The 230686-nt window shown below is 64.0% G+C and carries 168 protein-coding genes, 4 tRNA genes and 6 pseudogenes (1 of these 178 cut by a window edge); 81 read left to right on the top strand and 97 right to left on the bottom strand.

Translation table 11 applies throughout. From position 1 onward, the window contains the following. Positions 1-637, top strand: partial view of a hypothetical protein gene (locus DUGA2_RS00845; RefSeq protein WP_141753149.1) — the 3' portion only. 410 nt of this gene lie to the left of the window's left edge; only the last 637 of its 1047 coding nucleotides appear in the window; its start codon lies off the left edge, out of view; it ends in the stop codon at positions 635-637. Between the two features lie 54 nt (positions 638-691). On the opposite strand, the gene DUGA2_RS00840 is transcribed toward DUGA2_RS00845, so the two are convergent. Together DUGA2_RS00840 and DUGA2_RS00835 are read right to left on the bottom strand one after the other, a co-directional pair. After that, positions 692-1342 carry a PEP-CTERM sorting domain-containing protein gene (locus DUGA2_RS00840; protein ID WP_070266646.1) on the bottom strand — a complete coding sequence of 217 codons (651 nt, stop codon included), beginning with the start codon at positions 1340-1342 and terminating at the stop codon, positions 692-694. A gap of 181 nt (positions 1343-1523) precedes the next feature. After that, complete coding sequence (locus DUGA2_RS00835) at positions 1524-3611, bottom strand: 3-hydroxyacyl-CoA dehydrogenase NAD-binding domain-containing protein (protein ID WP_070266645.1); 2088 nt, start codon at positions 3609-3611, stop codon at positions 1524-1526. A 389-nt stretch (positions 3612-4000) separates the two neighbouring features. Between DUGA2_RS00835 and DUGA2_RS00830 the strand changes: the two genes are divergently transcribed. From DUGA2_RS00830 to DUGA2_RS00800, 7 genes are all read left to right on the top strand, one after another. Beyond that, complete coding sequence (locus DUGA2_RS00830; RefSeq protein WP_070266644.1) at positions 4001-5698, top strand: methyl-accepting chemotaxis protein; 1698 nt, start codon at positions 4001-4003, stop codon at positions 5696-5698. 2 nt (positions 5699-5700) lie between these two features. Then, positions 5701-6528, top strand: coding sequence for a protein-glutamate O-methyltransferase CheR (locus DUGA2_RS00825; protein WP_070266643.1), 828 nt, complete (start codon positions 5701-5703; stop codon positions 6526-6528). 7 nt (positions 6529-6535) lie between these two features. Then, complete coding sequence (locus tag DUGA2_RS00820; protein ID WP_070266642.1) at positions 6536-7096, top strand: chemotaxis protein CheD; 561 nt, start codon at positions 6536-6538, stop codon at positions 7094-7096. Further along, positions 7083-8609 carry a chemotaxis protein CheW gene (locus DUGA2_RS00815; RefSeq protein WP_070266641.1) on the top strand — a complete coding sequence of 509 codons (1527 nt, stop codon included), beginning with the start codon at positions 7083-7085 and terminating at the stop codon, positions 8607-8609. The genes DUGA2_RS00820 and DUGA2_RS00815 overlap by 14 nt, the downstream gene beginning before the upstream one ends. A gap of 64 nt (positions 8610-8673) precedes the next feature. Continuing rightward, positions 8674-9366, top strand: coding sequence for a DUF4197 domain-containing protein (locus tag DUGA2_RS00810; RefSeq protein ID WP_070266640.1), 693 nt, complete (start codon positions 8674-8676; stop codon positions 9364-9366). A 119-nt stretch (positions 9367-9485) separates the two neighbouring features. After that, complete coding sequence (locus DUGA2_RS00805; RefSeq protein ID WP_070266639.1) at positions 9486-9935, top strand: MarR family winged helix-turn-helix transcriptional regulator; 450 nt, start codon at positions 9486-9488, stop codon at positions 9933-9935. Continuing rightward, positions 9932-11380: an MDR family MFS transporter gene (locus tag DUGA2_RS00800; RefSeq protein ID WP_070266638.1), complete on the top strand. Its 1449-nt coding sequence runs from the start codon at positions 9932-9934 to the stop codon at positions 11378-11380. The genes DUGA2_RS00805 and DUGA2_RS00800 overlap by 4 nt, the downstream gene beginning before the upstream one ends. 7 nt (positions 11381-11387) lie before the next feature. On the opposite strand, the gene DUGA2_RS00795 is transcribed toward DUGA2_RS00800, so the two are convergent. Continuing rightward, positions 11388-13034, bottom strand: coding sequence for a 3-(methylthio)propionyl-CoA ligase (locus DUGA2_RS00795; protein WP_070266637.1), 1647 nt, complete (start codon positions 13032-13034; stop codon positions 11388-11390). Between the two features lie 224 nt (positions 13035-13258). Here DUGA2_RS00795 and DUGA2_RS00790 point away from each other — a divergent pair, with 224 nt between their 5' ends. The 7 genes from DUGA2_RS00790 (at position 13259) to DUGA2_RS00760 (ending at position 18611) form a co-directional block, all read left to right on the top strand. Further along, positions 13259-14656, top strand: a complete 1398-nt coding sequence (locus tag DUGA2_RS00790; protein WP_070266636.1) for a YdiU family protein — start codon at positions 13259-13261, stop codon at positions 14654-14656. 14 nt (positions 14657-14670) lie between these two features. Further along, positions 14671-15066: a peptide-methionine (R)-S-oxide reductase MsrB gene (gene msrB / locus DUGA2_RS00785; RefSeq protein ID WP_020703277.1), complete on the top strand. Its 396-nt coding sequence runs from the start codon at positions 14671-14673 to the stop codon at positions 15064-15066. A 13-nt stretch (positions 15067-15079) separates the two neighbouring features. Beyond that, complete coding sequence (locus DUGA2_RS00780) at positions 15080-15709, top strand: septation protein A (RefSeq protein WP_070266635.1); 630 nt, start codon at positions 15080-15082, stop codon at positions 15707-15709. Next, a complete protein-coding gene (locus DUGA2_RS00775) occupies positions 15706-15990 on the top strand; it encodes a BolA family transcriptional regulator (protein WP_070266634.1) in 285 nt (94 codons plus the stop codon). The genes DUGA2_RS00780 and DUGA2_RS00775 overlap by 4 nt, the downstream gene beginning before the upstream one ends. Positions 15991-16112: 122 nt before the next feature. After that, positions 16113-16892, top strand: coding sequence for a peptidyl-prolyl cis-trans isomerase (locus DUGA2_RS00770; protein WP_008448369.1), 780 nt, complete (start codon positions 16113-16115; stop codon positions 16890-16892). 102 nt (positions 16893-16994) lie between these two features. Continuing rightward, complete coding sequence (locus tag DUGA2_RS00765; protein ID WP_008448367.1) at positions 16995-17771, top strand: peptidylprolyl isomerase; 777 nt, start codon at positions 16995-16997, stop codon at positions 17769-17771. Positions 17772-17942: 171 nt separating this feature from the next. After that, positions 17943-18611 carry a DNA alkylation repair protein gene (locus tag DUGA2_RS00760; RefSeq protein ID WP_070266633.1) on the top strand — a complete coding sequence of 223 codons (669 nt, stop codon included), beginning with the start codon at positions 17943-17945 and terminating at the stop codon, positions 18609-18611. On the opposite strand, the pseudogene DUGA2_RS32370 reads toward DUGA2_RS00760, so the two are convergent. From DUGA2_RS32370 to DUGA2_RS33280, 3 genes and pseudogenes are all read right to left on the bottom strand, one after another. After that, positions 18609-18737, bottom strand: a pseudogene (locus tag DUGA2_RS32370) (helix-turn-helix domain-containing protein); the annotation flags it as partial. The gene DUGA2_RS00760 and the pseudogene DUGA2_RS32370 overlap by 3 nt on opposite strands. Positions 18738-18750: 13 nt before the next feature. Then, positions 18751-19770 (bottom strand): hypothetical protein, encoded by a 1020-nt coding sequence (locus tag DUGA2_RS00755; RefSeq protein WP_070266632.1) that lies wholly within the window; start codon positions 19768-19770, stop codon positions 18751-18753. Continuing rightward, complete coding sequence (locus DUGA2_RS33280; RefSeq protein ID WP_141753148.1) at positions 19771-20259, bottom strand: hypothetical protein; 489 nt, start codon at positions 20257-20259, stop codon at positions 19771-19773. A gap of 194 nt (positions 20260-20453) precedes the next feature. Between DUGA2_RS33280 and DUGA2_RS00750 the strand changes: the two are divergent. Together DUGA2_RS00750 and DUGA2_RS00745 are read left to right on the top strand one after the other, a co-directional pair. Continuing rightward, positions 20454-20921 (top strand): annotated as a pseudogene (locus DUGA2_RS00750) (tyrosine-type recombinase/integrase); the annotation flags it as partial. A gap of 13 nt (positions 20922-20934) precedes the next feature. Further along, on the top strand, positions 20935-21219 hold the full coding sequence (locus DUGA2_RS00745) for a hypothetical protein (protein ID WP_070266631.1): 285 nt from the start codon (positions 20935-20937) through the stop codon (positions 21217-21219). Here DUGA2_RS00745 and DUGA2_RS00740 read toward each other — a convergent pair. Further along, complete coding sequence (locus tag DUGA2_RS00740; RefSeq protein ID WP_070266630.1) at positions 21216-21476, bottom strand: hypothetical protein; 261 nt, start codon at positions 21474-21476, stop codon at positions 21216-21218. The genes DUGA2_RS00745 and DUGA2_RS00740 overlap by 4 nt on opposite strands. A gap of 92 nt (positions 21477-21568) precedes the next feature. On the opposite strand from DUGA2_RS00740, the gene DUGA2_RS00735 reads away from it, so the two are divergent. After that, entirely contained in the window at positions 21569-22204 is a 636-nt protein-coding gene (locus tag DUGA2_RS00735) for a hypothetical protein (RefSeq protein WP_070266629.1), read from the top strand. A gap of 46 nt (positions 22205-22250) precedes the next feature. Here the strand turns inward: DUGA2_RS00735 and purL are convergent, their stop codons facing one another. Then, entirely contained in the window at positions 22251-26300 is a 4050-nt protein-coding gene (gene purL / locus DUGA2_RS00730) for a phosphoribosylformylglycinamidine synthase (RefSeq protein ID WP_070266628.1), read from the bottom strand. A 268-nt stretch (positions 26301-26568) separates the two neighbouring features. On the opposite strand from purL, the gene DUGA2_RS00725 reads away from it, so the two are divergent. Then, positions 26569-28209 carry a response regulator gene (locus DUGA2_RS00725; protein ID WP_070266627.1) on the top strand — a complete coding sequence of 547 codons (1641 nt, stop codon included), beginning with the start codon at positions 26569-26571 and terminating at the stop codon, positions 28207-28209. On the opposite strand, the gene DUGA2_RS33955 is transcribed toward DUGA2_RS00725, so the two are convergent. The 5 genes from DUGA2_RS33955 to DUGA2_RS00705 all read right to left on the bottom strand — a co-directional run bounded on the left by DUGA2_RS33955 (position 28210) and on the right by DUGA2_RS00705 (position 33424). Beyond that, entirely contained in the window at positions 28210-28353 is a 144-nt protein-coding gene (locus DUGA2_RS33955) for a hypothetical protein (RefSeq protein ID WP_168167389.1), read from the bottom strand. Between the two features lie 118 nt (positions 28354-28471). Next, a complete protein-coding gene (locus tag DUGA2_RS00720; RefSeq protein ID WP_070266626.1) occupies positions 28472-28978 on the bottom strand; it encodes a Clp protease N-terminal domain-containing protein in 507 nt (168 codons plus the stop codon). Positions 28979-28998: 20 nt separating this feature from the next. Beyond that, on the bottom strand, positions 28999-29211 hold the full coding sequence (locus DUGA2_RS00715; RefSeq protein WP_070266625.1) for a helix-turn-helix domain-containing protein: 213 nt from the start codon (positions 29209-29211) through the stop codon (positions 28999-29001). A gap of 50 nt (positions 29212-29261) precedes the next feature. After that, on the bottom strand, positions 29262-29795 hold the full coding sequence (locus DUGA2_RS00710) for a GNAT family N-acetyltransferase (protein WP_070266624.1): 534 nt from the start codon (positions 29793-29795) through the stop codon (positions 29262-29264). After that, complete coding sequence (locus DUGA2_RS00705) at positions 29792-33424, bottom strand: hydantoinase B/oxoprolinase family protein (RefSeq protein ID WP_070266623.1); 3633 nt, start codon at positions 33422-33424, stop codon at positions 29792-29794. The genes DUGA2_RS00710 and DUGA2_RS00705 overlap by 4 nt, the downstream gene beginning before the upstream one ends. Positions 33425-33521: 97 nt before the next feature. Between DUGA2_RS00705 and DUGA2_RS00700 the strand changes: the two genes are divergently transcribed. After that, positions 33522-35027 (top strand): bifunctional ADP-dependent NAD(P)H-hydrate dehydratase/NAD(P)H-hydrate epimerase, encoded by a 1506-nt coding sequence (locus DUGA2_RS00700; RefSeq protein WP_070266622.1) that lies wholly within the window; start codon positions 33522-33524, stop codon positions 35025-35027. Positions 35028-35030: 3 nt separating this feature from the next. Here DUGA2_RS00700 and DUGA2_RS00695 read toward each other — a convergent pair whose 3' ends face one another. Next, entirely contained in the window at positions 35031-36524 is a 1494-nt protein-coding gene (locus DUGA2_RS00695) for a S41 family peptidase (RefSeq protein WP_070266621.1), read from the bottom strand. Positions 36525-36585: 61 nt separating this feature from the next. Next, positions 36586-37305 (bottom strand): ABC transporter ATP-binding protein, encoded by a 720-nt coding sequence (locus tag DUGA2_RS00690; RefSeq protein ID WP_070266620.1) that lies wholly within the window; start codon positions 37303-37305, stop codon positions 36586-36588. Between the two features lie 31 nt (positions 37306-37336). On the opposite strand from DUGA2_RS00690, the gene DUGA2_RS00685 reads away from it, so the two are divergent. Together DUGA2_RS00685 and mnmH are read left to right on the top strand one after the other, a co-directional pair. After that, entirely contained in the window at positions 37337-37996 is a 660-nt protein-coding gene (locus tag DUGA2_RS00685; RefSeq protein ID WP_070266619.1) for an arylesterase, read from the top strand. Next, positions 37993-39045, top strand: a complete 1053-nt coding sequence (mnmH, locus tag DUGA2_RS00680; protein ID WP_070266618.1) for a tRNA 2-selenouridine(34) synthase MnmH — start codon at positions 37993-37995, stop codon at positions 39043-39045. Before DUGA2_RS00685 ends, mnmH begins: the two co-directional genes overlap by 4 nt. Positions 39046-39128: 83 nt before the next feature. On the opposite strand, the gene DUGA2_RS00675 is transcribed toward mnmH, so the two are convergent. The 15 genes from DUGA2_RS00675 to DUGA2_RS00605 form a co-directional block, all read right to left on the bottom strand. After that, positions 39129-39638, bottom strand: coding sequence for an FxDxF family PEP-CTERM protein (locus DUGA2_RS00675; protein WP_070266617.1), 510 nt, complete (start codon positions 39636-39638; stop codon positions 39129-39131). A gap of 231 nt (positions 39639-39869) precedes the next feature. Next, positions 39870-41780, bottom strand: coding sequence for a SurA N-terminal domain-containing protein (locus tag DUGA2_RS00670; protein WP_071658833.1), 1911 nt, complete (start codon positions 41778-41780; stop codon positions 39870-39872). Positions 41781-42092: 312 nt separating this feature from the next. Further along, positions 42093-42169: transfer RNA gene (locus tag DUGA2_RS00665), tRNA-Asp, on the bottom strand. Between the two features lie 27 nt (positions 42170-42196). Continuing rightward, positions 42197-42273: transfer RNA gene (locus tag DUGA2_RS00660), tRNA-Asp, on the bottom strand. A gap of 38 nt (positions 42274-42311) precedes the next feature. Next, positions 42312-42387, bottom strand: a tRNA-Val gene (locus DUGA2_RS00655). A gap of 49 nt (positions 42388-42436) precedes the next feature. Continuing rightward, positions 42437-42709 carry an HU family DNA-binding protein gene (locus tag DUGA2_RS00650; protein WP_070266615.1) on the bottom strand — a complete coding sequence of 91 codons (273 nt, stop codon included), beginning with the start codon at positions 42707-42709 and terminating at the stop codon, positions 42437-42439. 212 nt (positions 42710-42921) lie between these two features. Then, complete coding sequence (gene lon / locus DUGA2_RS00645) at positions 42922-45333, bottom strand: endopeptidase La (protein ID WP_070266614.1); 2412 nt, start codon at positions 45331-45333, stop codon at positions 42922-42924. A 283-nt stretch (positions 45334-45616) separates the two neighbouring features. Next, positions 45617-46885 (bottom strand): ATP-dependent Clp protease ATP-binding subunit ClpX, encoded by a 1269-nt coding sequence (gene clpX, locus DUGA2_RS00640; protein ID WP_008448338.1) that lies wholly within the window; start codon positions 46883-46885, stop codon positions 45617-45619. 173 nt (positions 46886-47058) lie between these two features. Beyond that, positions 47059-47676, bottom strand: a complete 618-nt coding sequence (gene clpP / locus DUGA2_RS00635) for an ATP-dependent Clp endopeptidase proteolytic subunit ClpP (protein WP_020703301.1) — start codon at positions 47674-47676, stop codon at positions 47059-47061. Positions 47677-47765: 89 nt separating this feature from the next. Further along, entirely contained in the window at positions 47766-49106 is a 1341-nt protein-coding gene (gene tig, locus DUGA2_RS00630; RefSeq protein WP_008448335.1) for a trigger factor, read from the bottom strand. A 32-nt stretch (positions 49107-49138) separates the two neighbouring features. After that, positions 49139-49225: transfer RNA gene (locus tag DUGA2_RS00625), tRNA-Leu, on the bottom strand. Between the two features lie 215 nt (positions 49226-49440). Continuing rightward, the gene (locus tag DUGA2_RS00620) at positions 49441-50010 is read right to left on the bottom strand and encodes a hypothetical protein (protein WP_141753147.1); all 570 of its coding nucleotides are present in this window, start codon (positions 50008-50010) and stop codon (positions 49441-49443) included. Next, positions 49988-50746, bottom strand: coding sequence for a hypothetical protein (locus tag DUGA2_RS00615; RefSeq protein ID WP_168167744.1), 759 nt, complete (start codon positions 50744-50746; stop codon positions 49988-49990). The genes DUGA2_RS00620 and DUGA2_RS00615 overlap by 23 nt, the downstream gene beginning before the upstream one ends. A gap of 330 nt (positions 50747-51076) precedes the next feature. Beyond that, complete coding sequence (locus DUGA2_RS00610; protein WP_070266611.1) at positions 51077-54178, bottom strand: efflux RND transporter permease subunit; 3102 nt, start codon at positions 54176-54178, stop codon at positions 51077-51079. After that, positions 54175-55299: an efflux RND transporter periplasmic adaptor subunit gene (locus DUGA2_RS00605; protein ID WP_229214557.1), complete on the bottom strand. Its 1125-nt coding sequence runs from the start codon at positions 55297-55299 to the stop codon at positions 54175-54177. The genes DUGA2_RS00610 and DUGA2_RS00605 overlap by 4 nt, the downstream gene beginning before the upstream one ends. Positions 55300-55455: 156 nt before the next feature. On the opposite strand from DUGA2_RS00605, the gene hpnC reads away from it, so the two are divergent. After that, positions 55456-56298 (top strand): squalene synthase HpnC, encoded by an 843-nt coding sequence (hpnC, locus tag DUGA2_RS00600; RefSeq protein ID WP_070266609.1) that lies wholly within the window; start codon positions 55456-55458, stop codon positions 56296-56298. A 127-nt stretch (positions 56299-56425) separates the two neighbouring features. Further along, complete coding sequence (locus DUGA2_RS00595; protein ID WP_192819897.1) at positions 56426-56590, top strand: hypothetical protein; 165 nt, start codon at positions 56426-56428, stop codon at positions 56588-56590. Here DUGA2_RS00595 and DUGA2_RS00590 read toward each other — a convergent pair. Beyond that, entirely contained in the window at positions 56579-56917 is a 339-nt protein-coding gene (locus DUGA2_RS00590; protein ID WP_070266607.1) for a hypothetical protein, read from the bottom strand. The two genes, DUGA2_RS00595 and DUGA2_RS00590, sit on opposite strands and share 12 nt — an antisense overlap. A gap of 57 nt (positions 56918-56974) precedes the next feature. Beyond that, entirely contained in the window at positions 56975-57385 is a 411-nt protein-coding gene (locus tag DUGA2_RS00585; protein ID WP_070266606.1) for a VOC family protein, read from the bottom strand. A gap of 157 nt (positions 57386-57542) precedes the next feature. Between DUGA2_RS00585 and hpnD the strand changes: the two genes are divergently transcribed. The 5 genes from hpnD (at position 57543) to DUGA2_RS00565 (ending at position 61653) form a co-directional block, all read left to right on the top strand. Continuing rightward, positions 57543-58376, top strand: coding sequence for a presqualene diphosphate synthase HpnD (gene hpnD / locus DUGA2_RS00580; RefSeq protein ID WP_070266605.1), 834 nt, complete (start codon positions 57543-57545; stop codon positions 58374-58376). Beyond that, positions 58369-59775, top strand: a complete 1407-nt coding sequence (gene hpnE / locus DUGA2_RS00575) for a hydroxysqualene dehydroxylase HpnE (protein ID WP_070266604.1) — start codon at positions 58369-58371, stop codon at positions 59773-59775. Before hpnD ends, hpnE begins: the two co-directional genes overlap by 8 nt. Before the next feature lie 116 nt (positions 59776-59891). Then, complete coding sequence (locus tag DUGA2_RS33950) at positions 59892-60029, top strand: hypothetical protein (protein WP_008448316.1); 138 nt, start codon at positions 59892-59894, stop codon at positions 60027-60029. Between the two features lie 4 nt (positions 60030-60033). Continuing rightward, complete coding sequence (locus DUGA2_RS00570; protein WP_070266603.1) at positions 60034-60834, top strand: DUF1700 domain-containing protein; 801 nt, start codon at positions 60034-60036, stop codon at positions 60832-60834. Positions 60835-60846: 12 nt separating this feature from the next. Then, complete coding sequence (locus DUGA2_RS00565) at positions 60847-61653, top strand: head GIN domain-containing protein (protein ID WP_070267080.1); 807 nt, start codon at positions 60847-60849, stop codon at positions 61651-61653. A 4-nt stretch (positions 61654-61657) separates the two neighbouring features. On the opposite strand, the gene DUGA2_RS00560 is transcribed toward DUGA2_RS00565, so the two are convergent. Then, positions 61658-62893, bottom strand: a complete 1236-nt coding sequence (locus DUGA2_RS00560; protein ID WP_070266602.1) for a TIGR03862 family flavoprotein — start codon at positions 62891-62893, stop codon at positions 61658-61660. Positions 62894-62950: 57 nt separating this feature from the next. Between DUGA2_RS00560 and DUGA2_RS00555 the strand changes: the two genes are divergently transcribed. Further along, complete coding sequence (locus tag DUGA2_RS00555; RefSeq protein ID WP_229212155.1) at positions 62951-63184, top strand: hypothetical protein; 234 nt, start codon at positions 62951-62953, stop codon at positions 63182-63184. A 9-nt stretch (positions 63185-63193) separates the two neighbouring features. On the opposite strand, the gene moaD is transcribed toward DUGA2_RS00555, so the two are convergent. The 6 genes from moaD to kbl form a co-directional block, all read right to left on the bottom strand. Continuing rightward, positions 63194-63448 carry a molybdopterin converting factor subunit 1 gene (moaD, locus tag DUGA2_RS00550; RefSeq protein ID WP_070266600.1) on the bottom strand — a complete coding sequence of 85 codons (255 nt, stop codon included), beginning with the start codon at positions 63446-63448 and terminating at the stop codon, positions 63194-63196. After that, positions 63448-64683, bottom strand: coding sequence for a gephyrin-like molybdotransferase Glp (gene glp, locus DUGA2_RS00545; protein WP_070266599.1), 1236 nt, complete (start codon positions 64681-64683; stop codon positions 63448-63450). Before glp ends, moaD begins: the two co-directional genes overlap by 1 nt. Positions 64684-64686: 3 nt before the next feature. Continuing rightward, positions 64687-66165 carry a threonine synthase gene (gene thrC, locus DUGA2_RS00540; protein WP_070266598.1) on the bottom strand — a complete coding sequence of 493 codons (1479 nt, stop codon included), beginning with the start codon at positions 66163-66165 and terminating at the stop codon, positions 64687-64689. Positions 66166-66389: 224 nt separating this feature from the next. Further along, positions 66390-67793 (bottom strand): L-serine ammonia-lyase, encoded by a 1404-nt coding sequence (locus tag DUGA2_RS00535; protein WP_070266597.1) that lies wholly within the window; start codon positions 67791-67793, stop codon positions 66390-66392. A gap of 31 nt (positions 67794-67824) precedes the next feature. After that, positions 67825-68796 carry an NAD-dependent epimerase/dehydratase family protein gene (locus DUGA2_RS00530; RefSeq protein ID WP_070267079.1) on the bottom strand — a complete coding sequence of 324 codons (972 nt, stop codon included), beginning with the start codon at positions 68794-68796 and terminating at the stop codon, positions 67825-67827. A gap of 26 nt (positions 68797-68822) precedes the next feature. Continuing rightward, entirely contained in the window at positions 68823-70028 is a 1206-nt protein-coding gene (gene kbl, locus DUGA2_RS00525) for a glycine C-acetyltransferase (RefSeq protein WP_070266596.1), read from the bottom strand. 160 nt (positions 70029-70188) lie between these two features. Here kbl and DUGA2_RS00520 point away from each other — a divergent pair, with 160 nt between their 5' ends. Next, entirely contained in the window at positions 70189-70764 is a 576-nt protein-coding gene (locus DUGA2_RS00520; RefSeq protein ID WP_008448302.1) for a helix-turn-helix domain-containing protein, read from the top strand. A gap of 10 nt (positions 70765-70774) precedes the next feature. On the opposite strand, the gene DUGA2_RS00515 is transcribed toward DUGA2_RS00520, so the two are convergent. From DUGA2_RS00515 to DUGA2_RS00490, 6 genes are all read right to left on the bottom strand, one after another. After that, a complete protein-coding gene (locus tag DUGA2_RS00515) occupies positions 70775-71977 on the bottom strand; it encodes an ammonium transporter (protein WP_070266595.1) in 1203 nt (400 codons plus the stop codon). A gap of 183 nt (positions 71978-72160) precedes the next feature. Next, positions 72161-74671 carry a zinc-dependent metalloprotease gene (locus tag DUGA2_RS00510; RefSeq protein WP_229214556.1) on the bottom strand — a complete coding sequence of 837 codons (2511 nt, stop codon included), beginning with the start codon at positions 74669-74671 and terminating at the stop codon, positions 72161-72163. Beyond that, complete coding sequence (locus DUGA2_RS00505) at positions 74668-76839, bottom strand: prolyl oligopeptidase family protein (protein WP_141753144.1); 2172 nt, start codon at positions 76837-76839, stop codon at positions 74668-74670. The genes DUGA2_RS00510 and DUGA2_RS00505 overlap by 4 nt, the downstream gene beginning before the upstream one ends. Positions 76840-76996: 157 nt before the next feature. Continuing rightward, on the bottom strand, positions 76997-78082 hold the full coding sequence (locus DUGA2_RS00500) for a DUF5694 domain-containing protein (protein ID WP_070266594.1): 1086 nt from the start codon (positions 78080-78082) through the stop codon (positions 76997-76999). A 138-nt stretch (positions 78083-78220) separates the two neighbouring features. Beyond that, positions 78221-80638 carry a bifunctional diguanylate cyclase/phosphodiesterase gene (locus DUGA2_RS00495; RefSeq protein WP_083296151.1) on the bottom strand — a complete coding sequence of 806 codons (2418 nt, stop codon included), beginning with the start codon at positions 80636-80638 and terminating at the stop codon, positions 78221-78223. A gap of 14 nt (positions 80639-80652) precedes the next feature. Beyond that, on the bottom strand, positions 80653-81297 hold the full coding sequence (locus DUGA2_RS00490) for a methylamine utilization protein (protein WP_070266592.1): 645 nt from the start codon (positions 81295-81297) through the stop codon (positions 80653-80655). Between the two features lie 194 nt (positions 81298-81491). Here DUGA2_RS00490 and DUGA2_RS00485 point away from each other — a divergent pair, with 194 nt between their 5' ends. Further along, a complete protein-coding gene (locus DUGA2_RS00485; RefSeq protein ID WP_168167753.1) occupies positions 81492-83279 on the top strand; it encodes a GGDEF domain-containing protein in 1788 nt (595 codons plus the stop codon). A gap of 11 nt (positions 83280-83290) precedes the next feature. Here DUGA2_RS00485 and DUGA2_RS00480 read toward each other — a convergent pair whose 3' ends face one another. The 7 genes from DUGA2_RS00480 to DUGA2_RS00450 form a co-directional block, all read right to left on the bottom strand. Then, positions 83291-84676: a tetratricopeptide repeat protein gene (locus DUGA2_RS00480; RefSeq protein WP_070266590.1), complete on the bottom strand. Its 1386-nt coding sequence runs from the start codon at positions 84674-84676 to the stop codon at positions 83291-83293. 105 nt (positions 84677-84781) lie between these two features. Beyond that, positions 84782-85564, bottom strand: a complete 783-nt coding sequence (locus DUGA2_RS00475; RefSeq protein ID WP_070266589.1) for a metal ABC transporter permease — start codon at positions 85562-85564, stop codon at positions 84782-84784. Then, a complete protein-coding gene (locus DUGA2_RS00470; RefSeq protein WP_070266588.1) occupies positions 85561-86466 on the bottom strand; it encodes a metal ABC transporter solute-binding protein, Zn/Mn family in 906 nt (301 codons plus the stop codon). Before DUGA2_RS00470 ends, DUGA2_RS00475 begins: the two co-directional genes overlap by 4 nt. A 10-nt stretch (positions 86467-86476) precedes the next feature. After that, a complete protein-coding gene (locus DUGA2_RS00465; protein WP_070266587.1) occupies positions 86477-87958 on the bottom strand; it encodes a hypothetical protein in 1482 nt (493 codons plus the stop codon). 75 nt (positions 87959-88033) lie between these two features. Further along, positions 88034-88384 carry a hypothetical protein gene (locus DUGA2_RS00460; RefSeq protein WP_070266586.1) on the bottom strand — a complete coding sequence of 117 codons (351 nt, stop codon included), beginning with the start codon at positions 88382-88384 and terminating at the stop codon, positions 88034-88036. A 55-nt stretch (positions 88385-88439) separates the two neighbouring features. Continuing rightward, complete coding sequence (locus DUGA2_RS00455) at positions 88440-89060, bottom strand: PolC-type DNA polymerase III (RefSeq protein ID WP_070266585.1); 621 nt, start codon at positions 89058-89060, stop codon at positions 88440-88442. A 14-nt stretch (positions 89061-89074) separates the two neighbouring features. Continuing rightward, complete coding sequence (locus tag DUGA2_RS00450) at positions 89075-90325, bottom strand: Hsp70 family protein (protein ID WP_070266584.1); 1251 nt, start codon at positions 90323-90325, stop codon at positions 89075-89077. Between the two features lie 192 nt (positions 90326-90517). On the opposite strand from DUGA2_RS00450, the gene DUGA2_RS00445 reads away from it, so the two are divergent. The 6 genes from DUGA2_RS00445 (at position 90518) to DUGA2_RS00420 (ending at position 99219) form a co-directional block, all read left to right on the top strand. Next, positions 90518-91651, top strand: coding sequence for a LacI family DNA-binding transcriptional regulator (locus tag DUGA2_RS00445; protein WP_083296150.1), 1134 nt, complete (start codon positions 90518-90520; stop codon positions 91649-91651). A gap of 3 nt (positions 91652-91654) precedes the next feature. Continuing rightward, on the top strand, positions 91655-93817 hold the full coding sequence (locus tag DUGA2_RS00440) for a 3'-5' exonuclease (protein WP_070266583.1): 2163 nt from the start codon (positions 91655-91657) through the stop codon (positions 93815-93817). A 110-nt stretch (positions 93818-93927) separates the two neighbouring features. Further along, on the top strand, positions 93928-94455 hold the full coding sequence (locus tag DUGA2_RS00435) for an OmpA family protein (protein ID WP_070266582.1): 528 nt from the start codon (positions 93928-93930) through the stop codon (positions 94453-94455). Between the two features lie 155 nt (positions 94456-94610). Further along, a complete protein-coding gene (locus DUGA2_RS00430; protein WP_070266581.1) occupies positions 94611-96050 on the top strand; it encodes a catalase in 1440 nt (479 codons plus the stop codon). 62 nt (positions 96051-96112) lie between these two features. Next, complete coding sequence (locus DUGA2_RS00425; RefSeq protein ID WP_070266580.1) at positions 96113-96844, top strand: hypothetical protein; 732 nt, start codon at positions 96113-96115, stop codon at positions 96842-96844. Next, entirely contained in the window at positions 96841-99219 is a 2379-nt protein-coding gene (locus DUGA2_RS00420; protein ID WP_070266579.1) for a hypothetical protein, read from the top strand. Before DUGA2_RS00425 ends, DUGA2_RS00420 begins: the two co-directional genes overlap by 4 nt. Before the next feature lie 59 nt (positions 99220-99278). Here DUGA2_RS00420 and DUGA2_RS00415 read toward each other — a convergent pair whose 3' ends face one another. Continuing rightward, positions 99279-100727, bottom strand: coding sequence for a SulP family inorganic anion transporter (locus tag DUGA2_RS00415; protein WP_070266578.1), 1449 nt, complete (start codon positions 100725-100727; stop codon positions 99279-99281). Positions 100728-100896: 169 nt separating this feature from the next. Here DUGA2_RS00415 and DUGA2_RS00410 point away from each other — a divergent pair, with 169 nt between their 5' ends. After that, on the top strand, positions 100897-101124 hold the full coding sequence (locus DUGA2_RS00410; RefSeq protein WP_070266577.1) for a hypothetical protein: 228 nt from the start codon (positions 100897-100899) through the stop codon (positions 101122-101124). Between the two features lie 3 nt (positions 101125-101127). On the opposite strand, the gene DUGA2_RS00405 is transcribed toward DUGA2_RS00410, so the two are convergent. Further along, on the bottom strand, positions 101128-101874 hold the full coding sequence (locus tag DUGA2_RS00405; RefSeq protein WP_070266576.1) for a Crp/Fnr family transcriptional regulator: 747 nt from the start codon (positions 101872-101874) through the stop codon (positions 101128-101130). A gap of 193 nt (positions 101875-102067) precedes the next feature. After that, complete coding sequence (locus DUGA2_RS00400; protein WP_070266575.1) at positions 102068-104137, bottom strand: TonB-dependent siderophore receptor; 2070 nt, start codon at positions 104135-104137, stop codon at positions 102068-102070. Positions 104138-104238: 101 nt separating this feature from the next. On the opposite strand from DUGA2_RS00400, the gene DUGA2_RS00395 reads away from it, so the two are divergent. The 10 genes from DUGA2_RS00395 (at position 104239) to DUGA2_RS00350 (ending at position 117242) form a co-directional block, all read left to right on the top strand. Beyond that, a complete protein-coding gene (locus DUGA2_RS00395; protein WP_229212159.1) occupies positions 104239-104583 on the top strand; it encodes a DUF2946 domain-containing protein in 345 nt (114 codons plus the stop codon). 74 nt (positions 104584-104657) lie between these two features. Beyond that, entirely contained in the window at positions 104658-106922 is a 2265-nt protein-coding gene (locus DUGA2_RS00390; protein ID WP_070266573.1) for a TonB-dependent receptor, read from the top strand. A 107-nt stretch (positions 106923-107029) separates the two neighbouring features. Next, positions 107030-108211, top strand: a complete 1182-nt coding sequence (gene hmpA / locus DUGA2_RS00385; RefSeq protein ID WP_070267075.1) for an NO-inducible flavohemoprotein — start codon at positions 107030-107032, stop codon at positions 108209-108211. Positions 108212-108264: 53 nt separating this feature from the next. Continuing rightward, on the top strand, positions 108265-108690 hold the full coding sequence (locus tag DUGA2_RS00380) for a Fur family transcriptional regulator (protein WP_070266572.1): 426 nt from the start codon (positions 108265-108267) through the stop codon (positions 108688-108690). A gap of 221 nt (positions 108691-108911) precedes the next feature. Then, entirely contained in the window at positions 108912-110165 is a 1254-nt protein-coding gene (locus DUGA2_RS00375) for a GTP-binding protein (RefSeq protein WP_070266571.1), read from the top strand. A gap of 13 nt (positions 110166-110178) precedes the next feature. Continuing rightward, on the top strand, positions 110179-112470 hold the full coding sequence (locus DUGA2_RS00370) for a TonB-dependent receptor (protein ID WP_083296149.1): 2292 nt from the start codon (positions 110179-110181) through the stop codon (positions 112468-112470). A 9-nt stretch (positions 112471-112479) separates the two neighbouring features. Next, positions 112480-113184 carry an ABC transporter ATP-binding protein gene (locus DUGA2_RS00365; RefSeq protein ID WP_070266569.1) on the top strand — a complete coding sequence of 235 codons (705 nt, stop codon included), beginning with the start codon at positions 112480-112482 and terminating at the stop codon, positions 113182-113184. After that, complete coding sequence (locus DUGA2_RS00360; protein ID WP_168167743.1) at positions 113144-114634, top strand: DUF3526 domain-containing protein; 1491 nt, start codon at positions 113144-113146, stop codon at positions 114632-114634. The genes DUGA2_RS00365 and DUGA2_RS00360 overlap by 41 nt, the downstream gene beginning before the upstream one ends. Further along, positions 114631-116049: a DUF3526 domain-containing protein gene (locus DUGA2_RS00355; RefSeq protein WP_070266567.1), complete on the top strand. Its 1419-nt coding sequence runs from the start codon at positions 114631-114633 to the stop codon at positions 116047-116049. The genes DUGA2_RS00360 and DUGA2_RS00355 overlap by 4 nt, the downstream gene beginning before the upstream one ends. 47 nt (positions 116050-116096) lie before the next feature. Then, a complete protein-coding gene (locus DUGA2_RS00350) occupies positions 116097-117242 on the top strand; it encodes an esterase-like activity of phytase family protein (RefSeq protein WP_070266566.1) in 1146 nt (381 codons plus the stop codon). Here the strand turns inward: DUGA2_RS00350 and DUGA2_RS00345 are convergent. Continuing rightward, positions 117208-118953 (bottom strand): bifunctional diguanylate cyclase/phosphodiesterase, encoded by a 1746-nt coding sequence (locus DUGA2_RS00345; RefSeq protein ID WP_229214554.1) that lies wholly within the window; start codon positions 118951-118953, stop codon positions 117208-117210. The genes DUGA2_RS00350 and DUGA2_RS00345 overlap by 35 nt on opposite strands. 145 nt (positions 118954-119098) lie before the next feature. Here DUGA2_RS00345 and DUGA2_RS00340 point away from each other — a divergent pair, with 145 nt between their 5' ends. Together DUGA2_RS00340 and DUGA2_RS00335 are read left to right on the top strand one after the other, a co-directional pair. Further along, positions 119099-119818 carry a Crp/Fnr family transcriptional regulator gene (locus DUGA2_RS00340; RefSeq protein ID WP_070266564.1) on the top strand — a complete coding sequence of 240 codons (720 nt, stop codon included), beginning with the start codon at positions 119099-119101 and terminating at the stop codon, positions 119816-119818. Beyond that, complete coding sequence (locus DUGA2_RS00335; RefSeq protein WP_070266563.1) at positions 119815-120480, top strand: Crp/Fnr family transcriptional regulator; 666 nt, start codon at positions 119815-119817, stop codon at positions 120478-120480. Before DUGA2_RS00340 ends, DUGA2_RS00335 begins: the two co-directional genes overlap by 4 nt. A gap of 10 nt (positions 120481-120490) precedes the next feature. Here DUGA2_RS00335 and DUGA2_RS00330 read toward each other — a convergent pair whose 3' ends face one another. Then, positions 120491-120703 (bottom strand): 2-hydroxymuconate tautomerase family protein, encoded by a 213-nt coding sequence (locus tag DUGA2_RS00330; protein WP_070266562.1) that lies wholly within the window; start codon positions 120701-120703, stop codon positions 120491-120493. An 11-nt stretch (positions 120704-120714) separates the two neighbouring features. After that, positions 120715-121446 (bottom strand): SDR family NAD(P)-dependent oxidoreductase, encoded by a 732-nt coding sequence (locus DUGA2_RS00325; protein ID WP_070266561.1) that lies wholly within the window; start codon positions 121444-121446, stop codon positions 120715-120717. A gap of 111 nt (positions 121447-121557) precedes the next feature. Between DUGA2_RS00325 and DUGA2_RS00320 the strand changes: the two genes are divergently transcribed. Further along, on the top strand, positions 121558-122472 hold the full coding sequence (locus DUGA2_RS00320; RefSeq protein ID WP_070266560.1) for a LysR substrate-binding domain-containing protein: 915 nt from the start codon (positions 121558-121560) through the stop codon (positions 122470-122472). A gap of 8 nt (positions 122473-122480) precedes the next feature. Here the strand turns inward: DUGA2_RS00320 and DUGA2_RS00315 are convergent, their stop codons facing one another. Beyond that, complete coding sequence (locus DUGA2_RS00315; protein WP_070266559.1) at positions 122481-123338, bottom strand: LysR family transcriptional regulator; 858 nt, start codon at positions 123336-123338, stop codon at positions 122481-122483. 78 nt (positions 123339-123416) lie between these two features. On the opposite strand from DUGA2_RS00315, the gene DUGA2_RS32365 reads away from it, so the two are divergent. After that, the gene (locus tag DUGA2_RS32365) at positions 123417-124847 is read left to right on the top strand and encodes an MFS transporter (RefSeq protein WP_071658832.1); all 1431 of its coding nucleotides are present in this window, start codon (positions 123417-123419) and stop codon (positions 124845-124847) included. Between the two features lie 22 nt (positions 124848-124869). Here the strand turns inward: DUGA2_RS32365 and DUGA2_RS00300 are convergent. After that, positions 124870-126312, bottom strand: a pseudogene (locus DUGA2_RS00300) (ATP-dependent DNA helicase RecQ); the annotation flags it as partial. Between the two features lie 154 nt (positions 126313-126466). On the opposite strand from DUGA2_RS00300, the gene DUGA2_RS00295 reads away from it, so the two are divergent. Beyond that, positions 126467-126781 carry a PilZ domain-containing protein gene (locus DUGA2_RS00295; RefSeq protein WP_229214553.1) on the top strand — a complete coding sequence of 105 codons (315 nt, stop codon included), beginning with the start codon at positions 126467-126469 and terminating at the stop codon, positions 126779-126781. Between the two features lie 18 nt (positions 126782-126799). On the opposite strand, the gene DUGA2_RS34745 is transcribed toward DUGA2_RS00295, so the two are convergent. The 3 genes from DUGA2_RS34745 to DUGA2_RS00280 all read right to left on the bottom strand — a co-directional run bounded on the left by DUGA2_RS34745 (position 126800) and on the right by DUGA2_RS00280 (position 129094). Then, entirely contained in the window at positions 126800-128212 is a 1413-nt protein-coding gene (locus tag DUGA2_RS34745; protein WP_070266554.1) for a PA domain-containing protein, read from the bottom strand. Continuing rightward, positions 128209-128583: a post-PEP-CTERM-1 domain-containing protein gene (locus DUGA2_RS00285; RefSeq protein WP_070266553.1), complete on the bottom strand. Its 375-nt coding sequence runs from the start codon at positions 128581-128583 to the stop codon at positions 128209-128211. The genes DUGA2_RS34745 and DUGA2_RS00285 overlap by 4 nt, the downstream gene beginning before the upstream one ends. Positions 128584-128704: 121 nt before the next feature. Beyond that, on the bottom strand, positions 128705-129094 hold the full coding sequence (locus DUGA2_RS00280) for an OsmC family protein (RefSeq protein WP_070266552.1): 390 nt from the start codon (positions 129092-129094) through the stop codon (positions 128705-128707). A gap of 152 nt (positions 129095-129246) precedes the next feature. On the opposite strand from DUGA2_RS00280, the gene DUGA2_RS00275 reads away from it, so the two are divergent. Then, entirely contained in the window at positions 129247-131502 is a 2256-nt protein-coding gene (locus tag DUGA2_RS00275; protein WP_070266551.1) for a TonB-dependent receptor domain-containing protein, read from the top strand. A 13-nt stretch (positions 131503-131515) separates the two neighbouring features. Here the strand turns inward: DUGA2_RS00275 and DUGA2_RS00270 are convergent, their stop codons facing one another. Continuing rightward, positions 131516-132670: a branched-chain amino acid ABC transporter substrate-binding protein gene (locus DUGA2_RS00270; protein ID WP_070266550.1), complete on the bottom strand. Its 1155-nt coding sequence runs from the start codon at positions 132668-132670 to the stop codon at positions 131516-131518. Between the two features lie 135 nt (positions 132671-132805). Between DUGA2_RS00270 and DUGA2_RS00265 the strand changes: the two genes are divergently transcribed. Both DUGA2_RS00265 and DUGA2_RS00260 read left to right on the top strand, forming a co-directional pair. Continuing rightward, positions 132806-133960, top strand: coding sequence for a pyridoxal phosphate-dependent aminotransferase (locus DUGA2_RS00265; protein ID WP_070266549.1), 1155 nt, complete (start codon positions 132806-132808; stop codon positions 133958-133960). 9 nt (positions 133961-133969) lie between these two features. Further along, positions 133970-136192, top strand: a complete 2223-nt coding sequence (locus tag DUGA2_RS00260) for an ATP-binding protein (RefSeq protein ID WP_070266548.1) — start codon at positions 133970-133972, stop codon at positions 136190-136192. On the opposite strand, the gene DUGA2_RS00255 is transcribed toward DUGA2_RS00260, so the two are convergent. After that, on the bottom strand, positions 136176-136904 hold the full coding sequence (locus DUGA2_RS00255; protein WP_070267074.1) for an ABC transporter substrate-binding protein: 729 nt from the start codon (positions 136902-136904) through the stop codon (positions 136176-136178). The genes DUGA2_RS00260 and DUGA2_RS00255 overlap by 17 nt on opposite strands. A 238-nt stretch (positions 136905-137142) precedes the next feature. Here DUGA2_RS00255 and DUGA2_RS00250 point away from each other — a divergent pair, with 238 nt between their 5' ends. From DUGA2_RS00250 to DUGA2_RS00230, 5 genes are read left to right on the top strand one after another with little or no spacing between them, the layout of a single operon-like run. Beyond that, on the top strand, positions 137143-138360 hold the full coding sequence (locus tag DUGA2_RS00250; protein WP_070266547.1) for a cytochrome-c peroxidase: 1218 nt from the start codon (positions 137143-137145) through the stop codon (positions 138358-138360). A gap of 16 nt (positions 138361-138376) precedes the next feature. Continuing rightward, positions 138377-139699, top strand: a complete 1323-nt coding sequence (locus DUGA2_RS00245) for a hypothetical protein (protein ID WP_070267073.1) — start codon at positions 138377-138379, stop codon at positions 139697-139699. A gap of 1 nt (position 139700) precedes the next feature. Beyond that, entirely contained in the window at positions 139701-140237 is a 537-nt protein-coding gene (locus DUGA2_RS00240; RefSeq protein ID WP_070266546.1) for an FMN-binding protein, read from the top strand. Beyond that, the gene (locus DUGA2_RS00235) at positions 140234-141046 is read left to right on the top strand and encodes an FAD:protein FMN transferase (RefSeq protein WP_070266545.1); all 813 of its coding nucleotides are present in this window, start codon (positions 140234-140236) and stop codon (positions 141044-141046) included. The genes DUGA2_RS00240 and DUGA2_RS00235 overlap by 4 nt, the downstream gene beginning before the upstream one ends. 3 nt (positions 141047-141049) lie before the next feature. Continuing rightward, positions 141050-141514, top strand: coding sequence for a DUF4405 domain-containing protein (locus tag DUGA2_RS00230; protein WP_070266544.1), 465 nt, complete (start codon positions 141050-141052; stop codon positions 141512-141514). A gap of 15 nt (positions 141515-141529) precedes the next feature. Here the strand turns inward: DUGA2_RS00230 and DUGA2_RS00225 are convergent, their stop codons facing one another. Next, the gene (locus DUGA2_RS00225; RefSeq protein WP_229212162.1) at positions 141530-141922 is read right to left on the bottom strand and encodes a bacteriohemerythrin; all 393 of its coding nucleotides are present in this window, start codon (positions 141920-141922) and stop codon (positions 141530-141532) included. A gap of 47 nt (positions 141923-141969) precedes the next feature. After that, on the bottom strand, positions 141970-142107 hold the full coding sequence (locus DUGA2_RS33945; RefSeq protein WP_168167742.1) for a hypothetical protein: 138 nt from the start codon (positions 142105-142107) through the stop codon (positions 141970-141972). A 104-nt stretch (positions 142108-142211) separates the two neighbouring features. Between DUGA2_RS33945 and DUGA2_RS00220 the strand changes: the two genes are divergently transcribed. Then, positions 142212-142703 (top strand): TadE family protein, encoded by a 492-nt coding sequence (locus DUGA2_RS00220; protein WP_083296147.1) that lies wholly within the window; start codon positions 142212-142214, stop codon positions 142701-142703. Positions 142704-142733: 30 nt separating this feature from the next. On the opposite strand, the gene DUGA2_RS00215 is transcribed toward DUGA2_RS00220, so the two are convergent. Beyond that, positions 142734-143588, bottom strand: a complete 855-nt coding sequence (locus DUGA2_RS00215; protein ID WP_071658831.1) for an aldo/keto reductase family oxidoreductase — start codon at positions 143586-143588, stop codon at positions 142734-142736. A 106-nt stretch (positions 143589-143694) separates the two neighbouring features. Here DUGA2_RS00215 and DUGA2_RS00210 point away from each other — a divergent pair, with 106 nt between their 5' ends. Beyond that, on the top strand, positions 143695-144594 hold the full coding sequence (locus tag DUGA2_RS00210) for a LysR family transcriptional regulator (protein ID WP_070266542.1): 900 nt from the start codon (positions 143695-143697) through the stop codon (positions 144592-144594). Positions 144595-144952: 358 nt separating this feature from the next. Here DUGA2_RS00210 and DUGA2_RS00205 read toward each other — a convergent pair whose 3' ends face one another. Beyond that, complete coding sequence (locus DUGA2_RS00205) at positions 144953-146623, bottom strand: cyclic peptide export ABC transporter (RefSeq protein ID WP_070266541.1); 1671 nt, start codon at positions 146621-146623, stop codon at positions 144953-144955. A gap of 184 nt (positions 146624-146807) precedes the next feature. Here DUGA2_RS00205 and fhuF point away from each other — a divergent pair, with 184 nt between their 5' ends. Then, positions 146808-147566: a siderophore-iron reductase FhuF gene (gene fhuF, locus DUGA2_RS00200; RefSeq protein ID WP_070266540.1), complete on the top strand. Its 759-nt coding sequence runs from the start codon at positions 146808-146810 to the stop codon at positions 147564-147566. Here the strand turns inward: fhuF and DUGA2_RS00195 are convergent, their stop codons facing one another. Continuing rightward, positions 147567-149987 carry a penicillin acylase family protein gene (locus DUGA2_RS00195; protein ID WP_070266538.1) on the bottom strand — a complete coding sequence of 807 codons (2421 nt, stop codon included), beginning with the start codon at positions 149985-149987 and terminating at the stop codon, positions 147567-147569. Continuing rightward, positions 149984-150832, bottom strand: a complete 849-nt coding sequence (locus DUGA2_RS00190) for a N(5)-hydroxyornithine transformylase PvdF (RefSeq protein WP_070266537.1) — start codon at positions 150830-150832, stop codon at positions 149984-149986. Before DUGA2_RS00190 ends, DUGA2_RS00195 begins: the two co-directional genes overlap by 4 nt. Positions 150833-151053: 221 nt before the next feature. On the opposite strand from DUGA2_RS00190, the gene DUGA2_RS00185 reads away from it, so the two are divergent. Both DUGA2_RS00185 and DUGA2_RS00180 read left to right on the top strand, forming a co-directional pair. After that, the gene (locus DUGA2_RS00185) at positions 151054-152337 is read left to right on the top strand and encodes a lysine N(6)-hydroxylase/L-ornithine N(5)-oxygenase family protein (RefSeq protein WP_070266535.1); all 1284 of its coding nucleotides are present in this window, start codon (positions 151054-151056) and stop codon (positions 152335-152337) included. 134 nt (positions 152338-152471) lie between these two features. Then, positions 152472-154622, top strand: coding sequence for a TonB-dependent siderophore receptor (locus DUGA2_RS00180; protein WP_229214552.1), 2151 nt, complete (start codon positions 152472-152474; stop codon positions 154620-154622). Between the two features lie 53 nt (positions 154623-154675). Here the strand turns inward: DUGA2_RS00180 and DUGA2_RS00175 are convergent, their stop codons facing one another. The 9 genes and pseudogenes from DUGA2_RS00175 to DUGA2_RS33060 all read right to left on the bottom strand — a co-directional run. Further along, positions 154676-174823 carry a non-ribosomal peptide synthetase gene (locus DUGA2_RS00175; protein WP_070266533.1) on the bottom strand — a complete coding sequence of 6716 codons (20148 nt, stop codon included), beginning with the start codon at positions 174821-174823 and terminating at the stop codon, positions 154676-154678. Beyond that, a complete protein-coding gene (locus DUGA2_RS00170) occupies positions 174824-182620 on the bottom strand; it encodes a non-ribosomal peptide synthetase (protein ID WP_070266531.1) in 7797 nt (2598 codons plus the stop codon). A gap of 4 nt (positions 182621-182624) precedes the next feature. After that, positions 182625-187910: a non-ribosomal peptide synthetase gene (locus DUGA2_RS00165; protein WP_070266530.1), complete on the bottom strand. Its 5286-nt coding sequence runs from the start codon at positions 187908-187910 to the stop codon at positions 182625-182627. Between the two features lie 27 nt (positions 187911-187937). Continuing rightward, the gene (locus DUGA2_RS00160; RefSeq protein WP_070266528.1) at positions 187938-188915 is read right to left on the bottom strand and encodes a TauD/TfdA family dioxygenase; all 978 of its coding nucleotides are present in this window, start codon (positions 188913-188915) and stop codon (positions 187938-187940) included. Further along, a complete protein-coding gene (locus DUGA2_RS00155; RefSeq protein WP_070267070.1) occupies positions 188890-189672 on the bottom strand; it encodes a thioesterase II family protein in 783 nt (260 codons plus the stop codon). Before DUGA2_RS00155 ends, DUGA2_RS00160 begins: the two co-directional genes overlap by 26 nt. Positions 189673-189680: 8 nt before the next feature. Beyond that, positions 189681-189938: an MbtH family NRPS accessory protein gene (locus DUGA2_RS00150; RefSeq protein ID WP_070267069.1), complete on the bottom strand. Its 258-nt coding sequence runs from the start codon at positions 189936-189938 to the stop codon at positions 189681-189683. Positions 189939-190039: 101 nt separating this feature from the next. Then, complete coding sequence (locus DUGA2_RS00145; RefSeq protein WP_070266527.1) at positions 190040-190291, bottom strand: FecR/PupR family sigma factor regulator; 252 nt, start codon at positions 190289-190291, stop codon at positions 190040-190042. Positions 190292-190348: 57 nt separating this feature from the next. Next, the gene (locus DUGA2_RS00140; RefSeq protein WP_070266526.1) at positions 190349-190867 is read right to left on the bottom strand and encodes a sigma-70 family RNA polymerase sigma factor; all 519 of its coding nucleotides are present in this window, start codon (positions 190865-190867) and stop codon (positions 190349-190351) included. Between the two features lie 171 nt (positions 190868-191038). Continuing rightward, positions 191039-191560, bottom strand: a pseudogene (locus DUGA2_RS33060) (aldo/keto reductase); the annotation flags it as partial. Between DUGA2_RS33060 and DUGA2_RS00130 the strand changes: the two are divergent. The 9 genes and pseudogenes from DUGA2_RS00130 to DUGA2_RS00095 form a co-directional block, all read left to right on the top strand. Further along, positions 191483-191829: pseudogene (locus DUGA2_RS00130) on the top strand (LysR family transcriptional regulator); the annotation flags it as partial. The pseudogenes DUGA2_RS33060 and DUGA2_RS00130 overlap by 78 nt on opposite strands. A gap of 424 nt (positions 191830-192253) precedes the next feature. Continuing rightward, positions 192254-192569, top strand: a pseudogene (locus DUGA2_RS32350) (helix-turn-helix domain-containing protein); the annotation flags it as partial. A gap of 188 nt (positions 192570-192757) precedes the next feature. Continuing rightward, the gene (locus DUGA2_RS00125) at positions 192758-193129 is read left to right on the top strand and encodes a transcriptional regulator (protein ID WP_070266524.1); all 372 of its coding nucleotides are present in this window, start codon (positions 192758-192760) and stop codon (positions 193127-193129) included. 132 nt (positions 193130-193261) lie between these two features. Continuing rightward, positions 193262-194221: a P-type conjugative transfer ATPase TrbB gene (gene trbB, locus DUGA2_RS00120; protein ID WP_070267068.1), complete on the top strand. Its 960-nt coding sequence runs from the start codon at positions 193262-193264 to the stop codon at positions 194219-194221. 13 nt (positions 194222-194234) lie between these two features. Continuing rightward, positions 194235-194651 (top strand): conjugal transfer system pilin TrbC, encoded by a 417-nt coding sequence (gene trbC / locus DUGA2_RS00115; protein WP_070267067.1) that lies wholly within the window; start codon positions 194235-194237, stop codon positions 194649-194651. Between the two features lie 2 nt (positions 194652-194653). Further along, positions 194654-194965 (top strand): conjugal transfer protein TrbD, encoded by a 312-nt coding sequence (locus DUGA2_RS00110; protein ID WP_070266523.1) that lies wholly within the window; start codon positions 194654-194656, stop codon positions 194963-194965. Further along, complete coding sequence (locus DUGA2_RS00105; RefSeq protein ID WP_070266522.1) at positions 194962-195798, top strand: hypothetical protein; 837 nt, start codon at positions 194962-194964, stop codon at positions 195796-195798. The genes DUGA2_RS00110 and DUGA2_RS00105 overlap by 4 nt, the downstream gene beginning before the upstream one ends. Then, positions 195798-196523, top strand: a complete 726-nt coding sequence (locus DUGA2_RS00100; RefSeq protein ID WP_070266521.1) for a conjugal transfer protein TraL — start codon at positions 195798-195800, stop codon at positions 196521-196523. The genes DUGA2_RS00105 and DUGA2_RS00100 overlap by 1 nt, the downstream gene beginning before the upstream one ends. Further along, entirely contained in the window at positions 196523-196957 is a 435-nt protein-coding gene (locus tag DUGA2_RS00095) for a conjugal transfer protein TraM (protein ID WP_070266520.1), read from the top strand. The genes DUGA2_RS00100 and DUGA2_RS00095 overlap by 1 nt, the downstream gene beginning before the upstream one ends. Positions 196958-196991: 34 nt before the next feature. Here the strand turns inward: DUGA2_RS00095 and DUGA2_RS00090 are convergent, their stop codons facing one another. Next, entirely contained in the window at positions 196992-197588 is a 597-nt protein-coding gene (locus DUGA2_RS00090; RefSeq protein ID WP_141753143.1) for a hypothetical protein, read from the bottom strand. A gap of 720 nt (positions 197589-198308) precedes the next feature. On the opposite strand from DUGA2_RS00090, the gene DUGA2_RS00085 reads away from it, so the two are divergent. After that, entirely contained in the window at positions 198309-215207 is a 16899-nt protein-coding gene (locus DUGA2_RS00085; RefSeq protein WP_083296146.1) for a DUF4214 domain-containing protein, read from the top strand. A gap of 18 nt (positions 215208-215225) precedes the next feature. Further along, a complete protein-coding gene (locus DUGA2_RS34295; RefSeq protein ID WP_229214551.1) occupies positions 215226-215516 on the top strand; it encodes a hypothetical protein in 291 nt (96 codons plus the stop codon). A 430-nt stretch (positions 215517-215946) separates the two neighbouring features. On the opposite strand, the gene DUGA2_RS33940 is transcribed toward DUGA2_RS34295, so the two are convergent. Continuing rightward, a complete protein-coding gene (locus DUGA2_RS33940; RefSeq protein WP_168167741.1) occupies positions 215947-216105 on the bottom strand; it encodes a hypothetical protein in 159 nt (52 codons plus the stop codon). 421 nt (positions 216106-216526) lie between these two features. Here DUGA2_RS33940 and DUGA2_RS33270 point away from each other — a divergent pair, with 421 nt between their 5' ends. From DUGA2_RS33270 to DUGA2_RS33260, 3 genes are all read left to right on the top strand, one after another. After that, on the top strand, positions 216527-217495 hold the full coding sequence (locus tag DUGA2_RS33270) for a hypothetical protein (RefSeq protein ID WP_141753141.1): 969 nt from the start codon (positions 216527-216529) through the stop codon (positions 217493-217495). After that, a complete protein-coding gene (locus DUGA2_RS33265; protein WP_141753140.1) occupies positions 217492-218007 on the top strand; it encodes a hypothetical protein in 516 nt (171 codons plus the stop codon). Before DUGA2_RS33270 ends, DUGA2_RS33265 begins: the two co-directional genes overlap by 4 nt. Before the next feature lie 386 nt (positions 218008-218393). Continuing rightward, positions 218394-219020, top strand: coding sequence for a hypothetical protein (locus DUGA2_RS33260; protein ID WP_141753139.1), 627 nt, complete (start codon positions 218394-218396; stop codon positions 219018-219020). Positions 219021-219083: 63 nt separating this feature from the next. On the opposite strand, the gene flhA is transcribed toward DUGA2_RS33260, so the two are convergent. The 15 genes from flhA to DUGA2_RS33935 all read right to left on the bottom strand — a co-directional run. Next, positions 219084-221132 carry a flagellar biosynthesis protein FlhA gene (flhA, locus tag DUGA2_RS00075; protein WP_070266517.1) on the bottom strand — a complete coding sequence of 683 codons (2049 nt, stop codon included), beginning with the start codon at positions 221130-221132 and terminating at the stop codon, positions 219084-219086. Next, positions 221132-222217 (bottom strand): flagellar biosynthesis protein FlhB, encoded by a 1086-nt coding sequence (locus DUGA2_RS00070; protein ID WP_070266516.1) that lies wholly within the window; start codon positions 222215-222217, stop codon positions 221132-221134. Before DUGA2_RS00070 ends, flhA begins: the two co-directional genes overlap by 1 nt. Next, entirely contained in the window at positions 222218-222982 is a 765-nt protein-coding gene (locus DUGA2_RS00065) for a flagellar biosynthetic protein FliR (RefSeq protein ID WP_070266515.1), read from the bottom strand. 3 nt (positions 222983-222985) lie between these two features. Further along, on the bottom strand, positions 222986-223252 hold the full coding sequence (gene fliQ / locus DUGA2_RS00060; protein WP_070266514.1) for a flagellar biosynthesis protein FliQ: 267 nt from the start codon (positions 223250-223252) through the stop codon (positions 222986-222988). Positions 223253-223294: 42 nt separating this feature from the next. Then, the gene (locus tag DUGA2_RS00055) at positions 223295-224446 is read right to left on the bottom strand and encodes a tetratricopeptide repeat protein (RefSeq protein ID WP_070266513.1); all 1152 of its coding nucleotides are present in this window, start codon (positions 224444-224446) and stop codon (positions 223295-223297) included. A 14-nt stretch (positions 224447-224460) separates the two neighbouring features. Then, on the bottom strand, positions 224461-224838 hold the full coding sequence (locus tag DUGA2_RS00050) for a hypothetical protein (protein WP_070266512.1): 378 nt from the start codon (positions 224836-224838) through the stop codon (positions 224461-224463). Positions 224839-224856: 18 nt separating this feature from the next. Next, on the bottom strand, positions 224857-225447 hold the full coding sequence (locus DUGA2_RS00045; RefSeq protein WP_141753138.1) for a hypothetical protein: 591 nt from the start codon (positions 225445-225447) through the stop codon (positions 224857-224859). A 73-nt stretch (positions 225448-225520) separates the two neighbouring features. Beyond that, on the bottom strand, positions 225521-226270 hold the full coding sequence (locus DUGA2_RS00040; protein WP_083296145.1) for a sigma-70 family RNA polymerase sigma factor: 750 nt from the start codon (positions 226268-226270) through the stop codon (positions 225521-225523). Positions 226271-226278: 8 nt separating this feature from the next. After that, positions 226279-227061 (bottom strand): flagellar type III secretion system pore protein FliP, encoded by a 783-nt coding sequence (gene fliP / locus DUGA2_RS00035; RefSeq protein WP_070266510.1) that lies wholly within the window; start codon positions 227059-227061, stop codon positions 226279-226281. Beyond that, the gene (locus tag DUGA2_RS00030; RefSeq protein WP_070266509.1) at positions 227058-227459 is read right to left on the bottom strand and encodes a flagellar biosynthetic protein FliO; all 402 of its coding nucleotides are present in this window, start codon (positions 227457-227459) and stop codon (positions 227058-227060) included. The genes fliP and DUGA2_RS00030 overlap by 4 nt, the downstream gene beginning before the upstream one ends. After that, positions 227459-227812 (bottom strand): flagellar motor switch protein FliN, encoded by a 354-nt coding sequence (gene fliN / locus DUGA2_RS00025; RefSeq protein ID WP_070266508.1) that lies wholly within the window; start codon positions 227810-227812, stop codon positions 227459-227461. The genes DUGA2_RS00030 and fliN overlap by 1 nt, the downstream gene beginning before the upstream one ends. Then, the gene (locus tag DUGA2_RS00020; protein WP_070266507.1) at positions 227802-228611 is read right to left on the bottom strand and encodes a FliM/FliN family flagellar motor C-terminal domain-containing protein; all 810 of its coding nucleotides are present in this window, start codon (positions 228609-228611) and stop codon (positions 227802-227804) included. Before DUGA2_RS00020 ends, fliN begins: the two co-directional genes overlap by 11 nt. Further along, a complete protein-coding gene (locus tag DUGA2_RS00015; protein ID WP_070266506.1) occupies positions 228611-229780 on the bottom strand; it encodes a flagellar hook protein FlgE in 1170 nt (389 codons plus the stop codon). The genes DUGA2_RS00020 and DUGA2_RS00015 overlap by 1 nt, the downstream gene beginning before the upstream one ends. 8 nt (positions 229781-229788) lie before the next feature. Continuing rightward, positions 229789-230196, bottom strand: coding sequence for a flagellar hook assembly protein FlgD (locus DUGA2_RS00010; protein WP_070266505.1), 408 nt, complete (start codon positions 230194-230196; stop codon positions 229789-229791). Then, the coding region (locus DUGA2_RS33935) for a hypothetical protein (RefSeq protein ID WP_168167740.1) at positions 230197-230686 on the bottom strand (490 nt) is incomplete at its 5' end. It lies immediately after the preceding gene.

Below are 230686 nucleotides of genomic sequence, written 5' to 3'. Positions count from 1 at the left end.
GCGGCGGCTGGGCGACATACGGCTGGAATGCCAGGTGATGATCGCCATCGCAAAAAAGGAAATCAACTTCGCGATGCGGGCGGTGGCAACTGTGGCGCTGGGCGGCGGCGACTGGTGCGCGTCGCCCCGGGTCCATTACGGCACGCCGGCGCCCTGGCCTTCGGACAGCGCCACGCTGGTCCATGGGCAGCGGCGCGAGCAGATCTCGCCCGGCCGCCATCAGAAATACTTCGCGCTGCCGATACAGGACGCCAGCTGGCCGGACGACACGCTGATCGAGTTCCAGCCGTCGGCGCCGGCCACCGTGGCCGAGCTGACCGCTGCGCCGCTGTACTTGCGCGGCACCATGAACAAATGGGGCGCGACCACGCCGCTGCTGCAAGTGGACGCCAGCACCTTCAGCGTCGACGTCGCGCTGCCCAAGGGGCTGAGCCGGTTCCGGATCGGCGCGAAAGACTTCCGCTCGGTCGAGCTGGGCGGCGGCGACAAGCAAGGCAAGTTCGTCGCCGACAAGGCGCAGGCGCTGGCCTGGGCCGGGCGCGACCTCTGGTTCGACACGCCGCAAGCCGCCACCTACACCTTCGCCCTCAACGTCGCCGCGCCGGACGCGCCGCTGCTGACCGTCACGCGCCGCTAAAAAAAAAGCCGCCTTGGTAGGCGGCCGAAGCGCTTAAACGAGAAAGCGGAATATTTATCGAACTTGTTTACGACGACCACCCACTACCCCCACCAGGACCAGTCCGGCCAACAACATGGCGTAGCTCGACGGTTCAGGAACCGCCGCTACGTCGGAAGACAGGAACTCCACACGCAGGCCGGTCGGATTGCCGCCGTTCTGCGCCCAGTTGCCAACCACGAATTGCAAAGTATTGACGCCGGCCTGGAAGCCGCTGCCTGCGGCAAACGCGGTCCAGTCGGTAAAGCCGCTGCCGCTGGCGATGACCTGGTTGTTCAGCTTGACCACGGCGTCGTTGTCGGCGGCAAAGCGGCCGCTGAAGGCTGCGCTGGCGGCGTTGTAGCCGCTCAGGTCGAAGCTCAGCGTGTAGGTATAGGTGCCGGCGCTGAAGGCGTCGAAGCTCTGGCCTTGCGAGGCGGTCGGCGTGATCCATTTCGATACGCCGTCGTTGGCGAGCCAGGGGCTGATCGGCCACACGTTGTCGAGCGTGATCACAGGCACGGTGTTGCCGATGACGGTATCGCTGCTGGCTGCGTTCAGGCTGTAATGGGTGTCGCCGCTGCCGTTCGCGCCGATGCCGGTGTTGAACAGGCTGTCGATGCGGACTGCTTGGGCTGAGGAGATTGCCGCGTATGCCAATGCTGCGGCAAGGATGATGCGTTTCATGTGTGCCTCTAAAAATGAGTTGGGTTGTAACGTGTACTTCACGCTGCGACTCGAACCGTTTTTTAGGGCTTCGAAGAAAGTGCTGCTGGTTTGAAGAAATTATAGCGACAATTGGAGAGAAATGCTCACACGCAACGAAAAATTTTTGTGCGTGTGAGCTTTTTCAGACAGCAGTGAACGATCAGCTATTGAAGCCCTTGCCCTCTGCGGCCAGCTTGACCAGCAGCGGCGCCGGTTTCCACGCGCCGCCCTGGTGGCCCTGGGCGTACTTGTTGATCGCCGCCAGCACGTTCGGCAAGCCGACCGTGTCGGCATAGAACATCGGGCCGCCGCGGAACAGCGGGAAGCCGTAGCCGGTCAGGTAGACCATGTCGATGTCCGACGCGCGCAGGGCGATGCCCTCTTCCAGGATGTGCGCCGCTTCGTTGACCATCGAGTACACCAGTCGCTCGACGATTTCCTGGTCGCTGATCTTGCGGCGCGCCACGCCGATGTCGGCCGAATGCTGCACGATCATGGCGTTGACCTGCTCGTTCGGATACGCCTTGCGGTCGCCCGCCTTGTAGTCGTACCAGCCGGCGCCGGTCTTCTGGCCGAAGCGGCCCATTTCGCACAGCAGGTCGGCGGTCCTGGAGTAGCTGATTTCCGGCTTCTCCACGTAGCGGCGCTTGCGGATGGCCCAGCCGATGTCGTTGCCGGCCAGGTCGCCCATGCGGAACGGGCCCATGGCGAAGCCGAACTTCTCGACCGCCTTGTCGACCTGCTCCGGCAGCGCGCCCTCTTCCAGCAGGAAGCCGGCCTGGCGGCTGTACTGCTCGATCATGCGGTTGCCGATGAAGCCGTCGCACACGCCCGAGACCACGCCGGTCTTCTTGAGTTTTTTCGACAACGCCAGCGCCGTGGCCAGCACGTCCTTGCCGGTCTGCGCGCCGCGCACGATTTCCAGCAGCTTCATCACGTTGGCCGGCGAGAAGAAGTGGGTGCCGATGACGTCCTGCGGACGCTTGGTGAAGCCGGCGATCTGGTTCAAGTCCAGCGTCGACGTGTTGGAGGCCAGGATCGCGCCCGGTTTCATCACTTCATCCAGCTTGCGGAACACGGTCTCCTTGACGCCCATGTCCTCAAACACGGCCTCGACCACGATGTCGGCCTGGCCGATGTCCTCGTAGGCCAGCGTGCCGCTGACCAGGGCCATGCGCTGGTCGAACTTCTCCTGCGTCAGCTTGCCCTTCTTCATGGTGTTTTCGTAGTTCTTGCGGATCGTGGCCAGGCCCTTGTCCAGCGCCTCCTGCTTGGTTTCCAGCATGACAACCGGGATGCCGGCGTTAAGGAAGTTCATGGCGATGCCGCCACCCATGGTGCCGGCGCCGATCACGGCGGCCTGCTTGATGGCGCGGGTCGGCGTATCGGCCGGCACGTCCGGCACTTTGCTGGCGACGCGCTCGGCGAAGAAGGCGTGGCGCAGCGCTTTCGATTCGGTGGTCTGGATCAGGTGCAGGAAGCGCTCGCGTTCGAACTTCATGCCGTCTTCGAATTTCATCGTCACCGAGGCGGCCACGGTTTCCACGCATTCCAGCGGCGCCGGGAACGGGCCGGACATGGCTTTGACGGTGTTGCGCGAGAATTGCAGGAAGGCTTCATGGTTCGGGTAGTCCACCTTGCGGTCGCGCACTTTCGGCAGCGGACGCGCATCGGCGATCTGCTCGGCAAACGCCACCGCGGAGCTGACCAGGTCGGCATCGGCGGCGAACACCTGGTCGAACAGCGCGGTGCCGGCCAGCTTGTCGGACAGCACCGGCGTGCCGGAGACGATCATGTTCAGCGCCATTTCCAGGCCCAGCACGCGCGGCAGGCGCTGCGTGCCGCCTGCGCCCGGCAGCAGGCCCAGTTTGACTTCCGGCAGCGCGATCTGCGCGCCCGGCATCGCCACGCGGTAGTGGCAACCCAGCGACAGCTCCAGGCCGCCGCCCATGCAGACGGTGTGGATGGCCGCAACCACCGGCTTGGTCGAGCTTTCGGCGGTGGCGATCAGCGTGTGCAGGCTGGGCTCGGTCAACGCTTTCGGCGAATTGAATTCCTTGATGTCGGCGCCGCCGGAAAAGGCCTTGCCGGCGCCGGTGATGACGATGGCTTTGACGGCGTCGTCCGCCAGCGCCTGCTGGATGCCCTTGACCGCCGCCGTGCGGGTGGCCAGGCCCAGGCCGTTGACCGGCGGATTGTTCAGCGTGATGACGGCAACGGTGCCGTGGACTTGATATTCAGCAGTCATGTCTCTTCCTTATGTTTTTGGTGGGAATCTCAGCCCGCCTACTATACCGCATAAAAGAACGGTCGTATTATTTTTTTGAAGGGCGTTACGGCATGGTACAGGAAGGCACGCTGGACAGCCTGGCAAACTTGCCGTTTCACCCAGCACTTTTGAATGCCGCGATAGCGCTTTTTAAATAAGCGAAATTCTCACCAATACTCACACCCATATTAATTCCCCGTGGCAAATTAAGTACAGCGGCTAAAAAATAACAAATAGGATCCTTGTGTTCGTTTCGAATCCGGATAAATAATGCTTACAGATTCCCGGCAGCGGAAAAATACATTCAATTGAATTACGATTAACATTTCCCCTCAAATAATTCTCTCAAAATATAACAGGACCTTATTATGGACGCGCATAGCCAGGTAATCAAATCACAAGATCTTGATATTCAAGCCATTAATACCGCGCTGAACCGGGTGCAGGCACTGATCGAGTTCTCCCTCGACGGCACCATCCTGCACGCCAACGAAAACTTCCTGAAGACGGTGGGCTACACACTGGAGGAAGTCCAGGGCAAGCACCACTCGATCTTTTGCGATCCCGAATACGTAAAGACTCCTGAATACAAGGACTTATGGGCCCGCCTGGGGCGCGGCGAGTACGACTGCGGCGAGTACAAACGGGTCGCCAAGGGCGGCCGCGAGGTGTGGATCAGCGCCTCCTACAACCCCATCATCGACGCTGAAGGCAATGCCTACAAGGTCATCAAGTTCGCCACCGTCATCACCGACAGCAAGATCAAGAACGCCGAGTACGAAAGCAAGGTGGCCGCCATCTCCAAGGCCCAGGCGGTGATTGAATTCGATATGGCCGGCCATGTCCTGAATGCTAACGATAATTTCCTTAGTACCATGGGTTATACCCTGGAAGACATCAAGGGCGAACACCACCGCATGTTCTGCGATCCGGAATACGCGAATAGCTCGGAATATAAACGACTCTGGCAAAAGTTAAACCGCGGCGAATTCGATGGTGGCCGCTACAAGCGAATCGGCAATAATGGCAAAACCATATGGATACAAGCCACCTACAATCCCGTGCTCGATCTGAACGGCAGACCGTATAAAGTCGTCAAGTTCGCCAGCGACATCACCGACCAGGTCAACCTGGAAAACTCGGTGGCGGCCCAGGCCGAGGCCGACGGCGCCAAGATCAAGCGCCTGCTCGAATCGGTCGACCGGGCGGCGTCGGGCGACCTGACCAGCAAGGTCATCGCCGATGGCGACGAGCCGCTGGACCATCTGGCCCAGGGGATAGGCAAGATGATCGCCGACCTGCGCAAGGTCATCGGCGAGGTGGTGGCCTCGGCCAACGGCTTTGCCGACGCCTCGACCACCATCGCCGAGCGCTCCAACGGCGTCGCCGTGGGCACCCAGGCGCTGGGCGCGACCGTGGAGGAAATGAACGCCTCCATCGATGGCCTGACCAATTCGATCAACACCATCGCCCAGAACACCAACGACGCCGACTCCCTGGCCAAGGCCACCCAGCACGAGGCCGAGGCCGGCGCCAAGGCGGTGGCCAAGTCGATCGAGGCGATGGACTTGATCAACCGTTCGTCCGAGGACATCGGCGAAATCGTCAAGGTCATCAGCGAGATCGCCAACCAGACCAATATGCTGGCCTTCAACGCCGCCATCGAGGCCGCCCGCGCCGGCGAACACGGCCTGGGCTTCTCGGTGGTTGCCGACGAAGTGCGCAAGCTGGCCGAGCGCTCGTCGCAGGCCACCAAGGAAATCTCCAAGCTGATCAACGAGTCGGTCAAGCGGGTCTCGGCCGGCAGCGAGATTTCGCGCCAGGCCAGCGACGCCTTCGACAAGATCGTCGCCGGCGTGGCCAAGACCACCGTGGCGATCTCGGACATCTCCACCGCCACCAACGAGCAGCTGCTGACGGCGCGCGAAGTCAGCACCGCCGTGCAGTACATCGCCGAGGAAGCCGAGAAATCGGCCGCCGCCTGCGACAGCATCGCCCGCTCGACGGAAGGCTTGAACCAGCGCGCCGGCGATCTGAATAAAACCGTGGCCGGCTTCGTGGTGTGACGATGAGCGCCAGCGCCGGACTGAGCCCAGCAACGCTGAGCGCCCTCATCGCGCTGGTGCGCAAGCACACAGGCATCGCGATGACGGAGCGCAAAAGCATCTTGCTGGAGCGGCGCCTGCGGCCGCGCATGCAGGCGCTGGAGATCGGCAGCTACCAGGCCTATCTGGACAAGGTGGAGCAGGACCGGGCCGAGATTCCGCACTTCATCGACCTGGTGACGACCAACGACACGCTGTTCTTCCGCACGCCGCAGGTCTGGGACTACGTGGAGCAGGAGTTCCTGCCGCAGTGGTGGCAGGCGAACCAGGGCCAGCGGCTCAAGGTGTGGTCGGCCGCCGCCGCCAGCGGCGAGGAGCTGTACTCGATGGCAATATTGTGCGAAGAATTCCAGCAATCGCACCCGGGATTCGCGTATCAGATACACGCCACCGATATTTCGCAGCAGATTCTTGCGGTGGCGCGCGCGGGCGAATACACTGGACGCTCGGTCGAGCGCATCCACGCTTCGCATCCGGACTGGGTGAAGAAGTACTTCAAGCCCAGCGGCAAAGGCCTGCAAGTGGTCGATGCCCTTAAAAAAAACGTGGAGCTGGCCCAACACAACCTGCTCACTCCACTCAAGCCGCACAAGCAGTTCGATCTCGTGTTCCTGCGTAACGTACTGATCTACTTCGATCAGGAGCACCAGGAGACCGTACTGAAGCAAGCCCGCCACAGCATGGCGCCCCACTCCAGGTTGATCCTGGGCGAATCCGAATCGATCAGTGGCCTCGACACCGCCTATCATTTCGAACGGCCGATGATTTATACGATGGAAAAATCGGGGTAGTGCCACCATGGAAGCCACAACAATCGCCGGCAGCGGCATCGATCAGCCCTTCGCACGCAGCGCCTTGAACGCATCGCCCGCGCCGCAATGCCAGCAAGTCCCGATGGGCAAACTGAAGATAGGCGTGCGCACCGACCAGCTGCAAGCGCTGCTGGGCTCCTGCGTCGGCATCGCCTTCCTGTGGAAGAAGCGCGGCTGCTGCGGCCTGGCCCACTGCCTGCTGCCGGAGGCGCCGGGGCAGGACTGCGAGATCGGCGCCCGCTATGTCAGCCAGGCCGTGCCCTCGCTGCTGCGCCTGATGGGCGCGACCGAAGCCGACTACCCCGATATCGAAGTGGTGGTCGCCGGCGGCGCCCATATGTTCCAGCGTCATTCGTCGCGCTTGCAGGTGGGTCAGCAAAACGCCGCAGCCGCCCACAAATACCTGCGCCAATGCGGCCTCAACGTCAGCTACTGCCGGCTGGGCGGCAAGTGCGGCCGCACGCTGACCATCGATTGCGCCACCCAGAGCTACGCCGTCACCGACATCATCGCCACCGCAGAGGACCAGCTCCATGCCCGCCACTAGCAGCAACGCCGCCACCTCCGTCACCGAACTGTTCGGCTCCTTCGTGCTGGGCGGCGAAGAGTTCGCGCTGCCCGCGATCTGCATCCGCGAAGTGGTCAACTTTCCGGCCCGGATCAGCGCCCTGCCGCTGTCGCCGGCCTTCCTGGAAGGCGTGTTCACGCTGCGCGGCACGGTGATCCCGGTGGTCAACCTGGGCCGCGTGTTCCGGCCCGAGGCGCGCGCGGCCGAGGCCAGCGACAAGATCGCCATCCTGGATTTCCAGGGCGTGCTGGTCGGCATATCGTTCGACACGACCGGCGAGATCCTGCGCGTGCGCCCCGAGCAGCGCAGCACGCTGAGCTATGCCAACGGCGACGCCCACGGCGTGGTGGCCGGCACCATCCTGCTCGACGACGGCGCCCGCCTGCTGCAGGTGCTGGATCCGGCGGCGCTGGTGCGCATCGAGAACGTGCCGCAGGTGCTGGCGCTGCAGGGCGCGCACCGGCAGACGGCGCGCCGCAACCAGGGCGAACGGCGCCAGTGCGTCAGCTTCCGCGTCGCCGGCGCGTCGTTCGCGTTCGAGATGAGCGCGATCCAGGAAATCATCCGCGTGCCGGAGCTGCAAGCCTCGGTGCTCAACAGCTCGCTGTGCCTGGGCCGCATCAACTTCCGCGGCAGCCAGGTGGCCGTGGTCGATTTCAACACATTGCTCAACGCCGCGCCGGCGCAGGCGGCGCAGGCCGAGCGCCAGTTCCTGCCGGACCAGCGCATCGTCATCGCCCGCATCGACGACGCCACCATCGGCTTCCTGGTCGACTCGGTCGACAACATCGTCAACTTCTACAGCGAGGAAGTGATGGCCATTCCGCTGCTGAGCAAGGCGCGCGCCGGCATGTTCGGCGGCTGCATCGCCAAGCCGGAGCTGGGCGACATCATCTTCCTCAACCACCGTGAAATCTTCAGCAGCAACGAGATCAAGGAAATGCGCGCCGGCCACGCCAACCTGTATCCAAAGGACGAAGCCATCAAGGCGGCGCGCGATCCGAAACAGGGCCAGCGCCAGGTCTACATCACCTTCGCGCTGGAGAGCACCTATGCGCTGGAGATCAAGCAGGTGCGCGAGATCATCGATTTTTCCGGCGACATCACGCGGCCGCCCGGCATGCCTGCCTTCATGCGCGGCATGCTGAACCTGCGCCAGCAGATGATCAGCGTGATCGACCTGCGCCAGCTGTACCATATGCCGGTGCTGGACAAGCTGGAGCAAGCCAAGATCCTGATCGTCGAACGCGGCGAGGATTTATACGGGCTGATGGTGGACGCGGTCGAGAACATCATGACGGTCAACGACAGCCGCCGCTTCGCCGCCCCCAAGATGCTGCGCAACCCGAATGTGGAAGGCGATCCGCGCGGCGAGATGGACGAAGTGATCGACATCGAAGGCGAAGACGGCAGCCACAAGACGCTCAGCGTCTTCGAATGCGACCGGCTGCTGCAACGCCTGGCGCGGGAGTTGCCGGCACTGGCGGCATGAACGGCGCTGGGGTACAGTAGCATCATGCCGGCGGCCGCCGGCCGTGCCAACCTGGAGGTCCACCATGCTCATGTCCCGCCGCGCCGTCGCCCTGTTGCTTCCCCTGACGCTGGCCGCGGCCAGCGCCTATGCGCTATCGCTGGCCGATCTGAGCAACCAGGATGCATCCGGCGGCCTCAAGGCGGCGCTGGAAAAAGGCTCGTCGCTGGCCGTGTCCGAGCTGGGTGCGGAGAATGGCTTCCTGAACAACGAGAAGGTGCGCATCCCGCTGCCGAAAATCCTGGAGCAGGCGCGTCCGCTGTTGAAGATGACCGGCAAGGGCCAGCAGCTCGACGATCTGGTGGTGCAGATGAACCACGCGGCCGAGGCCGCCGTGCCGATGGCCAAGCCGCTGCTGATGGATGCCGTCAAATCGATGAGCGTCACCGACGCCAAGAACATCCTGACCGGCGGCGACACCTCGGTGACGGACTTCTTCCGCGAGAAGACGTCGCCGAAACTGGCGGTGCAGTTCCTGCCGATCGTGAAGAAAGTCACCGACCGTTCGGACCTGGCCAACAAGTACAACACCGCGATGGCGATGGCGCCCAAGCTGGGCGTGCTGGCCAAGGACCAGGCCACGGTCGAAGGCTATGTCACCGAGCGCGCGCTGGACGGCCTGTACACGATGATAGGCGAGGAAGAAAAAGCCATCCGCGCCGATCCGCTCGGCGCCGGCAGCAAGCTGATCGGCAAGGTGTTCGGCGCCCTCAAGTAACCGCAGCTTTAACAGACGTTTCCTCCCTCAGCCCGGTTCGCCGGGCTTTTTTTTGCCTTGAAAAGCGGCTGGCCGTGGTTTAATATAGATAGGTAGCCTACCTATTTTATGAGAACGCCATGCCCACCGAACCGCCCATCCCCAAGCACGCCATCGCCCTGGCCGACGACTTGCGCACCGCCCTGCACCACGTGTTCCGCCGCATCCGCCAGGAGGGCGACAGCGATCCGCACGGCTTGTCGCTGCAGCACAAGCTGCTGCTGTCCGCCATCAGCACGACGCCCGGCATCGGCGTGGCCGAGCTGGCACGCATGGAAAAGCTGCGCGGCCCCACCATGAGCGGCCACATCAAGGCGCTGGAAAACGCCGGCCTGGTGCGGCGCGATACGCCCAATCCCGAGGACCGCCGGCGCGTCGGCCTGCTGCTGACCGAGCAAGGCGCGGCCGTGCTGCAAGACATCCGCAGCCGCCGCCTGGACTGGCTGGCCCGCAAGCTGGCGCAGCTGCCACCGGAAGGCGCGCAGGCGCTGCGCCACGCCATCCAATACCTGAACGAGGTCGGCGAATGAGTACTCCTACCCCTACCTCTATCCCTGGCGCAGGCGCGCCGGCCACGGCCAGGGAAATCCGCGCCATCTACATGGGCCTGGTCATCATGATCGGCCTGGCCGCGCTGGACCAGAGCATCGTCGCCACGGCGCTGCCGCGCATCGTCTCCGACCTGGGCGGCATGGCCCATCTGTCGTGGGTGGTGACGGCCTATGTGCTGGCGTCGACCGCCACCATGCCGCTGTACGGCAAGCTGAGCGACCAGTACGGCCGCAAGCCGCTGCTGTACGCCGCCATCGTCATCTTCCTGACCGGCTCGGCCTTGTGCGGCCTGGCGCAGAACATGGTCGAGCTGATCGTCTTCCGCGCGATTCAGGGCCTGGGCGCGGGCGGCTTCCTGCCGCTGGCGCAGATCGTCATCGGCGATCTGATACCGCCGGCCGAACGCGGCAAGCGCCAGGGCAGCATCGCCGCCGTGTATGCGGCCACCAGCGTGCTGGGCCCGGTGCTGGGCGGCCTGTTGACGGACTGGCTGTCGTGGCACTGGATCTTCTACGTCAACGTGCCGGTGGGCGCGGCGGCGCTGTATGTCATTTCCAAGTCCATGCATCACAACAGCCCGCACCGCGAGCACAAGATCGATTACCTGGGTTCGGTGCTGATGACCGCCGCGGTGACGGCGGCGCTGTTGGTGCTGGCGCTGGGCGGCACCGAATGGCCGTGGGATGGCAGCGAAGTGAAATACCTGAGCGCGCTGGCGGCGGTGCTGACGGCCGCGCTGCTGTGGCATGTGCGCCGCGTGCCGGAGCCGGTGCTGCCGCCGGACCTGTTCCAGAACCGCGTGTTCAACGTCGCCAGCGTGGTGCTGGCCCTGACCTTCGTCGGCATGATGGGCTCCAGCGTGTTCTTTCCGCTGCTGTTCCAGATGGTGATGGGCGCCAGCCCGGCCAACTCCGGCCTGCTGACGGTGCCGATGATGGTGGGCCTGGTGATCTCGTCGTCGCTGAACGGACGCGTGCTGGCCAGGTCGGGCGGACGCTACAAGCCGGCGCAGCTGCTGGGGCTGAGCCTGGCGACCGCGTCGTTCGGTGTGCTGGCCTGGGGCATCGCCGGGTCGGCGGGCTATCTGGTGATGGAGCCGGCCATGTTCGTGCTCGGCGCAGGCCTGGGCCTGGTGATGCCGAATATGACGATGGCGGTGCAGAACGCCCTGCCCGCCTCGCGGCGCGGCGTCGGCACCGCGATGCTGGCCTTCTTCCGTTCGCTGGGCGGCCTGGTCGGCGTTACCGGCTCGGGCGCCATCCTGGCCCATCAACTGCACGGCCAGGCGGCGACGGCGCAAGTCTATCGTCACGCCATCGGCAATATCTTCGGCGCCGGCACCTTGCTGGTCGGGCTGGGACTGCTGGTGCTGTTGCTTTTGCCGGAGCTGCCGATGGCGCTGCATCCAGCCGCCAGAAAATAAGGCGGCTTTATGCGGTGGGCAGGCGGTAGTTCCTGTAGTGCTCGCGCAGTTTGTTTTTCTGGATCTTGCCGGTGCCGCCCACCGGCAAGGCATCGGTGAATACCACGTCGTCCGGCAACCACCATTTGGCGACTTTGCCGTGGAAGTGGGCCAGCAAGTCGTCGCGGCTGACTTCCTGCCCCGGCCGCAGCACCACCACCAGCAGGGGACGCTCGTCCCACTTGGGATGGGCGACGCCGATGCAGGCGGCTTGCATCACCGCCGGGTGCGACATGGCGACGTTCTCCAGGTCGATGGTGCCTATCCATTCGCCGCCGGACTTGATGACGTCCTTGCTGCGGTCGGTGATCTGCATGTAGCCGTCTTCGTCGATGGTGGCGACATCGCCGGTCGGGAACCAGCCGTCCTGCAGCACGTCGCCGCCTTCGTCCTTGAAGTAGCGCGAGATGATCCACGGGCCCTTGACCAGCAGATGGCCGTAGCTGACGCCGTCCCACGGCAGTTCCTTGCCGTCGTCGTCGGTGATCTTCATGTCGACGCCGTAGATGCCGTGGCCCTGCTTTTGCAGGATCTTGCGCTGTTCTTCCTTGCTCAATTCCAGATGCTTGGTCAGCAAGCCGCCGGCAGTGCCCAGCGGCGACATTTCCGTCATGCCCCAGGCATGGATCACCTCCACGCCGAACTCGTCGATCAGCGCGTTCATCATCGCGGGCGGGCAGGCCGAACCGCCGATCACCGTGCGGCGGAAGGTCGAGAACTTCAGTTTGTTCTGCATCGCGTAGTTGATCAGGCCCAGCCACACGGTCGGCACGCCGGCCGAGAACGTGACCTTTTCCTTCTCCATCAATTCGTAGACCGACTTGCCGTCCAGCGCAGGGCCGGGGAACACCATTTTCGCGCCCGACAGCGGCACCGAATACGGCAGCCCCCACGCGTTGACGTGGAACATGGGCACGACCGGCATTACCGTGTCGCGCGAGGACACGTTGAGTACGTTCGGCAGCGCCGACGCGTAGGCGTGCAGCACCGTCGAACGGTGCGAGTACAGCGCGCCCTTGGGATTGCCGGTGGTGCCGGAGGTGTAGCACAGCGTGCAGGCGGCGTTCTCGTCGAACAGCGGCCATGTGTAATCTGGGGAATGGGCGTTGAGCAGGTCTTCGTAGCACAGCAGGTTGGGTATCCTCGTCTCGGCTGGCATGCGGTCCGCCGCACCCAGCAGGATGTAGCCCTTGATGGTCTTGCACAAAGGTGCGAACGCTTCCACCAGCGGCAGGAAGCAGAAATCGAACATCAGGTACTGGTCTTCGGCGTGGTTGCAGATGTAGGCCAGTTGCTCGGGATGCAGGCGCGGATTCATCGTGTGCAGCACGGCGCCCGAGCCGGATACGCCGTAGTAGGCTTCCAGGTGGCGGTAGCCGTTCCACGCCAGCGTGGCGACGCGTTCGCCCATGCGCACGCCCAAGCCATGCAGGGCGTTGGCCAGGCGTTTGCTGCGCTGCTGGCATTCGCGCAGTGTGTAGCGGTGCAGGTCGCCTTCGACCCGCTGCGAAACGATCTCGCTGTTGGCGTAGTGCCTGGCGGCGAAGTCCAGTATGCTGGAAACCAGCAAGGGCTGGTTCATCATCTGGCCCATCAGCGGACTCTGGGGATACATGCAAGCTCCGGGAAAAGTTGATTTTATATGAACGAGTTTGGAATGCCCGGGCAAGGAGCGTCAATGCATTTCGATGCTGCACTGCGGCATGGCCGTGCTGCGGTAAAATCGCAGGCTTGCGCCCTCTAAGGGCTTATTCAGAAACGGGAACTGCCATTACTGCCTCTAAACTGCCGCTGGACAATTCCTTCGCGTCCCTGCCGCCCGCCTTTTACACCCGCCTGATGCCGACGCCGCTGCCCGCGCCGTATCTGGTCGCCGTCAGCGCGCCGGCCGCCGAGCTGGTCGGGCTGACGCCTGCGCAACTGGCCGACAGCCTCGACGTTTTGATCGGCAATGCCGCGCCGGAGCGCGCGCTGCCGCTGGCCGCCGTGTATTCCGGCCATCAGTTCGGCGTATGGGCCGGCCAGCTGGGCGACGGCCGCGCCATGCTGTTCGGCGATGTCGCCACCGCCGAGGGGCCAATGGAGCTGCAATGGAAAGGCGCAGGCCTGACACCCTACTCGCGCATGGGCGATGGCCGCGCGGTGCTGCGCTCGTCGATCCGTGAATTCCTGTGCTCTGAAGCCATGCATGGGCTCGGCATCCCGACCTCGCGCGCGCTGTCGGTGGCGGGCTCGGACCAGGGCGTAATGCGTGAAACCGTGGAAACCTCCGCCGTCGTGGTGCGCATGGCGCCCACCTTCGTGCGCTTCGGCTCGTTCGAACACTGGTTCTACCGCAACAAGAACGACGAGCTGAAAATCCTCGCCGACTACGTCATCGACCGCTTTTATCCGGCGTTGCGCGACGAAGGCAATCCTTACCAGGCTTTGCTGGCGGAGGTGACGCGCCGCACGGCGCACATGATCGCCCACTGGCAGGCTGTCGGCTTCATGCATGGCGTCATGAACACCGACAATATGTCCATCCTCGGCCTGACCTTGGACTACGGCCCGTTCGGCTTCATGGAAGCCTTCGATTCCGACCACATCTGCAACCACACCGACCAGCAGGGGCGCTACTCGTACGCCAACCAGCCGCAGGTCGGCCACTGGAATTGCTACGCCCTCGGCCAGGCCCTGCTGCCGCTGATCGGCGAGGTCGAGGCAACGCAGGCCGCATTGGACGTCTACCAACCGGCATTCGCCGCCAAGATGGACGAACTGCTGCACGCCAAGCTGGGCTTGTCCCGGTTGGAACAGCATGCCGATGCCGACCGCACGCTGTTCGACGCCATGTTCGCGCTAATGGATGCCAACCACGTCGATTTCACCCTCTTCTTCCGCCGCCTGGGCGGGTTGAAGATGGCCGACGCCAGCGGCGACGAACCCTTGCGCGACCTCTTCATCGACCGCCCGGCCTTCGATGCATGGGCCGTGCAGTATCGCGCGCGCCTGCAGGCCGAAGCCAGCGACGACGGCGTCCGCCAGCTTGCGATGAACAAGGTCAACCCCAAATACGTGCTGCGTAATTACCTGGCGCAAATTGCCATTGAAAAAGCGCAAAATAAGGACTTTACTGAGGTGGAGCGATTGCTGTCAGTTTTGCAGCGCCCATACGACGAACAGCCTGAGCACGATCAATATGCAGCCTTGCCGCCGGACTGGGCAAGCCATCTCGAAGTAAGCTGTTCTTCTTAAGCGAGCACTAAGCCATGAGCAATAAAGTCACCAAATCCGACGCCGAATGGCGCGCCATGCTGGACCCTATGGAATACCAAGTCACGCGCCACGCCGCCACCGAACGCGCTTTCACCGGCAAGTTCTGGGATCATCACGAACACGGCATCTACACCTGCGTGTGCTGCGACACGCCGTTGTTTCGTTCCGACGCCAAATTCGATTCCGGCTGCGGCTGGCCGAGCTACTTCGAAGCGCTCGATCCCGCCAATGTCATCGAAAAAACCGACCGTACCCATGGTATGCTGCGCACCGAAATCATTTGCGCGGTGTGCGACGCCCATCTGGGCCATGTGTTCCCGGACGGCCCTCCTCCAACCGGATTGCGCTATTGCATCAATTCGGCCTCGCTGCGCTTCGACCCACAATAACGCCTGAGACAACATGAAATTTCTGTTCGACCTGATCCCGCTGCTGCTGTTCTTTGTTGCCTACAAGCTGACGGGCTGGAATGCGGAAGCGGCCCAGCACTTCATTAACACCTATCTCAGCGGCATCGTCTCCGGCGGCTCGGTGACGGCGGATCAGTCCCCTATCGTCATCGCGACGCTGGTCGGCATTATCGCCACCGCGTTGCAAATCACCTACGCCAAATTACGAAACGGTAAGGTTGATTCAGTGCTGTGGTTCTCTTTGTTCATGTTCGTCGTCTTCGGCGGCATGACGATCTACCTGCACGACGAAGATTTCATCAAATGGAAACTCAGCATTTTCTATTGGGCATTCGCACTGGGCCTGTTCATTAGCGAGTTCGTCTTTAAAAAGAATCTGATGCGCAAGTCGATGGAGGAAATCATTCAATTGCCGGACCAGGTTTGGAGCCGCTTGAATTGGGCCTGGATCTGCTTCCATACGGCAATGGGATTCCTGAATTGGTATGTCGCCTTCGTTTGGTTTAAAGGCGACACCAGCTCCTGGGTCAGCTTTAAGGCGTTTGGCGCCACCGGCATCATGTTTGTGTTTATCGTCGGTCAAACCATCTACCTGTCGCGCCACATGAAGGATGAAGCATGAGCGAAATCAATACAGACGACCGCATGGAGCGTATGCGCAGCCGCTTCCAGGCCGCCCTGGCGCCCATGGAACTGACGCTGGACGACGACTCCGCCCTGCACGCCGGCCATGCCGGTGCGGCCTCGGGTGGGGGTCATTACAACGTTAGAATTGTTTCGTTACAATTCGAGGGGCTCAAACTCGTCACAAGACATCGACTCGTGTATGATTCCGTGCACGATATGATGCATAAAGAAATTCATGCATTGGCCATTACCGCATTGGCTCCGTCCGAAGTATGATGTAGCGCTTGGTCGGGGAGCGGTCGCTATCGGTTTCAAAATAATTGAACACAAAGACAGATAGCAGATCCAACTCCTGCCCAGGCAATTTCGCTAAAACTTTCCCCTTACAGGAATTAATAATGACTTTCAAGCCAGCCAGTTTGCTGATTGCACTTCTCGCCGTTGCCGCCGTACCTGCTTTCGCTCAAAACGTTGCCGTAGTTAATGGCAAAGCCATCCCAACCTCGCGCGTTGACGCTGTGGTCAAGCAAGTCGTTGCCCAAGGCCAGCAGCCGGACTCGCCTCAACTGCGCGAACTGATCAAGAAAGACCTGATCGGCCGCGAAGTGATGATGCAGGAAGCGGAAAAACAAGGTTTCGGTAAAGATGCAGCGGTCAAGACGCAAATCGAAAACGCCCGCCAGGCCATCATCGTCAACGCGCTGGTCGGCGACTACATGAAGAAGAACCCGGTTTCGGATGCCGACATCAAGGCTGAATACGACCGCTTCGTGGCACAGAACGGCGACAAGGAATACCATGTCCGCCACATCATGATGGCAACCGAAGCTGAAGCGAACGACGTCATCGCCAAGATCAAAGGCGGCGCCAAGTTCGAAGAACTGGCAAAAGCGTCGAAAGACACCGGTTCCGCAGCAAATGGCGGCGATCTGGATTGGGCAGTACCTTCGTCCTACCCACCAGCGTTCTCGGCAGCCTTCGTCGGCCTGCAAAAAGGCCAAGTCACCGAGAAGCCAGTTCAAACCCCGAACGGCTTCCACGTGATCAAAGTGGACGACATCCGCGCAGCCAAACTGCCGACCCTGGAAGAAGTCAAACCGCAAGTTGCGGAAGCACTGGCCCAGAAGAAATTGCAAGCCTACCAGGAAGAACTGGTCAAGAAAGCAAAAGTGCAGTAATGTTATGAATGAGGCGGCGCCCTGCGGGGCGCCGTTTTTGATTTTGCGTTGGTACAATGCACCGCCCGAGTGCGATTTCTTGTTTTTTTATAGGATTTAATAATGATGTTGAAGCCAACCCGCCTGTTGTTAGCACTGATTGCTGTTGTCGCAGCCCCGGTATTCGCGCAAAACGTCGCGACCGTCAATGGCAAGGCTATTCCTGCCGCTAAAGTAGACCAGATGGTCAAGCAAGTGGTCGCACAAGGCCAACAGCCTGACAGCCCGCAACTGCGTGAAATGGTCAAGAAAGAATTGATCGGTCGCGAAGTCATGATCCAGGAAGCGGACAAACAAGGTTTCGGCACCAAGCCTGAAGTTAAAGCAGCAATCGAAAACGCACGTCAAAGCATTATCATCAACGCGATGCTGGCTGACTACGTTAAAAAGAACCCGATTAAAGACACCGAAATCAAAGCCGAATACGACAAGTATAAAGCTGCCATGGGCGAGAAAGAATATCACTCGCGTCATATCCTGGTCGCAACCGAACAGGAAGCCAAGGATATTATCGCCAAGCTGAAAGCCGGCGGCAAATTCGAAGAACTGGCCAAAGTATCGAAAGACGGTTCGGCTAATAACGGCGGCGATCTGGGCTGGATGGCTCCAGGCAAACTGGTAAAACCTTTCGCCGATGCGATGATCGCCCTGAAAAACGGCGAGATCACCCAGACCCCGGTTAAAACCGAGTACGGTTATCACGTGATCAAACTGGAAGAATCCCGCGCCACCAAACTGCCGGCAGTTGAAGAAGTCAAAGGCCAGATTGCTGAAGCACTGCAACAGCGTAAAATCGCCGCCTTCCGCGACGAGCTGACCAAGAAAGCCAAAGTCCAATAAGCCGGACTTCCGCTCTTCCCAAAAAAGCGCCTCCTGAGGCGCTTTTTTATTTGACCGGCGACGTAGCACTCGCCGTTTCTTTTGCCCACCGCAAGCCAGAATCTGGCAAATACGTGCCAAGTTCTGGCATATCTAAGGGGCCACACGCAAAATCATCTATACTGGCCAACGATGACTCCTGAATTCCACACCGCACTCTGCACCGCCCTAGCCCATGCCACAACGCCCGGGCGCGCTCCAGCCATGCGCGCCTACATGCGCGACCAGTTCGATTTCCTGGGCATCGGCACGCCGCAACGACGGCAGGCCGCCAAGCCTTTGCTCCAGCAATTAAAAGGCACAGGCGCGGATAATTTAATTCTTTATGCGCGCGCATTATGGGAGTTTCCGCAAAGGGAATATCAATACGTCGCAATCGATCTGCTGGCAATGCACTGGAAACAATTGGAGTTGGTGCATATTCCCGATCTGCTGGAGCTGGTCCAGAGTAAATCGTGGTGGGATACAGTCGATGCGCTGGCTGCGGTAATCGGCGATGTTCTGCGTTATCGCCATGATGGAATGGACCAGGCTATCGAACATAACGATATGTGGGTGCGCCGGATCGCCTTATTGCATCAATTAGGTTGGCGCGACAAGGTGGATGTGGAAAGACTATTCAATTACTCTCTCACGCTCGCGCACGAAAAAGAATTTTTCATACAAAAGGCAATCGGCTGGGCATTGAGGGATTATGCCCGCCATGATGCCGATGCGGTCCGCGCATTTACATCAAAAGAAAAACACCGGCTTTCAGCGCTCAGTTATCGCGAGGCCAATAAACATCTTTCGGCGCCATGAGCTCGAGCGCAGGTAGCGTCGGACGGTGTTTCTGGAGATGCCCAAGCGCCTGGCAATCTCTCTCAATGGGATCTGCTCGCGAATGTGCCAGCGTCGAATAATGCCTAGTAATGCCAAGTTGATCACTCCGATTCCCCGCTCATTGACTCGAAGACTCGTTTATGAGCGCATGGCTACCGGCATACTCAAAAGCCGTTTTCGCGATAGCCTTGAAAAAGTCACGACGCTTGGGCCCACCGTGCGCTATTAGTGTCAAAAACTGAAATTCAGGTGTGTACTGATTAGACGCGTCCAAGTATTCGCGGCTTTTTAATTGCTTGCGTATCCCTTTCACCACATCAAGGATACGAAACTTAGTAATGATATCAGCGTGCTTTCTATACTTGTAATACTGATGCCCTATAAATCTTTTCTCGTCTCGCTGGTTGCTTGCGATAAGTACTCTATATCTCAAACTATGATGGGCCTGGAGCTCTTCACACTGTTTGCACGTGCGCCGATCGCCGGACGTCGCCGGCCCGATATTTGAATCGTATTCAGTCGATGAGCCAACGGCGCGTATTGATTTTTCGAACTTTTGAATGGGGGTCATGTTCGGATTTCGCGCATTTTTTTTAACCGCTTTATCCCCCGGGGGCGCTATTGCCGCATCGGCTGCTAGATGAGAAGCGGCCAAAACAGGGGCGTGATAGTTTTCGAAATGTATTTTAAATTCAGCGAAGACCTTGTCAAAAACCCTTTTCCAAACAGCGGCGCTAACCACGTCGTGGGCGCGAGTACCATCTTGGGGGATGGCCGGCTTAATCACCACGCCGTCCTCGACCGTTCGCCCTACCTTTGGTTTCCAGTCGTCTTTTTCCGTACCGCAGGCTGGACAACGCCTTGGTTCGTCATACTCTCGAATCCCTTTTTGAACAATCTTCCCGACCTTTACGTCGTTTAAGTACACAAGCCATTTGTGAGAATCGCTCCCCGGGTCGGTAAGCTGTGTACTTATATGAAGCTTGACACCGGCTTCCGTCGCCTTGATCAGAATGTTCGTTCGTAAGATGTCAATGTGGCCGCGTCTATGCTTTGGCTTCGAGAAGTAGCTAACAACCTCATGTATGTCCTGCGGAAGGGCAATTTTAAATTCATCGAAAATCAAGTGTGCATCCATTTAAACCTCAATCCTTATACCAGTGCTGCTTAGTTGCAGTGAAGACTGGTTTTTGTTCGGTCGTAACGACGCCCCGAAGTCCGCGGTGACGGCACACCAAAGCAGATTTTGTAGTTTGGCTGTTGGAATTTCAAAAGCGGCGCTTACCCAAGGGCCACTTTCGTTCACCTCGTCTGTTTGGTACTCTGCTTCCAGCCAAACGTCTCTGACCCTTGGGACGACAATCCCGGCTATGCGAAGCTCGCAAAGCATTTTTCGCAACCCGAAACAGGACGCGGGAGCGAAGGTTTCTAAATGGACGAGTATTTTTTCTTCGCCGCCAAAAACGTCATTGCAAATGGCAGTTGCCTTACGCAGCGCCGTTAGCGCTTGGTCGAGCGGACTGCCGCCGTCCGATAACTCAAAACGTAGCCCGCCTGGGAAGTTGTAAAACAAGGCATCTCGGTACGGACTACCGACAATTTCCTGGATTTTTCTTCTGAGGTTCATACGTTCGTTTCGCTGGCGGAGTGATGCTCTATACGGTGGTCCTGCGTGAAGTAGCAAAGTCCGGTTGTGGCCGATCTCGGCCGGTCGACACGTCTCAGTGTACGGCGTTTGTTGCTCACTTGGCAAGCAATTCCCTTTGACGAATCGCGTCCGACAGAACGACCACAATGGGACTCCTCAACGACGGAGTTCTCATGAATTCTACCGCCTGCAAAACAGAAAATCGCGGACCTTGGAATAAGGGGCGTTTGGTCGGACAGAAGCTCCCCCCGAAGCTGCGCGAAATATGGGCGATACGCATTCGACTACAGCTAGCCGAACACTTGCGGGACCTCGCGTTGTTCAACCTGGCCATCGACAGCAAGTTGCGCGGCTGCGACCTGGTCAGCTTACAAGTCAAAGACATTGCACAGGGCAGAAGCGTCTTCCACCGCGCGATCGTTATGCAGCGCAAGACAAGTCGGCCTGTCCAGTTCGAGATCACGGAGCAAACCCGGCAGTCCTTGCTCGCCTGGATGGACCAGCGCCAATTGGCTGGGAGCGCGTATTTGTTTCCCAGCCGAGTAAGCGATTCGCCGCATTTGTCGACCCGCCAGTATTCGCGCATCGTGACCAACTGGGTAGAATCGATCGGGCTGGACGCGACCACGTATGGCACACATAAAGGGGACATACATGGCTAAAACGGCAGCACAAAGGCAAGCGCAATACCGGGCACGCCGCCCGTTCGCTGACAGCGGCGAGGGCGAGCGCAGACTGAACCTGTGGATCGGGACGCGCCTCGAACTGGCGCTGACGCGCCTGGCAAGGCATTACTGCGTCCCTAAACGCGAAATCGTCGAGCGCCTCATCGCCGCCGAGGACGAACGCATCGCCAACGACATCGTGCTGGACTCCCCTGAATGGGAGGCATATTTCAGAACTGCGCCGTTACGCAGTAACGCTACCGAACCGGGCTAAAAATATTGAAAAATGCACCTCATCGTGACCGCATGCATTAGAGTTTCGGCGCGCAACACCGCGCGCTGTGCAGCGGTCACGATGCGCCGAAATGGGCGGTCACGATCGCCGAAATACGCAGAATAGGACGGCCCACCAGCATCCACCGCCGGCGCAGACTCTCCCAAGACCGCCGCAGCGGCGCAGCCCTGCCCTTCGAGGTAATCGAACAGCATACGGACGTAGGTGCCAGGAATGGCCGGAGGGGTTTTCTTCATGGCCTGAATTGTCAAAAAATATGTCCTGCCTTGTCAAGCCAGCAACGCATCCCTTGCATAGAATCGTTTCATCTTCACCACGGGAGCAAACCATGATCGCAGCATCCGCAGCACAAGCCCAGGAACTGGTCCGCAACGCATCGCACTTCCAGTGGTACGTCATTCCGCTGCTTTTGCTGGTGATACACGCCTACGGCGAACAGGCCGCAGCCAGGCGCTGGAACGTGGTGCTGGCGGGCCTGGCGTTCTGGCTGATGGATTGGGTCAACGAGATCTGGAACGGCCTGCTATTCCACTTCTCCGGCTTCGCGCCGGCCTGGAGCACACCGAACGGTTCGGCCTACGTCTTGCTGATCGGCCTGAACATCGAGATCAGTTTCATGTTCGCCGTCATGGGGCTGTACGCGGCGCGCACGCTACCCGCCGACCGCAAGCTGAAGATCGCCGGCATCAACAACCGCTGGCTGCTGGCCGTCGTCAATTCGGTGCTGTGCGTGGGCGTGGAAGTCTGGCTGAACCACATCGGCGCGCTGGTGTGGGAATGGCCGGCGTGGAACCTGGGCGCGCCCTGGCTGATCTGGCTGATCGGCTACCTGCCCTTCTTCGTGGTCGCCTACTGGGTGCACGACATAACGTCGCTGAAGCGGCAGATCGCCGTAGTGGCCACGCTGGCTGCCGGTGTCGGCTTGGCGCTGGCAGTCTTCGGCGGCGTGCTGGGCTGGATATAAAAAAAGGCCGGATCGCTCCGGCCTTCACTTACCTTACTTAGCTTGCTTACCCAACGAACTTGCGCGCGTTGCGGAACATGCGCATCCAAGGCGAATCCTCGCCCCACGATTCCGGGTGCCACGACTGCTGCACCGAGCGGAATACGCGTTCGGCGTGCGGCATCATCACGGTGAAGCGGCCGTCGGCCGTCGTCACCGAAGTCAGGCCTTGCGGCGAACCGTTCGGGTTGTACGGATAGGCTTCGGTGGCGGCGCCACGGTTGTCGACGAAGCGCATCGCTGCCACAGCCTCGTTGATGTTGCCGGTCTGCGTGAAGTCCGCATAGCCTTCGCCGTGGGCGATGGCGATAGCGGTCTGCGTGCCTGCCATGCCGTTGAAGAAGATCGACGGCGAGTCCAGCACTTCCACCATCGCGAAGCGCGCCTCGAATTTCTCCGATTTGTTGGTGGTGAACTTAGGCCACGCATGCGCGCCAGGGATGATGGACTTCAGATTGCTCATCATCTGGCAACCGTTGCAGACACCCAGGCCGAAGCTGTCGGTGCGCGCGAAGAAGCGGGCGAACTGCTCGGCCAGCGCGGCGTTGAACAGAATCGTCTTGGCCCAGCCTTCGCCGGCGCCCAGCACGTCGCCGTACGAGAAGCCGCCGACGGCGATGATGCCCTGGAAGTCATCGAGCTTGACCCGGCCCGCAATCAGGTCGCTCATGTGCACGTCGACAGCGTTGAAGCCTGCCTGGTGCATCACGTATGCGGTCTCGATGTGCGAGTTGACGCCCTGCTCGCGCAGGATCGCCACGCGTGGGCGCACACCGGTCGCCAGGAACGGCGCGGCCACATTCTCGGTCAGGTCGAAGGTGATCTTCGGCGTGATGCCTGGATCGGTTTCGTCCAGGATGCGGTCGTATTCGGCATCGGCGCAGGCCGGGTTGTCGCGCAGGCGGGCGATGCGCCAGCTGGTCTCGCTCCACAGACGGTGCAGTTCCGAACGCGGCTTGGCGTAGATGATCTTGGCGTCGCGGGTGAACTCGATCACGCCACGGTCGTTCGGCTTGCCGATGATATGGCTGCATGCGCCCAGGTTGAAGGTGCGCAGCACGTCCATCACCAGCGACTTCTCTTCGGCGCGAACCTGGATCACAGCGCCCAGCTCCTCGGAGAACAGCGCGCGCAGGGTTTGCTCGTTGCGGCGTTCGGCGATCTGGCCGGCCCAGTTCTTGGCGTCGCCCTGGTCGGCGCCGTGGCCTTGTTCCAGCGTCAGGATGTCGAGGTTGATCGACAGGCCCGCACGGCCGGCAAAGGCCATCTCGGTCAGCGTGCCATACAGGCCGCCGTCGGAACGGTCGTGGTAGGCCAGCAGCTTGCCGTCGTTGTTCAGTTGCTGGATCGCGGTGAAGAAGGCTTTCAGGTCTTCAGGGCTGTCCACATCCGGCGTCTCGTTGCCCAGCTGGCCCATGACCAGCGACAGCGCGGATGCGCCCAGGCGGTTCTTGCCGCGGCCCAGATCGATCAGGATGATGGCGGTGTCGCCGGCATCGGTCTTGATCTGCGGGGTCAGCGATTTGCACACGTCGTGCACTGGCGCGAAGGCCGAGACGATCAGCGAGACTGGCGAGGTGACAGCCTTGGCGTCGCCTTCATCCTTCCAGGTGGTACGCATCGACAGAGAATCCTTGCCGACCGGGATGCTGATGCCCAGCGCCGGGCACAGTTCCATGCCGACTGCCTTGACGGTGTCGAACAGCGCTGCATCCTGGCCAGGCTGGCCGCAGGCGGCCATCCAGTTGGCGGACAGTTTGATGTCGGAGATATCCTTGATCGGCGCGGCGGCGATGTTGGTGATCGCCTCGGCGACGGCCATGCGGCCCGACGCTGCGGCGTTAATCACGGCCAGCGGGGTACGCTCGCCCATCGCCATCGCCTCGCCCAGGTAGCCTTCGAAGCTCATCGCGGTGACGGCGCAATCGGCCACCGGCACCTGCCATGGACCGACCATCTGGTCGCGCACGGACATGCCGCCCACGGTACGGTCGCCGATGGTGATCAGGAAGGACTTGTCGCCGACGGTAGGCAGCAGCAGCACGCGCTTGGCGGCTTCTTCCAGGTCCATGCCGGTCAGGTCGATCGCCGGGAATTCGTTTTGCACGTGATGCACGTCGCGCTGCATCTTAGGCGGTTTGCCCAGCAGGACGTCCATCGGCATGTCGACCGGCTCGTTGCCCAGCTCAGGATCGATCAGCTTCAGTTGACGTTCTTCGGTCGCGGTGCCGACCACGGCGAACAGGCAGCGCTCACGCTCGCACAGCGCCTTGAACATAGGCAGGCTGTCCGGCGAGATCGCCAGCACATAGCGCTCCTGCGATTCGTTGGACCAGATTTCTTTCGGCGCCATGCCGCTTTCTTCCAGCGGGATCTTGCGCAGATCGAAGATCGCGCCGCGCTTGGCGTCGTTGGTGATCTCCGGGAAGGCGTTCGACAGGCCGCCGGCGCCCACGTCGTGGATCGAGATGATCGGATTGTTGGCGCCCAGCTGCCAGCAGCCGTTGATGACTTCCTGCGCACGGCGTTCCATCTCCGGATTGCCGCGCTGGACCGAATCGAAGTCCAGGTCCGCAGTGTTGGTGCCGGTCGCCATCGACGAAGCGGCCGAGCCGCCCATGCCGATGCGCATGCCAGGACCGCCCAGCTGCACCAGCAGGCTGCCGACCGGGATGTCGTTCTTGTGCGTGTGCTGGCCGGAGATGTTACCAATGCCGCCCGCGATCATGATCGGCTTGTGGTAGCCGAACACGGTGTCGTGCGCGCCGGCGAACTGCTTGCCGATATTCTGTTCGTAGGTACGGAAGTAACCGCCCAGTACCGGACGGCCGAATTCATTGCTGAACGCGGCGCCGCCCAGCGGACCTTCGATCATGATCTGCAGCGCCGAGGCGATGCGATCCGGCTTGCCGTAGGCCTTGCCGCTGTTGCGGTAGTCCGCCACCGGCGCGGTGACGTCAGCGTCGTTTTCCCATGCTTGCACGGCGCCCGGCAGCATCAGGTTCGACACGGTGAAGCCGGTCAGGCCAGCCTTCGGCTTGGCGCCACGGCCGGTCGCGCCTTCATCGCGGATTTCGCCGCCGGCGCCGGTGGAGGCGCCAGGGAACGGCGAAATCGCGGTCGGGTGATTGTGGGTTTCCACTTTCATCAGCGTGTGCGTCAACTCGGTGGTCGGCGCGTACTGGTGCGCGTCGCCCTGCGGGAAGAAGCGCATCACTTCCGCGCCTTCCATGATCGACGAGTTGTCGCTGTAGGCGACGATGGTGCCTTTCGGCTGCAGCTGGTGGGTGTTCTTGATCATGCCGAACAGCGACTTCGGTTGAGCGACGCCGTCGATGGTCCAATCGGCGTTGAAGATCTTGTGGCGGCAGTGCTCCGAGTTCGCCTGCGCGAACATCATCAGCTCAACGTCGGTCGGGTTGCGGCCGGCCTTGGTGAAGGCGGCGTCCAGGTACTCGATCTCGTCGTCCGACATCGCCAGGCCCAGGTCCGTGTTGGCCTTTTCCAGCGCTGCCTTGCCCATGCCGATCACGTCCACCGATTCCAGCGGCTTCGCTTCCAGCGTGCGGAACAGGCCTGCGGCTTCGTCGGGATGGCGCAGCACCGATTCCGTCATGCGGTCGTGCAGCAGCGCGGCGACGGCCGGCACTTCTTCGTCCGACAGCTTCTTGGCGGCGCCGATGCTGCTGCCCAAGATGCCGGTCTTCAGATTGATGCGGAACGCAATGCCGCGCTCGACGCGCTTGATGTGCGCCATGCCGCAGTTGTGGACGATGTCAGTGGCCTTGGAGGCCCACGGCGAGATCGTACCGAAGCGCGGAATGACGAAGAACTCTTCGACCGCGCCATCGGTGTTGTCGGCGTGGGCCGGCTCACCGTAGGTCAGCAGCGCGCCGAGGCGGCTGGTGTCGTCGGCCGATAGCGGCGCGGCGGCATCGATGAAGTGGACATAGCGCGCCTGGACGGCGGCGACGGCAGGCAGCGCGGCTTGCAGTTGAGTTAACAGGCGTTGGCTACGGAATGCGGACAGGGCGTTGGAGCCCGGCAGGATCAACATATTTGGAGGATGGTTGATGCAGCGTGGCTGCGGATTAAAGGTAGATGGAGCACGAGATACTAGTAATGCATAATTTCCTTTGCGCGCATTATACCCGTTACGCCGTCGTCTATACAGCGCCAATTCGGGCCAAAAACTGCCGTCAAAGCAACATTTTCAGTCATTTTTGGCGGGTTTACGCCCCTGCGCGGGGCCAGGCGCCGGGTTTTCATAACATTTTAACTTGCCATGGAGTATGCTAGATTTAACTTTAGCTAGGATGCGTAACATGGCGGAATATAGTGATTTGTCGGTGCTGATCGTCGACCCCAACCCGGGGATGCGCGGCAGCCTGCACAATATGCTGAACCAGGCCGGCATCACCAAGATCGACTATGCGGTCAGCTCCGGCACGGCCATCCGCCAGCTGGGCAAGAAACCGTTCGATATCGTGCTGTGCGAGTACGACCTGGGCAACGGCAGCGGCGAGAACAACGGCCAGGACGGCCAGCAACTGCTGGAAGACCTGCGCCTGCACAAGCTGATACTGCCGTCGACCATCTTCATCATGCTCACTTCCGAAGGCGTCTACAGCAAAGTGATAGGCGCGGCCGAACTGACGCCGACCGATTACGTGCTCAAGCCCTTCACCGTGGACGCGCTGCTGCAGCGCATCCGCAAGGCGGTCGAGCGGCGCGACGTGTTCCTGCCGATCCACCAGTTGGTTGAAATGGGCAGCCACCGCAAGGCCGTCGCCGAATGCCTGATCGCAGAGGAAAAGAATCCCCGCTATGCGATCGACTTCGCGCGCCTGCGCGCCGAGCTGCTGGTAGCGCTGGAGGAGCTGGCCGAGGCCGAGGTGGTGTACCAGGTGATCCTGATGACCCGCCCCATCGCCTGGGCGCACCTGGGCATGGCGCGCTGCCAGTTCGGGCAGCAAAAGTACATCGAGGCGCAGGATACGCTGCAGGACCTGCTGACCCACAACCCCAAATTCATGGCGGCCTACGACCTGCTCGCTCGCACGCACGAGGCGCTGGGCCAGCAGGAATCGGCCAAGAAGATCCTGGAAGACGCGGTGGCGATCTCGCCCAATATGGTGCACCGTCTGCGCCACCTGGGCGAAGTGGCATACGAGACCGGCGACGTCAGCGTCGCCGAGAAGGCATTCAAGCAGGTGGTGGCCAAGGCCAAGTACTCCGAGTTCCGCGATCCGGAGGACCACGTCAAGCTGGTCAAGACGCTGGTCAAGAAAGGCGATGCCAACCAGGCCAGCGGCGTGATACGCGACATGGAACGCTCACTGCGCGCCAGCGCCAACGTCGAGGCCTGCCGGGCCATCGCCGCCGGCCTGCTGCAGGAAATGAGCGGCAATATCACGGCGGCGGCGGCCGAACTGACCACCGCCGTCAACGCCGTCGGCGCCAGCCGCGGCCTGTCGACCGGGCTGAAAATCGGCCTGGTGCACAGCTGCCTGAATGTGAAGCTGGACCAGCAGGCGTCCGACCTGATGCTCAACCTGATGAACGACACCGAAAGCGGCGTGTCGATGGACGATGCGGTGCAGGTGTTCGAGAAGGCGGGCCGCCACGATCTGGCGGCGGGCATGGGGGAGCAGATCAAGCATCACGTGGAAGAGCTGATCGCCCACGCGGCCGAACAGCGCGGCCAGGGCGACCTGCGGGCGGCGGTCGATACGCTGAACGCGGCCTTGCGCAAGGCGCCGGCCAATATGTCGCTGCTGCCGGCGGCGACGTCGGCGATACTCAAGCAGCTGGACGATCTGGGGTGGGAAGTGCCGCTGGCCGAGCAGTGCGCCTTCCTGCTGGAGCGCATGCGCAAGATCGATCCGGTCCATCCTTCGCTGGAGGCGCTGCAGGCGCAGTATTCGCACACCCAGCGCAAGTACGGTATCGCGACGACGGCGTAGTCAGAACATCAGCGAGCCGGGGAAGTTCGACAAGTGGGAAATCAAATACCACGTCACGAAGTACAGCGCGCAGAGCAGGAAGGCCGAGCGGATCGCGCGGTTCGCCGAGCCTCGTCCGCGCAGGAGCTTGAGTAGCGTACGCACTGTGTCCTCCCTTCCCGTCTGTTCATCGAACCAAAACTGTACGCCGCGCCCCGGCCATGGACAAGCCGGGAATCGCCAGTACTATTTTTCGATGCCGATGGTATCGGCAGGCGCGTCGTCAGGCCAGCATGGCGCGCAGTTCTTCCTCGGCGGCGCGGCCCAGCGCCTGCGGATCGACGTTGATGGCGCCAAGCGCGCGTCCGGCGGCGCTCAGGCGCATGCCCGCCACGGCCAGCAGGATATGCGCACCACACAGCGGCGCCGGCAGCCTGCGCTGGACCTCCGGCAGCGTTTGCATCAGCGCCTGGCCGGATGGCTGGGCGTCGAACAGTTTTCCGGGCGCGGCGGGCGCGGGCGGCTCCCCGGCGCCCACCACATCCAGCCCCATCGCCGACAGCGCTTCGACATGGCGGTTCGCCAGCGCCGCGCGATAGGCCTCGGGGTCTGCGCCGATGCGCTGGAACACGCGCCGCGCCGAGCCGTCGGCCAGGTCCAGCGCCGCCAGCGCGTAGTGCTCCGCGCCGGGATGCTGCTGGCCCGCCTGCAGCGCGCGACGTTCCGCGTCCTTCGACAGGTCTGCTATGGTGCGCATGTCTTGCCAGCGCTGTTTGAGCTTTGCGAACATTGTCTTTCCTCCTGATGGCGTCAGCCGCGTGCCAGATTGGCCGCGTGCTTTTTGTGGGCGGCCTGCTTGGAGACGCCCAGCGCCTCCGCGATCTGGGCCCAGGTCCAGCCGTCCTCCAGCGCCTTGCGCACGGCATTGCGTTCTATCCTGTCCGCCAGCTCGCGCAGCGCCAGTACTGCGGCCAGTGCGTCGCCGGGTTCGGTGGGAATCTTGAGGTGATGGAGATCGGTCATGCGTCAACTTTAATTGACGCATTCGAAGCTGTCAACTTAAATTGACAAGACTAGGACGGGATCATGGAAAAGACGTGGGCATCCACGCAAATACCGCGCAACTTGAGACGGTTGCGGGCCAGGCATTCGTGCGTGGCGCCGGCCTTGCGGGCCACGGCGGCACTGGGCTCGTTGCCCGCCGCGATCACGATTTCCACCCGCGATTGATTCAGCTGCTCGAAGGCGTAGCGCGACAATGCGCCCACCGCCGCCGCCGCCGCGCCCTGCCTTTGCGCCGAGGCGCGCACCCAGTAGCCCAGGTTGCAGAAACCGTTCACCGCGTTCAGCTGATTCAATCCGCCGCCGCCGACCAGCGTCACGCCGTCCGCGAGGAAGATGCCGAATTCGTACGCGCTGCCATCGGCGCGGCTGGCGTCGCACCAGTCGAACCAGGACAGCGCCTGCTCCTCGGAGTATTCGGCGTGCGCCCAGGTCATCCACATGCCGACGCTGTCCATCGATTCGCGCACGCCCGCCGCGAAGGCCGGCGCGTCGGCGGCGATGAAGGGCCGCAGCAGGAAGCTACCTGCCGGCAGCGGCGTCATTGTCCGCCCTCGCCGCCAACCGGGCCGTAGCCGCCGCCGCCCGGCGTGTCGATGACGAACATATCGCCCGCCTGCATATCGGTCTTGCCGATGTGGGCCAGTTCTTCGACGCGGCCATCCACGCGCACCACCGTATTGCGGCCCAGCGCACCGGGCTCGCCGCCCGCCATGCCGAATGGCGCGTAAATGCGGTTGTTGGACAGGATCGCCGCCGTCATCGGTTCAAGGAAGCGCACCTTGCGCGTGCCGCCGTTCCCGCCATGCCACTGCCCCGCCCCGCCGCTGCCGTCGCGGATGGCGTAGCTCTCCAGCCGCACCGGGAAGCGGAACTCCAGGATTTCCGGATCGGTCAGGCGGGAGTTGGTCATATTGGTCTGGACCACGCTGGTGCCGTCGAAGCCCGGGCCCGCGCCGGAGCCGCCGCTGATGGTTTCGTAGTACTGGTAGCGCGCATTACCAAAGGTGAAGTTGTTCATCGTGCCCTGCGCCGCCGCCATCACTCCCAGCGCGCCATACAGCGCATTGGTGATGCAGGTCGACGTCTCCACGTTCCCCGACACCACCGACGCCGGATAGTGCGGATTGAGCATGGAGCCCTGCGGTATCAGCACCTTCAACGGCTTCAGGCAACCGGCGTTGAGCGGAATCTCGTCGTTGACCAGCGTGCGGAACACGTACAGCACGGCCGCCATGCACACCGCCGACGGCGCATTGAAGTTGTTCTCCAGCTGCGGCGACGTGCCGGTGAAGTCGATCTCCGCGCTGCGGCTGGCCTGGTCGACCCGCACCGCCACCTGTATCTGCGCGCCGTTATCCAGCTGTAGCGTGTAGCTGCCGTCCTTCAGCGCACTGATGACGCGGCGCACGGATTCCTCGGCGTTGTCCTGCACGTGGCCCATGTAGGCCTGCACCACCTCCAGCCCGAAGTGGGCGACCATCTTGCGCAGCTCGTCCACGCCCTTCTGGTTGGCTGCCACCTGGGCGCGCAGGTCCGCCATGTTCTGGTCCGGATTGCGGGCCGGGTAGCGCGCCCCCGCCAGCAGCGCGCGCGTCTCGGCCTCGCGCAGCTGGCCGCCGGCGGCGCCCGCATTGGCGCCATCCACCAGCTTGAAGTTGTTGATCAACACGCCCTCTTCCTCGATCACGCGGGAATCCGGCGGCATCGAACCCGGCGTGGTGCCGCCGATATCCGCATGGTGTCCGCGCGAGCCGACGTAGAACAGGATGTCCGCGCCCGCCTCGTCGAACACCGGCGAGATGACCGTGACATCCGGCAGATGGGTGCCGCCGTTGTACGGATCGTTGAGCATGAAGACATCGCCCGCGCGCATCCGCCCCGCGTTCTCGCGCATCACGGTCTTGATGCTCTCGCCCATGGAGCCCAGGTGCACCGGCATGTGCGGCGCGTTGGCGATCAGGTTGCCGTCGGCGTCGAAGATGGCGCAGCTGAAGTCCAGCCGCTCCTTGATGTTGACCGAGTAGGCGGTGTTCTGCAGGCGCAGTCCCATCTGCTCGGCGATCGACATGAACAGGTTGTTGAATATCTCCAGCATCACCGGATCGGCGCTGGTGCCGATGGCGCGGCGCTCCGGCAGCGCGGTCACGCGCTTGAGCACCAGATGGTCGTGCAGCGTCACCTCCGCCTGCCAGCCCGCTTCGACGATGGTGGTCGCATTCGCCTCGGCGATGATGGCCGGGCCCTTGACGACATCGCCGATGCGCGTGGCGGCGCGCTGATACAGGTTGGTCTGGCGCCATTTGCCACCGGTGTACATCGGCACCACCGCATGCGGCATCAGGCCGGACACGCGGCGCGCGGCCGGCTCCACCGTCTCCGACGGCGCATCGGACTTGCCGACCGCCTCCACCGACACCGCCTCGACGATCAGCGCCTTGGACGGCATCAGGAAGGAATAGCGCTTGCGGTAAGCCGCTTCGAATTGCGCCGTCATGCTGTCGACGGTATCGAACAGCACCATCAGCGCCGAATCGGTGCCCTCGTAGCGCAGATGCACGCGCCGTATCAGCACGATGCGCTCGTCCTCGACACCCTGGTGATGCAGGTCGGCGCGCGCCTGGCGGCCCAGCGCGTGCAGGCGGGCGTCGAGGTCCACCAGCGCTTCCACGCTCAGACGCACTTCCACCGCCGCCTCGCGTATCACGGTCTGGTCGGCCAGGCCCATGCCGTAGGCCGACATGACGCCGGCCAGCGAATGCACGAACACGGTCGTCATGCCCAGCGCATCGGCCACCAGGCAGGCGTGCTGCCCGCCCGCGCCGCCGAAGCTGGTCAGCGTGTATTCGGTCACGTCGTGCCCGCGCTGCACGGAAATCTGCTTGATCGCGTTGGCCATATTGCCGACGGCGATTTCGATAAAGCCCTCGGCCACCTGTTCCGGCGTGCTCTCCTTGCCGGTGGCGGCCGTGATCTGCGCCGCCAGTTCGGTGAAGCGGCTGCGCACGGCCTGCGCATCGAGCGCCTGCCGGCCTTCCGCGCCGAACAGCTGCGGGAAGTGATGCGGCTGGATCTTACCCAGCATGACATTGCAGTCCGTGACCGCCAGCGGGCCGCCGCGCCGGTAGCTGGCCGGCCCCGGATTGGCGCCCGCGCTGTCCGGGCCGACGCGATAGCGGCTGCCGTCGAAATGCAGGATGGAGCCGCCGCCCGCCGCCACCGTGTGGATGCTCATCATCGGCGCGCGCATGCGCACGCCGGCCACCTGGGTTTCGAACACGCGCTCGAACTCGCCGGAGAAATGCGACACATCGGTCGAGGTGCCGCCCATGTCGAAGCCGATCACCTTGTCGAAGCCCGCCAGCTTGCTGGCGCGGACCATGCCGACGATGCCGCCCGCCGGGCCGCTCAGGATGCTGTCCTTGCCGTGGAAGGCGCGCGCGTCGCTCAAGCCGCCGCTGGACTGCATGAACTGCAGGTTCACGCCCGGCATCTCCTTGGCCACCTGGTCGACATAGCGGCGCAGGATGGGCGACAGGTAGGCGTCGACGACGGTGGTGTCGCCGCGCGCCACCAGCTTCATCATCGGACTCACCTCGTGCGACACCGATACCTGGGTAAAGCCCATCAGGCGCGCCATCTCGGCCACCTTGACCTCGTGCGCCTGATAGCGATAGCCGTGCATGAAGACGATGGCCAGCGAGCGCAGGCCCATGTCGTAGGCTGCGGCCAGGCCGGCGCGGGCGGTCTCCATGTCGAGATCGAGCACGGTGTCGCCATGCGCGCCCATGCGTTCGTCGATTTCGATCACATGGCTGTACAACAGCTCGGGCAGCAGGATGTGGCGATCGAACAGGCGCGGACGGTTTTGATAAGCGATGCGCAGCGCGTCGCGGAAGCCGCGCGTGATGGCCAGCGCGGTCGGCTCGCCCTTGCGCTCCAGCAGCGCGTTGGTGGCGACCGTGGTGCCCATCTTGACGGCGCCGATCTGCGCCACCGGTATCGGCTTGCCCTTGGCCACGCCCATCAGCTGGCGTATGCCGGCGATGGCGGCGTCAGGGTAGTGTTCGGGATTCTCGGACAGCAGCTTGAGCGTGCGCAGGCGTCCATCGGGCGGACGCGCCACGATGTCGGTGAACGTACCGCCCCGGTCTATCCAGAATTGCCAATCCATGCCTGCCTCGTTACGATGACTGAAGCGTATATTGTAGTAGCTCGGCCGCGCACGGGACAGCGGCCTTACAACATAATTTAGATGCTAAAATTGCACCATGAACCCACTCTACTCCAGCGCGGAGATACGCGCCATCGAACAAGCCGCCGCCGCTGCGCTGCCGGACGGTGTACTGATGCAGCGTGCAGGGCAGGCCGGCGCCAATGCCGCGCTGGACCTGCTGCCCTTCTCCACCGCCAATGCCAAAGTGCTGGTGCTGGCCGGCCCGGGCAATAACGGCGGCGATGCGCTGGAGACGGCGGCCCATCTGGCCTACGCCGGCGCCCAGGTCACTATCCTGCACTTCCCGCCCCAGTCGGAGCCGTCCGCCGAACGCGCGGCCGCGATGCAGCGGGCGCAGACCAGCGATGCCCGCTTCGCCGACCTGGACGCGGCGGCGATCGCCGGCACCGAATGGACGCTGGTGGTCGACGGCCTGTTCGGCATCGGCCTGCAACGTCCGCTGGCCGGCGCGCTGCGCGCGGTCGCGGAGACGGTCAACGGCCTCAAATGCTCGATACTGTCGCTGGACCTGCCGAGCGGGCTCGATGCCGACACCGGCGCCATCGTCGGCCCGGACGGCGTCGCGATCCACGCCACCCACACCGTCACGTTCATCGGCAACAAGCCCGGCTTGCACACCTGCGACGGCCGCGACTACGCGGGCCTGGTGGACGTATCCCGGCTCGATATCGACGCCGCCCACTTCGCGCCGGCGCGGCTGCACCTGAACGACGTCAAGTTCTTCTCGCGCCACCTGCGCGCGCGGCGCCACAATACGCATAAGGGCAGCTACGGCAACGTGGCGGTGATCGGCGGCGCGCAAGGCATGACGGGCGCACCGCTGCTGGCATCGCGCGCTGCGCTCAACAGCGGCGCCGGCCGCGTCTACACCTTGTTTGTGGAAGACGCACTGCCTTGCGACTCCGGCCAGCCGGAACTGATGTGCCGCGTCGCGGCCGGGTTCGACCTTGAGCAAGCCACGCTGGTGATCGGCCCGGGCCTGGGCGCATCGCCCTACGCGTCGGACGTGCTGGCCGCCGCCATCGCCAGCGGCAGCGCGCTGCTGGCCGATGCCGACGCCCTCAATCTGCTGGCGGCCAATCCCCGGCTGCAAACGGCGCTGGCGCAGCGCCCCGCCGGCAGCGTGCTGACGCCGCATCCTCTGGAAGCGGCGCGGCTGTTGGGTTGCGCCATCGCCGAGGTGCAGGCCGACCGTGTCGGCATGGCCCGCAAACTGGCGACGAAGTTGAACGCCTACGTGGTGCTGAAGGGTTCCGGCACGGTGATCGCCGCGCCCAATGGCGATGCCGTCATCAACACCACCGGCAATCCGGCGCTGGCCACGGCCGGCACGGGCGACGTGCTGTCCGGCCTGTGCGGCAGCCTGATGGCGCAAGGCTGGCCGCTGTGGGGAGCCGCGCTGGCCGGGGTCTGGCTGCACGGCATGGCGGCCGATGTGCTGGTGACGGAAGGCGCCGGGCCGATAGGCTTGACCGCCGGCGAACTGATACCGGCGATCCGCGTGGCGCTCAACCGCATGGTCCAGCACCACGGGCGCTAGCGTTTAACGCTTGGCCAGGTCGGCCTCGATCGCCTTCAGGAAGGCCTGCTGCGTCCACTCCAGGTCATGCACATAGATCGCCGGCGAGTAGAACTGCCCCGCCGCGCGCGGCCGCCCCACGTACACCTTGTTCGGGATGATGACCTTGGCCAGCCCGGAATCGAGCTTCTGGGTGCGCACTTCCATGTAGGTGGAGTCGGCCGAACTGGGTGCGCCGATCAGCTTCGTGTTTGGGAATAGCGTGAAGTAATCCAAAGCGTCCAGGCAGGCGCTGGCGCACTGGCCCGGCACCACCACGTACACCGGCTTGGTGAAAGGCGGCGGATCGCCGGCCAGATTCAGCGCGCGGTCGGCGGGGCCGGTGTCTGCCGCAGGCTTGGGCGGCACATAGAATTTTTCGCCGCGCTGCAGCGACGCCTTCATGCCATCCGCCACGCGGTCCATTTCGGCGGCAAACGCTTCCTGCTTTTCGTCGCGCAGCCTCGCGGCCATGCTGCGCAGGTAGGCGCTGTTGTCCGCCGAAGCGCGCCACCATATCTGCTGCTGCGCGGAGTACGCCTTGCGCAAGCGGTTCACGCGGCTCTCGCCCCACAGCGCGCGGGAGAAGTCGCGGCTCCAAAGCGAGGAACCGCCATGGTTGCCGCGCAGGTCGATGACGATGGCGTCGGCGTCGAGGTAGCGCTGGCGGTGTTCCTGCACTTCCGCCGTCATCGCACGATAGGCGGTGCGCTGTGTTTCGTCGGGATGGAAGGTCGGCATCGCCGCCCAGTACAGCTTTGCGCGCGGCTCGCTCAGGCCAACCGGCAGCAAGGGGCCGTTGAAGCTGGCGTCGCCCCATTGGGTGCCCTGCTCGCTGAGCGGGCGCCAGTTGAGGGCATGGGCTGTCTGCTTGCCGTTGAAGGTAAAGCGGCATTGCACAGGGCGCGCCACGAAGGGATTGCCGAAGTCGATGAAGGTGTCGCCGGCATAGGCCCACCAATTCCCGCGTTCCTCGCTGAGGCCATCGAAAGCGAAGAAGTTGTGCTCCGCGAGTTCGGTCATGTTCCTGCCATCGCAATCGTCGATGCGCGCGCCGGCCGGCGGTCCGCCCGCTTCCGACGCGTAGACCAGCATGCTGTCCCCGCGCCATACGGCGACGAAGCCGGGCCAGAGCAACTCCTTTTTCGCCGCGCCGCCCAGCACCGAGACGCCCGCATGGCCGTCGTGGATCTGGGTACTGAAGCGTTTTAAAGCGGCCTGGTAGCCGCCGCCGTCAGCCACCTTTGCCGCCAGCGCCAGGCCTTCGGCACGTGCCTTGGCCAGGTTGGATACAAACCCCGGATTGGCGGGATCATGGGTGCCGGGATGGTTGTCCAGCGTGATCTGGTAGGCCGCCTCGATGTCGGCGATGGCGGCCTGGCGCCATTGATCGGCCGTTTGTGGAGCGGAGCTTGAGGCTATCGCGCCGCCAGCCAGCATCATGGTCGCGACGCCGGCGCAGCGTATGAAATTGAGCATATCGTTTATACCAGCTTACAAGAAAGACCAGAACTTACGATATAAACAATTTAGCGTCAACCTATACCAGCCGGCCCGCCGCTATGGTGATGGTGCGGCCGCAACGCTGCGCCATCGACTGGTCGTGCGTGACCAGCACCAGCGTCGACCCGTGCTGGCGATTCAGGTCGAACATCAGCCTGATGACGGCTTCGCCGGTGGCGGCGTCCAGGCTGCCGGTGGGCTCGTCGGCGAACAGCAGCGGCGGTTCGGTGACGAAGGCGCGCGCCAGCGCCACGCGCTGCTGCTCGCCGCCGGACAGGTATTTGGGATAGTGCTTCAAGCGGCTCGACAGCCCCACCCGCTCCAGCATGGACTCGGCCTGCTCGCGCGCATGGTGGGCGCCGCGCAGTTCCAGCGGCAGCATGACGTTCTCCAGCGCCGTCAGATGCGCCAGCAGCTGGAAGGACTGGAACACGAAGCCCAGCTTTTCCTTGCGCAGCGCGGCGCGACCATCCTCGTCCAGCGCATAGATATCGACGCCATCGAGCATCACCTTGCCCGCGCTGGGCGTATCGAGCCCCGCGAGCAGACCGAGCAAAGTCGACTTGCCGGAGCCGGAAGCGCCTACAATGGCGAGCGTCTCGGCTTTTTGCACGGTAAAATCCACCTCGTGCAAGATCGTCAGTTCGCCGCTGGCGTCGGCCACGCGCTTGGCCAGCCCCTGGACGGTGATGGCCGGCTGCGTGCCGGACTGCGGCGCCGCTGCGGCACTGGCCGCCAAGCCCGGACCATCCGGCATAAAATTGGAAGACGCTTTAGGGAAATCAGGCATGCTGAATGTGTTAGATGGTTGGAAAAACGGTTTATCGAAAAAACTGAGTGTACAGGCTTTGTCGGCACTGCTGCTGTTATCGGCGGCGAGCGCCTATTCTGCACCAAAAACCGTGCTGGTGCTCGGCGACAGCCTGTCGGCCGAATACGGCCTGGCGCGCGGCGCCGGCTGGGTCGCGCTGGCCGAGCAAAAGCTCAAGGCGCAGAAGATCGACGCCACCGTGGTCAACGCCAGCGTCAGCGGCGAGACCACCAGCGGCGGCCGTTCACGCCTGCCGGCGCTGCTGCAAAAGTACAAGCCGGCGCTGGTGGTGATCGAACTGGGCGCCAACGACGGCCTGCGCGGCCTGCCGGTGGCCGCCGCCGAAACCAATCTGCGCGCGATGGCCGATGCCGCCGCCAAGGCCGACGCCCGCGTGATGTTGATCGGCATGCGCATGCCGCCCAACTACGGCCGCGACTACGCCGACAAATTCTTCGCCATGTACGGCAGCTTGAGCAAGGAGATCAAGGCGCCGCTGGTGCCGTTCATGCTCGACGGGGTCGCCGACAAGCCGCAGCTGTTCCAGCCCGACCGCCTGCACCCGCTGGCCGAAGCCCACACCACCATCCTGGCCAATATCTGGCCGGTTTTGCAGAAAAGCATCAAGGCAAAATGAAGTATCCAGAAATCCTGAGTTTCGACGACGCGCTCCGGCAGCTCGACAGCTTCGACGCCATCATCGACGCCCGCAGCCCGGCGGAGTACGCGCTCGACCACCTGCCCGGCGCCATCAACGCGCCGGTGCTGGACGACGAGCAGCGCATCCGCGTCGGCACCATGTACAAGCAGGTCAACTCCTTCGAAGCGAAGAAGGTCGGCGCCGCGCTGGTGGCGAAAAATATCGCCGCCCACATCGAGGCGCTGTGGCTGGACAAGCCGCGCGAATGGCGGCCGCTGGTCTACTGCTGGCGCGGCGGCAACCGCAGCGGCTCGATGGCCCACATCCTGGCCAAGATAGGCTGGCCGGTGGTGCAGCTGGACGGCGGCTACAAGGCCTTCCGCGCCCACGTCAACGCCGCGCTGGAACAGCCGCCGGCGCTGAACTTCAAGGTCATCTGCGGCACCACCGGCAGCGGCAAGAGCCGCCTGCTGGAAGTGCTGCATGCGAACGGCGCGCAAGTGCTGGACCTGGAGCAGCTGGCCGCACACCGCGGCTCGGTGCTGGGCCACCTGCCCAGCCATCCGCAGCCCAGCCAGAAAGCCTTCGAGAGCGCGATCTGGAATACGCTGCGCCGCTTCGATCCGGCGCAGCCGGTGTTCGTCGAATCGGAAAGCAAGAAGGTCGGCAACCTGCGCGTGCCGGCCGCGCTGATGGAGGCCATGCGCGCCTCCGACTGCATCGCGCTGACGCTGTCGCGCGCCAACCGCGTGCGCCTGCTGATGGCGGACTACGCGCATTTCACCGAGAGCCCGGCCTCGCTCAACGAGCAGCTGGAGTTCCTGGTGCCACTGCACGGCCGCGACAAGATCAAGCGCTGGCAGGCCATGGCTGTGGAAGGCGCGATCCCGGCGCTGGTGGAAGAGCTGCTGGCCGACCACTACGATCCGGCCTACCTGCGATCGATCGACCGTAATTTCGTCCGCTACGGCCAGGCGCTGCCGCTGGAACTCGAAGACATCGACGCCGCCGCCTTCCAGGCCGCCGCACTGATCCTCGCGCCCTGAAAACACCAAGCCCCGAGAGTCGGCTTCCAACTGTCGGGGCTTCGCTTGAGTTGCGTTTTTAGCGCGCGGTGCTACTGTTTTTTTTAGCTTTGTTTTCGGCGACGACCGATGTAGGACAGGATACCCAGGCCACCCAGCATCATCAGGTAGGTTTCAGGCTCCGGCACGGGATCGACGTTCAGCGTGCCGCTGTAGCTGGCGGTGACGCTGTTCGAGATACCGTTGACCGTCAATACCAGCGGACCGCTGACGAAGGTAGGATCCAGCCAGCCAGCCTCGAAACCACCCGCTGGCGTGAACGTCAAGGCATTGCCGTTCAGATCCGCCGAGACGAAGTCGATATCGTGGTTGCCGCCCAAATTCATGGTCTGCACCCAGACATTCAACAGGCTCGGACCTACGGATGGGCTGAAGGTAAAGACATCGGTAAACGTGCCGACCACCAAATGCGTCAGCCCGAAGTTCGTGCTATAGCCCGTTGCAGGGGTACCGTACAGGGTAACACCCACACTCTGGCTATCGCCGACGGCGGCGTAACTTGTCATCGAGGTGGCCGCCAGCACAGTCCCGATTAAGAACGATTTTAGTTTCATTTTTTCCCCGGTAAGAAAGTGGAAACCTAACGCGTACTGAAGAGCTAAGTGCGCCAGCCAAAGTTACACCTGCCAAATTTAGATGTCAATTAATTATTCAAAAACACCAACTTACTATCAACAATGAAGAGAATGGCGGTGCGGAAACTACTTGGGGAATGGCGTGGGGCGCCATAGGAGGAAGGGGTGTTGCGGAGCCGGGAAGCGCGCTGCGCTTCCCGGAAAACTCAATTACTTGACTTCAACAACTGTGGTTTTTGTGATCGGTTTCAAAACCTTGACCTTGGCCTTTTGCTTCAGCAGTTCGATGTAGTCATGCATCTCTTGCTGGGCAACGATGTTGCTGATCTGTTCCGCTTCCGACTTGCGGCGCGCTTCGTCCTGCACCGCAGGCTGCTGCACCTTGCCGATGCGGTAGATGCCGTAGCCCATGCCAGGCACGTCCACGCCAACGTAGGCTGGCAGCTTGGCGGTATCGGCCTTCATCACTTCCTGCATGGCCAGGCCGTTCACGCCTTCAGGCTTGGCACGGGACACCAGCTTGGCGGCGGCGAAACCGGTAGCGTCGCCGGATTTCTTGAACGCGGCCAGTTTCTCGGCGCCGGTCTTGGCGGCCAGCTTGGCGGCTTCTTCCATCGTCACGCGTTGGCGGATCGCGGCATCGACTTCGGCCAGGGGACGCTTGCTGGCGGCCTTGAACTCGACGATACGGCCGGCTACCAGCGTGCTCGGTGCGGTCTCGACCGCTTCCGTGTTGCGCTTGCTGCTGATCGACTCGTTGGAGAACAGCGCAGCCAGGAACTTGGCGTTGTTGTACGGCGCAGGACCGGCCATCGGCGACGGCGCGCGCGAGACGTTGGCGGCGGTTTCGATCTTCAGGCCCAGCTTGTCGGCAACCGGTTTCAGGCTGTCGGACTGCTCGTAGACGGTGTTGGTGAAGGCTTCAGCCATCTCCGAATACTTCTTGGCGGCTTTCTGTTTCTTCAGCGTTTCAGCCACTTCGGTTTTCACTTCGTCCAGCGGCTTGACGACGGCTGGTTTCAGCGCGGTCACGGTCAGCACGTGGAACCCGAAGTCCGACTGCACGGCATCGCTGATCTCGCCCTGTTTCAGCTTCAGCACGGCCGCTTCGACCGGCGCCGGCAGCGTACCCTTGGTGACGATATCCAGATCGCCGCCCTGCTCGCCCGATACCGGGTCTTCCGACTTGGCCTTGGCGACCTTGGCGAAGTCGCCCGGGGTCTTGCGCAGTTCGGCCACGATGGCGTCGGCCTTGGCCTTGGCGGCGGCGGTTTCAGCGGCGTTGGCGCCCTTCTTCAGCGCGATCAGGATGTGCGCGGCGCGGCGGCTTTCAGGGGTGGCGAAACCGGCTTTGTTGGCTTCGTAGTAGGCGGCGACGTCGGCGTCGGTGACGGACACCTGGCTCATGACGGCGTCGCTGTTGAAGACCACGTATTCGATCTTGGCCTGCTCAGGCACTTCGAAGAACTTGGCGTTCTTGTCGTAGTAGGCTTTGACCATGTCGTCGGTGATTTTCACCTGCGGCACGAAATCGGCGACCGGCAGCAGCAGTTCCTGCACCTCGCGCTCCTGCGCGCCGATGTCGGACAGGGTCTTGGCCACGGCGCGCGGCGCGAAGCCGGTGGCCTGGATGGCGTTGCCCAGCTGTTGCAGCGCCAAGTCGTGGCGCAGGCGCTGGTCGTACATGCTCGGCGTCATGCCTTGCGCGGACAGGATGGCCTTGTAGCGCTCCATGTCGAAGGCGCCTTCGCCGCCGAACTGCTCCTTGATGACCTTCTGCAGCTGGACATCGCTGACGTTCAGGTTCGCATGCACAACTTCCGCGGCCACTGCGCGCTCGGCGATCAGCTGGTCGAGGATGTTTTGCTTGAATTCAGGGGTGTCGAACATCTTCTGGTCGAACTGCGCGCCCAGACGCTGGCGGTAGGTGTCCAGCTGGTTGCGCACGGCGGTATCGAATTCCTGCTGGGTCAGCGGCTTGCCGTCGATCTTGGCGATCGTATTGGCATCCTCGCCGAAACCCTTGTAACTACCGAGGCCGACAAATGCGAACGACGGGACGATAATAATCGCCAGGAGAATCTGCATCAAACGTTGATGGGTACGAATAAATTCAAACATGGTCTGCCAATTCGGATTGAGTGGAACTTGCACATACAAAAAAGGCGAACTCGCGTTCGCCAATTCCGGTTGCCGGATTTTACAGCGCACACCCCTCTATAGCAAGAGTAAATCATTGGCAAAACGGTCACGCTGCAACGCTCGGCAACAAAATTTCCGCCGGCACCGGCCGAACGATGCCAAAAGCAAACATCTGTTTCCAAACGATATATTTATCCGCGAGCGGGATATTCAAGGAAGGGATGGCGAATTAATATGGGCCGGAAAAAGAAAAACCCCGCAGCTAATATTAGCTGCGGGGTATCTTGTTCTTGGCGGAGCGGACGGGACTCGAACCCGCGACCCCCGGCGTGACAGGCCGGTATTCTAACCAACTGAACTACCGCTCCTTGGTCAAACTCTATATCGTATTTTGTTGGCGGAGCGGACGGGACTCGAACCCGCGACCCCCGGCGTGACAGGCCGGTATTCTAACCAACTGAACTACCGCTCCAACAAAACACTGGGTACTACCTTTACTACTTGCAAAACTGGTGGGCGGTGAGAGGCTCGAACTCCCGACCTAAGCCTTGTAAGGGCTCCGCTCTACCAACTGAGCTAACCGCCCGTTTTGCCTTTAGTGAGCAACTTTACTGCTTGCTGCTCACTGAAGTCCGTTAGTTTACAGCATCTTTCAAAGCTTTACCAGCTTTAAATTTAGGAACTTTAGCTGCCTCGATGGTGATCTCTTCTTTGGTGCGCGGATTGCGGCCGGTACGGGCAGCGCGTTCGCTCACGGAGAAGGTGCCAAAGCCGACCAGGGTGACGCTGTCGTTCTTTTGCAGGGTGGTGGTAACGCCGTCGATCACCGCGTCGAGTGCGCGTGCAGCAGCCGCTTTCGAGATATCAGCGGTGGTAGCAATATGGTCGATCAATTCAGTCTTATTCAAAGCAATTCCCCGTCACAAAGGTTATATCGTTTTAGCTCGTAGATAACGGCAGTTGAATACCGTATCCAGGCCGAGAAAAATCTCAGGCCGTATTAAACAAGCCAGCCCGCCCCTGTGTCAAGCGCTGCACCATAGAAAATCGGGGTGAAATAACAAACAGGCGCCATAAAAGCGCCTGTTTGTACAACAACTCTACTAATCACCAGCAAAACTTAATGTTTTACCACTTCCGTTTGGCCGTCTGTCTTGGCGGCTGCTGCGGCTACGGCTTCCACCGGAGCGGTTTCCGTCAGCGCTTCCGGCATGCGTTCCAGGGCGATTTCCAGTACTTTGTCGATCCAACGCACTGGGACGATCTCCAGTTTGTTTTTGACGTTGTCCGGAATGTCGGCCAGGTCCTTGACGTTCTGCTCAGGGATCAGCACGGTCTTGATGCCGCCGCGCTGGGCCGCCAGCAGTTTCTCTTTCAGGCCGCCGATCGGCAGCACTTCGCCGCGCAGCGTGATTTCGCCCGTCATCGCCACGTCGGCGCGGACCGGAATGCCCGTGAACACCGACACCATCGCCACCGTCATCGCGGCGCCGGCCGAAGGACCGTCTTTCGGCGTTGCGCCTTCCGGCACGTGGATGTGGATGTCGCTCTTCTCGAACACTTCGTTCTTGATGCCGAGACGATTGGCGCGGCTGCGCACCACGGTGCGGGCTGCCTCGATCGACTCCTTCATCACGTCGCCCAGGGTGCCGGTGCGGATCACGCCGCCCTTGCCCGGCATCTGCACGGCTTCGATGGTCAGCAGATCGCCGCCCACTTCGGTCCATGCCAGGCCGACCACCTGGCCGATCTGGTTGTCTTTCTCGGCCACGCCGAAGTCGTAGCGGCGCACGCCCAGGAACTTGTCGAGGTTCTTGTTGGTGACGGCCACTTTCTTGTCCGACTTCTTCAGCAGCAGCATCTTCACTACCTTGCGGCAGATCTTCGACACTTCGCGTTCCAGCGAACGCACGCCGGCTTCACGGGTGTAGTAGCGGATGATGTCGCGCAACGCCGACTCGGCCACCGAAATCTCGTCTTCCTTCAGACCGTTGTTCTTGATCTGCTTAGGCAGCAGGTAGCGCTGGGCGATGCTGGTCTTCTCGTCTTCCGTGTAGCCGGACAGGCGGATGACTTCCATGCGGTCCAGCAGCGCCGGCGGGATGTTGTACGAGTTCGACGTCGCCACGAACATCACATCGGACAGGTCGAAGTCGACTTCGATGTAGTGATCCGAGAAGGTGTGGTTCTGTTCAGGATCCAGCACCTCCAGCAGGGCCGACGATGGATCGCCGCGGAAGTCCGCGCCCATCTTGTCGATCTCGTCCAGCAGGAACAGCGGATTGCGCACGCCGACCTTGGCCAGCGATTGCAGCACCTTGCCCGGCATCGAGCCGATGTAGGTACGACGATGGCCGCGGATCTCGGCTTCGTCGCGCACGCCGCCCAGCGCCATGCGTACGAACTTGCGGTTCGTGGCGCGGGCGATGGACTGGCCCAGCGAGGTCTTACCCACGCCAGGAGGACCGACGAAGCACAGGATAGGCGCTTTCAGCTTGTCGACGCGTTGTTGCACCGCGAGGTATTCCAGGATGCGTTCCTTGACCTTGTCCAGGCCGTAGTGATCGCCTTCCAGCACTTTCTCGGCGTTCGACAGGTCGTTATTGACCTTGGATTTTTTCTTCCATGGCAGGCTGACCAGCGTGTCGATGTAGTTGCGCACGACGGTGGCTTCGGCCGACATCGGCGACATCAGCTTGAGTTTTTTCAGCTCGGCGGTGGCCTTGTCCAATGCCTCTTTCGGCATCTTGGCCAGCGCGACCTTTTTCTCCAGCTCGTCCAGGTCGGCGCCGTCCTCGCCCTCGCCCAGTTCCTTCTGGATGGCTTTGACTTGTTCGTTCAGGTAGTACTCGCGCTGCGACTTTTCCATCTGGCGCTTGACGCGGCCACGGATGCGCTTCTCGACCTGCAGGATATCGAGTTCGCCTTCCAGCTGGCCCAGCAGGTGCTCCAGGCGTTTGGCCACGCTGAAGATCTCCAGGATCACCTGTTTCTGCTCAAGCTTCAGCGGCAGGTGCGCGGCGACGGTGTCGGCCAGGCGGCCGGCGTCGTCGATGCCCGACAGCGAAGCGAGAATTTCAGGCGGGATCTTTTTGTTCAGCTTGACGTACTGGTCGAACTGCTGAACGATGGCGCGGCGCATGGCTTCGATCTCCGAATCGTCGCCCAGCTCGGAATCGAGCGGCGTCAGATCGGCGATGAAGTGCGTCGGTGCGTCGGTGATGCGGTTGATGCGTGCGCGCTGAGCGCCCTCGACCAGCACCTTGACGGTGCCGTCCGGCAGTTTCAGCATTTGCAGAATATTGGCCACGCAGCCGATCTCGTAGATATCGGAAGCAGAAGGTTCGTCCTTGGCTGCAGCTTTTTGCGCGGCAAGCATGATGCTCTTGCCCTGCTCCATAGCCGCTTCCAGCGCCTTGATCGATTTTGGGCGCCCTACGAACAGCGGTATCACCATATGCGGGAAAACTACAACGTCCCGCAGCGGCAATAACGGCAGTTGAGTTTGCTCAGTTAATTTGGAAGTTGTCATGGCGTACCTTATGTGAAAGCGTGATTATGATGTGGGCGCTGTTTCGCCGAATCACAAGACCGACCTGCAAGAAATAATTCTCCTAAAAAAGAGTATTTTCAACGAAGCCAATCATGTTCTAAAAAAACGCGTCAAATAAAAAAGCCACGCGTGACAAACGATGCTGTCACGTGTGGCTTTCCGAATGAAGCCTGCATTCTTTTATTGATTTAAATTGTACCGCCTTGCCCCACGGATGCGAAATGAATTTTTCTGCTGAGTGGGGTAAGTGTGCACAAGTTATTTAATTCTCACCAGACGCTTTGGCCTGGTCTTGGTAGATCAATAAAGGTTTTGCGCCACTGGTGATGGTATTCTCATCAATAACCACTTTGGTGACATTGGTTTCATTTGGCAATTCGTACATCGTATCGAGCAGCGCGTGTTCCAGGATCGAACGCAGGCCGCGCGCGCCGGTCTTGCGGGCCAGCGCTTTCTTGGCGATGGCATGCAGTGCCGCAGGACGAATTTCCAGCTCAGCGCCTTCCATGTCCAGCAGCTTGGCGTACTGTTTGACCAGTGCGTTCTTCGGCTCGACCAGGATCTGGATCAGCGCCTCTTCGGTCAGTTCCGACAGCGTGGCGACCACCGGCAGGCGGCCCACCAGCTCGGGAATCAGGCCGAACTTGATCAGATCTTCCGGTTCCGCTTCCAGCAGGACGTCGCTGGCGCTGCGCTCTTTCTTGCTCTTCACGCTGGCCGAGAAACCGATGCCGGATTTTTCCGAACGATTCGAGATGACCTTGGCCAGGCCGTCGAACGCGCCGCCGCAGATGAACATGATGTTGGTGGTGTCGATCTGCACGAAGTCCTGGTTAGGATGCTTGCGGCCGCCTTGCGGCGGCACCGACGCCATCGTACCTTCGATCAGTTTCAACAGCGCCTGCTGCACGCCCTCGCCCGACACGTCGCGGGTGATCGACGGATTGTCCGACTTGCGCGAGATCTTGTCGATCTCATCGATGTAGACGATGCCGCGCTGGGCTTTTTCCACATCGTAGTTGCAGCTCTGCAACAGTTTCTGGATGATATTCTCGACGTCTTCGCCCACGTAGCCCGCTTCGGTCAGCGTGGTGGCGTCGGCGATGACGAACGGCACGTTCAGCATGCGCGCCAGGGTCTGGGCCAGCAGGGTCTTGCCGGAGCCGGTAGGACCGACCAGCAGGATGTTGCTCTTGGCCAGTTCGATGTCGTCTTTCTTGCCCAGGTGCTTGAGGCGCTTGTAGTGGTTGTACACCGCCACCGACAGGATGCGCTTGGCCGTTTGCTGGCCAATGACGTACTGGTCCAGCAAGTCCTTGATTTCGTGCGGGGTCGGCAGGTCCGACTTGGCGCCCGTGACCGACTCGATGGCCGAGGTTTCATCGCGGATGATGTCGTTGCACAGGTCGATGCATTCGTCGCAGATGAAGACCGACGGGCCGGCGATGAGTTTCTTTACCTCGTGCTGGCTCTTGCCGCAAAACGAGCAGTACAGTAATTTTTCGCCGCTGGAGGATTTTTTGTCTGACATGGGGCAGTTTTCTTTGGGTTACAGAATGGCTTGGCTGTTGCCAGGAAGCACGTGAATCGAACTAACAGCGTCCGGAAAAGTCCGCCTATGACTACATGCTACCCGAAATAAAAACGAAACGCCCGAACGATTAATCGCCCGGGCGTTTTTTCAGCAATGCTGCGAAGGAAGCATCAAGCCCGGTTGGACAACATTTTGTCGATCAAACCGTACTCTACCGCCTCTTCCGCCGACATGAAACGATCACGATCCGTGTCTTTGGCGATCTGCTCGACGGTTTGACCCGTGCGCTCGGCCATGATCGAGTTCAGACGGTGGCGCAGGTACAGGATTTCCTTGGCCTGGATTTCGATATCCGAAGCCATGCCCTGCGAGCCGCCCGAGGGTTGATGGATCATGATGCGCGAGTTCGGCAGCGAGAAACGCTTGCCCTTGGCGCCGGCTGCGAGCAGGAAGGCGCCCATGGAGGCGGCCATGCCGGTGCACAGCGTCGACACGTCGGGCTTGATGAACTGCATCGTATCGAAGATCGCCAGGCCGGCCGAAACCGAACCGCCTGGGGAATTGATGTACAGCGAGATATCCTTGTCCGGATTTTCGCTTTCCAGGAACAGCAACTGGGCGACGATCAGGTTCGCCATCTGGTCGTTGACGGGACCGACCATGAAGATCACACGCTCCTTCAGCAGGCGCGAGTAGATATCATAGGAGCGTTCGCCGCGGCCGCTCTGTTCGACCACCATCGGCACCAGGCCGAGCATTTCAGTGTCCAGCGCCGGATTACGGTTCATACCAGTCATTCCATTTCCTTGTGAAGCAGCTAGAGGCCGGAGATTCGAATCTTACATCAATTCTTCACATCGTCCGGCCCAGAACTGGATTACGCTTGTGCGTTGCTTCCCATCAGTTCGTCGAAGGCCACAACCTTGGACGAAGTTTTCGACAGGCCCAGGACGTAGTTAACGACGTTTTCTTCCAATACAAGGGCTTCGACTTCAGCCAGACGACGACGGTCGCTGTAGTAGTACTTCAGCACTTCGCGCGGGTCTTCGTAGCTCTGAGCGAAGTCTTCAACTTGCGCTTTGACTTGTTCAGGCTGGGCTTGCAGCTTGTTCTCGCCGACCAGTTGCGACAGGATCAGGCCCAGGCGTACGCGACGCTCGGCTTTTTCTGCGAACAGTTCTGGTGGGAACGGGATGTCCTTGACGTTCATGCCGCGCTGAGCCATGTCTTGACGGGTCATTTCAGCCAGACGCTCGGTGTCTTGGGCGATCAGGGCTTGTGGCACGTCCAGGGTCGCGGTTTTCACCAGCGCTTCCATCACGGCTTCCTTGTTGCGGGCTTTGACACGGCCGGCAACTTCGCGTTCCAGGTTGACTTTGATGTCTTCGCGCATTTTAGCGACGTCGCCATCGGCCACGCCCAGCGACTTGGCGAATTCGCCGTCGACTTCCGGCAGGTGCGCCCATTCCAGTTTTTTCAGGGTGATGGTGAACGATGCGGTTTTGCCGGCAACGTCTTTACCATGGTAGTCCTCTGGGAAAGCCAGTGGGAAGGTCTTGGCTTCGCCGACTTTCAGGCCGACGGTGGCTGCTTCGAATTCTGGCAGCATGCGGCCTTCGCCCAGCACGAAAGCGTAGTCTTCAGCTTTGCCGCCTGGGAATTCCACGCCGTCGATCGAGCCGACGAAGTCCACGGTCACGCGGTCGCCATTGGCTGCGATTGCTGCGCCGCCGTCGCCGTGCTCGCCAGCTTCACCCTTGGTGTGGAAGTGCACGCGCTGCTTGCGCAGGATTTCAATGGTTTTGTCGATTTCGGTTTCCGACACGTCAGCCTTGACGGTTTCGATTTCCACGGTGGTCAGGTCGCCAACGACCACTTCCGGGTAGATTTCGAAGGTCGCGTCGAAGGTCAGGACGCCTTCTGGCGACTCTTCCTTAGGCTCGATGCGCGGGTAGCCCGCTACGCGCAGTTCGGCTGCGTTGGCGGCATCGTTGAAGGCGCGGCCAACTTTATCGTTCAGCACTTCGGTCTCGATCTGATAACCGTATTGTGCTGCGACCATTTTCATAGGAACTTTACCCGGACGGAAGCCTGGTGCCTTAGCCGATTTGGCTTGCACTTTCAGACGCTTCTCAACTTCAGCGCGGACCTCGGTCAGCGGGAAGGAGATCGTGATACGACGTTCGAGTTTGCCTAAGGTTTCGACTGCAGTTGCCATGTAAAAATCGTCCAAAAAAATAGTAATACAGTTGGTGCGAGGAGGGGGACTCGAACCCCCACACCATTGCTGGCGTCAGGACCTAAACCTGGTGCGTCTACCAATTTCGCCATCCTCGCGGCATGTTTGCACAAAAGCAAAGGGCGACCCGTAAGTGAAAACGGTCGCCCCATCCCGCCATAGGCGAGAGCTTTCAACTTCAACGCGGTATTTTAACGGGTTTTTCGGCGAAATGTGACGATTTTTAATATGTCGCCAACATTCCGCCATTCTTTGTCTAATTTCTTCGAAAACCGACCCTATTATTTAGCCAAATCACGACGCGGCGCCCCGCTCAACGCCCTTGAAAGCCATCGGGAACCCAATTCGGCTCGAAACGGCCCTGGCTCAGTGGTTGTTGCGTCGCCGCCGTTTGCGCCACGGCCAGCAAGGCCTGGTACAAGTCGTCGAACTCGGCGTTGTGGTCGTGCTGCCAGCGGCTGACGTCCACGCTGCGGCCGGACGCCAGGCGTACCGAGATGCGCGGCCGGGACGCATCCGGCAGGCCGGGGGCGCTGCTGGAGGCGATGGGCGCCGCCGCGTGGGCGGCGGCCAGGCTGCGCAAGCGGGCCATCGCATCGGCCGGCACCGCCAGCCGATAACGCTTCTCGGCCAGCGCCGCGACGTCGGGCAACCTCGACACCAGTTGGCAATAGCCGCTGCCGTCGGCCGCCAGGTAGATGACTTGGCCGCCATGCAGCGGATGCACATCGCGTAAGGTAATCGCCGCCAGCTGATCCACTTGAGCCCGCCCTTCTTCCAACACCCCGGCCGCACGCGACGCGGCGACCCGCCCGGGCGCCGCGCACGCGGCGGCCAGCAAGGCCGCCAGGATCACCGCCCTACCCTTGACGTTTGCGTCCATACATCCCCATCAAGAAGAACACCCCGCCGCACAACAGCAACACCGCCTCCGATGGCTCCGGCACCGCGACCAGCGTAAATGGCGTGTCCGGATTCAGCTGCTTGATGTAATCGTAATACTGTTGATAGTACCGCGGATACATGACCGGATTGGCGTTGAGCGCGCCCAAGCCCATCAACCCGTCGTCCGACAGCGTCGGATTCGGATATTTATCGACCGCGCCGCCGATATACTCGTCGAACAAGCCCATCATGTGCCCGACTTCATGGGCGTTGACGCTGGCGCTATCCCCGGTGTACCAGTTCAGCATGTCGGAACGCCCGGGACCGGCATGCACCTGGACCTTCTGGTTGAACGGGCCGTCCGTCGTCACCGCCACGAAGATGGGTATCACCTGGCCGGTACTGCCGTCCTTGACCGCAAACTTGTTGTCCCACACGGACGAGACCCCGGCCTTGGCAGCATTGATATAGGCGGCCTTCTGGGCGGCCGTGTAGTTGAGCCCGGCGTCGAAGCTGAAGTCGATCTGGATGTCCTTCTCCAGTTTCTTGCCGTCGAAGCTGCGCGTGTAGCTGTAGTTCCAGCTGAAGGGGCCGAAGGGGCCGGGGTTGCCGGCGTTATCCTTCAGGTCCGCGTCGCCGTAGGCCGGCGTGGTGCGCGTGCCGGAGACATTCACACTGCCGGTAACAAGCCCGGCCAGCGCTGAGGTTGAAAACGTGGCAAAAACCAATGCCACAAGTAGAGCAGATCCCCTGTTTTTGCTGTTCATTTTAGTTCTCGAATAATAGTTAGTAGCAATACCGGATGGCATACCGCAACAATTACCCACAACTCGAACTTGCTTTGCGCACCGACCGGCAACCTCGCACGACGGCCACCGCAAAAAAATTGCACGGAAGGAAATTAAAAAGGCAATTTAGACAATGGCTAGACCAACTTAGGATATGAAACCGAGGGTGTCAAGGATGGCTCTGGCTACTTCCGATGAGCTTACGCCAAGCGTTTGATACACAACAAACAACGGCGGATTCCGCATCCGGAATCCGCCGTTGTTTTCCAGCCTTGGCTAAGCGCCGGGACGGGGTTGTGGTTTTTTAACCCTGAACCAGGCGGCGTACAAGGCCGGCAGGAACAGCAGCGTCAGCGCGGTAGCCAGGATCAGGCCGCCCATGATGGCCACCGCCATCGGCCCCCAGAACACCGAGCGCGACAACGGTATCATCGCCAGCGCCGCGGCGGCAGCCGTCAGGATGATCGGGCGGCAACGACGCACCGCCGACTCGACGATCGCGGTCCACGGATCGTGGCCGGCCTTGATGTCCTGCTCGATCTGGTCGACCAGGATCACCGAGTTGCGGATGATCATGCCGAACAGCGCGATGATGCCCAGGTTGGCCACGAAGCCCAGCGGACGGCCCAGCACCAGCAGCGCCATCGCCGCGCCCGCCACGCCCAGCGGGCCGGTCAGGAATACCAGCAGCGCCCGCGAGAAGCTGTGCAGCTGCAGCATCAGCAAGGTGAAGATGATGAAGATCGCCAGCGGCAGGTTGGCCGCGATCGACGCTTCCGCCGTGCCGCTGTCGGCCGCCGCGCCCTTGACGGTGATGGCGTAGCCGGCAGGCAGCTTGTCGCGCAGTTCCTTCAGCTTCGGATCGATCTGGCCGGACACGGTCGGGCCCTGGATATTGTCGGCCACATCGGACTGCACGGTGATCGCCCATTCGCGTCCTTCGCGCCACACCACGCCCGGCTCCCACACGAAGTGGGCGCGGGCCAGCTGGCTGATCGGCACCGACTTGCCGCTGGCGGTAGGGATATTCGTGTCGTTCAGGATCGAGATGGTGTTGCGCTCCTCGATGGGCTGGCGGATCTGGATGTCGATCAGCTTGATGTCCTCGCGGAACTGGCCAATCGTGGTGCCCGACAGGATGGTGTTCGCGGCCCGCATCACGGTCTGTGACGTCACGCCCAGCGCGCGCATCTTGTCCTGGTCCAGGTCGAGGCGCAGCACCTTGATCGATTCATTCCAGTTGTCGTTGACGCCCAGCGTGTTCGGGTTGGCGCGCATGATGTCCTTGACCTGGTCGGCGATGGCGCGCACCTTGTCCACTTCGCCGCCGGTGACGCGGAACTGCACCGGATACGGCACCGGCGGCCCGTTCGGCAGCAGCTTGACGCGGCCGCGCACCTCCGGGAAGTCGTGCTTGAAGATGTCGACGATCTTGTCGCGCAGCACGGAGCGGGCGTGCAGGTCCTTCGGCAGCACGACGATCTGCGACACGTTAGTCTGCGGGAAGATCTGGTCCAGCGGCAGGTAGAAGCGCGGCGAACCGGTGCCCACGTAGCTGGTCACGCTGACCACGCCCTCCTGCTTGCGGATGAAGGCTTCGAACTTCTTCACCTGCGCCTCGTTGGCGCTGAAGGTCGTGCCTTCCGGCGTCCACAGCTCGACCATCAGCTCGGGACGGCTGGAGTCCGGGAAGAACTGCTTCTCGATGAACTTGAAGCCGTACACGCCCAGCGCGAAGATCACCAGCGTGGCGACGATGGTGGTCTTGCGGTACTCGACGCACCAGTTGACCACGGCGCGGAACTTGCGGAAGCCCGGCGTGTCGAACAGGTCGTGCTCGCTGCCGCCATCGGCGTGCGGCTTGACCTTCAGCAGCACGTAGCCGATGTAGGGCGTGAACACCACCGCCACCACCCACGAGATCACCAGCGCCAGCGCGTTGACCGAGAACAGCGAGAAGGTGTACTCGCCGGCCGCCGATTTGGCCAGGCCGATCGGCAGGAAGCCCGCCACCGTGATCAGCGTGCCGGTCAGCATCGGGATCGCGGTCGAGGTGTAGGCGAAGGTGGCGGCGTCGAAGCGCGACATGCCCTCCTCCATCTTGCGCACCATCATTTCGACGGCGATGATGGCGTCGTCCACCAGCAGGCCCAGCGCGATGATCAGCGCGCCCAGCGAAATCTTGTGCAGGTCGATGTCCAGCATGCGCATGCACAGGAAGGTCACGGACAGCACCAGCGGGATGGTCAGCGCCACCACCAGGCCGGGACGCACGTCCAGGCGCAGCTTGGGCTTGCTATGCAGGCCCAGCGCGACGAAGCTGACGGCCAGCACGATCAGCACCGCTTCGATCAGCGTGTGCACGAACTCGCCCACCGAGGCCTTGACCGCTTCAGGCTGGTCGGAAACGCGCTCCAGCTCGATACCGACGGGCAGCTTGGCCTTCATCGCGGCCACGGTCTTCTCCATGTGCTTGCCGAGCTGGATGATGTTGCCGCCCTTTTCCATGGACACGCCCAGGCCGATCACTTCCTTGCCGTTGAAGCGCATCTTGTTGCCGGGCGGGTCCTGGTACAGGCGCTTGATGGTCGCGAAGTCGCCCAGGCGGAAGGTGGTGCCGTTGGCGCGCAGCTCCAGCTCTTCCAGGTCCTTGACGGTCTTCAGCGCACCGGTCACGCGCACTTGCAGGTTGTCGGTCGGCGTCACCAGCACGCCGGTCGCTTCCACCGTGTTCTGGGTGGCGATCTGGTTGGCGATGGCTTCGATCGGTATGCCCAGCTGGGCGAACTTCTTGTGCGAGAACTCGATGTTGATCTTCTCGTCCTGCACGCCGAACAGCTCGACCTTGGACACCAGCGGCACGCCCAGCAGCTGCTGGCGCACGAAGTCGGCGTAGTCCTTCATCTCGGCATAGGTGAAGCCGTCGCCCGACAGCGCGAAGATCGAACCGTAGGTATCGCCGAATTCATCGTTGAAGAACGGCCCCTGCACGCCCGGCGGCAAGGTGCCGCGGATGTCGCCGATCTTCTTGCGCACTTGGTACCAGGATTGCGCCACTTCCTTGGGCGGCGCCGATTCGCGCAGCTTCAAGATGATGGTGGTCTCGCCCGGCTTGGAGTAGCTGCTGATCTCGTCGATGTCCGGCGTTTCCTGCAGTTTTTTCTCCAGCTTGTCCGTGACCTGCTCGGCCATCTGCAGCGAGGTCGCGCCCGGCCAGTTGGCCCGCACCACCATCGCGCGGAAGGTGAACGGAGGGTCTTCATCCTGGCCGAGGTTGGAGTAGCTGAGCATGCCGCCTATCAGCAGCACGGCGATCAGGTAGCGCGTGAGCGGAATGTGCTCCAGCGCCCAGCGTGAGAGATTGAATCCGTCCTTCATTTGGCGGTCCCCGCAACAACTGGAGCCACCGGCAAATCGTTACCGAGGATCTTGACCTTCTGGCCCGGCTTGAGCAGGTTGACGCCGGCCGTGACCACCGTCTGGCCGGCCTTGACGCCGCTGCCCAGCACGATATCGTTGCCGGCCGCGCCGGCGATCGTCACCGGCACCAGCCTGACCACGCCGCCATCGACCACCCACACGGACGAGGCCGATTTTTCATAGTACAGCGCCGTCAGCGGCACCTTGATCTGCGGCGTCGCGGTCTTGGAGGCGAACTGCACCACGGCCGTCATGCCCAGCTTGGCTTCGGCCAGCGAATCGGGGATGGAGACCTTGACAGTGTAAGTGCGGGTGGACGGATCGGCCACCGGCGAAATCTCGCGGATCTTGCCGGCCACCGTGTTCTTCGGATCGGCCCACAGGCGCACCTGCACGTCCGGCACGCGGCGCAGCGTCTCGACCTTGTCTTCCGGCAGGCCGATGACGATTTCCTTCTCGCCCTGGCGGGCCACGCGCACCACCGGCGTGCCCGGCTGCACCACCTGGCCGACTTCGGCGTCGACCGCTGTCACCACGCCGTCAACATCGGACACCAGACTGGCGTAGCCGGCCTGGTTGGACTGGCCGCGATAGGCAGCCTGCGCGGCGTCGACGTTGGCTTGCGCCGCCTTGTAGGTAGAATCCTTGGCGTCGAGCACGGCCTGGCTGACGAAGTTCTTGCTGCGCAGTTCCTGATAGCGCTTGAGCTCGGCCTTGGCCAGGTCGCGGTTGGTCTCGGCGGCGCGCAGGCCGGCCAGCGCCTGGGCCTGGGACAACTGCAAGTCCTGCGGATCGAGCTGCATCAGCACCTGGCCATGCTTGACCAGGGTGCCGACATCGACCTTGCGGGCGACGATCTTGCCGCCGACGCGGAAGCCCAGGCGCGATTCCACGCGGGCGCGCACTTCGCCGGAAAACTCGGCGTTGACATCGACGTCGCTGCTGGCGAGCACGATGGCGCGCACCGGGCGGATGTCTTCGGTTTTCTCGGCGGGCTTGGAACAGCCGGCCAGCACGGCGGCGGCCAGCACGCTAAGTATGAGGGGGGAAATCTGACGCTGTTTTTTAAAGGCGACCACGGTGTATTCCTTTAGCTTGCTCTGGAGTGTAGATGGCACTACTATTACGGCTCGGAAATTAATGACTTTCCGTTAATTTATTATATGCCGAGCAAATCCGTTTGCAAATGACTTTCGCGTCATTAATTTTTAAAATTTTGCTTTGGGCCCTGTTTTATGTCGGTAGATCACTACGAAAATTTCCCTGTTGCATCAATTTTGCTGCCGAGCCGCTTGCGGCCGGCGGTGGAAGCGATCTACGCCTTCGCCCGCAGCGCCGACGATCTCGCCGATGAGGGCGACGCCACGCCCGAGCAACGCCTGGCCGCGCTGAACGCCTACGAGGCCGCGCTGGCCCGCATCGAGGCCGGCGCCACCGGCCACGAGCCGATGTTCGAGCGGCTGGCCCAGGTGGTGCGCGCCCATGACCTGCCGCTCAAGCCGCTGTACGAGCTGCTGTCGGCGTTCAAGCAGGATGTGCTGGTGAGCCGCTACGCCACCTACGACGCGCTGCTGGACTACTGCGCACGCTCGGCCAATCCGGTCGGCTTCCTGATGCTGCATCTGTACGGCCAGGCCGACGAGGAAAACATCCGCGACTCCGACGCCATCTGCACCGCGCTGCAACTGATCAATTTCCTGCAGGACGTGGCGATCGACATCCACAAGGAGCGCATCTACATTCCGCTGGAGGATTTGAACCGCTATGCGATCTCGCCGGCCGCGCTGGACCACGCCAGCGCCCGCCCGCGCTGGCGTTCGATGATGAAGTTCGAGGTGGACCGCGCCCGCGCGCTGATGCTCAGCGGCGCCCCGCTGGCGCTACGGCTGAAAGGCCGCATCGGTTTCGAGCTGCGCATGGTGGTGCAAGGCGGGCTGCGCATCCTGGATGCGATCGAGGCCGCCGAATACGACGTCTTCCTGCACCGTCCCAAGCTGAGCCGGCGCGACTGGCTGGGCATCTTCTGGGCCGCCGTGCGCATGAAAAAGCAAATGAAAGCGGTGTTCAGCGCCGCCTGAGGCGGAGATAGAATAGCCGCGCACGATTAAATCGTTGCCTCTGCACAAGTACCCCGCTCCGTGCTACCTTCGCAGAAAATGGAGAGGTGGCATTATGGAAACGATAGACCGGTCATCGCGACCGGATATGGAAACATCGAAGGTGGTGGAATTGGGCGTCAACCTGCTGCAAAGCCGGGGGCGCGCTTTTGCGTCGGAGTTTTTGGTACGCAGGAATATCCCGTTCAGCGTCATCGTCCGCGTACTGTCGGACCCGCCAGGCCGCCGCCGCGCCCTCGGCCTACGGCGCTAGCGCGGCATTGCCGTCCAGCGGCGCCTGCGGCGTGTGCGATTGCTTCAGCACCGACTCGCGCAGCGCAGCCGCGTCCGTCACCGAGATCGCCGTCTGGCAATTGACCCACTCGTTCGAGATCTGCCATTCCTGGTAGTCGCGCGCACTCAGCCGGCGCTGCTCCTGCTCGTTGAGCTGGTTGCAGCGGTTGGCCACCTGCGTGGCTTCCTGCAGGTGCTTGGCGTAATACGTCGCCGACTTCATCTGCACGTCGATTTCCGCCGGCGCGCGCTGACATCCGCACAAAGCGGGAACAAGCATCAGGGCGGCGGCATGCGAAAGCTTCATACAGATCATCTCCAGGGAAACGTAACATATTGTATCCCTGAAGATGAGTATCCGTCATTACACTTGCGCTGGCGCACCTTTCAGTTCGACCATATTGCCTTCCGGATCGGTGAGATAGATCGACGGCCCCTCGCCCTCGGCGCCGTAGCGCGACTCCACCTGGCCGGCCGTCACCCCATGCGCCGCCAGGTGGCCACGGATGGCCGCCTCGTCGAAAGGCTCGACGCGCAGGCAGAAGTGGTCCATATTGCGGCCTTCGCTACCGGGCGGAGCGCCGCCCATGCGTCCCAGCTTGCCGTCGACCGGCACCAGATCGATCAAAGAGCTGCCGGCGCGCAGTTGCACCAGCCCGATGGCATCCTGCCGCCGCTCGACCGTACAGCCCAGCGCACCGCAGTAAAAAGCCAGCATGCGCTCCAGGTCGACGATGCGCAGCACCAGATGGTCGATTTCGCGAATTTTAATCATGTGTACATCCCATTCAACAGGCTAGCGAGTATGCAATCTTGCCAATTTAGGAATTCGGAACTGTACTCCAATCCTGCCCGCCGTGCCGACAGTGGCCCACATTGTTACACTTAACCTATAGAATAGCGGCTTCGATGTCATCCTTGCTTTTTTATCCATGTCTCCCGACGACTACTGCCAGCAAAAGACCGCCCAGAGCGGCTCCAGTTTTTACTACAGCTTCCTGTTCCTGGCGCCGGAGCGCCGCCGCGCAATCACCGCGCTGTATGCCTTTTGCCGCGAAGTCGATGACACCGTGGACGAGTGCACAGACGAGTCGATCGCCCGCATCAAGCTGGCCTGGTGGCGCAAGGAAATCGCCAATATGTACGAAGGCCAGCAGACCCACCCTGTCACGCTGGCGTTGCAGCCACATCTGGCACCCTACAATCTGCAGCAGCAGCACCTGCAAGCCATCATCGACGGCATGGAAATGGATCTGAACCAGACCCGCTACCTCGACTACACGGCGCTGAGCAAGTACTGCTGGCACGTGGCCAGCGTGGTGGGCATCCTGTCGGCCAGCATCTTCGGCGCGACCAGGCCGGAGACATTGCAGTACGCGGAAAAACTGGGCCACGCCTTCCAGCTGACCAACATCATCCGCGACGTCGGCGAAGATGCGCGCAAGGGCCGCATCTACCTGCCGGTCAACGAGCTGCAGCAGTTCAACGTCACCGCCGCCGACCTGCTCAACGCGCGCCACACCGAGAATTTCGAGAAGCTGATGGCCTTCCAGGCCGCCCGCGCGCAGAAGGTCTACGACGAAGCGTTCGCGCTGCTGCCGAAGGAAGACCGCCGCGCCCAGCGCCCCGGCCTGATGATGTCCGCCATCTACCGCACGCTGCTGACCGAGGTGGAGGCCGACGGCTTCCACGTGCTCACGCAGCGCATTTCGCTGACGCCTATCCGCAAGCTCTGGCTGGCGTGGAAGACCTACATTCGTGGCTGAGCAAGTGCAGGACAAGCGCGCCGGCAAGTGTGAGCCAGGCCTGACTTCGCGTTCGGTCGCCGTGATCGGCGGCGGCTGGGCCGGTTGCGCGGCGGCCGTCGAGCTGGCGCGCGCCGGTTACAAGGTCACGCTGTTCGAAGCGGCGCGCACCCTGGGCGGCCGCGCACGCCGCATCGAGACCGACCACCGGCACCTGGACAACGGTCAGCACATCCTGCTGGGCGCCTACAGCGCCACCCTGCGGCTGATGAAGCTGGCCGGCGTCGACCGCGACTTAGCCTTGCTGTCGCTGCCGCTGCAAATGCGCTACCCGCCCGGCACCGGCGGCATGGACTTCCTGGCGCCGCGCCTGCCCGCGCCGCTGCACCTGGCGCTGGCGCTGCTGCGCGCGCAAGGCCTGGAGCGCGCCGATAAACTCAGCCTGGCGCGCTTCTCCACCACCGCGCGCTGGATGGGCTGGCGCCTGCATGCCGATTGCAGCGTGTCCGAACTGCTGGAACGCTTCGACCAGACCCCGCGCCTGATCCAGCTGATGTGGCGCCCACTGTGCCTGGCCGCGTTGAACACGCCGCCGGAGCGGGCCTCCGCCCAGATCTTCCTCAACGTGCTGCGCGACAGCCTGGGCGCCAAACGCAGCGCCTCGGACATGCTGCTGCCGCGCGCCGACCTGTCGGCCCTGCTGCCCGAAGCGGCGGGCGCCCTGGTCGAAGCACACGGCGGCTCGATCCGCACCGGCGCCAAGGTGCGCGCGCTGCGCTCCATCGAAGGCCGCCTGTGGCAGCTCGACATCAGCGGCGCGGCCGTGGGCGGCAACTGGAGCACCTATTTCAGCGGCGCGGTGCTGGCCACAGGCGCCAGCCAGGCGGCCGCGCTGCTGCACGAGATACCGGATTGCGACACCAGCACCGTCTGCAGCCAGCTGACCGCCTTCGAACCGGAAGCGATCACCACCTGCTACCTGCAATACGACCCGGCCACGCGGCTGGCGCTGCCCTTCTTCGCCCTGCTGGACGATCCGGACAACTACCAATGGGGCCAGTTCGTGTTCGACCGCGGCCAGCTGGACGCCGGCCAGGCCGGCCTGCTGGCGGTGGTCATCAGCGCCTCGGGCAGCGCCGCGGAGCAAAGCCAGGATTTGCTGGCGGAAGCGGTCGCGGTCCAGCTGGCGGTGGCCTTCCAGCGCCCGGAGCTGGGGCGTCCCAACTGGTTCAAGGTCATCACCGAAAAGCGCGCCACCTACGCCTGCACGCCGGGGCTGGCCCGCCCGGCCAACGACATCGGCCTGCCCGGCCTGGCCATCGCCGGCGACTACACCGCCGGCGACTACCCGGCCACGCTGGAATCGGCGGTCCGCAGCGGCGTCGCCGCTGCCGCACTGCTCAAGGGGGCTGCCTTCTAGCCCCCCTTTTTTGTCGCCTGCCCCGCTATTTATGCAGCCTGTCACATGCCGATGGCATCCGGGCGAGCGCTTGCGTACAGTAGCATCATCGACAAAAGACAATAATTGGAATCAACATGAACCTCGCCCTCAGCCTGAAAACCCTCGCCCTGGTCGCCTTCGTCGCCGCCAGCACGGTCGCCATCGTGCAGACCAAGCCGGTGGCGGAGAGCGCGATGGCCGTGGCTCACAACAGCGCAACATTAGGTATTTGATATCATGAACAAGCAGGCATACCTCGACGCGCTCAAACAGGCCATGCAGGGACTGCCCCCGGAAACGGTGGCCAAGACCCTGGCCTACTACGAGCAGCGCTTCATCGACGGCCTGGTGGCCGGCCGCAGCGAGGCCGAGGTCTACAAGGAACTCGACGAGCCGCGCAAAGTTGCCATGACGCTGCGCGCCAACGTCCACCTGAACGCCTTCGAACAGAAGAAAACCCCGGTCAACCTGGCCCGCGTGGTGGTCTCCTTCATCGGCCTGGCGATCTTCAACCTCTTCATGGTGATCCCGGCAATGGTGTACGCCTCGCTGCTGGGCGCCGTGTACATCTCGGCCTTCGGCTTCTACATCGGCGGCGTGGCCCTGGTGGCGAGCGGCCTGTCCGGCCAGAACGAGCTGGCGCTGGAAGGCCCGCTGCGCCACGTGATGGAGTTCACCAACGCCCACTTCGACTCGAAGGAAGAACAAGAGTCGGCCGAAGGCTGGCGCATGGCGATCAACAGCATGGGCGTCCAGATCAACAAGGAACCGGACGCCCAGGACAGCAGCAGCAGCGGCGACGAAAACCTGAGCCGCAGCGGACGCCTGCTGAACCGCGCCGAGGCGGTGGCCACCGGCGACCTGCACATCACCACGGATTTCGACAACGGCGCGCGCACCAGCCAGTCGCTGATCGGCTTCGGCCTGATACTGGGCGGGATAGGCCTGTGCCTGATCAGCATCGTCGCCACCCGCTACACGCTGATCGGCCTGCGACGGTATGTCGCAATGAATGTGTCCCTGCTTCGCGGACGCTAAGGAGTCATGAACATGCGCGCTTTATTAAAAATCGGTACCAGCCTGCTGCTGCTGTCCTTCGTCCTGATCGGCATCAGCTACAGCATGCTCAAGGCCTATGGCAGCACCAGCCCGACCAGTTCGGCCGGGCGCTCCCTGGGCAGCGAAACCCGCAAGATCGACGCCATGGCCACGGCCATTGAGCTCAGCGGACCGATAGACCTGATCCTGATCCAGGGTCCGGTGGCCTCGCTGAAGGTGCGCGGCGAACAGCGCTCGCTGGCCAATATCGAGACCATCCAGGATGGCCGCGACCTGCACATCGGCACCAAGGGCATGCTGCTCAATCCGCGCCATCCGCTGCAGGTGGAACTGATACTGCCGCAACTGGAAGAGCTGGTCGTGCGCAGCAGCGGCGACACCAAGGTCTCAGGTTTCACCGGCGACAAACTGGACTTGCAGCTGCACGGCTCGGGCAATGTGAACTTCACCGGCCGCTATCGCGAACTGAGCGCCGGCGCCCACGGCAGCGGCCACCTGAACCTGAACGCGGGCAGCAGCGAGAATGTGGAACTGGAGATGGTGGGCTCGGGCCAGATCACCTCATCCGGCAGCTGCAAGACGCTGACGGCTGAACTGACCGGCTCCGGCGACCTCGATGCGCGCCACCTGGCGTCGGAAAAGGTGACGGTCAACCTCAAGGGCTCGGGCACCAGCCAGGTGTTCGCCAAGCAGTCGGCCGACCTGACCCTGCGCGGCAGCGGCGATATCCGCGTGATGGGCAATCCCGACAACCGCAACGTCAGCCGCACCGGTTCGGGCGACGTGACCTGGGAATAACGATCTAGCTGCGCGCCAGCCAGGCCAGGACATCGCGTCCTGCCGCCTGGCCGCCGGCCAGGCAGGCCGTCAGCAGATAGCCGCCGGTCGGCGCTTCCCAGTCGACCATCTCGCCGGCCACGAACACGCCCGGCGCCGATTTCAGCATCGTCCCTTCCAAGGCATCCCAACGCACGCCGCCGGCGCTGCTGATCGCTTCGTCGATCGGGCGTGGGCGCAGCAGCCGCACCGGCAGGTGCTTGATCGCCTGCGCCAGCTGGTCCTCGTCCGCATACTGCTCCTTGCTCAGGCATTCGCGCAGCAGGCCGGCCTTCACACCCTTGATTCCCAGGCGGCTTTGCAGATGGCTGGCCATCGAACGCGCGCCGCGCGGCCGCGCCACTTCGTCCGCTACGCGTTGCGCGGTCAGGTCGGGCAGCAGGTCGAGGTAGATCGTGGTGGAGCCGTCGGCGGCGATCTGGTCGCGCAAGGCGGCCGACAAGGCGTAGATCAAGCTGCCCTCGATGCCGCCCTGGGTGACGACGAACTGGCCCTGCTTGCGGAAGGCCTTGCCGTCCGCGCCGGTCGAAACGATGGCGACGGTGGTCAGCGGTTCGCCCGCGTGGCGGCTGCTGAAATGTTCGCTCCAGGCGACATCGAAGCCGCAGTTGGCGGGCGCCAGCGGCGCCACGCCAGCGCCGCGCGCCTCCAGCAAAGGCACCCAGGCGCCGTCGGAACCCAATCGCGCCCAGCTGCCGCCGCCCAACGCCAATATCACCGCGTCGGCTTGCACCAGCAACTCGCCGTCCGGCGTATTCAGCACCAGCGCATCGTCGCGCCAACCCAGCCAACGGTGGCGCATGTGGAACTGCACGCCGCTCTCGCGCAGCCGGTGCAGCCAGGCGCGCAGCAGCGGCGCCGCCTTCATATCGGTCGGGAACACGCGGCCGGACGTGCCGACAAACGTATCGACACCCAAGCCATGCACCCAGTCCCGCACATCCTGCGGGCCGAACGCGTCCAGCATGGGGCGCAGCGGCGCAGAACCCTTGCCGTAGCGCGTGACGAAGTCCGCATACGGCTCGGCGTGGGTGATGTTCATGCCGCCGCGGCCGGCCAACAGGAACTTGCGGCCGACCGACGGCATCGCGTCATAAACATCGACACGCGCCCCGCCGTGCGCCAGGGTTTGGGCGGCCATCAGGCCGGCGGGGCCGCCGCCGATGACGGCAACGCGAAAAGGTGTCAAACTAGACTGCATGCATTCGGTCCGATATGAGACATTGTTAGAGGAGACATGATGGGCGCGACATTCTGGATGAAACGCTATTTACAGGCCGCGGTGCCCTTGTTTGCGATACTGGCGGCGGTGGAATGGATCAAAGGCTCGACCACGCGCGAAGACTATCTGAGCGCCGCCGTCTGGGCGCTGGCCGCAGCCGGCATTTTCACCTATGCCGCGTGGCGGCGCTACCGCAACGCCAAGGCCTGCGGCATGTGCGACGACCTGGCCGCTGCGCGCAATGCCGGCGCCAAGGCAAAGAAACCTTGAGCGGCTGCTTCAGCCGCCGGTGACGGGCGGGAAGAACGCCACCTCGGCGCCGTCGGCCAGCGCCGCATCGGCGCCGCACATCACCTGGTTGCAGGCCATGCGCAGAGCGGGATTCCCCAACGCCTGCTGCCAGGCGTCGCCGCGCGCGGCCAGGTGGGCGCGCAAGTCGCCCACGGTGCCGACACCAGCCGGCAGCTCCAGCGTCTCGGACGACGCACCCAGCGCCTCGCGCACGCTGGCGAAAAATTTGACAGTAACAGCCATCAGTACATTAACTCGCTAAACGGTATAAATCGAACCGTGTCCCCGGCGGCGATGGTCTGGCCCGGCGGATTATCGATCACGCCGTCGCCCCACACCGTCGACGTCAAAACGCCGGAACTCTGGTTGGTGAACAGTTCCAGGCCGCCGGCGGCATTGATGCGGGCGCGCAGGAACTCGTTGCGCTTGTCCGCCTTCGGCCAGTGGAAATCGGCGCGCATCGCGAACGAGCGCGGCGCCAGCCCTTCCGTCACGCCTTGCAGGCGAAGGAGGAAAGGCCGCACAAACATCAGGAAAGTGATAAAGCTCGACACCGGATTACCCGGCAGGCCGACAAAGAACGCCTTGCCCACCTCGCCGAACGCCAGCGGCTTGCCCGGCTTGACGGCGATCTGCCACATATTCAGCTTGCCCTCCGCCTCGACGGCAGGCTTGATGTGATCCTCCTCGCCGACCGAAACGCCGCCGGAAGTGATGATCAAATCATGGGCCTGCGCGCACTCGCGCAGCACCGAGCGCGTGGCATCCAGCGAATCGGGCACGATGCCGAAGTCGCTGATCTCGCAGCCCAGGTTTTCCAGCAGCGCGCGCAGCGTGAAGCGGTTGGAGTTGTAGATGGCGCCAGGCGCCAGCGGCTCGCCCGGCATCGTCAACTCGTCGCCGGTGAAGAACACGGCCACGCGCAGCTTGCGCTTGACCGGCAATTCGGCCAGTCCGACCGATGCCGCCAGCCCCAGCTCCTGGCTGCGCAGGCGCGTGCCGGACGGCAGAATCACGCTGCCGTTGGTGATGTCCTCGCCGGCGCGGCGTATCCATTCGCCGGACTTCGGCGCATGGCGTATCGTCACCAGATTGCCCACCAGTTCGCACTGTTCCTGCATCACGACTGCATCCGCGCCCTCGGGGATCAGCGCGCCGGTGAAGATGCGCGCAGCGGTCCCCGGCAGCAAAGGCTGGCCGACATGGCCGGCCGGAATGCGCTGCGACACCGTCAGCGCCGCATTGCCGCCGACGCAATCGGCTGCGCGCACCGCGTAGCCGTCCATCTGCGTGTTGTCGCGGCCCGGCACGTTCATCTCCGACACCTGCGCCTTCGCCAGCACGCGGCCGTTGGCCGTCAGCGTCGGCACCACTTCCACGTCGGCCAGCGGACGCGCGGCGGCGGCCATCAGAGCCAGCGCTTCGCCGACCGCCAGCAGGGGTTTGGGCTGAAACTTGGGCTTGGATTCGTCGCTCATTTTTTACAGGCCGGTGTTCGTGGCGATGTAGGCTTTCATCTTCTCCACGTCCGGCGGCATGACGACGAACTTCTGCGGCAGATCTTCGATGTTCTCGAAGCCTTCCGGACGTTCGGCGTCCTCGCCCAGCGCATCGAGGATGGTTTCGTTGAACTTGGCGGCCAGCGCGGTCTCCAGCACGATCATCGTCACGCCCGGCTCCAGGTTCTCGCGCGCGACCTTGATGCCGTCGGCGGTGTGGGTGTCGATGACGATGCCGTAATCGTCGGCCACGTCGCGGATGGTGTTCAGGCGGTCGTCATGGGTGGACTTGCCGGACTTGAAGCCGTACTTGGCCACCAGCTTGAACTCGTCGCCATCGGCGCCCGGCTTGCCGGACAAGTCGAAGCCGCCGTGGGTTTCCACTTTCTGGAACAGCGCGCGGGTACGGTCGCCGTCGCGGCCCACCAGGTCGTAGATGAAGCGCTCGAAGTTGGACGCCTTGGAGATGTCCATCGACGGGCTGCTGGTGTGATAGGTCTCGGACGACTTGCGCACGCGGTAGACGCCGGTGCGGAAGAATTCGTCGAGCACGTCATTTTCATTGGTGGCGGCGACCAGCTTGTCGATCGGCAGGCCCATCATGCGGGCGATGTGGCCGGCGCAGATGTTGCCGAAGTTCCCCGACGGGACGGTGAACGACACCTTCTGGTCGTTGGACGTAGTCGCCGACAGGTAGCCCCGGAAGTAGTACACCACCTGCGCCACGACGCGCGCCCAGTTGATCGAATTGACGGTGCCGATCTTCTGCTTGGCCTTGAACGGCAGGTCGTTGGAGACCGCCTTGACCATGTCCTGCGCGTCGTCGAACACGCCTTCGATGGCGATGTTGAAGATATTCGGATCCTGCAGCGAGAACATCTGCGCGGTCTGGAAGGCGCTCATCTTCTTGTGCGGCGATAGCATGAACACGCGGATGCCCTGCTTGCCGCGCATCGCGTATTCGGCGGCGCTGCCGGTATCGCCGGAGGTGGCGCCGAAGATGTTCAGCTGCGCGTTCTGCTTGGCCAGCGTGTATTCGAACAGATTACCGAGCAACTGCATTGCCATGTCCTTGAAGGCCAGGGTCGGGCCGTTGGACAGCGCCTGCAATACCAGCCTGGTGCCGTTTTCGCCCTCTTCCAGCACGCGCAGCGGCGTGATCTGGGATGCTTTTTCGCCTTTGCGGGCGTTCTTGTAGACTTCCTTGGTGTAGGTCTTGGCGGTCAGCGCGCGCAGGTCGGCTTCAGGAATATCGGTCGCGAACTTCTTCAGAATCTCGAATGCCAGGTCGGCATAGGACAGCTGGCGCCAGGCATCCAGTTCGGCGCCGGTCACTTGCGGATAGGCGGTCGGCAGGAACAGGCCGCCGTCGACGGCCAGGCCGCCCAGAAGGATGTCGGAGAATTGTTGGGAAGACGAAGCGGCGGCCGATGCGGCGGCGCGGGTAGACACGTATTGCATAGATTAGAAAGTCCGGTTGAGCTAACGGCTAAAAGGCAGAACGGTGCGAAGCGAGCGGATATTATAGTGCGCCCGGCCGATTCCCGTAAAATCCTGTTGTTTTGCCATCACCCAACCCTGGGGTCAAGTCTGACATTCGGACACGAGCTCTGCCCTAGCAGCCGCTACGGCAGAGCTCGTGTCCGAATGTCAGACTTGACCCCAGTAGTATGACCCAGTAGTAATCAGCAAGCCGCGTGGTTCACCGTGATCACGTGGATCGCCAGGCCGCCCAGCGACGTTTCCTTGTACTTGGCCTGCATGTCGGCGCCGGTCTGGCGCATGGTTTCGATCACTTCGTCCAGGCTGACGAAGTGGGTGCCGTCGCCCTTCAGCGCCAGCGAGGCGGCGGTGATCGCCTTGACCGCTCCCATGCCGTTACGCTCGATGCACGGAATCTGCACCAGGCCGCCGATCGGGTCGCAGGTCATGCCCAGGTGATGCTCGATGCCGATTTCGGCCGCGTTCTCGATCTGGGCGTTGGTGCCGCCCAGCGCCGCCACCAGCCCGGCCGCAGCCATCGCGCAGGCCACGCCCACTTCGCCCTGGCAGCCGATTTCCGCGCCGGAGATCGACGCGTTACGCTTGCACAGCATGCCGATGGCGGCAGCCGTCAGCATGAAGTTGCGCACGCCGGTGACAGGGTCGCTGGGCTTGCAGTCTTCCGCGTAGTAGCGCAGCACCGCCGGAATGATGCCGGCCGCGCCATTGGTCGGCGCCGTGACGACACGGCCGCCGGCGGCGTTTTCCTCGTTGACCGCCATCGCGTACAGGCTGACCTGGTGCAGCGCATCGTGCGGCAGGTCGTTGGCGCGGTTGTCGGAGGCCTTGGCGTCGCTGGCCTGCTTCCACAGGTTGGCGGCGCGGCGCTTGACGTTCAAGCCGCCCGGCAGCTGGCCCGGCGTGTCCAGGCCATGGGCGATACAGTCGCGCATCACATGCCAGATCTTGTCGATGCCGGCGTTGACTTCCTCGTCGCTGCGCTTGACGTTTTCGTTCGTGCGCAGCATCTGCGGTATGGTCAGGCCGGTGCGCTCGCCATGGGCCAGCAGCTGGTCCATCGTATCGAAGGCGAATGGAATCTCGGCAGCCGGCGCGCTGCCCACCGTCGGCGCGGCCTGGTGGGCCTCGCCCTCCTCCTTGATGAAGCCACCGCCGACGGAGTAGTACACCTTGCTGAAGGTGCTGCCGTCGGCGCGCGTCAGCGTGAAGCGCATGCCGTTCGGGTGCTCGGCCAGCGATTCGGCCATGTGGAACACCAGGTTGACGCCGCGCTTGAACGGCACCTTGTGGGTGCCCAGCAGACGCAGTTCGCCGGCCTGCTCGGCCTGCGCCAGCTGGACGTCGACGCTGGTCGGCACCACGTCCTGCGGGGTTTCGCCCATCAGACCCAGGATCACCGCCTTGTCGGTCGCGTGGCCGATGCCGGTCAGCGCCAGCGAACCATACAGCTCGGCGGTGACGCCGGTGACATCGTCCAGCGGAGCGCTATCGAGCAGAAAACGGCGTGCCGCCACCATCGGCCCCACAGTGTGGGAACTCGACGGCCCAATGCCGATTTTAAACAGGTCGAATACGCTCATGTCCATCAGATGTCTCTCTTTTTTATAGTGTGTTGAATTACGCTGCTTTGCCCAGGTGGACGTCGACGTTGGCCAGCATGTCGGCCACCATCTCGTCGACGCCGATGCGGGCTTTCCAGCCCCAGTCCGCGGTCGCGGTGGCGTCGTCCAGGCTTTGCGGCCAGGTGTCGGCGATGGCCTGGCGGCTGTCCGGCTTGTAGCCGATCTTGAAGTCCGGCAGTGCGCGGGTGATCGCGGCGGCCAGTTGCTCGGGGTTGAAGGATACACCGGCCACATTGTATGCGGAACGGACCTTCACTTGTGCTGCCGGCGCGTCCATCAGTTCGATGGTGGCGCGGATCGCATCGGGCATGTAGATCATCGGCAGCGTGGTCTGCGGGCCGAGGAAGCACTCATAGCGTTCGCCGCGCAGCGCCGAGTGGAAGATGGCGATGGCGTAGTCGGTGGTGCCGCCGCCCGGTGGCGACTTGAAGCTGATGATGCCTGGGTAGCGGATCGAACGCACGTCCACGCCATACTTGATGAAGTAGTACTCGCACAGGCGCTCGCCGGCCAGCTTGCTGATGCCGTAGATCGTGGTCGGGTCCATCACCGTGGTTTGCGGCGTGTTCACGGCCGGGGTGTTCGGGCCGAAGGCGGCGATCGACGAAGGCCAGAAGATGCGCAGCGGCTTGCCGATGGCGCCGCGTTCGCGCGCCACTTCCAGGATGTTGAGCAGGCCGTCCATGTTCAGCGTCCAGGCTTTCAGCGGCGCCGCTTCGCCGGTGGCCGACAGCATCGCCGCCAGCTGGTAGACCTGGGTGATGCCCTCGTCGGTGACTAGCGCCGACAGCGCGACCTTATCCAGCACGTTGAGCGTGGTGTAGCGCGCCGCGTTGTACAGATTGGTCGGGCTGATGTCGGCGGCGATGACGTTCTGCGCGCCGTGTTGAGCGGCCAGCGCTTCTACCAGCTCGCTGCCGATCTGGCCATTGGCGCCGATAACGAGGATGCGTTCTTGAGTGTTCATATTATTGTTCCTGACGATTTTCATGTTTAGTTCTTCAGCAGGCCGAGTTCATGGCCTGCCTGTTCGAATGCTTTGAGCACGGTTTCCAGCTGCGCGCGGGTGTGGGCCGCCGACAGCTGGACACGCACGCGCGCCTGGCCCATCGGGACCACCGGGTAGAAGAAGCCGCTGAGCAGAACGCCCAGCTCATACATTCGTGCCGCGAATTTCTGCGCGACGGGCGCGTCGAACAACATGACAGGAACGACAGGGTGCGTACCCGGCTTGATGGTGAAGCCGATACGCTCGATCTCCTTGCGGAAGAAGGCGGTGTTTTCGTGCAGGCGGTCGCGCAGCTCGGTCGATTCCGACAGTCTTTGCAGCACGGCCAGCGAGGCGCCGGCGATCGAAGGCGCCAGCGTGTTCGAGAACAGGTAAGGACGCGATTTCTGGCGCAGCATGTCGATCACTTCCTTGCGCGCCGAGGTGAAGCCGCCCATCGCGCCGCCCAGGGCCTTGCCCAGGGTGCCGGTGATGATGTCGATGCGGCCCATGACGTTGTGGTGCTCGTGCGTGCCGCGGCCGGTCGCGCCCATGAAGCCGGAGGCATGGCACTCGTCGATCATCACCAGCGCGCCGTATTTGTCGGCCAGGTCGCAGATCTTGTCCAGCTGGGCGATGGTGCCGTCCATCGAGAACACGCCGTCGGTGACGATGACTTTATGGCGCTTGCCGGCGGCCGCTTGCAGCTGCACTTCCAGGTCTGCCATATCGTTATGGGCATAGCGGAAGCGCGCGGCCTTGCACAGGCGGATGCCGTCGATGATCGACGCGTGGTTCAGCGCGTCCGAGATGATGGCGTCGTTCTCGTCGAACAGCGGCTCGAACACGCCGCCGTTGGCGTCGAAGGCGGCCGCGTACAGGATGGTGTCTTCGGTGCCGAGGAACTTGGAGATCGCCTGCTCCAGCTGCTTGTGCACGGTCTGGGTGCCGCAGATGAATCGTACCGACGACAGGCCGTAGCCATACTTCTCGGTCGCCTCAATGGACGCCTGCGCCACCCACTCCTGGCCGGACAAGCCCAGGTAGTTGTTGGCGCACATATTGATCAGCATTCGACCATCCTCGCTCGTCACTTCCGCGCCCTGGCGCGAAGCCAGCACGCGCTCTGGCTTGTAGAGGCCCTGCTCGCGCAATTGGTCGAGGTTCTGCTGCAGGCCGCTGAAGAAGGTGGTTTTTGCTGGAATGGTCATGATGGGTCCCTGTCTGTGGTACGATTTCACTGCGTTATACGAAATCCGTTATGTCGAACTCAAATTCAATATATCGAATATTACAGAACACCAGTGAACTGCGCAAGCCATGCGCGCGCGGCGATTCACTTGAAATTTAGCCCATCTGCCGAATAAAACAATGAATACTCCCGTTTCGACGAATGCACCTCCAGAAGTCGGCGCCGCCCTGCAGCGGCTGCGCCTGGCCCGTGGCCTGACGCTGGAGGATTTGTCCCGCATCGCCGGCGTCTCCAAATCGATGCTGTCCCAGATCGAGCGGGAAAAGGCGAATCCGACCATCGCCATCACCTGGCGGCTGGCCAACGCGCTGGGCGTGCAGATCGGCGAGCTGCTGGCGACGGCCGAGCGGCAGACCGAGACGGTGCGCGTGATCGAGGCGCACGAGATCCCCACCCTGCCCGGCCATCACGCCGGTTATGTGCTGCGCATACTGGGTCCGCTGGAGCTGGCCAGCAAATATGAGTGGTATGAACTGACGCTGGTGCCTGGTGGCGAACTGGCCTCGCAGGGCCATGATCCCGGCGCGCAGGAGCACCTGACGCTGCTGCACGGTTCGGTGGAGGTGGAGGTCGGCCCGGACAAGAAGAAGGTAAAGCTGGGCAGCACGGCGCGCTACCCGGGAGACCAGCAGCACATCATCCGCAACGTCGGCAAGACCGAGGCGAAGGCGCTGCTGGTGGTGATACACCGATAAGCTTAACTATTTACCAATTTGCTTCACGCTCCGGCGTGGAGCTGATGCGGTGGATCGACAGGTCGGCGCCCTGGAACTCTTCCTCCGGGTCCAGGCGCAGGCCCAGCGTGGCTTTGAGCGCTCCGTAGATGGCAAAGCCGCCCGCCAGCGCAATCGCCACGCCCAGCGCGGTGCCGCCCAGCTGCGCGGCGAACGATACGCCGCCTATGCCGCCCAGCGCCTTCTGCCCAAAGATGCCCGCCGCGACGCCGCCCCAGGCGCCGCACAGGCCGTGCAGCGGCCACACGCCCAGCACGTCGTCGATCTTCCATTTGTTTTGCGCCAGGGTGAACATCCACACAAACACCGCGCCGGCGATGCAGCCGGTGGCCAGCGCGCCCAGCGGGTGCATCAGGTCGGAGCCGGCGCACACCGCCACCAGCCCGGCCAGCGGACCGTTGTAGGCGAAGCCGGGATCGTTCTTCCCCATCAGCAGCGCGACCAGCGTGCCGCCGACCATGGCCATCAGCGAGTTGACGGCGACCAGGCCGTTCATCTTGTCCAGCGCCTGCGCGCTCATGACGTTGAAGCCGAACCATCCCACCGTCAAAATCCACGCGCCCAGCGCCAGGAAGGGAATCGACGACGGCGGATGGGCGGCGATGGCGCCGTTCTTCATGTAGCGTCCACGGCGCGCGCCGAGCAGCAGCACCGCCGGCAGCGCGATCCAGCCGCCCACCGCGTGCACCACCACCGAGCCGGCGAAGTCGTGGAACTCGGCGCCGAAGGCCGAGGCCAGCCACTCCTGCACGCCGAAGCGGTGGTTCCAGACTATCCCCTCAAAGAACGGATAGACCAGGCCCACCAGCAGCGCGGTGGCGATCAGCTGAGGATGGAAGCGGGCCCGCTCGGCGATGCCGCCCGAGATGATCGCCGGGATGGCGGCGGCAAAGGTCAGCAGGAAGAAGAACTTGACCAGCTCATAGCCGTTCTTGGCGGCCAGCACCTCGGCCGAGGAGAAGAAATTGACGCCATAGGCGATGCTGTAGCCGACGAAAAAATACGCAATCGTCGATACGGCAAAGTCCACCAGGATCTTGACCAGCGCGTTGACCTGGTTTTTCTTGCGCACCGTGCCCAGCTCTAGAAACGCGAAACCGGCATGCATGGCCAAAATCATGATGGCGCCGAGCAATATGAACAATGCATCGGCGCCGTCTTTGTATCCACCCATCAAAATCTCTCCCCAAAATAATGCAAAAATTGACAACGAGTATCGTTAAAAGCAATATTCGTTCCAATTTGGTGCAAATTTTAAGTACTTGATTTCACGGTGTTTTTATTTTGTGCATGAAGCTGCACCAAGGCCGTGCGCACCGAAATAAGGCGTCATGTTGGTGCGCACGGCGTTGGCGGGTCAGATCGGGGCGCCCGGCGGGATCGCCGGCATGGCGCGCAGTTTGACGCTGCGCGGATCGCTCAGGTAGGCCGCTATCAGCTCGGCGGCCTGCTTGCGGCTGTCGGCGGTGACGCCTTTGCCCGGATTTTTCTGCAGCCACTGCGCCAGCTCTCGCGCGGACTGGCGCACTTCCGCCGCCACCTGCGGATGCAGCTTGCCGCCGTCGAGCAGGTTGAGCGTGGCGTCGACCACGACCCAGTTGGCGGCCAGCTGTACCGCCTCGCCACCTGCCACCGAGGCCGGTACCGGCTCGCGCTTCCAGGTCTTTTGCAGCAGCAGCGCCAGCACCTCCTGCACGCCCGGCTGCTGCGCGTCGCGCGCGTGCTGCCAGGCGACGCGGTTGATGCGCGCCGGGTCGAGCAGGAAGCCGGCGGTCTGCGCGGCGCCCGCCTCGGCGATCGAGAAGGCGTCGAACACCGAATCCATACGGGTGGCGAAGTACTCACGGCTGCGTTCATGGCCCATCGCCGGCGGCGTCAGGATATCGAGCACGCCGGCCGGCAACGCCAAATACTCGGCGCGCAGGCTGTCCACCAAACGGCTCAGGGCCTGGCGCTGCACGGCCGCCGGCGTGGCCTTGACGCCAGCCTTGGCGATGCCGGCTTTGACGTCGCCGCTGCTGGCGTAATCGAAATCGCCGCCGCCGATCAAGCGCGCGACGGCCTCGCCCTGATAGCGCTGCAGCAGATAGACGGGAACCAGCCTCGCTTCCAGCTCGCCGATCTGGCGTGCATCCGGCAGCACATCGACCGAGAAGGTTTGCAGCGCGCGCTGGCGCACGGCGCCCAGCTGGTCCCAGGTTTTGATCGAGTCCGGGCCGAAGTCCCACAGCAGGCCGTCGGGATGGCTGGAGCTGGGCGAGCGGTCGTCCTGGTCGCTGGAGTACAGCATGCCGGCCGCGCGCGCATCGGCGCGCAGCTTGGCCAGCGCAGCCTGTTCCTGCGCGCCGCCGCCAAAGTCGCCGTAGATGTACTTGACGATGTAGTCGTCCCACGGCCCCACACCGACACCGTAGGCATCGGCGATATCGACGTTGCCCTTGGCGTCCAGCCTGAGGATGGGGTGCGGGTAATCCATCACCGAGCCATTGCCCATGCGGCTGGCGGCGAAGTTGTGGGCGAAGCCCAGCGTGTGGCCGACCTCGTGCGCGGCCAGCTGGCGCAGGCGCGCCAGCGCCATCGCTTCGGCCAGTTTCTGCTTGTCGGCCGGGGCGTTCCTGCCGTACGGCGCAAGCAGGCTTTCAGCGATCAGGATGTCCTGGCGCACGCGCTGGGAACCCAGCGTGACGGCGCCACGGATGATCTGCCCGGTGCGCGGGTCGGCCAACGCGTTCCCGTAGGACCAGCCGCGCGTGGCGCGGTGCACCCAGTGGATCACGTTGTAGCGGATGTCCATCGCGTCCACGCCCTCGGGCAGCAGCTCGACGCGGTAGGCGTCCTTGAAGCCGGCCTTCTCGAAGGCGCTGGCCCACCAGGAGGCGCCCGCGATGAGGGCCGAGCGCACCGGCTCCGGCGCGCCACGGTCGACGTAGTAAACGATGGGTTTCTTGACGGTGCTGACCGCCGCCGACGGATCGGTCTTTTCAAGGCGGTGCCGCACCTGCCAGTGCACGTCGATGCTGCTGGCGAGCGGCGTGGCGAAGTCGTAGTAGTTGACGTCGAAGCCACCGGAGTACGGATGATAGCTGCGCGGCCGCCAAGCGCCGGCCTGCGCGCCGACGGCGGGCAGGCGCACCATGCTGATGCGCTGGCGCAGCGACAGGCTGCTTGCGTCCGCGGCCACCTGGCGCACGTAGTCGGCCTGGCCCGGACCGGCAAATGTCAGCAGCGCCTCCAGTTCGACGTTGTCGGGAAAGGCCTTGGCCTGCTCGGCCAGCACTGCGCTGCGCGCCGCATCGACCTGATATCCGCCTTGCTTGGCGGCGGCCAGCCGCGCGGCGATGCCGTGGCGGTCGGCCAGCAGGAAGCTGGAGAAATCGACCAGATGGCGTTCGCCCTCGCTGGCGACGATCTCGCCGGACCACAGCACGCCGCTGGCAAACGACTCGGCGACGGCCGCGCGTTCGTCCTTGTCCGCAGAGGCGGCGATGAAGCTGGTGTTCTCCTGCACCAGGAACAGGCGGGCGCCGTGTTTTTCAAAGCGCACCATGCGCATCTCGCCCGGCTGGCCGCGATCGAGGCCGACATCGTTCGAGCCCAGCGCATACGGCAAGGAGCTTAGCAGCAGAAAGGGTTGGCTTAACGACGACACGGAGAGCAGTACCCTGCCCTTGTCCGTGTCGCGCCAGACGTCGATGAAGCCCGGCTGCGATTGCAGGCCGCGCGTGGCATCGACGATCTTCTTCGCCGATGCCGGCGCAGGCGTGGCGGCCGCGCTGTCGGCGGCGCTTGCCAGCCCCGGCGCCGCTGGCGCCACGCCCAGCATCAGGATGGCGAGCAGCAGCGGCCCGGTGGCCGGCGCGGGCCTCACTGCTGGCCTGCGGCTTTGACCGCCTGTGCGGCGCCGTCCATCTTCAGCGCGCGGCTCAGGAAGCCCCAGCGGTCCGCCACTTCCTCGATCTGCTTGGTGGTCGGCTTGCCTGCGCCGTGGCCGGCCTTGCTGTCGATGCGGATCAGGATAGGCGCCGCGCCACCCTGGTCGGCTTGCGCGGTGGCGGCGAACTTGAAGCTGTGCGCCGGCACCACGCGGTCGTCATGGTCGGCCGTGGTAATCATGGTGGCCGGGTAGCAGGTGCCCTTCTTCAGGTTATGCAGCGGCGAGTACTTGATCAGCGCCTTGAACTCGTCGGCGTTGTCGGATGAACCGTAGTCCGAGGTCCATGCCCAGCCGATGGTGAATTTATGGAAGCGCAGCATATCCAGCACGCCCACCTGCGGGATAGCCGCCGCGAACAGGTCCGGACGTTGCGTCATCGTCGCGCCGACCAGCAGGCCGCCGTTGCTGCCGCCGCCGATGGACAGCTTGGCCGGCGACGTCACCTTGTTGGCGATCAGCCATTCAGCCGCGCCGATGAAGTCGTCGAACACGTTCTGCTTCTGCAGCTTGGTGCCTGCCGCGTGCCAGGATTCGCCATACTCGCCGCCGCCGCGCAGGTTGGCCATCACGTAGACGCCGCCCATTTCCAGCCACGCCAGGTTGGCGACCGAGAACGATGGCGTCAGCGAGACGTTGAAGCCGCCGTAGCCGTACAGATAAGTCGGATTGCTGCCGTCCAGCTTCAGGCCTTTTTTCGACACGATGAACATCGGCACCTTGGTGCCATCGCGGCTGGTGAAGAACTCCTGGCGGGTTTCAAACGCGGCCGGGTCGAAGTCCACTTTCGGCTGGCGATACACGCTGCTCTTGTTGGCCTTCAGGTCGTAGCGGTAGATGGTGCTTGGCGTGGTGAAGCTGGTGTACGAATAGAAGGTCTCGGTATCCGTGCGCTTGCCGCCGAAGCCGCCGGCCGAACCCAGGCCTGGCAGTTCAACATCGTGCAGCGGCTTGCCTTTCAGGTCGAACACCTTGACCAGGCTGTGGGCGTCGCTCAGGTAGTCCACCAGCAGTTGGTTGTTGACCACGGAAGCGGACACCATGGTGTTGGCGCTCTCCGGCACGATCTGCTTCCAGTTCAACACGCCGGGCTTGCGGGTGTCGATGGCGACGATGCGTCCGCGCGGCGCATTGCGCTCGGTGCGGAACCAGAACACCATGCCATCGTTGCCGATGAAGTTATACGATGCGTCGAAGTCCTCCAGCAGCGGCACCACCTTGGCGTCCTTGCGCGACAGGTCTTTGTAGTAGACGCGGTTCTTGTTCTCCGTACCCTGCGATGCGGTGATGATCAGGAAGCGGCCGTCTTCGGTGACTTCTCCGCCGAAGCCCCAGTCCTTGTGGTCCGGGCGGTCGTACACCAGCGTGTCCGCGCTTTGCGGCGTGCCGATCTTGTGGAAGTACAGCTTCTGGAAGTAGTTGACGTCGGCCAGTTTGGTCGCTTCCTTCGGCTCGTCGTAGCGGCTGTAGAAGAAGCCGGAACCGTCGTGCAGCCATGCGGTGCTGGAGAACTTCACCCACTTGATGTGGTCTTCGATGTCCTTGCCGCTGTCGATGTCGCGCACCTTGATCTCGTTCCAGTCGGAGCCGGAAGCGGCGGTGCTGTAGGCCAGGTATTTGCCGTTCGGGCTCACCGCCAGGCCGGCCAGGGCGACGGTGCCGTCGGCGGCCAGCGTGTTCGGATCGAGCAGCAGGCGTGGCACGTCGGCCAGCGTCTTCATCGTGTACAGCACCGATTGATTTTGCAGGCCGTCGTTACGGCTGTAGAAATAGCGGCCGCCTTCCTTGAACGGCACGCTGAAGCGCTCGAAGTTCCACAGCTTGGTCAGGCGGCTCTTGATCGCGTCGCGGCCGGGGATCTGCGACAGGTAATTCTGTGTCAGCTTGTTCTGCTCGACGACCCAGGCGTGGGTCTCGTCGCTGTTGGCGTCTTCCAGCCAGCGGTAAGGGTCCGCTACTTTGACGCCGTGATAGTCATCGGTCTGGTCGACGGTGCGGGTGGCGGGATAGTTCACGCCAGGGCCGGCAACGGCGCAGGTTTGGGCGGAGGCGCTGTGCGCCAGCAGGACGGCAGCCACCAGAGCGGCGCGCTTGATATGCTTCATGCGAAAGTCCGTAAAATCGAAAAATATTCGGAAGCGGCGAACCGCGCTGCGGCGCCGCCAGGGTTCAATGACAGCCGTCGCCACAACGGCTGCAGCTGTCGATCATAGCTTGCTTTGTAACAAATAAGCAATGATAGGAAAGCGTTATCGGCGTGTTTTATTCGGCGCGCAGCAGCGTGTCGGTGCTGATGATGCGCGCGTCGTGCATCTGGTCCAGGTAGGCTTCCAGATAGCCTTTGTGCGATGCGCCGACGACGACAACGGTGCGGCCGCCGGGCCGCGCGGACATCGCCTCGCGGATGTTGGACGCCATGCGCAGATTGCGCGTCTCCCAGGCGCTGACGTAGCTGCGGCCGAAATGCTGGGGCGACGGCTCCTCCAGCGCGGCGCCGAAGTCGCCGCGGAAAACCAATTCGGCGGCGCCGGCGGCGTTATACGCACGGTACATCGCCAGCACGCCGGCCGGTGTCGCCAGGTCGGCACGCAAGGCATCGTCCTGGCGCTTGCGCGTCGCGCTGTACGGGTTGTCCCACGCTTTCATGATCGCCGCGCCGTAGGCCTTTTCATCGGCGACGTCGAAGTCGGACGTGTGGTCATCCATCGGGTACACCCGTTCATGCCCGCAGCGTGCGGCCAGCTGGGCGGCGATCAGGTAGTCTTCATTGCGTTTTGATCGCAGCTTGTCCAGGATCTCCACCAGCTTGTCGGTCAAGCCGTCGCCGGCGCGCCGTTCTTCGGCCGGAAGGCGCAGCCATTGCACCGTTGCGGACGCGGGTTCGCCCGCCGCCAGGAACAGCGACGCCAGCTGACGGCGCTGGCCTGCCGATGGCGCCGACGGCCAGGCAGCCAGCAGGCGGTCTACTTGTGCGGTGGCGGCCGGCACGTCAAGGCCGGTGGCGCTGGCGGCGGGCGCCGTGTCCCAGCAATAGGTCTTGACCGTATCGGCGTAACGCTCGGGATAGGCGCGCAGGAAAGCGCACTGCGTCCCGGACAGCGCTTCGATGGCGATGGCCTTCGGCTGCCAGCTTGCCAGGCGGTCCATCAGCAAACTCAGATTAGCGGGATCGAAGGTCTTCGGCAGTTGCGACAGGTGGGCCGTGCCGAGCACCAGCACCTCGTTCGACGGCCCCCGTTGCAGCTTCAATGCAGCGGGCTTGAATGGCGGCGAGACCGGCGATTCAGCCGCGCCAACGTAGCCGTAGACGACGGCGGCAACAAGGATACCGGCGATTAAACGCTGCATGAAAAGCCTCCTCAGATAGATGGAATCCGCCATCTTAGGAGGCCACGCCATGGTCGTCCAGAGTATGCGATGTACTGCAGATTCAGCTAGCCAAAATGCAAATTTTCCGGATAGAGCGCGATGCGCGCATCCGAAAAATCAACTGCCCATTTCGACTTCGCTGTAGTCCGGCGCCGGGATGGCGATGGGCGCCCGCCATTTCTCCAGCCAGGCAATCAGCTGGTCGCCGGGGATGGGACGGCTCATGAAGTAGCCCTGGCCCTGGTCGCAGCCCAACTCCGCCAGCAGCCGCCATACGGCCTCGCTCTCGATGCCTTCGGCTACCACGCGCAGGCCCATGTTGTGGCCAAGGTCGATCGTCGAGCGGACGATCTTGGTGTCGCCGACATCGTTCTCCATGTTCAGAACGAAGGACTTGTCGATCTTGAGCTCATTCACCGGCAGCCGCTTCAGGTAGGCCAGCGACGAGTAGCCGGTGCCGAAATCGTCGATCGACAAATCGACGCCCATCGCGCTCAGGCGCTCCAGCGTGTTCTGGGCGCGTACCGGATCGTCCATGATCGCGCTCTCGGTGATCTCCAGGCAGAACGAGCTTGGCGCCAGCTTGTGGCGGGCCAGCGTTTCGGCAAACTTGGCCGGCAGGTCCTGGTCCAGCAGGTCGCGCGTGGACAGGTTGACCGATACCTTCAGCGGATAGCCCTTGGCCGCCAGTTCATGGCACAGCTCCGCCGACTTTTCCATCACCCAGCGCGTCAGCACGCGGATAAAGCCGGTCTGTTCGGCGAAGGGGATGAACTCGTCGGGGAACACATTGCCCCGCTCCGGGTGCACCCAGCGCACCAGCGACTCCATGCCCACCACCTTGCCGGTATCGAGCATGATCTTCGGCTGCACATGCAGGCGGAACTCGTTGCGCTCGATGGCGTTGCGCAGCTCCGTCAGCAGCGACAGGCTCTTCTCGCTGGACTTGTCCATGGCCGCGTCGTAGACCACGGCGCCGTCGTTGCGCTGCTTGGCCGCGTACATCGCCACCTCGGCCATGCTCAGCAAAGCCTCGCCGTGGTTGCCATGTTCAGGATAGCCGGCGATGCCCAGGCCCGCGCCGATGTCGACCATCTGGTCTTCCAGCGACAGCGGCGTCTCCAGCGCCTGCAGGATCTCGGCCGCCATGCGCTGCGCGGAATCGAGGTCGGAGTCCGGCAGCAGCACGGCGAATTCATCGCCACCCAGCCGCGCCACTTGCGCCGACGATTGCCGGCGGTTGGCCAGCAGCAGCTGCAAGCGTCCCGCCACCTGGCGCAGCAAGGCGTCGCCGAAGCTGTGGCCCATGACGTCGTTGACGTGCTTGAAGCGGTCCAGGTCCATCATCAGCACGAACACGGATTCCTCGCGCTTGGCCGCTTCGGCCAGGGCGTCGTCCAGCAGCAGCACGAACTGCGCGCGGTTCGGCAGGTTGGTCAACGTGTCCCAGTACGCCAGGCGGCGGATTTCCTGCTCGCGCTTGGCGATCCCTTCGCGCATGGAGTCGAAGGCATGCGCCAGCGCGCCGATCTCGTCTTCGCGGCTGGTGTCGATCTGGCCCTTGTAGTCGCCCTGCTCCAAGCGCCTGGCGGTGTCGGCCAGTTCGCTGATCGGCTGTGCGATGCGCTTGGCGGTGAACACGATGGCCAGCGCCGACAGGAAGATGCCGCCCAGCGTCAGGCCGATCAGCCAGCGTTCCAGGCGGCTGTATTCGGCGGTCGCTTCGTCGATGGAGCGGGCCAGCAGCACGTTGGCGGTCTGGTCGCCGTACTGGCCGATGGCCAGCAGGCGCGCGCTGTACTGCCCCGCTTCCAGCATCAGGTCGAACGGGCCCGTGGGCGCAGTGGACAAGGCTTGCAGCTGGTCGACCACGGTCTGCGCGGTCGGGCCGTTGAAGGTCGAACCGACGGCCAGCCACTTGCCTTGCGGGTCGCGGGTCAGCACGGTGGTGTCGAGCGAACTGACCTCGCGCATGTCGGTGGCCAGCTGGCGGTCGATCGGGAAGGTCATGACGATCCAGCCGATGGTGATCGGCGCCTTGACCGGCATGACGACGATCTGGTAAGGCCGGTGGTCGACGATGGCGATGCCGTTGGCGCCGTCCGACGCCTCGGCGGCGTCGAGCATGCTGGCGACTTGTTTTTCCAGCGCGGCCGCCTGGCTGTTATTGGTCGAGACGCTGATCTTGCGCTCGGAGCTGACCAGCATCGTCAGCGCGGCCTTGATGCGGCGGCCGCTGTTGACCAGCGCCGATTCGATGGTGGCGCGGTCGCTCTCGTCGTTGTTGCCGATGGCGGCGACGAAGGCGGTATCGCGCGCCAGCAGGCGCGCGCCAAAGCGCAGGCTTTGGGCGTTCTGGTCCAACAGCCGGTGGAATACCTTGGAGCCGTTGTTGAGCTCGCTGCTGATGGCGAGCCGCGCATTGTTGTCGATGCCGCGCTGGATCACCAGCAGGCCGATCAACTGCACAGCCACGACCAACACCAGGAACAGTGTGACGATCCGGCTTTCCAGGCTACGGAAGCGCATACGCATGCTCGGACTATCCCCTAAAGAGTGGACGACGCCGCGTCGTCGGCCGCCGGCGGTTTCATCGGCAGCTTGAATACGGCGGTTGCCAACGCGTCGCCCGCCTTGACGGTCAACACCTGTTCCGGCGTGGCGCCGCCGACGGTGTTGTAGTGCCAGGCCTTGACCACGTACTTGCCGCCGGCCGGCAGTTCGATGCGGGCGGCGCCGGCGCCATCGGTCTTGGCGAAGTAAGGCGTATCGACGACTTTGACATACGCCACCATTTTGTCATGGATATTACAACCGAGTACAACGGTACCCGCCTTATCGAAGATCTGCGGCGTCGCCGACTGACCGGAATACAACTTCTGGTCGAACTTGTGGGCCGGCGAGAACGAGTAGATGTGGTGGCGGACCTTGTCGTTGTTCGGGAAATAAATCTTGGCGCCGGTCTGGACCACGCTGACCAGCGGCACGAATTTCAAGCCCTTTTGCTCGATCTCCGCCGTGGCCGGGGCGCGGCCGTTCGCCGCGCCAGTTTCCGGTTCGACATAGATGATGGTATCGGGCAGCACCTTGCCGGCGGCGTCCTGCACCTGCACGGCGATGCCGGTGGCGCCGGCACTTGCCGTACTCAGCAATAGCAGGGAAAACAGCGCCTGGCGCGCAAGGTGACGGTGCATGGGTGGCCTGATCCGGGTAAGGTAGTTGTGATTGTAGCGCCTGGGCAATAATCCGCAGAGTTGTTTTTTACCGATAGTCATATATTATTTCCACAAGTCATTATCCGGTCACAAAATCTCTATACGATCGTACAGTTAAACCGACTTTTGGCAAGTACATTGTGAATACCGTCCTCAACTCCAACATCATTTATCTGCAGCCCCAGGCCGAGGACGAAGAGGCGGTGTTGCGCGCGCACCTGTACGACATCCTGGCCCGCCGCCAGCTCAGCGCGCTGTTCCAGCCCATCGTGCACATGCAGAGCGGCGAGATCATCGCCTATGAAGGATTGATACGCGGACCCTCCGACAGCCCGCTGCATGCGCCGATGAATCTGTTCAAGGTGGCGCGCGCCAACGGCTTGACGGTCGAGGTCGAGCACCTGTGCCGGCGCGTGGTGCTGGAGCGCTTCGCCGAGCTGGATTTGCCGGGCAAGCTGTTCCTCAACGTCAGCCCGGAATGCCTGCTGCAGCGCGACGCCCGCCATGGCGAGACGCTGGAATACATCCACCAGATCGGCATCAACCCGGACCGCGTCATCATCGAGCTGACCGAGAACCAGCCCACCTACGACTACGAACTGATGCGCGAGGCGGTGCTGCACTACCGCACCATGGGCTTCCAGATCGCCATCGACGATCTGGGCGAAGGCTTTTCCAGCTTGCGGCTGTGGTCGGAGCTGCGGCCCGAGTATGTCAAGATCGACATGCATTTCATCCAGGGCATCAACCACGATCCGGTCAAGCTGCAATTCGTGCGCTCGATCCAGGAGATCGCCGACAAGTCGGATACGCTGGTCATCGCCGAGGGCATAGAGACCCAGGCCGAGCTGCTGGTGCTGCGCGATGTCGGCGTCGCCTTCGGCCAGGGCTACCACCTGGGCCGTCCGCATGCGCAGCCGGCCCGGGCCGCGCCGGCCGAGGTGGTCAAGGCGCTGGCGCGCAACGGCGTGGCGGTCTATCCGCAGCGCGCCGGCGAAAAGCACGGCGCCAGCATCTACAAGCTGCTGCACCAGGTCGACGCCGTGCCGTCCAGCATGAACAACAACGAGGTGTACGAAATCTTCGTCAAGCACCCCAAGCTGCTGATCATTCCGGTGGTGGACCATGGCGTGCCGCTGGGCCTGATCAGCCGCTTCGACATGATCGACCACTTCGCCCGCCCCTACCAGCGTGAGCTGTACGGCAAAAGATCGTGCAAGCAGTTCATGGACGCCAACGCGCTCATCGCCGACAAGGACACCAGCCTGCAAGACCTGAGTTTCCGCATGGTGCAGGCCGACGCCCACCATCTGTTCAACGGCTTCATCATCACCGACCAGGGCCGCTACCTGGGCATGGGCACCGGCCACGACCTGATGCGCGAGATCACGCAGATGCAGATCAACGCCGCGCGCTACGCCAATCCGCTGACCCAGTTGCCGGGCAATGTGCCGATCAACGAGCATATCGACCGGCTGCTGGAAAGCGGCGCGCGCTTCTGGGTTTGTTATGTCGACCTCGACCACTTCAAGCCCTTCAACGACGTCTACGGCTACCGCCGGGGCGACGACGTCATCCAGCTGACCGGCAAGCTGCTCAGCGAACACAGCGACGCCGACCGCGACTTCATCGGCCACATCGGCGGCGACGATTTCATGATCCTGTTCCAGAGCGAGGATTGGGAGGCGCGCTGCCGCGCCATCCTGGACGAGTTCAGCCGCCATGTGCTGGACTTCTACAGCATCGACGACCGCGACCGTGGCGGCTACATCAGCGAAGACCGGCAAGGGAAGAAAGTGTTTTACTCGTTGATGAGCTTGTCGATAGGCGCGATCCGCGTCGAACCGCACCAGTACTACACCCACCACCAGATCGCCACCGCAGCGGCCGAGTCAAAAAAACAGGCCAAGAAAATCCACGGCAACAGCCTGTTCATCGATCGCCGCCAGCAGACCGCCTGAGCAGTACTGGCTCATGCCGGCCGTGCCGGCACGGCGTGGGCCGCGCGCCAGCGGCGGGCCGCTTCGCCGGCGGCGGCCATCGCCTGCGGCGTCAAGCTCAGTTCGGTTTTTTTGCGCTGGCTGGCCGCCGCCAATTCGGCAGCTTCCGCCGCCAGCGTCAGCCACATGCAAGACGCCTGATCGTCGCGCGCCACACCACGGCCGCTGCCGTACATGCCGGCCAGGTTGAACTGCGCCAGCGCATGGCCCTGCTCGGCCGCCCTGCGGTACCAGTTCACGGCCACTTCCTCGTCGCAGGCCACGCCCAGGCCGTGGGCGTACATCACGCCCAGGTTGTTTTGCGCGCTGGCGTCGCCCTGCTCGGCGGCGCAGCGGTACCAGGCCACCGCCCGCGCCTCGTCCTTGGCGACGCCCTGGCCGTTGGCATACATCACGCCGACATTGAACTGGGCGTTGGGCGCGCCCTGCTCGGCCGCCATCCGGTACCATTCCAGCGCGCGCTGCTCGTCGCGCGGCACGCCGCGCCCGCGCGCGTACATGCCGCCGAGGTTGTACTGCGCCAGCGCATGGCCGGACTCGGCCGCGCGCCGGTACCAGATGAACGCCAGTTCGTCGTCGCGGTCCACGCCCTTGCCGTTGGCCAGCATGATGCCGAGATTGAACTGGGCGTCCGCATCCTCCTGCTCCGCCGCCCGCAACAGCCAGGCGTAGGCCCGCAGCAGGTCCGGCGTCACGCCCAGCCCCTCGGCGTAGGCGACGCCCACCATGCGCTCGGCCACGGCGCAGCCCTGGGCGGCGGCTTGCCGGTACCAGGCCAGCGCCTGCGCATCGTTGCGCGCCACGCCATGGCCGTTCCGGTACATCAAACCAAGATTGAGCTGGGCGCTGGCGTCGTTTTGCAGCGCGGCCTTGCGGAACCACGCCAGCGCCAGCGGATAGTTGCGGCGCACGCCACGGCCGTGCACATAAGCCTCGCCCAGCAAGGTCTGCGCGCTGGCGACGCCCTGCTCGGAGGCGCGGTAAAACCACGACAAGGCGGTCTCGTCGTTGCGGGCCACGCCGCGCCCTTTTTTATACATCTGCCCGAGATTTTGCTGCGCCGATACTTCGCCCTGCAGGGCTGCGGCGCGGAACCAGCGCACGGCTTCCTTGTCGTTGCTGGCGACGCCGCGGCCGTTGTAGTACATCACGCCCAGGTGATTCTGGGCGAACGCCAGACCCTGCTGGGCCGCCTTGAGCATCCAGTGGAACGCGCACGCATCGTCGCGCGCCACGTCCTGCCCTTTTTTATAGACCAAGGCCAGGTTGAACTGGGCATAGGGATCGCCGCGCTCGGCCGCCTCCCGGTACCATAAAAAGGTGTCGTATCCTGCCCTCGCCGAGCTATGATTTTTCATGGTACACCTCTGGCCAACAACATCACAATGTTGGTTAAAGTGTAAAACGCGGTCCCGGCTAGAGTTTGAGCGCGCTCAAACGAGTAATGATAAAATGTTATCGTTTTAGTGCCTGGCTACCCGCTGTGCGCCATCGGGTTTGGGACCAAGCGCGTACACGCCCATCGCCAATACCGTCAGGCACCAAACGATCAGCGCGCCCGATGGCAGGTCGTACAGCGTGGACAGCACCAGCCCGCTCGCATAGCCCGCCGCGCCGATCAGGTAGGCCAGCACCAGGCGTTTCTTGCCGACGTAATGACGCACGGCCAGGCCGGGCACGATCAGGCTGGTGAACACCAGGTACACGCCGACCAGCTGCACCGAGGCCGTCACGGCCAGCGCGAAGATCAGATAGAAGCCAAGCCGGCTCAGGCGGTCGCGCAGGAAATACAGCAGCCCGCAGATCAGCACCGTGCCGACGGCCGGCAGCAGCAACTGTTCATAGCGCACCCACAGAATCTGGCCGGCCAACAAGTCCTGCAAGTGCTCGCCGCCGTGAGGATTGTGGGCCACGAGCAGCAGCCCCGCCGTCGCGGCCAGGATGAACATCACGCCGATCTGCGCCTCCTGCACTTCCGGCCAACGCTTCTCGGTCCACGTCAGCAGCAGCGCGCCAAGCACGGCTGCCGCCGCGGCGGCGGCCTGCACCGCCCAGCTTTGCGGATCGAGCTCGGCCGCGCCGGCGATGATGACGCCCAGCGCGGCGATTTGCGCAATCGCCAGATCGATGAACACGATGCCGCGTTTCAGCACCTGCGCGCCCAGCGGCACGTGGGTCAGCAGCACCAACAGGCCCGCCAGCAGCGCCGGCAGGATGATCATCAGATCGAGCGATTCGGTATTCATTTATTGGCATCCACCAGGCGTTGTACAGTCGAGTCGAACAGGCCGAACAGGTCTTTGCTCTTGTCGTCGCCGCCCACGGAGAACGGCAGCACCACGGCAGGAATCTTCGCATGCTCGGACAGCCATTGCGAGGCGCGCCCGTCCTGGTAGGCCGCGCGTATCACCATCCTGGCCGGCGCCCGCTGCAACTGCGCCAGCAGTTCGGACAGGTGCGCTGCGCTCGGCTCCACGCCCGGCTTGGGCTCCAGCGTGCCGACCTGACGCAAGCCCAGCCAGCCCATCAGATACTCCATGTTCTTATGGTGCTCGACCACGGCCACGCCCTTCAGCGGCGCCGCCTGCTTCTCCCACTTGAGCATGGCCGCATCCCAGCGCGCCGCGAAGTCTTTCTGTCGGGCCTGGTAGTAGGCGGCGTTGGCCGGGTCCAGCTCGGCCAGGCGCCTGGACAGCGCCACGCCGACCAGCGCGATATTGTGCGGGTTCTGCTGGATGTGCGGATTGCCGGCGGCATGCACATCGCCTTCGCTGCGGTCGACCTTGCCCGGCACGTCGAGGCGCGGCACGAAGGCGCCCGCCTCGAAGTTGCCCGGCTGGCCGGCGGCGATCTTGCTGTTGCCCGATTGCTGGACCAGCACCGGCAGCCAGCCGACCTCCAGCTCCAGTCCTGTGCAGACCAGCAGGTTGGCGTTGCGGGTGCGCGCGATCAGGCTCGGACGCGCTTCGATGCGGTGCGGGTCCTGCAGCGCGTTGGTGGCGCTGGAGACCTTGACCTTGTCGCCGCCGAGCTCGTTGGCCAGCGCTTCCCATTCCGGCTCGCAAGCCAGCACGTTGATGGCCGCATGCGCCGAGCCGGCGATCATGAAGGCTGCGGCGAGCAGCAGCGATTTGAGTGTCTGTTTCATGCCTGCTCCTTTAGAAAGCGTGGGCAGCGTGCGTGCCCAGGCTCATGATGTATTGAAGGAAGATCTGGTTGTCGGTGACGCCGGGACGCGATTTGTCGCGCGCCAGTTGCAGGCGCAGGCGCGAGAACTCGGACGGGCTGTAGTCGATCATGAAGCTGCTGCGCGACGGGTTGTAGGCTTCCAGGATCGGCAGGTTGGCCCAGGCCAGCGTGCCGTTGTCGATCAGGCCGATGCGCTGCGTACCGGACGACAGGCGGTCATAGCGCAAGCCCGCGCGCCAGGTCGGCATGAACTGGTAGACGCCCTGCAGGTACCAGCCCGACTGCACGCTGCGGTAGTCGCCGCTGGCGGCCGCATCGGTGTCGACCGCGTAGTTCAGCGTGCCGGTTTCCTTGCGGCGGAAGTACTCGCCCTGCAACTTGAAGTTGGTGTTGACCGGGTTGCCGTTCGGCGCCCATTTGTAGATGGCGTCGGCGATCCAGGTGTTGGATTTTCCGCTGAAGTTGTTGGTCAGGCCGTCGTCTTCATACGCGCGCTTGTCGGCGCCGGTGTGCAGGTAGGACACACCCGCGCGGTAGCTCGACGAGGCGCCGATGTCGTCGCCGATGTGGGCGAACACGCTGACCGCGCCGGCGCCGTTCTTGTTGCGGTCATTGCCAGGGAAGGCGCTGCCGCTGCCGGCTTCCGCGCCGATCTCGACGAACTGGTCGAGCGGCGCCAGCCACTTGGCCTGCACGCCGTCCGGCTTGTACTGGCCGCCGAGGAAGGCTTGATACGCCAGCGGCGCATCGACGAAGTCCCAGGTGTGGGCGTGCTGGCTGTTCAGGTAGCCGATCGACGACAGGAAGCGGCCGGCCTTGATGTTCAAGCCGTTGGCCATGGCGCGGGTCTGGATGAAGGCTTCCTCCACCTCGACCTCGTTCTCGCCGCTCAGCGAGAAGGTCAGCTGGCCGGCGAATTGCGGGTCGATGTTGGCGGCCATGGTCAGCTCGGATTCGCCGAGGCTGAAGCCGCGCTTGCCCGGACCGGTCTCGCCGCCGCTCGGCGCGAAGCCTTGCAGGCGGTACTGGCCCGGATCCTGTTTCAGGTTTTGCAGGGTGCCGCCCAATATCATCGAGACGTTGGGGTTGAACAGATTGCTGGCGGTGTTGGCGCTGCCGGTGGCCGCCGGCGCGGCTGCGGCGACAGCGACCGGCGCTGCGGCAGTGGAAGCGGCGGCAACCGGGGCTGCGGCCGAGGCCGGCGTGCCGGTGGCTGTAGCGCTGCCCGCGCCAATCGCAGCCAGCTGCGCCTTGGCGGCGGCGCCGTCCGCCTGCGCCTGTTGCAGGCGCTGCTCCATGGCTTGCAGGCGGGCTTCATACGCTTGCTTCATCTGGCGGATCTCCGCGCGGATTTCAGCCAGTTCCTTCTGTTCTTTTTTATCTGCGGCATACGCTTGTGGGGCTGCCACGGCGGCGCTCAGTGCGGCCGCGATTACGCTGTGTTTCAACATTTTTTATTCCTGTAGATGACTGCGACAAACCGCACCCCTGCCCAACGGCAGCGGCGACGGATCAACGGGAGACAATCAAGACAGGACGGGCGGCGCTCGCGATCTGAAGCCGCAAATGGTGCGCTGGCAATCGAGCGGAGCCGGCGCGAAGGCGACGGCCACCGAGGTATCGGAAGCCAGCGGGAAGGAATGGAAACGACTATCGACCGCCGAGGCGATCTGCGCGAACGCCATACACTGCGCGCAACTGTGATCCAGCCCCAGCTTGGTGATGCTGGTGCTGACCTCGTCATCCGCCGACTCGGTCGCCTGCACGATGCCGGTCGCCGCCGAGGTGTGCGACAGCGCGTGCGAGTACCCCATCTGCTGGGAGAACACCAGCAGAAGCGACAGCAGCACATGGAAGAAGTTGCGGCGTATGTTCACGAAATACCAACTAACGATGCATCAGTGCCGGTATTGTAATGCGAGCCGCGCATTTTTAGCGTACTTTTTGCTTTTCGAGGAACTGGTGCACCTTGGCGGCGGCCAGCTTGTTGATCGCCACCAGCAGCGACGGATCGACGCCGGCGATGCCGTAAGTCGAACCGATGTGCTTGCCGATGTGTATCAGCACCTCGGCCGCCACTTCCGCATCGGACTCGGCCCGGTGGGCCGCGCTCTTGAAGCGGATGCCGAGCTCGCCGGACAGATTGCCCAGCTTGTAGCTCGACAAATTGGGGAACACGCGGCGCGACAATTTCAGCGAACACACCAGCGATTGATAGCCGGGCGTCAGGCCCAGCCGGGCCGCCTCGGCGCGCAGGAACTTGTCATCGAAGCTGGCGTTGTGGGCGGACAAGGCGTCGCCGCCGATAAAGTCCAGCAGCTCCGGCACCACCTGCGACACCGGCGGCGCACCGTCCACCATGGCCTGCGTGATGCCGGTCAGGCCGGTGATGAACGACGGTATCCGCACATTGCAGTTGATCAGCGAAACATAGCGCTCGACCACCTTGCCGCCGACGATGCGCAAGGCCGCCACCTCGGTGATGCGGTCGCCCATGTCGGGAGACAGGCCGGTGGTCTCGAAGTCGAGCATGACGATAGGTTGGTCGAGCATGATGTTCCCTTTATTTAGCCGAACTTGCGGACGGCATCCAGCGCCAGCCCGGCGCCGATGCTGCCGAACAGGTCGCCTTCGACCTTGCGTGCGGACGGCACCAGCGCGCCGATGCGTTCGCGCAGCATGCGCACGCCGCTGGAACCGCCGGTGAAGAACACCGTATCCACATCGGCGGGCGCCACGCCGGCGTCGCGCAGCATCGACAGCACGGTGTTCTCGACCGACCCGACCAGATGGCCGATGGCGTCGTCGAACTGCGCACGGTCCAGCTCCAGCGTCACCGCCGGCGACAGGCGGTCCAGCGACAGCTGTACTTTGGCGGCGTCGGACAGGGCGATCTTGCCCTCCTCCACCTTCATCGCCAGCCAGTGGCCGGCGCGCTGGTCGATCAGCTTTTGCAGGCGGCCGAGCTTTTCCTGTTCCGCCGCATCGCGCAGCAGATCGGACAGCTGGGTCCACATCTTCTTGGTGTAGGCTTGGTTGATGGTGTGCCAGGTCGCCAGATTGAAGAAATAGCTGGACGGTACTTCGCTGTTGTTGCGCAGGCGGCTGCCGTAGCCCAGCAGCGGCATCACAGAGGACAAGCTCAGGTATTTATCGAAATCCGTACCGCCGATGTGCACACCGCCGTTGGCCAGGATGTCGTCGCGACGCTCGGCCTTCTTCGCCCGCTCGGGCGACAGGCGCACCAGCGAAAAGTCCGAGGTGCCGCCGCCGATGTCGGCGATCAGCACCAGCTCTTCGCGGCTGATCTGCGACTCGTAGTCGAACGCCGCGGCGATCGGTTCGAACTGGAAGGCGATGTCCTTGAAGCCGACCGAGCGCGCCACCTCGGCCAGCGTATCCTCGGCCAGCTGGTCGTTTTCCTTGCTGTCATCGATGAAATGCACGGGACGGCCGAACACGGCCGACGTGAACTGGCGCCCGGCCGACTGCTCGGCGCGGCGCTTGACCTCGCCGATGAACTGCGCCAGCAAGGCGCGGAACGGCAGCGCGCGGCCGCCCACCTCGGTCTGGCCGTCGATCAGGCTGGTACCGAGCAAACTTTTCATGGAGCGCATCAGGCGCCCCTCGTAGCCGGCCAGATATTCGGCCAGCGCTGCACGTCCGAAGGTAACTTCTTCGTCCTCGGCGTTGAAGAAAACCACCGACGGCAAGGTGGTCTTGCCCTCTTCCAGTCCCAACATCACCGGATGTCCGGGACGCACCCAGCCCACCGTGGAATTTGACGTGCCAAAATCGACGCCGCAAGCAATGGCCATGTCGACCCTTCACGTGAATAAAGGGGCGTTATGTTATCAGAAAACCCCGCCTCCATGGAAAAATTGCAGCCGAACCACACCCACCTCAATATTTCTTAAAAGAAAATCGATTATTATTGCCATCAGGTAAGATTTTGATTATGCTGAATTAACTAACAAATATGCAAGCCGCTGTACGCAGGCCCCGAGACGATGACCAAATCCAAGCCGACCATTGAAGTCTGCGCCACCGAACACAAAGCCAGCATTGCCCGGGAAGCCCGCCGCGTCACCTCGTATGACGTGGCGCTGGTGGCCGGCGTGTCGCAATCGGCGGTGTCGCGCTGCTTCAAGCCGGGCGCCAGCGTCTCCAAGTCCACCCATGCGCGGGTGATGAAGGCCGCCGCGCTGCTGGACTACATCCCCAACGCCGCCGCCCGCAGCCTGATCACGCGCCGCTCCAACATGGTGGCGGTGCTAGTCACCAACCTGGCCAATCTCTACTATCCAGAACTGCTGGCAGAACTGAGCAAGCAGTTGAGCGGACTGGGCAAGCGCGTGCTGCTGTTCCCGCTGGCGCGCGAGGCCGATGTCGACCGCGTACTGGCCGACGTCTGGCAATTCCAGGTCGATGGCGTGATCGCCGCCACCCGCCTCTCCGCCGAACACGTGGCCGAATTCGAGCGCCGTCGCATGCCGCTGGTGCTGTTCAACCGCACGCTGCGCGACCAGTCGGTCAACACCGTCACCTGCGACCATCTGGAGGCGGGCCGCATGCTGGTGTCGCGCCTGGCCGCCGCCGGCCACCGGCGCTTCGGCATCATCGCCGGCACCGAGGATTCCACCGTCGCCAACGAGCGCCGCCGCGGCGCCGTCGAACGGCTGGCCGAGCTGGGCCTGCCGCCGCCGGTGGTGGTGCCGGGCGAGTACGACTACAACAGCGGCGCCGCCGGCCTCAAGGCCCTGATCGCGCAAATGGGCGGCGTCCCGGACGCCATCATCTGCGGCAGCGACGTGATGGCCATCGGCTGTCTCGATTGCGCCCGCCACGAGCTGGGCATCGACGTGCCGGGCCAATTGTCGGTGGCCGGCTTCGACGCCGTCGAGCCGTCCAACTGGCTGAGCTACAACCTGACCACGCTGCGCCAGCCCATGCCGAAGATGGCCTGCGCCGCCGCCAGCCTGCTGTGCGCCGTCATCGACAGCCACGAAAGCCAGGTCGAACGGCGCGTCTTCAGCGCCCAGTTCATCGAAGGCGCCACCGCGCGCCTGCACCCGCTGGCGCACGCGCCCACGCTGGAAACAGCATCCGCCACCGGCGCGCGCGTGCCGGTCGCTATAATGTGACGGATGAACGATGCCAACCCTCCCCGCTTTACGCCGCAAGGCCTGATCCCGACTCCCGAACAGACCGCCATTCAGCTGGCGCAGAACAAGGTCGTGCTGGTCGACGCCAACGCCGGCGCCGCCAAAACCACCACGCTGGCGATCCGCATCGGCGAGGCGCTGGCGCGCAAGCTGCCGCCGGAACAGATCCTGGCGCTGACCTTCACGCCGGAAGCGCGCGACGTGCTGCGCCAGCGCCTGCTGGATGTCGGCGTGCCGCCCGCACAGGCGCATCGCGTCGCCGTGCTGACCTTCGAGGATTTCGCCGGCCAGCAGCTGGACCGCATCGACGGCGACAATCTGCGCCTATGCGCCGAAGCGCGCCAGTTGAAGGCCTACGCGCTGGCCGCGATAGACCGCGCCGCCGAGCGCCATGCGGGGCGCATGGAAGGCCTCGATCTGCAAACCCACAGCATCGCGCTGGCCCAGTTCCTCGACGTGCAGCTGCAATTGAAGGCCACCATGGCCTTGGCCGCCGATGTCGAATACATGGGCCTTGAAGAAATCGCCGAGTTGATGGGCGTGCCGCTGACCGACTACCTGACCACCGTCGAATACGAAACACTGCGCCTGGACGGCGGCGCGGGCGCGGTGTTCCGCGGTCCGTTCGACGCCACCTACGACCTGGCCGGCAACCTGCAAGCGGGCGCCCGCCTGGCCGAGCACTTCCCCGACTACCGCATCGTGCTGTGCGACGAGCTGCACGACTTGAACGAGGCGGCCTTCCAGATCCTCGACGCGCTGGTCTCCAGGCCGCACTGCTACTTCGTCGGCGCCGGCGACAAGGACCAGGTGATCCACGCCAAACTGGGCGCCAGCGACGAATACCTGAACCGCCGCTTCGCCCAGAACTATCCGAACCTGATGCGCTACCCGCTCACGTCCACCTACCGCCATGGCCCGCACCTGGCCTATGCGATGGCGGAGTTCAAGCAGAAAGCGGTGGAATCGGGCCTGCCGCTGCGCACCGAGATCCGCCAGGCCCACTACGACAGCAGCGCCGCCTGCGCCCAGCAGGCCGTGGCCGCAGTCCAGCAGTGGAAGGCCGACGGCTATCCGCTCGACGGCTGCGCCATCCTGATACGCGACCGCCATCAATCGATGGCCATCGAGAACGCGCTGATCGAAGCCGACATCGACTACCGCACGCCCGCCATGGCCGGCTACCTGCAACGCGACGAGATCCTGTTCCTGCGCGGCCTGCTGGCGATCGGCCTGAAGGACTTCGCCGCCGTCAAGTCGGAGCAGGTGCGCGCCGCCGTGGTCGACGCCATGATCGCCTTCAGCGAGATGCGCTTCTCCGCGCGCCGCCTGGACAACCTCAAGGCGCAGATCGTCAAGGACCCGGCGCTGCTGGGCGAACTGTTCCTGATCGAAGACACACAGCGCGATGGCGAAGAGCTCAACTACCGCGACGTCGCCAGCGCGGCCACCAAGAAGGCCGTCATCGACACCATCGCCTGGCTGTCCGGCGTCGACCCGGCCACGCCGGCGGCGGCCGTGCTGACCGAAGTGTGCGAACGCGTGAAGCTGGTGGCGACCGCGCGCCGCATCTTCGTGCGTCCCTACGAAGCGGGCGTGGTCAACAAATCGGTGGCCGGGCTGCTGGAAGCGGCGGCCGCCTCCGGCCAGAGCCTGGCCGAATTCTGGGCCGCGACGAACGCGCGCGAAGCCTTCGTGCGCCGCAAGCGCGAGCGCAAGGCGGTGCTGATCGAATGCGTGGCCAACGCCAAGGGCAAGGAGTTCGACCACGTGATCCTGCCCTTCCTGCAGGCCGATGAATTCCCGCACCCGACGCAAGCCCGGGCGGAGGAGGAAAACCTGTTCTACGTCGGCGCCACCCGCGCCCGCGCGCGCCTGACACTGCTGTCGCCGGCCGACGCCGCGCTGCGCAGCGCCTTCATCGCGCAAATGCGCCTGCCCAAATCGGCCGCCGCAGCCGATGCCGCCATCGTCCGCAACCAGGCCAGGCCGGCCGCCGCACCGTCGCGCCAGTACCTCGTCGCCAGCTACCAGGAGAAGGACCAGGTCAAGGCGCTGGGCGCCCAGTTCGACATCGCCCGCCGCGCTTGGTACGTCGAGGCCGGCAGGGATTTGGCCCCGTTCGCCCCCTGGATAAAAAAATAATGCAGTAAGTCAATTTTTCTGAGGGAAACCCTTATATAATGTCGGAGGCGGCTGGAGTAGCTAGCCTCACACCCAATGCATGTCCAAAAAACCAATTCGGGAGCATTACAATGAAAGCACAACAAAAAATTCTGCTGGCAGCCTGCGCGCTGGCTGTTCTGAGCGCTTGCAGCACCCCAGCCCCAGTCGTCGCTCCGGCACCGGCTCCAGAGCCAGTCAAAGCCGCACCGGCCGCACCAGCACCTGCACCAGTGGCCGCGCCAGTCGCCGTGTCCCTGCCAGCCTACCTGGACCCGAACAGCTCGATCTACAAGAACCGCAGCGTGTTCTTCGACTTCGACAAGTACACCGTCAAGCCTGAGTTCACCGCTCTGGTAGCCGACCACGGCAAATTCCTGTCGGCCAACCCGAACGTGTCGATCAAAGTCGAAGGCAACACCGACGAACGCGGCGGCGCAGAGTACAACCTGGCCCTGGGCCAGAAGCGCGCACAAGCCGTCATCACCGCCCTGAAAGTACAAGGCGTGAAAGACACCCAGATGGAAGCCATCAGCTACGGTAAAGAGAAAGCCACCGGCAGCGACGACGCAGCCCGCGCCCAGAACCGCCGCGCCGACATCGTGTACCCAAGCAAGTAATCCAAGCTTGATGTAGTATGAGGTAAGCTAAAGCGCCCGGCTCAACAGTCGGGCGTTTTTGTTTTGGGGCTCTCTCCTAAGAGAGCTGTGCAAGAGCAATGTGTTCGTTATGCTGGAAGTTTCCATTCACCCTCAAAACTGTTGAAGGAAGTTTCATGAAGAACCTCACTACCGCAGCCGGCGCGCCGGTCGTCGACAACCAAAACACCCAGACCGCCGGCCCGCATGGCCCGGTCCTGCTGCAAGATGTGTGGCACCTGGAAAAGCTGGCCCACTTCGCGCGCGAGGTGATACCGGAACGACGCATGCACGCCAAGGGCTCCGGCGCCTTCGGCACCTTCACCGTCACCCACGACATCAGCAAGTACACGCGCGCCGCGCTGTTCTCCGAGATCGGCAAGAAGACCGACATCTTCATGCGCTTCTCCACCGTGGCCGGAGAACGCGGCGCCGCCGATGCCGAGCGCGATATCCGCGGCTTCGCCGTCAAGTTCTACACCGAGCAAGGCAACTGGGACGTGGTCGGCAACAACACGCCGGTGTTCTTCTTCCGCGATCCGCTCAAGTTCCCGGACCTGAACCACGTCGTCAAGCGCGACCCGAAGACCAATCTGCGCAGCCCTGAAAACAACTGGGACTTCTGGACCCTGCTGCCGGAAGCCCTGCACCAGATCACCATCGTCATGAGCGACCGCGGCATCCCGAAAGGCTACCGCCACATGCACGGTTTCGGCAGCCACACCTTCAGCTTCATCAGCCCTAAGAACGAGCGCTTCTGGGTCAAGTTCCACTTCGTCTGCCAGCAGGGCATACAGAACTTCAGCGACGCCGAAGCCACCGAGGTAGTGGGCCGCGACCGCGAAAGCTCGCAGCGCGACCTGTTCGACGCCATCGAGAACAAGGACTTCCCGCGCTGGAAACTGGCGGTGCAGATCATGCCGGAGAACGAGGCGTCCAAGGTGCCGTACAACCCCTTCGACCTGACCAAGATCTGGCCGCACAAGGACTATCCGCTGATCGACGTCGGCGTGCTGGAATTGAACCGCAATCCGGAGAACTACTTCGCGGACGTCGAACAGTCGGCCTTCTCGCCAGCCAACGTGGTGCCGGGCGTGAGCTTCTCGCCAGACAAGATGCTGCAATCGCGCCTGTTCTCGTATGGCGACGCCGCGCGCTACCGCCTGGGTGTGAACCATCACGCGATTCCGGTCAACGCGCCCAAGTGCCCGTTCCACAGCTATCACCGCGACGGCGCCATGCGCACCGACGGCAACCACGGCGCCGGCACCTCGTATGAACCGAACAGCCGTGGCGAATGGCTGCAGCAGCCGCAGTTCGCCGAACCACCGCTGTCGCTGGAAGGCGCGGCCGGCCACTGGGATCACCGCGTCGACACCGACTACTATTCGCAGCCGGGCAATCTGTTCCGCCTCCTGACCGCCGAGAAGAAGCAACTGCTGTTCGAGAACACGGCGCGCGCCATCCACGGCGTATCGAAGCCGGTGCAGCAACGCCATATCCACAACTGTACGCAGGCCGATCCGGCTTACGGTGCGGGCGTGGCGGCGGCGATCGCTGCGCTTGAAGGCAAATAAATCAACCTTGTACAAATAGTAAATGCCGGTAAAATGGAGCACCTTGCCGCTCCGTTTTACCGATGCCCTCCCTACTCTTCCGCCTGGCCTTTTGCGCCCTGCTGCTATGCCCCTGCACCGTCCGCGCGCAGGCTGTCGCGTGGCTGTGGGACGAAGCGCTGCTGCCCGCATGGTCGGCGCCGGAAGCGGCCATCCTGCAACGCCACATCCTGCTGACCGGCGACACCGCGCGCACCCGTCCACGCATGCGCCAGCCCTCAATGCCCGCCGCCACGCGGGTGACACCGGTGCTGCATGTGGAAGTCAGCACCGTCAATCCACCGCAGAATATTGAAGCCAGCCGCGCGATGATCGTGCAGGCGCTGCTCGACGCGGCCGCAGTCAGCACGTCCGGCTGGGTGCAGCTGGATATGGAGGCCAAGCCTTCGCAGCGGGAGTTCTATCGCTCGCTGGTCAAACAGCTGCGCGCCGCGCTGCCGCCGCACATCAAGTTGAGCGTGACCGCGCTGGCCTGGTGGTGCCGTTCGCCGGCCTGGCTGGACGGGCTGGCCGCCGACGAAGTCGTGCCGATGTTCTTCCGCATGGGCCGGGACAACGCCGGCATGCGCGCCATCGTCGAACAATCGCCCGCGACGCTGCACGCCAGCTGCCGCGCGGGCAGCGCGGGATTCTCTCCACAGGAACCGTTCGCACCGCAAGTCGCGGCGCGATATCATAAAACCTACTGGTTCGACCGCCACGCATGGAAGCGTGCCGGCGCGGACCTGTCGCCGCTTTCAAGGAGCACTCCATGACACATCGTCTTCGTCCACTCATCATCGCTGCGGCGCTGCTGGCCTGCGCCAACGCCGGCGCCAGCGGCGGCGGCTCGTGGGATTCCTACGTCGCCCGCAGCGGGCCGGATATCGCGCTGGGCCGCTATCAAAACGGCGAGCTGGGTGTGCTGATGCCGACCTACGAGCGGATGTACCTGTACACCGCCTGGCGCAGCGTGCTGCTCGGCCCGGACGACATGAAAGCCGCGCCAAATCCGCAGGGTGGCCTGCTGCGCGCGATCGGCAGCCGTAACGGCGGCTGGGTCGAAGCGGGCGAAGGCAAGAAAGTCTATGCCGCCTGGCAGGCCGCCATCGGCACCGCGCTGAAGCAGGCGCCGGTCGCTCCCAAGGACGACGACAGCATGGCCAACGGCTACCTCACTTGTCCGCTGGGCAGCTACACCTTCGCCACCGCCACCTTGAACGACCTGGCGCGTCGCAGCGATGCGACGCCGGCCCGCCTGAATGCATGGATCGCGACGCAGCGCCAGGTCTTCAAGTTCTGCGGCGACGACGCGGAAGCGCAGCGCAACCGCTACGATGGCGTCAAGCGCGTGATACCTGCGCCGGTCGAGCTGCCGGCCACGGAGGCGCTGTACTGGCGCCAGATGCAGCAGTACCAGCTGGCGTCGGCAGCCTTCTATGGCGAGAACTACGCGTTGAGCGGCAGCCTGTTCGCCAAGATCGGCGCCACCGACAAGCATCCGCTGCGCCAGTGGGGCGAGTATCTGAACCTGCGCTCGCAGGCGCGTGCCGCCGTGTTCGTGCCGGGTCCGAACGCCGACCAGGCGATCTGGCAGGAGCGGCTTGACGCCCGCCGCGAAGGCCCGGCCGCAGCAGCGGTGCGCTTGGCTGCTGCGCAGAAGAAGCTGGCCGTGATCCAGGCCAGCGCCGATCACATCCTCGCCAATCCGGAGCTGTCGTCGCTGCATGAGGCCAGCCGCGCCATCGTGCGCAGCATGCAGGTGCGGTTAACGCCGACGCTGCGTTTTGCGGAGCTGAGCAAGCTGCTGGACGATCCGCGCGCCAATCCGTATCTGGACGATCACCTCGGCGACTGGCGCGTGCTGGCCAACGACCTGCTGCAACCACCCGTCGCCGAACAGGCCGACGCCCGCCCCGCCCTGCGCGGCAGCGCCAGCTTTATCGACTGGATGCAGACCATCCAGGCCTGCCAGGAATATCAGGCCAAACGGAGTTGCGCGGTGGAGCGCGCGCACGCGACCGATCAGTGGAGCCGCTACGCCAAGCAAGGCAACAAGGCGCAGGCGCGCGTGTGGATGCTGGCGGCCGTCATGCTGTCCGATACGCTGACGCCGGAATTGGAGAAGGCCGTGCAGCAGGCGCCTGTTTCCGCGCCTGAGTATCTGACGCTGCGTTATGCGCTGGTCCGCCACTACCGCCTGAGCAAGCAGGCCGACAAGGCGCGCACGCTGGGCGACGCGATTCTGAACGGCCCAACGCTGGCGGCCAACCGTTCCGTCAGCGCGCGCAACCAGTTCCTGCAGGAGCGCTTCGCGGTGGCGTCGTCGGCGGCGGATGCTGCCAACTATCTGCTGCGCACGGAGAGCCGCGATCTCGACCCCGATACCGGCGAGTTGGCCAAGGCCAGCGAGGAACCGGGCGCCACGCCGGCCGCGGCGCGGGTGGACATCGCCGCCGACGGCATCCGCTGGTTGAACAGCGGCCTTTCCACAGCCGACCTGTCGGCGCTGGCCGCGAACCAGAAGCTGCCCAAAGCCCTGCGCGCGCGCATCGCCATCGCAGCGTGGATGCGTGCGGACCTGCTGGGCCAGGACGAAACTGCGCTGGGCGCAACCCAGCAAATCGAACAGAATGCGCCGCTGCTGACGAACGTGATGCAGAAGTACCGCAAGCTGGCGGGCACGCCTGAGCATCGCTACTGGATGCTGGTGAACGCGCTGAAGTACGGCTTGTCGCCGATGTATAACGGCTATGCCGGCGAGCTGGCCGCACGCGCGCCGGATGACACGCTGGCCGACATGTGGTGCAAGGTGCCGGCCAAGGCTGGCGACAGCTACGGTGAAAACACCGACGCCGAACATACGCTGCCGATGCCGGACCTGGGCAACGGCGCCGCCCGCGACAAGGAGCTGGCGCAGCTGTCCACCTTGAAGACGGCCACCGGCTACATCGGCGACCAGATCCTGCAGCGCGCCACCGCCGTGCCCAACGACCCGGAGCTGCCGTGGCTGCTGTACGTCACGGTCCAGTCGACGCGCGGCGGCTGCCTGGACGCCGATTCCAAGACCTTGTCGAAGAACGCCTTCACGCTATTGCACAAGCGTTACAAGAACAATGAATGGGCGCGCAAGACGCCTTATTTCTATTGAGCGGAATCAAACGCGGGGGACGATGAAGGATTAGCATGGCGCCTTACTCGATCAGGACTTCACACCGTAAGGGCCACGCCCGAGCGCTCCAGCAGCAGTTCGCAGCGCGGCGACAGGTGCCGGACCTGCAAGGCCTTGCCGGCCCTGGCGTAGCGCTCGCGCAAGGCGGACACCGCCACCACCGCCGAATGATCGACCAGCCGCAGGTGACGGCAGTCCAACGTCACCGCCTGCGGATCGCCCTGCACGTCGAACAGCTCGTCGAAGTGCGCGACCGAGGCGAAGAACAAGGTGCCATGCGGCGTGTAGTGCTTGACGCCGTCGGCTCCCTGCGCCACATCGGCGCGGATTTCGCGCGCGTGGCGCCAGGCGAAACCGAGCGCCGCGATCACGATCCCGCACAGTACAGCCACCGCCAGATCGGTCGCCACGGTGATGGCCGTGACGACCACGATCAGCAAGGCGTCATGGCGCGGCACCTTGCCCAGCACGCGCAGCGAGCCCCAGGCAAAGGTCTGCTGCGCCACCACGAACATCACGCCCACCAGCGCGGCCAGCGGGATGCGCTCGATCAGCGGCGACAGAAACAGTATAAACAGTAAAATCATTACCCCGGCCACCACGCCGGACACCCGCGTGCGGCCGCCCGAACCCAGGTTGATCATGGTCTGGCCTATCATCGCGCAGCCGCCCATGCCACCGAACAGGCCCGAAACCATGTTCGCCGCGCCCAGCGCCACGCATTCGCGATCCGGCAGGCCGCGCGTTTCCGTGATTTCATCGGTGAGATTGAATGTCAGCAGTGTCTCCAGCAGACCGACCACCGCCATCAGCAGCGCATACGGCAGCACGATGCGCAGCGTCTCGACGGTCATCGGCACCATCGGGGTCTGCCACACCGGCAGGCCGCCGGCGATATGCGCCATGTCGCCCAGCGTGCGCGCCGGCAGGTGCAGCAGTTGCGACAGCACGCCCACGCCCACAATCGCCACCAGGGCCGGCGGCACAGCCTTCGTCAAACGCGGCAGCAGGTAGACCACCGCCATGGTCAGCGCCACCAGGCCGCACATCCACACCAACGCATCACCCTGCATCCACGCGCCGCCAACTTTAAAGTGCTGCAGCTGCGACCAGGCGATGACGATGGCCAGGCCGTTGACGAAGCCCAGCATCACCGGATGCGGCACCATGCTGATCAGCTTGCCCAGCCGCAGCAAGCCAAACATCAGCATGATGAGCCCGCTCAGCACCACCGTCGCCAGGAAATATTGCAAGCCATGCCGGGCGACCAGCGCCACGATAACCACCGCCATCGAGCCGGCGGCGCCGGAAATCATGCCCGGACGGCCGCCGAACAGCGCAGTCATCGTACAAATGAAGAACGCCCCGTACAGTCCGACCAGTGGATTAAGCTGCGCGACCAGCGCAAAAGCGATGCATTCGGGTACCAGAGCGAAGGACGTGGTCAAGCCCGCCAATGCGTTTCTGGAAAAATTAGTTGGTGACATGGAAATATTTAGGGCGGAAGATGATGTGAAAACACAACAGAGGCAGCATTTTACACGCCTATATTCGCTTTCCGATCGCCATGGGTGAACTGGCGCACATTCAGAACGAGGGCGAGCCGGGCACAATGACATCGCATACTACTTAACCCTAGCCAGCATCGCCGCCGCCATGACTACTCTGATAACTGCCACCTACGCCCTACAAAGACAGAAAATCGCCGTGGAGAGGACGCTGTATGCGCGTTCTGCGGAAGAATCCCAACTTGCCGCCCGCTGGGCCAGCGCCTGGCATAAACTGGTGCAACGCAAGCTCGACCAGGCCCAGGCCATTCATCTAGAGCCGCGCATGGACTATGCCGGCTTCAGCATGCAGCCCCGTTCCCGGGTGCTGCACTAATCCTTACGCTGCGTATTGCATGGGCGTCGTCGCACCGGAACGCGCTGGCTGATAGCAGCTACCGGCGCGGCGTTCCATCAGGTCGCGGTCCAGCACCGTGACGCAGCCGCGGCGATACGCGATCAACCCTTCCTCGGACAATTTGCCTGCCGCGCCGGTGATGCTTTCGCGGCGCACGCCCAGCATATTGGCGATCATTTCCTGCGTTACCTTCAACTCGTTAGTCGTCGAGCGGTCCAGGCGTTCGAGCAGCCAGCGGCACAGCTTCTGTTCGATGCTGGTGTGACGGCTGCCGGCGACGCTCTGCGCCAGCTGGGCAAACATCGCGCTGGTATAGCGCATCAACAGCTGGGCCAACGGACCGCCGCTGTAGAAGGCTTCGCGCAGCACGTCGGTGCGCAGGCGGTAGCCGTAACCGGCGCACTGCACCACGGCCGAGTAGCTGGCGCGTTCGGCCGGATACAGCGCCACGCCCACCACGCCCTCGCTGCCGACGACGGCGATCTCGGTGCTGGCGCCGTCTTCCATCACATATTGCAGGGAGACGATGGCGTTGGTCGGGAAGTAGGAATACTCCACTTGATCGCCGAAGTCGAACAGATGCTTACCTGCGGGCAGCGTTACCAGTTCGAGATCGCCAAACAGAGCGATCAGATCTTCGCGTGACAGGGCGCGCAGCAAATCGTTCTGTTGCGCGCCGATCAGGCTGATGGTTGAGCCAGGGGTTGCCTTGAATTGGGTGCTGTTCATGATGCGCCTCTTGTGTCTGATTGATCCTTCGAATCATGTCGTGTGGATCACAGCGGCGAATTCGCCTTGCCGATGTAGACACTGTATCCGCGCACCCAATCAGCGGGTATAGGAGCACCCTGTAGTCCTATGTAGGTTATGAACATTGCAAAATGTCATCTTTGTCCTACGCACGGAGCTGGCCGCTTCGTATTTAGAAGGTGGCGCGCAACTGGACGTAGGCCATGCGCGGAGCGCCCACCATGCGGCCGGCGTTGCCGTCGACGTTGCGGGTGTAATAGCGCTTGTCGGCGATGTTGTTGACGCCTGCCATGACTTCGTAGCCTGGCTTGCCCGGCAGCTTCCAGCTCAGCTGAGCATTCCACAGGCGGAAGCCCGGTACTACGCCGTTGCTGCCGTTGGCCGCTTCGGCCACGGTGTTGGCGGCATCCGAATACTGCTTGCTTTGATGCGTGGTCGACAGGTTCGCCGTCCATGCGCCCACGCGATAGCGCGCGCCCAGCGTGTCGGTGTTGCGCGAGTAGAACGGCACGTCCATGCCGGCGGTCGTGCCGGAGTCCTGGATCGCCCGGGTGTAGGTGTAGTTGGCGTACACGTTCAGCCCGGCCAGCGCGCCGGCCTCGTCGAAGCTGTAGTCGGCCGCCGTTTCGACGCCGTCGTGGTTGGTCGCGCCGAGGTTGCGGAACACGGCCGGCGTCGTGCCTGGCACTTGCAGAATCTGGTTGTCGAACTTCAGCTTGAAGGCCGTCACTTCGGCATTGACCGCCCCGCTCTTCCAGCGCGCGCCCAGTTCGGCCGTCTTGGCCAGCTCCGGTACCAAAGGATTGGTCGGCGTCTGCGAGTTCAGCTGGGTGTTCTGCACCGGCCCGAACGACGTGGTGTAGTTGGCGAACACAGTCAGATCGCGGTTCACCAGATAGGCCACGTTCAGCGACGGCAGCGCCTTGCTGTTCTCGGTCTCGAAGGTCGACTTCGCATTGAGGTCCTTGCGCTCGGACTTGATGTGCTCGTATCGCACGCCCGGCGTGATGCGCCATGCGCCCACGGCGATGCGGTCGTCGATGTAGACGGCATGCGCGCCGGTGCTGTTGACGAAGGTCGAGATCGCTCCCTTGGCGCCGGTGGACACGGTCTGGATGTAGTTGTTGTCGTCGCCCCGCTCGCGCAGGTAGCGGTAGCCCACCGTCACGTCATGCGTCAGGCCGCCACCGGCGAAGCGCTGCGTGTAGCGCGGCTCGATGCCCAGCACCTCGTAATTGCGCGGCTGCCAGGTCAGCTGGGTCTTGGCCGCGTTGATCAGCGAACTCTGACGGAAGCTGTCGCTGTAGTAGGCCTTGACCTCCAGCTCCTGCGTGGCCGACAAGGTGTTCAGGTAGCCGACATCGGCGCTGCGGCGGTCGCCGCTCCAGAAGTCGGTGGGCCGCGTGTTCTGGAACGGATCGGCGTTGTACTGCGCCACCGTCAGGCCACCCGGCGTGCGCGAATTGACTTCGTAGTAGGACAGCTTGGCGTTCACCTCGCTGTGCGGCGTCAGCTGATAGCGGAACTTCAGCGCCAGGTCGTTGACCTTCTCGCCGCTGCCGACACGCCATTCGCTGCCTGCCATGCCCGAGTACAGCACCGCCACGCCCAGCCCGCTCTGCTGCTGCGTGCCGACGAAGGCGCTGTATTGGCGGTTCTGGCCACGCTGGCCAAAGTCGTTGTAACGGAAGCTGGCGTCGCCGCTCACGCCCGCCGTTTCAGGAATCGAACGGCTGCGAAAATTGATGATGCCGCCGACGTTCTGCGGGCCGTAGCGCACCGCGCCGCCGCCGCGCACCACGTCGATCGATTCGATGTTGTTCAGGCTGACCGGCGCGAACGACAGTTGCGGCTGGCCGTAAGGCGCCACCGCCAGCGGAATGCCGTCGAGCAGCACGGTCGAGCGTGGCGAGTAGCGCCCCGTCAAGCCACGCACGCCGATGTTGAGCGAGACCGCGCTGCCGGCGGTGCCGGAATTGTCGGTGGCCTGCACGCCCGGGATGCGGCGCATCACGTCGCCGATATCGGCGGCGCCGGTGTTGTCGATGTCTTCCTTCCTCATCACGGTGCGGGCGCCGGCGAAGTTCTTCACGCTGTTCTGCAAACCCGATCCCAGCCAGCTGCCCGACACCTGGATCGATTCGATGGGCGCGGCGGCTTCCTGTGCGTGGGAAGACAAGGCCAGCAAGGACACGGCGGTGGCGATCAGCGAACGTTTGAACGGTAGGGTAGTCAGCGGCATAGTATGGGGCAGTTCAGTTTTAACGACGTAAATGATAACACTTCTCATTCTCAAATGTAAGGTCGTGGGACTTTGTTATAATTAGAGCCATGCACAAATTCGTGAAACGCCGGACACTGTACCTCTGGATCGCCATCATGGCCGTCCTGTTCAGTGCACTCGCGCCTGCTGTTTCACGCGCCATGACGCCGTCTTCACCTTACGGCTACGCCGAGATCTGCTCGGTCGACCAGGTCAAGAAATCCCCGGCCCAGTACGACCACACCGCAGAACATTGCCCGTACTGCGCCACCCACGGCGGCACGCACGCGCTGCTGCCGCCTGTCATGGCCAGCTTCGCCGTCATCGGCGGCCATGACTACTACCCGCCGCTGTTCTACAGCGCCCCGCGACCGCTGCACAGCTGGAGCGCCGCCAAACCGCGCGGACCGCCCGCCCGTTCCTGATCGTCTGCCGTATCCGCTGCCGCCCGCCGCCATCGCGCGCGGGCGACGGTCATCATCCCAACATCAGGAACACCATGAAAACGACCATGTCACCATTGGCGCTGGCGCTGCTCGCCGCCTTCTCCACCCTCGCCTGCGCGGAGGACGCGCCCGTTCATTTACTGGGCACCGTCACCATTACCGGCAACCGTCCGACGTCGCTGCCGACGCAAATCCCGACCACGATTGAAGGCATCACCCAGGCCGAAATCGAAAAGACCATCAACGCCACCGACGCCGAAGACGCGTTGAAATACCTTCCCAGCCTGCTGGTGCGCAAGCGCTACATCGGCGACTACAACCACGCCGTGCTGTCCACCCGCGCCTCCGGCACCGGCAACAGCGCGCGCTCGATGGTGTACGCCGACGGCATCCTGCTATCCAACTACCTGGGCAACGGCGCCAGCTTCGCGCCGCGCTGGGGCATGGTCAGCCCGGAGCAGATTGATCGCGTCGATGTGCTGTACGGCCCCTTCTCCGCGGCCTACGGCGGCAACTCGGTCGGCGCGGTGGTCGATTACGTCACCCGCATGCCGACCAAATTCGAAGCCCACGCCAAGCTGACGCTGACGCATCAGCCCTTCGACCTGTATGGCACCAGCGACAGCTACGACGGCAAGCGCGCCAGCGTCGCGCTGGGCGACCGCCAGGACGCCTGGTCGTGGTACGTGGACCTGAGCCGCACCGACAGCGAAGGCCAGCCGCTGACCTTCCCCGCCAAGAACGTCGGCAAGCCAAGCGGCGCGGGCATCCCCGTCACCGGTGCGGTCGCTGGCCTGGACCGCACCAACAGCAACTGGCTGCTGCTCGGCGCCGGCACCCGGTACCACACGGTGCAGGACCAGTTCAAGGCCAAGCTGGCCTACGACTTCTCGCCGACGGTGCGCGCCACCTACACCTTCGGCCTGTGGCGCAACGATTCCGAAGGCCGTCCAGAAAGCTATCTGCGCGATGCGGCAGGCCGCCCGGTCTACTTCGGCACCGTCAACATCGCCGGCAGCAGCTACACGCTGGGCGCGACGGACTTCAACGTGTCGAATGAAAAGCTGCAGCACTTGATGCACGGCCTGACCGTCAAGTCCAACACCAAGGGCGTGTTCGACTGGGAGCTGGCCGCCAGCCTGTACGACTACGACAAGGACCGCCTGCGCGCCGCCACCGTCGAACTGCCCGGCGCATTGGCCGGAGGCGCGGGCCGCATCGTCAACCAGGGCGGCACCGGCTGGAACACCTTGTCGGCCAAGGGCGTATGGCGTCCGGATGCCGCGCACGTGGCGGAATTCGGCTACCAGCGCGAGGCCTACAAGCTGGCCAGCATCGAGAACACCACCAGCAACTGGATCGACGGTGCACCGGGCGACCGCAACTCCGCCTTCACTGGCAAGACAGAAACCAACAGCCTGTATGCGCAGGACAGCTGGAAGTTCGCGCCTGCGTGGAAGACGGTGCTGGGCATGCGCTACGAGCGCTGGACCGCGCACGACGGCGCCACCTCCAACCGCGCGACGACCAAGCCGCATCCGGAGCGCAGCGAAAACTACCTGTCGCCGAAAGCCGCGCTGGCGTATCAGGCCAGCGACGAGTGGGTGCTGAAAGCCTCGCTGGGCCGCGCTGTGCGCATGCCGACCGTGTCCGAGTTGTACCAGGGCGGCATCAATGCAAGCGGTCAGCTGATCAACAACGATCCGAATCTGAAGCCGGAAAAATCGTGGACCACCGAGCTGACAGCGGAACGCCGCCTCGCCTCAGGCCAGCTGCGCCTGACCGCGTTCGGCGAACGCACCAAGGACGCACTGTACTCGCAAGTGAACGTGCTGGCTGGCGCCTCGGTCAGCACCGTGCAGAACGTCGATCGCATCAACACCAAGGGCCTGGAAGCCGCCTACACGGCGGACAATGTCTGGGTGCGCGGCCTGGGCCTGAGCTCCAGCCTGACCTGGACGGATTCGAAGATCGCCCGCAACGACAAGTTCGCCGCCAGCGTGGGCAAATGGCAGCCGCGCATACCCGAATGGCGCGCCACCGGCGTCGCCAACTACGACGTGAACGACCAGCTGTCGCTGACGCTGGCGGCGCGCTACAGCGGCCGTCAGTACTCGACGCTCGATAACACCGACGTCAACGGCTTCGCCTACATGGGCGCCAGCAAGTACTTCACCACCGACGTGCGCGCACGCTACCGGATCAACCGCCAGTGGAGCGCGGCACTGGGCATCGATAACCTCAACAACTACAAGTACTGGAACTTCCACCCGTATCCGCAACGGACCTACGTGGCGGAACTGAAGTTCGATCTCTAAGCGGCCAGCCCGCAGGCGCAATCGGATTTTTTCGACTGCGCCTGCCCTGACATTTAAACATTCATGTGATATACTTCTTTACGTCGAAACCACACATGGACCGTAAAATGCTCAGCAACGAACACAAAGCCATCATCAGCGCCACCGTCCCGATTCTCGAACAAGGCGGCGAGGCGCTGACGCGCCACTTCTACCTGACGCTGTTCCGCGACTTCCCCGAAGTGAAGCCCATCTTCAACCAGGCCAACCAGGCGGACGGCAATCAACAGCGCGCACTGGCCAACGCGGTGCTGATGTACGCGAAGAATATCGAACGGCTGGAGCAACTGGGTCCGCTGGTTTCCACCATCATCAACAAGCATGTGTCGCTGCAGATCCAGCGCGAGCACTATCCGATGGTCGGCGCCTCGCTGCTGAAGGCGATCCGCGAAGTACTGGGCGCGGACACCGCCACCGACGCGGTGCTGGAAGCATGGGGCGCGGCTTACGGTCAACTGGCCGACATCCTGGCCGGCGCCGAGCAAAGCATCTACGAGAAGAACGCTGCGGCGGAAGGCGGCTGGAGCGGCGCGCGCGCGTTCAAGGTTGTATCGAAGACGGCGGAGAGCGACGAAGTCACCTCCTTCGTCATGCAGCCTGCGGACGGCGGCAAGGTGGTGGCGCACGCGCCGGGACAGTACATCGGCCTGCTCGCCATGGTGAACGGCGAAGAGCAGCGCCGCCAGTACTCGCTGTCCGCAGTGAGCAACGGCAGCAGCTACCGCATCAGCGTCAAGCGCGAGCCGGGCGGCGCGGTGTCCAACTACCTGCACGACCATGTCGGCGTGGGCGACAGCCTGCAACTGTTCCCGCCGTCGGGCGACTTCACGCTGGCGGACAGCGACAAGCCGCTGGTGCTGATCAGCGGCGGCGTCGGCATCACGCCTACGCTGGCGATGCTGACGGCGGCGCTGACCTCCGGCCGCCGCATCCACTTCATCCACGCTGCGCGCCACGCCAACGTGCACGCCTTCCGCGACCACATCGACGCGCTGGCGGCGCAACACCCGCAGCTGCAACGCTTCTACTGCTACGAAGCGGCCAACGACAGCGGCCCGCAGCCGCACGCCACCGGCTACATCGACCAGCAGAAACTGGGCGCCTGGCTGCCGGAGACGCGCGACGTCGAAGCCTACTTCCTCGGCCCGACGCCGTTCATGAAGGCCATCAAGTCGCACCTGCTGGAACTGGGCGTGCCGCAGTCGCAAACCTACTACGAGTTCTTCGGCCCCGCAGAAGCCCTGGGCTGATCTTTAGCCGGGCGTGATAAGATGTCGGTGCTTCATCCACTAACACCGACATCATGCATACCCCAGTAGCAGACCAAGCAGAAACCCTGATACGTGCCACCGGCGCCCGCGTAACGCGCCCGCGCGTCACGGTGCTGGAGTTTCTGCTGGCCCAGCACAAGTCGCTGACGCATCACGAGATCCACGCCCAGCTGTCCGACGCCGCGCTCGACCCGGTCACGCTGTACCGCGTGCTGGAATGGCTGACCGAGAACGAACTGGTACACCGCATCGCCGGCGCCGACACCGTCTGGCGCTTCAGCGCCGGCGCCGGCCACCACTCGCACGAACACGCCCACTTCCAATGCACCAGCTGCGAGGAAGTGACCTGCTTTACCGAGGTCGCCCTGCCGCGCAAGATCAAGCTTCCCGAAGGCTTCCAGAGCCAGGAAATGGACTTCCTCATCAAGGGCACCTGCCCGCACTGCGCCAAGCGCTAACTCCCGCAATCCAACGCATTCCTGACGACAGGCCCCGGCAAGGGCGGCCTGCCGCATCGTCACGCCCATCCGCACCTTTATCTTCCTCGCAGAAATTTTAATGCAACTGTATTGCATTAACAATCCAGACCAACTATGATGCAGTTCGATTATGCAAGTCAATTGCATTAGCGAGTATCCCATCAATCCCCGCGCGCACGCGCAACCACCGCGAGAATCTCATGTCCAAGCTCGACACCCGGCTGCCGGTCACAGTCCTTTCCGGCTTTTTAGGCGCCGGCAAGACCACCCTTCTCAACCACGTGCTGGCCAACCGCGAAGGCCTGCGCGTCGCCGTCATCGTCAACGACATGAGCGAGGTGAATATCGACGCCTCGCTGCTGCGCAAAGGCGCGGAGAACGCAGGCGCCGCGCTGTCCCGCACCGAAGAGAAGATGGTCGAGATGAGCAACGGCTGCATCTGCTGCACGCTGCGCGAAGACCTGCTGCTGGAGGTGCGCAAGCTGGCCGCAACCCAGCGCTTCGACTACCTGCTGATCGAATCGACCGGCGTCGGCGAGCCCATGCCCATCGCCGCCACCTTCGATTTCGAGGATGAACACGGCGACTCGCTCAACCACATCGCCCGCATCGACACCATGGTGACGGTGGTCGACGCCCTCAACCTGCTCAACGACTACCACAGCACCGACTTCCTGGCGCAGCGCGGCGAGACCGCCGGCGAAGGCGACGACCGCACGCTGGCCGCGCTGCTCTCGGAGCAGATCGAGTTCGCCGACGTCATCGTCGTCAGCAAGACCGACCTGGTCACGCTGGAGCAGTTGGGCGAAGTCCGCGCCGTCATCAAGGCGCTCAATCCCACCGCCGCGATCACCTATGCGGAACAAGGCCGCGTGGCCCTCGACAAGATACTCGGCACCGGAAAATTCAACCTGGAGCGCGCCAGCCAGATGGCGGGATGGGCGCGCGAACTGGCCGGCATCCACACGCCGGAAACCGACGAATACGGCATCGACAGCTTCGTGCTGCGCGACCGCCGGCCCATGCATCCGCAGCGCTTCGACCAGTTCCTGGACCAGGCCTTCCCGGGCCTGATACGGGCCAAGGGCTACGTCTGGCTGGCCAGCCGCCCCGAATGGGCAGTGGCCTATTCGCGCGCCGGCAAAATCGCATCGGTGGAGCCGGTCGGACAATGGTGGGCAGCCAGCGGCAAGGAGAACTGGCCGCCTGAGGGCGACCCGGACCGCCTGGCGATAGAAGCCGTATGGGCCGAGCCGTATGGCGACCGTCTCAACGAACTGGTATTCATCGGCCGTCACATGGAAGCAGCCGCCATCGAAGCCGCGTTCGACGCCTGCGTACTGACCGAAGACGAACTCGCCGCCGGCGCCACCGCATGGCGCAGCTACGACGATCCCTTCCCGGACTGGAACCGCGAAGACGACGAACCACAAGCACTATCCCACCAAGACTAACCAAGACCGCACCATGAACCTGACCATACGACCTTTGGCCGCAGCGATCTCGCTGGCCCTGGCCACCGGCGGCTACGCGTGCGCGGACGACGCCACCATGCCGACCGTGACCATCAACAGCGCCCGCAGCAGCCTCGATCCCGACCTGCCGACCACCAGCGTCACCAAGACGCAGGAAGAACTGCGCCAACAGCAGAACATCTTCAACCCGGAAGACGCGCTGCGCAACCTGCCCAGCATGACGATCCGCAAGCGCTATAGCGGCGACCGCAATGCGCTGGTCGGCGGCCGCAGCTTCTCCACTACGCAGGCGCCGCGCGCGCTGGTGACGATGGACGGCTATCTGCTGTCGAACTTCCTGGGCCGCTTCGATGCGCCACGCTGGAACATGATCGCGCCGGAAGAGATCACCCGCATCGATGTGCTGTACGGCCCCTTCTCCGCGCTCTATCCAGGCAACGCCATGGGCACCACCATCGCCGTCAGCACCAGCCGCCCGACCCGGTTCGGCGGCGCGGTGCGCCTGGCAATGCAGGACCAGGGCTTCGACCAGTACGGCGACAAAGGCCACTACCGCAACTACCAGGGCTCGGCGCTGATCGGCGACAGGCTCGCTTCCGGCCTGTGGTACAAGCTGATGCTCAACCATCAGGACTCGACCAGCCAGCCGATGGGCTACTACACCGTCACCGCCAATGCGGCAGGCACATTCCCTGCGCCGGCGGGCGGCGCGGCCACGCCGGTGACAGGCATCCGCTACGACAGCGGGCCTTTCGGCGCCAGGCGCGCCATCTTCGGCGCCAACTCAGGCGCCATCGACCACACGCAGCAGAACACCGCCAAGGCCACCTTCGGCTACGACTTCTCGCCGGTGCTGGGCGCGGAAGGCTTCGTGGCGTGGTGGGGCAACCAGAGCGTAACGCGCAACCAGACCTTCCTGCGCGATGTGTCCGGCGCCAGCGTATGGTCCGGCCGCGTCACCGATGGAACCAATGTCTTCGTGCTTCCGGCTGCGGCCTTTGCGCCGTACACGCGGGATGAGCACCACGGCCAGGCCGGCCTGACAGTCAAGAGCCGCTACAAGGCTGGCTGGAACGCCAGCGTTTCCGCCAGCGTGTATCGCATCCTCGACGACGTGCAGCGCAACGCCGGCAGCGCCGATCCGCTTGCGGCCAGCGGCGGCGCGGGCAACGCGGTGGTCCGCGACGGCAGCGGCTTCGGTTCCATCGACCTGCAATCGACCTACACGCCGACGCCGGGCGACTGGACCGGCGGTGCACACGCCCTCGCCTTCGGCCTGCACGCGGACGACTATCGGCTCAAACAAACCACCCGCAACACTGCCGACTGGCGCAACGCCAACGGCCCGGAAGCGCAATTCGTCGGCGGCGAGACCCAGGTGCTGGCGGCATACGGCCAGGATGCATGGCGCTTCGCGCCGCACTGGCAAGCCACCTTCGGCCTGTGCGCCGAATCGTGGGAAGCCACCAACGGCGTGCAGCGCGTGGGCGCGGCCGCGCAGCCCTATCCACGCCGCAGCGAACAGGCCTGGTCGCCGAAGTTCTCGCTGGCCTGGGACGCGTCGGCCGACACCACGGTGCGTTTGTCCGCAGCGCGCGCAACCCGCTTCGCCACCGTGGCCGAACTGTTCCAGGGTACGGCGGCCGGCAGCAGCATCATCGTCAACGATCCAAACCTGAAGCCTGAACGCTCCAACGCGCTGGAGCTGATGGCGGAACAGCGCTACGCGTTCGGCAACCTGCGCGCCTCGCTGTTCCAGGACGACGTGCGCAACACCATCTGGAGCCAGCTGAATCTCAACGTCTTCCCCAACGTGACCAATGTGCAGAACGTCGGGCGCGTGCGCACGCGCGGGTTGGAGCTGGCCGGGCAGATCGACAGGCTGAACATACAGGGCCTGAGCGCGGACGCCAATATCGCGTTCAGCAAATCCACCATCCTGGAGAACGACAATTATCTGCCTTCCATCGGCAAGAACTGGGCGCGCGTGCCGCGTGTGCGCTCCGCCACCACGCTGACCTACGCGCCGGCCGACACCTGGAGCGCCTCCGCAACCTACCGCTATGCCGGCGCGCAGTTCAACGAGATCAATAACAGCGACTACAACTCCGACGTCTACGGCGGTGTCTCCCGCGTCAGCCAGCTGGATGTGCGGCTGCTGATCAAGCCCGCCAAAGGCACGGAAGTCGCCGTCGGCATCGATAACCTCAACAACAACCGCGCCTACCAGCTGCATCCCTACCCGGGACGCACGCTGTCGGCCGAAGTGCGCTACGCCTTCTAGGGAGCCCGCATGATACGCATCGAACAACTGAGTAAACGCTACGACGGCCGCACCGTGGTCGACGCACTGGACCTGCACGTGCACGGCGGCGAGATCTACGCGCTGCTGGGGCCCAACGGCGCGGGAAAATCGACCACCATCGGCTGCCTGCTGGGCTTTGTGGAAGCCGACGGCGGCAGCATCCGCCTGGCCGGCTCCAGTCTGCCGCCGGCTCGCGCCGCCGTCGAACATGCCGCCTACATCGCCGAGAACATCGCGCTGTACGAACGCCTGACCGGCGTGGAGAACGTCGAGTTCTTCATGCGCCTGCTGGGCAAGCGCCCAAGCCGCGCGCAGATCGAAGCGCTGCTGGAACGCGCTGGCCTGCCGGAACACGCCTGGCACCGCATGGCCTCCGGCTATTCGAAAGGCATGCGCCAGAAGGTCGGCATCGTCATGGCGCTGGCCAAGGGCGCGCAGGTGCTGGTGCTGGACGAGCCGACATCCGGCCTCGATCCCGAGGCCAGCGTGAGTTTCGGGGAGCTGGTGCGCTCGCTGGCCAAGGATGGCGCGGCGGTGCTGATGGCGACGCACGACCTGTTCCGCGCACAGGAGCTGGCGGATCGTTGCGGCATGCTGGTGGGTGGCCGACTGGCCGGTGAATGGAGACTGGGAGAATTGAATGCAGGCGAACTTGAATGTAACTACCTTGACATCCTCGCCCGCCGCAACTGAGCGGGACAACCGCGCCGGCTGGCGCGCATGGGCCACCGCCTGCCATGGTGCATGGCAGGCCGATTGGCGCGAACGGCGCCGCGACTGGCGGGTATGGCTGGTGATCGGCCTGGGCCTTGCGCTGGCCGTGTGCGCGGCGCTGCTGTCGTCGCTGGAGTTGAACGCCACGCTGGCGGCGCGCGCCGACGCGCAACATGCGGAGCAGGAGCGCTGGTCGCATCAGGGCAGGAAGTATCCGCACGCGGCGGCGCATTACGGCGTCTATGTCTTCAAACCCTTGTCGGTGCTGGCCGCGCTGGATCCCGGCGTGGAGCGCTACGTCGGCTCCAGCGTATGGCTGGAGGCGCACAAGCAGAATGAGCTGATCTACCGCCCCGCCGACGACGAACCCGGCGCCACGCGGCAATTCCGCCTCACGCCCTCATTCGTGCTGCTGGTGATCGCGCCGATGGCGATGGTCTTCCTCGGCTTCGGCATGTTCGCCGGTGAGCGCGAACGCGGTACGTTGGCATCGCTACGCATCAATGCTGCCCCGCTGTCGGCCATCGCCTTGGCGCGGGGGGCTGTGCTGCTATGCTTGGCCGCGACGCTGGTACTGCCTGCGTGCCTGGCGGTAGGCGCGCTGGAATGGTCGACGGCGGCCCACTCCCCCTTCAGCGATAGCGCCGCACGCGCAGCGCTGTTCGCGGGCGGCTACGTGCTCTACCTGTGCACCTGGGCGGCCTTGATAGCGGGCGTTTCGGCATGGGCGCCATCGCTGCGCGCAAGCCTGGCGGTGCTGATCGGACTATGGGCCGCCACCACCTTGGTGCTGCCGCGCGCGGCCATCTCGCTGGCCCAACTGGCGGCGCCGCTGCCGACGATGCAGCAGTTCCGTGCCGATCTAGACGCCGCACTCGGCACGCCTGACGATCCCGAGCAGGCGAAGCGCGACCAGCAGCAACTGTTGCAGCAATATGGCGTCAGCGATGTCAAGGACTTGCCGGTCAACTGGGCGGGCATCAGCCTGCGGCGCGGCGAGGAACACGGCAACCGCTTGTTCGATGCACACTACGGCCGCCTGTTCGCCGCCATGCGCAGCCAGGACAACGCGGCCGCGCTGGCCGGCTGGCTGTCGCCCGCAGTGGCGCTGGCCGGCCTGTCCGGGGCAGCCGCAGGCAGCGACACGGCGCACCACCTCCAGTTCGTCAACGGCGCCGAACAGCAGCGCCGCGCGATACAGGAAGTATTGAACCTCGCGATCACCGCCAATCCGGAAAAGAACGGCGCGCGTTATGACGGCGACCAGGCGTTGTGGGACCGCGTGCCGCCGTTCCGATTCACCTACGCGCCGCTGGATCTGGACTCGCTGGCGCTGCGCCAGGTACTGCCGCTGGCATTCATCTTCCTTGCAAGCCTGCTGCTGGGCGGTACCGGCTTGCACCATCTCCGTCGCGGAAGCTTACGATGAAACAGATATTGACCTTGATTGTGTACGACCTGCGCATCCAGCTGCGCGAACGCGGCAGCATCGTCTTGATGCTGGTTGCACTGCTGCTCGCGGGCTTCGGCCTGTTTGAAGGTGCGCGCTTCGATCGCCACCAGCGCCAGGCCACCGCCGCAGCGCAGGCCCAGGAGACGCAGGCGCGCAGCGACGCGAACTCGCTGGCGCAGCGCTACTTCGCCGATCCTGGCGCAGCTGAGTTCAAAGGCCTGCAATGGTTCCGGACCGCCATCGACGTGCGCGGCTATGCGTTCCGCGAGCATGTCGGCTTTGCCGCCAAGCCGCATACCGCAGGCTCCGCACTGGCCGTGGGCCAGGCGGACCTCCAGCCTGCCTATGTGCGCGTGCGGGCTGAATCCATGCAGTCCGCACGCACGACGGTGGAGATCGAACATCCGGCGCGGCTGTCGGCTGGCCGCTTCGACCTGGGCTTCTTCATCGTTTATCTGTGGCCGTTGATATTGCTGGCGCTCTGCACGTCGGTCCTGACGCAGGACCGTGAAAGCCATCGCCTGCGGGCCTTGCAGCTGCAAGGCGTACGCCAGGGCCGCATGCTGGCTGCACAGGTGATGGCCCGAACGCTGGGCGCAAGCGCGCTACTACTGGTATTCTGCACGGCCGCCTCGCTGCTCGTCGGAGCGGTGGCGCCGGACGCCGCCGGTCTGTACGCGCTGGCCGTGTGGGCCGGCATCGTGCTGCTCTACTCGGTCTTCTGGGGCACGGCGGCGATTGCCATCTGCGCGGCCTGCGACAACCGCATGATGGCTGCATTCGCCGGCTTCGGCGTGTGGCTGGCGTTGGCGGTCATGCTGCCTGCGGCCTTCACCGCAGCGATCCAGATTGCCGCGCCGGTGCCGGAACGCGAGCGTTATGTTCAGGCGATGCGCGACGCCGGCGACCGCCTGCCCGGCGGCTTGCAGCGCCTGGACCGCGCCGTGGCGCTGGAGGGCCAGATGGTTGCCGTCGACAATCTCTTCCAGCGGGCCCACTCGCACAGGCAGCAGCTGTTCGACCAGGCGCTCGCCTTCAGTCCAGTCACGCTGGCCTATGAGAGCATGGCGGCCATCGCGGGCAACGACAACGAACGCCATCAACAATTCATGGCGGATGTGCAGCAGCACCAGCGACGGCTGCGCGGCTACTTCCAGAACGCCCTCCAGATGGCGGCGCTGGGCGATGCGAAACACCATTGCACTGCCACCTGCCTTGGCGGCTACGGCTTCCTGGACTTCGACGGCGTGCCGCGTTTTACCGCATCCGCCGCGATGAGCGAATCGCCGCAAGCGCCGCCGCAACTGGCCGCGCTTGGTTTGTGGATCGCCGCTCTGCTGATGCTGGCCGCCGTGCTGCTGAAAAAAAATCGCCGCCGGACCACTCGCTGAAACGGCCTGCCCCACGTTATACTTCGCGCATGAATACGAAACCATCAATGCCGATATGGCGCCGTGCCATATCGCTGCTCGCCTTGCCGCTTCTGTTGGCCGCCTGCGCACCAATGACGGCGACCAAGGCGCCGCCGGAATCCGTGGCGAGCCTGCGTTTCATCGGCGAGCAGCGCCTGCCATGGCGCCTGCAGTTCCAGGACACCATGGTCGGCGGCCTGTCCGGCATCGACTACGACGCGGCCAGCGGCGAGTGGCTGCTTATCAGCGATGACCGGTCGGCCAACAACCCGGCCCGCTACTACCGCGCGCGCCTGGCCTACGACCTGCAAGCGTTCAAGTCCGTCGAACTGACCGGCGTATCGTTCCTGCTGCAACCGGATGGCAGCACCTATCCGTCCAAGGAAGAATACAAAACCCGGGGTGGTGTCGTGCCGGATCTGGAAACCATCCGAGTCGATGCGCAGGATGGCAGCATCTGGTACGCCAGCGAAGGCGACGCCGGCATGGGCCTCGATCCCTTCGTGCGGCATGCAACACGGGACGGCCGCTATCTATCGACGCTGCCGCTGCCCGCCATGTTCAGCGTATCGGCCGACCACAAGACCGGGCCGCGCAACAACCTGAGTTTCGAAGGCATGAGCTTCGCGCCGGACGGCCGTTCGCTGTGGATTTCGATGGAAGGCCCGATGTACCAGGACAGCGAGGCCCCCACGCCGGAACAGGGTTCGGTCAACCGCATCACGCACTTCGCCCGCGACGGCAAGGTACTCGGACAGTTCGCCTATCCTCTGAACGCCATACCGGCCCCGCCGGGCCAAGGCAAGTACGCCGACAACGGCATCTCCGAGATCGTCGCGCTCAGCGATACCAGGCTGCTGGTAATGGAACGCTCCGGCGTGCAGGGCGCGGATGGCAAGTACAAGGACTATGTGCGGCTGTTCGAGATCGACGCCGACGGCGCCACCGACATCCAGCAACTGCCGGCGCTGCAAGGCGCGAACTACCGGCCTGTGAAAAAGCGTCTGGTCCTGGACCTCAACCAACTGAACCTGCCCACGGTCGACAACCTGGAAGGCATGTCCTTCGGACCGATGCTGGCCAACGGCCACGCCAGCCTGGTGCTCATCTCCGACGATAACTTCGGCAAGAACCAGGTCATACAACTGCTGCTGTTCGAGGTAAATCCCTGATCACGGCCCGCAGCTGCCGCTCCGGCACCGGGCGGCTGAACAGATAGCCCTGGTAGCGCCGGCAGCCCAGCTGCTCCAGCAGCACGCGCTGGGCTTCGGTCTCGACACCTTCGGCGATCACGTCCAGCTGCAGGCTGCGCGCCATCGCGATGATGGTCCGCACGATAGCCTGATCGCTGCTGTCGCTGACCAGGTCCCGCACAAAGGACTGATCGATCTTCAGCTGGTTCAAGGGCAAGCGCTTCAGGTATTGCAGCGACGAGTAGCCGGTGCCGAAATCGTCCAGCGCGAAGCGCACGCCCATCGCCTTGAGCAGCTGCATGCAGGCGATGGTGTCCTCGATCTTATCCAGCAAAACGCCCTCGGTCAGTTCCAGTTTCAGCAAGCGCGGATCGATGCCGTGCCGCCGCACCGCCGCGCGCACCTGCTCGCCGAACTCCGCCTGATGAAACTGCTGGGCGCTGACATTGATCGCCAGGATAAGATGCGCCATCTCCGGCATCTGCTGCCAGGCCTTGAGCTGCGCGCAGGCCGTCTCCAGCACCCAGCTGCCGATCGGGAGTATCAGGCCGGTTTCTTCGGCCAGCGCAATGAAGCTCGCTGGCGACACCTTCGTGCCGTCGTCGCGCACCCAGCGTATCAGCGCTTCCGCGCCGCGCGCCTGGCCGTGCTGGTCGACCTGCACCTGATAGTGCAGCGCAAACCGGTGCCGCTCGACGGCGTGGCGCAGATCGTTTTCCATTTTCGCGCGTTCGCTGATGCGGTCCTGCATCTGCCGATCGAAGAAGCGCATGCCGTTACGGCCGGCCTGCTTGGCCTGGTACATGGCGATATCGGCCTGCATCAGCAGCTCGTCCGGATGCGGCGGCAGCGCGCCATGGAACAGCGTGACGCCGATGCTCGGCGTGCTGCGGCAAAGATGCTTCCCCAGTTCGTAGGGCCGGTTCAGAGTCGCCAGTATCTTCGCGCCCAGCGCCTCGACCTCCGCGGCCGCATCCCGCGCACCGCTGCTCAGCCCTTCAACCAGCACCACAAACTCGTCGCCGCCCAGCCGCGCCACGGTGTCGCCCTTGCGCAGGCCCGATTGCAGGCGCTCCGCCACCTGCTGCAGCAACTGGTCGCCGACGTTGTGGCCCAGGGTATCGTTCAAGGTCTTGAAGTTATCGAGGTCGATGAACATCAGCGCGCAGTGGCTGTCATGCTGGCTGCTGGCCGCAAGCACCTGCCGCAGGCGGTCCAGCAGCAGGCGGCGATTGGGGAGTCTGGTCAACGGATCGTAGAAGGCCAGGCTGCGGATTTCATCGTTGGCCGCTTTGCTGAGCGTGATGTCGGTCAGCGCCGCCACGTAGTTGATGATGATGCCTTCGCGGTTGCGCACCGCCGTGATGCTCAGGTGCTCGGGATAGACCTCGCCGTTCTTGCGGCGGTTCCAGATCTCTCCTTCCCAGCTGCCGTCGCGGGCGATGGCCGCCCACATCGACGCATAGAAGCCCGGCACGTGGCGGCCGGAGCTCAACAACCTTGGCGTCTGCCCCAGCACTTCGTCCGCGCTGTAGCCGGTGATGCGGACGAAAGCCTGGTTGACGCGCACGATGCGGCCGCGCGCATCCGTCACCATCATGCCCTGCGCGGCTTCGAATACGGTGGCCGCCACGCGCAGGACGGCGTCGGCATCGGCCGTGGCGATGGGCGCCGCTGCACAAGCGCTCATGGAGTAATTCATCTAAAACCTTTGTTGCTAACAAATCAGTCCGCAGAGACTACTGATCTTCATCAAGAAATTAATTGATCTGGATCAAAGAAATTAAAGTTACACATCTCTAACATGATCTCATCGTAGCAAAGAGTAGAAAATCATGAACATCTCAAACGAGCGCAATAACTGCACCGAATGCGAACACCGCATGACCTGCGTGGGCGCCGCCGCAGGCAACCAGGACGCCAGCCAGCGCATCCGCATCGAGCGCCACACCAGCCTTTACGAGGCCGGGGCCATGGTCGGCGACCATATCTTCAACATCCGCAAGGGCAGCTTCAAGGTGCTGCGCGCGGCGCAGTGCGGCCCGGCGCAGATCATCGGCTTCGCGCTGGCGCCGGACTTCCTCGGCCTGGATGCGCTGGACAGCCGGCAGTACGCCAACACTGTCGTCGCGCTGGAAGACAGCGAGGTATGCAGCATCAACTGGAACCGCCACGCTTTCGAGGGCCGCCGCCGTCCGGTCATGCGCGCCAGCCTGCACGCGCTGTTGAGCCGAGAGATACGCCGCGAACAGCGCGCCGCCCTCATGCTGCGCAATACCCAGGCCGAGCAGCGCATGGCGGATTTGCTGCTGTCGCTGTCGCAGCGCCGCGCCGAGTACGGGCATGAGCCGGAGCAGTTCCGGCTGCCGATGTCGCGCTGCGATATCGCCAGCTATCTGGGCGTCACCGCCGAATGCGTGAGCCGGCTGCTGCTGAACTTCAAGCAGCGGGCGCTGTTCGAACTGCGCCGGCGCGATATCAAATTGCTGGACATGCCGACGCTGCACCACCTGGCCCTGGGCCGGGCGCCGTCGCCCGTGCTGGTGGCGGCATGATGGTCATGGACCTCGCCCAGTACCAGCTTGGCAGCTCGGTGCAAGTGCCACGCGGCGCGCACCTGTTCCGCACGCAGGACGAGGTGTGCGGCGACCTGCACTTTGTTCGCAGCGGCCATCTCAAGCTGTACCAGCCTTGCGGCGACGGCGTGCAGCGCATCATCGATTTCGTGCGGCCGGGCGACTGGCTGGGCATCGACAGCATAGGCGAGCAGCGGCGGCACGCCTCCGCCCTGGCGCTGACGGACTGCCAGGTCGATGTGGTGCAGTATCGCCAATTGGCGGAGCTGATGGACGAAGAGCCTTACAGCTGCGACCTGTTCAGCGCGATGCTCAGTCGCGAGATCGACCGCCAGCAACTGGCCGCCGCCATCCTGCGCAGCGCCGGCGCCTGCCAGCGCATCGTGATGTTCCTGTTGCAGCGCGCGGGGCCGGCGCCGCAGGCGCCGTCGCCGGAGATGCATTCGCCGCTGCCGATGTCGCGCCAGGACATCAGCGACTACCTCGGCCTGACTCCGGCCACGGTCAGCCGCACGCTCAGCGCCTTGAAGCGCAACGGCTGGATCTCGCTGGGCCAGCGCGGCTTCGTGGTGTTGTCGCGATCGGCGCTGGAACAGGTGGCGTGCGGTTCGCCGGTGAGCATCATCCAGCACGCCGCCTGATTCCATCGCATCACACCGCAGCCTTGGGACGCCGCCTGCGGGTGGTGATGCTCTCGCGGTTCAATCCCCAGTTATCGGTTTCCACCTCGTCGATGATGACGAAGGTGGTTGCCGGGTCCTTGCTCAACACGCGGGTGAGCAAATCGGTGACGCCTTCGATCAGCTCCAGCTTCTGGGCCGCCGTAACGCCTTCTTTGGTAACGCGGATGTTCACGTAGGGCATGACGCCTCTCCTTACCAGGTGCCGGCGGTGGCGCCACCGTCGACCGGCAGCACCACGCCGCTGGTGAATCCGGATTCGGTCAGGTACAGCACCGCGTCCACCACATCCTGCACGCCGCCGATCTCTCCGGCAGGCGACAGCCCTTTCAGGAAGGCTCGCGTGCCTTCGTCCTTGCCGTGCATCGGCGTATCGATGATGCCTGGAGCGACCGCGTTGACCTTGACGTTGGACGCCGCCAGTTCAAGCGCCAAGCCGCGCGTGGCGTTATTCAGGCCGCCCTTGATCAGGATGGGCAGCAGCGCCGGCACCTTGGCGGTCGGCTGCAGCGCAAGGCTGGCGGTGATGGTGACGATATGTCCGCTGCGGTTGGCGCTCATGTGCCGTGCCGCCGCCTGCGATGGATAGAAGAAGCCCATCAGGTTGGTGTCGACGATGGACTTCACCTCGTCCGGCGTGTAGTCGGCGACCGGCTTGGCGATGAAGATGCCGGCGTTGTTGATCAGGATATCGACCCGGCCGAAAGCCGCGACGGCGCGCTCGAACAGCAAGGCGGCGGTGGCCGGCTCGGCGATATCGCCGGCCACCGGCAGGAAGTTGGCGGGATTGCCCCACTGCGCGGCCGCCGTTTGCAGACGGTCCAGCGTGCGGGCGTTGCCCACCACGTTGTAGCCGCGTTTGATGTAAGCCTCTGCGATGGCAAAGCCGATGCCGCTCGATGCGCCGGTGACGATGACTGTTTTCATGGTGTTTCTCCTTTTGGGTTACGGTGAAGATCACTATACTTATGACCTCGACGTTGATAAACACATGCCAATGCAAGATAATTGATACACCATGTAATCAATGAGGCGGATATGAAGCGCTATTTCGACGATGTCCTGCTGGGCAGCATAGAGCTGTTCTGCTTTGCGGCGGAACTGGGCAGCTTTACCGCCGCCGCTGCCGCCGCCAGCGTCACGCCGGCGGCGGTGAGCCGTTCCATCGCCAGGCTGGAGGAACGGCTGGGCGTACGCCTGTTCGTGCGCACCACCCGCCAGATACGCCTGACGGACGGCGGCAGGATCTACTTCGAACAATGCCGGCAGGCGCTGTCGCAGTTGACGGACGCCGAGCGCCAGGTCACGGGCAGCCAGGCCAAGCCGGCCGGCATGCTGCGCGTCAGCGCGCCGACGCCGTTCGCGCATTACCGCCTGCTGCCGCTGCTGGGAGAGTTCCGCCGCAAGTACCCGGAAGTCACGCTGGATATCCACGTCAGCAACCGCAATATCGACTTCGCCGACGAGGGCTACGACCTGGCGATACGTGGCCGCGCACCGGCCGATTCGAATCTCATCGCACGTAAACTGGAGGATGCGGAGCTGGTGCTGGTGGCGTCGCCCGCCTACCTGAAGCGCCACGGCAAGCCGCGCAAGCTGGAAGACCTGGCCAAACACGAATGCATACAGTTCGAACTGCCCAGCACCGGCCGCCGCATACCGTGGCTGTTCATGCAGGACGGCGTGGAGACCGAGATGCCGACCAGCGGCGGCCTATGCTGCTCGGAGGACGTGCTGGGCATCGTGACGCTGGCGCGCGCCGGCGCAGGGCTGGTGCAGACCTACCGCTACATCGTCGAACAGGACCTGGAGCGCGGCGACCTGGTCGAACTGCTGCCGCAGCATGGCGGCACGTCGCGGCCTTTTATCCTGCTCTACCCGCACGCGCGCCACCTGTCGCTGCGGGTACGGACCTTTGTCGACTTCCTGGTGGCGCACCTGCCGCGCCGATAAACGAGGCTTCAGGCAAGGATTTCCGCGAAGGCGCTGCGGGCCGGGTGGTGCAGCACGTCCCTGCGCCACACCAGCAGGGTTTCCACCTGCGTGATGTGCGGCGGCAGCGCGTGCTGGCGTATCGTCCGGGCCAGCTTGCGCTGGTTGAGTATCTCCTTCGGCATGATCGCCACGCCCATGCCGGCCGCCACGCAGCCGAGGATCGCTTCGTAGGTGCCGAACTCCGACACGCGCGCCGGCGCCACGTCGCCCTCGGCGAACCAGGCTTCCAGACGGCGCCTGTAGGTACAGCCGGAACGAAACACCAGCAGATTGCGCCGCGCAACGTCCCGCGGCGACGCCACCGGCGGATGGTCGTGACAGGTGATCAGCACCAGCTCTTCCTCGAAGGCCGGCAGGCAGGCCAGTTCAGCGTGCGGCACCGGGCCGGCCACCAAGGCCACGTCAAGCCGGTGTTTCAGCACTCCCTCAAGCAGCTGGTCGGTCGGCGCGGTATCCAGCATCAGTTCCACATGCGGATGCTTGCGATGGAACGCGGCCAGCACGTGCGGCAGCCGGGCCGCCGCCGTGGTCTCCATCGAACCGATGCGCAGCTGGCCGGACGGCTTCTGGTCCGGCTGCACAGCGGCCTGCGCCTCATCCGCCAGCTGCAGCAGGCGGTCAGCGTAGGCCAACAGCCGCGAACCCTCGGCGGTGATCCGCAGCTTGCGGCCGGAGCGCAGGAACAGGGCCACGCCCAGCGAGTCCTCCAGCTGCGTCAACCGGGCGGACACATTGGACTGCACGCGGTTCAGCCGCGAGGCGGCCAGCGTGACGCTGCCCTCTTCGGCAACCGCTTTGAAAATACGCAGGGCGGACAGTTCCATGGTCGATTCTTAAAATGAGATAGATAGCTTCATTATTATTCATTTTTTTAAATAGTCCAACCATCCTATAGTGCAGTCATGAAAACCGACCGCACACCTTCACTGGCCATCCTGCTCGCTTGCAGCTTCGCCTTCATCATCGTCCAGCTGGACGTCACCATCGTCAACGTGGCCCTGCCGCAGATCGGCCGCGAACTTGTCGCGAGCGTGGCGGACTTGCAGTGGGTGGTGGATGCCTACACGCTGGGCTTCGCCGTGTTCCTGCTGTCCGCCGGTGCGCTGGGGGACAAGTTCGGCTCCCGCCGCACCTTCATGACCGGCTTTGCGCTGTTCACGGCGGCCTCGCTGGCGTGCGCGATGGCGCCTGCCGCGCTGGTGCTCAACACCGCCCGCGCGCTGCAAGGCGTCGGCGCCGCGCTGCTGGTGCCCAGCTCCCTCGCCATCCTCAACACCACCTACGCCGACGACAAGGCCATGCTGGCGAAAGCCGTCGCCTGGTGGACCGCAGCAGGCGGCGTGTCGATCGCGGCGGGGCCGGTGCTGGGTGGCCTGCTGCTGTCGATGTCGGGCTGGCGCAGCATCTTCTGGGTCAACATTCCCATCTGCCTGGCGGGCTTCTGGCTGACCGGCCGCGTGGTGCCTGCGGCTGCGGGACGCGATCCGCACCGCGCGCTGGACCTGCCCGGACAACTGCTGGCCATCGTCGCGCTGACCGGCTTTATCGGCGCCGTCATCGAATTCGAGGCGCTGGGCTGGTCCCACTGGCTGGTGCGCGCCGGCCTGGCAGCGACGATCGTGGGCGGAGCGCTGTTCATCCGCGTGGAAGCGCGCAGCAAATCGCCGATGCTGCCACTGGCCCTGTTCCGCAGCGCGCCCTTCTCCGGCTCGGTGCTGTTCGGCGTGCTGATGAATTTTTCGTACTACGGCGTGATCTTTGTACTCAGCCTGTACTTGCAAAAGGTGCGCGGCTTCAGCGTTTTGCATGCGGGCCTGGTGTTCCTGCCGCTCACGGCGACCTTTATCCTGTCCAACCTCGTCAGCGGCTGGATGGCGTCGAGAACCGGGCTGCGCGCACCGATGATAGCCGGCTCGCTGATCGGCGCCAGCGGCTACGCGCTGCTGGGCTGGTGGGGCATATCGAGCCACGCCACGTTCATGCAGATGCTGCCCGGACTGGCGTTGATCCCCGCCGGCATGGGCCTGGCCGTACCGGCGATGACCACGTCGATCCTGTCCGGCGTGGAGCGGCGCCAGGCCGGCACCGCGTCCGCGGTGCTGAACATGGCGCGCCAGGTCGGGGGTGCGCTGGGCGTGGCGATATTTGGCGCCCTGGTCGCGGCACATGCCGGATCGGCGGCGGCCGACGCGGCCATCCTCGACGCGATCAAGCTGGCGATGGCGATATCGTGTGCGCTGCTACTGACGGCAGCAGGCCTGGCGCTTGCATGTATCCGTCCGCGCTCGCCGGCTCAGGCTCCGATGCCAGCTGCGCCGGACTGTCCTGGATAGACGGCGGCGACAGGCAGTTGTCGCACCGGCAGCAGTGTTCGAAATCCTGTGGCCGGGCGCCGAAGTAGTCCAGCAGCAGCTTCCAGCGGCAATAGCCACTCTGGGCGTAGGACACCATCTGCTCCAGGCCTGCCCGGTCTCGCTCATGCTTGTCGATGTAGACCTGGGCCATCTGCGCGAACTGCGCCGACTTCGGCTCGCCGCCGGCCAGCACATAGGCCAGCTTGCGATTGCGCTTCAATAGCTTGCCGTCCTTGAGCATCTTCAGGCAGATTTTCAGCTGGCTTGCCGGCATCTGCTCCAGCAGCGATTTCAGTTCGGACTCGGTAAACGACGCCTGGCCCAGAGCCGCGGCCGCCTCGTACACCGCCTTCAATTCTTCCGCCGACGGGTAGTGCTTGATCAGGAAATACTGCTGCAAGCGCTTGTCCGCATGATAGTAGAGCAGCGTGCATTCGGCATCGAGCCCGTCGCGGCCAGCGCGGCCGGACTCCTGATAGTAGGCCTCCAGATTGGCAGGCACTTGCAAATGGATGACGAAGCGCGTATCGCTCTTGTCGATGCCCATTCCGAATGCATTCGTCGCCACCATCACACGCCGCTCGCCGCTCATGAACAGGTTCTGGTTCGCGCTGCGCTCGGCGGCCTTGAGTTTGCCGTGGTAGATCGTGACGCTCTCGCCGGCATCCTGCAGCAACCCATGCATTTCCTCGGCCGCCTTGACGGTGGCGGCGTAGACGATGCCCACGCCGGCGCTGTCGCGTACCAGCTGCAGCGCAGTCGCATACTTTTCGTCCGGGTTGGTCACTTGCCGCACGCGGTAGTGCAGATTGGGCCGGTAGACGCCGGTATTGACGACCGCCATGCGCGGACGGCCGAGCTGTTGGCGGATATCGGCGATCACTTCGTCGGTCGCGGTGGCGGTCAGCGCCAGCAGCAGCGGCCTGCCCAGTGCATCCAGCGCGGCGCCTATCTCCAGGTAGGCTGGACGGAAATCATGGCCCCATTGCGAAATACAATGCGCTTCATCGACGACCACGAGGGCGATGCTGCTTTGCTTGAGCAGCGCCAGGAACTCCGGCGTGATCAGGCGTTCCGGCGTGCAGAAGATCACATCCTTGTCCGCGTTGCCGATGGCCTCCAGCGCGGCCACCTCGTCGCTGCGCGACAGGCTGCTGTTGATCTGGGCGGCGCTGGCGATGCCTGCTTCCTCCAGCTTCTCGGCCTGGTCCTTCATCAGCGAAATCAGCGGCGACACCACCACCGTCGCACCTTCCATCAGGCAGGCCGGCAGTTGGTAGCACAGCGACTTGCCGCTACCGGTGGGCATGACGGCCAGCGTGTCCTGCCCCGCCAGCACGCTCTCGATCACGCTGCGCTGGCCATCGCGCAGCGACTGTATGCCGAACACCTTGCGCAGCACGTTGGCGATGTTCTTTCTTTGCCTGGTTTGCGGATTTGCCATGTCGTAGTCTCCATTCAGCGGCACGCACCGCACTGCGTGCAGATTAGCCGGCAGCGCCCCGACGGTATGTTCGACGACGCACCCAGCGCCATAGCAAATCTGTCATACTGACGTTTTTTGCTGGTATGAATAGATGGACCCGAGACGAGAACATGTGCGCCGGCTGCTACAAGTGGATGCCCACGTCAGCGACATGGATGGCCAAAACAACGCCATCGCACAAATCATCGACATTTCGCGCATGGGCGTGGCCTTCCTCAGCGATCACCAGCTGCCGGTGGACAGCACCTATGTGCTGACTTTCAGTTTTCCAGAAAACCCTGTCCAGAACAAAGTCACGCTGGTGGTGCTGCACAGCGCCTTGATCGGTACGCACGGCCGCTACCGCAACGGTGCGCGCTTCCTGACCATCCCCGACGAGACGGCGGAGCTGATCTTCGAATACGTGACCAGCGCCCCCGCAAGCTGAACCGCCAGGCGCGGGCCGCTACCAGCCGATATCCCTGAGCAGCGGGAAAGTCAGGTCGCGCGGCGGCGCCACGTCATGCGACAGATCGCCATTGATCGCCGGCTCCATCAGCTGATTGGGGAAGGCGCTGGTGTCGTAGTGCGACACCGACGATCCCGGCTGGTTGGGATTGGGCGCATACATCAGCACCCTTCCCGCCGCGTCCGTCCCCGCGCGTATCGCCAGGTTGACGCCCAGGTTGGCGAACACGCCGGAGTGCGCGCGCGAGCGCGTCGCCAGCGCAGCCTTGAGCCGCTGGCCATCGTCAAACGTGATGCGCACCGCCGGGATCGCGATGGAGGGATCGGCGCCGCCCAGGCCGGGCGGCGGCGCACCGGGCGCATTGTCGGCGATGATGACGCCGATGGCGCCTGCGTTCTGCGCGTTCTTGACCTTGATCACGAAGGTGCAGGTACCGCGATCGATCAGCGCGATGTGGCCGCTGACGGCGGCGGCGTTGTTGGCCGACAGCGGATCGCAAGCCAGGCCGCGGCCGTCCGGCGTATCCACCACCGGCATCACCTCGCCCGTCACGCCGGGGCTGGCCAGCGGCGGCCCGAAGGCGGCCGTGCCGACCTGGATGACGCCGGCCACGCTGGCCGGCGCCAGCACCGTCAACACCGGCGTACCTTGCTGCAGCACGGTCTGCGCGGCCGCCTTGACGTTGGCGCCGTTCCACACCAGCTTGCCTGACTTGACGGCCGACGCCACGCGCTCGGCATCGCTCATGTCCTTCCACAGTTTGCCGGTGCCGGTGTCCAGCAGGAAGTAGTCCCAGATGCTGGGGTAGCCTTCCAGCTGCTCGCCGGTCTCGTCGTCGGTATAGGTCTGGAAGCCGAGGCCGTGGGCGAACTCGTGCTCCAGCACCGTCACCAGATCGATCTGGGCGCCATGCTTGTTGTCCAGGCCCAGGTAGAACGGCGAACCGGTGAGGCAGCCCGGCTTGCCCAAGTCGATGTTGAAGCGCGCGCGGATGTCGGCCGTGTCGGGATCGACGTCCTCGCCGACGTATTTATTGGTTTCCGCCTTGCTGAACCAGGCGTGGGCCTGCGGTGCGCCCGGGAAGTCCCGGAACACCTCCAGCGCACCGGCGGAGCCGAGCACGGCGCCGCCGGCGTCGCAGGGCAAGGCTTGCCAGGTGGCGAGAATGCGGATCGGCACGGTGCTGGTGAGCGTGGCGCCCCATTTGCCGGCGGCGGCCTGGAAGGCGTTCAGGCGCTGGGCGCCCAGCGTGGTGCCGGTGTTGCCGCCGACCGGCGCCACCGTGGTCGCATCGTTGAAGCCTACGCCGGGGCCGTCGCCGTTGACGATGGTGATGGTCGCCGCAGCCCAGCCTGGCAAAGAGAACAGCAACGCCAACGCTGCGATGAAGACGGGCAGGATGCGCTTCATTTTTGCTCTCCCCGTGCGGCGGGCGTCTTGCGCGCGACCGCATAATGGGTGTGCGATTCGTCGAGCACCACGCCGACGCCGCCCTGTGGCGGGTGGACGATGGCGGGACTGACGGCGCGCAATCTGCCCGTGCCGCTGGCGCGGACCGCAGCGTCCAGGTCGGCCACCTGCTCCGGGCTGGGCTCGACCAGCTGGCCGGTGACGGGGTCTTTGTAGGCCTTGAGTCCGGACGCCGCCTGTTGCGGCGGCGGGGCCGCCTGCCTGACGACATTCACGTGCGGAAAGGTCATGACGCCATTGTCCGGCGCGGCCTGCGCAGCGCAACCAGCGGCGGCCGCCAGCAGCCCCGCCCATCGTTTCATCGTATCCATAGTTCTCTCCCAAGTGGTCTCAGCTTGCCTGGGTTAGACCGGCCGACCAGTCATCAGTTCCCGCACCGGCAAAAAAAAATCCGGCGCAGAGGCCGGATGGTCGGGAGAGCGGTATCGCTGTTCAGATGACGGTGGTGGCGATGGCCATGCCGGCCTTCAGCGTCAGCGTCACCGGCGTCTTCTCGGCAATTTCCGCGAGGCGGTTTTTTTGCCCGGCATCCAGCGCGCCGCTGAACGACAGCGTGCGCTTGATCTGCATGAGGCCGTCGTCGCCCGGGCTCAGGTGCAGGCCGACATCGACCGCGTCCAGCGGCCATTGCTTGCGGTCCGCATACATGCGCAGCGTGATGGCGGTGCAGGAGCCCAGGCCGGCCAGCACGAAATCGTAGGGCGCCGGGCCGGCGTCGCGGCCGCCGTTGCGCTCCGGCTCGTCGCCGACCAGCGCGTGGCCGCCGACTTCTATCTGTGTTTGGTAACTATCCTTGCCGATATGGGCGGTGCCGCGTGCCATGCGATTCTCCTCTGTGAAGCGCTATTTTAGCCCGGGCATGTGGGCATAAGTAAAGTATTGTAAATAGCAATTATTTAGGCATGGGTTCAACTGTAAAATGGCACCCTTTTAATGACGAACCAGACGGCGCCATCGCGATGGCCCGCCCAACCATGCACAAGATTGTTCTGACCGCCTGCCTCGCCGCGCCCCTGACCGCCCTCGCCCAGACTCAGCCCCAGGCCCAGGGTCAAGCCACCCCGGCCAAGCCCGCCACCTCCGCCAAGCCCAAGGAGGCGGCGCCGGTGGTGCCGTCGGTGACGGTGGCCGGCGAACGTCCGACCAACCGCATCGACCGCCAGGTGTACGACGTCAAGTCCGACATCAGCAGCACCAACGGCACCGCCGCCGACGCGCTGAACAACGTGCCCTCGGTGGCGGTGGACCCGGACGGCACGGTGACGCTGCGCGGCAGTTCCAATGTGCAGATCCTGGTCGACGGCAAGCCGTCCGCCATGCTGCAGGGCGACAACCGCGGCCCGACGCTGCAGGCCATGAATGCCGACGATATCGAATCCGTCGAGGTCATCAACAATCCCGGCGCGCAATTCGGCAATGAAGCCGGCGGCGGTCCCATACTGAACCTGGTGATGCGCCGCAACCGCAAGCCGGGCGGCTTTGCCAACGTCAACGCCAACGCCGGTTATGCCGGACGCTACAACAGCGCCGCGTCGGGCAGCTACAACGAAGGACCGTGGGGCTTCCAGGGCGGCGTCAACGTCCGCCATGACGGCCGCAACTCGACCGCCGTCGTCAGCCGCGACCGCCTCGATCCGGCCACCGGCAACTTCGTGCACAGCAGCCAGACCTCGTCCGGCGCCGGCTTGAACGACATGGGCGGCGTCAACGGCACCGTCAGCTACAACCTGGACCAGAGCGACACGCTGACCGCCAGCGCCAACTACATGGCGCGCGGCAACGACCAGCGCGGCATCGACCACTACCTGAACGGCGCCACCGCCGGCTTCCCCGCCACCGACTACGTGCGCACCACCGCGCGCGAAGGCGACGCCAAGAACTTCAGCTGGGGCGCCCGCTACGACCACAAGGGCCAGCTGCCCAACGAAACGCTGAAGATCGACCTGCGCGTGTCGGCCTCCGAGAACGACAGCAACAGCGCCTACGCCAACGACTACGCCGGCGACAACTTGCCGGACACGCGCGCCCATCAGCGCAACGACAACAGCTCCCACATCGTCGACTTCACCGGCGACTACGAGCGGCCATTGGCCGGCGGCAGCCTGAAGGCGGGCTACAAGGTCGCCACCAACAAGAACAACTTCGACACGCTGTACACCGACATCAATCCGCAGACCTCGGCGGCCGTGGTCAATCCGGCGCGCAGCAACCGCTTCGACCTCGAAGAGACCGTGGTGGCGCTGTACGGTTCCTACCAGCTCAAGCTGAACGAGCGCTGGGGCGTGCTGGGCGGCTTGCGCACCGAGTACACCGACATGGATATCCACCAGATCACCAGCGGCACCGAGGCCAAAAACAGCTACACCAACTTCATCCCCAGCCTGTTCGCCACCTACAAGGCGACCGAGGACGCCAATATGCGCTTCTCGTACGCGCGCCGCATCCGCCGTCCGAACGCCAACGACCTCAATCCGTATGTGGTGTACCGCGACGAGTTCAACGTCTCGTCCGGCAATCCGATGCTCAAGCCGACCAAGACCGACTCGTTCGAAGTGGGCTACGAGACCAAGCTGGCCGGGCTGGAAACCAATCTGCGCGGCTACTACCGCAAGGACACCGACGCCATCGTCGACTACCGCACCTTCATCGCCAACAACGTCCTGCTGACCACGCGCCAGAACGGCGAAGGCAGCCATTCGAGCGGGCTGGAGTTCACGGTCAGCGGCAAGCTGACGCCGTCGCTGACGCTGAACTCCAGCGGCAACCTGGCGCGCAGCCAGCAGACCACGCAGGACGACACCGGCGCGCTCGTCACCCGCAGCGCCAATTCGCTCAGCGGCCGCGTGCGCCTGAACTATGCGTACAGCGCCGCCACGCAGGTGCAGATGGCTTTGCAGATGCAGGGCAAGACGCTGTCCGGCCAGGGCTACCGCTCGCCGAACAACACCTTCAACCTGAGCGTGCGCCAGGCTGTGACGCCGCGCCTGAGCCTGGTCGGCACCGTGACCGATCTGTTCAGCACCAACAAGATGGAGACCGTCATCAACAGCGCCACGCTGCGCGAGACCGGCACGCGCCGCTTCGACGGCCGGGTGTTCTACGTGGGCCTGTCCTACCGCCTGGGCGGTCCGGCGACCGCGCCCGAGTCGAACAACGAACCGCGCTTCGGCCCGCCGCAAGGCCCGGGCGGCCCGGGCCGTGGCGGTCCAGGCGGCCCGTCGGACGGCTAACAATCCCCGGATTTTATTTCATCACCGTCAGCTTCTCGCGCTTGCCGTTGCGGAAGGTGAAGATGGTCAGCACGCCGTCCTTGACGTCGCCGCGCGCATCGAAGGTGATGTTGCCGGTGACGCCCTTGTGCGTGATCCCGGCCAACGCCGGCAGGTAGCGCGCCGGGTCCGGCGAGCCCGCCTTCTGCATCGCTTCCACCATCGTCATCAGCGCGTCATAGGTGTACGGCGCGTAGGTCTGCACGCCGATGCCGTACTTCTTCTGATACGCCACGCGGAAATCGGCCATGCCCTTTTCCTGCGACGGCTCGACCCCGCCCGCTTCGGCGCAGATCACCTGGCCGTCGCTCATGGCGTCGCCCGCCAGGCGCGGCACCGAATCCGAACACATGCCGTCGCCGCCCATGAACTTGATCGGGATCGCCAGCTGCTTCATCTGCCGCAGCATCGGTCCGGCCACCGCATCCATGCCGCCGAAGAAGACCATATCCGGCTTGGTCGCCTTGATGGCGGTCAGGATGGCGCTGAAGTCGGTGGCCTTGTCGGTGGTGAACTGGGTCGATACGACGCTGGTCCCGGTCGCCGCCCCGCCGCGTTTGACGTTCTTGATGAATTCATCGGCCAGCCCCTTGCCGTAGGCGGTGCGGTCGTCGATGACGGCGATGCGCTTGGCCTTGACGTTCTGCATCGCATAGCGCGCCAGCGCGGCGCCCAGCTGCTCGTCGTTGGCGATGTTGCGGAAGGCGGTGTTGTAATGTTGGCGCGTGTATTGCGGATTGGTGGCCGACGGCGAGATCTGCGGTATCCCGGCGTCATGGTAGATGCGCGAGGCCGGGATCGTGGTGCCCGACGTCTCATGGCCGATCACGCCGTTCACCTTGGCGTCCACCAGCTTTTGCGCGGCGGCAGTACCCTGCTTGGGATCGGCCGCGTCGTCTTCCGCCTGCAGCACGATCCTGTATTTCTTGCCGCCGATGACCACGCCCTTGGCGTTGAGCTCGTCGACCGCCATGCGGGCGCCGTTTTCATTGTCCTTGCCCAGATGGGCGATGGCGCCCGAGGTCGCCGCCACGTGGCCGATCTTGATGATCTCTTCCGCTTGCGCGGCGCCGGCGGCAACGAAGGCCAGCGCGAGCGCCCGGGCCAGTGTTTTTATTGTCAGCTGCATAAGATTATTGAGGCTTCCTCATTGGTTAAGTGACCAAGGATACCACCAGGCAAATATGTGTGTCATGCGTGCGTGCCGACTTGCTTATCTGAAGTAAAATAACAGATCGAAACATTTGCCATAGAGACACTTCGTATGGAAACTTCACAACGTATTGGCCGCTCCCGTCCGCTGGCAACCACCGCCATGCACGGCCGGGTGGACGCCATGAAGGCGCGCGGCGAAAACGTCATCGATTTCTCCATCGCGATCTCGCACTTCCAGGCGCCCGACAGCGTGCTGCAGGCGGTGCGCGACGGGCTGGAACTGCCGGCCCTGCACTACACCACCGTCGGCGGCGACGCCGCCATCCGCGCCCGCCTCGCCGCCAAGGTGGTCAACGAGAACGGCATCGCCGCCACCGCCGACGAGATCATCGTCACCAACGGCGCCAAGCAGGCGCTGTACCAGGCGCTGTACGTGATGGCCGATCCGGGCGACGCCGTCATCATCTTCAAGCCGCACTGGCCGGCCTACGTCGCCACCTGCCGGCTGCTGGGACTGGAGCCGGTGCTGGTCGATCTGCCGGACGCGATCACCGACGAGCTGCTCGACAGCCTGCCGCCGGCCAAGATCCTGATCATCAACAACCCGCACAACCCCACCGGCGCCGTGCTGGGCGCGGACGAAGCCGACCGCATCGCCGCCTGGCTGAAACGCAGCGGCACCCGCGCCATCGTCGACGAGAGCTACGAAAAACTGATCTTCGAAGGCGCCCACGTCAGCCTGGCCGCGCGGCCGGACTGGCAGGATATCGGCATCGTCACCATCTACTCGGCCTCGCAGAGCTACGCCATGATGGGCTGGCGCGCGGGTTTCGCGGTGGCGCCGGCCACGCTGGTGGCGGCCATGGAAACGCTGCAAGGCCCGATCACCGCCGCCGCGCCGATGCTGATGCAGCTGGCGCTGGCGGCCGCCTTCGAATCGGGCGAGCCGTCCGCCATGCTGGGCGAGTACCGCCAGCGCCGCGACCTGGTGCTGGACCTGGTGCAAGGCCTGCCCTGGCTGCGCATGCACTGCCCCGCTTCCGGCCCCTACCTGTGGGGCGACATCTCGGCCCTGACCATGGACACCACGCAGTTCGCCGAGCAGCTGCTGAACGAGTGCGGCGTGGCGCTGATGCCGGGCGAGGCGCTCGGCATGCCGGGCTACATCCGCATCGGCTACATCTCCGACGACATCTTCACGCTGCGCCGCGGCGTGAAGGCGATCATCCGCTTCGGCAACGAGCGCTATCAGGCGCTCAGCTAAGCCGCCGACATGGCCTTCCTTCTCTTCCAGCTCAACAGCCTGCGCAGCCGCCTGATCCTGCTGGTGGCGCTGGCGATCGCGCCGATCGCGGTGATGACGCTGGTCAGCGGCGTGCGCGAACGCGAACACGCGGTCCAGGTGGCGGAAGAGAACCTGCAGCGCCTGACCAACCTGGCCGCCGCCAACGAGGCGCAATCGATCGAAGGCGCGCGCCAGATCCTGCGCGACCTGGCCAGCATTCCCGACCTCACCGGCGACCAGGCCCATTGCAGCCGCCTGCTGGCCAACATCCAGCGGCAGAATCCCGACTACGCCAACCTCGGCCTGATACAGCTGAACGGCGACGTCACCTGCAGCGCGGTGCCGGCGCCGGCGCCGGTCAACCTGGCCGACCGTTCGCACTTCCGCCGCGCCGTGCACCTGCGCCGCTTCGTCGCCGGCGGCTATGTGTTCGGCCGCGTGATCCAGAAACACACCGTCAACCTCACCTACCCGCTGCTGGACGACGCGCAGCAGGTCAAGGCGGTGGTGTTCGCGGCGCTGGACCTGACCAAGCTCGATCGCTTCGTGGCCGACATCAAGCTGCCGCCAGGTTCGCTGCTGCTGACCGCCGATTCCGAAGGCAAGATCATCTCGCGCAAGCCCAGCCCGGAGCAGTGGTTCGGCAAGCAGGTGTGGCCGGAGATGCGCGCCGCCATGGCCGGCGAACCGGGCAAGCCGGTGCTGCTGACCGGGCCGGACGGCATCGAGCGGCTGCACCGCTTCGCCCGCGTCGGCAACAACGGCTTGTCCGACTACACCGTCACCATCGGCATTCCGGTCGACGACATCACCGCCGTCGCCCGCCGCGACCAGTTGATGGACATGACCGCGCTGGCCGTCACGCTGCTGCTGGCGATGCTGGCCGCCTGGTTCGTCGGCGACGTGCTGGTGCTGCGCCGGGTCAAGCGCCTGGCCGCCACGGCCAACCGCATCGCCTCCGGCACGCTGGGCGCGCGCAGCGGCATCAGCTACGGCAACGAGGAAATCAGCGAACTGGCGCGGGCGCTGGACGCGATGGCCGAGGCGCTGCAGGAAAAAGAACAGCAGCACCTGAACGCCGAGCGCCAGCTGCGCCTGGCCGACCAGCGCAAGGACGAGTTCCTGGCGATGCTGGCGCACGAGTTGCGCAATCCGCTGGCGCCGATCAGCGCCGGCGCCCAGCTGCTGCAAAGCGGCCACGCCACCGAGGCGGTGGTGTCGCGCACCGCCGGCATCATCGTGCGCCAGGTGACGCACATGACGCGGCTGGTCGACGACCTGCTCGACGTATCGCGCGTCACGCGCGGACTGGTGACGCTGACGCGCATGCCGCTGAACGTGGCCGATGTCGTCGCCGACGCCGTCGAACAGGCGGAGCCGCTGTTCCAGACCAAGCAGCACCGCTTCGAACTGACGCTGCCCGAAGTGCCGCAACAGGTCGCGGGCGACCACAAACGGCTGGTGCAGGTGCTGGTCAATGTGCTCAACAACGCCGCCAAGTACACGCCGGTCGGCGGCACCATCAAGCTGGCGGTGCACGGCGAAGAAGGCCTGGTGCGGCTGGTGGTCAGCGATTCCGGCATCGGCATGGCGCCGGAACTGCGCGGCCGCGTGTTCGAGCTGTTCACCCAGGCCGACCGCAATCCCGACCGTTCGCAGGGCGGGCTGGGGCTGGGACTGGCGCTGGTCAAGTCGCTGGTGGAGCTGCATGGCGGCACCATCGCCGCCGACAGCGCCGGCGAACACCAGGGCAGCACCTTCACCATCACCCTGCCCGGCGGGCCGGGGCAAAAGCCGTCCTTCCCGGCGGGACCGGCCGCCACCGGCGGCGCCAAGCTGCGCGTGCTGGTGGTGGACGATAACGTCGACGCCGCGCAAACGCTGCAGCTGCTGCTCGATGCCTCCGGCCATGAAGTGCTGGTCGCGCACACCGCGCTGGAAGCGTTGGAGATCGCGCAGCGCTCGGCGCCGGAACTGTGCCTGCTCGATATCGGCCTGCCCGACATCAGCGGCAACGAGCTGGCGCGCGGCCTGCGCGCCCTGCCGCAAACGGCCCACGCCACGCTGGTGGCGGTGACGGGCTATGGCCGCCGCGAAGACCGCGACCTGGCCGACGCCGCAGGCTTCGACCACTACTTCGTCAAACCGGTCGATGTCGAGGCCCTGCTGGCGTTGATCGCCGGGCTGCAACCCGCTACTCCCAGGACTTAGCGATACGCTCCAGCTCCCCGCTTTTCTCCAGCGCCAGCAGGGTCGCGCGCAGGCGTTCGACCAGCGCCGGATCGACCTGCCGGCCCATCACAAAATACAGCTGGCTGGTGGTCATCACCGTCGGCAGGATCTTCACTTTGCCGGCCACGCCGGATCGCTCCAGCACCGCCTGCAAGCCCGGCGAGCGGTGGAAGAAGAAGCGGCCCCGGTGCGCCAGCAGCTTTTGCAGATTCAGTTTGGGATCGGAGGCGCCGGCATCGACCTGGATGCCGGCCTGGTTGCCCAGTATCGTCGCGCCGGCGAAGCCGCGGTTGGCCAGCACCACGCTGTCCTTGCCCAGGTTGCGCAGGTCGTCCCAGTTGTTGATGACGGCTGCGTCGTCGTTGCGCGCGACCAGGTAGTAGCGGATGCTGAACAGCGCCGGGCCGACGAACTGGTATTTCTGGTCCCGCTCCGGCGAATGCGACAGGCCGCAGGACGCATCCTGCGTGCCGCGGTCGATGGCGGAATAAATGCGGGGCAAAGGCTGCCAGACCTGGTCGCCGATGAATTTCAGGCCAGGATCCAGCCTTTCGACGGCGCGCATGATGTCGATGCAGATGCCCACCACGCGGCCGGAGGCGGCGGCGGCCTGGAACTTGGGCTCGGTGCCAAATTGCGCCGACGTGCGGATCTCCGAGGCGGCCGCGCTGGCGCCAGCTGTCCAAAGCATGGACAGCGTCGCGCACAGCACAGGGATCCTGAACGGAATACGAAACACAATTTGCCCGCCGGCCGGCGGTCGTGACTGCGATCAGCCCATTGTAGCGCGAGTTACGGCGCCAACTGCATGGTTTTTAGCCGGATCAACTCGACGGATAAACGACAAATGCCGTATATAAATTGGCATAAAAGTAACTTATCGGCGATAATGCGAATTGGTATCATTTACATTCATCGATAATTCCGTAATGCGTACACAATTTTCCCGTACCGCCCTCATCCCCGCAGCGCTGCTGTTGGCCACCCTGGCGGCATGCAGCGGCGGCGGCGGTTCCACCGCGCCGTCTCCAACGCTGGCACCGCCCGCCGAGGCGCGACTGAGCGAGGCCGCCCAGCTAGGCGAGTTGATCTTCAAAGACCAGTCGTTGTCGGCCTCCGGCAAGCAATCGTGCGCGACCTGCCATGATCCGGGCAACGCCCACGGACCGACCAACAATCTGGCGGCCCAACTGGGCGGCGCCACCGGCGACGTGCAAGGCTTCCGCGCGGCGCCGTCGCTGCGCTACCTGAACCAGACCCCGCCCTTCTTCTTCGCCAAGGACGGCACGCCGACCGGCGGTTTCAATCGCGACGGCCGCGCGCAAAGCTTGGCGGAACAGGCCGAACGCCCCTTCCTGGCGCCGCACGAAATGGACAACGCCAACAAGCAGGGCGTGGTCGACAAGCTGAAAAAGGCCGCCTACGTCGAGAAGTTCCGCGCGCTGTTCGGCGCCGGCATCCTGGACAACGCCGAGCAGGCCTTCGGCCGCATCGCCTTCGCGCTGCAGAAATACCAGCTGGAAGACTCGGACTTCCATCCGTTCGATTCCAAGTACGACCAGTTCCTGGCCGGTAAGGTCAAGCTGTCCGGCCAGGAGCTGCGCGGCCTGGCGCTGTTCAACGACCCGGCCAAAGGCAATTGCATCGGCTGCCACGCCAGCGCGCGCGGCGCAGACGGTGCGCCGCCGCTGTTCACCGACTTCACCTTCGACAATCTCGGCCTGCCGCGCAACAAGAAGCTGGCGGCGACCGCCGACCCGGCCTACTTCGACCTCGGCGTGTGCGGCCCGGACCGCACCGACCTGGCCGCGCGCACGGACCTGTGCGGCGCCTTCAAGGTGCCGACCCTGCGCAACGTCGCCACGCGCAAGACCTTCTTCCACAACGGCGCCTTCGACAACCTGAAGGACGTGGTGTCCTTCTACGTGCGGCGCGATACCAACCCCGAGGAGTGGTACCCGACCGGCGCCGACGGCGCGGTGCAGAAGTTTAACGACCTGCCGCCGCAGTACCGCAAGAACGTCAATACCACCGAAGTACCTTACAACCGCCAGCCCGGCATGGCGCCGGCGCTGTCGCCCAGCGAGATCGACGATGTCGTGCAATTCCTCGGCACGCTGACCGACGGCTACAAAACCACCCCTTAATCGCAGAGATATGAACATGAACAAACACCTGATCGCCGCCACCCTCGCCGCCGCCTTCCTCGGCGCGCCTCTGGCCGCCACCGCAGGCGAGGCGGAACTGTTAGCCCGCATCGAAAAAATGGCGGCGGAACTGGAACAGCTGAAGGCCGAACTGAAGGCCAGCGTCAAGAAAACCGAAGCCGTCGAACAGCGCCAGCAAGCCATCGCCGCGGCCGCGCCGGCGCCGGCGCCAGTCCCGGCACCCGCTTCGGCGCCGGCGGCCGAGCCTGCGCTGGCCGCTGCGGGACCATCCACCATCTTCGGCGCCTACGGCGAAGTCAATTACAGCCGTCCGACCAAGAACGCCAGCGGCGCACAGGCCGACGTACGCCGCGCAGTGATCGGCATCGAACACCGCTTCGATCCGAAGACCAAGGTGGTCGCCGAATTCGAATGGGAACACGCCATCGTCTCCGCCGACGACAAGGGCGAGAGTGAAGTCGAGCAGCTGTATGTCGAACGCGAATTCGGCAACGGCTTGCGCAGCAAGGTCGGCCTGTACCTGATTCCCATGGGCCTGCTGAACGCCAACCACGAACCGACCGCCTACTACGGCGTCGAGCGCAACTTCGTCGAGACGGCGATCATCCCGTCGACCTGGCGCGAGGTGGGCGTAAGCCTGTCCGGCGATACCGCCGGCGGCCTGACCTGGGACACCGGCATCACCACCGGCTTCGACCTGGGCAAATGGGACGCCGCCGGCAGCGACGGCCGCGAATCGCCGCTGGGCTCCATCCACCAGGAAGGCCAGCAGGCCAGGTCGCGCGACCTGAGCGTGCACGCGGCGCTGAACTGGCGCGGCGTGCCGGGCCTGCTGGTGGGCGGCTCCATCTTCACCGGCAAGGCCGGCCACAAGACCGACGGCTTCACCGCCAACGATGCGCGCATCACCATGGTCGACCTGCACACCCGTTATACGCCGGGCCGCTGGGATCTGTCGGCGCTGTACGCGCGCGGCCAGATCAGCAACACCGAAGCGCTCAACGAAACGCTGGTCGGCAACCCGACGCCGGTGCCGAAGAGCTTCGCCGGCTGGTACACCCAGGCCGCGTACCGCCTGCTGGAAGCGGGCGACTACACGCTGAGCCCATTCGTGCGCTACGAGCAGTTCAACACCGCGAAGAGCTATGCCGCCGTGCCGCAGGGCCTGGGCGTGGCCGCGTCGCCCGACGAAAAAGTCACCACCCTCGGCGCCAACCTGAAAGTGGGCGAAGGCGTGGTGCTGAAGGCCGACTATCAGAAGTTCAAGGAAGACAAGTCGCGCGACCGCCTGAACCTGGGCCTGGGCTTCTCGTACTAAGATGCGCTACCAGCACTGGATACCGCTGGCCGCTTGCGCCGTCTGCGCGCCCGCGTTCTCGGCGCAGTACCTGAACGCGGAGCAGGCGCAGAAGCTGATCTTCCCGGAGGCGACCGCGTTCCGCCAGCAGGACGTGGCGCTGTCGCTGCCGCAGATGCAGCAGGTGGAAAAGCTGGCCGGCCTGGCCGCGCGCTCGGTCAACTGGCGCGTGGTCGGCGCCTACAACGGCGACAAGCTGCTGGGCTTCATGGTGCTCGACGATGTGATCGGCAAGTTCGAGCTGATCTCGTATGCGGTCGGCCTCAATCCCGACGCCAGCGTGCGCCAGATCGAGATCCTGACCTACCGCGAAAGCCACGGCGGCGAAGTGCGCCTGCCGGCGTGGCGCCGCCAGTTCGCCGGCAAGTCCGCGCAGACGGGGGGCTTGGCGGTGGGCGACGGCATCGCCAACATCAGCGGCGCCACCCTCTCCTGCACCCACCTGACCGACGGCGTGCGGCGCATCGCCGCCGTCGCCCAGGTGGCGCTGAAAAAATGATGCGCCGCGCCCAGCCCTGGCTGGGCACCCTGGTCGATATCACGGTGGACGGCGATCCGCAGGCGGTGTCGCCGGCCTTCGACGAAATCGCGCTGGTGCATCGGCTGATGAGTTTCCACGACGCCGCCAGCGACATCTCGCGCCTGAACCGCGCGGCGGCAGGCGAGCTGCTGGCGGTGCATCCGCACACCTGGCAGGTGCTGCGGCTGGCCGCGCAGATCGCTGAGCTGTCGCAAGGCTGGTTCAACATCTGCTGCGCTCCCAAACTGGTGGACTGGCGATGCCTGCCGCCGCCGGACGACGCAGGCATCCCGTCATATCAACCGGCGTTGGCCGTCTACCGCTGCGAGCCGGAACACCGGGTCCGCAAGCTGGCGGCGGGCTGGGTGGACGTGGGCGGCATCGCCAAAGGCTATGCGGTCGATCTCGCGGTTGAAACGCTGCAGCGGGCGGGCGTGGCTGCCGGCTGCGTCAACGCGGGCGGCGATCTGCGCTGCTTCGGCGAGCGGGCCTGGCCGGTGGCCGTGCGCGACCCGTTGCAGCCCCGCCGCAGCGGCGCGCGGCTGGAGCTGCGCAACGAAGCGCTGGCCACATCGGCGGCCTACTTCTCGGCCCGCAGTCATGAGGGTCGGCCTATCAGCGCGCTGGTGGATGGCCGCAATGGCGAGCCGCTGGTGACGGCGGCCAGCGCCTCGGTGCGCGCCCCGCGCTGCGCGACAGCCGATGCGCTGACCAAGGTGGTGCTGTCCAGCGGCGATGCGCACCATGCGGCGCTGGCCACATTGCAGGCCTCGGCGTTTATAATCTGAGCGATGCATACACACCGCCACCGTCCCCACATCAACCTGCGCGTCGAACGCTGGCACCGGCGCTGCATCTACGCCAGTTTCGCGGCCCTGCTGCTGAGCGGCGCCGCCTGGCTGCTGGCGCGCTACTTCTTCCGGCCGGTCGGCCAGTTCGGCGAAACCATCAATCCGCTGGAGCCATGGTCGATGAAGCTGCATGGCGCCGCCGCGATGGCGATGCTGTTCTTCATCGGCAGCCTGATGAACGCGCATATCCGCCGCGCGCTCAAGGCAGGGCGCAATCTGCGCACCGGCTGGGGCATGATCGCCGCCATGCTGGCGCTGACCGCCAGCGGCTTCGGCCTGTACTACCTGGCCGGCGAGAGCGACCGGCCGGCATGGTCGTCGGTGCACTGGGTGGTCGGCCTGGCGGCCGCGCTGCTGTTCGTGCTGCACGTCGTGCTGGGCCGCCGCGCCTTGCACCATCCTTAAGCACGGCCGATCTGGTCAGGCGCCAGCCTCGATGCCGCTCATTTGCAGGGCGATGGCAAGCGCGGTGTCGGCGGTGGCCAGGTGGGCGTGGAACCACGGCAGCACCAGGCCTACCGCCGCCCTGCCGCTCTTGATGTCTCCCATTTCCAGCTGGTGCAAGGTGGCCAGCACGCGGGCATGCTGCTCGCGGTGACTGCGCAGCGCGGGATAGTCTATCGTCTCCATCAACGTTTCCTCGTGGCGGAAATCGTCCTCCAGGCACTCGATCAGTTGCGCCAGGCCGGCGGCGAAGTCTTCGTCCTTGCAATGTGTCAGCAGTTTGATCTGCTCGGCCAGCGCTTCGTGCGCTTCGTCGAACAGCGGTATGCCCAGCGCCATGTCCGGGGTCCAGCCGGTATCGTCCATCATGTCCTCCTGTGGTTCACAGCGGACACGGAACGCGCCGCCAGCACAGACTATGGGCGGATGGCGCGCCGAAATCCATGATGCAGATCAAAAATCCCCAAGCCGGCGGTCTTCCAGCCGCGGCCGTCCGTGCACATGTCGCCCAGGCGGTTCAAGGCCAGGCCGTCGCCGCGCGCGGCGATGAGCATGGCGGCTCGCCATAGTCCCGGTGCGCGTAAAAGTTGTCGTGAATCAACCTCCATAATTGCTGCTGCGGCTAGGATGTCTCTCGGAAAGCAATTGGAGGCATCCCATGAGGAAACCAGCTTCGGTCCCGAATCGCCCGCTGCCACGGCGCCGCCGATCCGCCGGCATCGCCGCAGTCGAGCTTGCCCTCGTCATGCCGACCTTTTTCATCCTGATCGCCTGCACGCTGTTCTTCGGCGAGGTTCTGCTCAGCTATCAGACCGCGTGCAAGGCATCCCATGACGCAGCGAGATACCTGTCGTCAGTTTCGTTGATGGATGTGCAGAACCCGGCCAGGATCGGCGACCACGTGACGCTGGCCAAGGCCATCGTGACCGAGGAAATGGGTTCGCTGATGAGCTCGGGGGCATACATTCCCGTGATTACGGTTCTGTGCAGCGGCATCACTTGCAGCGGCTATTTCACGCCCACTTCGATAACTGTCACCATACAGATGTACGTCGCCGACGATGTGCTACCGGGAGTTACCCTGAACCTGCTCGGCTTCCGCACCCTGACGGTGACAGCTGCCGCGGCGATGCCTTATGTTGGGCGCTGAAATCGGCCGCCAGATTTGCAGACGTCGCTGTTATCGCGGCAAATTGATGGCATCCAGCTTACGGACGGCTTCCGGCGGCAGTATCAGATCCGCAGCGGCGGCATTTTGCCGCAGGTGGACAAGCGATGAGGTGCCGGGAATCAGCAGGATGTTCGGCGAACGTTGCAGCAGCCACGCCAGCGCTGTCTGCATGGGCGTGGCGCCCAGCTGCGCGGCGACCTCGGACAGGGTAGCCGATTGCAGCGGCGAGAATCCGCCAAGCGGGAAAAACGGCACATAGGCGATACCATCTTTTGCCAGCTCGTCGATCAGTGCGTCGTCGTGGCGGTGGACCAGATTGTATTGATTCTGCACACAGACAATCGGGGCGATGCCGCGCGCCTGCCTCACTTGCTGCAGGGTGGCATTGCTCACGCCGATATGGCGTATCAGGCCGCGATGCCGCAGTTCCGCCAGTGCGGTGATGTGGGCTTCAATGTCGCCTTCCGCCGGTCCCATGACGTCAAACATGAGACGCATGTTCACCACCTCAAGTCGTTCCAGGCCAAGGTTGCGCAGATTGTCGAGCACTGCCGCTTCCAGCGCCTTCGGCGATTGGGCCGGCAGCCAGGAAGCGTCAGCGCCGCGCGAGGCGCCGATCTTGGTGACGATCACCAGATCGTCCGCGTACGGATGCAGCGCTTCGCGGATCAGCTCATTGGTGACATGGGGGCCGTAGAAGTCGCTGGTGTCGATGTGATTGATGCCCAGCGCAGCCAGCTCCCTCAGCACGGCCAGCGCTTCCTCGCGGTTCTTGGGTGGGCCGAAGACGTGCGGGCCCGCGAGCTGCATGGCGCCATAGCCCATGCGGTTGACAGCCAGATCGCCAAGTTGGAAGGTGTTCAAAATGTGCTCCTGAAGGATGGGTTGAAGAACACAGTCTAGGTGCGAAAACTTTGTGCGACAATACCTCGCAATGGCACAACTTGTGCCGAATACAGGACAATCACCAATGGCTGATCTGCAGGATATCGGCGCCTTCGTCGCGGTCGCCAAACATGGAGGCTTTCGCGGCGCCGCGCGCATGACGGGCAATAGCGCGTCACAACTGAGCGAAGCGGTGCGACGGCTGGAGGCCGCCCTCGGCGTGCGCCTGCTGAACCGCACCACCCGCAGCGTGGCCACCACCGACGCCGGCCAGCGCTTGCTGGAGCAACTGATGCCGGCGCTGGGCGCGGTCGAATCCGCGCTGGATGTGGTGAACGGTTTTCGCGACCGTCCGGCTGGCAGACTGCGGCTCAACGTGCCGCTTAGCGTATCGAAACTGGTCCTGCCGCGCATCATTCCGCCGTTTATCGCCGCCTATCCGGACATCTGCCTGGAGATCATCGTCGATGACAGCTTTGTCGATCTGCAGCGCTCCGGCTGCGATGCCGGCGTCCGTTACGAAGAACACATGGAGCTGGATATGGTGGCGATTCCGATCGGGCCGCGCCGGCAACGTTTTGCGCTGGCAGCGTCGCCAGACTATCTGCGACAGCACGGCCTGCCCAAGCGGCCGGAAGACCTGCTGAGGCATACCTGCCTGCGCGGGCGCTTTTCCAGCGGCGCCATGCCGGATTGGGAGTTCGAGCACAAGGGCAAGAAAGTCATCATCAAACCGGCCGGTCCGTTGATTGTCAGCTTGGGCGCCGGCGCCGACTTGAAGGTGGATGCGGCGTTGGCCGGCGCCGGCCTGGTGTACCTGTTTGAAGATTGGCTGAAGCCCTACATGGAGCGCGGCGAACTGGAACCGGTGCTGGAGCGCTGGTGGCCAGCCTTTAACGGTCCCTCGCTGTACTACCCCGGCCGGCGCTATCTGCCGGCGCCGCTGCGCGCGTTTGCGGACTTTATTCCGACCATGCGCTGGTAGCGTCCAAAACAACAAAGGCCTACATCTAAATGATGTAAGCCTTTGATATAAAACGTATTCTTGGTGGGAAGTGCAAGTTTCGAACTTGCGACCCCTGCAGTGTGAAAGCTCAGGTACGAGACAGTAGGAGCGTCCCAAGGACGGCCCTCATAGGGAGCGCCTGCGATTGACGACTCCCGACGACTCCCGAGAAATCCCGAGAGACTCCGCACTGACTCCGTATTCGCCCTCCAAATTTTCATTGGCACGGCGTTGATAAGCTGGATTTCCCACAATGCCATCGAAACGGTGTAACTGGCAAAACTCACGCGCGAACAAGTCTAGGCTAGGGGGGGGCAAGAAACCGGCCTAAACAAACTTATGCTACTGCAGCCAGTCCGACGCCGGGTTCGCTCATCAAAAGTGATTCAGCTCGCGTCTCCACCGCCACCACTTGACCATTTTCCATGCGAATCAAACGATCACCCAAATGGAAATAGCGATCATCGTGCGAAATCACCAGTACTGACTTACCTTTGGCGCGCAGTTCCGGCAGCAATTCGCGATAGAACACTTCCTTGAACACCGGATCCTGATCTGCCGCCCACTCGTCGAACACGATGAAGGGACGATCCTCCAAGTAAGTCACCGCCAGCGCCAGGCGCTTGCGCTGCCCCTGTGACAAGGCGCGGGTGGTAAACGCGCCGTCTCTCACCTGCACCTTGTGCTGAAGGTGCAATTTCTCCAGCAGCGCATTACCCTGCGCATCGAGATCGCCAGACGGCGCGTGCAGCATCTGCTCGAACAGGTGGAAGTCCGGAAATACGGTCGAAAACGTTTGGCGATAGCGATCACGATTACTGTCGCCGATCGACTCGCCATTCAGCAGGATGCGCCCCTCCTCCGGCCGGTAGAGTCCCACCAGCAATTTGGCCAGCGAAGTCTTGCCACTGCCGTTGCCGCCCACCAGGAAGGTGATCTCGCCCGGGCGGAATGTCAGGTCGATGGGACCCAGCGTGAACAAGTCATCCACCCCTTCATGGTAGTAACGGTGCGAGACGCCTTTCAGCACCAGGCTTTCCAGCGGCGGCGAGACGGCAGCGGCCGGATCGGCGGCAACACCGGCGCTGTCTTCGAGTTGCTGGGTGATCTCGTCGATGCGCGCGCCCGACACGCTGGCCATGTTTGCGTGCGGCAGGACCACCAGCAGATTCTCCAGCGGCGCCACCATATACAGGAACACCAGCGCGAAACCGGTCATGATGCGGGCGCGGCCTTCCACGTCCCCCACCAGCAAGAACAACACCAGGCCGATGAAGCCATAGATCAGGAATTTCCCCCACGCCGAAGACACCAGAAACACCGACATGCCGAAGGCGCGTTCGCGTCGCACGGTCTCGATCGACGTCCCCAGCACGTCGTCGGCGAAGCGCCGGCGTTTTGCCGCGTGCAGACGCAGTTCCTTGGCCCCCTCCACCAGCGAACGGAAATGGTCGAACAAATTATCCTGCTCGCGCGCGGCCAGGTCCAGGTGGCGGATCGCCCGCACGTGCGCCAGATGGTAGCCCAGCGAACCCAACACGATGGTGATGATCGCAGCCAGAAACACCTGCCACGACAGCCATGCCATGTAGACCAGACAACCGGCTACGATGATGCTGTTGACTAGGATAATAGGGAAGCTGACAAAGAAGTCGGCCACCCGGGCGCTATGCTCGGACAAGGCCGACTGCACCTTCGGGCCGCCGATTTCCTCCAGCCGGCGAAAGTCCGCAGCCATCACGCGCGCAGAGATGAAACGGCGCAGATTCGCATGCGCACTTTGATTCAGGCGTTCGAACAGCACGGACGACACCATGTGGGTCAGCATCGCGGCCACGGCAAAGGCCGCGAACCGCCATGCGAGCACCATCCGCTCGGCGTGGGTCTCGGCAGTCAGCGCGGCGTTGATCTGGGTGAGGAGGAGCACGCTGCAGACGCCAGTGGCGATGCTGGCCAGCGCGGCGGCAATCATCAGATTGCGCGACTGTCGTATCAAATAGGTAAGCAAGCCGTTTCACCTTAACAAAAAATGGAAGTGGAGCGGCGCAGTCACTGCCGCCGCAGCGTTCATCTTCAAGACGAACTGGCGCGGCATCTGTTTAGCGTTTTTGCGATTTGGCCTTAACATCGGCCGGCCGGCAACGTCATAGCTGCATGAGAACTCCATTCCACTACCGCCCCTGGGGGTGGTCATGATGCCCCTGCTCGCGCCGCTGTTCCAGGGCGACTGGGCAGCCTATGGCGAGGCGCTTGCCTGCGCGCCGTGCTGGCCGGCCGACGCCCTGCCCGTCACCAGGCTGATCGGGGGCGACGATGGCGGACTGCTGCCGGACGTACTCCGCCGCCACGCCGCGTATCTGGGCGTGCGCGGCGGCGACTTGAGGGCCGCCGCATCATCCTGGAGCCTGGACTACCTGGGCGTCCTGTTGCCACCGGCAGCGGCGGCCGCGAGCCTGTTGCAGCACCGCTTGCCGCTAAGCGCGGACGAGATGGCGATCGGCCTGGACCGCCATTGCACGCCCGTGCGATTTCACATCCTGCACCAAGGCGGCGCGCTGCCGGGCAGTCCGACCGCGACACGCTACGGACCGATGCTCAACCACCATTTGGCCCCGCTCTTCGATGCCATCCACCGGCACACGCGCCTGCCTCACAAAACCCTGTGGGCCAACGCGGCGCGCCATCTGGACGCCATCTTCGCCCAGGCGCTGGCCCTGAGCGGAAACGCGGCGCCGGTCGCCATGGACCGGGAGATGCTGCTGCGCCGGCCGTTCGACGCCGATGGCCGCGCCAACCCTCTGCATGGCCGGCAACGCCGGATAGCGCCCGCAGGTCTGGCCACAGGGGCCGTGGCCGTGCTGCACCGCGAATGCTGCCTGATGTACCGTTTGCCGGAGCAATCCTGGTGCGGCGCCTGCCCGTTGGCGCCGCACCATGCACCGGCGGCTTAGCTAGCGCGCCGGCAGTACGATGCGGGTGAGTTCCGGATCGCGCGCGATCTCCTCCTCTCGGAACGGGAAGCGCAGCCATTCCTTGCGGGCATAGCGTTCCACCGGCGCCGCGCCACGGCCGCCGGCCACCGCCGCCTCGTCCAGGCCGTGGGCCAGCATCGTATGTGCCTGCACGCCGGACGCGCCGAATCGCACCACCTGCATATAGCTGTTGGCATGCGAGTCCGGTCCCATCAGGCTGCCTTCGTCCTCGTTGCAGGCGACGGCAAAATACCCGGCCGAGGCGCAGCCGCCAAAGACCGGCAGGCGCCGGCCGCCGCTGTTCACGTAACGCTGCGTGCCGAGCGCCGCGTCCAGCGGCCAGCCCCTGGCTGCGAATTCCGCCACGCTGGCGGCCAGTGCCCGCGCCGCGACGCTCTTGCCGGCCCGCAGATGGAGCGGCGTGTCCAATGGCGCGTCCGCCGAAAACGGCGTGCCGTAGCGCTGCGCCTCCGGGATGCTGTCCAGCCGCGCCCACAACGCCTCCCACAACAGCACGCCACGGTCGTCGCCGTCGGCTTTGTTACCCCAGCGGCGCAGCGTGGCGCATGCCTTGGCGATATCGACCTTGCGTGCCGGCCGGACGATTTTTTGCAAGCCGGCCGCTTTCTGCGCCGCCGCGTCCAGTCTCACCTGCGGTAGCGCACAAGCCTGGTCCAACACTTCATCCTTGAACAGCTCGGCCGAATACGAGCGGGGCGTCAGCACGTCATGCATCAGCCGCTGGCTCAATGCATCCGCCGGCAGCTTCGCCTGCAACAGATCGAGCGCCATGTGATGACCAAGGCGTCCGCGCAGCATCAGCGCCTCGCTTTCGCCGCCGAGCAGTTTCGGGTAGCCCGTCAGCGGCTGGCGCGCATTGCTGAGCCAATAGCTGTCGTTCATGTTCGCCACATAGTCCTCGCGCAGCAGCCACGGCAATGACGAGGCTGCGATGGCGCCGGGCTGCGCGGCCGCCGGATCCACTTGCCAGTCGCAGGCGCGACGGCTGCCATCGAGCACCGGAGTCCAGTCGTCGACCTGCGCAAAGCCGGCCGCCAGCGGCGTGGCGCAGGACTTGCGCAGCGCGTCCGGCGCGTTCGGCACCGCCCCGACATCGCCGTACCAGACCCGCCCGTCGCCCCGGCCGATCGCCACCGTATTTACCCAAGGCAGCGCCGCCTCGCGACGCTGGATGGCGATGAATTCGTCCAGCGAGCGGGCCTGGCTCCACTGGAAGTAGTTAGGAAAGATACGGAAGTTATCGGCGTTCACATCACGCACGGCGAACGCATGCGCCGCGCCCCAGCCGAAGGCCGGATTGTGGGCGCCGAGATCCAGCACCGGACCGTAGCGGGTGCGGTAGAAGGTGCGCGTCAGCCGCTGCGCCTTGCCGGCGCTGTCGCGCACATCGACGCTCACTTCGCGCGAGGTCATCGCCTCGCTGCCCTCGTCTAGCTGGTAGCGGGTTGGGTCCGCCGGGTCCAGCTTCAGGTCGAATAACCCGAACCGGCGCGCGGCCGAGACGGTGTGACTCCAGGCGACATGCTCATTAAAGCCTATCATCACCAGCGGAATGCCCAGGAAGGTGGCGCCGGCCACATCGAGCTGCCCAGGTATGGTCAGGTGCATCTGGTAAAAACGGTCAGGGCCGCCCCAGAACCAGTGCGGGTTGCCAAACAGGACAGCCTCGCCGCCGGTCGCCTCGCGGCCGAAGGCGAACATGTTGCTGCCCAGGCCGGGCTGGTCGCCTATGCTCTGCGCCAGCCGATGGCGCAGAGCGCCGTCATTCACCGCCGCGGCGGCGGCAACCGCCGTGGATGGCTTGGCGATGGCGATTTCAGTCACGAACCTGGCGTAGCCGGCCGCGATCTGCGCCGCGTACAGACGCCGGTAGACATCGTTGGCGTCGATGTCGCGCACCCATGCTTGTTTCAGGCAAGCCCGGTCGGCCGCGTCCAGGCGGCCCTGGCGGGCGTCGGCCAGATAGCGGTTGTAGCCGTCGGCATAGCCCTCCACCAGTTCCCGGAAGGCGGGCGGATTGTGCTCACGGTACTGCGCCAGCACTGCGTCGTCGGCCTGGGCGCGGAAGAAAAAGTCCAGGTCGATATTTTTCGGCCGGCCGAAGGTGGCGTTGCGGGCCGGTCGGCCATCGGTGCCGAAGAACCAGGCGCGCCTCCCCTCGTACGTCACAAAAGCCTCGGCCAGCGTGCACAGCGCGTCCTGCGCCTGCACATAGCCGGCGCCGACGCCGAGCGCGCGCCAGTTGTCCGCGCGCACGTGCGGAATGCCGTCGGTGGTGCGGCGGATCTCGACGCCGGTGGCCGCCGCCGGCGCCGTCTCGGCATGCGCCGCCGTCGCCAGCGCCAGCAGGACCAGCGCGCGGCCGGCAGCAGCCATCATACCTCACCGCCCGGGACCAGCGGCAGGCCGGCCATCTTGGCCAGCCCCTGGGACAGGGCCGGGAACAGACTGAGGTTGAAGTTGTTCCAGCGCAGTTCGAGAATATTGTCCTGCGGCGAAATCACCGTGCCCAGCACGTCGTGGATCACCTCGCCCGAATCGATGCCGTTGTCGACGTAGTGGAACGAGGCGCCGGTACGGTCCACAACAGGCACATCGACCGTCTCCATAGTCTGCCAGTTCACCACTTTGCGCCCCTGCGCACCGTGCAGCGCATCCAGCGTGGCCCAGGCGCCGCGCCGCTCGTATGGCGATTCGATCCGGGTAATGCCGGGATGGATGTTGACGATTTTGCGGTGATAGGCCGCGCCGGGACGCACCAGCTCATCCAGGATGACCAGCAGGCCATCCAGCACCACCAGTTCCGCACCCAGCGTCTGCAGGCGGTCCAGCAGCCGCGCTTCAAAGGCGCGCTTGCCGGCCGGACGCTCGGCCGCATCCAGCGGCAGGCGGCGGTAGGTCGATGGAATCGCGCACAGCAGGTCGTTGACGCGGCGCCCGCCCACTTCCAGTTCCGGCGGATAGAACCACTGCGCGCCCGGCTGATAGGCAAAGCCGTAGCCGCCGACTTTTTCGCGGTCGCGCTCCGACTCCCGGTCGTCGTCGTAAATGACCGCCTCCAGCGAATAGGCCTCGCCTAGCGCGGTCTCGTTCAACGTCTCGACTAGGTATTCAAGCACCGATTTCATATAGCGCTGCCCGCCTTTGTAATCGATGTACTGCCCGGCGCGGTCGGCCGCCGCATTTCTTAAGGACCAGATATATACCAGCTTTGTCTTTGCCATTTGTACGCCATCACCATGAAAGAAAAAAATGAACGGCGGCCCCTGTTGGCGGGACCGATTCCTCCTTGCATGACGCGGCGGCGGGACAAATGTTTAACGGCCATCGCTCGCCTAAACAAAAGGCCACTCACATCGTCTAGTCCTGTATAGACCGGCCAAACACGCGGCTGGCGATCATACGCGCCCCGGCGGCGCCCCATCCAACCACTTAGGAGTGCGGCATGCTCATTCATGACCTCATCGGTATCGGCTTCGGCCCGTCCAACATCGCCCTGGCCATCGCCCTGGACGAACAGCGGCAGGCCGGCGCCAGCGTCAACGCGCTATTCATCGAACGCCAGGAAAGCTTCCACTGGCATCCCAACATGCTGCTCGACAACACGCACATGCAGATTTCCTTCCTCAAGGATCTGGCCACGATGCGCAACCCGCGCAGCCCCTTCACCTTCGTCAACTATCTGCACCAGAAAGGCCGGCTGCACGATTTCATCAACCTCAAGACGTTCTACCCCAGCCGTCACGAGTTCAGCAACTATTTCGCCTGGGCGGCGGCCCAGTTCGACGACCTCTGCGTCTATGGCGAAGAAGTGTTCGAGGTGCTGCCTGAAGTGCGCGATGGCGAAGTCAAGCTGCTGCGCGTGCGCTCGCATGGCGCCGGCGGCGAGATGCATGAGCGCCTGACCCGCAACCTGGTCGTCAGCGTGGGCGGCACCGTCAACGTCCCTGAATGCTTCCGCCCCTTCAAGGACGATCCGCGCATCTTCCATTCCCACCACTACCTGCACCGCTTGGCCGCCAATGCCGAGGCAAACAAGATCGCCATCATTGGCGCCGGCCAGAGCGCGGCCGAAATCTTCATGGACCTGCACGGCAGGCCAAATGCCCCGCAGATCGACCTCGTCATGCGCGCCCGCACCATCAAGCCGGCCGACGACAGTCCTTTTGTCAACGAAGTCTTCAACCCCGACTTTGTCGACCATATGTTCAGCCGCAGCGCGGCCGAGCGCAGCGATATGCTGCGTGAGTTCCGCCATACCAATTACGCCAGCCCCGACCTGGACCTGATCCGCCAACTCTTCAAGATCTTCTACGAACAGAAGGTGGCCGAGCAGGCCCGCCACCAGTTCCTGCGCCGCCATGAGGTCAAGACGGTGCGCGCGGATGCCAATGGCGTGCATCTGACGCTGTACGATCAAAACGGCAAGCAGACCATCACCAATCGCTACGACGCGGTGGTGCTGGCGACCGGCTATCAACGCGCCCACCACAAGACGCTGCTGGAGCCGCTGGCGCCCTGGCTGGGCGAACTGGAGACCGACCGCGACTATCGCATCGTCACGGCGCCGCAATTCCGCCCTTCCATCTTCCTGCAAGGCGCCAGCGAGGCGTCGCATGGCTTGAGCGACACGCTGCTGTCGGTGACCGCCGTGCGCACCGGCGAAATCGGCACCGCCCTGCTGGCGGCGCAGCCGGCGGCACGGCGCGTGGCGGCCGGCGCGCTCTGACGATATGGGCCGGCAGGGCCGACTAAACAATTCGCAGGCGAAAACGTCTGTGTAGATTGGTAGTTGATTTCCGCCATTCCGGCCTTTCCCACCCACTATTCATGTCAGGCTCCACCAATATGTACCGACCAGCAATGCCCAGCACCCAACTCACCCCGATCGCCCGCGCCGTTCGCGCCGGCCTGTTCGGCCTCGCCTTCAGCGGCGCCGCCTGCGCGGCCGGCAGCCCTCAGCCCAAAGCTGACACCGCCTTGCCGCAGGTGGTCGTCACCGCGGCGGCGGAAACCGCCACCGGTCCGGTTCAGGGTTATGTAGCGAACCGCAGCGCAACCGGGACCAAGACCGACACGCCAGTCCTGGAAACACCGCAATCGATCACCGTGATCGGCGCCGAGCAGATCGAAACGCTCAAGGCCCAGAGCCTCACCGACGCGATCGCCTACTCGGTCGGCGCCGCGCGCGCCCCCTACATTGAACGGGTCGGCGACGAAGTGATGTTGCGCGGCTTTATGATCCCGACCTCGTTCCGCGACGGCACCCGCTACCAGAGCAACCGCTTCGACGGCCAGCAAGAGCCTTACGGCCTGGAGCGTATCGAAGTGCTCAAGGGCGCCTCTTCCATCCTCTATGGCGCGGCGGAACCGGGCGGCGTGGTCAACACCGTCAGCAAGCGGCCAACCGTGGAGCCGCTGCACGAGATCAACGTCGAACTCGGCTCCTTCAAGCGCAGGCAGTTTGCCGGCGACTTCGCCGGCGCGCTGTCCGAGGACGGCGCCTGGTCCTACCGCCTGACCGGTCTGCAGCGCAACAGCGACACCTCGATCGACTTCATTCCCGACAACCGCAGCTACATCGCGCCCGCCCTGAAATGGCAGCCGAGCGCCGCCACCAGCATCACCTTGCTCAGTGAATACCAGCGCGACCGCACCGCCTACGGCGGCGACGGCCTGCCACCGGTGGGCACGGTCGTTCGCAATATCAATGGCGCCATCCCGCGCAACCGCTACACCGGCGAGCCCGGCTTCGATCACTACAACATCGACCGCTTCTCGATCGGCTATCTGGTCGAACATGCGTTCAGCGACAAGCTCAAACTCCATCACAGCCTGCGTCGTTACAATATGAAGCAGGATTGGGCCGCCATTTCCGTGCCCTTCGACCTGACCGACGACCAGCGTTCGGTTTCCGAGCGTTATGGCGAGCAACGCACCGAGCACAGCTCGGGCGTGACCTCGGACACCACGCTCCAATATGATTGGAACGCGGCCGGCATCGCCCACAAGAGCCTGATCGGCGTCGACTACTCGGTGCAGAAATGGGACACCGCCCGCTACGACCGCAGCGTCGGGCCGCTGGACTTGTTTGCCCCGGTGTATGGCAGCCTGATCGGTCCACCGCAGTTGTCCGTTGCCACCCGCACCGAGACCAGGCAGTTGGGACTGTACCTCCAGGACCAGATGAAAATCGCCGACAAGTGGGTATTGTTGCTGGGGGGACGTCACGACAAAGTGCGTCAGAAGCAGTGCGGCTACTTCGACCAGAGCCAGTGCGCGATCGACAATGAAAGCAGCTCGGCCTCCACCGGCCGGGTCGGCGCGGTCTACCTGGCCGACAACGGCCTGGCGCCGTTCGCCAGCGTCAGCCAATCCTTCGCTCCGCAAGCCGGCGTCGACCGTTCCGGCGGGCGCTTCAAACCGACCCGTGGCGAACAGTTCGAGGTGGGCGTGCGCTACCAGCCGCCAGGCACCGCGCTGATGCTGTCGGCCGCCACCTATCAGCTAACCCAGACCAATGTGCTGACCGACGATCCCGCCAACCCACGCTACCAGATGCAGCAGGGCGAAGTGCGCTCGCGTGGCGTCGAACTGGAAGCCAAGGGCCGCATCGGCCGCGATGCGCAACTCATCGGCACCTATGCCTACACCGACGTGCGCACCACCAAGTCCAGTCCGCTGTATCCGGAAGAAACGGGCAAGCGCGTCAGCGGCATTCCCTACAATCAGTTCTCGCTGTGGGGCGATTCCACGCTGGCCGCATTTGGCCTGCCAAATGTCAAACTGGGCGTGGGTGGACGTTATGTCGGCGAGACCACCAGCCAGTGGCATGACATGACCGGCGGTAACTATACGGTCTTCGACGCCATGGCCAGCTACACCACCGGCCCGTGGCGGCTGGCGCTCAATATCAGCAACGTGACGGACAAAACCTTCGTCACCGCCTGCCCTTACCGCTGCTTCTACGGTGAGCCACGCAAGGTGATCGCCTCGGCCAGCTATCGCTGGTAGAGCGATCCTCGGCTGATAAAAGCCGGATCCGCCTCGGGCGGATCCGGCTTTTTTTACGCCAGCAGTTCCGCGATATCCCGCAGTACCAGGCCATGCTCGACGATGCCGCCGTGGTCCGTATCCACCCGGCGATTCGACACGCCGCCGGTGCCCAGTTGCTGGTTCAGCTGTTCAATGGCGGTTTCGCGCTGATCGTTCGCCCACCAGCAATGCACGCCGGCGGTCAAGTCGGGCAAAGGCAGCACCGATGCCAGCGCGGCCTCGGTCAGGCAGCAATCGACCAGGAAGATACGAACCAGCTCCTCCGCCGATACCTCCCGGTAGGCCGGCGCCACCTTCTGCCGCTGCTCGCGCAGGAGCGCGCGGGTCCATTCGATCAGCGGCAGCTCATCCTGCATCGGATCGGCCATTTGATCCGATGGCGTCAGCGAGACGGCGCCGCTCAGCACATCTCCCAACAGGCGTCCGTACTGCGTGCGCCAATCCGCACCAGGCATTTGTCCCGCATGCGCGGTCGGCACGGTCGGATCGACCAGGCCGACGAAGGCGACGATCTGTCCCCGCGCCTCCAGCCGTGCGGCCATCAATGCGGCCAGTGCGCCGCCCAGCGACCATCCGAACAAATGGTAAGGCCCCGTGGGTTGGATCGCCGTCAGCATTTCGACGTAGTCGTCCGCCATCTGCCCGAGCGAGACATCGCGATGGCTGGCGTCATTCAGTGTCCGGCAGGCGACGCCATAGACCGGGCGCTGGCCGTTGAGTTGCCTGGCCAGCGGCAGATAGCCCATCACCGTTCCCAGTCCAGGATGGATGCAGAACAGAGGTGGCTGTCCGTCCACCGCCTTGTTCAGCAGCGTCACGGGGCTTGCCGGCTGCGAAAGGCTGGCGATGGTCGGTTGGCTCATCAGCGCCTGCAAAGTGAAACGCGGCGCCATCGGCGCACGGGCGCGGGACAGTGCCAGGACCCGCAGCGCGGACACGGAGTCGCCACCCAGTTCGAAGAAGTTATCGCCGCGCCCCACCCGTTCCACGCCCAGCACTTCGGCCCACACGGCGGCCAGCGACTGCTCCACCACGCCTTGCGGCGCCTCGTAGACGCGGGTATCCTCATGCCCAGGCTGCGGCAGCGCCTTGCGATCCACCTTGCCATTGACGTTCAGCGGCAGGCGTTCCAGCACTATAAGCGCCGACGGCACCATGTAGTCAGGCAGTGAGCGGCGGAGGCGCTCGCGCAACAGATCCGCATCCAGCGGGCCCCCGGCGGCCGTAGCCACATAAGCCACCAGACGCATGCCGACCGAACCGTTGAAGGCCACCACCACGGCCGCGCCAACCTCGGGCTGCGTCAGCAGCGCTGCCTCTACTTCACCCAGCTCGATGCGGAAACCGCGGATCTTGACCTGATGATCCAGTCGGCCCAGGTATTCCAGTTGCCCGTCCGCGTTCCAGCGTACCAGGTCGCCGGTACGGTACAAGCGCTCGCCGTCCATACCGAAGGGGTTCGCCACGAAGCGCTCCGCACTCAATCCGGCGCGGCCCAGATAACCGCGCGCCAGACCGGCGCCGCCGATGTAAAGCTCCCCGGGTACGCCCACCGGCGCCGCTTGCAGCGCGTGATCGAGCACCAGCAGCGAGGTGTCGGCGACGGCCTGGCCTATGCCCAAGCCGCTCGCGAACGGCGCGGCCGATGACCAGATGGTGGTCTCGGTCGGGCCATACATATTCCAGAGCTCCACGCCGATGCCGGCCAGCGCGCCTGCGAGATCCGGCTGCAACGCTTCTCCACCGCACAAGCCTTTGAAGTTGCGGCCGGACGCGCCTCGCCATCCGCCGGCGAGCAGCATGCGCCAGCTGGCCGGTGTGCATTGCAACACCGATGCGCCGCTTTGTGCGATCAATCGGGACAATGCCTCGCCGTCGCGCGCTACCTCACGCGAGGCGATCACCACGCGCGCGCCTTGCAGCAGCGGCAGATAAATTTCCAGCGCCGCGATATCGAAGGACAGCGAGGTCACGGCGACCAGTATGTCATCGGCCGTCATGCCTGGCTCGCCGGCCATGCTTCGCATAAAATTGCGCAAGGCGTCGTGGCGGACCATGACGCCTTTCGGCCGGCCGGTGGAACCCGAGGTGTAGATCACATAGGCCAGGCTGTCGCCGTGGACTGCCGCCTGGGGATCGTGGCCAGGCTGTCCACTCAGGTCGAGCGCATCCAGCTCCAGTACCTGCACGTCCGCCGCCGGCAAGCCTACCCTTACCGCGCGCTGGGTCAGCAGCAGTGCGATGCCGCTATCGTCGAGCATGTAGGCCAGACGCTCGGCGGGATACTCCGGATCCAGCGGCACATAGGCCGCGCCGGCCTTCAGGATCGCCAGCACGCCGATGACCATGTCGAACGAGCGTTCAAGCGCGACTCCTACTTTGGCATCGGGTCGCACACCCAGCGCGATCAGATGATGCGCCAGTTGGTTGGCGCGATGATTCATTTGAGCGTAGCTCAACGACTCGTCGCCGAACTGCAATGCAATCGCGTCGGGACGGGTTTGTACCTGGCGCTCGATCAGGCGATGTACCGGCGTCTGGTCCGGGTGACGCAGGGAGTTCGCGCCCCAAGCCTGCAGTTGCTCACGCTCTGCGGAATCCAGCAGCGCCAGTTCATCGATGACCTGTTCGCCCTGGGCGGCCAGCGCATCGACGATACCGGTGATGGCCGCCAGCGTATAGTCGCATAGACGCTTCGCTCCCACGGTGCGGCCGGCCTGCGCCGCCAACTGGAAGCCCTGGCCCAGATCGTCCACGGCCATGCTGACCGGGTAGTTGGTCCGCTCTTCGCCGCCGAACGATGTCATGCCCTCCCAGCCGGCATTGCCCGTCTCGGCCTGCTGGCCGACACCATAACGATAATTGAGCAGCGCCGAGAATAGCGGCGTGCCGCCCGGCAGGCCGCTGCAACGCTGCGCCAGCGACAGGCTGGCGTGTTCGTGCTCCAGCAGGCCGGTCAACGACGTGTGGGTCTCGCGCAGGCTTTGCAGCACGCCGCGACCACCCAGCTTGACGCGCATCGGCAGCGTGTTGATGAACATGCCCAGCGCCCGCTCGGCGCCCTCACCACCCTGCATGCGGCCAAACAGCACGGTGCCGAACACCACGTCGTCCTTGCCGGTCGCCTTGGACAGCACCAGCGCCCACGCCAGGTGGAACAGGCTGGCCGCGCCCAGGCCGTGACGGCGGGCCTGCTGGCGGATACGCTCCGACAGTTCCGGCGCCAGCGGCAGGCGTACCTCCTCGATGTCGCTGCCGTCGCCCCGCACGTCCAGCAGACCGAATGGCGCGGTCGGCTCGTCCACGTCCCCCAGCATCTGCTTGAAGAAGGCTTCGTGTCCGGCCGCACTCACGCCGAGGCGCGCTTGCGCCACGAAGCGGCGGAACGGCACCGGCTCGGGCAGTTCCACCGCGCGGTCCTGCTGGATCAATCCGATTTCCTCGACGATCAGTTCCAGCGTCGTATGGTCCAGCACCAGGTGATGGCTCGGCAGCTGCAACAGCCAGCGGCCTTGCTCGAGATCCTGGAGCGCCACCGCCCGCATCATCGGCGCCTGGCGCACGTCGATGCGGTGATGCTGCGGATCGACGTAGGCGTTCAGGCGCTCTGCCGCTCCGGCCTCCATCGCCGCCAGCCATTCGATCGCCAGTTCCGCCTCGCGCTGCACGACCTGCACCGGCTCCTGCAAGCCTTCCCACAACACGGCGGTGCGCAGGATATCGTGGCGCGCGATCACCTGGTTGAAGCTGGCGACGAAGCGTTCCAGCAGCTCTCGGCTGTCGAAAGCCAGCAGGTGCGGCGTGACATAGGCATCGCCCTCGCCTTGCAGCATGTGGTGGAACAGTATCCCTTCCTGCAACGGCGCCAGCGGATAGATGTCCTGGATGTTGGCCGCGCCGCCTGGCACCGCCGCTTCGACGCAGGCGATCTGCCCGGCATCGAGTTCGATCAGCGTCAGCATGCCCAGCTCGATGGCCGTGCAACCGGCCGGTATCAGATTGGCCGGCACCACCACGTCGCGGCGGTCCTCCTTGCGTTCGATCACCTGCGCGAAAGCCGCCAGCACCGGATGCTGGAACAGGGTCCGCACCTGCACCGCCATGCCGCGCGCGCGCATCCGTTCGAGCACGCTCAGCGCCATCAGCGAATGGCCGCCCAGTTCGAAGAAGTTATCCTGGCGGCCCACTTGCGGCACTTGCAGCACCTCGCCCCAGATCTCGGCCAGCGCCTGCTCCACCTCACCTTGGGGCGCTTCGTATTCCTGGCCGCCTTCGTAGCCCGGCTCCGGCAGCGCCTTGCGGTCCACCTTGCCGTTGGCGTTCAGCGGCAAGGTGTCCAGAGCGATGATCGCCGACGGTACCATGTGGTCCGGCAGCTTCTCCGCCAGACGCGCGCGCAACTCGCCTGCGTCCACCGTCAGCCCGGCTTGCGTCGACACGTAGGCGATCAGCCGCGCGCCGGCGGCGGCGCCGTGCGCCACCACCACCGCTTCGCGCACCTGCGGCTGCGCCAGCAACTGCGCCTCGACTTCGCCCAGTTCGATGCGGAAGCCGCGAATCTTGACCTGATGGTCGATCCGGCCCAGATATTCCAGTTCGCCCTTATCGTTCCAGCGTACCAGGTCGCCCGTGCGGTACAGGCGCTCGCCGTTGCGCCCCAGCGGGTCGGCCACGAAGCGCTCCGCGCTCAAGCCCGGACGATCCAGATAGCCGCGCGCCAGCCCGATGCCGCCCAAATACAACTCACCAGCCACGCCGGCCGGCGCCAGATTCAGGCTGTCGTCGAGAACGTGGGTCTGCGTGCCGCTGATCGGCTGGCCGATCGGCACCTGGCTGCTGCCATCGTTGCGGCAGGTGCTGTGGGTGACGTCGATGGCCGCTTCGGTCGGGCCATACAGGTTATAGAGTCCAGCGCCCGGCAGACGCTTGAACACGGCGTTGCGCGCCTCCGCCGGCAAGGCTTCGCCGCTGCAGACGATGCGCGTCACGCTGGCACAGGCTTCGATGCCCTCGTGCGCCAGGAAGGCTTGCAGCATCGACGGCACGAAGTGCAACGTGGTCACGCCGTGGCGGGCGATCAGCTCGACCAGGCGTTGCGGGTCGCGATGATCGCCGGGGTTGGCGATGGCCAGCCGGGCGCCGGTCATCAGTGGCCAGAAGAATTCCCAGACCGAGACGTCGAAGCTGAACGGCGTCTTTTGCAGCACCGTGTCGGCCGGCGTCAATCCATAGGCCTGCTGCATCCACGCCAGGCGGTTGCACAGCGAACGATGGCGGTTGGCCGCCCCCTTCGGGCGTCCGGTGGAACCCGAGGTGTAGATCACGTACGCCAGGTTCTCGCCATGCAGTGCCGGCTGCGGATTGTGCGCGGGTGAGTCGCTCAGGTCGAGCGTGTCCAGATCCAGCAAGCGCGCGCCGGCGGCGGCCGGTAAGCCATTCTTGACCGCGCTTTGCGTCAGCAGCAGGTCAATACCGCTGTCCTCCAGCATGTAGGCCAGGCGCTCGGTCGGATATTCCGGGTCCAGCGGCACGTAGGCGCCGCCGGCCTTCAGGATCGCCAGCAGGCCAATGACCATCCCGAAGGAACGTTCGATCGCGATGCCGACCTTGCCGTCGACGCGCACGCCCAACGCGATCAGATGGTGCGCCAGACGGTTGGCGCGCTGGTTCAGTTCCGAGTAATTCATCGACTCGTCGCCAAACAGCAGCGCAATCGCCTCGGGGCGGGCCTGCGCCTGCCGCTCGATCAGCTTGTGCACCGCTTCCTCGTGCGGGTGGTGCGCCGCGTTCACGCCCCAGGCATGGAGCTGGTCGCGTTCGGCCGAATCCAGCAACTCGACATCGCCGACGGCCAGTTCCGGCTGTTCGGCCAGCGCCCGCAGCACCGCCACGTAATGGCCGGCCATGCGCTCGATGGCGTCGGCATCGAACAGCTCATGGGCATAAGTGAAGCTCACGTGCAAACGGCCGTCGCTCTCTTCGAATGTATCCACCACTAGTTCGAACTGAGCGCCCTGGTCTCCCAGCACATACTCTTCGAGCACCAGGCCCGGCATGCTCTGCGTCCCTTTTGGTTCCTGGCGCTGATGGTTCATCAATACCTGGAACAATGGGTTGCCCCCCAATTGGCGCTCTGGCCGCAGCGCCTCGACCAACTGCTCGAAAGGCAGGTCTTGGTTAGCTTGAGCGCCAAGCGATGCGGCCCTGGCCTGCGCCAGCACCTGCGCCAGACTCAGTCTTCCGTCGATGACGTTGCGCAGCACCTGGGTATTGACGAAGAAGCCAACCACACCTTCAGTCTCGGTTCGCTGGCGATTGGCGATCGGCACGCCCACGCGGATGTCCTGCTGGCCGGAGTGGTGCGACAGCAGTACCTGCACACCAGCCAGCAACGCCATGAACAATGTTGCGCCCTGCGCCTGTGCGCGCCGATGCAATTCGCCTGCCAGCCCGGCTGGCAGCACGATGGCATGTTGCGCCGCGCGATAGGCAGCGTCGGCCCGGCGTGGACGGGTTGTCGGCAGCTGCAGCACCGGGTGCTCGTCGCCCAGTTGTGCCTTCCAATAGGCCAGCTGCCGTTCCTTCTCGCCCGCATCAAGCCACTCGCGCTGCCACACCGCGTAATCGGCATACTGTAACGGCAGCGCCGTCAGTTCGGCATCACGTCCTTCGGCCCGCGCTCGGTACAGCTGCACGAACTCGTTAACGATGACCTGCATCGACCATCCGTCGGAGACAATATGGTGCATCACCACCACCAGGACATACCGGCCGACCGCCTCGCGAATCAGGCCAACGCGAAGCAACGGACCCTGCTCCAGGTCGAACGGTGTCTGATGCAGACGCACCGCTTCCCCGCGCACGCGCGCAGCCAGTTCGCCGACCGGCACGCCACTGAGATCGATCCGTTCAACAGATGCCGTGCCAGTCTGCTTAATCAGCTGCACTACCTGGCCATCCAGACCGGAACGGAACACTGTCCGCAGCGATTCGTGCCGCGCTACCAGCGCATCAAATGAAGCCTGTAGCGCGTCCACATTCAAGTCACCATCCAGCTTCAGCGCACCGCTGATGTGATAGGCCGTACTTTCCGGATCCAGTTTCCACAGGAACCACTGACGCACCTGTGCGTAGGACGCGGCAAGCGGGCCGGCACGGCGGTCTTCCGTTAGTACTGGGATTGCCGCAGCCGCATGCTGCCCTTCGCTCGCGGCGGCCACTGCGGCCAGGGTCTGGTGCTCGAATATTTGTCTTGGCGTCAGCGTCACGCCCTTGGCTTGCACACGTGAGATCACTTTCAGGCTCAGGATGGAGTCGCCGCCCAGTTCAAAGAAGTTATCTTGACGGCCAACGCGCGGCACACCCAGAACCGCGCTCCAGATGTCGGCCAGCGCCTGCTCCACCGTGCCTTGCGGTGCTTGATATTCCTGGTCGGCGGCGTGACCGGGTTCCGGCAGTGCCTTGCGGTCCACCTTGCCGTTGGCGTTTTGCGGCAGCGCGTCCAGCACCACGATTGCCGATGGCACCATATAGTCCGGCATCGCGATGGCCAGGCGGCCGCGCAGCTCGGCCGCGTGCACCGTTTGTCCCGCCTGCGGCGACACGTAACCGACCAAGCGCGCGCCGGCCGGGCCGCTGTACGCGACCACCACGGCTTCCCGCACCTCCGGCTGCGCCAGCAATTGCGCTTCGACCTCGCCCAGTTCGATACGGAAGCCGCGGATCTTGACTTGATGATCGATCCGGCCCAGGTACTCCAGCTGGCCGTCGGCACTCCAGCGCACCAGGTCACCGGTACGGTACAGGCGGCCGCCGTTGTCGTCGAACGGATCGGCCACGAAGCGCTCGGCGCTCAGCGCCGGACGGCCCAGGTAGCCGCGCGCCAGCAATTCCCCGCCGATGCACAACTCACCGGCCACGCCGACCGGCACCGGATGCAGCGATTCGTTCACCACCCGCAACAGACGTCCGGCCAACGGTGTCCCGATCGGCATCTGCTGCGGCAGCGGCTTGTCTCCGCTCACGTACGGCTCGCAATCGAGGATCGTGGCCGTCACCGTCGCCTCGGTCGGGCCGTAGGTATTCAGCAGCTTGATGTGGGACAGCCCGGCCTCGCGCCAGGATTTCAAGCCCTCCGGCGGCATCGCCTCGCCGCCGGCGTGGACCTGGCGCAGCACACCGTAGTCACGCACGCCCTGCTGGGCGAAGTCCTGCACCAGCAGCAGCCAATAGGCCGTCGTGATATCGACGACGCTGATTTTCCTGGCGATCAGCTCCGCGTGGAAGGTTGCGCTGTCCCACAAGGCGGGGCCGCGCAATACCACCGAGGCGCCTTCAACCAGCGGTGCAAACAGCTGTTCGATGAAACCGTCGAAATTCAGGGTGGCGAATTGCAGCATGCGGTCCGCCCGCGACAGGCCGAAGAAACCCACCGCCACCTGCGCATGCTCGACCAGGCTGCGATGCGCGATGCCCACGCCTTTGGGGCGTCCGGTGGAACCGGAGGTGTAGATGACGTAGGCCAGGTTATCGCCGTGTATTTCCACGCGTGGATCGTGGACGGGCTGTCGCTCAAGGTCGAGCGTATCGAGCGCCAGTTCACGCAGACCATCGGCAGTCGGCAGTCGGTCCTGCACCGCAGTCTGGGTCAGTATCAGGGCGATGCCGCTGTCCTGCACCATGTAGGCCAGGCGGTCTGCCGGATACTCGGGGTCCAGCGGTACGTAGGCGCCGCCGGCCTTCAAGATCGCCAGCAGGCCGACGACCATCTCGAACGAGCGTTCGACCGCGATGCCCACCTTGGCGTCCGGCCGCACACCCAGCGCGATCAGGTGATGCGCCAGTTGGTTGGCGCGTTGATTCAGTTCGGCGTAGCTCATCGATTCGCCGCCGAACAGCAGCGCCGTCGCTGTCGGACGGGCGTTCGCCTGCTGTTCGATCAGGCGATGGACCGGCTTTCCATTCGGATGGCGCAGTGTGTTCGCGCCCCAGCCATGCAGTTGCTCGCTCTCCGCTACGCTCAGCACTTCCACTTCATTGACCGCCAGCGCCGGCCGTTCGACCAGCGCCGCCACAATGCCATCGACAGCAGCCAGCATGTACTCGCACACCCGCTGCGCGCCGATTGATTTTTTAACCTGCGCCACGAGGCTGAAGCCCTGGCCCAGATCATCCACCGACATGTCCACCGGGTAGTTGCTGCGCTCCTCGCCGCCCAACGATTGCATGCCTTGCCACGCCGAGGTGGAGACTTCCTTATCGACGTTGTAACGATAGTTCAGCAGCGCCGAGAACAGCGGCGTGCCGCCCGGCAGGCCGCTGCAACGCTGTGCCAGCGACAGGCTGGCGTGTTCGTGCTCCAGCAGGCCGGTCAACGACGTGTGGGTCTCGCGCAGGCTTTGCAGCACGCCGCGTCCACCCAGCTTCACGCGCATCGGCAGCGTGTTGATGAACATGCCCAGCGCCCGCTCGGCGCCCTCACCACCCTGCATGCGGCCGAACAGCACGGTGCCGAACACCACGTCGTCCTTGCCGGTCGCCTTGGACAGCACCAGCGCCCACGCCAGGTGGAACAGGCTGGCCGCGCCCAGGCCGTGACGGCGGGCCTGCTGGCGGATACGCTCCGACAGTTCCGGCGCCAGCGGCAGGCGTACCTCCTCGATGTCGCTGCCGTCGCCCTGCACGTCCAGCAGGCCGAATGGCGCGGTCGGCTCGTCCACGTCGCCCAGCATCTGCTTGAAGAAGGCTTCGTGCCCGGCCGCGCTCACGCCCAGGCGCGCCTGCGCCACGAAGCGGCGGAACGGCACCGGCTCGGGCAGTTCCGCCGCGCGGTCCTGCTGGATCAATCCGATTTCCTCGACGATCAGTTCCAGCGTCGTATGGTCCAGCACCAAATGGTGGCTCGGCAGCTGCAACAGCCAGCGGCCTTGCTCGACATCCTGGAGCGCCACCGCCCGCACCATCGGCGCCTGGCGCACGTCGATGCGGTGATGCTGCGGATCGACGTAGGCGTTCAGGCGCTCTGCCGCTCCGGCCTCCATCGCCGCCAGCCACTCGATCGCCAGTTCCGCCTTGCGCTGCACGACCTGCACCGGCTCCTGCAAGCCCTCCCACAACACAGCGGTGCGCAGGATATCGTGGCGCGCGATCACCTGGTTGAAGCTGGCGACGAAGCGTTCCAGCAGCTCTCGGCTGTCGAAAGCCAGCAGGTGCGGCGTGACATAGGCATCGCCCTCGCCTTGCAGCATGTGGTGGAACAGTATCCCTTCCTGCAACGGCGCCAGCGGATAGATGTCCTGGATGTTGGCCGCGCCGCCTGGCACCGCCGCTTCGATGCGGGCGATCTGCCCGGCATCGAGTTCGATCAGCGTCAGCATGCCCGGCTCGATGGCCGCGCAACCGGCCGGTATCAGATTGGCCGGCACCACCACGTCGCGGCGGTCCTCCTTGCGTTCAATCGCCTGCGCGAAAGCCGCCAGCACCGGATGCTGGAACAGGGTCCGCACCTGCACCGCCATGCCGCGCGTGCGCATCCGTTCGAGCACGCTCAGCGCCATCAGCGAATGGCCGCCCAGTTCGAAGAAGTTATCCTGGCGGCCCACCTCCGGCACTTGCAGCACCTCGGCCCAGATCTCGGCCAGCGCCTGCTCCACCTCACCTTGCGGCGCTTCGTATTCCTGGCCACCTTCATAGCCCGGCTCCGGCAGCGCCTTGCGGTCCACCTTGCCGTTGGCGTTCAGCGGCAGGCTATCGAGCACCATGATCGCCGACGGCACCATGTAGTCCGGCAGCGTCGCGCCCAAACGCGCGCGCAATTCAGCAGCACCGATCTCTTGCCCGACATGCGCCGACACATAGCCGGCCAGGCGCGTACCGGCGGAGCCGCTGTGCGCCACCACCACCGCATCGCGCACCTCCGGCTGCGCCAGCAGCTGCGCTTCCACTTCCCCCAGTTCGATCCGCAGACCACGGATCTTCACCTGATGGTCGATCCGGCCCAGGTATTCCAGCTGCCCTTCGCCGTTCCAGCGCACCAGATCGCCCGTGCGGTACAGGCGTTCGCCCGCCTCGCCGAACGGATCCGCTACAAAGCGCTCTGCGCTCAGCGCCGGCCGGCCAAGATAGCCGCGCGCCAGCAGTTCGCCGCCGATGTACAGCTCACCGGCCACGCCTTGCGGCACGGCGCTCAGCGCGCCATCCAGCACATAGGCCTTGGTCTCCGATATCGGACGGCCGATCGGCACCAGCGCCCGGCCATCGTCGCGGCAGGTCCACTGCGTGACGTGGATCGTGGTTTCGGTCGGGCCGTACAGGTTCTGCAAGCTCACGCCCTCCAGGCGGCGCAGCGCCTCGCCCTGCGTGGCCGCAGGCATCGCTTCGCCGCCGCAGATCACATAACGCAGGCGCGTCTGCGCCTCGATGCCTTCGTGCGCCAGGAAAGCCTGCAGCATCGCCGGCACGAAGTTGAGCGTGGTGATCTGATGGCGGCGGATCAGTTCCGTGATCCGCTCCGGGTCGCGCTGGTCGCCAGGGTTGGCCACCACCAAGCGTACGCCCGCCGTCAGCGGCCAGAATATCTCCCATGCCGAGACGTCAAAGCTGAACGGCGCCTTGTGCAACACCGTGTCGGCCGGCGTCAGCGCGTAGGTCTGCTGCATCCACGTCATGCAACTGGCCAGCGCGCGATGGCGGATGGCCGCACCCTTCGGCCGGCCGGTGGAACCCGAGGTGTAGATCACGTAAGCCAGATGCTCGCCGTGCAGCGGAATCTGCGGGTTATGCGACGGTTCATCACCCAGCTCCAACGTGTCGAGATCCAGGACGCGCAGCCCCTGCATGACCGTAAGGCCTTGCTTGACCGCGCTTTGCGTGAGCAGCAGCGCGATGCCGCTGTCTTCCTGCATATAGGTCAGGCGGTCCGCCGGGTATTCCGGGTCCAGCGGCACATAGGCCGCCCCCGCCTTCAGGATCGCCAGCAGGCCAACCACCATTTCGAGGGAGCGCTCGACGGCGATGCCGACCTTGGCCTCGGGCCGCACGCCCAGCTTGATCAGGCGATGCGCCAGCTGGTTGGCGCGCTGGTTCAGTTCCGCGTAGCTCAGGACTCCGTCGGCGAACAGCAGCGCCGTCGCCTGGGGCGTTTCCCTCGCCCGGCGTTCGAACAGCTGGTGCACCGGCGCTTCATATGAATAAGTTGTCTGGTTCACGCCCCATGCGCGCAACGCCGCGCGCTCGGCGTCAGTCTGCACTTCTACGTCGTCGATAATTCGTCCTGTCTGTCCGGCCAGCGCATCGACAATACCCGCAACGGCAGCCAGCATATATTCGCACAGGCGTTTCGCACCGACCGACAGCACGGCCAGCGCCACCAGCTGGAAGTCCTGTCCCAGATCGTCCACCGACATCCCTAACGGATAATTGGTGCGTTCCTCTCCGCCCAGCGATTCCATGCCGTCCAACAAGGTGGGGGTGTCGCCTGCATTTTCTTGCGACGTGCCATAGCGGTAGTTGAGCAGTGCCGAAAACAACGGCGTGCTTCCCGACACACCACTGCAACGCTGCGCCAGCGAGAGACTGGCATGTTCGTGTTCCAATAGACCGGTCAACGCAGCATGCGTCTCGCGCAGGCTTTGCAGCACACCGCGTCCGCCCAACTTCACGCGGATAGGCAGCGTGTTGATGAACATGCCAAGCGCCCGCCCGGCGCCTTCGCCCCCCTGCATGCGGCCGAATAACACGGTTCCGAAGACCACGTCGTCCTTGCCCGTGGCCTTGGACAGAACCAGCGCCCACGCCAGGTGGAACAGGCTGGCGGCGCTCAGGCCATGGCGTCGCGCCTGGTGGCGGATACGACCGGATAGTTCCGGCGCAAGCGGCAGGCGCGCTTCTTCCACGCCGGCGCCATCGCCTTGCACGTCGAGCAGGCCGAATGGGGCGGTCGGCTCATCCACGTCGCCCAGCATCTGTGTAAAGAACGCTTCATGCTCGGCCGCGCTCAGGCCCAGGCGAGCCTGAGCCACGAAGCGGCGGAACGGCACGGGTTCGGGAAGCTCGGACTCCCGTTCCTGCTGGATCAGCGCGATTTCTTCGACGATCAGCTCCAATGTTGTGTGGTCCAGCACCAAGTGGTGGCTAGGCAGTTGAAGCAGCCAGCGGCCTTTTTCAAGGTCATGCAATGCCACGGCGCGCAGCATCGGCGCCTGGCGCACGTCGATACGATGGTGCAGCGGATCGACGTAAGCATTCAGGCATTCCACGGCGCCGCCCCCCACTGCCGCCAACCACTCGATAGTCAGCTTTGCCTGGCGCTGCACTACCTGCACCGGCTCCTGCAAACCTTCCCACAGTACGGCAGTGCGCAGGATATCGTGGCGCGCGATCACTTGATTGAGACTGGCGACAAAACGTTCCAGCAGCTCCCGGCTGTCGAAGGCCAGCAGATGTGGCGTGACGTAGGCATCGCCCTCGCCTTGCAGCATATGATGGAACAGTATCCCTTCCTGCAATGGCGCCAGCGGATAGATATCCTGAATATTGGCTGCGCCGCCCGGCACCGTGCTTTGAATACGGTTTAGCTGCGGCTGATCGAGTTCGATCAGTGTCAGCATGGATGGTTCGATCGCGGCGCAACCGGATGGAATCAGATTAGCCGGAACAGCTACGTCGCGGCGGTCCTCTTTGCGTTCGACCATCTGCGCGAAGTCCGCCAGCACTGGGTGCTGGAACAAGGTGCGTACCTGCACGGCCATGCCGCGTGCGCGCATGCGTTCCAGCACGCGCAGCGCCATCAACGAGTGGCCGCCAAGTTCGAAGAAGTTGTCGCGCCGCCCGACCTGTTTCAAGCCCAGAACCTCGGCCCAGATACAAGCCAGCGCTTCTTCCGCATCCCCTTGTGGAGCAGTGTATTCTCGTTCACTTTCATAGCCGGGGTCCAGCAGCGCTTTGCGGTCCACTTTACCGTTGGCGTTCTGCGGCAGCGCATCCAGCACCACGATCGCCGATGGCACCATGTAGTCCGGCATCGCGATGGCCAGGCGGCCGCGCAGCTCGGCCGCGTGCACCGTTTGTCCCGCCTGCGGCGACACGTAACCGACCAACCGCGCGCCCGCCTGGCCGCTGTACGCGACCACCACGGCTTCACGCACCTCCGGCTGCGCCAGCAATTGCGCCTCGACCTCGCCCAGTTCGATGCGGAAGCCACGGATCTTGACTTGATGATCGATCCGTCCCAGATACTCCAGCTGGCCTCCCGCGCTCCAGCGTACCAGGTCGCCGGTGCGGTACAGGCGGCCGCCGTTGTCATCGAACGGATCGGCCACGAAGCGCTCGGCGCTCAGCGCCGGGCGGCCCAGGTAGCCGCGCGCCAGCAAGTCCCCGCCGATGCACAACTCACCGGCCACGCCGACCGGCACAGGATGCAGCGATTCGTTCACCACCCGCAGCAGACGTCCTGCCAACGGCGTCCCGATCGGCATCTGCTGCGGCAGCGGCTTGTCTCCGCTCACGTACGGCTGGCAATCGAGGATCGTGGCCGTCACCGTCGCTTCGGTCGGGCCGTAGGTGTTCAACAGCTTGACGTGCGACAGGCCCGCCTCGCGCCACGATTTCAAGCCCTCCGGCGGCATCGCCTCGCCGCCGGCGTGGACCTGGCGCAGCACACCGTAGTCACGCACGCCCTGCTGGGCGAAGTCCTGCACCAGCAGCAGCCAATAGGCCGTCGTGATATCGACGACGCTGATTTTCCTGGCGATCAGCTCCGCGTGGAAGGTTGCGCTGTCCCACAAGGCGGGGCCGCGCAATACCAACGAGGCGCCTTCAACCAGCGGTGCAAACAGCTGTTCGATGAAACCGTCGAAATTTAGGGTGGCGAATTGCAGCATGCGGTCCGCCCGCGTCAGGCCGAAGAAACCCACCGCCACCTGCGCATGCTCGACCAAGCTGCGATGCGCGATGCCCACGCCTTTGGGGCGTCCGGTGGAACCGGAGGTGTAGATGACGTAGGCCAGGTTCTCGCCATGTATTTCCACGCGTGGATCGTGGGTAGGCTGGCCGTCCAAATCGAGCGTGTCGAGCGCCAGTGCACGCAGACCGTCGGCAGTCGGCAAGCGGTCCTGCACCGCGGTCTGGGTCAGCATCAGGGCGATGCCGCTGTCCTGCACCATGTAGGCCAGGCGGTCGGCCGGATACTCGGGATCCAGCGGTACGTAGGCGCCGCCGGCCTTCAAGATCGCCAGCAGGCCAACAACCATCTCGAACGAGCGTTCGACCGCGATGCCCACCTTGGCGTCCGGCCGCACACCCAGCGCGATCAGGTAATGCGCCAGTTGGTTGGCGCGTTGATTCAGTTCGGCGTAGCTCATCGATTCGCCGCCGAACAGCAGCGCCGTCGCTGTCGGACGGGCGTTCGCCTGCTGTTCGATCAGGCGATGGACCGGCTTTCCATTCGGATGGCGCAGTGTGTTCGCGCCCCAGCCATGCAGTTGCTCGCGCTCCGCTACGCTCAGCACTTCCACTTCATTGACCGCCAACGCCGGCCGCTCGACCAGCGCCGCCACAATGCCATCGACAGCAGCCAGCATATACTCGCACACCCGCTGAGCGCCGATTGATTTTTTAACCTGCGCCACGAGGCTGAAGCCCTGGCCCAGATCATCCACCGACATGTCCACCGGATAGTTGCTGCGCTCTGTGCCACCCAGCGACTGCACGCCGTGCCACAAAGCGGGATTGGCGCCGGCATCTGCCTTTTTTGCTGAGCTGTAGCGATAGTTCAGCAGCGCCGAGAACAGCGGCGTGCCGCCCGGCAGGCCGCTGCAACGCTGCGCCAGCGACAGGCTGGCGTGTTCGTGCTCCAGCAGGCCGGTCAACGACGTGTGGGTCTCGCGCAGGCTTTGCAGCACGCCACGACCACCCAGCTTGACGCGCATCGGCAGCGTGTTGATGAACATGCCCAGCGCCCGCTCGGCGCCCTCACCACCCTGCATGCGGCCGAACAGCACGGTGCCGAACACCACGTCGTCCTTGCCGGTCGCCTTGGACAGCACCAGCGCCCACGCCAGGTGGAACAGGCTGGCCGCGCCCAGGCCATGACGGCGGGCCTGCTGGCGGATACGCTCCGACAGTTCCGGCGCCAGCGGCAGGCATACCTCCTCGATGTCGCTGCCGTCGCCCTGCACGTCGAGCAGGCCGAATGGCGCGGTCGGCTCGTCCACGTCGCCCAGCATCTGCTTGAAGAAGGCTTCGTGCCCGGCCGCGCTCACGCCCAGGCGCGCCTGCGCCACGAAGCGGCGGAACGGCACCGGCTCGGGCAGTTCCGCCGCGCGGTCCTGCTGGATCAATCCGATTTCCTCGACGATCAGCTCCAGCGTCGTATGGTCCAGCACCAGGTGATGGCTCGGCAGCTGCAACAGCCAGCGGCCTTGCTCGACATCGTGGAGCGCCACCGCCCGCACCATCGGCGCCTGGCGCACATCGATGCGGTGATGCTGCGGATTGACGTAGGCGTTCAGGCGCTCTGCCGCTCCGGCCTCCATCGCCGCCAGCCATTCGATCGCCAGTTCCGCCTCGCGCTGTACGACCTGCACCGGCTCCTGCAAGCCTTCCCACAACACGGCGGTGCGCAGGATATCGTGGCGCGCGATCACCTGGTTGAAGCTGGCGACGAAGCGTTCCAGCAGCTCTCGGCTGTCGAAAGCCAGCAGGTGCGGCGTGACATAGGCATCGCCCTCGCCTTGCAGCATGTGGTGGAACAGTATCCCTTCCTGCAACGGCGCCAGCGGATAGATGTCCTGGATGTTGGCCGCGCCGCCTGGCACCGCCGCTTCGACGCAGGCGATCTGCCCGGCATCGAGTTCGATCAGCGTCAGCATGCCCAGCTCGATGGCCGTGCAACCGGCCGGTATCAGATTGGCCGGCACCACCACGTCGCGGCGGTCCTCCTTGCGTTCGATCACCTGCGCGAAAGCCGCCAGCACCGGATGCTGGAACAGGGTCCGCACCTGCACCGCCATGCCGCGCGCGCGCATCCGTTCGAGCACGCTCAGCGCCATCAGCGAATGACCGCCCAGTTCGAAGAAGTTATCCTGGCGGCCCACTTGCGGCACTTGCAGCACCTCGGCCCAGATCTCGGCCAGCGCCTGCTCCACCTCACCTTGCGGCGCTTCGTATTCCTGGCCGCCTTCGTAGCCCGGCTCCGGCAGCGCCTTGCGATCCACCTTGCCGTTGGCGTTCAGCGGCAGGCTGTCGAGCACCATGATCGCCGACGGCACCATGTGGTCCGGCAGCTTCTCCGCCAGACGCGCGCGCAACTCGCCGGCGTCCACCGTCAGCCCGGCTTGCGTCGACACGTAGGCGATCAGCCGCGCGCTGTGCGCCACCACCACCGCTTCGCGCACCTGCGGCTGCGCCAGCAACTGCGCCTCGACTTCGCCCAGTTCGATGCGGAAGCCGCGAATCTTGACCTGATGGTCGATCCGGCCCAGATATTCCAGTTCGCCCTTATCGTTCCAGCGTACCAGGTCGCCCGTGCGGTACAGGCGCTCGCCGTTGCGCCCCAGCGGGTCGGCCACGAAGCGCTCCGCGCTCAGGCCCGGATGATCCAGATAGCCGCGCGCCAACCCGATGCCGCCCAAATACAACTCACCAGCCACGCCCACCGGCGCCAGATTCAGGCTGTCGTCGAGAACGTGGGTCTGCGTGCCGCTGATCGGCTGGCCGATCGGCACCTGGCTGCTGCCATCGTTGCGGCAGGTGCTGTGGGTGACGTCGATGGCCGCTTCGGTCGGGCCATACAGGTTATAGAGTCCAGCGCCCGGCAGACGCTTGAACACGGCGTTGCGCGCCTCCGCCGGCAAGGCTTCGCCGCTGCACACGATGCGCGTCAGGCTGGCACAGGCTTCGATGCCCTCGTGCGCCAGGAAGGCTTGCAGCATCGACGGCACGAAGTGCAACGTGGTCACGCCGTGGCGGGCGATCAGCGCGACCAGGCGTTGCGGGTCGCGATGGTCGCCGGGGTTGGCGATGGTCAGCCGGGCTCCGGTCATCAGGGGCCAGAAGAATTCCCAGACCGAGACGTCGAAGCTGAACGGCGTCTTTTGCAGCACCGTGTCGGCCGGCGTCAATCCATAGGCCTGCTGCATCCACGCCAGGCGGTTGTACAGCGAACGATGGCGGTTGGCCGCCCCCTTCGGGCGTCCGGTGGAACCCGAGGTGTAGATCACATACGCCAGGTTCTCGCCGTGCAGTGCCGACTGCGGATTGTGCGCGGGTGAGTCGCTCAGGTCGAGCGTGTCCAGATCCAGCAAGCGCGCGCCGGCGGCGGCCGGCAAGCCATTCTTGACCGCGCTTTGCGTCAGCAGCAGGTCAATACCGCTGTCCTCCAGCATGTAGGCCAGGCGCTCGGTCGGAAAATCCGGGTCCAGCGGCACGTAGGCACCGCCGGCCTTCAGGATCGCCAGCAGGCCGATGACCATGCCGAAGGAACGTTCGATCGCGATGCCGACCTTGCCGTCGGCGCGAACGCCCAGCGCGATCAGGTGGTGCGCCAGACGGTTGGCGCGCTGGTTCAGTTCCGAGTAACTCATCGACTCGTCGCCAAACAGCAGCGCAATCGCCTCGGGGCGGGCCTGCGCCTGCCGCTCGATCAGCTTGTGCACCGCTTCCTCGTGCGGCTGGTGCGCCGCGTTCACGCCCCAGGCGTGCAACTGGTCGCGTTCGGCCGAATCCAATAATTCGACATCGCCGGCGGCCGTTTCCGGCTGTTTGGCCAGCGCCCGCAGCACCGCCACATAATGGACGGCCATGCGCTCAATGGCGTCGACATCGGACAGTTCACGGGCGTAGTTAAAACTGACGCGCACCCGGCCTTCGGCATCTTCGGCGGTGTCAATCGTCAGTTCGAATTGCGCCCGCTGCTCACCCAGCGGGTATTCCTCCAGCGCGAGTCCCGGTAACTGCCGCAACGCGCCATGCTCCTGGCGCTGATGGTTCATCATCACCTGAAACAGCGGATTGGCGCCCAACTGGCGCTCGGGGCGCAGCGCCTCGACCAGTTGTTCGAACGGCAGATCCTGATGCGTCTGCGCGCCTAGCACAGACTCCCTGGCCTGCGCCAACACTTGCGACAGACTGAGACGTCCGTCGATCACGCCGCGCAGCACCTGGGTGTTGACGAAGAAGCCTACTACACCGGCAATCTCGGCGCGCTGGCGGTTGGCGATCGCGATACCCACGCGGATATCCGCCTGTCCGGTGTGGCGCGACAGCAGCACCTGTACGCCGGCCAGAAGCGCCATGAACAGCGTAGCCCCTTGCGCCTGCGCGCGACGCTGCAGGCCAGCCGTCAGTTCGAACGGAAGTTCGAGTATGTGTTTTGCCGCGCCGTAGACGCCGTCGGACCGGCGCGCACGCGCCACCGGCAGCTGCAGTACCGGATGCTCGTCTCCCAGTTGCTTCGTCCAGTAGGCCAGTTGACGTTCCTTCTCGCCCGCCTCCAGCCAGTTGCGCTGCCATGCCGCGTAGTCCGCGTACTGCACCGGCAGTGCGGCAAGTTCGACACTCCGGCCCTCGGTCAGAGCGCGGTACTGCTCCACGAATTCGTTGACGATGATCTGCATCGACCATCCGTCCGAAACAATATGGTGCATCACCACCACCAGCACGTGCTGGTCGGCCGCCTCGCGGATCAGACCAACGCGCAGCAATGGACCACGTTCCAGATCGAAGGGCGTCTGTTGTAATCGAGCGACCTCCTCGCCGATGGTTGCACCATTCCGATCTACTCGCTCCAACTGCATGCTAGCCGGAGCTTGTATCACCTGCGACACCTGTCCATCGTCGCCGGTATGGAAGACCGTGCGCAAAGACTCGTGACGCGCCACCAGCGCGTCGAAGGCTGCCTGTAGCGCGTTATCATCCAGCGTCCCTGTCAGCCTCAATGCGCCGCTGATGTGATACGCCGTGCTGTCCGGGTCCAGCTTCCAGAGGAACCACTGTCGGACCTGCGCATACGAAAGCGCCGTTCTGCTGTCGCCTTTCGCCGCAACGACGGGCAACTGCCCGAAGTCTATGCCTTGCGCTTTCAACGCTGTCAAAAAGGTCTTTTGTTTTTCGCCGGTGAGCTCGGAAAAACGAAGTGCGATGTCATGTTTTCTGATTGCCATTCAATACTCCAACTGCTCTAAAAGCGTGGCCATTTGTTCGATATCATTCGCCTCGGTGGCAGCGCCGGATGTTTGAGAAATCCATGCAGCCAAGGAGGCGGGTGTCGGGTTTTCCCAGTAGGCCCGCAACGGCAGATGCCGCGACAGACGCTGCTGTATTTCGGATTGCAAGCGCAGGGCCAGCAGCGAATGTCCGCCCAGTTCAAAGAAATTGTCGTGGCGCCCTGCGCGCGCTATGCCCAGCACCTCGGTCCAGATGACGGCCAGCACCTGCTCCACCTCCCCTTGCGGCGCCTGGTATTCGCGTCCGGCGGCTTGCTCCGGTTGCGGCAGCGTCTTGCGATCCACCTTGCCGTTGGCGTTGATCGGCAGCGCATCCAGCGCCATGATCACCGACGGCACCATGTAGTCCGGGAGCACGTCGTTTAGTTGCTCGCGCAAGGCTGACGGCTCTATCGAGTGTCCTGAATGGGCGGAGACGTAAGCGACCAGCCGTCCATCCAAAGCCAGCACCACCGCCTCGCGTACTTCCGGCTGCGCCAGCAGTTGGGCTTCGATTTCTCCCAGCTCGATGCGGAAGCCACGGATCTTGACCTGATGGTCGATGCGGCCCAGGTACTCCAGCTGTCCCTCATCGTTCCATCGCACCAGATCACCGGTACGGTACAGCCGTTCGCCGGCCGCGCCGAACGGATCGGCCACAAAGCGTTCCGCGCTCAAGCCCGGACGGCCCAGGTAGCCGCGCGCCAGGCCGTCGCCGGCCACATACAGTTCCCCCGCCACGCCAAGCGGCGCCGGGTTCAGCGCGCCGTCCAGCACCCGCAGGCCCAGGTCCGGGATCGCCACGCCCACCGGACTGCGCTGGCTGTCCAGGTCCGCTGCAGTGATTTCGCGATAGGTCACGTGCACCGTGGTTTCGGTGATGCCGTACATATTGATCATGCGCGGCTGCCGGCCGCCCCACTGCGCCATCCACGGCTTCAGGCGTTGCGGATCCAGCGCTTCGCCGCCGAAGATCACGGCGCGCAGCGCCAGGCGTTCGTCATACAAACCTGGCACATGCATCAACTGCCCAAACGCCGACGGCGTCTGGTTCAGCACCGTCACCTGATGGCGGCGCAGCAGTTGCAGGAAATCCTCCGGCGAGCGGCTGATCCAATACGGCACGATCACCAGCTGGCCACCGGTGCACAGCGCGCCGAATATCTCCCAGACCGAGAAGTCGAAGGCGTAGGAGTGGAACATCGTCCACACATCCTGCGCGCCAAACTCGAACCAGGCGTCGGTGCCCTTGAGCAGCCGGCCCACGTTGCGGTGGCACAGTTGCGCACCTTTCGGACGCCCGGTAGAACCCGAGGTGTAAATCACATAGGCCAGGTTTTCGGCATGCACCGCCACCTGCGGGTTGTGTTCCGGTTCGCCGGACAGGTCCAGCGCGTCCAGCTCAAGAACCTGCACACCGTCGGCCGGTGGCAGCCCGTCCTTCAATGCGCTGTGCGTCAACAGCAGCGCGATGCCGCTGTCGGCCATCATGTAGGCCAGGCGATCGGTCGGGTATTCCGGGTCCAGCGGCACATAGGCGCCGCCGGCCTTCAGGATCGCCAGTAGACCGATCATCATTTCCAGCGAGCGCTCGACGGCGATGCCGACTTTGACGTCCGGCCCGACGCCCAGCGTTATCAGTCGGTGGGCGAGACGGTTGGCGCGCAGGTTCAGCTGCGTATAGCTCAGCGATTCGTCGCCGAACAGCAGCGCATTCGCATCCGGGCGGGCCTGAACCTGCCGTTCGATCATCCGGTGCAGCGGCTCTTCCTGCGGATAACGCGCCGTAGCCATGCCCCACTGCCGCAGTTGTTCACGTTCCGGCACGTCCAGCATCGCGACGTCGCCCAGGCAGCGCTGCGCGGATGCGCACAAGGACGCCAGTACTATCCGCATGTACTCTTCCAGACGTTTGACCTGCGCCTCGGAGAAGTCGCGCAGATGGAAGGCGTAACCGACGGTCAGCGTTTGCGCCATTTGCACCGTCAACGTCATCGGATAGTTGGTCTCTTCCCGCACCTCGACGCCGGCCACCCGCAACGCTCCCTCGTCGTTGCTGTTCAATGCCTGGTCTACCGGGTAGTTTTCAAACACCATGATGCTGTCGAATAGGCTTTGGCCCTCGGTGCGCATCCAGCGTTGAATGTCGACCAGCGGCGTGTGCTCGTGCTCACGCGAGGCGATATTCTGGGCCTGCAGTTGGCGCAACCACTCCCCCACCAGATAGTCGGGCCGCGGGCTCGCCGTCACGGGCAAGGTATTGATGAACAGTCCCAGCACCTCCCCGGCGTCTGCCAACTCCGGCGGACGGCCTGCGGTGGTCGCGCCGAAACAAACCTGAGCCTGGCCAGTGCAATGGTGCAGCAGCAGTGCCCATGCGGCCTGGATCACGGTATTGACCGTTACCCGCTCGGCGCGGGCGAATTCCGCCAGACGCGAGGTGGCCACGGCGTCAAACACCTGCGTGATCTTCAGATGCCCATCCCGGGACCCGGGCTGGCCGAACGCGTGGGCGAGCCGGGTCGGCCCCTCAATGCCCGCAAGCAGCGTGCGCCAATAGGATTCCGACGCCGCGCCATCGCGCTCTTGCAGCCAGCCGATGTAGTCGCGATAGCGTCCGCGCTGCGGCGCCAGCGTTTGTCCGGCGTAGCAGGACAGTAGCTCCCCCAACAGGCGCGCGCTGCTCCAGCCGTCAAGCAGCAGATGATGACGGGTCCAGATCAGATGATGGCGGCGGGCGTCGCAGCGCACCAGCGCGAGCCGCATCAACGGCGGCGCGGCCAGGTCGAAGCCGCGTTCGCGCTCTGCTTGTGCCAGCGAGTCCAGTGCGGCGGCATCGGCCCGGCCTTGCCAGTCCTGCTCATCGATCGGCAACTCCACCGAACGCGCCACCCATTGCAGCGGCGTTTCGCCCAACAGGAAGCCGGTGCGCAGCACCTCGTGGCGTTCCATCAAGGTGCGCCACGCGCCCCTGAAGCGAACCAGATCCACGTCCTCCAGATCCAGGCGTAGCTGATTCACATACGCCGTCCCCGAAGGATCGAACACACTGTGAAACAGCATCCCGGCCTGCATCGGCGATAGCGGATAGAGGTCGACCAGCCGCTCCAGCGGCAGCGCATGGCGTTCGATCTGGGCCTGCGTCAGCCGGGCCAGCGGGAAATCGGACGGCGTGACTCCGCGCGCGCCGCTCAGGCAATGCGCGATCAATCCACGCAGCTCGTCCAGGAAGCGCACGGCCAGGCTACGCACCGTGGCTTCGTCATGCACCGCCGCGCTGTAAGTCCAGCGCACGCGCAGTTCGCCGCGATACACATCGGCGTCGATACTCAGCCAGGTGCGCCGCCGGCTGCCCGGTGCGCGCTCGGCGCCGGTGCTCTCGGGCGCCATGCGCCACGAAGAGCCGGTCTCGAAAGTCTGGTCCAGCTGTCCCAGATAGTTGAATGTCACTTGCGGATAGGCGGCATCGGCCAGCGCGCGGCCGGTCTCGCTCAGGTAGCGCAGCACACCGTAGCCCAAGCCTTTTCCCGGCACCTGCCGCAATTGTTCCTTGACCGCCTTCAGGCTGGCGCCCGCATCCTCGCCGGTCCCCGGCGCCAGGCGCACCGGATACAGCGTGGTGAACCAGCCGACGCTGCGGCTCAGGTCAACGCCATCGAACAGGTGCGCTTCGCGTCCATGTCCCTCCAACTCGACCAGCACGCTTTCTCGCCCATCCCAGGCGCACAGGCTGCGCGACAGCGCGGTAAGCAGCACGTCGTCGATGCGGGTGCGGTAGGCTTGCGGCACGTCGCCCAGCAGCGCTGTGGTGCGGTCTTCATCGAGCGCGGTGATGACGGTGCGTGCATCGGCCACCGTATTGCTGCCGGTGGCATTGCCCGGCAGCGTGGGTTCCGCCTCACCGGCCACACCGCGCCAGTGCGCCAGCTCGGCCGCCAGCGCTTCGCCAGCCGCATGAAGTGCCAACGCGGCAGACCAGTCACGGAATGCGCTGGTCGCTGCCGGCAGCCCGGGCGCGCGTCCCTGGATCAGCTGGCGATGCACCGTTTGCAGATCCTCCAGGATCACGCGCCAGGAGACGGCATCGACAACCAGGTGGTGGGCCACCAGCAGCAGGCGGCCGCCGCCTGCACCCATATCTATCCACACCGCCTTGAACGGCCGTTGCAAGCTGAGACTGCGCTGGGCCAGATCTACGGCCCTGGACAGCGCAGTCGCTGTATCGGCTTGCGCGCCGAGATCGATGCGTTCGAAAACGGACGGTCCGTCAGCCTGCACGGCCAGCGACCACAAATCGCCGTCCGGCTGGTGGCTGGTGCGCAGCGCTTCGTGCTGCGTGACGACCGCCGCAACAGCCTGCTCCAACAACGCAGGGTCGATCACCTCGATAGAGCAGAGCAGCAGCGACTGGTTCCAGTGGTGACTGTCCTTGTATCCTTGCTCGAAGAACCACCTTTGCACCGGCGTGGGCGAAAAGCCGAGGGAAGCAGCCGGCTGCGGCGCCGGCGCGGGCACATTGGCGACGGCATCCAGCGTGGCGATGGCGGCCACCGCTGCGATGGTCTGGCGCTCCATCAGCTGTTTCGGCGAGTAGCGCAGCCCGCGCTTGCGCGAGCGCGCGATGATCTGCAAGGCTAGGATGGAATCACCGCCCACTTCAAAGAAGTTATCCAGACGGCCGATGCTATCGAGGCGCAGCACCTGCGCCCAGACTTCGGCCAGCGCCTGTTCGACCTCGCCTTGCGGCGCATCGCTATGACGGGCTTCGCGCTGCTCCATCTTGGGCAAGGCCTTGCGGTCGATCTTGCCGTTGGCGGTCAACGGCAATGCGTCCAGCTGCATGATCGCAGCGGGAACCATGTAATCGGGCACCAGTTGGGCCACCGTCTCGCGCAAGGCGCCGACGTCGATGCCGGCGCTGGCCGTGGCCACCACGTAGCCGTGCAGCTGCAGCTTGCCATCCTGGTCCTCACGCGCGACCACTTCGGCTTCGGCCACGCCGGCCACCGCTCGCAGCGCCTGCGCCACCTCGCGCATCTCCACGCGGTAGCCGCGCACCTTGACCTGGTCGTCCACGCGTCCCAGGAACTCCAGGCTGCCGTCGGCCAGCATGCGCACGCGGTCGCCGGTCCGGTACAGCCGCGCTCCCGCCGTGAACGGATCGGCGACGAAGCGCTCCGCTGTCTGGCCGGGGCGCGCCTGGTAGCCGCGCGCCAGGCCGGCGCCGCCCAGATACAGCTCGCCGGCCACACCGGCAGGCGCCGGTTCAAGTGCGCCGTCCAGCACATAGGCGCGGCCGTTGGCCAGCGGCTGGCCGACTGGAAGCGTCGCGGCCGAACGCAACGCCGCATCCGCTTCCTGCGTGAGTATGCCGACAGTGGTCTCGGTTGGCCCGTAGTGGTTGAGTACGCGGCAGCCGGGCTTCAGCGCCGCGATCCGCTCCAGCAGCGGCCAACGGGTGGCTTCGCCGCCGAGCACCAACCGCATCGCAGGCAGTGCGTCCTGCGGCTGCGCCGCGCTCAACAGCGCCTGCAGATGGCTGGGCACGATCTTCAGTACATCGACGCGATGCTCGCGCATGTAAGCGGCGAAGGCGTCCGGATCGAATGCGCATTCGGCCGAGACCAGATGCAGCTCGCGGCCCGAGCACAGCGCGCCGAACAGCACGGTGTGGCCCAGGTCCGCCGCGACGGTCGACACCATTGCCATGCTGCTCGCCGTCTCCGGCAGATCCATGCGCGACAGAACCGCCTGCGCATAGTTGGCTAACGCTCCACGGCTGACGACCACGCCCTTGGGCTGCCCGGTGGAGCCGGAAGTGTAGATGACATACGCAGCCTGGCCCGGATGCGGCGCAGGCCGAGGCACGGCGTCGCGCGCCGCATCGAACGACAGCTCGACCACCGGCAAGCCTGTGTCCCAGCCCGGCGCGCCGGCCGACAGCACCAGCGCGGCTGCGCTGTTTTCCAACTGATAGGCCAGCCGCTGCTGCGGCAGGGCCGGATCCAGCGGCACGCACGCCATGCCGGCCTTGAGGATGGCCAGCATGCCGAGCACGAATTCGCAGGAACGCCCGGCGATGATACCCACCCGGCTCTCGGGCGCCAGACCGCGCGCCAGCAATTGCGCCGCCAGCGCGTTCGCATGGCCGTCCAATTTGCCGTAGGTGTATGAACGCCCCTCGCAGCTGACGGCGTTGCGGTGTGGCCAGCGGCGTACCGACGCATCCCACAGGTCGAGCATGTCGGCGTAAGGCCATTCCTGCATGGCTCCCGGCAGTGCGGACAGCTTCTCGCCGCTATCCGTGTGCGCCAGCTGCGCCAGCATCACGGTCTGGCCGGATGAGGCTTGCGCGGCCAGCGCGGCATAGGCGCGCGCGAAGCGTTCGATGGTGGCAGCGTCGAACAAGGCTTCGGAGTACACCAGCACAGCCTCGATGCCGCTTGCGCGGTCGACGAAGTCCAGGCTCAGGTCGAAGTGGGCATCGCCGGCCGACAGGCTTTCAACGCGCACGTCCAGTTCCGGCAAGCGCCACACGGCGGGCAAGTCGTCCTGTTGCGTGCATTTAACCTGGAACAAGGGATGCACGCCGGCCTGGCGCTCCGGTTGCAGCGCCTCCACCAGCATATCGAAAGGCAGGTCGGGGGCGGCGTGCGCATCCAGCACGGTTTCGCGGACGGCCCCCAGCAGCGCTGCAAAGCTGGCCGAAGGGTCGATCTCAGTGCGCAGCACCAGCACGTTGGTGAGGTAGCCCAGCATGCCGTGCGTCTCTGCGCGCTGCCGGTTGGCGACCGGCGCGCCAACGCGGATATCGGTCTGGCCGCTGTAGCGGTACAACACCAGCTTGAACACGGCCAACACCACCATGAACAACGACGCGCCCTGTCCGCGCGCCAGCGCGCGCAGTGCAGCACTGACGTCGGCCGGCAGCTGGAATGCATGACGGCCCTCGCGCGCGTGCGGCTGCGCGCCGCGGCTGCGGTCGAACGGCAGTTCCAGCGCGGCGTGCTGATCGCCGAGACGGCCGCGCCAATAGGCCAGTTGGCGATCCTTTTCACCGGCTTCGAACCAGTTGCGCTGCCACTGCGCATAGTCGGCAAACTGCACCGGCAGCGGCGCCAGGGCCGGCGCATCCTGCCCGCAAGCCTGGCGGTACAACGCCAGCAGTTCGTCGACCAGCACGCGGACCGAGACGCCGTCGCCGGCAATGTGGTGCAGCGCGATGCCCAGCGCGTGCTGGTCGTCGGCGCTTTGCCAGAGCGCGGTGCGCAGCGGCGGCGCGCTGTCCAAGCTAAAAGGCGCCAGCGCGAAGGCCTGCTGCATCTGCCGCAGCGCCTCCGCGCGCGCCGCTTCTGGCAAGGCGCGCAGGTCGTGCACGGGCACGGCGACCGTGTCCGCCGCCATAATGATCTGGCGCGGCTCGCCAGCGTCACCGGCACGGAAGACGGTGCGCAGGATTTCGTGCCGTTCGACCAGTTGCCGTATCGCGGCCTGCAACGCCGCCAAGTCCAGCGCGCCACTGAAGTGCAGCAGGCCGGGCATGTTGTAGGCCGGGCTGGCCGGATCCAGCTGCCAGGTCAGCCACAAGCCGCGCTGGGCATAGGACAGCGGCAGCGCACCATCGCGCCCGGCCGCGACGATCGGCAGTTCCGCGAAGCTCAAGCCCGCGTCGCGCAGTTTGCCGAGGAAGCCACGTCGCGCTTCGGGAGTCAGCGCCGCAAAGCGGCGGGCCAGCAGTTGCTCATCCAGTTTCATCGCATCAAACCTCAAATTCATTCATCAAGTCGTCCATCAACGCCAGCCGGTCCTGCCGGGCCAGCGGCGCGGCGCCGGCAGGCATGCGCGCCGCCAAGCGCAGCGCCAGCTCCGACAGCGTCGGCGCTTCGAACACGGTGCGTACAGGGATGTCCCAGGCGTGGCGGCTGGCCAGGGTGGAGGCCATGCGCATCGCCATCAGCGAGTGCCCGCCCAGTTCGAAGAAATTGTCGTTGCGGCCTACGCGCTGCCCATCCAGCAATTCGGACCATAGCTGCGCCAACGCCGTTTCGATCTCGCCTTCGGGGGCCTCGTAGGCGCGCAGCGGCGCCGCCTCCGCCGCCGGCAGCGCCTTGCGGTCTACCTTGCCGTTGGCGTTGAGCGGCAGCGTGTCGAGCACGGTGATCACGGCGGGCAGCATGTAATCCGGCAGCGCCGTCGCCATCGACGCTTTCAGTTGCGCGGCGTCCAGCATGCCAGCCTGCCGCGCCGACACGTAGGCCAGCAGTCGCGTGCCGGTGGCGCCCTCCTCTGCCACTACGACCGCCTCGCGCACGGCGGGGTCGGCGCGCAGTTGCGCTTCGACCTCGCCCAGCTCGATGCGGAAGCCGCGTATCTTGACCTGGTGATCGATGCGGCCCAGGTAGTCGAGCTGGCCGTCGGCGCGCCAGCGCACCAGGTCACCGGTGCGGTACAGGCGCTCGCCCGACGCGCCGGTGGGGTCGGCGATAAAGCGCTCGGCGCTCAGGCCGGGACGGCGCCAATAGCCCTGCGCCAGGCCGACCCCGCCCAGATACAGTTCGCCGGCGACGCCGCGCGGCAAGGGATTGAACGAGTCGTCGAGCACATGGGTGCGCAAGCCCGCCAGCGGCCGGCCGATCGGCACCGCCAGTACCCCTTCATCGCGGCAATCCCAGTAAGTGACTTCGATGGCCGCTTCGGTGGGACCGTACAGGTTGAGCAAGGCGGCCTGCGGAAAGGCGTTCAGCGCCGACGTTTGCAGCTCAGCCGGCAAGGCTTCGCCGCTGCAAATGATGCGGCGCAGTCCCACGCAGGCATCGATGCCCGGATAAGCAAGAAAGGCTTGCAGCATCGACGGCACGAAATGGATGGTCGTCACCTGATGCTGTGCGATCAGCGCCACCAGGCGCTGCGGATCGCGATGGTCGCCCGGCGCCGCCAGCGCCAGCCGCGCGCCGCTGGTCAGCGGCCAGAAGAACTCCCAGAACGAGATATCAAAGCTGAACGGCGTTTTTTGCAGCACCGTGTCGCCGGCGTCCAGCGGCTGGTGGCGCTGGCCCCAGGCCAGCCGGTTGCATACCGAGCCGTGGCGGTTGGCGGCGCCCTTGGGACGTCCGGTGGAACCGGAGGTGTAGATGACATAGGCCAGGCTGTCGCCATGCAGCGCCACGTCCGGGTTGTGGTCGCCCCCGGCCCGGGGCGCGAAGCCGTCCAGGTCGAGTAAGGCCAGTCCATGTCGCCCGGGCAGGCGCTCGCACAGATGGCCTTGGGTCAGCAGCAGCGTGACGCCGCTGTCTTCCAGCATGTAGGCTATGCGGTCGCGTGGATAATCCGGGTCGACCGGCAAATAGGCTCCGCCCGCCTTCAGCACCGCCAGCAGCGCGACCACCATCTCGACCGAACGCTCCGCCGCCACGGCCACCACCGTGCCGGGGGTCACGCCCGTGCCGATCAGATGATGAGCCAGTTGGTTGGCGCGCGTGTTCAAGGCCGCAAAGCTGAGGATGGCCTCGCCAAAACACAGCGCCGGCGCCTGCGGGCTGCGCAGCACCTGCCGCTCGAACAAGCGGTGCACCAGCGCTCCGTCCGCAAGTGGTGCGCCGCCGTCGCTCCAGGCGGCGAGTTGCGCCTGCTCGGCGGCGTCCAGCAGCGCGACATCGCCGACAGTGGCGCCGGGCTGGTTGGCCAGCGCGGCCAGCATGGCCGCGTAGTGCCCGCCCAACTGCTCGATGGTGCCGGCATCGAACAATTCCTGCGCATAGACCAAGTTGACGCCTACCCCGCCATCGCTGCGTTCCCGCACTTCGACCGTCAGCTCGAACTGCGCATCGCCAGCCGCCAGCGGCTCCGTCGCGACCGTCCATCCGGCCACGCGCCGCAGCGCGCGATGGTCTTCCGCCAGGTAGTTGAACAAGACCTGGAACAGCGGACTGTGGGCCCGGCTGCGCTCCGGCTGCAAGGCCTCGACCAGCTGTTCGAACGGCAGCGCCGCATGCGCCTGCGCGCCGAGCGCAGCTTCGCGCGCCTGCGCCAGCACCTGGGCCAGGCTCATACGTCCGTCGATGCGGTTGCGCAGCACCAGCGTGTTGACGAAGAAGCCAACCACCTGCGCCAGATCGGTGCGCGCGCGGTTGGCCGCCGGCACGCCGACGCGGATGTCGGACTGCCCGGTATAACGGTGCAGCAGCGCCTGCAGACCGGCCAGCAGCAGCATGAACAGCGTGACGCCATAGGCATCCGCCTGGCCGCGCAGGCCGGCCAGCAGCGCGCCTGGAAGTTCGAAACCATGCTGGCCGGCGCGGTAGCGCGCTTCCGCAGGCCGCGCACGGTCGGTGGGCAGCGCCAGCACCGGATGGGCTTCGCCGTGCGCAACCGCTAGCTGCTGACGCCAATACGCGAGCTGTGGTTCATGCCCTTGTCCGGGAAGGCCATGCAGCCACGCCGCGTAATCGGCATATTGCAGCGGCGGCGGCAGCGCGGCCGCTTGCACTCCCGGCAGGCCGCCGTTATACAGCAACGCCAGTTCATCCAGCAGCACTTGCATCGAAGCGCCGTCGGAGATGATGTGATGCAACACCAGCGCCAGTATCTGCACCTGCTCGTCCAGCCGCACCAGCGCCGCCCGCGCCAGCGGGCCGCTGCTCAGATCGAAGGGCTGCGAATGCAGTTCGCGCAGCGTCGCGGCGGCGCGCGCCTCCCGATCGGTAGCCGGCAGGCCGCGCAGGTCGGTGATCTGCAGGACCAGCGCCGTCTCGTCCAGCACCAGTTGTTCCGCCTCGCCGTCGGCCCCCGTGCGGAATACGGTGCGCAGCGACGTATGACGCGCAACCAGTCCGTCCAGAGCCGATTGCAGCGCCTGCGCGTGGACGCTGCCGGTGATGCGCAGCGCGCCCTGCACATGGTAGGCGCTGCTGGCGGCGTCGAGACGCCACAGGAACCACTGGCGCTGCTGCGCCGGCGACAGCGGCAATGCCTGGGCGCGTCGCTGCGGCGTCAGCACGGGAATGACGGCCAGTTCGGTGCGCACGCCGCCGTTCAGGCAGGCGCGCACGGCCTCGGCCTGCGCCGAAAAACGAGCCTGCTCGAACAGCTGACGAACCGGAAAATCGATATGCCAATGCTGCGCAATGCGCGCCGCCAGCTGTACCGCCGCCAGCGAGTTGCCGCCCACGCCAAAGAAGTGCGCGTCGGCCGGATAGGAACGGGCTTCATCATGGCCCAGCACCTCGCGCCACATGCCGGCCAGCGCCAGCGCCGTCTCGTCGGAGGCGGCTTCGGTGGCGGGCGCCTCGGCCGCTTCGCCCGATACCTGGCTGCCGTTTTCGAACAGCGCGTAGGCGTCCAGCGAACGTTCGGCCCAGCCTTGGCGGCAGGCGCCGCGCTGAAGCTTGCCGCTGGATGTCTTGGGCAGCGCGCCGGGATTGAGCAGCACCACCACCTGCGGCGCCGCGCCGCACTGCTGGCTGACCGCGGCGGCCAGCGCATCGGCCAGCGCCTGCGGCGGCACCAGCTTTTGCAGGCCGCGCGACACTTCGGCCGCCACACCCACGCCTTCCCGGCCGTCGATCTCCACCCCGAAGGCCGCCACCCTGCCCTTGCGCACCGCCTCCACCCCGGCTTCCACCGCCCGCTCGATATCCTGCGGATAGATGTTCTGCCCGCGCACGATGATCATGTCCTTCAGCCGACCGGCGACGAACAGCTGGCCGTCGTGCAGGAAGCCCAGGTCGCCGGTGCGCAGCCAGCGCGCGCCGCCCCGCTCGACGAAGGCCTGGGCGGTTTCGAGCGGCTTGTTCCAATAACCGGCCGCCATGCTGGGACCGGCCGCCCAGATCTCGCCCACGCCGCGTGCGACCATCACGCCGCTCAGCGGATCGACGATCATCACCCGATGCTCGGCCGGCACGCCGCCGCAGCCCACCAGCGCCACGCTACCGGTGGCGTCAGCCTCCACTTTGCCGGCGGCCAGCGGCGCGCTGCCGAAATGCCGTACCGTCATGCCGCCGCCGCGCCGCCCCCCGCTCACCAGCAGCGTGGCTTCGGCCAGGCCGTAACAGGCATAGATGGCGCCGGCGTTGAAGCCCAGCGCCGCGTAGCGTTTGCCGAAGGCGTCCATCGTATCGTGCCGCACCGGCTCGGCGCCGGTATAGGCCAGCCGCCAGCTAGACAGATCCAGGCCGCTTGCCGTCGCGTCCTTGATGCGGTCCAGGCACAGGCGGTAGGCGAAATCCGGACCGCCGCTGATCGTGATGCGGTGGCGCGATATCATCTCCAGCCAGCGCACCGGACGTTCAAGGAAGTAGCGAGGAGAGCTCAGTACGCAGGTAAGGCCGCTGTAGAAAGGCTGCAGCAGGCCGCCGATCAACCCCATGTCGTGGAACAGCGGCGACCACACGCCGATGATGTCGTCGGCGCCGATCGCCATCGCGGCGCGGATGGCGCGCTCGTTCGCCACCAGGTTGCCGTGCGTGACCATCACGCCCTTGGGGGTGGAGGTGGAGCCGGAGGTGTATTGAAGGAAGGCGACATCGTGCGCCGCCGGCAGGTGCGCGCGCCACGCGTCCGCGCCTGCCGGGTCGACCTGGTCCGCCAGTATCACCGTTTCGATGCCGAACTGGCTGGCGGCGGCGCCGACCAGCGCCGCGAGCGGACTGGCCGTCAGGATGCCGCGCGCCTGCGCGTCGGCGGCGATGCCGCTCAGCCGTGCCAGGTGCTGCGGCCGCACCGATTCCGGCGGAAATGCCGGCACCGCGATCACGCCAGCATAAAAGCAGGCGAACATGGCGGCAGCGTAGTGTTCATCGTTGTCGAGCATGATCAGCACGCGCTCGCCAGGTGCATAGCGGCGCTGCAGCTCGGCGGCCAGCGCCCGCACGCGGCGCGCGAAATCGCGATAGGACAGCGTCGTTTCAAGCGCCTGGCCGTCGCGTTCGGAGACGACCATCAGCGCGGTATCGCCCGGCCGGTCGGCAGCCAGACGCTCCAGGCACTCGATAAAATTCACAGGATGGACAAAAGCAGTCCCCTGCGACACGGTGGGTGTCGTCATCAGATTTCTCTCGCTTATGTATGCGTTTTAGAAAGCGCCCAGATTGCTGCGCGATTCGGCCATGGCCACGACCACTTTGCGCGGCCCTTTGAACGGTGCGCGCGCGTGCGCCACCAGCATGTTGTCGAGCATCAGCACGTCGCCGGCTTGCCAGGGAAAGGACACCGTCTCGGCGTCCAGCACGGCGCGCACTTCGTCGAGCAATCCGTCAGGCATCGCCGAGCCGTCGGCAAAATAGGTGTTGCGCGGCAGGTTATCCATGCCCAGCATCTCTTCGAGCGACTCGCGCACCTCGGGCTGCAGGTTGGAGACGTGGAAAAGATGGGCCTGGTTGAACCACACTTTCTCGCCGGTGACGGGATGGGTCTCGAACGCCTGGCACAGCTGGGTGGTGCGCAGCTCGCCGTCCGGCTTCCACTCCCAGTCGATCCCGGCCTTGCGGCAAAAGGCTTCCACTTCCGCCTTCTGCTCCGTATTGAAAACGGTTTGCCACGGCACGTCGAACTCGCCGTAGTTGCGGACGTAGACGATGCCGGCAGCGAAGCGCTCGCGGATCGCCGCCGGCATGCGCCGGTAGATGGCGCGGCTGTCGGCGATCGGCGTCTCGCCGCGCTCCCGGGCCGCCGTCACACAATGGAACCAAGCCTTCATCGGCCACATGCGTGTGTAGGCTTGTTCGTTATGCAGCGGGATCGATTGGTGCGCCGGATACTCGGTCGCCGTGTAGACGCCGCCGCCCACCTCGGTGCGCGGCGTGGAGCCGAATTCATAGCTCAGCAGCGGATGGCCGAAGCCGGCGGCGAACGCGCGGAACACGTCGACCGACGGCACGTCGAACCCGCGCAGCAGTACGCCGCCGACGGTCAGCAGTTGCGCCTCGATGGCGTCGCGCAGGCGCGGTGCGGCGTCCAGCAGCGGCTCGCCGGCGATGGCCGGGGTGATCAGCGCCGGCAACTCTGAGCCTGGCGGCGCCGTGCGTTCAAATCGTTGTATCGATACACTCATGATTATTCCTTGGTTGCGTCGATGCGAGCGCGGCTGCATGGCGCACTCCGGAAAATTGGCGCGTCAAGGTGCGCGCAATCGCCGCCAGCACTTGCTGCTCCTGCTGGCGTATGAAGAAATGGCCGCCGTCGAACCAGTCGAGCATGAACTGCCCGCCTGCCTCCTGCCGCCAGGCTTCGATGCGCTCCGGGGCGATGTCGTCGGAACGTCCGCCCAGCACATGCAGCGGCAACGGCAACGGCGGCTGCGGCACGGCGGGGAAACTGGCGCATATCCGGTAGTCGGCCGCCAGGGTGTCGAGCGTCATGCGCAGCAGTTCGGAGTTGGCAAACACCTCTTCCGGCGTGCCGCCCTGGCGGCGCAGGTCGGCGATCAGCGCATCGTCGTGGTCCTTGTCGAGATAGCGCGTGGGGTCGCGCCGCAGCGGCGCGGGACTGCCGGATGCAAACACCACGCACGGCAGCGTCCGCCCCAGCGCGCGCTGACGCTGCGCCACCGCATAGGCCAGCAAGGCGCCCATGCTGTGGCCGAACAGCGCGTAGCGGCCTTGCATCGCCGCGGCATGCTCATCGCAGATCTGCTCGACCAGGCGGACGCAGTCTTCCTGGCACGGTTCTCCGATGCGCGCGCCCCGCCCCGGCAACTCGACCGGAACGATGCGCACCCATTCCGGCAGCAGGCGGCGCCAGCGCAGATACATGGTGGCGCTGGCGCCGGCGCACGGCAGCACCAGCAGATCGATGGATGGCGACCTCACGGTGGCGGTCACTGAATGGCGGCGGTTTCGGACGGGACGGCTGGCGCGGGCTGCCCCGCCATCCACTGGCGCAGCGACAGCGGACGCATGTCGGTCCAGCTGCGCTCGACGTATTCGAGGACGGTTTTCTTGTCCCCTTTGACGCCGTCGATGGCTTTCCAGCCGCCGGGAACGGCCTTCCAATGAGGCCAGATGGAGTACTGCTCTTCGTGGTTGACGAGAACGATGAAGGTTTCGTTTTCGCGGTCAAAACAACTGGTCGACATGCGCATCCTCTTACAGTAAATAGATGCGACCTCTCGCTGTGCCGGCCCCTACGCCGACATGCTGGTCGCTCCTATTCAAGACGGGATGGCGTTCGATTTGTTTAGTCTTGGGGGTCTGGTGTTTCGCGAATATCGATATCGTTTACCGGCGGCACCAGTCCGGCAGCCAGCCATAGCCGGCCGGCGCGGTCGTAGGCCAGCCGGTGGGCCGGATCGGCCGCCAGCCACTGCTTCAATTGCGCCTCGGCGGAGTCGGTGAAGGTGTCGCGTTCATGCTGTCGCATCACCCAAGACCAGGCCAGATCCCATATCGGATCCGGCGCGGGATGCGCGGTGTCGTTCGTATTTGGCATGTGCGATTTATAGCACAGGATGTTACGGATTAACAGCCTGCGGGGTGGGCGTAACGCTCAGACCAGCAATTCGCGGCAGGAAGCGATCGCCTGCGTGGCATCCCTGAGCATGAAGTTCACCAGCGTGGCGGAACATCCGATCTGCTGCGCAATATCGCGCTGGGTCAGGCCGCCCAGCCGGTAGAGCTCGAAAACATGCCGCGTCCTTGACGGCAATCCGCCAAGGATGTGGTCGATGGCGTTGATCACCTGTATGCCGTGCAGCTGCTGGTCCGGAATGTTGCCGCCGCAAACTTGGGGCAACTCGCCGTCCTCGGGGTAAATCCGGTATGACGACTCGACGGCCTGGCGGCGGCAATGATCCAGCGCCAAGTTGCGCACCACCTGACAGCAATAGCAAAATGGTTTGAGGATATCGCGCACACCTGTCATCTCGACGATTTTCAGGTACGCATCCTGAATCACCTCGTCGGCGATTTGAGGCGTACCCACAATCTTTTGCGCAATACGGCGCAGCTGGGGGCGGTGCTCGATAAAAATATGCCCCAGGGCTGTTTCCTGCAGTTCCGTCGACATCAATCGCCTCCCGCATTGTGAAATCGGCATCGTTAATTGAAGGATAATTATTGAATGCGAATCATTATCATTTAATTTTAACGAAATGTCTACCGAATGTGCTTGGTGCGTGAGGGATAAATCGTTGGCCGGGCAACGATATCCGTCACCGCGGCTTGTCGGCGTCAGCAGTTATGCCGATGTGACGATGCCATTCAGCTTATGGACGGCTTCCGGCGGCAGTATCAACTCGGCTGCGGCGGGCTTTTGACGCAGATGGGCAAGGGATGAGGTGTCTGGAATCAGCAGGCTATTCTGCGAACGTTGCAGCAGCCAGGCCAGCGCCGTCTGCATGGGCGTGGCACCCAGCTGCGCGGCGACCTCGGACAGGATAGCCGATTGCAGCGGCGAGTAACCACCGAGCGGGAAAAACGGCACGTAGGCGATGCTGCGCGCCTGCCTCACCTGCCGCGCGGTCGCATTGCTCAAACCAATATGGCGTATCAGGCCGCGCTGCTGCAGTTCCGCCAGTGCCGTGATGTGGGCTTCAATATCGCCTTCCGCCGGCCCCATGACATCGAACATCAGACGCATGTTCACCACATCCAGTCGTTCCAGGCAGGGGTTGCGCAGGTTGAAGCGGTGCGACGGCTGGAGGCCGCCCTTGGCGTGCGCCTGCTGAACCGCACCACCCGCAGCGTCGCCACCACCGACGCCGGCCAACGCTTGCTGAGCAACTGATGCCGGCGCTGGGCGCGGTCGAATCCGCGCTGGATGTGGTGAACGGTTTTCGCGACCATCCGGCTGGCAGGCTGCGGCTCAACGTGCCGCTCAGCGTATCGAAACTGATCCTGCCGCGCATCACTCCACCGTTTATCGCCGCATATCCGGACATCTGCCTGGTGATCATCGTCGATGACAGCTTTGTCGATCTGCTGCACTCCGGCTGCGATGCCGGCGTCCGCTACGAGGAACACATGGAGCTGGAAGGTGGAGGCGGCGTTGGCCGGCAGCGGCCCCTCGCTGCACTATCCAGGTCGGCGCTATCTGCCGGCGCGCTATGCGCGCTTGCGGACTTTATTCCGACCATGCGTTGGTAGCGCCCAACACAACAAAGGCTTAACGAATTTTACGCCACCACCATGGGAGGATCTATGGTGAGTACCGAGCGGCGAACCGGTGCCGACCGCACCCGCGCCTTGCGGTGGCGAGGCAACAACGCTATCAAGATTCCAAATAATATAAATATAGCAATTCTTAAAATTTATTATTACAATTACAATTCATCGGATGTTGATTTGCAGCGAAATCTGACCCACTTCACAGCATAATTTGCACACGAAACTGACCCACGTATAAGACACAATCCTGCTCATAACATTGGAGTGGGGAATTGGAGTGATCGACGTGGCATTACTAGGCATTATTCGACGCTGGCACATTCGCGACCAGGTCCCTTTGAGAGAGATAGCCAGGCGTTTAGGCATCTCTAGAAACACCGTCCGACGCTATCTGCGATCGGAAACCGTTGAACCGACCTACGCAGAGCGGCGCTCTACCCGCGCCATCGACAAATACGCGTTCCAGCTTTCTGCGCTCTTGAAGACCGAAGCGGCGCGATCACGCAAGCAGCGACGTACGCTGAAACAGATCCATGAAGACTTGAAGGAATTGGGATTCGAGGGCTCTTACGACAGGGTTGCGGCGTTCGCGAGAACCTGGAGGGAGGGTCAAACTGAGAGGGTCAATCCGTCCAGCAAACGAACAATGCTCGAGATACTATCCCGGCCAGACTCAAGAATTTCGCCTAATGTGCAGCCAGGAAGGTAACGTACAATCACTAAGCTTGTCGGCCATACGACTTCACATCAAAGAATTGCATTTTTTAGCTGCTAAATAGGAGACGAAACCTTGTACAGCCTCATTTTTTTTACCAATGTGCTTCGGTTGCTTGAAGAGCGAGGACTTACAAAGTACGAACTGGCTGATCAGGCTGAAATTTCCATATCGTTCCTGTCTGACCTGACCAACGGCAAGGCCAATCCATCGCTAAAGATCATGGAGGCGATTGCCCAAGCGCTAGATGAGCCCTTGCCTGCATTGCTTGAAACCACCGACCTCGATCAGCAGTCGTTTTCAACGCTCGCAGGCACCTCACCAGCAAACTCACTACCGGCCGGCTACGTAAGAGCCTCGGCCATACTCACAGAATATCAAGCATTCACCGTTCAGCAGTGGGATCAGGCTAATCGGCAACTGATTTCCCAAGCACAAAAAAAGTAAGCACTTATTGCTCAGCGCCACGCCCAACGCGCCAAAATGGGCATAACGTTTGTGCAGGGTCAAACCGCTGAGATTTCACGATATAGCCTTTGATTGTGTGACATCACCTCACACAGCAAAGGTATATCGATCATGGCTGATGCAGAAGATTTCTCGACGCTAAAGGATCGGGCTAAGAAGAAGCTCGAACGCGACATGGGGCCGCTGCTGCTGGCTGCTCTGTACGATCCCAAAACAGTCGAAGTCATGCTCAATGCTGACGGGCGCCTTTGGCAAGAGCGGCTGGGCGAATCGATGAAGTGCATCGGCACGCTGCGTACAGCGCAAGCCGAGGCCATTATCAAAACAGTGGCCGGCTACCACGGAAAAGAAGTCACGCACGGTAAGCCGACGCTGGAAGGTGAACTACCGCTGGACGGTTCACGTTTCGCGGGTCAGCTTCCACCGATAGTCACCTCTCCGACGTTCGCGATCCGCAGGAAAGCCATCGCCATTTTCACGCTGGAGCAGTATGTGGCAAATGGCATCCTGTCACTCGCACACTGCACCGCCATCCAGCGCGCTGTGGCCGACCACCGAAATATTCTTGTCGTCGGCGGTACCGGATCGGGCAAGACTACCCTGGTCAACGCCATCATCAACGAAATGGTGTACCTCGATCCCTCTGAACGGATATTCATCATCGAGGATACGGGCGAAATTCAATGCGCAGCCGAGAATTTCGTGCAGTACTACACCACGTCCGACGTGACAATGACCGCCCTGCTCCGCACCACGCTGCGCATGCAGCCCGACCGTATCCTGGTCGGAGAGGTGCGAGGCCCGGAGGCGCTTGATTTGCTCGATGCCTGGAACACCGGACATGAGGGCGGCGCAGCCACGCTGCACGCAAACAATCCGGCCGCAGGTTTGATCCGTTTGAAGTCGCTCATTACCCGCAACGAATCGGCTCCCACCGACATCGAGTCGCTCATTGGCGAAGTCGTTCACCTTGTCGTCCACATAGCCCGGACGCCCGAAGGTCGGGCTGTCCACGAAGTACTTTCTGTAGCCGGCTACACCGACGGCCACTACATCACCAACAATCTTTGAGGAGGCATTGATCATGAGTCAGCCGTTCCATCGCCATTCCACCCAACGCCGGCAAGATGCGCTGTGCCTAACCCTTTTGCTGTTCGCTCTCTTACTGGTAATGATGATCCCACTGAACGCATCGGCGAGCGTGGGCAACGGTGGTTCCCTGCCCTACGAAAGCTGGCTAGAAAACCTACGGAACTCAGTCACGGGACCAGTTGCCTTCACCTTGTCCATCGTCGGCATCGTCATTGCAGGCGGGGTCCTGATCTTCGGCGGCGATTTGAACGGCTTCTTCCGAACGTTAATCTTCCTGGTACTTGTCATGGCGCTGATCGTCGGCGCACAGAACGTGATGAGCACATTCTTCGCCCGTGGCGCGGTGGTAGCGATGCTGGATCATCACACGCCGGATGGCGTGCACACCGCAGGCAGCCGGGATGCCTGATCATGGCCCTGCGTACGATACCGACCCGCCGGGCCGGCAACCGCAACAACCTGTTCATGGGTGGCGACCGTGAACTGGTGATGTTTGCCGGCTTGCTGGCCTTCGCGTTGATCTTCGCTGCGCAAGAACTGCGAGCCACCGTGTTCGGCCTCGCGCTGTGGTTCAGCACATTGTATGGATGCCGTCTGATGGCGAAGCATGACCCGAAGATGCGTCAGGTGTACTTGCGTCACCGGCGATACGTGCGGTTCTATCCACCACGCAGCACGCCTTTCCGCTCGAACTCCAGCAGCCAGGGGAGGCAATACAAATGATCGAACAACTCACGATCGGCATATCCGCCCTTGGCAGCGCGATGCTGGCGATTTTGTATGGCCGCATCCGATCCATCAACGCCGACGCGCTGCTCAAAAAACACCGCAACACCGGGCCCTCATTGGCTGATCTGCTGATCTATGCAGCGGAAGTGACGGACGGAGTCATTGTAGGAAAAAATGGTTCATTCATGGCCGCCTGGGCATATAAGGGCGACGACAACGCAAGCAGCACCGACGAATACAGGGAACGGACATCCCTTCGAATCAACCAGGCCACATCCCACCTCGGAAGCGGCTGGATGATACATGTGGACGCGGTGCGTCGCGATGCGCCGGGGTATGCGAATGCCGAGCTGTCGCACTTTCCTGACCCGGTATCCGCCGCGATCGACGAAGAACGCCGGCGTCTCTTTGAAAAACTCGGCACGATGTACGAGGGCTACTTCGTACTGACGCTCACCTATCTCCCGCCGCTGCTTGCACAAAGCCGCTTTGTCGAGATGATGTTTGATGACGAAGCCAGCGCGCCTGACCAAAAGGCGCGCACGCACGCGCTGATCGACTACTTCCAGCGCGAGTGCGCTAACGTCCAGGCGCGCCTGTCATCTGCACTAAAGCTCGAACGGCTTATGGGAAACACGATAACAAACGAGGACGGGACGACAGTCACTCACGACGACTTCCTACGCTACGTCCACAAATTCCTGGACGAGCCTGCAAAGGCAGGCAACAAACAGGCAAAGGGGGCAGTCTCGTCCCCCACCGTCAAGCCGACCAAACCGGCCGGCTTTGTTTTCAACTCTGCACCAAAGAAAGAGGAGCTCTTGTGATGGCCAGAATTCATATAACCCTGCAGGGAAAAGGCGGCGTCGGCAAATCGATGGTTGCCACAGTTCTCGCTCAATACATTGCCAGCAAGGCGGATAAGCCGGCATGCATCGACATCGATCCGGTCAACTCCACGTTCCACGGCTACCAGGCGCTGGACGTACAGCGCCTGCAGATCATGGAAGACGACGAGATCAATTCCCGCAAGTTCGATGCGCTAATCGAAATGCTGGCACCATTGACCAGTGCAGCGGTCATCGACAGCGGCGCCAGTTCCTTCGTACCTCTGTCGCACTACCTGATCAGCAATCAGGTCCCCTCCCTGTTGGCGGATATGGGACATGAACTGGTCGTACACACGGTAATCACCGGCGGCCAGGCGCTGCTCGATACGGTCAGCGGCTTCGCCCATCTCACCAGCCAATTCCCCGACGAGACGTTGTTCGTGACCTGGCTCAACCCCTACTGGGGGCCGATCGAACACGAGGGCAAGGGATTCGAGCAAATGAAAGCGTATTTATCCAACAAGCACCGGGTCTCGGCCATCGCACGCATCCCGCAATTGAAGGACGAAACCTACGGGCGGGACCTCGGAGACATGTTGCGGGCACGATTGACGTTTGACGAAGCATTGGCTTTGAGCTCGCGCGCCATCATGACGCGCCAAAGGATCAAGATCATCAAAGGGCTACTGTTCAAACAACTTGACCAAGCGACGGTGATCTGATGGCCGACCAAATCGAAGAGTTAATCCGGGAAATCGCCGCAAAGCACGGCATCGCCGTGGCTCGGGACGATCCCGTCCTCGTCCTGCAGACAATCAACAACCGATTGCTGCAAGACAGCGCGGCAGCACAGCAAGCACAACTCGATCAGTTCAAGGAAGAACTGGAAGGTGTATCGTTACGGTGGCAAACCGATGCAAAGGATAAAGCCGAGCGCGTTGTCAACGCGGCACTCGCTGCCAGTAAGTGCGCGATGGACCAAGTCCTGCAGAAGGGAGCCAGCGCCACGTCCAAGATTTTTCGATCCGAACTGGATAACGCGCTAGCTGCCGTATCCAACCACGCGCGCGAAGCACATCGGGCAGCGTTGCTCAACCTGATCGCTTCGTGCTTGACAATAGTTGCCGTCATAGCTGCTGTGTGGTCTTTCAAGTAACGCTGTGCGAACGAATTGCCGAGTCATCGCCGCTTTACTTTGATATCTCGTTCTGCAGTTCCATTCCTTGAATAAACGCTTTAACGGTGTTGGTACCATCCAACCTGGCGCCGTCCTTCAATCGGAGCACCTTCGCGTTCCCACAAAAATTATTCAATTCCCCATACAAGCAAAAATTCAACTCCCGCAATCGTTCTGCAGGTGCCGACTGCACATCATCCATGAGGGAGACATGACCCTTAGAATTTTTCGCACGAATAGACTGTACTTTCACCTCCGGTGCCGGATTCTCAAATCCAGTCAGAGCCGACTTAGGAAGGCAAATGAAGTTAAGCTGCAAAGCTTCGAGCGTAGAACCTTTGAGCAGCGGCAGCTTGCAGCTCTCCCCCGTACATTGCGTCGGCGTATCAGGCAGCTTCACAACGCAGGCCGGGCTATCCGGATCAAAATTGGGTATGGTCAGCTCCTGTGATGCGGACATCCCAACTTGGGGACACCCTATCGCCCCGGCACACACGACGATCAATGACAGCAGATAATTTCGTTTCATAGCAAACTGCCGTTCACGCAGGAGCACAGACCATAGATTTTGCGATGTTGGCTCAACGCCGTCGGGCGGCCACGCCTTCATCTCCAACTCAGTAGCGCACCTACATTACAAGTGGAGCTGCACGATCGGCTCGAACAGGCGCGCCAGACTGCCGTCCAGAGCACCAAGGTTAAAAGCCGGTAGCAAGTAAAGCAGGGTTGCGGATGCGACCTTCGTCAATCAGTTGGCAGCATACAGCCAAAGCATTTTGACTGGCATCCGCCGGCGTTGCGAATGCAGTTACTACAGTGCTTAAGTCAACTCTGTTGCCATGCCGAAAAAGCTCCCAACGGCCCTGGCATTTACCTTGCTCATTTTCAAAGCTAAACGAGCGAACTTCAAAGGACTTATAGCATATGTGATAATTAAACATGAGATACATTGTTATTTTTGCAAAGCGCATTCTACCCCTTTGTATTGCCGTGTATCAAGTCTGGAGTTAAATTCATTCACGTAAGCAATGCGCGGCAACCGATGCCTATGCTGCGGAAGCAGGAAACTATCATCAGAAGCTGTCGGCCCACGCTCTTGTGCGTCGAAAAACAAGATCCCTTGCACGCGCCTCTGCTTCGGATTCAAAGTGGGACGCTGCATTTCACTTCGTCAAAAGCCTGGTCGTCACGCCGGCCCAAAATATATTTCCCGAAAACACTAAACTTTGCTCAAATGGCTTGGATACCTTGCTTAAGAAGCTACGCAACAGCGTGGCAAGCAAGTTAAATCCGCGCGGCCATTGCCGCGCCCTAGCGAAGAAAAGTAAAAATGGTAGCTATCATTGGCGGTAACGGTCTCGGCACACAGAACACCTCCAAAGCGGTGCTCGGTCAACAAGGTACTTTCGGTAACGCGGCCACCGGCAGCAACAAGGAAAGCGCCTACCTCAACGTCATGACCGGCAATCTGTCGCTGCAGGACAGCGACGACTTCCTGGCCTCGCACGGCATCAACGTCGAACTCACGCGGATGTATAACTCGCAAGGCGCGATCACCAACGATTTCGGCGCCAACGGCGCCAGCTGGAAGTACGGCATGAACCGCAAGGTGGTCGTTGTCAACCCGGCAGTCGCACTGAATACCAACCTCAGCCAAGTCGCCCTCACCGAAGCCGATGGCAGCGTCACTATTTTCCCTTATGCCCAGGGCTCCAACCCACCCTGCTACCTGACACGTGACGGCGGCGGGGCCTATAAACGCTTGACCTGGGTGCCTGCCACCGGCGAGTGGATCTGCCGCCAGGACAACGCCGTCAACGTCAATTTCTACGACGTCTACGACAGTACCCATGGCGGCCGCCTCGTGCGCACCTTCGAACGCAACGCGGCCGGCGCCGAGATCGTGCGCCAGCGCTACATCTACGACGATACCGCCGGCGTCAACCAGGGCCGCCTGATCCAAGTCACCGACGCCAGCGGTGCCTCGGGCACGGCCAATGGCGTGGCCGACGCTACCGGATTGAAAGATGCCAACGGCGTCTATACCGGCAACGATCAAACCCATTTCGACTACGATCCCGTGACCGGCGACCTGCGGCAAATCCGCAGCGTGCTGGCCAATGGCTCGACCTTTATTCGAACCCGCTACGGCTATGACAATCAGCATCGCTTGAAAACCGTGACGGTGGACTTGACGCCGGACGACGGCAGCGTCGCCGACAACAACGTCTACACCACAAGCTATGAGTACGACCCGGTCAGCAAAGGCGTCTCGCGGGTCAGTCAGTCCGACGGCAGCGAATTGCGCTTTACCTATGTGCTGGTAGGCGGCAACTACCGCGTGGACAGTTTTACGGATGCACTGCAGCGCAAAACCTCCATCGACTACAGCGTCGCGAACAAGCCCATGGTCACCGACCCGCTTGGCGTCAAGACCACCTATACCTTCGATGCCAACGGCAATCTTAGCCAGATCGACACGCTGCCACCCGACTCTCCCATCCAGACGACCAAATTCTTCTACGAGGCTGTCACCAACAATCTCACCCAGATCACCCATCCGGATGGCGCGAACAGCTGGTTCGTCGCCAACCAGCAGGGCAACCTGAAGGTCATTCTGGACCAGGCCGGCAATCAGGTCACCGATTGGTATGACAACAACATCGCCAACGGCACCTACAACAAGCTGCTGAACCATGTCGAGTACACAGGCAAGGATACCGACGGCCCCGGCACCGCCGTGGCGCCGTCCGGCCCGGCCATCACGCGCTATGTCTACGACGCAGCGTCCAAGGTGCACTACAAGTTGTCGCCACAGGGCGGCGTCACCGAATACCTGTACTACGCCAACGGCGACCTGATGTCTGAATTGCGCTACAACGGCGGTCTGCTCACGTTGGGCGGGGAGACCGCCGTTGTCGGCGACGCTGCCGTGACGGCGGCGCTAGCCGCAGTCGGCTTCGACAAAAGCAACATCAGCCGCACCGACTATGTCTACGACGCCCGCGGTCTGCTGGCCAAATCGACCCGTTATGCAAAGGTCGATGCCAACCGCCTGGGCGTAGCGGACGGTGCTGAAAGTGTCAGTTACTTCACGTACGACCAAGCCGGCCAGCTGCTCCTGACCAGGGACGGCGGCGGCAACCAGACCACCTACACCTACGACGGACTAGGCCGCGTGCTGACCCGCACCGACGCCAATAAAACGCTCTTCCAATCCATTTACGACGCCAAGTCCAACCTGACCGTCACCACCACAGTCAACGGCGATACGGCGCCGAGCAGCACGACAAGTTACGTGCGCAACGGCGCCGGCCAACTGCTCTCCGTACAACTGCAATACGGTACGCGGAGCGGAATCACCACCTATACCTACGACGACGCCGGTCAACTACGCCGCAGCACCGATCCTTCGGGCAAGAACACTTACTGGCTGTATGACGCGCTGGGCCGCAAGCGCGCTCAGATCGAGCACAACGGCGTAATGACCGAGTACGCCTATAACAAGCTGAACCAGCTTACCAAGACCACCCGCTACGCCACCGCAGTGGATCCTGCCACGCTGACGGACGCCCAGGGCAAGCCCGCAGACGTCACCGTGGAGAGCCTGCGCCCGGCCGCCAACGCGGCCGACCGCAGCAACTGGACCGACTACGATGCAATCGGCACAGTTATCGCGACCGTGGATAACGACGGCTACCTAACACGCTATGTGTATACGGCCATGAACCGCGTGACGCAAACCATCGTCCGCGCCAAACCAATCGATACCACCAAGCTGAACGGCCTGGATATCGCCGCAGCCTACCCAGGCGAAGCCACCGCCGAGGACCGCGTGACTCGTGTGCTGCATCTCGGCGACCAGATAGTGGGCAAACTCGATGAATTAGGCTACCTGACCGAATACAAATACGATGCCGGCGGCCGCCTGATCGATACCATCAGCTACGACACCGTCAGCCCAGCCGCCGCGCTGGCGGCCGGCGACCTGAATGCGCTGCGCCCAGCACCCAACGCCGCCGCCGACCGCCACGAGCGCAAGCTCTACAACGGTCGCGACCAGCTGATCGCCACCATCGACGCCGACAACTATGTGACCGAATTCCGCTACGACGGCGCCGGCAATCTCAGCTATCGCCGCGCCTACAGCACCGCCACCGCCGTGCCGACCGCCAAAGACCTGGCCGCTCTGGGCCTGAAGACCAGTCCGCAGGACCAGATCACCAGCTACACCTACACCGCGCTGAACAAACTCGCCACGGAAACCTCCGCGACCGGCGCCTACACCAAGTACGGCTACGATGCCGACGGCAACGTTACCTCGATCGAGCGCGGCACCGCGAGCGTGGCCGAAATGACCAGCGCCTCACGCTACGACGGCGCCGGCCACCTGATCGGCCAGCTCAACGACGAAGGCGTCGCCCGCCTGGCGGCGCTGGGCGCCACGCCGGCCCCGGCGGCCGTCGCCGCGCTGTGGGCCGGCTACGCCCAGACCTACGTCTACAACAACGCCGGTCAACGCATCAGCGCAACCGACGTGTATGGCAACCGCACGCTGTACTTCTACGACGCCATGGGCCGCCTGACGCACACTGTCAATCCATTGGGCGAAGTCCAGGAACAGCGCTACGACAACTTCGGCCAGGTGATCAAAACCATCCAGTACGGCAAGCGCCTGTCGACCGCGCTGACCGCCAGTCTGGCCGGCGGCAAACCCGACGCGCTATTCACCAACGCCATGCTGGCTCTGGCCGACATCAGCCTGGACCGCTTGGCGCTGTTCTACTACGACGATAACGGCCGCCTCAGCTACAGCATCGACAGCGCCGGCGGCGTCAAGGGAATCAGCTATAACGCCTTCGGCCAGCTGCAGGCCAGCGTGACCTATGCCGGCGCGCTCGGCGCCGCCACGCTGACTGCGCTGACCGGCGGCACGCTCGGCAACCAGCTGTCGGCCCAAGGGGACGCCGGCGACAACGCCGCCCAAGCACTGGCCGCCCTCATCGCCACGACCGCCAACAGCCGACGCAACGTCTTCTACTACGACGCCGCCGGCCACCTGACCTACAGCGTTGACGCGCTGGGCCAGGTCAGCGGCCACGTCTACAACACCAACGGCAAGCTCAGTGCAGCCACCACCGTCCAGTACGCGGCGCGCCTGACGCCAGCCACGCTGACCGGCTCGGCGGCCGAGATCAATGCCTATGCCAAAGCCAACGCCACCAACACCGGCAACACCGCTCAGCAATACAGCTACAACCGGCGCGGCCTAGTGGTGGACGTGGCCGACGCGCTAACCGGTGGCAACCATACGCTCAGTGCTTATGATGCGTACGGCAATATCATCAAAAATAGCCAGCTCGGCAGCGCCAACAGCATTACTCCCGCCCCCTACCTCGACCTCACCGTCCAGACCGCATACGATGCGAACGGCCGCGTGCGCGCCACCGTCGACGGCGTCGGCGGCGTGATCGCCTACCAGTACGACAGCGCCGGCCATGTGACCGACAAGATCGCCTACGCCAACGTCCTGAGCGACTTCCGTAGCTCGACGGATATCGGCGCCTCCATCGACGCGGCCCTCGCGGCAGGCAAGCTGAGCGATCCAGTGCGCGACCGCCACCAGCGCTTTATCTACGCCAATGGCAAGCTGGTGCTTTCGCTGAGCGCGCAAAAAATCAGCTCCGCCAAGAACGCCCAGGGCGCCACCGTCTACACCAGCACTTGGGCCATCAGCAAACTGCGCTACGATAACAATGGCCGCCAGGCTGGCAGCGTGAACTATGCAAGGCTGATGGACGTGGTCGGCAGCGCGCCAACCGACGCCTCTGCACTGGCTTGGGCCGATGCCGCCGCCGCGCTCAATGCCGCCACCCCGGACAACGACGCTGTCATCCACGACGCCAGTACGCGTCTGGTCTACGACGCCGCCGGCCGCCTTGTGGCCACGGCCACCGCCCAGCGTCATGAAGGCGGCACCGTCAAGTGGAGCGTAGTCAAGCAGGAATACGACACCGCCGGCAACGTGCTGGTGCGTACGGCCTACGCCAACACCATCAGCGCAGTCTCCCCCGGCGATGACGCCATCCTGGCAGTGGCCGCATCGGCCACCGATGCGATCACCCGCTACAACTACGACGCCCTGAACCGGGTGACCATGACTGCCGTCGCCCAAGGGCCGACCGCCGTCACCGACGTCCCGCCATCCACCCAGCAATGGGCGTTGACCCGCACCAGCTACGACAACGCCGGCAACGTGGCCAGCCGCATCCAGTACGCCACTCCGCTGCAAACCAATACGCCACCCAAGGATCTGGCCGGCGCGATCGTGGCCAATGCCGCGCTGGACCGTGCCAGCTACTTCACCTACGACGTACTGAACCGCCTCAACCTCAGCATCGATGCCGCCGGCGCCGTCACGCAGTTGCAGTACGACGCCCAGGGCAATGTAGCCCAGCGCACCACGTACGCCTTGTCGGCCGCGAATCCAGCCGAGACCAACGTCGCCAATTACGGCCTGACGCCGATGCCGGGCGACCGCATCACCCGCACCGTCTACAACCTGCAGCACCGTCCAGTCTACGACATCGACGCACTGGGCCATGTCACCGAATACCGCTACGACGTGCTAGGCAATAAAACGGCCAGCATCCGCTACGCCGCCGCGCTGCCGGGCACGGCCGTGCTGAGCACCGCCACCAGCCCCGCCGACGTGAAAAAGATGCTGCCCGCAGCGCCGGGCGCAAGCGACCGCACAGAATACTACGGCTACGACCAGAACCAGCGCCAGACCTACGTCATCGACGCCGGCGGCTATATCAAGGAGAACGTCTACAACGCCCTCGGTCAGCTCAGCGAAGTACGCGCCTACATGCAGCCTACCCGGCTCGCCGATCCCACCGCGCCCACCGCCGTGTCGGCTGAGACGCTGCGCCAATACCAGGCAGGATCGGTCAGCGTCACAATCCTGACCTACGACGCCAGCGGCAATCTGTCCACGTCCGGCGACAGCAGCGGCGCCACTGAGTACTACGGCTACGACGGCCTCGGCCGCAAGACCAGCTACACCAACAAGCTCGGCAGCAAGTGGACCTACGCGTACGACGCCGCCGGCCACCTGGTGCTGGAAACCAGCCCGCAGGTGCCAACCTATGCGTCCAACCTCAATGTGCCGATGGGCGGCTGGGGCGACGGCAACCTGCTGGCGCTGATGACGCGCATGGAATACGATGCACTGGGCAACCTGACCAAACGCACCGAAGGCGTTGGCAGTGGCACCGAGCGCATCACCGAATACCGCTACGACAGTCTCGGGCGCCAGGTGCAAACCATCCGTCCGGCGATCGACATCTACAACGATGCCGCCGATCCGAAACAGAGCGCCGGCGCCGCCGACGCCTATCTCACATCGAGCGGCGCGCGCGTCGTCACGGTCGGCTACAACGCCTTCGGCGACGCCGTCTCCAACCAGGATGTCGGTGGCAAGTTCAGCTACAAGGTCTACGACAAGCGCGGCCAGGTCAGCTTCGACATCGATGCGCTCGGCTTCGTGACCGGCTACGGCCGCGACATTTTCGGCAACGCCATCTGGCTGACCCGCTACAACCTCAAGCCGCTGCCGCTGGCCGGCGGCAAGACGCCGGCCCAGGTCGACGACGTGGCGTTCGGCGCCACGATCGTGCACGACTACGTCAACGACCGCGTCATCGGCAGCAGCTACGACGCGCTGAACAGGGTCATCAAGGTAGTCGAGCCGGTCGCCGCAATATACGACTCCCACGCCACCGGCAACTCGCCCCAGCTGTACGCGGCCAAGACCACGGAAACGGTGTATACCGATTTCGGCGACGTCGCCGAACAGTTCAGCTACGGTGCCGACTACCAGGGGCAGCGCGTCACCGACGCCGCCGACACCCGCTACGCCTATGATGCGTTGGGCCGCAAGACCCAGCAACTGCAACTGCTGTCAGGCGCGCGCACGGCCAGCGGTACCGGCTACCTGACCACCTACAGCTACGGCTATAACGCCGGCAACAACACCAGCACGGTCACCCAGCTGGAGTACGCCAAGGCGGTCAGCGGAATCAGCGCCGGTGCGATCCCCGCGCAGGGAGACCCCAGCGAGTACAACCGCAAGACCGTCTCGGCCTACGACCGCAATAGCCGCCTGGTCAGCGAAACCCGCGTCCAGGCATCCTTCATCCGCAACGGCGCCACCGTCATCGACGACATCGTCACCAGCTACGGCTACGATGCGCTCGGTCGCCAGACCAGCGTCACCGACGGGCTGGGCGGCACCACCTACACCTACTTCGACGCGCTGGGCCGCACTATCGGCGTCGCCAAGGTCCAGACCGGCAACAACGCCGAGATCACCAAGGCTGGTTCGCCGCTGACCGAATTCAAGCTCGACGTCTTCGGCAATGCCGTGCTGCGCATCGACTATGCCAAGGGTGCGGCCGGAACCCCGGCCGCCAACCTGGCGAAGCCGGTCGATCCCCTCGATGGCGACAACCGCGTCACCGCCAGTGTGTTCGACACCGACGGCCGCACCGTCAAGGTGCTCGACGCCGAACAGTTCGCCAAGGGCGAGGCCGGCTCGGTGATCCGCACCGCCTACGATGTCTACGGCCGCGCCGCCAAGCAATGGCGCACCGTCACCAGCAACGGTGCGCTGCAAACCTCGTATCAGATCACTCGCTACGATGCCCTGGGACGCACGATCGAGATCGAAACGCCGGGCAACGACAATCCTATCGACGGCAACATTATCGAACGCAATCATAAGACCAATGTCTACAATGCCTTCGGTGAGGTGACGGCGACCTACTACGTCGCCTCCAACAGCGCGCTCAGCTCGTCCGCCACGGGCCAGATGACCAGTTATACCCGCTACGACCACGCCGGTCGGGCCTGGCTGAGCAACGCCGGCGACGGCATAGACCGCGTCACGCTGTTCGACGCCATGGGCAACGCCACCGCGCAGATCGTCAGCACCAGCAAGAACCAGCATGTGCTCCAAAACTTGCGCAACAGTGACGAGCTCAACGGCATGCACGACTTGCTGCGCACCGACATGCGCTACGACATGCTGGGCCACATGACCGACCGCAGCGCGCCGTACGGCCTGGACGCCGCAGCCACGTCCAGCACCGCCGTTCTGCAAAAAAACGGCGACGTGTGGGTGCCGGCCACGCTGGCGTCCGACCAGGTGCTGGCAGGCCAGCGTATCGTCCTCGGCACGGTCGAGGACGCGAAAAAGACCTTCACCATCAAGGTCCGCAGCCCGGGCGGCGACTGGACCGAGGTGGCCAACGCGGTGCAGCTGATCAACGGCCTACCGACCTTCGACCCGGCCCTGGTTGGCGCCCCGTTCGAATACCAGGTGTACAGCCAGACCGTCGCCGCCGCCGGTCCGATCCAGACAGCGGCCGGTAAGATCACCATCGCCGGCACGCCGAACGTCGACCTGAACCGCAAGATCATCGGCATGTACCTGATGATCATGAACCGCCCACCAAGCGCCAATACGCTCAACCAGCTGATCGGCCAGTACAACAGCGGCGGCGACCTGGCCAGCCTGGCGGTCAGCCTGCTCGCCTCGCCCGACGTCCAGTCCTTGCTGGCCAGAGGCAGCATCGCTTTCCTGGCCCAGCTGCATGACGGCATTCTCGCCCTGACACCCGACGGCGACGAACTGGAGCGCTGGCGCCAGCAGTTCGACCTGGCCGGCGGCGACAATCGCGGCAAGGCGCTGGTCGACATCCTGAACGCCAACAGCGGCGTGCTGCTGCGCCGCATCGAAGCCCTGCACAACTACATGAGCGTCAATGGCGGCAGCAACAGCACCACCATCGCCAACCTGTTCGCGCACGCCGATATCTATACCGACGGCGCCATCGGCGAAGGCACCGACGCCGCGACCACCGAACGCTACCAGGCCCAGCTCACCAAGCTGTACGTGACCATCATGGGCCGGGTTCCCGACGCGGGCGGCCTGGCTTACTGGGTCAACGCGCGCAAGGCCGGCTTCAGCCTGGCGTCCATCGCGGACAGCTTCTTCAGCGACGTCGAAGGCCAGCAACTCTATCCTACGCCGCTGGTGCCGCCGACCGGCGATGCGCTGGTGGCCTCCTACAAGCAATTCGTCAGCACGATGTTCAGAAATCTGCTGCACCGCGAGCCGGCGGTCCATGAAATGGATTTCTACACATTGTCGCTGGGTCTAAACCAAATCAGCCGCGGCGGACTCGCCAGCGCACTGGCGGAGAATGCGCTGAAATTTGCGTTGTCCGCGGCCGACCTGCAGGCCATCCGCGACAAGGTAGCGCTCAGCCTGGCCTATGTCGCGCTGCCGCCGCCGGACGCCGACCTGATGACGCAACTGGGCATCTCGCGCAACATCATCAGCACCATCAACGCCGCCACAAATCCGGCCAATGCCGTCGCCGAGGCGCTGCTGCGTCTGCAAGCCCAGGCCCAGGCCATCAAGAGCAGCCAGGCCAGCGCCAAGCTGGCGGCCGCGTCGACGCCGCTGGAAGACATGCGGCTCGACATTTCCCGTCTGTACGTGACGCTGCTGGGCCGCGCGCCCGACCACGGCGGCTACCTCTACTACCTGGCCAAACTGACCGCCACACCGCCGCTATCGCTGGCCGAACTCGCCACAATGATGCTCACCAGCGCGGAAGCGACCGGCAACGCCGCGCTGTATCCGAAAGGCTTGTCGGACAGCGACTTCGTGCGCCGTCTGTACAGCGTGGGCTTCAGCGGCACGCCAGACAAGATCGCCTTGTCGAACTGGGTCAATCAACTGGCCAACGGCGCCACGCGCGGCCAGGTGACCGTCGACCTGATCCGGGCCCTGGTGTCCGGCATCTACAGCGCCGGCGCCAACACGCAAGCCCTGTTCAACAACCGGGTGGCGGTCGGCGTCAACGTCGCGCTCAATCTTGCCAGCGAAAACGTGGCCGACGCCACCGCCATCCTCGGCCTGGTGACAGCAACGGACATCAGCGCCGCCGTCACCTACGGACTCAACGTCACCAAGGTCGGCGCCACCACTGCTTCGGCCGTGATCGCCCAAAGCCTGGCCGACGCGTCCGCGCTGAACGCCTCGGCGATCGCCGCGCTGCAGGGCAGCACCGCTGCCGCCACCGCAGCGGCCAGCGCCGCCACGGCCTCGGCCGCCAACCCGCTGGCGTCCGGCACGCTGCGCGCCGCCCGCATCTACGCGGCCTATATGAACCAGGGCCGCACCGGTTCCGGGATACCGATGGATATGGCCAAGGTCGCAGCGATGGCGCGCGCCATGGCCGCTGGCGCCACCGATATCGGCTCCGTGATGGACCTGCTGGCCTCGTCCGACGGCAAACTGCTCTACCCCACCGACAACTTCGATCCGGCCGCCTTTGTCACCCGCATGTACCGCCAGGTGCTGAACATCGAACCACCACCTGCCAAGCTGGCATACTGGTCCCCAAGAGTGGCGGCATCGAGGCTTGGCATTGATTCGGTGGTGTTGGTAGGCGACATGCTGTACGGCGCTATCGACAACACCGATCCGCAAGCCGAAGCGGTATGGAACGGCCGGGTCGGGTTTGAAAAAGACCTGAATAAATCGCTGGCCGGCATGGTGGCCCAAGCCCAGGCGGCGGAAACCATCGCCACCCAGGCCAAGGCCAGCTTCACCTCGGCCGACGTCGCCGGCAAGAACACCGCCGCCAACACCGCCGCGACGGCCATGCAGACCGCGTTGAACGGCGCCGCCGCCAACACGGTCGCCCTGATCGACCTCGCGCGCCTGTTCGTGGGCGTGCTGAACCGCGGCCCAGGCGCGGGCCAGAAGCCGATCGACGTCATCGCCATGAACAACTACCTGCTGGCGCGCACGCAAGGCGCCAGCCTGGCCAGCATCGCCACGCAGATGCTCAATACCGGCGATGGCCAAGCCATGTACGCCGGCGTGTCCGACAGCGTCTTCATCAACCAGATCTACCAGCAGACGCTGGGACGCCCGGCCGGCGCCGACGAGGCCGGCTGGCTGGCCACACTGGCCGGCTCCAGCCGAGGCCAAGTAGCTGCCGCCATCATCGACAGCGTCATCAACAAGACCGCGCAACTGGCGTCGGAATACACCGCCAAAGGCGTGTACGACCAGAGGGTGGCGACCGCGCTGGCGCCGGTGGTCAGCGCCGCAGGCGCAGCCGCCACGGCCGCGCAAAAGAACGTCACCGACACGCTCAACCTGAAAAACGCCGCGACCACCGTGGCCACGCAAAAAGCCACGGCGCTGGACAACGCCAAAAAGGCGGCAGCGAGCAACGACGCGGCGCTCGCTGCGGCCAAGAAGGCAGCTGAGGCGGCGCTGTACTATCAGCAAGCCTCGCCGGAGCTGGTGAGCCAGGTGACGGAAACGCTCGTCGCATTCCACTTGCGGACCAACCTGGCCTCCGTCAATGCCCAGATCGCCACTCTGGCTACCAATCCTAAGCACCTGGAGAGGCTGGCCGCGCTGGGAGTCGGCGCCACCGCCACCTCGCTGAACGATCTCAACGCCTACCTCACCAGTTTGTATCGCTCCGTCCTGCTGCGCGAGCCTGATCCCGGCGGCTTTGCCTTCTGGCTCGCCGGCTTTGCCGGCAGCACCGACCCCGGCGCCGTCGCGTATCACTTCTTTGAAGGCGCGCGCAAGGAGCTGTACCACCAGCTGTCCGACCCGGCCGTCGTGGCGATCATCAAGCGCAACAACTTCGAACAGGAGTTGAGTTCGGCCACCGCCGCCGCCCAGGGCGAGGCCAAGACGTTGATCGACAACTACAACGCCGCCGTGCTGGCCGCCGCCGGTGGCAATGAACAAGCCATCACCCAGGCGCAACTGGAGTACGACAACGCCGTCGCCGACCGCGACCGCAAGATCGCCGACTGGAACACCGCCACCGCGCTCGCGCCGCTGGCGCAAACCACGCTGGCGGCCGCCAATTCGGCGGTCACGGTGCAGGGCAAGGCCGTCGCCGCCGACAACACCAGGGCTGCCGCACTGGCCGCCAGCGCTTCCATCGTCGCCGCCGCCGCCTCGGTCGGCCTGGCGCCGACCGCGACGCTGGCCGACTTCAACACCGTGCTGGCCAACGCCACCGCGTTCAAGACCGCGCTGGCGCTGGAAGTGACGGAGTCGGCCAAGCTGGCCGACGTCGACAGCGCCGCCGTCAACACCGTGCGCATGGCCACCCGCTACGCCGCGTCCGCCCCGACCACGCAGCAAGCGATCCAGCTGACGCAGATGTACGTGACGCTGTATGGCCGCGCGCCGACGCTGATGGAATTCACCCTCGGCACGGGCTACTTCCAGAACGGCCGCAGCCTGGCCGACCAGGCCAACGCACTGATAGCCAGCGCCCCCACCCTGCCCGCCGCCACCCTGACCGGCGATGACTTCGTCATCAAACTGTTCACCAACGCCGTCGGCCGTGCGCCGGCCGACGGTGCGGTAGTGCGCCTGTGGAGCGACAGGCTCAAGGCCCCGACCAGCCTGAGCAAAGGCCAGTTGCTGAGCGACCTGCTGGCAGACTGGAACATCGTCCACGCCGGCAGCGACGCCTTGGCGTTGGACAACAAGGTGGCGCCGATGCTGGTGGCGCTCAACACGGCCGCGAAGAATGGCGTCGCCGCGCCCAACATCGCCGACTTCGTGGCCGCCAACGCCGCCGCCAGCCGCGACGCCGCCGCGCTGGCCGACGCCCGCGCCGTCAGCGCTATGACGCCGGACGCCATCTACCTGAAGGAAATCGTCCAGCTGTACGTGATCCTGCTGGGCCACGCGCCTGACACCCCGACGCTGGTCGACAAAATGGCGCTGCGCAAGGCCGGCACGCCGCTGCTGAACATTGCGCAAACCATACTGGCGCTACCGGAGGCGCAAGGCCGCTTCCCGTCCGCGCTGGCCAATGCCGACTACGTCCGCGCCCTGTTCCAGACCGGCCTGGGCCGCGCCGCCGACGCCGCCGAAGTGACCGCCTGGACCGGCAAGCTCACCAGCGATCCGGCCACCCGCGCCCAGCTGGCCGCCAGCCTGGTGACGGACCTGTACGCCTATGCCGGCAACGACAGCATCAAACTCACCACGCAGATCGCCTTCATGGGCCGCGTCAGCGAGGCGCTGGGCCACGCCGGCAGCGACGTCAAGGCCGCCGACAACGCCGTGACGACGCTACAGGCGATGCAGCAGCAAGCCGTGTTCGCCGACTATGCGCCGGTGGCCGCCATCGCCCAGACCAAGGCGCTCAACCTGACGCCGGTGCGCTTTGCCGGCACCGAGCACCTGACCGTCGACCGCTGGGGCAACGTTCTGACAGTGGCCGACGCCCGCGACGCCAACTGGAAGATCAGCTATACCTACAACTACAACAACCAGCAGCTCAGCCAGACGCTCAACACGCTGGCCGGCACCACCGCCGTCGCCAACAGCACAGGTTACGACGCGCTGGGCCGCCAGGTGCGCGCCGCCGACTTTGTCGGCAACGCCAATAGCAAGTTCAACACCCAGCGCTACGACAGCAACGGCAACGTAGTCAAGGAAATCCACGCCGACGGCGGCGTTGTAGACTCCACCTATGACCTGTTCGGCAACCGCCTGAGCGTAAAGCGCTGGGATAGCGACACCAGCGGCGTGCAGATGAACTACAAGTACGACCACTTGGGTCACTTGATCCGCACCCAAACAGAAGCGAAAGCTGAGGTCTACGCTACCTACAATGATGGCTCGGAAATGAAGCATTATGACAGGAGCCCGCAGCAGCTGACAGAGCAGTTCGAGTACGACGAGCTTGGCCGCAAGACCCGCAATATCGATGCAGCCGGCATCAGTAGTTACAGCAGCTACGACCTGGACGGCAATGTCATCTCCACCATGACACAGGGGAATCAGTACCTTGTCCGCAACGTCTACGATGCCTTCCACCATCGCATCGCCACGCGTGATGCAAAGGCAACGAACAACACCATGTCCTGGGACGTCGACAGTTTCGGCCGCGTAAAAACGTTCATCGACATGAGCGGCACTCACACCGACTATCGCTACGACGGCGCCGGCAACCGCTGGCTGACCAGCACGAACGGCAGCACTGTTACCCAGACCTACGAGAACGGCCTGCTGGTGCGCATCGTCAACAGTGAAAGCGGCTTGACCACCAACTACACCTACGACATCGTCGGCAACCGCCTCAGCGAAAAGCAAAGCTACGCCGTGGGCAGCCCGAGCACGCCGGAGCGGATGCAGGACAACACGCTCACGTACGACAAGCAAAACCGTCTGACGGGTGTGAAGGACAAGCAGTACGAGCTTACCTATGGTTACGACAACAACGGCAACCGCACCAGCATCACTACCCTCTATGGCGGCGTCGAAACCATCAAATACAATGCCTACGACGAGATGAATCGGCAAACCGTCGTCAACGCCCAGTCGTGGGATGTTGCGAGCAATACCGGCGTGCTGGGCAAACTCGGCCATCAGATCAGCTACGACAAGGCCGGTAATCGCACCAAAGATTCGTTCATTGGCGTGTACATAGAAAAAGACCTTTCCACTACACCTGACAAACTGACCACCGAGTCCTATTCCTACGACAGCGTCGGCCGTCTGCAATACAGTTACCGCGATGGCGTCATGTTCGACAGCCGCCGCTACGACGAGGTGGGGCGCATTACCCAGGCGGGCCAGAATCCGCCGGCGTCGGAAGAGGAGCGCAGCGCCACCGCCAAGGCCGGCATCGCTGCGCAGCAGCGCACCTACAGCTACGACATCGCCGGGCACATGACGCACCAAATGGAGGTGAACTTCGGCCCCGACAGCAAGAATCAGGACGTCTACTTCCTGAACGACTCACGCAATAACATTTATGGCGGTTACGACGCAGCTGGTAATATGCTCGGGTATACCATCACGACCCAGGGCTTCGATTCCCGCGACTACGGCCGCTACCAGATTGGCTACAAGTGGACCGACAGCGCGCGTGAAGAAACCGTGACACAGAGCACCGGTACGGCCGGCACGACCACAAGCTACTACGACAACGCCGGCAACCGCACCCGAGTGGAGAGCGCCGATCCCAAGCTGCGCCAGAAGCTCTGGTACGACGCCGACGGCCACGTCCAAAGCAAACTGACAGACAAGGGCGCCAGCTTCACGCTGATCGTGAACGGCCAGGTGCTGGGGGAGGAAAATGGGAACGCCGACAATATCCTCGGGTCGATGTACCAGCCGCTCAACGCGGCGGCACTGACGGCTCCGCCGAGCTCGTACAGCGTACAGAGCAACTCCGAGACGCTGCAAAGCATCGCTCAGGCGATCTGGGGCGACGCCAAGCTGTGGTACCTGATCGCCGACGCCAATGGTAAGAACGCCGATCAGGCGTTGAAGGCCGGCGAGATCCTGCGTATCCCGAGCCGGGTCAACACGGTGCACAACGACTACAGCACCTTCAAGCCGTATAACGCCTCCGACGCCATCGGCAACACGGCGCCGGCGCTGCCGCCGCCTACCCATGGAGGCGGCTGCGGCGTCGTGGGGCAAATTGTCATGGTGGTGGTGGCCGTGGTCGTCACCGCCATCACCGCCGGCACATTGGGTCCGGTGATGGCGGCGGCGCTCGGTTCGATCGCCAGCCAGGTAGTCGGTAACGCCATCGGCGCGCAGGACGGCTTTAGCTGGAAGGGCGTGGCTTTGGCCGCAGTCAGTGCCGGCATGACCGAAGGCGTCTCTTCGCTGGCCACCCCAAGCGGCATGCTGAGCTCGATCAGTGGCGAAGGCTGGCAAGCCGTGGCAGCGCGCGCCGCAGTCTCGAACGCCGCCACCCAGGGCGTCGCCAACATCACCGGTCTGCAACACGGCTTCAGCTGGGCCAGCGTGGCGGCCTCAGCGGCTGGCGCTGTGGTCAGCAGCCAGGTGTCCAGCTACCTGGGGAATAGTGAATCCTTCAGGCAGCTGACGGACGGCTTTACCAAATACGCCAACACCGCTGCCTCCAACTTTGCCGGAGGCCTGACCACGGCCGTGGCACGCGGTGGTAAAATCTCCGTCGCGCAGATTGCTACAGATGCGTTCGGCAATGCGCTGGGCAGCAGCCTGGCCGAACAGGTCAACGACGCAAGAACCGCTGCCAGGATCAATTCTGACCAGATGTTCTCTGGGCAGGAAGAAGCTCAGATCGAGAAAGACGCTTGGGCGACAAGGAGTGCTCCAGACGTAGCAACTGCTGGCAATATCATGACCGCCGATGAGGTCAAACGGCAGGTCATGCTCGACATCCTGGGCGAACAGGCGCGTGACGATTCGCTGATTACGCCCGATATGTTGCAGACTGGTGGCCCGGTGCGCGGCGCCGCGCGCTACCGCCCTGGCAGCTTTGAGATGGTTCGCAATAACAACTGGGACAACGCCTTGAATCTGGCGGCGGACCCGTTTGGTCTGCTTGGTGAAGTGCCCGGCATCGTGGACGAATTAGGCCGAATGTCGCAGACACAAGCGAAGGGCCAGGTAGACGCCATGCGAGAAGCGATGACCAAGCTCGGCGTCAAAAACGTACCAACAGACTACGAGTATTACATCAGCAACTCGGGCAGTGGCATCGATTTCAAAGGGACGGCCGAGCGGCTGGGCAATGTCTACGAGGGACATGTTCGGGATCAGCGCTTACGCGAGACCTGGGGCGACGATTACGAGTCGTTCCGCGTCGGCAAGTCCAAAATGACAGTGCTAGAGTTCGAGAAGAAGGTGCTCGACGTGCACTTGCAAGCCACCGACGTTGCATACACCACGGGCGTTGACTTGATCGCAAACGGGAAATTGACCGTGAAGGATGGCCAGTACGCCAGGACCTTGGGCAATTACATCGATGAGAGTGTCCGAAATGAACTGAGGGGATTTGCCAAAGTCGAAGACATCAACGACGGTCCAATGTCGAACATATGGGCAATCAACCGCCGCATCAAGAGCGATTCTGTCGCTGGCTACGGCATCCCCGATGGGAGGATCGGCTTCAACATCTTCCACGATACGACGCTGGCGCGGAAGGACGGCTACACATCGCAGTTGAGCAAGTGGAACGCCATCAGGCCGGGCAACTTCTTGATCATCCGACCGACGGAACTGGGCGGTCCTTACGTGGTCCCCCGTCAATCGATCCAACCCTACGTGCCGCAGCCAAAACTGCCAGGTCGGAAATTCTAATTTGGTAAAGGAAAAACAATGTCTTTAAAAGAGAAGCTGCTCGATTTCTCGGGTGCCTTGACGACGGCAACGAACCACGCGCCGGAAAACTATCCGGCGTGGAGTTCATGGACTTACGAGACGAACATGGCCGACCTCAAAGAGCTGTGGGCGGAAATCCGCCCGAAGCTAAAGAAGGATATAGATCAGGTCAAATTCATCGACGGCAAGCTACAGGAGGCGTTTGCCGCCTACGACGCAAAGGACAAAGAAAAAGGCCAAGACGCGATCCTGGCGATCTACAACCTTGACGTGAAGACGCTGCGCTGATCGGTGCCGATAAATGAGCTTGCACCCCAACACGCTCTGCGCGAGCTGGGATCAGTTCCGGCAATCGGGCACCGCCCGGCAGCAAGGCGCAGCCTTGCTGCCGGGCGGCGGGGTTGGGTTTGATGTTCGACCTGACTGACGGCGGAGCGCGGCGGCAAGCGACGCAGGAGCGCGCCCTGTAGCCCCGACTAGCACCATCCCGTATGGTGGACGCGCGCAGCGCCCGACCGAAGCCCTGCGCAGCACCGGATGGTTTGGCAGCCGCGCAGGGGCGCCAGACATAATGTGCGCCCTGGGGCGCAGGGCTTCGGCCAGGGTCACGGCGCGCGCGCCGCCGGCGCTTGCACCCGCGCGCTGCCGTCAGCCAGGTCGAACGCAAACCCAACGTCAACAGCAAACCCTTTGCGCAGCGCCCTGCGGGCGCCGCGCCTCACGCCACCAACAAACCACGCAGCCAAGAAGCCGGGCCGTACTCCTTCCAAAGATCAAAAAGAAGATGGCCAATAGCCTTGCCGACAATGGAAGTCAGAATGCCAGCAATAGCGTTGGGTTTGCTTGTGACGGTGCGTTTCTTGGTGTGCTTCGACATGGTGATGTCTCATAAAGTTGATCGAGGCGTGATCATCCACCGAGACGAGCAAAAACTTAGGATTTAGTTTGCGCGGAAAAATCCGCACATCAAGGCCCTTGCGCCCGCGCGCGTAATCGGCGAAACTCGCGTCCAGAAATTTTTCGCTCTTTAACATCAATGCACCTGGGCCGACCGGCCCGCCAGCCCGCATCGCGCCGGGGTTTTCGCCTTCGAATTACGACCGTTCACGTCGGGGCCACGGATCGCTGCAGATGCCTTCGGAAACGCGCTGGGCAGCAGTTTAGCGGACAGCATCAACGGTACCGGTCGCCTGCTCACTCCTCGCCCGCTCAGTGACTTCACTAGCATTGGGGCAGTTGATCCGTCTAGGCCACAGGTCGATATTAACTCCCTCATTGATTCGATATCGAGGCCGATCATGGTGAACGGTGACTTCCTGACGCCTGAACAGATGAACGAAACCGATAGTGCCGCTGCGGCCGAAAGTGATGCCGCAATGCGCACATTCCTGGATAAGAACGCTGAGAAAAATGGCAAACGCCTAGCTAACGGTGTCGATCGGCTAATGAAAAGCATTAAACCATCGCCTACTCTGTTGGAAAGCCCTGTAACGGGTAAATATGGCAATTTCATGGATCTGTCTCGTGAAGCTCGCCAAATAGGCGATACGATCCAGCAACGTCAAAATGCATTGAACGCAGCTGCGGGGCCTCAGTTGGTTCCATATGACCCGAAACTAGATAACGATCGGGAGATTTTTGTCGCTAGTTTCAACAACATGATAAATAGCCCGATGGCAGCAATAAACGGCGGCGCTACAATAGTCGCTGGGGGATCCCCTTCCGATGTGTATTACTCAACACAACTGGGGGTAAGTCAAGATGGCATTTTAATGGCAGGTGGTGCTATTGGGGGATCACCACGATTTACCGGAGCAACGCGTACCCCTGAGATCGTGCGAGATGGACGTGCAGGCCCCGCCAGCGATGCGATAGAATTTGAAAACTTAAAGGAAAACTATCGTGCCCGGGATGTGGGCAGGATTAATCTTGATCGGCCATCCAACGTTTGGAACCGCTCCATGCAGGACCTACGCAACCAATTCCAGCTTGACGGATACACCTCGTACAACAACCAAACTAGGACAACGTCAAAATCCGAAGTATATGCCCTTGAAGGACACCCAGAGATCTTGCAAATCCAAGTTAGTCCTCCCGGAGAAACTCATAACAGTCAATACTATAAATTCATGATGCGCGATGGTGCTGAAGTAAAAATAATTGACCCAGCCACATATAATCCTAGAACAGTAAGGAGCAATACTACTTTCTTCGACACCAAGGGAAATTCTGGAAAATATGAAAACGGAAAATGGATTCCACGATGAAAATAAATTTCCCAATGCCTAATATGAACTCTCCAATTATTCCGCGACAATCAGCGGCGGGGTTCGAATTGAATACACATGTCGACGACATATTTGAAGACAAAGAAAACATTCCACTATGGAATGAATTAACGGGATCACTTCCGGATGTTGTTTTAAGAACCGATCACTGGATTAGATTTTCACCCAATTTTTCTAATGAACTCAATACTGATACTGGAGATCAGTTTTATTTCAACAAGGGTGCACTTCAACTTATTTTCAATAGAGAAAATTTTCTTAAATGCATTGCATTGTCGGATGGATATCATGGGATGCTATTTGAAAAAATATCTATCGGCACTAGGTTAGGCGATGTTTTAAAATTCTTTGAAATTAAATATGATCAAAATGACGAAGTTCATTATCCGGCTGATGAGGAATCTTATCCTGGGATCGAATTTTATGCGGAAGGATGCTCCCTAGCAGAATCTCCCGAACAGGTTATCAGCGCGATCTTCGTCAAAATATAGTTGATGAATAGAGACAAGGTGCACTAGTGCCCTTTGTAGCATGTAGAACAGCAGGCCTTCCCTCCTCGCCCCCGGTATTTTTTACCGCTGCGAGGAGGCTTTAGCCTTCAAACGCCAACTTCCTTGTTGCCCTGTCCAGTGTCCAGAGTAGCAGCGTGGCGTTTTCTGTATGAAAAAATGCCGCTAACGCCACGCATGAGGCATTTCCAGTAACGGATCTAAGGGTATAAACCATTAACACCTATTCAACTACATAAAAATTATACAGAAACTTCTCGTCAGGCGAACTCAGTTCTGGACAGCCTTGGCTACCCAGTCGTTTGTTTCTTTCCGAATTCGAATCCCCGGCTAACGCTCGACTTGTATCCCCTTGAGCGGACCGACCTTTGAAGATATTTTCTCTACTTAAATTTAGGACAAAAATGTTTCTTCGTTTTCTTGTTTGCGTACTTGCATTCTCAATTCTTACCGGTTGCGTTAGCGTTCAGCCGATACTCAGCGCCGATGCCCCGGCAGACCCGAATTCCGGGTATCTGTCAGGGCAGTTCTCGAGGGTAAAGTTGAGTGGATTTGGGCTTGTTGTTAAAGCAACTGATGGTAGCGCCGAATATGTTCTATCGATGGGAGAGGATGGCAATTTTCCGTCAGCAGTGGAGTCACAAACTGTAGTGATGAAGCTGCCACCAGGTACCTATAGGATCTCGCAGTGGGTCACTTACGCTACGCTAACAAAGGAGACGTTGACAAGAAAATCGCTTGAGAACTCCCCAGTAAGCCAACCATTCAAAGTCGCCCCGGGAACCGTACTTCATCTGGGTCGTTATGATCTAGGCGGCAACAAAGAAATCGTTTTCAACGGGCTCAAAATGAATTTCAAAATGAGCCCTTTGCCGACTAAGCAGCGCGAAGTTCAGAGCGCCTTTGTCCTCAGTTATCCTAAACTCGCAGGCCTGCCATTCCATTGCTTGTTCTGCGTGGACACACTCAGAGAAAATCAGGTTGCGAGAGATTGAAGTTCGCCCCGGGTTTGAAGGCGGCTCCAGGATTCAAGAAACTGGAGCAACAACCTCACAGCCCTACACACTCACCGTCCCATACGCTTTCAAACTGACCGAATTCGGTATCTCCGCCATCGACAGCACCCGCATGTGGGGGATCATCCGCTCGGACAAGGCGCGCACATGTCGGCGCAGGTCCGGTGAGCACAGCAACACCGGCAGCATGTTGGCCTTCATCATGCGGTCCGATTCCGCCGCCAGCCGCGCCTGCAGCTGCTCCGCATATTTCGGCTCGATCGCCATGCTGCTGCCGCTGTCCACGCTGCGTATGCTCTGCAACAGCACCTGCTCGATGGCCGGATCCAACGTCAGCACGTTCAGCGACGTCATTTCGCCCAGCAGCGCCTGGCAGATCGCAGCGCCCAGCTTCTGCCGCACCACTTCGGTCAGATAGCCCAGGTCCTTGCTGTTGCGCGCCATGTCCACCAGCGACTCCAGGATCACTTCCAGATTGCGGATCGACACCTTCTCGCGCAACAGGTTCTGCAGCACCTTCTGCACATCGCTGACCGACAGGATGGTCGGTATCAATTCCTCCACCAGGCCCGGCTGCTGCTGGCGTATGCGTTGCAGCAGCCGGTCGGTCTCAGTGCGCGTCAGCAGCTGCGCCGACTGTTGTTTCAGCACTTCGCTCAGGTGCGTGATGAACACCGTCGACGCATCGACCAGCGTATAGCGCGCGGCGCGGGCGATCTCGCGTTCCGACTCCTCGATCCAGATCGCCGGCAGGCCATAGGTCGGCTCGCGCGTGGCGATACCTTTGACGGTGCGCTGCTCGCCGCCGGCGTGGATCGCCATGGTGCGGTCGATCATGATCTCGCCCTTCCCTGCCGGCACGCCGAACACCTGCAACTCATAGGCGTTGACGCCCAGGTGCGGCGCGTCGCGGAAACGCACGCGCGGCAGCACCATGCCCGAGTCCAGCGCATACTGCTTGCGGATCGCGGCGATGCGTTCCATGAAGACGGTCTTCTCGCCGCTCACCAGCGGCACCAGGTTGGCGCCTACCAGTACTTCGATCGGCTCCACCTTCAGCATGTCATAGGCGTCTTTGTCGCCCTCCTTCTCGCCCTCCTCGGCCTCGGCTTCGGCGCCAGGCTCCGCGGCCTGGCGCGATTTACGCAGCACCATGAAGCCGATGCCCAGCAAGGCCAGCACCAGGAACAGCACCGGCAGCGACGGTATGCCCGGCAGGATCAGCATCACCGACAGCGCCGCCGCGACGATGAACAGGGTCTTGGGGAAGGAGGTGATCTGCTTCAGCACCTCGGAGCTGAGGTTGCCGTCCGAGGCCGAGCGGGTAACGATGATACCGGTGCCGACCGCGATCACCAGCGCCGGCACTTGGGTGACGATGCCGTCGCCCACGGTCAGCAGCGTGAATGTCTGCAAGGCCTGGTCCCAGCGCATGCCCATCTGCATCACGCCGATCACCAGGCCGCCGATGATGTTGATCAGCATGATGATGATGCCGGCGATGGCGTCGCCCTTGACGAACTTGCTGGCGCCATCCATCGCGCCGTAGAAGCCGGTTTCCTTTTCCAACGTCTTGCGGCGGCGCTTGGCTTCGTCCTGGTCGATGAAGCCCATGTTGAGATCGGCGTCGATGCTCATCTGCTGGCCCGGCATGCTGTCCAGCGTGAAGCGCGCCGCCACTTCGGACACGCGCTGCGCGCCACTCGTCACCACCACGTACTGCACCACCACCAGGATCAGGAACACGATCATGCCGATCACGTAGTTGCCGCCCACCACGTAAGAGCCGATGGCGGCGATCACGTGGCCGGCGTCGGCGTCGGACAGGATCAGCCGCGTGGCCGCCACGTTGAGCGACAGCCGGAACAGCGTGGCGATCAACAGCAGCGACGGAAAGGTCGAGAACTCCACCGGCCGGCCGATGTAGAACGTCAGCAGCAAGATCAGCAGGGCGAAGCTGATGTTGGTCAGGATCAGGAAGTCCAGCAGGCCGGACGGAATCGGCACGAACAGCACCGTCAGGATCCCGACCACCAGCAGCGCCATCACCAGATCGGCGTTGTTATTGAATATGCGACGTAGAGACTGCATCAAACTACCCTTTTCGAAGCGCGCCTTGCGTCGCGCATTGTATAAACCCAAACCATGATCTTGGCGATCTGGGGGTACAGCTTTTCCGGCACGTAGCCGTCATAATCCACTTCGCGGAACAGCGCCCGCGCCAGCGCCCGGTTCTGCACCACCGGTATGTGGTGCTGGCCGGCCAGCTCGCGCATCTTGCGCGCCAGGTCGCCGGCGCCCTTGGCCACCACCTGCGGCGCGCCCGACTTGCCGTGGCTGTAGCTGAGCGCCACCGCCAGCCGCGTCGGATTAGTGATCAGCACGTCGGCGCTGGCCACCTTGGCCATCGACTTGCTGCGCTTGAGCATTTCCTTGCGCAGGTCGCGGATGCGCGAACGGATGCGCGGGTCACCTTCGCGGTTCTTCGATTCATCCTTGACGTCGCGCTTGCTCATGCGCATGCGCTTGGCGAACTCCCAGCGCGTAAAACCCAGGTCGATCAGCGCGATGCACAGCAAGGTCAGCACCAGCTTGACCAGCAGCGAACCGACCAGCGCGAGCAGCATGCGCATATAGCCCTTGGGCTCCATCGCCGACAGCCCCATCAGGCCGGGGATGGTGTCGCGCACCAGGATGTACACCACCGTGCCCAATATCGCCAGCTTGACGATGCTCTTGCCCGATTCAAACAGCGTGCGCATCGCGAAAATGCGCTTGAAGCCCGCCATCGGACTGAGCCGCTCCAGGTCGGGCTTGAGCGGGTGCATGCTGAAGATCGGCCCGGTCTGGATCAGATTGGTCAGCACCGCCACCACCGCCAGCGTCAGGAACAGCGGCCCCAGCACATGCAGCATGCCGACCAGCAGCTGGCCCATCCAGGCGGCCACCGCGTCCACGCTCCATTGCTGGCGGCCGGCGCCGGCCAGCACTTTCTGCTGCATGGTCAGCGTCTGCCGCAGCGCGTCCCAGCCGCCGGCGTAGACGGTCACGACCAGCGCCGTCATCATCGCCATCGCATTGAAGTCGTTGCTGCGGGCGACCGAGCCCTTCTTGCGCGCCTCGTCCAGCTTATGCGGCGTGGCCTGTTCCGATAGATCGGCATCCTGCTCAGCCATTTACGTCAGCACCTGTTCCCAATAAATAAAAATCGATCCGTACACGCGCGCCATCAGCGGCTGCAGCGTGCCCATGCTGGCCGCGAAGACCGCCAGCCCGACCACGATCTTGACCGGCACGCCGACCACGAACACATTCATCTGCGGCAGCACGCGCGACACCACGGCCAGGCCGGTCTCGGCCAGCAGCAGGCACAGCATCACCGGGATGATCAGCGCCACGCCCAGCGAAAACATCAGGCCGAACTGGCGGATCGCCGCCTCCGGGTCCAGCGCGTGAAAGCCGGAACCGGGCGCCACCTGGCGCAGCGAGAATGCGATGCCGCGCAACAACGCGTGGTGCGCGTCCATGCCGAAGAACACCGCCACCGCCACCAGGTTCAGCATGGTGGCGAACAGCGGCGCGCCGGTGCGCGTGACCGGGTCGTAGACATTGCCCAGCCCGAAGCCGCTCTGCACGTCGAGGATCTTGCCGGCCACCGAAAACGCGCCGAACGCCGCGAAGATGCCGAACGCCAGCGTGACGCCGGTGACGACCTCGGCCAGCGCGTTCAGCAGCACCGGGCCGATCTCCAGCGCCGGCGCCGGCAGCGCCGCGTGCAGGCCGGACACCAGCAGCGAGCTCAGCGCCAAGGTCAGCAGCACGCGCACCGTCACCAGCCCGGCCAGGTTGGAGAAAATCGGCGTCATCATCAGCACCACGCCCAGCCGCAGCGCGGTGTAGAACACGGCCAGCATCCACGCCGGATCGATATCGATGCTCATGCGTCAGAAGTAGGTCGGGATGTTGCCGATCAGGTTGGCGGCAAAGCCCACCAGCCGCTTCAGCATCCACGGGCCGCACACCACCATCACCACCACGGCGGCGATCACCTTGGGGATGAAGGTCAGCGACGCTTCCTGCACCTGCGTGACCACCTGGATCACGCTGACCAGCAGGCCGACCACCAGCGTCGCCGCCAGCAGCGGCGCGGAAATCAGCAGCGCATTCCACAGCAGATCGGACAGCAGCTGCATCGCCAGGTCCGGCCTCATGCGGCGCTCCCGTGGCCCGCCGCTGCGCCGTGCAGCGCGGTATTACCTGGCGCCATGCTGCTTCACGATCTCGCCCAGGTTTTGGCCGAAGGCGCCCTGGCGCGACGACAGCAGGCGCATCGCCAGCTTGCTGAAGCGCTGCGGGTCGGCGGTTTCGCCGGCCAGCACCATTTGCGCGTAACGCGCCGACAGGCTCTCCTTGTCGAGGCCCAGCGCGCGTTCGACGCCCGCCTCGGCCAGCTCGCGCTGGCCCTGCATCGCCTGCACCACCGCCAGGCCGCCGTGGCTGTCGCCGAAGTTGCGGTCGAGCTCGAGCGCGGTCTGGAAGGCCGCGCGTGCACTGTCGAGCTGGCCCGCCAGCAGGCGGCTCCAGCCCAGCAAATGCCAGCTGCCGATGTGGGTGGGCATGTAGCGCACCGCCTGTTCCAGCTGTTGCTGGGCGTTGGGCAGATCACGCTTGAGCAGGCTGGCCGTGCCCAGGCCGGACCAGCTGCGTCCCTCGTCCGGGTTGAGCGCCAGCACCTGCTGGAAGCGCGCCACGGCGGCGTCGCCGTCGACCCGCGCCAGCGCCAGCGAACCGGCCGTCACCAGCGCTTCGAGCTGGGCCTGCGGACGTCCATGCTGCGCGGCCGCGCCCAGCGCCAGCGCGGCCGCGCTCAGCTGTTCGGCCTGCTCCAGCCGGCCGGCGTCGAAGCACACCAGGCTGGCGGCGGCCAGGAAGGCGGCATCCTGTTCGCAATGCGCCATATGCGCGTCGGCCAGCGCGATCGCGCGCTCGCCCTCGCCCATGTGGTGCAGCGCGCGCACCAGCAGCGTCACCATCGGCGGCGACAGCTCGGCGGCGTCCAGGTAAGGCGTCATCGCCGCGTAGGCGTCGGCGTGCCGGCCCAGCCACAGGAAGGCATAGGCCAGGTTGTAGGCCAGGTTCAGGTCCGGGTGGCGCGCCAGCAGCGGCGCCAGCACGGCGACCGCCTCGGCCCATTCCCGGCGCAGCAGATGGGCGCTGCCCAGCCTGGCCAGGAAAAACGCGTCGTCCGGATAGCGCGCCAGCGCCGCCTGCGCGTGGCGCACCGCGCGCTCGCCGTCGCCGGCGGCCAGGCTCAGATCGATCACGCGGGCCAGCAATTCGTTGTTGTCCGGATCGGAGGCCAGATAGCCTTCGCTGCGTTCCAGTTGTTGCATCAAGTCGTTCATGTTCTTCCTTAGTTCTAAATTTCCGCCAGCAGTTGTTCTATCGCCTTGGCCACCAGTGCGCGGCAGTCCGCGTCCGCCTCCATGGCCAGATGGATGTCGTCGACCATCTGGAAAAACCGCGGGTCGTTGACCAGTCCCTCGCCGAACTGCGACAGCAGCACCGCCTCCAGGAACACGCGAAACGCCTTGCGGCCCCGGTTCGGGTCATCGCGGGCGATCTGGCGTACGCGCAGTTCGATCAGCGAGGCCAGGTTTTCCTGCGCATAGCGGTCGGCGGCGGCCGGCTCGACAGCCGGCTGCCGCTTGCCCGCGCCGGCGGACACCGCGCGCGACGACAACTGCGTCTGGATCACCTTGACCAGTTGCGCAACCGAGCCTATCGCTGCCGTCATGGCCTGATCTCCGGCGGCTTAGTGGCGTTGGCCGGTGTAGGCCGACAGCAGGATGTGCGGGCTGTCCTCGGCCGGCGCCGCCGGCGCGTCGGCGGGGGCCGCCGACGCCGCGCCGCCTTGCGCGAGTTCGATCTGGTGCATGATGCTGTGCATGTCGTGGTTGAGCGCCGGATTGGCGGTATTGAGCTGCACGCCCGCCGCCAGGCAGCGCAGCGCATCGGCCAGTTCTTCCTTGACCAGGTGGCGCAGCCCGGCGCCGAACTGGCGCAGCGGATCGCCTTCGGCCAGCTCGTCGAGCGCCTGCAGCACCTCGGCCGCGCGCTGCGGCTGGTTGGCGCCCAGCCACAGCAGGCCCAGTTGCAAACGGGCGGTCGACAGGGCCGGATCGAGTGCGATCGCGGCCTCCATCTCGCCCATGGCGCGCTCATACATCTTGATCTGCGCGTACTCCGCGCCCAGCAGGTAGTGGGCGATGCCGGTGGCGTCGACGCGCGCGACCGCTTCCTTCAGAAAGGCGATCGCACTGGCGGAGTCGCCGCCGGCGCTGGCGTTGATCGCCAGTTGCTGTAATTCGGCCTGGTCCAGCATGGCAAGTGTGGCGTTAGTCATCTTCATTCCCGTTTCAGTGCGTTTCAGTGCGTTTGAGTGAGTATCATCGAAAATATCGTCTTGCATCGCTGCCCTAGCCGCTCCAGTCGAGCTCGCGCGTGGCGCGCAAGCCCTCGCGCAGTTTCAGCAGCGCTTCCTTGTGCAGCTGGGCGATGCGGCCCTTGGTCAATTGCATCATCTCGGCGATCTCGTGGAACGGCAGCTGCTGCAGGTAGTGGTAGCTGACCACCTGCTTGTGCTTGCCCGGCAAACCGTCCAGCAGCGCCTTGATGCGTTCGCGCAGCTGTTTCAGCTCCACGCCGTCATACGTGTGGTCGCGGTAATGCGCCTCCTGCTCCGGCGCCTGGTACATGCCGGAATCCTCCAGCGCGAAACCGACCGCCAGCCCCACCGCCAACTCGGCCAGATAGCCGAACAGGTCGGCCGGGGCGCCCTGCGCCCGCTGCGGTTCCGCCAGCGAGGCCAGCCGCGCCTGCACCGCGCGCCGGCGCGCGGCCACCTGCTCGTGCACCTCGCTATAGGCTTCCATGCCGCTGAGTATAGCGCCGTTGATGCGGCTGGCCGCGTAGGTCTCGAACTTGAAGCCGCGGCTGGCGTCGTAGCGCTCGATCGCTTCCAGCAGGCCAACGCGGCCATACTGCAGGTAGTCGTCGAACTCCACGTTCGCGTGGGTGCGCAAGCCATACATCCTGGCCGCCATCATACGGGCAAACGGCAGATACAGCGATACCAGCCGCTCGCGCAACTGCGGCTCGCGGCTGGCGGCGTAGGCTTCCCACAAGCCGGCCACGGCGCTGGTATCGATGTCGGTGCTGACGGCCATTCAGTCGCTCAGGAAAAAGTGCCCAGCAAGGCGCGCACCACCAGGTTCCAGCCGTCGATCAGCACAAACATCAGTATCTTCAGCGGCAGCGAAATCGAGGCCGGCGGCACCATCATCATGCCCAGCGCCATCAGCGCGCTGGAGACGATCAAGTCCACCAGCACGAACGGCAGGAAGATCACGAAGCCGATCTGGAACGCCGAGCGCAGCTCCGACAGCATGAATGCCGGAATCAGTTGCACCAGGCTGATGTCGTCCATCGTCTTGGGCTGCTCGGCCTTGGCCAGCTCCACCATCAGCGCCAGGTCCTGCTCGCGGGTCTGGCGCACCATGAATTCGCGCAGCGGCACCACGGCGCGCCGGGCCGCGGTCTCGGTCGAGATCCGGCCCTCCATATACGGCTGAAACGCCTTGCTGTTCATTTCCTGCAAGGCTGGCGACATGGTGAAAAAGGTCAGGAACAGCGCCAGGCTGATCACCACGGTGTTCGGCGGCGTCTCCTGCATGCCCAGCGCGTGGCGCAGCATCGACAGCACGATGACGATGCGGACGAACGATGTCATCGACATCAGGATGGCCGGCGCCAGGCTCAGCACCGTCAAGCCCATCAGGATCTTGATGGCCGAGGAAACGTCGGCCGGCTTGGCGCCGCCGGCGCCCAGGCGGATCTGCATGCCTGGCAGGGACAGCGCGCTCTGGTCGGCGGCGGCCCAGGCGGCCGACATCGCAGCCAGCGCAGCAGCCAACAAGAGGCCGCCGAGCGCCAGCTGGCGCCACAACGGGCGCGTCATGGCGCTTCCTTCGGCGCGGCCGCAGCCGCCGGTATGGCGTCGTCCGCCACGCCTGCGGCCTGGGCCAGGCAGCTGACGCCCTGCTCGCTCTGCGCGATCAGATAACGGCCGCCGGCGAATTCAACCACCGACAGCAGCGTACGCGGTCCCAGCCGCTCGGTCTGCAGCACGCGCAGATGGCGTCCCGCGTCCTTGCCCGGCAACGGCAGGTTCAGGCGCTTGCGTATCCAGTACACGGCGGCGATCGCCAGCGCGGACACCAACAGCACGCCCAGCGCGCCGCCCGGCAGCGCGGCGGCGGCGCCGGCGCTGTCCTGCTTGAAAGGGATAGCCGCGCCGCCGTCGGCCAGCGCGCAACCGCTGGCCATCAGCGCCCATGCGGCCCACAGCGTCCGCATCAGGCCACCGCGCCCGGCGCCACTTCGGTGATGCGCACACCGAAATTGTCGTCCACCACCACCAGCTGGCCGCGCGCGACCACGCTGCCGTTGAGCATGACGTCGATCGGGAAATCGGCCTTGCGGTCGATCTTCAACAGCGACGAGGCCTTCAGCGACATCAGTTCGCCGACGGTGGTGTGGGCCTCGCCCAGCACCACCTGCAGCTGCACCGGCACGCTGTCGAGCAGGCGCAGGTTGCCGCCCATCAGGGCGGCGCCGGACGGCGCCGGCGGCGCCAGTTCGGCCAGGGCCACCAGTTCGGTGACGGCGGCGGTATCGGCGGTGTTCGCGGATGGGGATTTACTGCTCATGTTGTACTCCATTGGTGGTATCGAGTGGCGCCAGTTCCAGCGCCAGTGCTTCGCCGGCGCGGCCCAGGTAGCCGTCAAACAGGGCGGCGCCGGATGGGCCGGCGACACGCAGCGCGCGGTCGGCGGCGGTGTCGAGGCGGATCACGTCGCCGATTTGCAGCCGCATCAGGCTGCCGAGATCGACGTCGGCGGCGCCCAGCGGCACCGGCAGGCGCACCGGCAGCGGCGCCAGCAGGCGCGCAAAATCGAGCGCCGGCAGGCGCGCGGCGGCGGCTTGCGCGTCGCTGTGCGCCAGCGCCTGCACGGCGTCGTGGTTCAGCAGCGCGTGGCAGGCCTGGCGGCCGATGTGTATCACCAGCATTACAGCGCCGGAGGCGTAGCGCCAGTCCGACGCCGGCGGCTGCGCGGCGGCCGGCGCCGGCTCGCCGCCGATCAAGGCCATGCCCAGCCCTTGCAGCAGTTGCTGCCATGCGGCCTCGCCGGCGGCGGCGGCCGTGACGGCGCTGCCGCCGGACGGCGCGTACTGGCGGTCCGGCGCGTACAGCAGGCGTTGCACCAGGGCCGGCAGCTCGCCGGACCAGGTGAGAGCCAGCGCGCGCGTATCCTTGCGCCAGGAGCGGCGCCAGACCGTCGCCGCGGGCAGCTGCGCGGCGCCGTCCCAGGCCCGCAGGCACGCCAGCGTCACGTCCTCGCGCGCCACGCCCCAATCCTCGCACCAGGCCTGCACCGCCTGTTCGGCCGGCAGCAGCACCTGATCGAGCACCTCGGCGCGGATCAGCACATAGGGAACTGCCTGCATCAACGATGTCCCTTCATGTCGAACAATTCCTGGATCATGTCGTTGGCGGTGCTGATCACGTGCGAGGCGGCCTGGTAGCCGCGCTGCATGACGATCAGGTTGCTGAACTCCTCGGCCAGGTCGACGTTCGAGCCTTCGCGGTGGCCGGCCGTCAGCGTGCCGAATGCCCCGGTGCCGGCATAGCCGTACTGCACCACGCCGTCGCGGGTCTTGGTGAACGCGCCGCCGCCGGCCTGCTCCAGGTCCGATTCGGTGACGAACTGCGCCAGCGCCAGGCGCGGGCCCTTGGCGGTCTGGCCGTTCGAATAGCGCACATTGATGGTGCCGTCGTTGTCGATGGTCTGGTCGGTGCGCACGCCGGCCGCGTAACCGTCCTGCGACTTCATGCTCATGCCCGACGGCGTGCCCTGCGCCGTGACGCCGCTGAAATCGAGCTTGACTGCCTGCTGCAGATATTGCAGGTTGAAGCCGTCCGAACCCGCCACCGGCGTGCCGCTGGCGAACTTGATCGTGCCCGTACCCAGCACGACCGTCGGGGCCGTGCTGTCGGCGGCGCTGACGGTATAGCTGCCGCCGCCGGCATCCTTGAGGGTCAGCACCAGCGTATGCGAGGTGCCGGCTGCATCGATCACGGTCACGCCGTTGACGGTGCTGTCGACCGGCGGCGTCGCCACCGCAGTGGTGACGTTGCCGGTCAGCTTGACCGTGGCGGTGGCCTTGGCGGCATTGCGCTCCAGGCCACTGAGCGTAATGTCGACCAGCTTGCCGCTGCCGTCGAGCGCCTGCACGTGGTCGCCGGCACCGTTGGTCAGCACCTCCTTGCCGTCGAACTGGAAATCGCCGGCGCGGGTGTAGCGCAACTCGCCGTCGCGGCGCAGCGTGAACAAGCCGTTGCCGTTGATGCTCTGGTCCAGCGCGTTGCCGGTGGACTGGTCGCTGCCCGGACGGAAGTTCAGCTTGGCGCCCAGCGAGGCCACGCCCTGCCCGGCCGGCTGGCGGTGGCCCTCATGCGCGGTCACGCCGCCGCCCTGCTCGAACAGGTCGGCGAACTGCAGCTGCGACCCCTTGAAGCCGGGCGTATTGACGTTGGCCAGGTTGTTGCTGACGATCTTCAAGCCCTTGGCGTTGCTGAGCAGGCCGGAGGTACCGATAAATAGCGTATCGAACATGATTTTCCTTATGGGCGGATGTTCAGCAGCTGCGACGGGCTGATGTTGTTCTGGAACGCGCCGGTGGCGGTGGTGACAGTCAGCATCGGCGAGCCGCGCGAGACATCCAACGCCGTCACACGGCCGGACACGATGAAGCCGTTCTGGTTGACGTCCACGGTCTTGCCCAACAGTCCCACCGACTGCACCGACGACTGCACCGTCAGCAAGTCATCGATCTTGACGTTGAGCTGGCGGCTCTGTTCCAGCGTTGCGAACTGCGCGATCTGCGCCACGAATTCCTGGTTGTCCACCGGCTTGAGCGGATCCTGGTTGTTCAGCTGCGAGGTCAGGATCTTCAGGAAGTCCTGGATGCCGATATTGCTCGACTGCGAGGGCGAACCGGTACCGACTGCCGGGGTTGAACTGATGGCCATTTACACTGCTCCGTTTGCGTTGGTTTTCAATGGCGACGGCGCCGCTCCGTATTGCGGAGCCATGCCGTCGCCGGTGTCTTCATCTTGGTCGCGGGGGCCGGGCTGGGCGCCGGCCGCCAGCGGCAGGCGCTGGCCGTTGACCGTCAATGCGGTCAGCGGCGCGCCCGCGCCGCCCAGTTCGGCGGCCATCGCCAGCGCCACCTGGTGCGCCTGCGCCGTGCCGATCCCGGCATCCCGCAGCCACGCCTGCACGCCGTCCGCATCGCGGTAGACATGCAGCAGGCGGGCCGCGTACTCTTCGCCGTCGGCCGGATCCTGGCCCCGGCTTGCCTGCATGGGGACGGCCTCGCCCTCGTCGCCGCCGGCCTGGCGCGCGGCCGGCGCGGCGCCGGCCAGGCTCCAGCCCGGCGACGCCGTCGCCGTTTTCTGCACCGACAGCGCCGTCTCGCCCATGGCTACCGCGCCGCCGGCCGGACCCCGCTGCATCGCC

The organism is Duganella sp. HH101 (assembly GCF_001758795.1).
GTDB classification, from domain to species: Bacteria; Pseudomonadota; Gammaproteobacteria; order Burkholderiales; family Burkholderiaceae_D; genus Rugamonas; species Rugamonas rivuli.
This window is presented reverse-complemented; position numbering and strand designations above follow the sequence as displayed.

Coding starts and splice junctions, on each gene's coding strand:
- DUGA2_RS00145 (WP_070266527.1), bottom strand. CDS start 190,291: ATGCCAAATACGAACGACACCGCGCATCCCGCGCCGGATCCGATATGG.
- DUGA2_RS00745 (WP_070266631.1), top strand. CDS start 20,935: ATGGCTAAAACGGCAGCACAAAGGCAAGCGCAATACCGGGCACGCCGC.
- DUGA2_RS00390 (WP_070266573.1), top strand. CDS start 104,658: ATGAAAACGACCATGTCACCATTGGCGCTGGCGCTGCTCGCCGCCTTC.
- DUGA2_RS00760 (WP_070266633.1), top strand. CDS start 17,943: ATGACTCCTGAATTCCACACCGCACTCTGCACCGCCCTAGCCCATGCC.
- DUGA2_RS00095 (WP_070266520.1), top strand. CDS start 196,523: ATGGCCGACCAAATCGAAGAGTTAATCCGGGAAATCGCCGCAAAGCAC.
- DUGA2_RS00475 (WP_070266589.1), bottom strand. CDS start 85,564: ATGAATACCGAATCGCTCGATCTGATGATCATCCTGCCGGCGCTGCTG.
- DUGA2_RS00045 (WP_141753138.1), bottom strand. CDS start 225,447: ATGACTAACGCCACACTTGCCATGCTGGACCAGGCCGAATTACAGCAA.
- DUGA2_RS00585 (WP_070266606.1), bottom strand. CDS start 57,385: ATGATTAAAATTCGCGAAATCGACCATCTGGTGCTGCGCATCGTCGAC.
- DUGA2_RS00410 (WP_070266577.1), top strand. CDS start 100,897: ATGACTACTCTGATAACTGCCACCTACGCCCTACAAAGACAGAAAATC.
- DUGA2_RS33270 (WP_141753141.1), top strand. CDS start 216,527: ATGGTGAACGGTGACTTCCTGACGCCTGAACAGATGAACGAAACCGAT.
- DUGA2_RS00425 (WP_070266580.1), top strand. CDS start 96,113: ATGCCCTCCCTACTCTTCCGCCTGGCCTTTTGCGCCCTGCTGCTATGC.
- DUGA2_RS00190 (WP_070266537.1), bottom strand. CDS start 150,832: ATGGCAAAGACAAAGCTGGTATATATCTGGTCCTTAAGAAATGCGGCG.
- DUGA2_RS00330 (WP_070266562.1), bottom strand. CDS start 120,703: ATGCCCTACGTGAACATCCGCGTTACCAAAGAAGGCGTTACGGCGGCC.
- DUGA2_RS00315 (WP_070266559.1), bottom strand. CDS start 123,338: ATGGAACTGTCCGCCCTGCGTATTTTCAAAGCGGTTGCCGAAGAGGGC.
- DUGA2_RS33280 (WP_141753148.1), bottom strand. CDS start 20,259: ATGAACCTCAGAAGAAAAATCCAGGAAATTGTCGGTAGTCCGTACCGA.
- DUGA2_RS00805 (WP_070266639.1), top strand. CDS start 9,486: ATGCCCACCGAACCGCCCATCCCCAAGCACGCCATCGCCCTGGCCGAC.
- DUGA2_RS00735 (WP_070266629.1), top strand. CDS start 21,569: ATGATCGCAGCATCCGCAGCACAAGCCCAGGAACTGGTCCGCAACGCA.
- DUGA2_RS00765 (WP_008448367.1), top strand. CDS start 16,995: ATGATGTTGAAGCCAACCCGCCTGTTGTTAGCACTGATTGCTGTTGTC.
- DUGA2_RS00570 (WP_070266603.1), top strand. CDS start 60,034: ATGAACAAGCAGGCATACCTCGACGCGCTCAAACAGGCCATGCAGGGA.
- DUGA2_RS00480 (WP_070266590.1), bottom strand. CDS start 84,676: ATGAAAAATCATAGCTCGGCGAGGGCAGGATACGACACCTTTTTATGG.
- DUGA2_RS00800 (WP_070266638.1), top strand. CDS start 9,932: ATGAGTACTCCTACCCCTACCTCTATCCCTGGCGCAGGCGCGCCGGCC.
- DUGA2_RS00415 (WP_070266578.1), bottom strand. CDS start 100,727: ATGTCACCAACTAATTTTTCCAGAAACGCATTGGCGGGCTTGACCACG.
- DUGA2_RS00810 (WP_070266640.1), top strand. CDS start 8,674: ATGCTCATGTCCCGCCGCGCCGTCGCCCTGTTGCTTCCCCTGACGCTG.
- DUGA2_RS00565 (WP_070267080.1), top strand. CDS start 60,847: ATGCGCGCTTTATTAAAAATCGGTACCAGCCTGCTGCTGCTGTCCTTC.
- DUGA2_RS00515 (WP_070266595.1), bottom strand. CDS start 71,977: ATGGGTGGATACAAAGACGGCGCCGATGCATTGTTCATATTGCTCGGC.
- DUGA2_RS00140 (WP_070266526.1), bottom strand. CDS start 190,867: ATGTCGACGGAACTGCAGGAAACAGCCCTGGGGCATATTTTTATCGAG.
- DUGA2_RS00495 (WP_083296151.1), bottom strand. CDS start 80,638: ATGCGTATGCGCTTCCGTAGCCTGGAAAGCCGGATCGTCACACTGTTC.
- fliQ (WP_070266514.1), bottom strand. CDS start 223,252: ATGAGGCCGGACCTGGCGATGCAGCTGCTGTCCGATCTGCTGTGGAAT.
- DUGA2_RS00695 (WP_070266621.1), bottom strand. CDS start 36,524: ATGCTCAATTTCATACGCTGCGCCGGCGTCGCGACCATGATGCTGGCT.
- DUGA2_RS00505 (WP_141753144.1), bottom strand. CDS start 76,839: ATGAAGCATATCAAGCGCGCCGCTCTGGTGGCTGCCGTCCTGCTGGCG.
- DUGA2_RS00755 (WP_070266632.1), bottom strand. CDS start 19,770: ATGGATGCACACTTGATTTTCGATGAATTTAAAATTGCCCTTCCGCAG.
- DUGA2_RS00065 (WP_070266515.1), bottom strand. CDS start 222,982: ATGAGCATCGATATCGATCCGGCGTGGATGCTGGCCGTGTTCTACACC.
- DUGA2_RS00055 (WP_070266513.1), bottom strand. CDS start 224,446: ATGAACGACTTGATGCAACAACTGGAACGCAGCGAAGGCTATCTGGCC.
- DUGA2_RS00405 (WP_070266576.1), bottom strand. CDS start 101,874: ATGAACAGCACCCAATTCAAGGCAACCCCTGGCTCAACCATCAGCCTG.
- lon (WP_070266614.1), bottom strand. CDS start 45,333: ATGACAACTTCCAAATTAACTGAGCAAACTCAACTGCCGTTATTGCCG.
- DUGA2_RS00340 (WP_070266564.1), top strand. CDS start 119,099: ATGAACATCTCAAACGAGCGCAATAACTGCACCGAATGCGAACACCGC.
- DUGA2_RS00770 (WP_008448369.1), top strand. CDS start 16,113: ATGACTTTCAAGCCAGCCAGTTTGCTGATTGCACTTCTCGCCGTTGCC.
- DUGA2_RS32365 (WP_071658832.1), top strand. CDS start 123,417: ATGAAAACCGACCGCACACCTTCACTGGCCATCCTGCTCGCTTGCAGC.
- DUGA2_RS00150 (WP_070267069.1), bottom strand. CDS start 189,938: ATGTCGACCAGTTGTTTTGACCGCGAAAACGAAACCTTCATCGTTCTC.
- mnmH (WP_070266618.1), top strand. CDS start 37,993: ATGAAGTATCCAGAAATCCTGAGTTTCGACGACGCGCTCCGGCAGCTC.
- DUGA2_RS00050 (WP_070266512.1), bottom strand. CDS start 224,838: ATGACGGCAGCGATAGGCTCGGTTGCGCAACTGGTCAAGGTGATCCAG.
- DUGA2_RS00420 (WP_070266579.1), top strand. CDS start 96,841: ATGACACATCGTCTTCGTCCACTCATCATCGCTGCGGCGCTGCTGGCC.
- DUGA2_RS00010 (WP_070266505.1), bottom strand. CDS start 230,196: ATGGCCATCAGTTCAACCCCGGCAGTCGGTACCGGTTCGCCCTCGCAG.
- DUGA2_RS33945 (WP_168167742.1), bottom strand. CDS start 142,107: ATGCTCATCGCCGCGCGCGGCGACGGCCTGGCCTTGAACCGCCTGGGC.
- DUGA2_RS00085 (WP_083296146.1), top strand. CDS start 198,309: ATGGTAGCTATCATTGGCGGTAACGGTCTCGGCACACAGAACACCTCC.
- DUGA2_RS00675 (WP_070266617.1), bottom strand. CDS start 39,638: ATGAAACTAAAATCGTTCTTAATCGGGACTGTGCTGGCGGCCACCTCG.
- DUGA2_RS00835 (WP_070266645.1), bottom strand. CDS start 3,611: ATGACTGCTGAATATCAAGTCCACGGCACCGTTGCCGTCATCACGCTG.
- DUGA2_RS00250 (WP_070266547.1), top strand. CDS start 137,143: ATGCGTACACAATTTTCCCGTACCGCCCTCATCCCCGCAGCGCTGCTG.
- moaD (WP_070266600.1), bottom strand. CDS start 63,448: ATGGCTGTTACTGTCAAATTTTTCGCCAGCGTGCGCGAGGCGCTGGGT.
- DUGA2_RS34745 (WP_070266554.1), bottom strand. CDS start 128,212: ATGAAGCGCATCCTGCCCGTCTTCATCGCAGCGTTGGCGTTGCTGTTC.
- DUGA2_RS00720 (WP_070266626.1), bottom strand. CDS start 28,978: ATGTTCGCAAAGCTCAAACAGCGCTGGCAAGACATGCGCACCATAGCA.
- DUGA2_RS00100 (WP_070266521.1), top strand. CDS start 195,798: ATGGCCAGAATTCATATAACCCTGCAGGGAAAAGGCGGCGTCGGCAAA.
- thrC (WP_070266598.1), bottom strand. CDS start 66,165: ATGCAATACGTGTCTACCCGCGCCGCCGCATCGGCCGCCGCTTCGTCT.
- DUGA2_RS00450 (WP_070266584.1), bottom strand. CDS start 90,325: ATGGCCATTGCTTGCGGCGTCGATTTTGGCACGTCAAATTCCACGGTG.
- DUGA2_RS00195 (WP_070266538.1), bottom strand. CDS start 149,987: ATGATGGCTGCTGCCGGCCGCGCGCTGGTCCTGCTGGCGCTGGCGACG.
- DUGA2_RS00430 (WP_070266581.1), top strand. CDS start 94,611: ATGAAGAACCTCACTACCGCAGCCGGCGCGCCGGTCGTCGACAACCAA.
- DUGA2_RS00500 (WP_070266594.1), bottom strand. CDS start 78,082: ATGCAGCGTTTAATCGCCGGTATCCTTGTTGCCGCCGTCGTCTACGGC.
- DUGA2_RS00270 (WP_070266550.1), bottom strand. CDS start 132,670: ATGCAGCTGACAATAAAAACACTGGCCCGGGCGCTCGCGCTGGCCTTC.
- DUGA2_RS00690 (WP_070266620.1), bottom strand. CDS start 37,305: ATGCCGGATGGTCCGGGCTTGGCGGCCAGTGCCGCAGCGGCGCCGCAG.
- DUGA2_RS00445 (WP_083296150.1), top strand. CDS start 90,518: ATGACCAAATCCAAGCCGACCATTGAAGTCTGCGCCACCGAACACAAA.
- DUGA2_RS34295 (WP_229214551.1), top strand. CDS start 215,226: ATGTCTTTAAAAGAGAAGCTGCTCGATTTCTCGGGTGCCTTGACGACG.
- DUGA2_RS00275 (WP_070266551.1), top strand. CDS start 129,247: ATGCACAAGATTGTTCTGACCGCCTGCCTCGCCGCGCCCCTGACCGCC.
- DUGA2_RS00685 (WP_070266619.1), top strand. CDS start 37,337: ATGCTGAATGTGTTAGATGGTTGGAAAAACGGTTTATCGAAAAAACTG.
- purL (WP_070266628.1), bottom strand. CDS start 26,300: ATGTTGATCCTGCCGGGCTCCAACGCCCTGTCCGCATTCCGTAGCCAA.
- DUGA2_RS00175 (WP_070266533.1), bottom strand. CDS start 174,823: ATGGCAATCAGAAAACATGACATCGCACTTCGTTTTTCCGAGCTCACC.
- DUGA2_RS00030 (WP_070266509.1), bottom strand. CDS start 227,459: ATGCGGACGCTGTGGGCCGCATGGGCGCTGATGGCCAGCGGTTGCGCG.
- DUGA2_RS00440 (WP_070266583.1), top strand. CDS start 91,655: ATGAACGATGCCAACCCTCCCCGCTTTACGCCGCAAGGCCTGATCCCG.
- DUGA2_RS00825 (WP_070266643.1), top strand. CDS start 5,701: ATGAGCGCCAGCGCCGGACTGAGCCCAGCAACGCTGAGCGCCCTCATC.
- fhuF (WP_070266540.1), top strand. CDS start 146,808: ATGATGCCCCTGCTCGCGCCGCTGTTCCAGGGCGACTGGGCAGCCTAT.
- kbl (WP_070266596.1), bottom strand. CDS start 70,028: ATGACCATTCCAGCAAAAACCACCTTCTTCAGCGGCCTGCAGCAGAAC.
- hmpA (WP_070267075.1), top strand. CDS start 107,030: ATGCTCAGCAACGAACACAAAGCCATCATCAGCGCCACCGTCCCGATT.
- DUGA2_RS33950 (WP_008448316.1), top strand. CDS start 59,892: ATGAACCTCGCCCTCAGCCTGAAAACCCTCGCCCTGGTCGCCTTCGTC.
- DUGA2_RS00240 (WP_070266546.1), top strand. CDS start 139,701: ATGCGCTACCAGCACTGGATACCGCTGGCCGCTTGCGCCGTCTGCGCG.
- hpnC (WP_070266609.1), top strand. CDS start 55,456: ATGTCGGTAGATCACTACGAAAATTTCCCTGTTGCATCAATTTTGCTG.
- DUGA2_RS00840 (WP_070266646.1), bottom strand. CDS start 1,342: ATGAAACGCATCATCCTTGCCGCAGCATTGGCATACGCGGCAATCTCC.
- DUGA2_RS00325 (WP_070266561.1), bottom strand. CDS start 121,446: ATGAAAACAGTCATCGTCACCGGCGCATCGAGCGGCATCGGCTTTGCC.
- DUGA2_RS00790 (WP_070266636.1), top strand. CDS start 13,259: ATGCCGACGCCGCTGCCCGCGCCGTATCTGGTCGCCGTCAGCGCGCCG.
- DUGA2_RS00165 (WP_070266530.1), bottom strand. CDS start 187,910: ATGACGACACCCACCGTGTCGCAGGGGACTGCTTTTGTCCATCCTGTG.
- DUGA2_RS00830 (WP_070266644.1), top strand. CDS start 4,001: ATGGACGCGCATAGCCAGGTAATCAAATCACAAGATCTTGATATTCAA.
- trbB (WP_070267068.1), top strand. CDS start 193,262: ATGGCTGATGCAGAAGATTTCTCGACGCTAAAGGATCGGGCTAAGAAG.
- DUGA2_RS00780 (WP_070266635.1), top strand. CDS start 15,080: ATGAAATTTCTGTTCGACCTGATCCCGCTGCTGCTGTTCTTTGTTGCC.
- DUGA2_RS00260 (WP_070266548.1), top strand. CDS start 133,970: ATGGCCTTCCTTCTCTTCCAGCTCAACAGCCTGCGCAGCCGCCTGATC.
- DUGA2_RS00350 (WP_070266566.1), top strand. CDS start 116,097: ATGCCGATATGGCGCCGTGCCATATCGCTGCTCGCCTTGCCGCTTCTG.
- DUGA2_RS00530 (WP_070267079.1), bottom strand. CDS start 68,796: ATGAACACTCAAGAACGCATCCTCGTTATCGGCGCCAATGGCCAGATC.
- DUGA2_RS33940 (WP_168167741.1), bottom strand. CDS start 216,105: ATGTCGAAGCACACCAAGAAACGCACCGTCACAAGCAAACCCAACGCT.
- DUGA2_RS00490 (WP_070266592.1), bottom strand. CDS start 81,297: ATGCACCGTCACCTTGCGCGCCAGGCGCTGTTTTCCCTGCTATTGCTG.
- DUGA2_RS00090 (WP_141753143.1), bottom strand. CDS start 197,588: ATGAAGGCGTGGCCGCCCGACGGCGTTGAGCCAACATCGCAAAATCTA.
- DUGA2_RS00020 (WP_070266507.1), bottom strand. CDS start 228,611: ATGCAGGCAGTTCCCTATGTGCTGATCCGCGCCGAGGTGCTCGATCAG.
- DUGA2_RS00455 (WP_070266585.1), bottom strand. CDS start 89,060: ATGCTCGACCAACCTATCGTCATGCTCGACTTCGAGACCACCGGCCTG.
- DUGA2_RS00170 (WP_070266531.1), bottom strand. CDS start 182,620: ATGAAACTGGATGAGCAACTGCTGGCCCGCCGCTTTGCGGCGCTGACT.
- DUGA2_RS00280 (WP_070266552.1), bottom strand. CDS start 129,094: ATGGCACGCGGCACCGCCCATATCGGCAAGGATAGTTACCAAACACAG.
- DUGA2_RS00820 (WP_070266642.1), top strand. CDS start 6,536: ATGGAAGCCACAACAATCGCCGGCAGCGGCATCGATCAGCCCTTCGCA.
- fliN (WP_070266508.1), bottom strand. CDS start 227,812: ATGAGCAGTAAATCCCCATCCGCGAACACCGCCGATACCGCCGCCGTC.
- hpnD (WP_070266605.1), top strand. CDS start 57,543: ATGTCTCCCGACGACTACTGCCAGCAAAAGACCGCCCAGAGCGGCTCC.
- DUGA2_RS00180 (WP_229214552.1), top strand. CDS start 152,472: ATGCCCAGCACCCAACTCACCCCGATCGCCCGCGCCGTTCGCGCCGGC.
- DUGA2_RS00795 (WP_070266637.1), bottom strand. CDS start 13,034: ATGTATCCCCAGAGTCCGCTGATGGGCCAGATGATGAACCAGCCCTTG.
- DUGA2_RS00015 (WP_070266506.1), bottom strand. CDS start 229,780: ATGTTCGATACGCTATTTATCGGTACCTCCGGCCTGCTCAGCAACGCC.
- DUGA2_RS00775 (WP_070266634.1), top strand. CDS start 15,706: ATGAGCGAAATCAATACAGACGACCGCATGGAGCGTATGCGCAGCCGC.
- DUGA2_RS00725 (WP_070266627.1), top strand. CDS start 26,569: ATGGCGGAATATAGTGATTTGTCGGTGCTGATCGTCGACCCCAACCCG.
- DUGA2_RS00470 (WP_070266588.1), bottom strand. CDS start 86,466: ATGAAACAGACACTCAAATCGCTGCTGCTCGCCGCAGCCTTCATGATC.
- DUGA2_RS00210 (WP_070266542.1), top strand. CDS start 143,695: ATGGCTGATCTGCAGGATATCGGCGCCTTCGTCGCGGTCGCCAAACAT.
- DUGA2_RS00320 (WP_070266560.1), top strand. CDS start 121,558: ATGAAGCGCTATTTCGACGATGTCCTGCTGGGCAGCATAGAGCTGTTC.
- DUGA2_RS00110 (WP_070266523.1), top strand. CDS start 194,654: ATGGCCCTGCGTACGATACCGACCCGCCGGGCCGGCAACCGCAACAAC.
- DUGA2_RS00235 (WP_070266545.1), top strand. CDS start 140,234: ATGATGCGCCGCGCCCAGCCCTGGCTGGGCACCCTGGTCGATATCACG.
- DUGA2_RS00700 (WP_070266622.1), top strand. CDS start 33,522: ATGAACCCACTCTACTCCAGCGCGGAGATACGCGCCATCGAACAAGCC.
- DUGA2_RS00220 (WP_083296147.1), top strand. CDS start 142,212: ATGAGGAAACCAGCTTCGGTCCCGAATCGCCCGCTGCCACGGCGCCGC.
- DUGA2_RS00040 (WP_083296145.1), bottom strand. CDS start 226,270: ATGGCCGTCAGCACCGACATCGATACCAGCGCCGTGGCCGGCTTGTGG.
- DUGA2_RS00595 (WP_192819897.1), top strand. CDS start 56,426: ATGGAAACATCGAAGGTGGTGGAATTGGGCGTCAACCTGCTGCAAAGC.
- DUGA2_RS00520 (WP_008448302.1), top strand. CDS start 70,189: ATGAATACTCCCGTTTCGACGAATGCACCTCCAGAAGTCGGCGCCGCC.
- DUGA2_RS00435 (WP_070266582.1), top strand. CDS start 93,928: ATGAAAGCACAACAAAAAATTCTGCTGGCAGCCTGCGCGCTGGCTGTT.
- DUGA2_RS00375 (WP_070266571.1), top strand. CDS start 108,912: ATGTCCAAGCTCGACACCCGGCTGCCGGTCACAGTCCTTTCCGGCTTT.
- clpP (WP_020703301.1), bottom strand. CDS start 47,676: ATGAACCGTAATCCGGCGCTGGACACTGAAATGCTCGGCCTGGTGCCG.
- DUGA2_RS00705 (WP_070266623.1), bottom strand. CDS start 33,424: ATGGATTGGCAATTCTGGATAGACCGGGGCGGTACGTTCACCGACATC.
- DUGA2_RS00670 (WP_071658833.1), bottom strand. CDS start 41,780: ATGTTTGAATTTATTCGTACCCATCAACGTTTGATGCAGATTCTCCTG.
- DUGA2_RS00535 (WP_070266597.1), bottom strand. CDS start 67,793: ATGGACATGAGCGTATTCGACCTGTTTAAAATCGGCATTGGGCCGTCG.
- tig (WP_008448335.1), bottom strand. CDS start 49,106: ATGGCAACTGCAGTCGAAACCTTAGGCAAACTCGAACGTCGTATCACG.
- fliP (WP_070266510.1), bottom strand. CDS start 227,061: ATGACGCGCCCGTTGTGGCGCCAGCTGGCGCTCGGCGGCCTCTTGTTG.
- DUGA2_RS00105 (WP_070266522.1), top strand. CDS start 194,962: ATGATCGAACAACTCACGATCGGCATATCCGCCCTTGGCAGCGCGATG.
- DUGA2_RS00715 (WP_070266625.1), bottom strand. CDS start 29,211: ATGACCGATCTCCATCACCTCAAGATTCCCACCGAACCCGGCGACGCA.
- flhA (WP_070266517.1), bottom strand. CDS start 221,132: ATGCAGTCTCTACGTCGCATATTCAATAACAACGCCGATCTGGTGATG.
- DUGA2_RS00365 (WP_070266569.1), top strand. CDS start 112,480: ATGATACGCATCGAACAACTGAGTAAACGCTACGACGGCCGCACCGTG.
- DUGA2_RS00740 (WP_070266630.1), bottom strand. CDS start 21,476: ATGAAGAAAACCCCTCCGGCCATTCCTGGCACCTACGTCCGTATGCTG.
- DUGA2_RS00345 (WP_229214554.1), bottom strand. CDS start 118,953: ATGAGCGCTTGTGCAGCGGCGCCCATCGCCACGGCCGATGCCGACGCC.
- DUGA2_RS00380 (WP_070266572.1), top strand. CDS start 108,265: ATGCATACCCCAGTAGCAGACCAAGCAGAAACCCTGATACGTGCCACC.
- glp (WP_070266599.1), bottom strand. CDS start 64,683: ATGAGCGACGAATCCAAGCCCAAGTTTCAGCCCAAACCCCTGCTGGCG.
- DUGA2_RS00370 (WP_083296149.1), top strand. CDS start 110,179: ATGAACCTGACCATACGACCTTTGGCCGCAGCGATCTCGCTGGCCCTG.
- DUGA2_RS00185 (WP_070266535.1), top strand. CDS start 151,054: ATGCTCATTCATGACCTCATCGGTATCGGCTTCGGCCCGTCCAACATC.
- DUGA2_RS00255 (WP_070267074.1), bottom strand. CDS start 136,904: ATGCTTTGGACAGCTGGCGCCAGCGCGGCCGCCTCGGAGATCCGCACG.
- DUGA2_RS00610 (WP_070266611.1), bottom strand. CDS start 54,178: ATGAAGGACGGATTCAATCTCTCACGCTGGGCGCTGGAGCACATTCCG.
- DUGA2_RS00245 (WP_070267073.1), top strand. CDS start 138,377: ATGAACAAACACCTGATCGCCGCCACCCTCGCCGCCGCCTTCCTCGGC.
- DUGA2_RS00225 (WP_229212162.1), bottom strand. CDS start 141,922: ATGATGGACGATACCGGCTGGACCCCGGACATGGCGCTGGGCATACCG.
- DUGA2_RS00815 (WP_070266641.1), top strand. CDS start 7,083: ATGCCCGCCACTAGCAGCAACGCCGCCACCTCCGTCACCGAACTGTTC.
- DUGA2_RS00590 (WP_070266607.1), bottom strand. CDS start 56,917: ATGAAGCTTTCGCATGCCGCCGCCCTGATGCTTGTTCCCGCTTTGTGC.
- DUGA2_RS00355 (WP_070266567.1), top strand. CDS start 114,631: ATGAAACAGATATTGACCTTGATTGTGTACGACCTGCGCATCCAGCTG.
- DUGA2_RS00560 (WP_070266602.1), bottom strand. CDS start 62,893: ATGCAGTCTAGTTTGACACCTTTTCGCGTTGCCGTCATCGGCGGCGGC.
- DUGA2_RS00400 (WP_070266575.1), bottom strand. CDS start 104,137: ATGCCGCTGACTACCCTACCGTTCAAACGTTCGCTGATCGCCACCGCC.
- DUGA2_RS00285 (WP_070266553.1), bottom strand. CDS start 128,583: ATGGATACGATGAAACGATGGGCGGGGCTGCTGGCGGCCGCCGCTGGT.
- DUGA2_RS33265 (WP_141753140.1), top strand. CDS start 217,492: ATGAAAATAAATTTCCCAATGCCTAATATGAACTCTCCAATTATTCCG.
- msrB (WP_020703277.1), top strand. CDS start 14,671: ATGAGCAATAAAGTCACCAAATCCGACGCCGAATGGCGCGCCATGCTG.
- trbC (WP_070267067.1), top strand. CDS start 194,235: ATGAGTCAGCCGTTCCATCGCCATTCCACCCAACGCCGGCAAGATGCG.
- DUGA2_RS00160 (WP_070266528.1), bottom strand. CDS start 188,915: ATGAGTGTATCGATACAACGATTTGAACGCACGGCGCCGCCAGGCTCA.
- DUGA2_RS00230 (WP_070266544.1), top strand. CDS start 141,050: ATGCATACACACCGCCACCGTCCCCACATCAACCTGCGCGTCGAACGC.
- DUGA2_RS00265 (WP_070266549.1), top strand. CDS start 132,806: ATGGAAACTTCACAACGTATTGGCCGCTCCCGTCCGCTGGCAACCACC.
- DUGA2_RS00465 (WP_070266587.1), bottom strand. CDS start 87,958: ATGTTGAAACACAGCGTAATCGCGGCCGCACTGAGCGCCGCCGTGGCA.
- clpX (WP_008448338.1), bottom strand. CDS start 46,885: ATGTCAGACAAAAAATCCTCCAGCGGCGAAAAATTACTGTACTGCTCG.
- DUGA2_RS00710 (WP_070266624.1), bottom strand. CDS start 29,795: ATGACGCCGCTGCCGGCAGGTAGCTTCCTGCTGCGGCCCTTCATCGCC.
- DUGA2_RS00335 (WP_070266563.1), top strand. CDS start 119,815: ATGATGGTCATGGACCTCGCCCAGTACCAGCTTGGCAGCTCGGTGCAA.
- DUGA2_RS00070 (WP_070266516.1), bottom strand. CDS start 222,217: ATGGCTGAGCAGGATGCCGATCTATCGGAACAGGCCACGCCGCATAAG.
- DUGA2_RS00555 (WP_229212155.1), top strand. CDS start 62,951: ATGAAACGCTATTTACAGGCCGCGGTGCCCTTGTTTGCGATACTGGCG.
- DUGA2_RS00620 (WP_141753147.1), bottom strand. CDS start 50,010: ATGGACGCAAACGTCAAGGGTAGGGCGGTGATCCTGGCGGCCTTGCTG.